Raw genomic sequence first — 210,000 nt, forward strand, 5'->3', positions numbered from 1 at the left:
AATTTACACGAGAGTGAAAATTCTAAATTTTATGTTATATTATTAGTATAGGAGCGTGGTGAGAATGAGCATTAAGTATTCAAACAAAATCAATAAAATCCGGACCTTTGCATTAAGTTTAGTATTTATCGGCCTCTTCATTGCATACTTAGGTGTCTTTTTCCGCGAAAACATTATTATTATGACAACGTTTATGATGGTTGGCTTTTTAGCTGTTATCGCTAGCACTGTCGTTTACTTTTGGATTGGTATGTTATCTACTAAGACTATCCAAATTATTTGCCCAAGCTGTGATAAGCCAACCAAAATGCTCGGCCGTGTCGATGCATGTATGCACTGCAATCAACCTTTAACACTAGATCGAGATCTAGAAGGAAAAGAATTTGATGAAAAGTATAATAAGAAGAGTTATAAATCATAAGTATCAAGGGAAATACGAATTTGCAACACTACAAACGTTTCAACTCATTAAAAAGTTGATTTCTTAAAAAATCAACTTTTTAATTGTTTTATTAAATTTATTACACCTATTTTTTCGAAATAACAGTAAACATCCCTGTCATATTAGGCGAATAATCTTTAAAATCATATTTTTCGTAGAATGATGTTTTACCTTGCGACGCAAACAAACCAATGAATGCTTTATCTGGAGCATTCTGATTTAAGTATTCTACTAAAGTATTCATTATTTTCTTTCCAATACCATTCTTTTGATACTCTGGATGAACCACTATATCTTGAATATAGAAATAGATAGCCCCATCACCAACAATTCTCCCCATGCCGATGATTTGATTATTATCCTTGACTGTTATACAGTAAATCGAATTTTGAAGTGATATTTCCGCCACCTCAAAGTTCATATAGTTAGTCCATCCCACAGAATCACATAAATATTTATATTCTTCCAATGTTGGAATGTTATTTTTAATCTCATATTTCTTCAAAATGTCCCCTCCCAGAATTCATTTCCACCAATACAAAGTAAATTCGACAAACTTTTATCTAACCCTCCTTACTAACTTAGCACTGTAAATCCCGATTAACCTCACGCTAATCCTTATATAATAAAGAAAGAGGCTGACGTATAGCCGTCAGCCTCTTTCTTTATTATATATTACGCCTTATGACACTCTGGACAAACGCCATAAATTTCTAAGCGATGACTATTGATAACGAAGCCTGTCGTTTTCGCAGCTTCCTCTTCCAGCTTTTCCAAGCCTCCATAAGGAAAATCAACAATCTTACCACATTTTTCGCAAATCACATGATAATGTTGACTTGTAACATAATCAAATCTACTTGAAGCGTCTCCATAAGTTAATTCCTTTACAAGTCCAACCTCTTTAAACACACGTAAGTTATTATAGACAGTTGCAACACTCATATTTGGAAACTTACCTTCTAATGCTTTATAAATATCATCCGCTGTTGGGTGCGTCATTGATTCCACAAGGTACTCTAAAATAGCATGACGCTGTGGAGTAATGCGTACACCCGTATTTTTCAGCATTTCTAGCGCTTCTTTTAATTCTTCTTTGACCACCGTCATGCACCCCGATTCTATACGGATTATTATTTTATAATTCTTATAAAGAGTGTACTCCTTTTCTTATAAATCGTCAATATTTCTACTATAAGTATGTAGTTTATTTTTATATTCAGGACTTGTTTTTATGTATCTTTCCCTTTTTTCTTCATATATTCCATAGAAAAAAGTGCGACATAATCGCACTTGGAATACTATCATCTGAGGAGGTATGCCCTACACTTCCACTTTATGTAAGGCAGTAAAATATGTATAGACATTTGCCTTGTTTCTGCATATTTTATCCCCAATGTAGATTTATTTTATATAAGAAAGAACATCCTCAATATGTCCTTTCACTTTCACTTTACGCCACTCTTTTACAAGTTCACCGTCTTTATTAATAAGGAATGTAGAACGCTCGATTCCCATATACTCTTTCCCAAAGTTCTTTTTTAACTTCCAAACATCGTATAACTCTGCTACTTTATGATCTTCATCTACTAAAAGTGTAAATGGCAATTCATGTTTCTCAATGAATTTCAAATGTCTATTCGCTGAATCAGGACTTACTCCAAGAATAACCGTATCCTTCTCTTGAAATACTCCATACGCATCACGAAAATCACATGCTTCAGTTGTACATCCTGGCGTCATATCTTTGGGATAAAAATAGAGAACTACATTTTTACCGCGGAAATCAGCTAGGCGAACTTCTTCTCCATTACTTCCCTCTAATGTGAATTCTGGTGCCATTTCTCCTACTGTAATCATAGTTATCACTCCTACTCTTTTCCTTTACTATAACAAATGCTTCCTTATTTTTCATTGTCTATTACAGACCTCATCACAAAAGCAAAAGGGAGTGTATATCCAATTAGCGCTTCTGCGATTGCAATCCATCGCCCAATTCCAATCGGAGATATGTCACCATATCCAACAGACAATAAAGTAACTGCGCTAAAATATAAACAAACTTCGACGAGTTGAAAAGAATGAGCGTTCAAACTTTCTCCGTCCTCTTTCAAAACTGCGAAACCCATTTCCTCTAATACAACGTAACTTAATCCAAATGCGATTAGTACTGTTGTATAGATTAAAAATAATGTGGCCAAATTATAGAGCGAAAAAAAACGCGTTGAATCCGAATAGGAACTCCATAATAATTGGACACTTTTCAAAATAGCGATTGCTGCAATTAATAGAATAAATCCCCATAACATGTCCTCCACCTCATTTTATATGTATGAGGTGGAGAACTGATTTATCCCTTAGAAACGAACAAGCTTCTATAATTAATTACCCGCGCCTCGATACCTTTTTACCCCTTGGTTCCAGAGGGTGATTGCAATCGTAAAACAGATAATACCAACAATTGGCGTCGCAAATGCATAACTATTCCATTCTGTTTTTCTTAAAAAGTATGCTGCTGGATATACTCCAACAAACGCAAACGGTAAAACGAACGTTAAAATGAAACGAATTACACGATTATAAATATTAACAGGATAGCGCCCGTAATTACCTATGTTATACATAAGAGGCATAATTGAACTTTTCGCATCCGACCAAAAACCAAGGCTCGCCAACGTAACAAATATCCCTCCATATACAAGTGCTCCTCCTCCTACCATCAATATAAATAAGAAGAAATCATACCAGTAAAAAGATAATTGTAACTCCACAGCTGCATATCCCATTACAACAATCCCTGTAATAGCTCCAATTAAAGATTCAAGTTCCATTCTTTCTAATATAATTTGAAATAGGCTATGGATCGGTCGCGTTAATACACGATCCATCTCCCCTTTAATAATGTATCGATCATTAAAATCCCATATATTAAAGAAAGCTGAAAAGATGGCAAATGGTACTAAAAAGAAACCATAAATAAAGATTACCTCTTCTCGACTCCATCCCTTCAATGCTTGTGTATGCCCAAATACAACGAGAATAAATATTAAATTAACTGCTTGAAGCGATAAATCAGAAAGTAAACCAACGATAAAATCGCCTCGATACTCCAATTTCGTTTTTATATATTGACTTGCATATTGTAAAAATAAGTTTATATATAGCATCTCATCATCCCCCTTGTACAATTAGACGTTTTCTCGCCGTTCTCCACATGAGTACAATTGGAATAATAAGTACAATCGCCCAAATCACTTGAAATACTAAAGCCTCATACAACTTACTCCCCTGTATACCTTCAGAAAAAATCATACTTGGAATATAACTAATAGCCTGAAACGGTAAAAACATCATTGCTTTTTGGGCCCATAACGGATAAAAACTAATTGGTAATAATAAACCTGAAAATAAATCAATAACAACGCGTTTTGCATACATAATCCCACTATTATTAAATAGGAAAAACGTAAGCATTCCCGTCATTAAATTAATTTGTGTATTAATAATAAAACTAAATATTAAAGATAAGAAGAAATATAACCAAGTTTGAAAATTCGTTGTAATTTGCAACGAAAATAATAACGTAACGATAACCATGCCTGGAATGGAAAAGAAGGCAAAACGGAATATTCCCTCGCCAAGACCTTGCATAACTTTCATTCCCAAATAGTTATACGGACGAATTAATTCTACAGCCACACGTCCTTCTTGAATCTCCATCGCAATTTCCCTATCTATATTATTAAAATAGAAGGCACGTGCCATCCACGCGATTGCGATATACGTGGTCATTTGCGAAATAGATAAACTTTCAATATTCTCTTTTCCGCTATAAATTGCTTGCCATAAAAAATAGTAAGCACCGATATTAATCGTATAAATTAAAATCCCGCTATAGTAATTTGTACGATACGCAAGCATCATTAAAAAGCGAATTCGAATCATTTCAATATACTTACCCATGCGTAATACCTTCTTCATAAATGTTACGAATAATTTCCTCTGTAGACACTTCGTTAATTTTTAAATCTTTAATTTGAAATGCTTGTACTACTTTAGAAATAAGCATTGAAATAATAACTTCTTCATTCGGAATTTTTGCAACCCATGCATTTTCCTCTTTCGCTTTCGACCAAACGACATGATTATCTGGCATAACCATTGATAAAGCCTGATAGGAAACTGGTGCAACAAACTGAAAGTGAATTTCCTTCTCTGCTCCCCACTGCGTACGAAGATTACTTAAAGAACCGTCATACATAATATTCCCTTCATCCAGCATGATAACGCGCTCACATAAAGCTTCAATATCAGTAATATCGTGTGTTGTTAATAAAATTGTTGTTTTATAACGTTCATTCATTTCTTTTAAAAATTCACGTATTTTCAATTTCACAAGTACATCTAACCCAATTGTTGGCTCATCTAAAAATAATAACGGTGGATTATGAATTAAGGCTGCCGCTAATTCACAACGCATCCTTTGACCAAGAGATAATTTTCGAACTGGTTTATCTAATAAAGGCCCTATATCTAACGTTTCAATTACGTGCTCCATATGCTCCTTATACTGAGCGTCTGATACACCGTACACTTTCTTTAATAAACGAAACGATTCTTGTACTGCAATATCCCACCAAAGTTGCGAACGCTGTCCAAAAACAACACCAATTGTTCTTACAAATTCTTCTCTTTGTTTATGTGGGTTCATTCCATTTACTGTGATTTGCCCTGATGTCGGAGTTAAAATCCCCGTAAGCATTTTAATTGTTGTTGATTTACCAGCACCGTTCTCACCGATATAACCAACCATTTCACCTTGCTTTACAGTAAAAGATACATCATTTACTGCTGGTACTATTTTATAATTACGATTTAATAAATCGCGAAATGCACCCTTTAAGCCCGGACGACTTGAATAGGCTGTAAACTCTTTACGTAACCCTTGTACCTCAATTACCGATTTCATAATCGGACCCCCCTCCTAAATGTCACAACGAATAGTTTACCCAACTGCCTGCGCTATCACAAACAATACGTCTTTTCGAAAAACATGTTAGAATAATACATAGATTTTTGTAAGGAGATGAATTGTAGTGAAATTCACAAAGTCAGAAGCATTACATAAAGAAGCTTTAGAGCATATCGTGGGCGGTGTTAATAGTCCTTCTCGTTCTTTTAAAGCAGTTGGCGGCGGCGCTCCTGTTGCTATGGAACGTGGGAAAGGCGCTTATTTCTGGGATGTAGACGGAAATAAATATATCGATTATTTAGCAGCATACGGTCCTATTATTACTGGACATGCTCATCCGCATATAACAAAAGCAATTACAACAGCTGCTGAAAATGGGGTACTTTATGGAACACCAACAGCGCTAGAGGTAAAATTCGCAAAAATGTTAAAAGAAGCAATGCCTGCATTAGATAAAGTCCGTTTCGTAAACTCTGGTACAGAAGCAGTGATGACAACGATTCGTGTTGCTCGTGCTTATACAGGTCGCACAAAAATCATGAAATTCGCTGGTTGTTACCACGGTCATTCTGATTTAGTACTTGTGGCAGCTGGATCTGGTCCTTCTACTTTAGGAACTCCTGACTCAGCTGGCGTACCACAAAGTATTGCACAAGAAGTTATTACTGTTCCATTTAATAATGTAGAAACTTTAAAAGAGGCTTTAGATAAATGGGGTCATGAAGTAGCAGCTATCCTTGTAGAACCGATCGTTGGAAACTTCGGTATTGTAGAGCCTAAACCAGGATTCCTTGAAAAAGTGAATGAACTTGTTCACGAAGCTGGCGCATTAGTAATTTATGATGAAGTTATTACTGCTTTCCGCTTTATGTACGGTGGTGCTCAAGACTTACTTGGTGTGACACCTGACTTAACAGCGCTTGGTAAAGTTATTGGCGGCGGCTTACCAATCGGTGCTTACGGTGGTAAGAAAGAAATTATGGAACAAGTTGCTCCGCTTGGACCTGCATACCAAGCTGGTACAATGGCAGGAAACCCTGCTTCTATGGCATCAGGTATCGCTTGTCTAGAAGTGCTTCAACAAGAAGGGCTTTATGAGAAATTAGATGAACTTGGTGCAATGCTTGAAAAAGGAATTTTAGAACAAGCAGCGAAACATAATATCGACATTACATTAAACCGTCTAAAAGGGGCTTTAACTGTATACTTCACAACAAATACAATTGAAGATTACGATGCCGCACAAGATACAGACGGTGAAATGTTCGGTAAATTCTTCAAGCTTATGCTTCAAGAAGGAGTTAACTTAGCACCTTCTAAATACGAGGCATGGTTCTTAACTACAGAACATACAAAAGAAGATATTGAATATACAATCGAAGCTGTCGGCAGAGCATTTGCTGCCCTAGCAGACAATAAATAATCCCGTCATTAAAAGGAAAAAAGAAAGCTCACCTTTCTTTTTTCCTTTTTTCTATTTCATAAATTCCGTATTAATAGTATAATTATTCATAATTATCTGTTTTATACTCTTTTACAGCATTACTATCTCTGTGTACAAGGTGATTCGCACCTTAAATAGTAAGATTATTCTAACTTTTACAAGAGGGGGGATTGACGGATGCTCAATAAAAAAAATACATGGACACCGTCTTTATTTCGAGATTATAGAAATGCAGAACATGATGCGTGTGGAATCGTTTCCGTTATGGAGAAACGAAAAATTGCTACAAAAGAAAACATTGACCTTTGCATACAATCACTCGTCAAAATGAATCATAGAGCTGGTTTCATTAATGGTGAGGGCGATGGCATCGGCATTCACATTGATATACCAAAAACGCTTTGGAATGAAAAACTAAAAAGTAGCGGATATAATCCAACGATTGTGGATCATCCCCACTTTATCGTTGGACATTTTTTTCTAAATAAAAAAGAAGACATTACTGTCTTAAAAGATTATATTCATACGCAATTAAACAACAAAAACTTTACTATCATTTTCGAAAGTGATGATGTAACAAACTCAGATGCACTCGGTCCACTTGGTAAACAAGAAGAACCTTTATTTTGGCAAGTTGCCCTTATCGCAGAAAACGAAATTACAAATATTGAGCAAACATTATTTTCTGTCACAATAAAAATAGAGGAAAACGAAGCAATTCATGTTGCTTCATTAAGTCGTGATCATGTTGTATATAAAGTTCTAGGTGCTGGTGATACGCTTGTTGCCTACTATAATGATTTACAACATCCGCTTATCGCTTCAACTATGACATTAGGACATAACCGCTACTCTACTAATACATTATCTAATTTTTTTCGTGTACAACCATTTAGCATTCTCGGACATAATGGTGAAATTAACACAATTGCGAAATTACGCGATCAAGCTGAAATGATTGATGTACCACTTACTGCAGGAGGCAGTGACTCTCAAGATTTAAACCGCACCTTAGAAACCCTACTTGTTCAATACAACTACAGCTTATTTGAAGCAATGGAAATTCTATTCCCACCAATTATTAATGAAATTAAACTTTATGAAACACCTTTACAAGATTTATATACGTATATACGTGAAGCGTGGGGACATTTTGCCCAAGGACCAGCTGGCATCATTTCCCGTTTTAAAGATGAAGCTGTTTTCAGCGTTGATTCCCTTGGATTACGCCCAGTATGGAAAGTAGAGACAGAGAGCTCTTATATTTTCTCTTCTGAACCTGGAGTTGTATCACCAACTAAATATGTAGCAGAACCAAAACCACTCGCTCCTGGAGAAAAAGTCGGATTAAAATGGAATGAACAAGATGAACTTGTTCTTTATGAATATGACAAATATCAAATCCAAGTATATAACCGTTTTAAAAAGCGAATTGATACTACCAATTACCATTTAAATTTATCTATCCCTGAAACGAAAAAAATCCAAGGGCTATGTGATTCTATTCAAGTTGAAACGAAACAATACGTCGCTTTCGGATGGGACCGAGAACATATTCAACTCCTTGAACAGATGGCAACAAAAGGCGTTGAGCCAATACGCTCACTTGGGCATGACTCACCACTTGCCGCACTTGATACTGATAGACGAAATATCGCTGACTTCATTAAAGAAAGTGTAGCTGTTGTTACAAACCCTGCAATTGACCGTGACCGTGAAATTGAACACTTCTCTACACGTACTGTACTTGGAGAGCGTCCAAGTTTATTAAGCGGCGCAAAACGGCCATTTGTAGTTGAAATGCTTTCACCAATTATTTTAGAAGGCAGCGTGGCACAACCTACTGCAGAGGAATTACACACAATTACGTACGAACAACTCATAGAGCTATTTAAAACTCATAACTCTATCGCCACAATCTCTGCTACATTCAGCTCGTCAGAAACTCTACAATGTGCATTAAGCCGCATTAGTTCTGAAGCGATAGCTGCTGTTAACAATGGTGCTTCCCTACTAGTATTAGATGACGCAAAAGCCCATCTAAATGAAAGATTGTGGATTGATCCACATTTAGTTACTGCTAAAGTACATCAAGCATTAAGTGAAAATAAATTACGCCGCCATTGTTCTCTCGTTATACGTTCTGGTGCCCTTCGCTCCTTACATGACATTGTCACGCTATATGGATTAGGAGCAGATAGTATTAATCCATATTTATTATTCGCGACTGTAAATGATGGAACAAAAACACCAATTACGAATCTGTATAATGCACTTAATAAAGGATTAGAAAAAGTCATTTCAACAATTGGAATTCATGAGTTACGTGGTTACGGACGTCTCTATTCATCTATTGGGTTACATGAAGAAATCGCAAATATATTACAGATTACAAATTTCTTCGGTTCAAATGATTTAGCTTTTTCACTTGAATCACTTGCTGAAGATGCAAAAATGCGAGCGGATGATTATAACAATCCTAAAATTAGAATGCGAAAATCATTTCATATATTCCCGCGAATTTGGAAAGCAATCGGCGATGTTGCAAAAGGAAATTCTTATGATGATTACCGTGACAAGTTAAGTGAACTAGAAGAGAATAATCCCATCGCAATCAGACACCTTGTTCAAACGAAACAAACAAAACATGTCGTTCCAACTGAAGAAGTATCTATCGGCATTAAAAACCATGATTTTCCATTTATCATTAGTTCTATGTCATTTGGTTCTCAAAACGAAATTGCCTTTCGCGCATATGCAGAAGCGGCCGATCAGCTAAATATGATTAGCTTGAACGGTGAAGGCGGCGAAATTAAAGATATGATTGGAAAATATCCACATACACGTGGACAACAAGTGGCATCTGGGCGATTTGGAGTAAATGCCGAACTACTAAACTCATCGAACTTAATTGAAATCAAAATCGGTCAAGGCGCAAAGCCTGGGGAAGGTGGGCATTTACCTGGTTCAAAAGTAACAGCCAAAATCGCTGAAGCACGTAATGCGACAATTGGCTCAGATTTAATTTCACCTTCTAATAACCATGATATTTATTCAATTGAAGATTTAGCTCAAATGATTACGGAAATTAAAACAGCTAATCAACTTGCCAAAGTAGCCGTGAAAGTCCCTGTCGTTCCTAATATCGGAACAATTGCTGTCGGTATCGCCAAAGCTGGTGCTGATTTTATTAACATTAGCGGATTCGATGGCGGAACAGGTGCTGCACGTATTCACGCCTTGCAACATGTAGGTCTTCCTGTAGAAATTGGTGTTAAAGCCGCTCACAACGCTTTATTAGAAGCGAGCATGAGACATAAAGTAGAGATTTGGGCAGATGGTGGTATTCGAAGTGTAAATGATGCCTTGAAAATCATGCTTCTCGGAGCAAACCGTATTGGATTTGGCACACTATCAATGATTGCAATCGGCTGCACTACTTGCCGTGGGTGTCATCTAGATACTTGCCATGTCGGAATTGCAACACAAATCGAGTCTGAAGCACAAGCAAAGGAACATGGGTTACGCCGCTTCGTCCCACGCGAATTAGAAAGCGCAGTTACTGGCCTGCTAAATTTATTCACCTCTTTCGGTATAGAACTAAAACGATTAACAGGACAGCTTGGGTATACAAATTTACAAGCAATTGTTGGGCGTTCTGATTTATTAGAGCAAGTTCGAGGCGAAAATTTATTAAACTTACGTAATTTATTACAAATAATAGAACATCCATCTGTTACAACAACAGATGGTGTACCAGAAAAACAATTTAAGACAGTTCATTCCGCTGACTCAAAAGAATTAGTAGGCGTTGGTGTAGAGCAACGCGTTATGGGCGGTCTAGAATCATGTTATCGCGTTCGCAGTAAACTATATGAAGCTACTCAACTTGAACCACTTACATTAAAGTATACGAATGGTTCTATTCCCGGAAATGGGTTAGGCGCTTACAATAGTGAAAATTTATTTATACACGTAAATGGCGGCGCACAAGATGGCATTGGTAAAACTTCCTTTGGTGGTGGGATTTATATAACGAAATCAAAAGGAAAAGACGGAGTATATTATAACGGTTCTGTCGGAAAAGGATTTGGATATGGTGCACAAAAAGGGGCACTATACGTGCAAGGGAACGCTGATGCTCGCGCTGGCATTCGCCTTTCTGGGGCAGACATGATAATTGGAGGTAGAATAACAAAACCACTCCGTGAAAAAGAGCAAGGAAATATAGGTGCATACTCCAATATTAAAGGTTTTGCTTTTGAATATATGACAAATGGGCGAGCGCTTGTTTTAGGTGACCCTGGTCCATGGATTTGCGCTGGCATGACTGGCGGTGTTGTTTATTTGCGTCATGATTCAAACTTAGGCCTAACAGAACAGGCCTTAAAAAGAAGAATTGCAAAAGGGGCAAATGTTACATTACAACCAATTAGTAAAAATGGTTTGAAAGATGTAACTGAATTATTGCTAGACTATATTCGTGTACTAAACGAACATGAGCAATATGAGGAAGTTGCTTTATTAACAGCATTATTAGATGATATACAGAACCAGTTTTTTGAGATTATCCCGAAAAAAGAACAGGCAGACCCATCTATCTCAACAGAGTAAAATGAGTAATTTTCATTATTAAGAAAAAATTGACGAAGTACGCTTCTCATAGTAATCTATAGTAACAATTTGAGACCTGCTGAAATTCAGCAGGTTTTTTTACTAAAAACTGATGTTTAAAAGGAATTAGGAAAAATTATAAAGTGAAACTTTAATTAGCCTACACCAATCGAGCGTTTACCGGCATCTAGCTTCTAATTTTTGAGGCAGGAATCTTACTACTCACAATTAGCGGGATAAAATGAACACTAATTTCTTTTAACGTCACTAAAATATCACTTGCTAACATATTGTAATGAATGTATAGTATCATGTTGTACATTCATTATGACAAGAGAAAGGATCTTATTAAGGGTATGAAACTTGGTGCTCGCATTTTAAAAACGGGTATTGCCATCACGTTAGCTTTATTTGCTTGTATTTTACTTCAATTACCGAGTCCGGTATTTGCGGGAATTTCAGCTATCTTTGCTGTTCAACCGTCTGTATACCGTTCTTATTTAACAGCACTTGAACAAATTCAAGCAAATGTAATTGGTGCGATATTTGCTATCGCATTTGCTACTGCTTTTGGACATAATCCTTTTATTATTGGATTAACATGTATATTAGTAATTGCTCTTACATTACAATTACGATTAGAAAACACAATATCAATTGCTTTAGTAACAGTTATCGCCATTATGGAGTATCAAGGCGAAGATTTCTTTAGTTTTGCCTTACTTCGATTTGCGACGATTATGATTGGTATTATTGCGGCTTCACTTGTAAATTTAGTATTTATGCCGCCAAAATATGAAACAAAACTTTATCATCGTATCGTTGATAATACAGAAGAAATTGTAAAATGGATTCGAATGAATAGCAGGCAGGCTTCTGATTTTACAACGCTAAAAACTGATATTGATCGTATGAAAGAAAAAATGATTAAACTAAATCATTACTATTTGCTGTATAAAGAAGAAAGAAGCTATACGAAAAAAGTAAAGTTCGCAAAAATTCGTAAGCTCGTTTTATTCAGACAAATGTTAGCGACAACAAGCCGTGCTTTAAGTACGTTAAAATCATTACACCGTACTGAAAATGAACTGCGCTATATGCCGGAAGAATTTCAGGAATCTATCCAAAATGAACTTGACTCATTAACGCATTATCATGAACAAGTTTTATTAAAATTTATTGGTAAAGCAAAAAAACAACAATCAGTTGAAATGCTTGATGAAGTTGAAACAGGTAAACAAGAATTAATTGATATCTTTATGGAATATCAAAATAAGGACGATGAAGAAGCATATAAAACATGGTTACATCTCTTCCCTCTTATTTCTTCCATCATTAACTATAGCGAAGAAGTAGAGCATTTAGATTTGCTTGTAGATAGCTTCTACACATATCATAAACCAGAAAAAGAACTCCAAATCGATGATAAAAAAGAAGACGAATAAAAAAACAGCTCCTTTTATGGTAAAGGAGCTGTTTCTGTTATATGTTGAAGTTGATATAAATTGTAATAAAATCCTCTTTTTCGCATTAACTCTTCATGAGAACCAGTCTCTTTAATCTCACCGTCTTCAATGTAAATAATCGTATCAACATGCGTAATCGTCGCTAATCGATGTGCGATTATAATCGTTGTCCGGTCAGCAGCTAACGTCTGAAGCGCCTCTTGAATATACCTTTCATTTTCTAAATCTAATGCTGAAGTTGCTTCATCTAATATAAGTACCGACGGATTCTTTAGAAACACTCGTGCAATTGCCACGCGTTGTCTTTGCCCGCCTGATAGCTTCACACCACGTTCTCCAACGACAGTATTATAACCATCTGGTAAGTCTATAATAAAATCATGAATTTGCGCAGCTTTGGCAGCTGCAATCACTTCTTTCTCTGTAGCTTTCGGATTTCCATATAAAATATTAGCTCCAATTGTATCGCTAAACAATAAATTATCCTGCAGTACAATTCCAATATGACTACGCAAATTTCTCATATTGTACTTTCTTACATCTATGCCATCTACATAAACCGCGCCTTCAGAAACATCATAGAAACGCGGGATCAAACTAGCAAGAGATGACTTTCCTCCCCCACTCGCTCCTACAAGCGCTACTTTCTCTCCAGGCTGCATAGTTAATGACAAGTTGTGTAATATCTCTTTTTCATCTGCATTATAACGAAAAGAAACATTGTCAAATACAATTTCTCCATTTAATTTTTTCGTTTGTACCGCATTTGGTACATTAACAATATCGTATTTTTCATCTAACAGTTCAAACACACGGTCCATCGATGCAAAAGATTGTGTTAATGTTGTAGATGAATTAACAAGGCGGCGAAGCGGACTATATAAACTATCCATATATCCAACAAAAGCTACCATCGTTCCTAGCGTTAACTGCCCTTGAATTACTTCATATGCTGCAAAACCAATCACAAGTAACGGACCTAAATCGGTTAACGTATTTACTGCCGAAAATGTTCTTGCCGTCCAACTTGTATGGGTTAATGCTTTCGTTAAAAATTCATTATTTCTTTTTTCAAACTGCTTCCCCTCATACTCTTCTAACGCAAAGCTACGTGTCACTTGCATTCCTTGAATACGTTCATGCAAATACCCTTGCATCGTCGCTAACGCTTGTGAACGCTCTTTCGTCAATTTCCGAAGACGTCCGAAAAAATATTTCACTGCAATTACATAAATAGGTAAAATCAATAACGCAACAAATGTTAATTTTATATTCATAGAAAACATAACAATGATAGCAATAGCAATTGTTGCAGTATCTAACCAGACGTTCATCAAACCAGTAATTACAAAATCCTTCGTTTGTTCTACATCATGGATGACACGCGAAATAATCTCCCCTGTTTTTGTATTGGAGTAATAACGTAAACTTAACTTTTGTAAGTGACCGAAAATATGCTTCCGCAAATCATACAGTATTGTATTTGCGATACGTTGGGCGAAATATTGACGATAATATTCAATCGGTGGTCTTAATACCGCAAAAATAAAAAAAGCAATTCCAATCGCTGTTATTAATTGAGATGTTTTATCTTGAAGTGAGCCCGCGCCTTGAATTACATCATCGATAATATACTTTAATAACCACGGCATAATAAGTGGGATACCGAACTTAACTAGTCCAATAATAATTGTAATAGCAATAAGCCATCGATATGGTTTAACAAATTGTAAATATCTTTTTATGCCTTGCACATAATCCCCCCTCTAATAGGACAAACCTGCCGGGAAGCCCCCTGCAGGTTTGTTTTAATTTCTGTACATTAAATATCGTTCATACCACATATCTACGAAGTCTGGTGCAAATGGACCTTTTCTTTGATGAATCCACTGTGTTAAATGTGCTACATTTCGTTTTAAAATTGTATCAATAACAGGTGGATACTGCATAATTTGACTATGTTTTTCATACTCATCTTCATCTAGAAGCGTATATGTCATATCTGGATATACTTTAATATCTAAATCATAATCAATATACTTTAATGCTTCAGGATCATACGCAAAAGGTGAGCTTAAATTACAATAATAATATACGCCATCTTCCCTAAGCATCCCAATCACATTAAACCAATAGTTGGCATGAAAATAACAAATTGCTGGTTCACGAGTAATCCATGTTCGGCCATCCGATTCTGTAACTACTGTACGATCATTCGCTCCGATTACAAGACTCTGTGTCCCTTTTAAAATTGTTGTTTCTTCCCACATTCTATGAATGGAGCCATTATGTTTATAACTATGTATTTGTACTTTTTCTCCTTCTTTGGGAAATCCCATATATGCTCCCTTCTTTCAACTGCAAATGCCCTTTGAACGGCATTCACTTTTTTTCTATTATAACTTTTTTGTCGAAATTTTAAAACTAAAGGGATAAGACTCTATTTTTCAAATTGAATATGCAGGAGGTTTATCGTTGAATACTATGCCCCAACTCTTCTTAAGAGATAGGGATTGTACTGCATTATTTATAAGCGAGGACATGTAATAGAAAAAGCCCTTCTCTATTTCCATACAAAGAAGGACTTTTCACCTGAAGATAACAATATATCTTACCCTAAATTTGAAATCATTTTTTCAGTTGCAAAAGATTGAATTACACTATTCGTTTGTTCTTCAAATTTCTCATGTAACATCTTCAACGCTACTTCTGTTCTATATATTTCCTGACGGATAAAATGCAGTTCTTTTTTATCGCACGTATCTTTTTCATTCATTTCGATTTGTTGATACTTCTCTAGATGTGCTTGTAACTTTAACAACTCATCCATCGTTTCTAATTGCTCCCCTACCAACTTATCAAAATCGTTCATTACTTACCCCCTTTTGGACTTATTCATCAGTTATTATTCCTAATTACATAATTCTAATTGTTAACTTCCTTCTCCTTTGACTACATTTGTTGACTTATTAGAAGTTATGTCGTTCGCTTTCTTTTCATTACAACGATCCACGCAAAAAGAAAACACTTCTCCCGAATTAGAGAAGTGTTTTTCTTTCATTACTGATTTGAGCTAGAAGATTGTGATTGTTTTGCAGCTGACTTAGCATTTTGTTTTTTCACAGAATGCACGTCTGTTTCAGTTGCAAATTCTGTACCATAACTAGCGTTTGCACTTTGTGCACCAGAAGCTTGTGCTTTCTTTGCTTCTGATTGTGCGTTTGCTTGTTTTACAGCTTGTACATCTGTTTCAGTTGAAAACTCTGTACCATAACTAGCATTTGTACTTTGAATGCTAGCACCAGAAGTTGCTTTGTTATAACCTTGTTGTTTTTTACTCATCTTTCTCACCTCCACAATCAATAATGTAACCAATTCACTTAGAAGCTATCCGTAATTTTCTTTTTTAAAATTTCCGCATATAACTTTTGTTACTCATTCAAACTATAGAAAATGGAGGTGTAAATATGTATATAGGACGCGATATGACTGAACTAACGATGATTTCAAAAAATGAATGGAAAGAAGATGAATTAGCTTATTTTCATCACTCACTACAACAGGTTCTGCCTTATTTAAATGTAGAAGGGCAAAGTATTTACAAAGAAATTGTAGTAGAAATCGAATCAAGAGGCGGCTTACAAGAAGGTGAAGCTAGTTGGACTCATGGGACAAAAATTTCTTACGATTAAAAAAGTGTTCCCTAGATTGGGAACACTTTTTTTATTTATTGCATTGTAATTTTCTCCACACAATTTTCATAAATAGTACGGTGTGATTTTGAGAAAGGTAATTGCTCAAATACCTCTTTTGATACAAATTTTAATGTATCTGTATCAACAATATTACCGGTTACTTTTCCGTAAAATACAAATATATCCCAAGTACGATGTGTAAACGTATGTTGTACATTCATTGCGTATTCATCAATAGAAACCTCGAGCTCAAATTTTTCTTTCATATAATCTATAAGCTGTTCCTTCTGATTTCGAATACCTTCTCCAAGTTCCACATTCGGAAACTCCCACATGTTAGCTAACAAACCTGTACTTGGACGTTTATTAATAACGTAACGACCGTCTTCAGTTTGAAGTACACCTGCAACAATAGGTACCATTTTAGGAGCTTTCGCTTTACTTTTTACTGGTAATTCTTTTTGAACACCTTCAGCATATCCTCTGCAATGTTCACGTACAGGACAAAGTAAGCATGCTGGATTTTTCGGAATACAAATTAGTGCACCTAATTCCATCAATCCCTGATTAAAATAAGATGGGTTTTCTACTGAAATAATTTCACGCACAATCTCTTCAAAAACTTTTCGAGTCTTTGGTTTTGCAATATCATCCCATACTGATAAAATACGAGATAATACACGCATAACATTTCCATCAACTGCCGGCTCTGGTATACCATATGCGATACTTAAAATAGCACCTTTTGTATATGGTCCCACTCCTTTTAACTTTTCAATTTTCTTTACATCACTTGGTACAACTCCGCCGTATACTTCTTTTACCTCTTTTACTGCCGCATGTAAATTACGTGCTCTAGAATAATATCCTAAACCTTCCCATGCTTTTAATACTTCTTCATCATCTGCGTTCGCTAACGCTTCAAGTGTAGGAAACTTCCCCATAAAATTTGCGTAATATGGTTTTACAGCTTCTACTCTTGTTTGCTGTAACATAATTTCAGAAACCCAAACGCGGTATGGATCTTTATTCTTTCTCCATGGTAAGTCGCGCTGTTCTTCTTCAAACCAACCAATTAAATCATTTTGAAACTGCTCTATATTAAAATTGTTTAGTATTTCAAGTGTCAAACTTGATCCCCCTCATTTTTTTGCATATAAGTACTATTATAAAGATTTTAGGAAAAAATTTAAGTAAGATGATACAGGAAATAGAAGGCAAAGGACTTGAGGTATCGAATAAAAAGAGTTACATTAATAAAAAACGGAGGTGGATTTCTATGGACACAGCCACTCACCTTGTTATGGGTATCACTTTAGGTAGCTTAGCAACATTAGATCCAGCCATAGCACAAAGTGATATTGGCCCCCAAGCTGTTATGCTTGCTACAATTGCTGGTTCCAACATTCCTGACATTGACACAGTTTTAAAATTGCGTAATAACGCTAAATATATAAGAAATCATCGTGGAATTACTCATTCTATTCCTGCGGTAATTCTTTGGTCATTCCTTATAAGTGGCATCTCTTTCGCCTTCTTTTCAGACGCTCCATATCTTCATCTACTGCTTTGGTCATTTATTGCTGTCTTCCTTCACGTCTTTGTAGATATTTTCAATGCCTATGGTACACAAGCATTACGGCCTTTCACAAAAAAATGGGTCGCACTCGGCGTGATTAATACATTCGATACCGTAATTTTCTTTATCCATATACTTGCAATTGCTTGCATGCTCGTCGGTTCTCATAAGGGATATACAGCTTTAGCGGCATATATATTAATGATTGTTTACTATATCGGACGGATTATGATGCACAGAAATATAAGAAGCGTTGTACACAAACGTTTCAAAAATGTCGAAAAGATTATCATTTCTCCTTCTTACCGATTTTACCATTACCATTTAGCAATCGTTACGGCTGATTATTACTACGTTGCGAGATGGCACCGTGGTAACATCATGATATATGATAAGTTCGATCGGGTACCGTTCCCAGACAATAATATTATGCGAGCAGCTAAACAAGATGAAAACATCTCGGCCTTTCTATCTTTCTCTCCTGTATATCGCTGGGATATTTTTGATCATGACCATTATTATGAAGTACGATTCATTGATTTACGATATCGAAGTAAAGATTATTATCCATTTGTTGCAATCGTTCAGCTCGACCACAATTTAAATATTATTAGTTCCTATACAGGATGGATCTTTAGTGAAGAAAAGCTTCGAAAAAAACTGGAATTACTTCCACATTAAAAAAAGCGACTTAAGTCGCTTTTTTAATGTTTCAAATGATCTTCTTGATTAATTAAATGACTATACTTCGGATTATTTGTACGCATTTCATGAAGGCGTACACCATGATTATTAATCCATGATCGTACCACTTGTTCTGTCATTTCATCGCCTTGATAACGACCTGATTTTGCATAAGTTGTTTGAAAATCTTCCCATAGTAACTCAACCCACGCACGAGCTTGTGCGTAAGAAAGCTTGTCATTCTTGTCTAATAATTCTTTCGTTAATGTTTCATAAATATCATTCATATTATAATCTCCTTTTACCTATTTATCCCTTCATTTCTAAAGGATAGTTTCTTCAATTTTGCACATTCTATAATTGATACTTCTTAAAGAGGTATCAACCGATAATGAGGAGGGCGTTCGTAATGGGTAAACAAGCCGAATTTTGGTCTGAGTCAAAAAACAACAGCAAAATCGACGGTCAACCGAAAGCGAAATCACGCTTCGCTTCGAAACGACCTAACGGCACAATTAACACGCACCCACAAGAACGTATGCGTGCTGCAAATCAGCAGGAAGAGTAATACAAATTAAATTAACTTCCTACACGAGGTGATAAAGATGAGCTACCGTGATCGCTTAGATAGTCGTTCTGAATTATTTAACCATACGTGGACTCGTCCAAAACATGCGAAAGCGCAAGTTAACGGACAGACGCAACAAACCCAGTCTCTCATTATATTGGCAAATGAATGTAAAAAACGCCAATTTTAGAATCTCCTATCTCCTTTAACGCCTACCAAAGATGAAAACCAGAGAGATATATGCTCTCTGGTTTTTATTTTTCTTGCAATAAGGAAATTGGTATGCCAATCTCTTCATTATCATTTTGCTTATATCCCCAAGCAAATACCCCATTGAAATACGTAATTTTAAATAATACACCAGGTTCTTCTACTAATTCATATGTTTCACCAATACGGAATTTGTTTATATCCGTCATATAAGCACGAGCCATTGCCATTTTTCTCATTAATACATCAAATTCATTGACAATCCCAAGCTGCTCAGCTTTTACTGCTTGCTCCTTCAAAGCGCCAATTTCTTCCCTTAGCTCATGCGGTGTCATTTCACTGTAGCGTTTTGGCATATTCATCTTATTCTCCTCATTCCTCTTCGCGTTTCATTTGCAAAAATATCTCGATTTCATCAATAGAGAATCCTTTTCGATATAACGCTTGTTTCATCTTGTTTTCAAATGTCCATCCATCATGCTTCTTATATTTCTCATAATATTTATTCCCATGATAGTGTAACGCTTCTTGTTGCTTTTCGTCATCTTTTTCGTCTTTCAATTCTTCCAAACAAATTTGAATTACTTCTCTAGAATATCCTTTTCGAACAAGCATCTCATCTAACTTTAGTTTCATTTGTAAAAAAGAGTGTTTTTGATAAGATTTTTTCTTCTTCTCTATGAGAAACAAGGCATTCTCAATTTGCTTTTCCTTCGGATATTCTTGTAAACTATGTGTAATAATTAAATCCTGAACACCTTTATTTAATAACTCTCTTTTAATAACAGTTGGACCTTTTCGATTCACATTACTTTGCGTTCGCGTATATAAAACAGCATACTCTTTATCATTAATATATCGGTCATGTAATAATTTCGAAACGACTTCAGAGATGATGGCCTGTCCCACTTCTTTTTTTCGTAAAAAATCTTCTATTTCTTGTTTTGTTCTCATTTGATAGGATAAATAGGAGATTGCTTGTAAATATGCTTTTTGCACTTCTTCATTGTACAAAATATTTCCTAACTCGATTTCATCAATTTCTAAGCCTTTTTGTAATCCATGTTTTATTAAGATTACTTGATCCACACTAAATCCGTACTCTTCGCCTTGACCTTTATCAATATAAATATTAAATCGTTCTTTCGATCGTTTTTGTACTTCTATTTTTGTAATGACAGCCATACTCTCACCTCTCTATTATTTTAACATAGTCGAGGAACATTTTTTCTTTTCAAGAATATATATAATGAGGAGGAAATACTTGTGAAAATCGCAATTTCTGGTGGTACAGGCTTTATCGGTAAATCCCTTTCTACTTTTTTTATTCAAAAAGGATATACTGTTTACATTCTCACACGAAAAAAAACTACTGAAACTTCCGATCCTAACCTTCAGTATGTTCAATGGACACCAGATTTACAAACCTTCCCCCTCTCTTCTATTGATGTAGTTATTAATCTAGCCGGAGAGTCTATTAATAGTAGATGGACAAAGCAACAAAAGAAAGCCATTTTAAACAGTAGAATTCAAACAACAAAAGGACTCATTAAACAATTGCAGGGACTCCATACAAAGCCACACACATTTATTAACGCAAGTGCTATTGGATACTATGGAACGTCTGAAATAGAGTCTTTTACAGAACAGCATGAGACTCCTGGAAATGACTTTTTAGCAAATACAGTATATTCATGGGAACAAGAAGCATCTAAAGCACGTTCTCTCGGAATACGAACAATCTACGCAAGATTTGGAGTTGTATTAGGTGCAAATGAAGGAGCTCTTCCAAAAATGCTACTTCCCTATCAATTCTATATCGGCGGCACCATTGGTTCTGGGAAGCAATGGTTATCATGGATTCATATAGACGATGTCGTTCGTATGATGGATTTCATTATACACAAAAAAGAAATTGATGGTCCTCTTAATATGACAGCACCAACACCTATAAGAATGAAGGAATTTGGAGAAACCATTGCAACTATAATGAAAAAGCCTCATTGGTTGCCTGTACCTTCTTTTATCATTCAAACTTTATTAGGTGAAATGAGCATACTTGTACTAGAAGGGCAACGTGTATTACCCATTAAAGCAATTGAACATGGATACCAATACACATTTCCAGAAATAGACCATGCATTACAAAATATACTTTCGCATACAATGTAGTACTTCTAAAACACAATTTTACATGGGCTCTTTCAAAACTTTCATTTTCTAGGATCCGAAGCATTACCATACAAATAACCTTTCAGTTACTTTCCCTTAACTTCCATTAGCATTATAAAGTAACAGAAATGAGGTACCTATGAAAATATTGCTCAAACAAGCCATTGTATACCCTATTACATCTCAAAAGTTTCAAGGAGATGTACTCGTTACAGGAGAGCGAATTACCGAGGTCAAACCTTTTATTCCACCTACTCAAGATATGACCGTTATAGATGCACGAGCACTCCATCTCTTACCTGGCTTTATTGATGTCCATACTCACCTTGGTCTCTATGATGAAGGTACTGGTTGGGCTGGAAATGATGCCAATGAAACATCTGAAGTTTCAACACCACATATTCGTTCTTTAGATGGAATCCATCCTTTCGATATTGCCTTTCAAGACGCTGTACAAAACGGAATTACAACCGTTCACGTTATGCCTGGCAGTCAAAATATTATCGGGGGTACTACTTGTGTAATAAAAACAGCTGGAACTTGTATTGATCATATGATTATTCAAGAACCTGCTGGTTTAAAGATTGCCTTTGGAGAAAATCCTAAAAAAGTCCATAGTAATGGAACAAAAGAATCCATTACACGTATGGGGATTATGGGGTTACTTCGGGAATCATTCTATGAAGCACAACACTACGGGCACGAAGCTGATTTTCGAATGCTTCCTATTTTAAAAGCATTACGTCGTGAAATACCCGTACGTATCCACGCTCACCGAGCAGATGATATTAGTTCTGCTCTACGCTTTGCAACAGAATTCAATCTCGATTTACGCATTGAACATTGCACAGAAGGACACTTTATTGTTGAAGAACTTTCAAAACACAATTTGAAGGTTTCAGTCGGTCCCACTCTGACACGCCGTTCTAAAATCGAACTAAAAAATAAAACATGGGATACTTACCATATATTATCAAAAAATGGTGTGGAAGTTTCTATCACAACAGATCATCCTTATACACCCATTCAATATTTAAATGTTTGCGCTGCTGTTGCAGTAAGAGAAGGGTTAGACGAGAAAACAGCACTAGAAGGAATCACCATATTCCCAGCACGAAATTTGCGTTTAGAGGATAGAATTGGAAGCATCGAAGTTGGAAAAGACGCCGATCTCGTGCTATGGACTCATCATCCTTTCCATTATTTAGCCAAGCCTGTACTAACTATGATTGATGGAAAAATAATTTACAAAAAAAATAAAAAAAACTAGTTTATTTTTTTGACTAGATAAAGTATTATACGATTATAAACTGAATGAAACCATAATCAATTTGTGTCGTGATTATCATTTTCAAATTGATGAATGGGGAAGGCAAATGGTGCGCCACCAGCGTTAGAAACTGGTTCTAGTGGGTTCGATTCCCACCCCGAAATTTTTTAAAGATTGATATAAAAATTTCGAGGGTGGGGTGTTTTTTCGTCATGCTACCCTCGTGTGAGGAGGAGTTAGTATGTTGAAAAAACGCGACTTACACGACAGCCACGTTCTATACGAGTTAATGGTGGATCCAGCTGTCTTCCCTTTTGTGCGTCAAAAGGCTTATTCTTATGAAGAATATTTATTCTTAACGAAACAAACGATTGAAGCTGAAGAGCGTGGTGAATTAATTTCACGCACAATTTTAGATGAATGGGGTAACCCTATCGGAACAATTACTTTATTTGATGTGCAAGAAAAAGCTGGATTTCTCGGGACATGGCTTGGCAAACCATATCATGGAAAAGGCTATAACAAATTGGCAAAAGATTCATTTTTTAGTGAACTTTTCTATGAATTAGATATTGAAACAATTTTCATGCGTATTCGTAAAATAAATATTCGTTCTATTAAAGCTGCAGAAAAACTGCAATATGTGAATCTAGCAAACGAAACAAGAAAAGCCGTATATGATGAAATTAACGCAAACGAAGAAGTGTATAACTTATATGAAATTCCAAAAGATCAATACACACTTGCTACAATGCGAGATACAACCTTCCAAGATGCTCATCAATTAAAAGAAGCGTAATCTAAATTTTCTGAAATGATAATCAATCGTTAACATTTTCCATATGCGTATATCCCCTCATGTCTTTGGAAACGATAAATAGTAACTTTAAGACACGAGGTGATTTGTAATGGATAAAAAGAAACGTGATAAAGCAAAAAACACATTATCTAGTACACAAGAAGTTCTCTATCAACGCGAATTTCAAAAAGCAGATCGTGCAGCAGGATATCGCTCGAAAAGCATTTAAAGTGAAAATGAATAATTAGAAGTTTCCCCCCTAATTATTCATTTTCATTACATAATTTTCTCGACTGATAGAAGTAAGCAAAAAAGCCCCTTATACATAAGGGACTTTTTTGCTGTGGACAACTTTATCCACAAAACCGATGAAATTGTTAGTAATTTTCAAAAACATTTAATATTTTTCTATATTAAAGCATATATCAGCTGTTTTAATTGTGGATATTTTTCTAAAAATTGTGGACAATGTGGATATAGTTGTTAATATTCCGACTTTACTGTTTAATGAAAGCGCAATCCTTTTGTGGATAACTCACTAAATTTCCTTTAAAAATAATAAAGAACCCTCTTTACATATACAAAGAGGGTTTCATATTAAGTAAAAGATTGTGCAAGAGCAGGTGATTTAATAGGTATATGACGCGGTTCTGCATGATTTTCCGCCAAAATTGCATCTACAATATGGCCAGCTGGCTCTGGAAGATAGATGCTTTTCATTGCTTCTTTCATTTGAAGAAGCTTCACATCATCTTGTAATAATGCCTCTGTTTTTGCAAAAACCTCACTATCATCGCGAATGACAACTGCTGCTCCCTTTCTTTCAAAGTACATCGCATTTTCATTTTCTTGTCCTGGAACAGGCTTATATAAAATGACAGGTACTTGCAACGCTGCTGCTTCACTTAATGTTATTCCGCCTGGCTTCGTAATCATACAAGAAGTAACACGGAATAATTCATCAATATTTTCAACATACCCAAACACTTTTAATGCATCGGAATTTTGCTTCTGTAAACTTAATAAATCCTGTTTTAAAGCTTCATTTTTCCCACAAACGACAACTACTTGTAAATTAGGCACTGACATAAATGATTGGCATAGTTCTTTTACATTTCCTAATACCCCATGAGCACCTGCTACAATTAGTAAAATCTTTTTATTCTTACATAACTGATATTTATTATATATGATTTCTGGATTTACCTTTAACTCAAAACTACTCCGAATTGGAATTCCTGTTTCAACAATTTGTTCCGCAGGTACACCGATATCAACCATCAATTCTTTCACATGATCCGTTGCAACAAAATAACGATCTACTTCTCGATGAATCCATATTTTGTGCACGCAAAAATCCGTTAATACGTTATAGACAGGAATTGAAATACCTGTTTGTTTCTTTAATTCTGGTACAGCGATAATTGGAAATGTATTAATTACAATATCTGGTTTCTCCACCTGTAAAAGTGTTTTCAAACGTTTCCTTCCAAAGTTCGCATACCAAGATGCTATTTTCTTATCATAAATTTTTTCTACCCCGTAATAAAACAAACGATATAATTCTTTTCCTATTGTATAACTTTTTAAATATAGATATTTTGTAATGTCAGTTATAAATGGATGTGATTCTCCAAACAAGTCGCATACAATAACATCTTCAATTCCTTTTTGGCGAAATGTTTGTTCTAATGTTTTTGCTACTTGCACATGACCATTACCGTAATGTGCAGTTAATATTAAAACCTTGGGGTTTTTTATCAAACAAATCCACTCCTAGCTTTTTGTTTCTCCATATTGCATATACGACAATAGGAAAAACATTTTCCTTAAAAATTACATAAACAGATTCTAATAATTCCCTTTCAGCTATGTACCTGTCGTGGATATGCAAAGCATATAAGATTGACCCCTTAATCCTATCTGTGCTCATATCTTTACATTATACTTTCCTATAAGAGCTTTCGCAATAACTTACAAATGTTCTCTATTCCATGATACTCACTCTTTTACTTCTTAATTCTTTTTACTATTTTGATTTCCCTTTACAATTATGTAAATTTCTCCATTTATTCCGTACAAAATTATGGATATTCTATTTTCAGTATACTCTTTTATCAATATATACTCTAGATTTTATTGTAAAGAAAGCAAAAAGCCTAATCCAATATTTGGATTAGACCGCTTGTAAAATATATTTAGCATGTTCTACATTTTTCTCAGTAGGTGGTTCTACATTTGCGAGTGGATACTTGTGTCCAAGCGCCTCCCATTTATATACACCAAGCTTATGATATGGTAACACTTCAACTTTTTGAACATTAGACAGACTTTGAATAAAGCTAGATAGTTTTTGTAGATCCTCTTCATTATCCGTAACACCAGGAACTAATACGTGTCGTACCCAAATCGGTTTATTCTTATCCGATAAATAACGAGCAAATTGTAAAATATGTTCATTTGGTTTCCCTGTTAATTTACGATGCTTTTTGGAATCGATATGTTTCAGATCCAATAAAACTAAATCTGTATAATCCATTAAAATATCTAGCTTATTTTGGAATTCTGGTTCCTCAGAATAACAACCACCAGAAGAGTCGATTGTTGTATGGATACCAGCCTCTTTACACTTTTTAAACAACTCAATTAAAAAGTCTAGCTGTAATAATGGCTCTCCACCGCTAACTGTTATACCGCCTCCGGAAGCTTCAATAAATGGAAGGTAACATGTCACATCCTGCATCACTTCTTCAACTGTTATTTCTTTACCTTTACCGATTTCCCACGTATCAGCATTATGACAATATTGACAACGTAATAAACACCCTTGTGTAAATATGACATAACGAATCCCTGGGCCATCAACAGTACCACAAGACTCTACAGAATGTATTCTTCCTTTTACCATGTTACTTCCTCCTTTATTGAAACAGCCTCCCTTCGCTATATATTAAGAGCGAAGGGACACTTTTTTCATTTACATGCTTTCATGCATTGTACGGTTAATTACATCAATTTGTTGTTCACGAGTTAATTTAATAAAGTTTACAGCGTAACCAGATACGCGAATTGTTAATTGTGGATATTTCTCAGGATGTTCCATTGCATCCATTAATGTTTCACGGTTAAATACGTTAATATTTAAGTGGTGGCCTTCTTTTACTGCATAGCCATCAAGCATTGATACTAAGTTACGTACTTGTACATCATCTTCTTTACCAAGTGCTTTCGGAATAATAGAGAATGTATTAGAAATACCATCTTGTGCATCTTCATATGGTAATTTAGCCACAGATAATAATGAAGCTAATGCACCTTTTGTATCACGTCCATGCATTGGGTTCGCACCTGGTGCAAATGGTTCTCCAGTACGGCGGCCATCTGGAGTATTACCAGTTTTCTTACCGTATACAACGTTAGATGTGATTGTTAAGATTGACATTGTATGAACAGAATTTCTGTATGTTTTATGTTTACGAAGTTTATTCATAAATGTTTTTACAAGATTTACAGCAATCTCATCTACACGATCATCATTGTTACCGTATTTAGGGAAATCTCCTTCAATCTCGAAGTCAACTGCAATACCATTTTCATCACGAATTGGTTTTACTTTTGCGTATTTAATTGCACTTAATGAATCTGCTACTACAGATAGACCAGCAATACCTGTTGCCATTGTACGAAGAACGTTTGTATCATGAAGTGCCATTTCAATACGTTCATAGCTATATTTATCATGCATGTAATGGATAACATTTAATGTGTTTAAATATAGACCCGCCAACCATTCCATTGTCATATCAAACTTATGCATAACTTCTTCATAATTTAATACTTCAGAAGTAATTGGTGCGTACTCAGGACCAACTTGTGCTTTAGATTTTTCATCTTTACCACCGTTAATCGCATATAATAATGCTTTCGCTAAGTTTGCACGAGCTCCGAAGAACTGCATTTGTTTACCGATTCTCATTGCAGATACGCAACATGCAATACCGTAATCATCGCCGTATTCAGGGCGCATAATGTCATCATTTTCATATTGAATTGCTGATGTTTTAATAGACATTTTCGCACAGTAGTTTTTAAAGTTCTCTGGTAATTGTTTAGACCAAAGAACAGTTAAGTTTGGTTCTGGAGCTGGTCCTAAATTATCTAATGTATGCAAGAAACGGAATGAGTTCTTTGTTACTAATGGACGACCATCTAATGCCATACCACCGATAGATTCAGTTACCCAAGTTGGGTCACCAGAGAATAATTCATTATAATCAGGTGTTCTTGCGAATTTCACAAGACGTAATTTCATAATGAAGTGATCTACAATTTCTTGTACTTCTTCTTCTGTTAAAGTACCATTTGCTAAATCTCTTTCAATGTAAATATCTAAGAATGTAGAAGTACGCCCAAGACTCATTGCAGCCCCGTTTTGCTCTTTAATCGCTGCAAGGTATGCGAAGTATAACCATTGGAATGCTTCTTGCGTGTTTGTTGCTGGCTTAGAAATATCGAAGCCATGAGAAGCGGCCATTTCTTTTAACTCTTGAAGTGCACGCATTTGCTCAGATAACTCTTCGCGTAAACGCATTGTATCTTCGCTCATTACACCGCCAGTTAAATTTAAATCAGCTTTTTTCGCTTCAATTAAATGATCAATACCATATAACGCTACTCGGCGATAGTCACCGATAATACGTCCACGTCCGTATGCATCTGGAAGACCCGTAATAACACCTGATTTACGTGCATTTCTCATTTCTGGTGTGTATGCATCAAATACACCTTGGTTATGAGTTTTTCTCCAATCTCTAAAAATACGACTAAGTTCTTTATCCATTTCGTATCCATAAGATTCACAAGCTTGTTCTGCCATACGAATACCACCATATGGTTGTAAAGAACGTTTAAATGGTTTATCAGTTTGGAAACCGACTACTTTTTCAATATCTTTATTTAAGTATCCAGGGGCATGTGATGTAATAGAAGAAACAATTTTTGTATCCATATCAAGAACGCCACCGTTTTCACGTTCTTTCGTTGTTAAATCCATTACTTGATCCCAAAGTTGTTTCGTTGCTTCAGTTGCTTCTGCTAAGAAAGATTCGTCTCCTTCGAAAACGTTTACATTATTTAAAATGAAATCGCGAACATCAATCTCTGCTTTCCATTTTTCACCTTTAAAGTTTTCCCATGCGTTTTTAACATTTTCTAATACTTGAGTCATCCTAATCTCCTCCATTTTTGATTAGTACAGGACTAAGATTTTTTATATAACAGCTTACACACTTAGAATACTACTTTTTTACGAAAGTGAACGAAATAGTTGTGACATGTTTGTGAAATATTGAGCAAACTACTATATATATAGTGTTAACTTCATTTAAAAGTCTTTAAAATTAACCCTTTCCTTAATTGTATTTTTTTGGTATCCTTATATACGAGTCCTATTTTGTAATATAAGAACAATACCCATTGTAGAGCTGTAATACTCTTATCTCCTAATCTGTTATAGTTTTTATAACAGAACAAAAAAGTGTACACATGTTGTACACTTTTTTGTTACTTCTATAAAACATCTCTTTTTCTATTGCCATCATAGAATCCGCCACGATTGTCTGTTAATGAAATTATTTGCTCTAGTCCCTCTATATGATCACCTATAATTCGAAGTACAGCTGGAGGGTGACCTATTTTTGCGAAATGTTCACTGGGACGAATACGGTTCATCTTATCAACCTCAACACGATATACACATGCAATTTCAAATCCAGACAGAAGAGCCTTCACTTGTGCTACACAAGGTGACAATAAAGATTTATACCCAATTGCTTTCAAACACTTTTGGCTAAATGCATTAGGTACCGCAATAAGTGAGCCTACCCCTAAATCCTTTCTATCACAAGCTAAATTTAGTGCATACTTAAATGCAGTTACAAGATGAAGTGGTACTCTTAAATCTAAATAGTGATTTAAATCATTTAATGCGACGTCCTTTCCATCTGCTATAGCTTTTGCAAAAGGATATAGCTCACTCGCTGGAATAATAAAATCGCCGTCTATAAATAACACAATTTCTCCTTTGGCAAAATAAGTTCCAAGTGAGCGCCCTACATCATTTCCGAGTGCTTCTTTATATACAATTGTCGTTGCCCCTTTGTCTTTTGCAATTTTTTTCGTTTTATCTGACGAACCATTTACGACAACGATAATTTCGAAGGGTTCAATTTTGCGAAGCTCTTCTATAACGTTTCCAATTGTTTTCTCTTCATCTTGTACGGGAATAACAACAGATAGTTGCTTTCCTTTATACAAATTAGATGTGACGCCCCATCCTTGATAAAACTCTTCAAAACTTAAAGTATGATAGACACTATCCCTTTTCCTATTTCCATCATAATATCCTCCGCGCTCATCACTGCTTAATATCCGTGCCGCTACTGCTTCTATATGATCACCTATCATTCTTTTTTCAGATTGGGAAAGATTTGTTCCATATGCAGCATGCTGGAATGGACGAAATTTATTTGGCGTAATAACGTCAATGGCGCAATGACGACTAATTCTCCATTTACTTTGAAGTAGGCGTAAATGAGCCACAATAGGATTAACAAAACATTCATATCCGATGCTTTGAACGACTTCTTTCGTCAGCGCATGAGGTACATCTAATAAAGAATTAATTTTTAATTCTTCACGCTCTAACATTGCATTTAATATTTGGCGCCATACTGTAATAGAAGTAGGTTTTTGCCTTTTTAAAAATAATGCATCCAAATTATTTAAAACTACATCTGCCTGATCGTATAAAATCGGATTAAGGAATAATTTTAATTTTGAAGTTTGAATAGCAAAATCACCATCTATAAATAGTAATACATCACCTATCGCATGTTTTGCGCCGACTGCACGTCCAACATCGTTCCCTAGTAGCTCTGTATGTTTGATTACTTTACACCCTAAACGATCTGCAACATCTTCTGTTCCATCATTACAACCGTTTGCTACTACAATAATTTCTACTGGATTTAATGGTCTTACCGATTGAATAACGTCTGAAATCGTATCGACCTCATTACATGCAGGAATAATAACAGATAATGACTTAGCCATTGTTTTGTTCACGAAACCACTTAATTGTTTCCTTCAATCCGTTTTCCCACGTTACTTTCGCCTGAAATTGAACAAGCTTTTTTAATTTTGTTACATCTGGTCTTCTATTTGGAATTTCTTCAAAACCATGAGGATATACTTCTTCAAAAGGCACTTGTACAATCTTCGAAGAAGAATTCGTTAATTTTTTAATTACTTCTGCTACTTCTTTTATACTCTGTTCATTCTCAGAACCTATATTAATAATCTCACCATTTACCTTCTCATCCATTGCCCGAATTGTTGCTTCTACCGCATCACTCACATACGTAAAACAACGTGTCTGCTTTCCATCTCCATATACGAGAATGTCTTCTCCTTGCAAAGCCGCACTAATAAATCGCGGGATTACCCCTGCATACGGACCATCTTTCGCTCTTGGACCATAAATATTAAAATATCGAACAATCGTTACCGGTAAACCTTCTAATGCGTATCCTAAACATAATGTCTCTTCCAACGTTTTACAAACTGCATAACTCCAACGAATTTTAGAAGTTGCCCCGTATAATCGATCTCCCTCTTCAGAGAAAGGCGGCTTGGCCTTACCATATACTTCTGAAGTAGAAGCAAAAACTACTTTCTTCTTTCCTTTTAACGCTGCTTGTAAAATATTTCTCGTCCCATCAAAATTCGTTTCTATGAGCTCTATACTTTTTTCCATTGTTGTTTTCACACCTAAAATTGCTGCTAAATGAAACACGACATCATGCTGATCTACTAATTCATAAATAGAATTTTTATCTAACACACTTATTGGAATAACACGGATTTTTTTCATTAACTCTTCATGGTACTTATTTTTACCTTTATAAAAGTTATCCACAACAGTGACCTCATAACCTCTTCTCATCAACTCTTCAGCTAAATGCGACCCGATAAATCCGGCCCCACCTGTAATTAAACATTTCTTACTCATTTACTCACCTTCTTTACAATCCCGCGTGTATCTATTACTCGGTCCATTCCTTTAAAAAGCTTCCAATCAATATTAGAATGATCCGTTAAAATTAAAATACAATCCGCTTTTTTAACTTTTTCTTTATCTAAAGAAACAGATTGATACACCTTATCTCCAATTTCCGCGAAAGAAATATAAGGATCATGATATTCTATCTCGTATCCTTGATTTCTTAATAATTGAATAATCGGTAACGCTGGTGATTCTCTCAAATCATTTACATCTTTTTTATACGCAATCCCTACAATTAACACCGTTGCAGGTGATTGCACCACACTTTTTACTTTCCGGACCATTTTCTCTGGCATTTCTTCATTAATTATATGTGCTGCCTCAATTAATTGACTAATTGCCCCATTCTTTTTTATTCTCCATTGAAAATATAAAGGGTCTACTGGAATACAGTGTCCCCCTATCCCTGGCCCTGGCCAATATGGAGTAAACCCAAATGGTTTTGTAGATGCCGCTTCAATGGCCTCATAAAAATCAATACCTAAACTTTCACATAGTGTGTTTAGTTCATTTACTAAAGAAATGTTAACTAAGCGCTGAATATTTTCAAATAGCTTGCACATCTCTGCTACTTTCGGAGAGCTAACAGGTACAACTTCGTCAAAAATGGTACTATATAAATCCTGTACCTTTTGTCTACACTTTTCTGTTTGTCCACTAATAACTTTTGGAATAGCTTGAACTGAATATTGACTATTTGCTGGATCAATTCTCTCAGGGGAATATCCGATATAGAAATCTTCCCCTACCTTGTTACTATTTTGAGAAATAATAGGTAGGATGACTTCTTCAAGTGTGCCTGGATATGTGGAGCTTTCAAAAATGAAGGTTTGTCCTTTTTGAAGGTTTTGTTGTATATAATGCGAAGCTGAAATGAGGGCACTTAAGTCTGGTTCTCTTTGTTCATTAATTGGAGTCGGGACAGTGACAATAACATAATCACTACTTTGAAAATCAGCAATGCCTTGATCCGGTGTGTCTACTGTTAATTTTTTTTTCGTCAATAAACTTTGTAACTCTTTAGAAGAAACATCTGGAATATAACTTTCTCCTTTTATAATTGAGTCTATTTTTCTAATATCTTTATCTAATCCAAGTACTGTATGCCCTCTTTCTGCAAAATGTACCGCTAAAGGAAGGCCAACATACCCTAACCCAATAATAGCTACTTTACTACTATTCATTTGTATTCTCTTCTTCCCTTCTCAATTGTTGAATGATATCTCTATCTCTATCTCCATCAGTAAAGCCACCACGTTCATCCGTACGTTGTAATAAATACGTAACCGCCTCAAGTTGATCACCGAAAATACGATCAAACGCTGAAATACGCCCATTTACAAATTCGTGTTGCTCTGGACGTACTCGATTTGTTTTTATAACATCTACTAACTCTACTGTTGTAATAGAGAATCCTTCTAAAATAGCTTTCACTTGTGCTAATGGCGGAATGATAAGGGCGTCATATCCTATTTTCTCTATTACCTTCTTATGCATGGCATGTGGTACAGCAGTTAGTGAGTTATTCCATAAATCTGGTCTTTTCGCTACCAAATTCAAAAAGTATTTTCCCATACTAATTGGATCTGCTGGATGAAACATATCTAATAAGCATTGTAAATCATTTAACACCACGTCATTTCCATCTTCAACAGCATGTAAAAATGGAGTGAGTTTTTTTGCTGGAATAACAAAATCACCATCAACGAATAAACAAATATCTGCCGTAGCATGCATGGCCCCTATTGCTCGTGCTACATTATGTCCAAGCGCCTTCGTAAATTCAACTACAATAACATTCTCTAGCTTTGCCTGTTTAACAGTCTCAACATCTGCTCCATTCGCGACAACTATAATTTCATCTACACCTGCTTCTTTCACTTCTTGTATAACAGACCTTATAGTTATTTTTTCTTCTGATACCGGGATAATGGCACTATATTTCGCTTTTTTCTTTTGTAATAAAACTGGTTTATACTTTCCTACAAACGCTCTATCTCTATTGTCCTCTGAAAAACCACCGCGATTACCGTATGTTTCGATTACGTATTGTAAAGCACGCAAATGATCACCCATAATACGACTAGTCGCTTTCGGATAAGGAGAGCCAGGTGATGCGCCCGTATGGACAGGACGAACTTTATTTGTGTAAATGACATCAACTGAAGCCATATCAGAAATATCTACTCCTCTAGACATCGCCATCGCTTGAAATAATGCTGGATCTGCTAAATTCCACCACCCCAGTTTTTCAATCACTTTACGACTTATCGCATGTGGTATTGCAATTAAAGATCCTACAACAAACTCCTTCTTGTTCAAATAACGATTTAACATATATTTTCCAACCGTCGTATAATGCGGTCTCATCTTCAAATAAACGGACCATGTTAAATTATTTAAAACAATCTCATGTCCTTGCTGTATTCCTTTAATAAAATTGTATAATTCTTCACTTTTCATGACGATATCACCATCTAAAAATAAAACAATTTCACCTTTTGCTTCTCTAGCACCAATTGCCCGTCCCACATCATTACCAAGGGAATATCTATAATAAATTACACGGCAATTATGCTGTAGCGCTATTTCTTTCGTACCATCTGTCGATCCATTATCTACTATGATAATTTCATATGGTTCGAGCTTTCTTACTTCTACTAAAACTTTTGATAAAGTACTTGCTTCATTATGCACTGGAATAACAACTGACACTCTCATACTTGTATCACTCTTACCCTTCCAAGCGAACATATGAAATAATAGGAATACGTACAACTACATCTTCCGGTGGTCCATAAGAAGGAGAAGTACGAACACTTACTGCTCCATCTGTCACAGATAACAGAATACCTGCAACAATTTCGGCCGCTGTCACAACTTGCACTAACTCACCAACATGGTTACGTAATTCTTCAGTAAATAACATATATAAGTCTCCTTTCTTACGCTTCTTTAATTGATATAATACTTGTAAATGGTAATAAAACTTCTGTTCCTATTCCTTCTTGCAATGTTAAGAAGTCATCACCAACTGCTACAATAACGCCTGTTAACTGTCCCACTGTCACAGTAATTTCTACGTTTTTACCTAAATACTGCTCTGCAATTTCTTTAAAAGGTGATGTATTACATTCTTTTAAAATGTTACAAATAATCGATTGAAATTGACTTGATTTAATAAATTCTTCTGTAGCTTGCTTGGAATTTCTTTGAATAAACCTCGCGAAGTTTTGCGAAAATAAAAGTCTTTCCACAGCAGGCAATAACTTATTATCTAAAAAATAATCTAATTGTCTATTAAACAATCTTGATAACTTTTTCCAATAATTACTGAACAGACACATATACTTCTCCTCCTATTATTTTTAAATTATAAAAATACATCCATACATCTTAATGTATACAAAATAGATATTTTTGTGATAGGTAAGACATACATTTTCTAAAAGAAATATTTGTTTCAGGGCATAAAAAAAACTATCCAAAAGGATAGTTTCTTACACTTCAATATTTCTTAACATCGTATATATATCGTTATTCACTTTACCAAATGATTTAATATTGTTTTGAATGTTAGATAATAAAACAACGTACACACTACCGTTTTTACTAAATCCATTTAAACAATTCCAACCTGGCATTACACCATGATTCGAATAGCTTCCTGGGTCTACGTACCAGCCAAATCCGTAATCCTTTTTCACGGCTGTAAACATTTGATCGTAACTTGCTTTTGAAATTAACTTTCCAGAGTATAACGCTTCGTTAAATAAATATAAATCATGTGCACTCGTATATATATCACCACAACCATATAGTTGTGACATGCTCGGAATATTAGGTGTTGTCATATTATTATTTACTATTTTATAACCCGTTGATGGGAATCTTGTTTGTTCTAACGCTGTGCCAAAACCAGAATGTTTCATACCCGCAGTAGCAAAAATATGTTGTTTAATATATTCTTCGAGCGACTGTCCACTTACCTTCTCGGCAATGTATGCAAGTATGGAGTAGTTCGAATCGGAATACTTCCATTTCTCTCCTGGACCACCAATACGCTTTTGATTTCCTATCCGCTTTATCAGTTCTTCATGAGAAATATCTTCTTTTCCCTGCTCATATTCGGGAATCCCTGATGTATGTGTTAATAGATGTTTTAGCTGAATACTATTACCTTGTGGGAAATTTGGAATATACTTTGCAACAGTATCTTCTACTTGTAATTTATTCTGATCTTTCAACTGCATAATAGCAGTTGCTACAAACGCCTTTGAAATAGAACCAATATAAAAAGTCGTCTCTGAATTATTCGGTACTTGCTGCTCTTTATTTGCCATACCGTATCCTTTATTCAAAAGAACTTTTCCATTCTTCACAATAACAGCTGTCCCGCTAAAGCCTGCGTTTTTTAAATACTGGTCCAATTGAGCGTTTTCATTAATTTCTTGAGGTGGTCCTTCAGCAGGCTGTTCCGCAACTTGCGCTTGCTTCACTTGTTCTTCCTGCTCTTTTTGTTTTTGCTTCTGTACTTCTTGTTTCTTTTTTTCTTCTTTCTTTTTTAGCTCTTCTTGTTTCTTCATTTCTGCTGCCGCTTTTAAAGTTTCTTCTTTCTTATTATGCGCAACAATTTTTGTATACATGAAATATACAAGTGATAATAGTAAGACGAGAATGATTGTTCTTTTGATGTATACAATCGGCCGACGTACTTTCCCATTCGCATTATTTTTTTCCTGATCCATAATTGCTTTTTTCCCCTTACTCACCAATAATTTAATTCCTCTATTAAAGATTTATTTTAGTAGATTATGGATAATCCATTCTATATCATCCCTACTTTATCACGCACTGCACATATTACCAACCTATATGTACAAAAAAGAAAAAGAAAATTTACAAAAGTAAGATTCCCGTTAAATTATTAACAAAAAAAAGAGGATATCCTCTAAAAAATTGATGTTATCAATCTTTTTGGACATCCTCTTATCTCATTATTTATACGTGTTTTTTCATATCATCGGCAACAGATTCAACATTTGTACCTACGATAACTTGTACACTTGTATTACTTAATTTCATAACACCTTTTGCACCAGCACGTTTTAATGCTGCTTCATTTACTTGACCAGCATCTTTTACTTGTAAGCGTAGACGTGTTGCACAGTTATCAATAACTGTTAAGTTTTCTTTTCCGCCTAAAGCTGCTACGTAAGTTTCACCAATTGAACCTGCAACTGGTGCATCACCATCTTCAACTAACTCATCGTCATCTTCACGACCAGGAGTTTTTAAATCGAACTTCTTAATTAAGAAGTAGAATACTATGAAATAAATTGCTGCGTAAATTAAACCAATACCTGCTAGTAAGACTGGTTTTGTTGCAATACCGAAGTTTAAAGCGTAATCGATTGCACCGGCACTAAATGAGAAACCATCATGAATGCCAAGCGATGTTGTAATGAATAAAGAAAGACCTGTTAATACAGCATGAATACCATATAATACTGGTGATAAGAACATGAATGAGAATTCAATAGGCTCTGTAATACCAGTTAAGAATGAAGTTAATGCTAGACCAGCTAACATACCAGTAACTGCTTTACGCTTTTCTGGTTTAGCAGCTGCAATCATTGCGAAACATGCTGCTGGTAAACCGAACATCATAACTGGGAAGAAACCAGTCATAAACATACCTGCTGTTTTGTCACCTGCAAGGAAACGAGCAATATCACCATTAACAACATTACCTGCTGCATTTGTAAAGTCCCCAAATACAAACCAGAAGTATGTGTTCATTACGTGGTGTAAACCAATTGGGATTAATAAACGGTTTAATAAACCAAATAGTCCTGAACCAATTGCACCTAAATTAACAATTCCATGAGCTAATGCATCAATACCATTTTGAATTGTTGGCCAAATTTGTGCAAATAGAATTCCTAATATCAGCATCACAACTGATGTAACAATTGGAACGAAACGTTTTCCAGCAAAGAAACCTAACCATTCTGGAAGTTTAATCTTATGGAATTTATTATAAAGAAGTCCTGCTATAACACCAACAATAATACCACCTAAGACTTTCATATCTACTTTAGTCGATAATTCAGCAGCCTTAGATACTTGTGTCATTGTATCCGCAAGCTTAGATGGATCTACATTTGCGCTATTACCTATTAAATCTTGGACTTTACCTAATTTACCTTGTAATTCAGCAGTTGAATACCCTTTGCTAAGTGCATCAATACTATTTTTCATAACAAGATAACCAATTGCACCTGCAAGACCTGCTGCACCACTACCATCCACTGAAAGACCGATTGCAATACCAATTGCAAAAATAAGTGCTAAGTTATCAAAAACTGCTGCGCCGGCCTGTGCCATAACAGGAATATCAAATACATCTGGTTGCCCTAAACGAAGCAATAATCCTGCTGCTGGTAGTACTGCGATCGGAAGCATTAAAGCTTTACCAATACGTTGTAAAAACTGCAACATTTTAATTCCCCCTAATCAAATTTATGAAATCGTTATCATTATAAGTACGCTTTAGAAAACGCTTTCTATTACATAACCATAATAACATATAGTTGTATAGATGTGTAGTTTTTATTTCTGAACTTTTTATGGATAAATCTCCTATTTCCAAACTGTTATATAAAAGGAAAATTCTCCTTTTTAAAATACAGAATACTCGAAACGAAAGACCTATTATAGCACATTGAACTTTCGTTTTATCATTCCACTTTTTCATGTTATTATTTATTTCCGAGCATATCGGGAAAAGTAAACTTAGTTAATTCAAAATAGGAGCGTTGGTACTATGCAGTGCATTGAAACAAACAACTTACAACAGTTGTTAGAACAAGTAAAACCATATACGAAAAAAGGAAAACTTGCTACTTATATCCCCGAACTAGGAAATGCAAATCCAGACGATTTAGGGATTGCCATTTTCCATAAAGAAACAGAATATATCCATGCAGGTAACTCACAAACACTATTTACTCTTCAAAGTATTTCCAAAGTAATTACACTTGCCCTTGCCCTTTTAGACCGTGGTGAAGAATATGTATTTTCTAAAGTTGGAATGGAACCAACGGGTGACCCATTTAATTCTATTATTAAGTTAGAAACGACAAGTCCGTCCAAACCCCTTAATCCAATGATAAATGCAGGAGCTTTAGCTATTACAAGCATGTTAGCAGGAAAAGATAACGAGGAAAAAATGGAACGTATTCTTCATTTTGTACGTGAAATAACAGATAATCCTACTATTAATTATTCCTCTAAAGTTGCCGATTCAGAACTAGAGACAGCTTACCTAAACCGTTCACTTTGTTATTATATGAAACAAAACGGAATTATCGATTGTGATATTGAAGAACTTATGGATTTATATACTCGTCAATGCGCAGTTGAAGTAAACTGCATCGATTTAGCACGTATCGGCTTAATTTTTGCAATGGATGGATATGATCCATATAAGAAAAAACAAATCATCCCTAAACATATTACAAAAATTTGCAAAACATTTATGGTCACATGTGGTATGTATAACGAATCTGGTGAATTTGCAATTCGTGTTGGTATTCCTGCAAAAAGTGGTGTAGCCGGTGGTATTTTTGGCTGCGTAAAAGGAGACATGGGAATCGGTATTTTCGGACCAGCTTTAGATGCAAACGGAAATAGTATTGCCGGTTTTAAAATTCTTGAACTTCTTTCTGCTCAAGAAGGTTGGAGCATTTTTTAATCGCGAGTTATCCTGCTATACTAGCAGGATTTTTTATTTCGCCAAAACCTCACTTTTGTCAGTTATCAATCCTCTTACAAAAACAGTGCTGAAAGTTTCTCTATATCATGCATATTTGTTCCCCCCTCCTGAATAATATAGTACAACCTAGCGCTATATGTGGAGGTGTGAAAGATGAAACTAATATTTCAAATGGGAAAACAACCTGTTCTTGAAAAAACAATCCTTCTTTTTATATTGAGTATTGTAGAAAGCTTGAAGTTAAAAGTTGTTTCACTCGACGAAGCTCACCGATACATATTCAATTTAGAAGTACTTGAATTATTAATGGATCGGAACATCGATGATCAAGTACTTGAACTTATTCATTTCGGGATGGGACTTGAAGACATTTATCATGTGCTTCCTGAAGAACTTGAGCATACGATTGAAGAATTAAAGTGGCTTTGCATTCAAGTATTAAGTGAGTACAGTATGTATGAAGAATCCGAACAATTAATTGAAGATATACGGTAAAAAAGCACCTATGTAGGTGCTTTTAATGTTTTTTTAAACTATTTTTATACGCCTCAATATTTACTGGTAGCTCTTCCTCTTCCAAAGTATGTTCATTTACATCTTTATGAATGAACGCACCTTTAGGTGGTTGATGATCATGCCCTTTTTTCTTATGATCAAATGCTTTCCCGCGTCCCATACAAATCCCCCTTTCTTAAAAGAAATCCGTATTAGTATGGAGAAAAGTACGTCGATATATGCAATCTCTTGCTGTATTTCCAAGGAAATACTCGAACCTTGTTTTCTACTCTCCTTACAACAACTGATCGATCCCAATAAGAATTAATAACACTCCTGCGATAACTGTCGCCCATTTCCCTAAGTATTCTGCTAAAAATCGTTTTCCTACATACGCAAAACCACTAATACAAATAAAACTAAACACCCCAGAAATAGTCGCTGTAAGCCAAAGATTTAAATTTGTTACCCCTGCATCAAATCCACCTGCAATATTATTAATAGACAACGCAACTCCTAAAACAATTGCTTCTGAGAAACTAATTGTTTTAGAACCATCAAAATCTGCTTTTTCCGGATCACGTAAAATTCCCATAAGTACATTATCATCTTTAGAACCTGCAGTATTTTTTTGGCCCAAGAAAGGCTGACATAAAATAAACACACCGATTATCCCTAAAACGATTGCTCCAATCAGATTTGCTGTAAACTCTGAAATAAATAACGCAATCCAGTTTCCAAAAAATCCAGCTAGTAAAGTAAATAAAAATCCAAAGAATGCGATGATAAAATTGTTAAACCACGAAATACGAATTTTACGAATGCCATATGCAATTCCAACACCTGCATTATCTAAATTAGAAGCGATCCCGATTAAAAAAATTGAAAATAAGCCTACCGTACTCATAAATAGTCACCCCTTTTTCTCACTTTTCAATGCATATTATGAAAATGTTGAGCAACTGTGCCTGTCTGTTTCATATACTTGTAATAAATGCTCAATATTTTTTCAACACTAAAAAAGGAGTGCCTACACTATGGCTAATGAAAACCCGAATGATCGGCTTGGCAAATTAATAAAAAAACTTTTAAAAGAACGCGCCTTATCTATGCGCCAACTAGGAATACTTACAAATATTGATCCTGCAACAGTCTCAAGAATTATTAATGGCAAACAACCACCAAAACAAAAACATCTACAAAAATTTGCAGAATGTCTTCAAGTTCCACCCCAATTGTTATTTGATGAAATGTACCCTGATTCTCCTCACATAAATAAAGAAAAAACAGATATGTACACATCTCTTGATACCATTCAGCAAACGCTGCAATCCTCTAACTTATTCGATTTCGATTACACTACAACTCGCGTAAAACAAGAACTCGAAAATTACGAACGCTATGCCCAGACAACAGAAGGTGAAAAACGTATTCATAACAGTTTCGCAAGCAAATTAGAGCAAATTGATAGTGCTGGTCCTTTTATTGAACAATTAACAGATATGTATCAACAATTTTGCAATGAATCCATTTCAAAAGAAGAACGTGCAGTTCTTGGGAGCGCATTACTTTATTTCATTTTATCGACAGATATTATTCCCGACTATCTCTTTCCAATTGGCTATTTAGATGATGCGATCGCCGTTGAATTAGCAAAAGAGAAATTACTTGAAATAAAACGAAAGACATAGCAAAATAAAGAACTATTTCAGTTGTTTATATTCAACTCTGAAATAGTTCAATAAAAAATCGTACAAGTATACATACTCGTACGATTTTACTATACAAATCTATTTTTTCGTGTGGCACCATTCATATATAAATGCTGTTATCACTTTTGTAAATTCAATTAACTGTTCAACTTCAACTTTCTCATTTACAGAATGTGCTTCTTCTAATGTACCTGGTCCATATATAATCGCTGGAATGTGAAACTTACTAAACCAACCGCCATCAGTTACCGTTGCAGACATATCTAAAATTGCATTTTTTGATAAAATAGACTCGTGTACTGAGCTAAGTTTTTTTACAGCTGCATGTTCCCTATCTACTTCTAATGAAGGGAAAATTTCACCACGATCTACAATCATTGATTCTCCGCCCCACTTAAATTGTGGCGGATTTTCACTTAACCATGGATCGGCAGCTGCTACCTTTCCGATATACTCTTCAATTTCTTTTATTATTTGTTCATGTGTTTCGTTCGGATAGAAGTGCACTGTTATCCATAACTGGCACTCATCCGCAATAAACGCTGCATGCCTTCCCCCCTCAATAACAGCTGGATTAATTGTTGTTGTTCCGGATGGATAGCCTTCATATGTTTTCATGACTGCCCAGTGGCGCTCTAATTCTTGTAAACTTTGCACAATTTTCATCATTTTTTCAATCGCGCTCGCTCCGAATAAACGTCCCCCTGCATGGATCATTTGCCTACGTGTTGCATCATGAAACGTTTGCGGGCTTTTCACAGTAATCCATCCAGTAATTACGCCGCCCTGTCCTTGCATATGTAAATCACTCGTATCCACTACGACTGCAAAATCAGCATCATAACCTCGCCTGCAGCATTGAAGCGTGCCAGCTTCTCCAACTTCTTCCCCAATTACGGATTGAAAGATTACATCTCCAGGTAATTCAATGCCAGCTTCTTGTAAAAGCTGAATAGCAAATAGTGCCCCAGCCAGTCCCCCTTTCATATCTGCCGCACCACGTCCAACTAACCAACCATCTTTTATAAATGGCTCAAACGGATTCATTTCCCACGCCTCATCTGCTGTCACTTCAGCTACATCCATATGTCCATTAATAATAAGACTTTTATGTGTGTCACTTTCTATCCCTTTTTTCACCCCAACAACGTTCGGATCATTCGGATATACATCCCATTTATCAACACTAAAATTTCGTTTTCTTAAAAACTCTGCAACAAATTCTTGCGCCTCATTTGTGTTTCTCGCCGGCGGTGCTGGTGTTTCAAAACGAATTAAGGTTTTTGTAAGCTCTAGTAACTCATCTTCTCGTAAATCAATCTGTTCTAATAGCTGTGAAACTTCTTGATTCATCGCTAATTCCCCTTTGTATACATAGTATGTTTCCAGCTTTATTTTCACAAAAAAAGAGACTGTTTACAATTTTACAGTCTCCAAATTACTCAATATTATAAACTTTCTACTTTTGTTGTATTGATCTTTTCAATATGCTCTACTTTACGTGCCTTATTTCTTGTCGCACGGTAAAACAGTAAACAAACAATCATAAATGGAATTCCACAATATAACGCCATTCTTTGCTCTGGGATAAAAGCCATAGCAACTATAACTGTTATATTTAATGCTAATGCCAGAAGTGGTACGAATGGATATAGCGGTGTTTTAAATTTCAAGTCCTTCACATCTCCGCCCTGCTTAACATATGCCCTTCTAGCTAATAAGTTAGATAAAGCAATAGATGCCCAAACTAATATCGCCCCAAATCCGGCAATAGAAAGTAGCCATAAATAAACTGTATCTTCCGCATAAATACCTGATAGTAATGAAAGACAGCCTACAATCGTGCTTACAATTAATGCATAAATAGGAACACCATTTTTAGATAACTTACCAAAAATCGGACTAATCATTCCTTGATTAGACATAGACCATAGCATACGAGAAGTTGCATATAATCCTGAATTCGCAACGGATAGTACCGCTGTAATAATAACGAAGTTTATAATATCAGCTGCATAAGGAATACCAATTTTATCAAATACAACTACGAATGGACTTTCTATCACTCCTGCTTGCTGCCATGGGAATAATCCTGCAAGAATGAAAATAGATAATACAAAGAACACGAGTATACGCCAAACTGTATTATTAATTGCCTTTGGGATTGTTTTTTCTGGATTTTCACTCTCACCTGCTGCAATACCGACTAGTTCTGTTCCTTGGAAAGAAAAATTAACTGCAATCATCGTAATTAAAATGGCTGATAATCCATTCGGAAACAGTCCCCCGTAATCAGTAAAGCTAGAGAACATCGGTGCTGGTTCATTTCCTTTCATATTTAGAAAACCAAACATTGCCGCCCCGCCTAAAATAATAAATGCAATGATTGTAATTACTTTAATACTTGCAAACCAAAATTCAACTTCTGCAAAACTTCTTGAAGATAATGCATTGATAGCAAAGAGAAGCACCGCAAACGCTACACACCAAATCCATGACGGTACATCAGGAAACCATCGTTTCATTAAAATACTAACTGCAATCAGTTCAATACCTATCGTAGCAGACCAGTTTAACCACGACATCCATCCGACTACATAACCCGCTGCAGGGGAAATGTGCTTCGTTGCATACGTTTGATAAGATCCTGCGTCGGGCATCGCAACAGCTAACTCTCCAAGACAGAGCATCGTTAAATACATAACAAACCCTCCAACAAGATACGCTACAATTGCTCCCCCAGGCCCAGCTTCATGAATTGTATACCCAGATCCTAAAAAAAGACCGGTACCAATAACTCCTCCAAGTGCAATCATAAATATGTGCCTGCTTTTCAATTCACGTTTTAAACCTTGGTTTTGATCCATCATATAAATCCCCCCTTTTCCCTTTGGAAACCCATTTCATGTAAGCGTTTTTAAAATCATTCATAATAAAAATGATTATTGAAAAGAGCGAAATACATAGCACTTATTAATCACTACCTGTTATTAAAAGATCATCCCTCACTGTTATTAATAACTTTTTATCAGCAATGGCTTGTCCTTCTACTACTTCTAATGATTCGATATACCCACTGATTCCTACCTTAATTTCTACTTTCTGTTTATCTATTGTTTCAATTAACGCTAATTTCTCCCACTCGTATACGTATGAACTTTCCGCAACAAATAGCTTCTCTACTTTTCCATAACAAGGACTATACACACCTTCTATAACTGTCTTCACTTTATAAATTCCTCCCTCTTATTAATTGACACCAAAACGTTGTATATCCTGTAAAAATTCATATTCTCCCCTCTAGAGATTTCGAATATTATTTATGCAAAATACGTACCAAGTCTCTGATTCATATATTAAATGAGAGTTTCACACAAAAAAGTGTGCACAACCGCAAAATTTTTCTATCATTTGAAAAGTTTTAAGAGAAAAATAGCAAAAAAATTTTGCGATTTTATAAGAATTTTAATAAAATTATAAAAAGTCAGTCTTCATAGGGTGAAATGAGGAGAAGATAATCTATGCGTACAGAAGAAATTAATTTAAAACAGATCGTTGAAATGAATATGCTATATGAAACTTTACTCAATGAGCTCGATATCGGGATTCATATTATTAATGAGGAAAGTAAAACGATTATCTACAACCGCAAAATGATGGAAATTGAATCAATGGAACGCTCAGATGTATTATATAAAAGTCCTTTAGAAGTATTTGCATTTGAAGAAAATAAAAATAGTACTCTTATAGAGGCATTAAAATTAGGAAAAACAAACAAAAATATAAAACAAACGTATTTTAACAATAAAGGACAAGAAATTACAACGATTAACGATACTTTCCCTATAATAGAAAATGGAAAAATTAAAGGCGCTATTGAAATATCAAAAGAAATTAGTCACTTAAAGCAAACGATAAAAATGGGTCCTTCTCGAAAACAAAGCACCAAATTTACCTTTGATCACATAATTGGTGATTCTAAAGCCATTCAATCAATCATTACAGAAGGAAAAAGAGTAATTCGTACATCTTCCTCCATACTTCTAGTAGGAGAAACAGGCACTGGTAAAGAACTATTTGCACAAAGCATCCATAATGAAAGTCAGCGTTCAACAAAACCCTTTATTTCACAAAACTGTGCCGCTATACCTGATACCTTAATGGAAAGCCTACTATTTGGCACAAATCGAGGTGCCTTTACAGGAGCAATAGATAAATCAGGCTTATTCGAAGAAGCGAACGGAGGAACTTTGTTATTAGATGAGATTAATTCATTAAGTCCAGCACTTCAAGCGAAGTTACTGCGAGCTATACAAGAAAAAACAATAAGAAGAATCGGAGGCACACAAGAAAAAGAAATTGACGTTCGTATTATAGCAACTATTAATGAAGATCCTCTTGAAGCTATTACACACAATCGATTACGAGAAGACTTATATTATCGATTAAGCGTCGTTACTTTATGTCTTCCGCCTTTACGTGAACGAAAAGAAGATATTCCGGCTCTTGTTCAGCACTTTATCGAAAAATACAATATTCAATTCGGACTTAGTGTAACAGATGTAGATGTGCATGTAAGAGAGTTTTTATATGCATATGATTGGCCTGGAAACGTAAGAGAATTGGAACATATCATTGAAGGTTCAATGAATTTAGTTGAAGATGAAAACATCATTACAGCGTTTCATCTTCCCACTCGCTTTCGCGAACGAATAAAAAAAGAATTCAATATGCAACCTTTCTTAACTAATAACGATACTGATACGCCTAAAACGTTAAAGCACACAATAGAAGAAATGGAAAAAAACTACATCAATCAAATTCTAAAAGAGTATCACGGGAATATCTCACAAGCTGCAAAATTTTTAGGATTAAGTAGACAAAACTTACAATATCGAATTAAAAAACTGCATTTACACATATGAAATGAAACTTGGATGAGTGGATTGCTAGCCCTAATCAATTCGACTTTTATTGCTTGTTAATGCAGCATAAATCTGCTTTAACATACAAATAAACACTTGGTAAAATATGCTACAATAAACATATAACATACTAGAAAGGAGCGATATATATGAGTAATGATAACAAATTAAAGTTATTACAATACTTAGCCTTCTTCCCTACCATTGTATGTATGATGTTACTAATTGATATAAACGCCTATCCTTATGCAAAGCTATTAGCAACAATTAGTGGCTCCTTTGCAGCTATTATGCTTGCTGCTTTTTGGAATTTGAAGCTACGTATAAAAAACGAGAAATCTTCGTAATACAAAAAAAATCGAGCTACTTAGCCCGATTTTTTTATTTGCCATTAAAACTCAACATTCTCTAAATACAACCCACTTGCCTCAGCAAGACAATTAATTTGATTGCGCTGCTTTTCCTCTAAAATGTTTGGAATTGCTTCAGCGTCTAATTGTCCTAATCCAACTTCAATTAATGCCCCGACAATTTTTCTTACCATATTATGAAGGAAGCCGTTACCACTTACTCTAATTTGTACAAACCCTGCCTCTTCCATCACATCAAGTGTATATACTTCTCGAACCATAGATTTTTTCTTTGATTTCGCATTTGAAAAAGCAGTAAAGTCATGTGAACCAATTAAATGTTTCGCAGCTGCTTTCATGCTTTTCACATTTAATTTTTTATTCACATGCATGCTGTATTTACGCATAAATGGATTTGTATGCTCTTCATTCCAAATTTTATACAGATATGTTTTTGCTTTAGAATTGTAACGAGCATGGAAACGATCATGTACTTCTTCCACATTCGTAATGCTAATATCATTAGGTAAATATTGATTTAAATATTTTTTCACTTTATGTTCCACTAACTTCTCATCACTTTGAAAGTTAGCAACTTGATTCAAAGCATGTACACCAGCGTCTGTTCTACTACAACCAATAATTTCAATTTCTTTTCCGACCATTTCAGATATGACACTTTCGATTTTTCCTTGAATTGTATTATCGTTATTACCGAGACGTTGCCACCCTTTAAAACGTGCACCATCGTACTGAATCTTTAATTTATAATTATGCATAATATTCTCCTTCATAGAAAATATTCCCTCATACCATGAGGGAATATTAATAAACTTTACTTTCTAACAAGCTTCACTACATTTTCTACGTGAGCTGTATGCGGGAACATATCAACTGGTTGCACATACTCCACTTCATAGCTCTTCATTAATGCTTGTACATCACGTGCTAATGAAGAAGGATTACAAGACACGTACACAACTTGTTTCGGCTTCACTTTTAAAATTGTTTCCAGTAATTTATCATCGCAACCTGTACGTGGTGGGTCGACAACAATTACATCTGGACGCCATCCTTCTTTTACCCATTTCGGTAACCATTGTTCAGCTTTACCTGCTTCATATTTCGTATTTGTAAATCCGTGACGCTTCGCATTTTTTCTTGCATCTGCAATCGCTTCTGGAATTACATCCATACCACGTACTTCCGCTGCATCATTTGCAAGCCAAAGACCGATTGTACCAACGCCACAATACGCATCTACAATTTTCTCATCGCCTGTTAACGCAGCGGCTTTTTTCGCTTCATTATACAAAACAACGGTTTGCTCTGGATTCAACTGGAAGAACGCACGTGCTGATAATTCAAATGATAAATCACCAAGTGTTTCTTGAATTACTTCTTTTCCAGCTAATTTAAATGTTTTGTCGCCAAAAATAACAGATGTTTTACGCCAGTTTACATTTTGCATAATTGATTTAACCGCTGGCATCTGTTTTTGTACTTCTGCAATAAATTGTTCTTTATTTGGTAATTCTTCTTTTGTTGTAATAAGTGTAACTTGTACTTCCCCTGTTTGAACTGCAGTACGTGTTACAATTGTGCGTACTAAACCTTTTTGTTTTTTCTCATTGTAAATAGAAACATTTAATTTTTCTAAAATACGTCTTACAACTTTTGTCGCTTCATTCGTTGCTTTATGTTGAATCATACAGTGAGCGATATCAATTAACTGATGTGAGTTTTGTTTATATAGCCCTGTAATAACCTTTTCGTCTTTACGCCCCACTTGTAATTGACTCTTATTACGATAATGCCATGGATTTTCCATGCCAAGCGTTGGACGAATTTTCTCTTCCATACTGTTTTTCATGTACTTCTCAAATGCTTGTACAACGATATCACGCTTTTGATTCAATTGTTCTTTATAATCTAAATGTTGCAGCTGACAACCGCCACACTCCTCATATACTGGACACGGTGCTTTCACACGATGCGGTGAAGCTTTACGAACTTTTTTCACTTTCGCTTCAGCGAAGCCACGCTGAATTTTCGTTGTTTCTGCAACAACTTCTTCTCCTGGTAATGCCCCTGGAATGAAAACAACTTGTCTCTTAAAATAACCAACGCCTTCTCCGTTAATCCCAAGACGTTTAATTGTCACAGGAAACGTTTGACCAACTTCCAACTTACTCTCATGTTGCTTTTGTATCATTATTACACCTCTACTCTATACTTTTCCATAAATATAACGCTGCATAACTGCAGTATGGTTCACACTCTTGTTTCAATTTTTCTAAAAATGCATCATCAGGTTTATCATCTAATTGAAATATACCTTGCACTGCACGCTGAATCCCAATGTCCGCTTTCGGGAACATATTTTTCCGTCCAAGCCCAAACATTAAAAAGTTTTGCACTGTCCATGCACCAATTCCCCTAATTGGCAACAATTGTGCTGAAATGTCTTCTTCCGTCCCATTTTCTATACTCGCTAAATTTAATGTACCACTGACAATACTTCGACCTAATCCTACTATATATTCAGCCTTTCGCTGACTAAACTTCTGCTCTCTCAATTCTTCTATTGAAATATTTGCTACTATTTCCGGAGTGGGGAAAAAGAATACACCGTTCTTCTCTGTTCCATACCGTTTCACAAATTGTTCTGTTAACACAGTAGCAAATTTCAAATTTATTTGTTGGTGAATGATACAGCGAAGCAGACAAGCAAAATAATCAAATTCTAAAATAATTGGAGTATGAGCATATGTTTCAAATAGTGGACGTAATGATGTGTTTAAAAAATGATTTTGTATATCTTGAAACGGTTCATTCCAATGAAAAATGGCTCTCATTCGTTTCATGACTTTCTCTGGATCTCCTGTCTGACTAGAAATCCAAAACTGTGGATTTTGAACAGTACCAATCCCTTGTAAGCGAACAACAACCTGTTCCTCGTCGATACAAAGCGGGATATAAATAACTTTCTCATCTAATTGAATGACGTTAAGAGGATCAAAAGATAAACGTTTTAATACTTCTTCAAAATGATACGGATACTCTAACGTAACATGCTCGCTCCACATACGTTTCCCCATCCTTTTTACACATCATTATAGCATGAGAAAACCGTAAGCATACATGCTTACGGTTGATTGCCTTTTACTAAGTCATCTAGACTTTTAAAATGATACCCTTTCTCGCGCAAATCATCAATGATTTTTGCAAGTGCTTCTGCATTATCTTTTGATATTGCATGAAGTAATAAAATAGATCCTGGATGAATCATCGTCATAACATTATTATGCGCATATTGCCATCCTCTTTGCTGATCCACTTTCCAATCCAAAAATGCAAGTGACCAAAATACATTATAATAGCCCATTTCTTTCGTAAGAGCTAACGTTCTTTCACTAAATACACCGCGCGGAGGACGTACATATTTCACTTCTTTTTGCCCAGTTACTTTTTTAATTTCTTCCGTTACACTCGTTAATTCTTCACGAAGTTTCTCATCATTTACCGCTGTAAAATCAGGATGACTCCAAGAATGGTTTCCAATAATGTGTCCTTCATCCTTCATTCTTAACAATAAATCTTTTTGTGTTTTAATGTAATGCCCCGTTACAAAGAAAGTTGCTGGTACTTTTTTCTCTTTTAATACATCTAATATTTTCCCTGTGTATCCATTCTCATATCCATTATCAAATGTTAAATAAATATCTTTTTTCTTCGTATCTCCTAAATAAAACCCGCCATTTTTTTGTAGTAAATCTGTATATAACTTTCCTGCATCTGGTACTGTTTCATTTTTAGGACGCGGGATTCCCCAGTTATGTGGAGTATTTGTATAAGCCAGTGCTGAAACTGGAACAAGTGCCATCATAATTGAAAAAATGAGACCGATATATAACCATTTATATTTCATAAATAGTCTCCTTTCCATATATAATCGTACTTGTAGTTTCTGTTGCAACGCATTCTTTCATGCTGAACATGTTTTTCTATATATACCAAAAAAATGCATCTCGAATCATTCGAGATGCATTTTTTATTTACTTAAATACTGGCTCTTTAAAGCTAGCTAATTTTTCAAGTGATGTTTTATCAACATCTGCATGTAAGCTATTACCATGAGAGTCCATCGTTACAACTGCTTTAAACCCGTCGATACGTAAATGCCACATTGCTTCTGGAATACCAAATTGTAAGAAATCAACATCTTTCACTTCTTTAATACATTCAGCATAATATTGCGCTGCACCACCGATTGCGTTTAAATATACACCGCCATGTTCTTCTAAAGCCGCTAATGTTTTCGCACCCATACCGCCTTTTCCAATGACAGCGCGAATACCGAATTTCTTCATAATATCGCCTTGGTACGGTTCTTCACGAATACTTGTCGTTGGACCTGCCGCTTTAATTTGCCAATTGTCATTGTCATCTTTCACAACAACTGGACCACAGTGGTAAATAATTTGTCCATTTAAATCTACTGGACAATCATTATCCATTAAATGCTTATGGATTGCGTCACGACCTGTATACATCATGCCATTAATTGTTACAACATCACCAACGCGAAGTTCACGAATTTGCTCTTCTGTAATTGGTGCTTCTAATACAATCTCACGTTGCTCTGTTTTTTCTTGTACTTCATGCTGAAGTGTATCTTCCCCTTCTTGATATAGCCAATCCATAATGTCTCCTGTTTCAGGATGGATTTTCACACCAAGGCGACGATATGCCCAGCAATTATACGCAACAGATACATAGAAACTAGCTGGCAAACGATTATAGACGCCAATTTTACAACCAAGTAAAGTTGTTTCTCCGCCAAATCCCATCGTACCAATGCCAAGCTTGTTCGCATTTTCTAATACGTACTCTTCAAGATGTTGTAACTCTGGTACTGGATTGACATCATCTAATGTACGGAATAATTGATTTTTTGCTAATTCATAACCTGATGTGCGGTCTCCCCCGATACCAACACCAATTACACCAGCGCTACATCCTTGCCCTTGTGCTTGATATACTGCATGAAGAAGGCATTTACGAATCCCTTCTAAATCACGGCCAGCTCGTCCAAGTCCTTCTAGTTCACACGGTAAGCTATATTGAATATTTTTATTCTCACAGCCACCACCTTTTAGGATTAAACGTGCATCAATATAATCTTTTTCCCATTGTTCAAACTTAATCACCGGCGTACCTGGTCCTAAATTATTTCCACTATTATCTCCAAAAAGAGAATCAACAGAATTGGGACGAAGTTTACCATCTTTTGTCGCCCGCTCAAGCGCATTATAGATAGCTTCCTTCAACTTTAATTGATTCACACCAACTGGTGTATAAATTTTAAACGTTGGCATCCCTGTATCTTGGCAAATCGGCGAGATGTTATCATCAGCCATTTTAATATTATTTGTAATTGTGCCAAGTGCCATCGCAGAACGAGTCCCTGCATTTTCTCGCTCTTTCGCTTGTTGAATCGCACGACGAACATCTTTCGGTAAGTTCGTTGACGTTTCAACAATTAGTTGATACATGCTTTCTTGAAGCTTTTCCATTGTTACTTCCCCCTCAATTGTGAACGCTACCAAAACGTTATGAGCTGAAAATTCAATTGTTATGCTCTTTAGCTACTTATTTCACGCTATTAGAGCATAAATGAAATTTTTCACAACTTGATTATACCTCTTTTTCTATCGTCCTTCTATTACCCGAACAGAAAAAGGCTACCAAATTGGAATTGGTAGCCTTTTTAATATATTATTCGTCTTTTTTAAATTGCTCACATTTTAATTCTAATTCATCTAACATTGCAAGAAGACGATCTACATCTTCTAATTCTACTTCTTCGGGTTCAATTGTATCAATTACTTCAATGAACATATTTAAACGTTCTTTTAAATATACTAATTGTGTATCTTTATCTTGAATTGCTTTTCCCATGAAGGCACTCTCCTTTTAATTCGAGTTGCTTTTATTATACCGCAAAAACGATTGCTATGGGCATGAAATTTCATCAATTTTGTCACAGTCATCCACTATAATGTAAGCCCTCTCTCTTTTCATGCTAAAAAGTTTCACTTTATAAAAAGCACATATTCTTCTATTATAGAGAATGGACAAATTGTTATTTCAATAGTCAAAGGAGTATTTCATATGACGATATCACAAAAAATGAAGCCGATTACTCCTTCTTACGATCCATGGGAAGCGTATATGGACCTTGAAGAGTACGGCAAACTACTATTAACAAATGTTGAATTTACAACGACGACGTTATGCAATATGCGCTGTGAGCATTGCGCTGTTGGTTACACGTTACAGCCGAAAGACCCAAATCCGCTTCCGATGGATCTTTTATTAAAACGATTAGATGAGATTCCTCATTTACGTTCTTTAAGTATTACTGGCGGAGAACCTATGCTTTCAAAAAAATCCGTCGACAACTATGTAACACCACTCTTAAAATATGCCCATGAACGAGGCGTTCGCACTCAAATCAACTCTAACTTAACTATAGATTTAGCACGTTACGAACAGATTATTCCTTATTTAGACGTATTGCATATCTCTCATAACTGGGGAACAATTGATGACTTCGTTGAAGGCGGATTTGCAATGATGGAGCGTAAGCCTACTTACGAACAACGTGCAAAATTATTCGAAAGAATGATTACAAATAGTAAGGCTTTATCAGATGCAGGTGTACTCGTATCAGCCGAAACGATGCTAAATAAACGAACTCTACCACATATTGAACATATTCATCGTCAAATCGTTGATGAAATGGGATGTAAACGTCATGAGGTTCACCCAATGTATCCAAGTGACTTCGCGAGTAATCTAGAGATTTTAACAAAAGCTGAAATTCGTGATGCAATTGAGCATTTACTAGAAATTCGCGATGAAAATGTATGGATGTTATTTGGAACTTTACCTTTCTATGCTTGTAGCGATGATGAGCGAGACATTGCCACATTTAAAAAATTACAAGAGAGCAAAAATGTAACTGTTCGTAACGATCCAGATGGCCGTTCACGCTTAAATGTAAATATTTTTGATGGAAATATTATTGTAACGGACTTTGGTGATGTTCCACTTCTAGGTAACATTCAAACAAATACGTTACAAGAAGCGTATGAAAAATGGAGCGCTTCAAAAACAGCAAAATCATTAAGCTGTCACTGTCCAGCAGTAAAATGTCTTGGACCAAATGTTCTTGTAAAAAACAGCTACTATCCAACCGAAGATTTCTTATCAAAAACAGCAAATATTACATTATAAAAAAACGTCAGCTTATAAGCTGACGTTTTTTTATATTATTGCGAATGAGAAGAAGAAATGAATTTAAAATACAAATGATCATGAATTGGGATAGCAGCGCCGATTCCTTGAGAAGTAATATTTTTTACAACAAGCCTTTTTTGATTTCCTTTTAATACAAGGTATACTTCTCCAAATGTTACTTTTCCTTTTTCATTTACTGCTGGTGTATAAGCATATAAATATCCAAGTTGACTCGGACTAATATTATACACACGCTCATGCCCTGTACCATAACCAATGGTCGTTTTAAACGAAAGGGGTAATTGTACTTTTTCAAGTGCTTTGAGAAGCATCATTTTCTTCACATCTGCAGCATCTTTCATATCTGCTGTTAAATCGCCTTCAACCGTCTTTTGTGTTTCTTGCTTATAGCGTAGTGGATATAGGCGATCTCCTCCACGATTATCGTAAACATTGCGATTTACTTGTTTATATTCCCAATTAACCGATGTATCAATCGATTCATAATGTAAAGCCCATTGCCCTAAATAAATCTTTGCTCGGTACCCTACCGCAAGCGGCGCATTCGAAATTGTCGTTTCATTAAACATTCGAATTAAGTCCGGATTTTCAATTTTAATATTTGCTGTTTTTAATAATTCTTGAGCAAACTTACTCGGCTGTAAACGCGGTAAATCTTGCGCATCATTTGGAAATGTATTGTCTTTAGAAATATTTAAAACAGATGAAGGCATTTTTGTTCCTACTGTTGTCTTTGCAAAACTCATGTTAGGAAATAATAAAATAAACGAGACCATAGTTGAAAGACATATGCTGTATACTCGTTTCACCTGTCTGGCTCCTTCCTATGTAGGTATATATACTACTTCGTTTATTGTTTTCTCTGAGCGCAATTGTTATGCCTATTTTTCATAATAAATAAAAACCAATTCCCATAATGACATACGCCGCTAGTAAAGTGCCACCTTCAAACCAGTTTGTATCTCCATCATTTGAAATCGCAATCGTTAAGAAAACAGCTGTAATCATAGACACAAGTTCTGGTATGGTAAATACTAAAGGCATCCTTTGCGCGAAGAACATAGATAGCAATACTAATACAGGAGCAACAAACATGGCGATTTGTAATGTAGAGCCTATTGCAATTTCGACTGCAATATTTACTTTATTTTTATAAGCCATAATAATTGCAGACGCATGTTCCGCTGCATTCCCAACAATTGCAACGATAATAACCCCTATAAATAACTCTGACCAGCCAAATGACTTTGCAACAGTTTCAAAAGTATGTACGAGTGCCTCTGACACATAAGCTACTGCCAGTGTTGCTATCGCTAAAATAAGGAGCGCCTTCCCTTTCGACCACTCTGGCTCTTCTTCATGCGCTACTTCGTCACTTTTATGTTGATATACACCACGGTGCGTAACTAACTTAAATAGTAATGCAGCAAGGTACATGATAATCATAATAATAGAAACACCTATACTTAATTGATACGTCTTGCCAGCGTCCATCTTCATTGAAAAAATCTCTGGAATAACAAAGGCCACAACAACAGCAAATATTAATAAAGCTGAATTATGCCTTGCATCATATACATTAAAACTTTGTCTTTTGTATTTAAGACCTCCAACAAAGAAAGATAACCCTCCTACCAATAATAAATTTCCAAGTACAGAACCGGTTAAAGAAGCTAACACCACTTCAATTAACCCTGCTTGAAGTGCAAAAATTGAAATGATAAGTTCAACAGCATTACCGAAAGTAGCATTTAATAATCCGCCTATTCTAGGACCAGAAACAATTGCTAAACTCTCTGTTGCTCTCCCCATAAAACCAGCTAATGCGATAATCGTGATACAATACACAGCGAACATAATTGTTTCTGGCCAATGAAGTGTTTTGCCAAGTACAGATAGTGGTACACCTATAAGTGCTACTATAAGAAATATTTTATTAAACATGCTTTTCATCCTTCCATCGTATGTATTTCTCCTCAATATTATTATTATTCTTCTCCTAACTTGTCCGATTTCATCACGATTACGTTTAAAAAATCGACTTGAAGAAAACAGTATGAAAGATATTTAAATTATCTTGTTTAAACAGAGAAAATATAAATTAGGAAAAGAGGTAAAGAATATGCACTTAAAAGAGAAAATTGCAACTATTATTCAAGGACAACGTACTGGTGTATTATCTACAGTACGTAACGAGAAACCTCATAGCGCCTTTATGATGTTTTTCCATGAAGATTTTGTACTATATGTTGCAACAGATCGAAAATCAAAAAAGATAACAGATATCGAAAAAAATCCAAATGTACATGTACTACTTGGACGTGAAGGAAAAAAATTAGATGAAGATTATATTGAAGTTGAAGGGTTAGCTTCAATCGAGGAAGACTCAACATTAAAAAATAAGTTTTGGAATAATAGCTTAAAACGTTGGTTACTCGGTCCTGAAGACCCTAATTACGTATTGATAAAAATCAATCCCGACACAATTTATTACATTGATGGTGCCGGTACGACGGAGCCTGAGTTTTTACGACTATAAAATAAAACAAGCCCCCCCTTAGGTGGGCTTGTTTTGTCGAAAAATTCTTTTTGAAAAAACAATAAAATAGGTGGAACTTTCTAAAGATTCTGTTATATAATAGCAGTAACTTAAATAAACTGTATTAAAACAGATTGAGAGGAGAAATAAAATTGATGAAGAGAGAAGAACGCAAAAACATGATTGAGTTTATTGAAAAGAAAAAAGGGATTGAGCGTGACGAATTACTGTTTATGACAGACGATGAGGTAGAACATATTTATAATGTAACGTACTTTTTATATGAGGAAATTGCAGAGTAGTATAATAATCCCCACCTTATTAAAAATATAAGGTGGGGATTATTTCGTTATTTAGCCCACTATTTGCAGGCAGTAAAACTCCCACCTTAAAATTCAGGTGGAGCAAGAAGTTAAGTTGAAGTCGCACTTCCTATAAAGCTCAATTGCTTCAACTTTATACATGAGAATCATTTTCATGTATAATACTGTAAGATTGGAGGAATTTTACTATGAGTTCGTGGCTCTTATTTGCACTATTATCAGCAATTGCTGCTGCCCTTGTATCTATTTTTGGAAAGTTTGGTTTAGACGGAATCGATGCAAACGTTGCAACAACAATTCGATCTATTATTATGGCATTATTTATGATAGGCGTTATTATCATACAAGGTAAATTTCAAAATATCGGCGACGTACTGCTAAATAAAAAAGCACTGCTATTTATCACATTAAGTGGGGTTGCAGGTGCTTCGTCATGGCTATTTTATTTTCTTGCCCTCAAAACAGGAAAGGTTTCACAAGTAGCTCCTGTCGATAAATTAAGCGTCGTATTTTCTATCATTCTCGCTATGATTATCCTCGGTGAAAAGTTAAACTTTATGACCGGTGTTGGTGTAGTCTTTATTACAGCTGGTGTATTATTTATTGCTTTCAGCTAAAAAAAACCGCTATTAGCGGTTTTTCTTTTTCTTTATGTACAACCATACAACACATGTAACAACTGCTGAAATTAATAAAATCCATATTCCATAATGATGTAAACTATACTCAACGAAGCGCCACTTCTCGCCTAACTTCCAGCCAAGCCCAATAAAAACACTTATCCAAATAAGCGCACCACCATAAGCGTACAAACAAAAACGCCAAAATGTCAAATTTGATACTCCAGCAAAATATGCCGTTAAATGACGTACTCCCGGTATAAAATAACCAATCATTAAAAGAAATGGCCCATATTTTTCAAATAAAATATGTGTTTTTTCAATGTGATGTTCTTTAATTCTAATTTTCGGCCCATATTTCTTTAAAACAGGGAGCCCAAGTTTTAAACCTAATATGTAGCTTAACGTGATCCCTAACATCGCACCAGCCATCCCACTTAAAAAAGCAGCAGTTCCTGACATAACTCCTTTTGAAACATTATAACCAACAAAGGTCAATAAAAACTCGTCTGGTATCGGTAATCCGACAATCCCACCAGCCAAAGCTATAACAATTCCAAAATAGCCATAATGCGCGATTAACTCGCCAATATGTTGTTCCATTCGGAAGACACATCCTATGCACGATCGTTATTCCACATTGTACCCTTTCTATCTTTAAGGCAAACATGGTATACATATTCACTATACATTGTTTTTATAATGAACTCTACTTCTATTCTTTCCTTTAACAGAGATAAAGTGAAACTTTAATCAGTGGGAGTTTTGTTTATCCTCTACTAATTATTAACCTATGCCAATCTTGCTTCTATAGACATCCCGACTCCCACATAACTTACTTACATTCAACAATTTTGAGATTAGATTCTTACTGCCCGCAAATAACCCGATAAAAAATAAAAATTCATATGCGTGTTTTTTTGTTACAATAAAGGAAAGTTACTTTTCGCAACGGTTTAACTCTCAAGAAAAATGATATATCTAGCAAAAACATAGTTTGGTCTATATAATGCAACTTCTACCTATTAAAAGAACATACACCCTTTTACATACGACATCATTTTTCTAAATTATACAGGGGGGAACGAACATGACCATTGAAAATCAATTTATTCAAAAAGTTTACTATAAAACATTTTTAACAGAAGAAACTTCTACTCCTGCATCGGAAGTACTCGGTGAAGCATATATAAATGAATCTAAAAATGAATTCTCCAACATTTCTAATATTCGATTTGCTCAAGGTGAATTTTATTATCAAAATAAAGATTTTGAAGCAGCTATATTTAAATGGGAAAAAGTAAATAATGCTCTTGCACTTTGGGCGACAAAAAATATTGCAGATGCTTATTTTGAACTAGGATTCTTACCAAAGGCAGAAGAAATTTATCAATCTATTCAAACGGAAGATACAACTCTTACAATGGAGGTTTCCTTACAACTTCTTTCTCTTTATATCGAACAAGATCGTTTAGGACTCGCTTTTAAGACGATTAGTGAAGCTGTTGCATTCCAACCGGATTATCCAAATATTACTGCAATTGCACGTTCTTTCTATGAAAAACAAGAAGATTGGAACAACGCTATCGAACTAGCTGTTCAAGAAGGTATTCGAACACAATCTTTACACTGGTTTGATACGTTAATAAATTACATAAACAAAGGATTTACAAAAAATATTAAGCCTGAATATTTCTATGAGTCTTTAAAAGCTCTATATGCTGTTGATCAAGCTCAATTTAAAGAGCTTGTTATTGCTCTTTGGAATAGCTATCAACATGAATCCTTATACCTTCCTTGGATTCAAAGTATTAATCATTTATTCTTGCATATTGAAACAGACAATAATGACGATTGGAATGAAATTTCTACTCGCTATCAAGAAACATACTTTGCATTAATTACCGGAAATCATTTTATGCATGAATTAAACGGACTTGTACCAAATTTATTAACAAATTGGTTTAGTTTAACGAAAGCAAAAGATTCTCTAGTTGTCTCTGCAGCAGTGTTAGCATGGAATGAAGTCTCACCTACAACTTTAGAATCATTACTCGTAAAAAGTGCTGGATCCTTACTTTCTAATACATCAGCTGAAGCAGATGTAAATATGGAAACAGTTTCTCATTTATTCGAAACAATCGCTGTATGGGCTGAGAAAAATGATGTAGATTTAAGTCATCAATTTACGCTACTAGTCCATGAACTATGTGATTTAAATGTCACACCACTACTAATAGCTGGAACTAGTGACCATGATAAAACATCATTTGTTAATTCAATATTGGGAGAGAACATCTTAACTGAAACTTTAACAACTCCTATTCTATTTAAAGACGCTAGTCAAACTGAAATAACAGAATTTACCGAGTTAGATATACGAAATATCCCTAACCTTGATGAATTCCATCAAATAACGGCTACATCTGCTCAGTCAGAACTTGAGAAAAAATGTATAGAAATTAAGCTACCAAGTAGGTTTTTAAGAAAAAATAAGTTTACATTTCTTCTTACACCATCCATTCAAGAGCAATTGGATAAAAACAATGCATACTTTGAATACTTACAAGCAGCAGATAGTCTTGTTTACGTATTAAATTCTTCTTCACCATTGCATAGTAAAGAAATTGATACATTAATTTATTTACGTGAACAAGTACCAAACTTACAAATTCACTTCGTATTACACACAAATAATACGACTACTAATGAAAAACTAATTAGTAAACTTAAAGTACATTTTCCAGATGCACAATTCTTCCCATACTCTCCTTCGCAAGAGAGTAGCCAGCAACTTGGAGATGTAACAGAATCTATTCTCTCTAATCTTGCAAAACGCGATATAGAAAAAGAACGTATAGAAAAGCTAATATGGTTTACACAAAAGACAATTGCTTATCTCATAAATGAACGTGTGGAATTAGAAAATACATTAGTAAAATCCGTACGCTGGAATAAACACATCTCAGTGAAACTTACTGGATTTATTAATAACCTTACTGCTCTTGAAAAAGATAAAATTCGCTCTATTACCGAATCCTATCTTTTAACGAAAGAAGAAATTACACGAGATATACATTCTCAAATTCCTGAATTATTACAGAGTTGCTCTGATCTTGTTCAAGAAGATAGTGATTTCAAACTAGTTCATGAAGAATTAAATGCTGCAATGAATGAACGTGTTCAAAAGCATGTACAACAGGTACTTCTTCCTAAATTTACTGGGTCTATTCAAGAATGGATTGAAACAGCACATAATGAATTTATTCAAGCTCAAGCTTATTTAGATGAAATGAGTGAAACGTTTAATAAATTATATAAAGAAGAACGTATGAAACTTCCTTGCGATTTCAAATTATTAGATGATTGGAATCGAGATGTTGCACGAATGACAAATCGAATTACAGTAACGAACATCAATATTTTATTACGCTTTACACCGACACAGTTTTTCTTAAAAAGTGCCGGAAAATTATTTGGTAATATGCAAAAAAACCAATCTATGCTCGCCAACAAATATAAACAATATATTGAAACAGAAGACTATACAGAAATTGCTCACACAATTTCCAAACAATTCTTCCTTCAATTTGAAGTATTTGAAGGTGCATTAGAACGTGATATCATGATGTTCTTCAAAGATCCACTTAATATATTGAAACAAAATGTAGATGCAGCTCAACTTGAGATACAGGAAGACGAGCAAACATTAGCGACGCTAAGAAGCAATCCAGAAACATATCATGATCCTTTGGCGTTATTTAAACTACAATTACTACAACATAAATTTGTTTTAAGTACTACAAAGAAACATGAAGATATCTTTGTATCAAACGAATCTCCTACTGTTTAACAAAAAAACCAAGCAAACTAAAATTTGCTTGGTTTTTTTACTTTATTATTTTCATATGTTCAAACGGATAATAAATGCCTGCTAACTTTCCTAACACATCTTCTCTATCAATAAAACCTAAACCATTTCTACTATCTTTACTTATTAAGCGATTATCTCCCATAACAAAAATCTTATTTTTAGGAACTGTAATCGGTCCAAAGTCCTCTGTTAAATTCATAAGTTTTTTTTCTGCTTGTTTTTTATTACTATCCAAATACTCTTCATCTTTCATTTCAGAATTTACATATAATTGATCATTTCTCATCTCAATTATATCTCCAGGCAATCCAATCACTCTTTTGACATAAAAATTATCTGTTTTCACAACAATAATATCTTCTCTCCCATAGCTTTCAAATTGTTTTGCTAACTTATTAACAATCACCCTATCTCCATCTTGCAACGTTGGCCTCATAGATGCTCCTTTTACAGTCGTCGGAAAAAACACAAAAATTTTCGCCAAAAACACCAATAAACATGCAATTGCAATAGTTCCAAAGAATTCACGCCAACGTTTTTTCTTTTGCATCATTTCACCAACTCATCATCTTTTTACTTTTATTATAAATAATACGACCGGTGATTTTCTACAAAATTCTGAATTGTAAAATTATAATATTAGAAATTTTACAATAAAAATACTGATCAAATTAACAAGCAAAAAAGATACTCTCAAAATAGTCTATCCACTATTTTTGAGAGTATCTTTTTATAATCCCACATATACAATACACATTTGAGCAGCTACATATGTAAGCCAAATCCAAAGTGGCTCATACTTCAATTTACGCCCTCCGATATCTGTCACGCCAATAATGAAATCAGAAATTACAAACAGTAAGCCACCAAACGCTGGTATCCACCATATCCCTGTATTTTCATAATATAAGGCGAATGCAAAGCAAGCCATTCCTCCAACCCACAATCCGTAAATTAGAGCTCCTATCGTAAACAACTTATCCTGTTTATCATTTCGGATAAAGAAGAACCATCCTACAATTAGAAAGAGCCCATATACGAGTAAGCCAATCCAAAAACCATTCCATGAAATTCCTGTTTGCAAAAATGCTTTTACATAAAAACAATGAGCAAGAGCGAAAGTAACCATCCCTCCAATTAATCGATGACCAATTGGAATCAGCCCAGCCATAAACAAATCTCCCACAGTCGATAAAGTCATACCAAGTGCAACCCACGTACTATACTCTACAGATGGATCTTGTAACCATATGCAAATTGCACTACCTGTTAAAGAAAAACTAAGAATAAGACGAATTGCTAAAGGTAACGGCATATTATCTTTCGTTCTTTTTGTCTGCCCCATTGCATAAATTGCACCAATAAAAAAAAGAAATATTTGCCCAATTAACACCACGTAAAGTAGATTCATAATATTTTCTCCTCAATAAATGCTTTTTGTATCTTTTTTCGTTACACTTAGTCTATTATCCTTTTTCTATGAAAAAAGAAGAACAGTACTGTTCTTCCATTGTAATCGCTTTTCTGCTCTCTATGCTACTTGTTTTTCTTGCTCCATTTTTTGCTTAGCTGGTGTCCTATTTACCACAATGATTCCCGCGGCTACACATGCTAAACCGAGTAGCACAAATGAATGAATTGCTTCACCTAAAATCATGCTCGATAATAACACACCAAATACGGGTATAAAGAACATATACATAGATACTTTTCCAACCTTGTTATACTTCATAATTGTATTCCAAATGCAAAAACCAGCTGCAGATAAGAAAGATAAATAAATTAGCATAAGTAGTGCATGTAGACTAAATGTAAATGGCATGACTCCAACTTGTAAAGCCCCTATACATAATAATCCTATAGAACCAAAAATCATTTGGTATGCTGTCATATAGCCAACATCTAATGTTTTACTACCTTCTTTTGCTAATATGTTTCCATATGAATACAGCATTGCTGCACTAAGAAGTAATAAGCTTCCGATCCCAAAATGAAATGATAAGCTACCATCACTCGGCACATTTACTAAAATGACGCCACAAAAACCAATAGATACCCCAATTAATTTTCTCATATTGAGAGCATCATCTTTATATAAAAAATGGGCGAGTAAAATTTGAAAGAATGATGATGTTCCTGAAATGATAGCTCCTTCAATTCCTGAACTATAACTCATTCCAATGTAAAAACAGATATATTGAAGAAACGTTTGGAATAAACCAATTTGTATTAACTGTTTCCCTGTTCCTTTTTTGAAGCTCATATCTTTTCCTAACACTTTAAAGAATAATAAGAGCATGACTCCAGATAAAAAGAAACGATAACCGGCAAATAATATTTGCTCTCCAACTTCTTGTGGTTGAATTCCAAGTTCAACATAACTTAATTTAATAAAAGGAAATGCGCTTCCCCATAAAAAAGTTGCTACTATTGCAGCAATAAATACGCCAATCGGATGGGTAAAAATTTTCTCTGTCTTCACTTGTTGTCTTCCTTTCCGATCTTTTTATGAACAATATTCATATATACCAGAGGAGTTGCGAAAACACAAGTTTTCCGTTTATACTTGAAACAAAACCGTACCATCTCATAAAAACATATGATATACTATAGAATAATTACAACATAAGAACTATTAAAAACAGATTCAACAGAAATGCTGCTATCCATTATGGATGGCAGCTTTCGTCGTTTTATAGGGGTTTCGATTTTGATTATTTTTCTCAATAAGAATGCGGAAGGAGCGGGTAGTAATGAACTCAGAAGTAAAAACGTTACAGTCAAAAGAAACAATTTCTCATCCCTCTTTATGGGACACATTAAAAAAACATTATGAACTTGTATTTGCAGTAGCATCTGGTATTTTTATTTTAGTTGGCTGGTTATTCACAAAGAACGATGTAATGAATGTAGGTATTACTTGCTATATCCTTGCTTATATAGTTGGTGGATATGCAAAAGCGAAAGAAGGCATTGAAGATACGATTGAAGAAAAAGAGCTAAATGTTGAAATGCTAATGCTCTTTGCAGCTATTGGTGCTGCAATTATTGGCTACTGGGCAGAAGGGGCTATCTTAATCTTTATCTTTGCGCTCAGCGGTGCTATGGAATCTTATACATTAAGTAAGAGCCAAAAAGAAATTTCCGCTCTTCTTGACTTACAACCCGAAGAAGCATTACGCATTTCCAACGGAACGGAGGAACGTGTTCCTGTTGGAGAGTTACAAATTAACGACATTATTTTAATTAAACCAGGTGAACGTGTTCCCGCTGACGGTACGATTCATAACGGTGAAACAAATATTGATGAAGCAGCAATCACGGGAGAACCTATTCCAAATGAGAAAAGACATGGCGATGAAGTATTTGCAGGTACTGTAAATTTACGTGGTGCTATCGAAGTTAAAATTACGAAGCCAAGCGATCAAACATTATTCCAAAAAATTATCCGTCTCGTCCAAAGTGCACAAAGTGAAAAATCACCATCACAACTATTCATCGAAAAGTTTGAAGGAACATACGTAAAAGGTGTACTACTCGTTGTTGCGCTTATGATGTTCGTTCCTCATTTCTTACTTGACTGGAGCTGGAATGAAACGTTTTATCGCGCTATGATCTTACTTGTAGTCGCATCTCCTTGTGCACTCGTTGCTGCCATTACACCAGCAACGTTATCTGCAATTTCTAACGGAGCAAGAAATGGAATTCTCTTTAAAGGTGGCATACATTTAGAACGCCTCGCTTCAGTAAAAGCAATCGCCTTTGATAAAACAGGAACATTAACAGAAGGAAAACCTACCGTAACAGATGTATATGTTCGAGAAAATATGACAGAAAAAGAAGTACTTTCTATTACAGCATCCATTGAAAGTCACTCTACACATCCTTTGGCTGCATCTATTGTTAAATATGCACAACATGCGTACGACATTACATTAAAAAAACCTGAAAAGGTTGAAGATGTAACTGGTTTTGGGCTAAAAGGAATATTCGAAAACAACGCTTATAAAATAGGTAAAGCTGATTTTATCGGTGAAGAAACAAAAACATTTCATAATGGTATTTCTGCCTCACTTGAAAAGGAAGGTAAAACTGTCGTTTATATTAGTGATGAGGGAGGCATTCTTGGACTTATCGCTTTAAAAGATACGCTTCGCCAAGAAACAATAGCTGCTATTCGTGAATTACAAAGCATTGGTGTCGAAGCAATTATGATTACTGGAGATAATGAAGAAACGGCAAAAGCAATTGCCTCTGAAAGTAATATAAAGGAATATTACGCATCATGTTTACCAGAAACAAAAGTTGAAACGATTAAAAAGTTAAAAGAAAAATACGGTACAGTAGCAATGGTCGGAGACGGTATAAATGATGCACCTGCACTAGCTACTGCTAGCATTGGTGTCGCAATGGGAGAAGGAACAGATGTAGCTTTAGAAACTGCGGATGTTGTACTGATGAAGAACGAACTATCTCGTCTTTCCCAAGCAATTCGTTTATCAAAACGAATGAACCGTATTGTGAAGCAAAACGTAATCTTTTCGCTAGCCGTTATTGCCATGCTAATTTGTTCAAACTTCTTGCAATTTTTAGCTCTTCCATTCGGTGTTATTGGCCATGAAGGAAGTACGATTCTTGTCATTTTGAATGGCTTACGATTATTAAAAGGCAGCAAATAAAACGGGTCCCTCATAGAGGACCCGTTTTTTTTAATGATAGCTATTATGACCGTTCGCACTGCTACTCGTTTTATGCTTTGGATGCGAACTGCTCTTTTGTTTATTATTACTTTTATTATTATGGTTCTTTTTATTATTACTCATGAAATATCCCCCCTGTTCCTTTTTATTATGGAACAAGAGCTCATTATTCATTACGGGAATTATTGTCACCGGTTCTATAATGGTGGAGTAAACCATTAATTTCACCGCCAAGTAAAATTACCCATCCAGTTAAGTAAAACCATAACATTAAAATAATGATACCACCGAGACCACCATATGTATTGGCGTAATTCGCAAACTTATCTACATAATAAGCAAATGAGTACGATACCACAATCCATCCTACAGTAGCAAATAACGCCCCTGAAATAACTTCTCTTCTTTTTAACTTTCGATCTGGGGCAAATGTATATAAGAAACTAAACAAAGCAAATAGCACGAAGAAACTCGCTACTAATCGTGTAATGCTCCACACGAAAGAAAAACTATCTGATAAACCGAGTGCTTTAAACACTGCTGCTCCAATAACTTGTCCGAATACCGGAACAATTAATGCAAAGACAATCATAAAAATAATAGCTAATGTAAACACAATTGATAACGCTCTTGTTGTAATAAAAGAACGTGTTTCCTTCACGTCATAAGCGCGGTTAAAAGCATTCATAACCGCATTAACACCATTTGAGGCAAACCATAACATGGATAATAAACCAAATGATAATAAACCACCATTTTGCTGGTTTACAACTTTATCTACATTTACCTCAATTAAGTTCATTGCATCATCTGGTACATAAACCTCTAATAAACTAAGCACATCCTCTGTTTGAATGGGAATAAATCCAAGAAGCGTAATTAAGAAAACGAGCCCAGGAAAAATTGCAAGCAAGAAGAAATAAGCGAGCTGTGCTGCCAAGCCCGCTACATCATCGCGCATCGTCCGGTCATATAAATCTTTACCAAACGAATAAGTACGATTTCTTCTCACCTTTTCTAAAATTTTTCTCATATATGTTTAAACGCTTTTCTTCTCTTCTTTATCTTGCTTTAACTCAATGTACGCTTCAGTTTTTTTTTCCACTGCATTTGAGTCTTTCATAAATAATTCACGCGCTTCTTTCATACCACCATCTTCAGCAACTACTGGCTCTTCTTCTGCTTTCAGCTCATCTACCTTTGGAGATACAGCTTGAATTTCAATCGTTTCTGGCTTTTCTTCCGGTTCAACTTTTTTCTTACTAAAAATTTCTTTCGTTTCTTTTAACGTCTCTACAACAGATGGCGTTAATTTTTTAATTTCTGCTACTTTCGCTTTTACCACATTGAAATCAGCAAGTTCGCGTCCTTTATCTGTAACAGTTTGCACTTTTTCTTTGATCTTTGCATTTTCACCAATTTCAATCATCTTTGTTTTTGCTTTTTCTGCTGTATTTTTTACTTTTTCACGGTTTTCTTTCTTTAACATGGATACAGCTACACCTGCCGCTACACCAATCGCAATGTTTCGAGCAATATTATTTTTCTTTGCCATATTCCTTCACCCTTTCATTTCTTATGTTAGAAAGTATTTCTTTCTAAGCTTCCTCATATTCCTTGTTCATTTCGAATGAAAGCTAATAGCTTTGCACACCCTTCTGTTACAAGGTCATATACTTCTTGGAAATTCCCTGTATAGTAAGGGTCAGGAACGTCTGTCCAGCCACCGTCTGGAACAAAGTCGGACAGCCTACCAATATAGCCTCCAGTTTTACCTAAACTTTTTAAATCTGCTATATTCTTGTTGTCCATGGCAATAATATAATCAAACTTTGTTAAGTCTTCTTTTTCTACTTGCCTTGCTTTAATTCCTTCAAAAGTGACTGCATTTTCTTTTAAAATTTTTTGTGTTCCTTTATGTGGCGGATGGCCAACATGCCAATCTCCAGTTCCTGCAGAATCAATGACAATTTTCTCTTCAAGTCCCTCTTTTACGACAAGATTTCGAAAAATCGCTTCTGCCATCGGAGAACGGCAAATGTTCCCAAGACAAACAAACAATACTTGAACCATACTTTTGTTTCTTCCCTTCTTGGTGCATTTCTTTATATATACTTATAGTATAAACAACCAATTATTAAATATAAAGGAAATCCCTACTAATTTAATGGGATTGAAAAGATTCATTAACGAAAATGATAAAAAATGTTAAGATAGCCTTATGTTATTTTAAAGGGGGACACTTCGGTGGATTTATCCGTAAAGTCAGAAGAAAACGTTGAATATATGGTCGAAGCTATTAAAGAAAAATTACGTATGGTTAATGCTGGAGCGATGAGAGCTGCTAGTTTTAACGAAGAAATGTACGAAGATTTACGTGACATTTATGATCATGTTATGAAACGTGAAACATTCAGCATTAGTGAAATGCAAGCTATTACAGAAGAATTAGGTACATTAATTAAAAAGTAAAAAAGCCTCTCTTATATGAGGCTCTTTTTTATTTCCAACAAATTCATGACAACTCTTCTCTTTCCCTCAACCAACTGTAAAATATTGTACAATAGAAGTAGAACCTCACCTTAGATTTTTCTCCATACATACTACTCACAAATAATAGCAACACTACCATTGCTAACTGTTTTTACTGGAGGTGCTTACTTATGAGCAATTGGTACAGTAAGACGAAAGATCAAACATTAATTGACCTAGAAACAAACGAACAACACGGTTTAACAGATGAAATTGTAAGTGAACGTTTAAAGCAATACGGTTCTAATGAATTAGCTACAAAACAAAAACGCACTTTATGGCAGCGTATTTTCGCCCAAATTAATGACGTCCTCGTATATGTCCTTATTATTGCTGCCCTTATTTCTGCCTTTGTAGGTGAATGGGCGGATGCCAGTATTATCGCGCTTGTTGTAGTTTTAAATGCTGTTATCGGTGTTGTCCAAGAATCTAAAGCAGAACAAGCTTTAGAGGCACTAAAAAAGATGGCAACACCTAAAGCCATCGTCAAGAGACATGGTGAACTAAAAGAAATTCCATCTGAGCACGTCGTTCCAGGTGATATCGTTATGCTCGACGCCGGACGATATATCCCATGCGATTTACGCCTTATTGAAACCGCAAATTTAAAAGTTGAAGAATCTGCTCTAACTGGTGAATCTGTCCCTGTTGATAAAGATGCAATCTACCACCCTTCCATGCAAAGTGATGAACAAGTACCACTCGGCGATCAAAAAAACATGGCCTTTATGTCTACTCTTGTAACATACGGAAGAGGCGTCGGTGTTGCTGTTGAAACTGGAATGAACTCACAAATTGGTAAGATTGCTACCCTTTTACATGAAGCAGACGATGATATGACACCACTTCAAAAAAGCTTAGCACAAGTCGGAAAGTATTTAGGCTTTGTCGCTGTAGCTATTTGTATCATTATGTTCCTCATCGGTTTTTTACAAGGCCGGGATACGTTAGAAATGTTTATGACTGCTATTAGTTTAGCCGTTGCAGCTATTCCAGAAGGCTTGCCAGCTATCGTTTCCATCGTTCTTGCAATTGGTGTGCAACGTATGATTAAACAAAACGTTATCATTCGCAAACTACCAGCTGTTGAAGCCCTCGGTTCTGTCACAATTATTTGTTCAGATAAAACAGGTACGTTAACGCAAAATAAAATGACCGTTACTCACTTTTATAGTGATAACACATACGATCGCTTAGAAAGTTTAAATGTAAATAATGATGCGCAACGTCTATTGTTAGAAAATATGGTGCTATGTAATGATGCGTCTTATAATAACGAATCACAAACGGGAGACCCGACTGAAATTGCACTTCTCGTTGCTGGAACCACTTTTAACATGCAAAAAGATTATTTAGAAAAAATACATGAACGTGTTAACGAAGTACCTTTCGATTCAGATCGTAAAATGATGTCAACCGTGCATACATACGATGAAAGCTACTATAGCATGACGAAAGGCGCTATCGATAAGCTCTTACCTCGATGTACCCATATTTTTAAAAACGGCAAAATCGAGATTTTAACTGATTCTGATAAAAATCAAATATTAGAAGCTGCCGGAGCAATGTCTCAAGAAGCTTTAAGAGTACTTTCATTCGCATTTAAACAATACAATTCAAACGATATGGATATAAATCATCTTGAAGAAAATCTTATCTTTATTGGTCTTGTCGGTATGATTGATCCACCACGAACTGAAGTGAAAGATTCAATTAAAGAATGTAAAAAAGCCGGTATTCGCACAGTTATGATTACCGGTGACCATAAAGATACCGCCTTTGCAATTGCCAAAGAACTTGGCATTGCTGAAGAAATATCGGAAATTATGATTGGAACTGAATTAGATAACATTTCTGATACAGAACTAGCTAGCAAAATTAATCATTTAAATGTATTCGCTAGAGTCTCTCCAGAGCATAAAGTGAAAATTGTAAAGGCATTACGCGCGAAAGGAAATATCGTTTCTATGACTGGTGATGGTGTCAATGATGCACCATCTTTAAAGCAAGCTGATGTTGGCGTAGCGATGGGCATTACAGGAACAGACGTTGCAAAAGGGGCAGCAGATGTCGTGTTAACAGATGATAATTTCTCATCTATTGTGAAGGCTGTTGAGGAAGGTAGAAATATTTATCGTAACATAAAAAAATCAATCCTCTTCCTACTCTCTTGTAACTTCGGAGAAATTATCGCTTTATTTTTAGCCATTTTACTTGGCTGGGCAACACCTCTACGACCTATTCACATTTTGTGGGTGAATTTAATTACAGATACACTTCCTGCATTATCACTTGGGGTTGATCCTGAAGATCCAGATGTGATGAAGGAAAAACCACGACATGCGAAAGAAAGTTTATTTAGTGGTAGCATTCCTTTTCTGATTTTCAATGGGGTTATCATTGGGCTGTTAACGCTAATAGCTTTTATCGCCGGAGCAAAATTCTATACTGGAGATACAAATTTATTCCCTCTTTTCCCAGAACGAATTGATGACGATGCTCTATTACACGCTCAAACGATGGCATTTGTCGTTCTTAGTTTTTCTCAGCTTGTTCATTCATTTAACTTGCGTTCAAGAACGAAATCAATTTTTTCAATTGGGATCTTTACCAATAAATATTTAGTCTTCTCCCTTCTTATCGGTGTTCTTATGCAAGTTTGTATCATCTCCATCCCGCCCCTTGCAAATATATTCGGTGTACATGCATTAACGATGCGAGATTGGGGATTTGTTCTCTTATTAAGTATCATTCCACTTATTGTGAATGAGATTATTAAATTAGTGAAGAGAAACTAAAAGGCAATGAGGACTATTCCTCATTGCCTTTTCATTTACCCTACTATTTTCCGTGCAGTAAAACTCCCACCTCAAAATTCAGTTTGAGCAAAGAAGTTAGGTGGTAGATTAACTGCCCATAAATGTCCAATTGGTGAAGGCTAATAATCGGTGGGGATGAACAAAACCCCACTGATTAAAGTTTCACTTTATCCTTGTAATTCTTTTTTAATGTTTTCAGTTAATGTAGCCATACGCTTGCGGCTTTCTTCACGCTCACGTTTGTTTTGTTCTTCAATTTGTTGTGTTTCTTGCATACCTCTTGAAATAATGTTCCAAGTTTCCTCAAGTGTTTCCATCTTAATACTAGAAGAACCTGATAATCTCGCTACTTCTACACTTTGCGTTGCGATATTTTGTGCATTTTTCTTAAGTAATTCATTTGTACGGCGATCCAGTTCAGCCATAGAATCTGCAACAAGCTTTTGACGCTTCGCATTTACCGCTTGAATGATACCATTTTTAAAGATCGGAATCGTTGTAATAAATGCTGTATTAATTTTACCAATTAATTTATTATTACCACGTTGAATCATACGAATTTGTGGTGCTGTAAGTAGTGCAACCATACGCGCTTTTTCTAAATCATCAATACGTTGCTCTAAAATTTCAACCGAGTTTTTAAGCGACTCTAATTCAATACCTGCTAATTGATCATTATTACGCACACGCTCTTCATACATCGGAACTAATTCTGTATTTAAACGCTCTAATAGCATTTCTCCTGCTACTACGTACTTCTCTAAGTCTAAATAATATTTTAAGTTTTGCTCATACAAGCCATCTAACGTACCAATTGATTTTTTCATCTCATCTTGGTACTTCGTAATTTCCACATACACTTTATCAATTTCACGGCCCATCGTTTGATACTTGCTAAAGATTTGTTCAATCATTTTATCCGCTTTTTTGAACATACGTGAGAAGAAACCACTTTTCTCTTCCGCAAAGTCTTTGCTATCAAATCTGTCCATAATTTTACCAAGCTGTTTTAATAATTCACCAGAATCTTCTATCTTTGATAATGACATTGTATGTAAAATTTGATCAGCAAAACGTGAAATTTCCATAGAAGGTTCTTTTCCAAGTTCAATTAATTCTAATTGATCTTTAATATCTACCGCATTATAAATACGTTGTACATCCGCATCTTGTCTAAGTTGCAAGCGAACATCTTGTGCTGTTTGCTCATTTAATTCTGTTTTCGGATCTAGTACGACTGGGTTATTCATATGGTATTCTCCCTTTCCTTATAAAAATGGACGAAATAGTCCTTTTATTGTTTGTGATAAATTTTTATAGGCTGATGAACTATGAAACTCAAGATCGAAATTAACCTCTTCAAGCCAATGGGAATCAAATGCCCCCGCTTCAATATACGGTTCAATATCGTTTCTTCCCGTTGGATTGAAATGGAATACATCTACTCCAATTTGATTTAAAAATAGTAATAAAACAGCATCAGAACGAGTTAACTCTCCACTCTTCTCATTATTAAATATAACAATTTTCGGCACATCTTGTGAATAATCAAATTTCTCAAGCTGTTCTAAAATATTCGGTGGTATTTGAGAAAGTTGCGCGAAAACATATAGCGCTACATCTTGTTTTGTCTCTTTCGCAATTGGTTTGCACATTTCACTTTCACACGTATGGATAATCGCTTCTGCAATCCCATGTTGTAAACCTTCCGGTAAACGCTTATGCGGCCACCAATGGCTATTCATAATTAGATCAGGATGTAATTTCCCCCCACGGTCTAATGCATCTCGATAATGATATTGGAAGTTTGCTTTTTGCTCTTTCGTAAATGGGAATGTATTAACTAGTATACTGTTATCAAATGATGTAACAGCCTTTAATCGTTGAAAATACTCTTTATCATTCTTTGAAACGCCTGATATTTTCGCAAATAAAGAAGGGATATAAATATGTTTATTTTCAACAAAGAATGTCGGGCGTACAAACGCCTTTTCTTTCGTAATTAAAAAGAGCTCATCATATGTTGTTTTTAGTGTACGAGCTACAGGCGTATAGGAACGGAATTGCCACGGCTTGTACAGCAGTGAATTATCGTGGTGAAGTACTTGCTCAATTTCTTTTGAAGCTTGATACGCTACTGTTGCCACACGCTCGCGGCGGCGATCTGGAAATGGTTCAAGAGAAATACGGCCTGGATGAGACACAATAAAGGTCCTTCCCTCTTCATCAACATTCTCAAATCCATCTTTTCCTTCTGGGTGATAATAAAGCACATCACAACCGAGCATAATAAGAAAGTATAAGAAATATATACGGCTTTCCTGTGCATCACCATACCAAACGATACGCGGCATCTGTTTCTTATAATTAATCGTAGAAAACCACTTTGCTACATAATTTTCGCTTAGTTTAATTATGTCGATTAAGAAACGACGGAAGCCTTCTGTCTTTAACGACTGATTATGTTGTTTCTCATATAATTTCAATAGTGAAATAAACGTCGTATGTATGTAATGCTGTAAATCAGGATTGTCTACTTTCGGTAAAAGTTGTTTCCCAGATAAGTGTGCAACTAACCTATTTACTGTCAGACCATTTGGTGCTTCTTGATGTAATCCGAACACTTCTTGAATATGACGAAGCTTTTCCGAATCAATCACTTTGTTTAAATTTTGTTCGTGTAAAACTTCGATTCCTTTCGCTTCACTATAATCAAACAGTTCATTAAAATATTCATCTACATCATTAGGAACGCCAAGGATTCGACATGCTATATAACTAAATTTCATCTCATTCTCTGTCAGTTCATATTGTGGACGTTTTTCTAAAAGCGTTTCAAATTGCTTTAAATCTGATTCATCTTTTAATGCATATGGTTGAAGTGTAAAACGTGAAAACACAACAGTTCACCTCCAAAAACAGTTACGTTTTTTCTAAGTCCTTCTTCTATTATAAACTATTTTTTGTTATAAAAAATGGGCGCTCGCAAAACGAGCAAACCCATTTCAATTATTTATTATCTTCTTTAGTAGCTGCAACTTCTTCTTTAGCTTGTCCAGAATTCTTCATGTAGTGAATTATAAATGTTGCTCCAAATGCTACAACTAAAATAATAAAGAATAGTGTATGACTAATCTCAATCTCGATTAAAGACAGTAACATTTTCGATGCAATAATTAAGATTAAAATGTATGCTGTCGTTTCAAGCTCTGGAATACGCTCTAATAATTTCAAGAATACACCGGCAATACCACGCATCATTAAAATACCTAGCATTCCGCCTAATAATAAAATCCAAACTTCATTAGATACACCAAATGCAGCAAGTACACTATCTACAGAGAATGCGATATCCATTAATTCGACCATTGCAACTGTTCCCCAGAAGACACCGAACATTCTGAAGAAAATACTGTTTTGGTTCATACCATGAGCTTCCTCTTCTTCACCTGCACCTTTACGCTTATCAATAAAGTATTTTACTGATAACCAAGCAAGGTAAAGTGCACCAAGAAGTTTTACCCACCATAATTTAATTAAGAACATTCCGATTCCAATTGCAATAAAGCGGAATATATAAGCTCCAATAAGTCCATAGAATAATGCTTTTTTACGTTTCTCTTCAGGAAGGTGTTTTACCATTACCGCTAACACAAGTGCGTTATCAGCAGATAACAACCCTTCAAGTACAACAAGTGTACCAATTAATCCCCAAGATACTGGATCTTGCAACACTTTAATCCACATGTCCAAGTCGAAAAACTGAGCATACGTATCAAGGATTCCTTGCAAAATACTCATCTTACCTTTATCCCCTATTCTTTGCTAGATTTATAGAAAGGTCAAAAAAAGGAAACGAATATCGTTTCCTTTCTATGCATCCAAGCCATACGCTCTTACAAGCGCACCTAAACCACCTTGGAATCCACTTCCTACTGCATTAAACTTCCACTGTCCATTATGACGGTATAATTCACAAAAGACAACTGCTGTTTCGATAGAGAAGTCTTCCCCTAAATCAAAACGAAGAACTTCTTCGTTCGTCTCTTCATTCGCTAAACGAACGAATGCGTTTCCTACTTGTCCAAAGTTTTGATTACGGCCTTCCGCATCATAAATTGTAACTGTAATAGCAATTTTATGAACGTCTGCTGGAACCTTTTTCAAATCTACAACAAGTTGCTCATCGTCGCCTTCGCCTTCACCTGTTCTGTTATCGCCAGTATGTAAAACTGATCCACAAGGAGACTTTAAATTATTATAGAAGATAAAATCAGTTTCCTTCGTACATTTCCCGTTCGCATCTAATAAAAAAGCAGATGCATCTAAATCGAAATCGTCTCCGCCATCATAAGATTTAATATCCCATCCAAGACCAATTACTGCTTTTGTTAAACCAGGACTCGTCTTACCTAAATCAATCTTCTGTCCTTTTTGTAACTGAATAGCCATTTATATTCACCTCTATATTTTTATCTTTAAAAATATACCCATCAGTAAACATGCATTTCACCAATGGATATATAAATTGAATCTATTACTCTACATCTAAACCAAAGTTATTACATAGAGACGCTAACCCACCTTGGAATCCACTTCCGATTGCATTGAACTTCCAATCACCTGCATGGCGGTATAATTCACCTACTACTACCGCTGTTTCAATAGAGAAATCTTCTCCTAAATCGTAACGAATTAACTCTGCATTCTTTTCTTCATCGAGAATACGTACGAATGAGTTAGAAACTTGACCAAAGTTTTGGCTGCGGCCTTCTCCATCATAAATTGTAATTGTGAAACAAATACGTTCGATGTGAGCAGGAACATTTTTTAAATCGATTTTAATCGCTTCATCATCGCCTTCGCCTTCACCAGTTCGGTTATCTCCTAAATGCTCTACAGCACCATTCGCACCTTTGGGATTATTATAGAAAACGAAATCTTCTGCTCCTGAAACTTTACCGTTCGCACCTACTAAAAAGATACTAACATCTAAATCGAAATCAGCTTGTCCATCATAACGATTTGTATCCCAGCCAAGCCCTACAAGTACCTTTGATAAACCTGGATTTGTTTTTGTTAAATCTACCTTTTGTCCCTTTTTTAAAGAAATAGATGCCATTTAAAAATTCCTCCTTAGTTTATCCTATTGATAACGTGATACAATCTCACTTAAGTTTTTATCTTGCGTGCCTTCTCCAACTGCTGAAAACTTCCACTCATTTTCGTAGCGATACATTTCTCCTGCAATTAAAGTTGTTTTACTAGCATAGTTTTCTGATAAATTATAACGTGCTAATTCCTCACCTGTATGAGGATTTTGAATACGAATATAAGCGTTACGAATCATACCAAAGTCTTGACGTCTGTTTACACAGTCATAAATATTTACAACGAATACTAAACGGTTAATACGACTTGGGACTTTATGTAATTCTACAAAGATTGTTTCATCGTCACCTTCGCCTTCACCTGTTAAATTATCTCCTGAATGAATAATACTACCACAAGTAGAAAGTTTGTTTCCGAAGTAAACTAAATCATTTTTGTTTAAAAAACGATCTCCTTCTAACATAACAACAGATGCATCACAATCTATATTTGGTTTACTTCCAAATAATGAAGACAGAAATCCACCTGATTGCCCAATTGGATCCCAGCCTAAGCCAACCTGTAGTTTTGCTACTTTTGGTTGTCCTTTCGTTAAATCGATCTTTTGACCTTTTTCTAAAATAATAGGCATGAAGTTTCTCCCTTTCTACAAAGCATTTTCCATATCGGAAAATATTGTATTCTTCTCTTATATTGTAGCATTATTTACCTATTGATAAAAAGGATAAATTCTCAGTTATATGAAAACATTCATATAATTTACTTATGATGATGTAATAAGTGGTAAATAGCACCAATCATTCCTGCACAATTACCGTTTTGTGCAAGTTCAATCTCACAATTATTATAAATCTCTTGATTTAAGTATTTACTGACCTCTTCTTTTACTTCTTTTAAAAACTCATTTCCTCTATCGGTAATTCCTCCCCCAATAATAATTGTTTCTGGATTAAAAATATAAGCAAGATTACTAATTCCGATTGCCAAATGTTTAAAGAAAATCCCAACTGCTTGAGCAACTTCTCTATCTCCTTTATCATACAACTCAAAAATTATTCTCCCATTCCACTCGCCTTTGCCTTTATATTTTCTTACAAGCCGAATTAATCCTGAAATCGAAGCAACCTCTTCAAACGTTTTTCCTTCTATTAGCATATTCCCCCATTCACCAGCACTAAATGAATGTCCTCGGTACAATTCTCCATCTATAAAAATTGCTCCCCCAACTCCTGTTCCAATGGTGAGCATAATAAAGTTCTCTTTCTCTCTTACACTACCATTCCACTTTTCTCCAAACGCTGCACAATTCACATCATTGTCAATCGATACTGGAACTTTTAATATCTCTTGCAATCTATCAATAATAGGAATAGTACTATATCCCGGAATATGATCCGCGCCTCCCGTCACAATTCCCTTATTAATATCAACAATTCCCGCAGTGCTAATACCAATTCCGGCAATAGTATGTTCATTCATTAATTTTTTTGATAAAAGAATGAGTTTTTGAATAATTTGTTCTCCGCCTAAGTGAATTTCTGTTGCAACTGTTTTACGCTTTAATACTCTCCCTGCTTCTGAAATAATGCCATACTTAATTTGCGTACCGCCAATATCAAACGCTATATACTCTTTCATCTACTGCCACTTCCTCTACCGTTATGAATGTAAATTCTCCACCTATTTGTAGGAAATCTACATTAACTCTTTTCTGCTTTGACAAATATACCACCTTTTTCTATATATAGTTTTTTTTGCATAAAACTCTTTTTCCTAAGAAATATTACAAAGGGATGTATTTTAGATGGAACATTCATTTCTTAGGAGGAAAACCATGACGAAAATCTTCATTTTAGCATCAACACTCTCTCTATCTTTTTTTAGCGGTTTAAATATCGGTAATGCTGCAACTGAAAACTTCCAACCATTAACAAACGCTATTGTACAAAATAGCGATCATTTTGCAGAAGGAAACTCAAAGGATAATAATAAACCTCCAGGAAATAACGGTTCTCAGGACGATAGTGGTTCCGGTGGCAGCGGCTCTGGTGAAAACGGTTCTGGTGAAAACGGTTCTGGTGGCGATGGCTCTGGCGGCAATGGTTCCGGCGGTAACGGTTCTGATGGCAGTGGCTCTGGCGGCAATGGTTCCGGCGATAACGGTTCTGGTGGCAACGGTTCTAGCGGCAGTGGTTCTGGTGGCGATGGCGGCAACGGTTCCGGCGGTAATGGTTCCGGTGGCAGTGGTTCTGGTGGCAATGACTCTGGTGGCAGTGGTTCCGGCGATAACGGTTCTGGTGGCAACGGTTCTAGCGGCAGTGGTTCTGGTGGCGATGGCGGCAACGGTTCCGGTGGCAGTGGTTCTGGCGGTAACGGTTCTGGTGGCAATGACTCTGGTGGCAGTGGTTCTGGCGGTAACGGTTCTGGTGGCAACGGTTCTAGCGGCAGTGGTTCTGGTGGCGATGGCGGCAACGGTTCCGGCGGTAATGGTTCCGGTGGCAGTGGTTCTGGTGGCAATGACTCTGGTGGCAGTGGTTCCGGCGATAACGGTTCCGGTGGCAGTGGCCCTGGCGGCAATGGTTCCGGCGATAACGGTTCTGGTGGTAACCGTTCTGGTAGCAACGGCTCTGGTGGCAGCGGTTCTGGCGGTAACGGTTCTGGTGGTAACCGTTCTGGTGGCGATGGTTCTGGTGGCAGTGGCTCACACGGCGGTAATGGCTCTCAAGGTGGCAATCGTGTTAAAGGCGATAGCAATTCTCAGGAGGGCAACGGTTCTCAAGGGGGTAATGTAAAAGATAATACGAAAAAACAAGGTGATAAATTACCGAATACCGCAACGCATTACCCTATATCTATTTTAATGGGTCTTTCAATATTCCTAATTGGTATGTTACTGTTTATTCGTCGTAAAAACGTAAAATAAGAGCAACATACTTCCATCTAAAGAATACATGAAATACTTTATAAAACTAAAAAGGACTTTGGATTGCATTTTATTATGCAGCCCAAAGTCCTTTTTATCACCTATCAGAAAAAGTATTAATACGCTTTTCCCCAATACACCATTTGTTTAGCTTCTTTACCACAACAAATGCATTCTTCAGCTAAATGCTCTTGCTCAAAAGGCATACAACGTGAAGATACTCCAACTTCTTCTTTTAGTTTTTCTTCACAAGCTAATTCCCCGCACCACATTGCCTTAATAAAGCCTTGCTTTTCGTCAGCTATTTTTTTCATCTCTTCGAAATTTGTCGCAACATACGTATTCTCATCGCGAAATGCTTTTGCTTTATCAAATAAAGCAATATGAATTTCTTCAAGTAATGCTGGAATACGTTCTTCTAATTGATCCATTGGTACAAACTCTTTTTCCTTCGTGTCTCTTCTTACAAGTACAACTTGATTCTTTTCAATATCTTTAGGGCCAACTTCTAATCGAATTGGAATCCCCTTCATTTCATACTCATTAAATTTCCAGCCTGGTGTTTTATTACTAGCATCTATTTTTACTCGTGCAACCTTTTGAATATGTTCTTGTAACTCTATTGCTTTTGCTAAAACTCCTTCTTTATGCTGAGCAATCGGTACAATAACAACTTGCACTGGAGCGACTTTTGGTGGCATTACAAGTCCATTATTATCACTATGAACCATTATTAGCCCGCCTATCATTCTTGTTGATACACCCCAAGATGTTTGGTGCACATATTGCCACTTACCGTTACGATCTAAAAACTTAATATCAAATGCTTCTGAGAAATTCGTGCCAAAGTTATGAGAGGTTCCTGTTTGAAGTGCTTTTCCATCATGCATTAAACTTTCAATTGTATAAGTTGCCTTTGCTCCAGCAAACTTCTCTTTTTCTGTTTTTTGTCCTTTAATAACTGGTATTGCTAAATAATCCTCACAGAAAGAAGCATATAAGTTTAAAATATTTAATGTTTCAGCCTGCGATTCTTCTGCCGTTTCATGGATTGTATGACCCTCTTGCCATAAAAATTCAGTCGTACGAAGGAACGGCCTAGTTGTCTTCTCCCAACGAACTACTGAACACCACTGATTATATAACTTTGGCAAATCATTATAGGATTGCACAATTTTTGAAAAGTGCTCACAGAATAAAGTTTCAGATGTAGGACGTACACAAAGTCTTTCCGCTAACTTTTCATCTCCACCATGCGTAACCCATGCTACTTCAGGAGCAAATCCTTCAACATGATCCTTCTCTTTTTGCAATAAACTCTCTGGGATAAACATTGGCATATATACATTTTCATGGCCAGTTCCTTTTAACTTCTCATCCATCACCTTCTGCATATTCTCCCATAAGGCATAGCCATACGGACGTAAAATCATGCACCCTTTTACACTTGAATAATCAACAAGTTCGGCTTTTTTTACAATATCGGTATACCACTGCGCAAAGTCCTCTTCCATCTTCGTAATGGCTTGCACTTGTTCTTTTGCCATAGTCAGTCTTCCTCCTTCTAGAAAATACAAAAAAGCCCGCGTCCCTAAATAGGGACCGAGCTTTGCCGGCGTTACCACCCTGATTCATGCACAAAAATTGCGCATGCTCTCTTTTTGATAACGGGAAATTCCCGCTGCATATGCAGAACTCAAAGGCAGGTTCCATATTGCCTTTTTAAGAATCTTTCAGCCTGACGGATTCTCTCTCTGCTAAAAAGGTTGAACATGTACTAGTCCTTTTTCATCGTTATAACGAAATAAATTTGTTGATTATCATAATACAAATTCTTTTTTAAAACAATAGCTAATTTTCTTATTTTTATATATCCTTTTCATTTTTTGTAGTTTTATACGTAGCTTTTCCGCGTAATTTTCACAAGTTGATGTGCAATCATACCGATAAGTGTACCAATTAGGACGAAGAAACCAATAAATCCATATCCCATTCCTTCCCACCCACCAATAACCATCATTGTAACGGGAAAGGACGCTAAGCAAAGAAGTATTAAACTAAGTGCAAATATAATATCAAACTGTTTGTCTGGAAACCGTTTCTTTAGTAAATATGAAATAGTAAATACAAGGATAATCGTGATTCCGCCAATGATGTAAAAAATACCAAATCCATCTAACCAATCCATAGTGTTTCCTCCTTCCATAGATTCCCTTATACTTAATTATATGTTTAATTTTTCTGAAAATAAATAATAAATTTTCACCTAAAAATATATATTTATTACTAGGTGTTAATAGTAATATATAATAATAAGTTTTATATAATCAGGAGGGAACTTTATGGATAAAGCATTAACAAACCACGTCATTATTTTATCATTCGACTGTTTATCAGCTTTAGATTTTCCTATACTACAAAAACTACCTCATTTCCAATCTCTAATAAAAAAGGGCACGGTTGTCGAAAAAGTAGAACCAATTTATCCTTCTGTAACATATCCAAGCCACTCAACAATCGTAACTGGTAATTACCCTAACAAGCACGGTGTTGTTAGCAATACGTTACTTCAACCAGGGCGTGAATCACCTGATTGGCATTGGTACCGAAAATCAATAAAAGGAACAACATTGTATGATGAAGCGCGCAAAGCAAATTTAACGACAGCTGCCCTTCTATGGCCTGTTACTGGAAGAGCGAACATCGATTACAATTTACCAGAAATTTTCCCCAATAGACCTTGGCAAAATCAAGTGTTAGTTTCCTTATTTAGCGGTAGCCCACTATACCAATTAGATTTAAATCGTCGTTTCGGCCATATAAGAAATGGTTTATCACAACCAGAGCTGGATGATTTCGTCCTCGCCTCTGCTGTGCATACAATCCAGACGAAAAAGCCTAATGTCATGTTCGTACATTTCACCGATCTAGACACACAAAGACACTATCACGGCTTTGAATCTAACGAAACAACAGCTGCTATCCAGAGACACGACGAACGTCTAGGGAAAATTATTCAAGCACTAAAAGAAAGTAACCTATACGAAGAAAGTACAATTATTGCCCTTGGTGATCATAGCGCTTTAAGTGAAAACAAATCCATCCAATTAAATGTGCTATTCCATCAAAGAGGACTTATATCTCTTAATAAAAAAGGAAAATTAGTAGACTGGAAAGCCTATTGCCAAAGTTGCGACGGCTCTGCCTATGTATATGTAAAGGACAAAAATGATACGGATACAATCCGGGAGGTACAACTACTCCTTGAAGAACTACTTCAAAATAAACAAAACGGAATTGAATTTATACTTCATGATGAAGCTGCCAAAGACTGCGGTGCAGACGGTAATTGTTTATTCATGTTAGAAGCACGAGAAGGGTATTATTTCACTGAAAACTATACAGGAGATTTTATAAAAGAAATTACTGAAAAAGATGTTACGCCTAGTAAAAAATATACATTTGGTACGCATGGATACTCTCCAACAAAACCTAACTATGAAACAATTTTTATCGCTGCTGGGAAAGGAATAAAAAGTGGATTTACCGTCCCGTATATGAGACTTATTGATGAAGGTCCAACTATCGCTAGACTACTCGGTTTACACTTAGGTGAAACAGACGGAGCAATTGTAGAGGATTTACTCCAATTGTAAAGAACTGTGTATATATGTAAAAGTTATGTAAAATTCATCACTGTTTCTCTTTTTATAATTTTTATTTTTGTACACTGTTAGTAAAACAAATTTAAGGGGGAACATTATATGAAAAAAATGTCCAGACAAGAAAAAAGCTGGATATTATACGATTGGGCGAACTCTGTATACTCGCTCGTCATTACAACTGCATTATTTCCAATTTACTTTAAAGCAGCTGCAAAAGAAGCTGGACTATCTGGGGCAACTTCAACAGCATATTGGGGATATGCAAACTCATTCGCAACACTTTTAATTTCTATACTTGCTCCTATTCTTGGCACAGTTGCTGATTATAAAGGATTTAAAAAACGTTTTTTCACATTCTTCTTTGGACTCGGTATCGTATTTACAAGTATGTTAGCAGTCGTTCCAACCTCTCAGTGGTACTTATTGCTAGGGTGCTATATGCTCGCCTTAATCGGCTTTGCTGGAGCAAACATTTTCTATGATGCATTTTTAGTAGACGTCACTTCTGAAGATAGAATGGACCGAATTTCTACAAGAGGATTTGCATTAGGTTATATCGGGAGTACAATTCCTTTTATCGGTTGTATCGCTCTTATTATTCTTTCTCAAAAAGGAACTATTCCCTTATCGGTCGGCATTGCTAGTCAAATTTCCTTTGCAATAACAGCTCTTTGGTGGGGGTTATTTACAATTCCAATGCTAAAAAACGTAGAGCAAACACACTATATTGAGCGTCATCCAAGACCTATTAGAATGAGCTTCAAACGTCTTGCTGATACTTTTAAAAATATTAAAGAATATAAAACTGTATTTATGTTTCTAATCGCTTACTTTTTCTATATTGACGGAGTCGATACAATTATTACTATGTCTACCGCTTACGGAACCGATCTCGGTATTAGTGCAACGAATCTATTAATCATATTATTTGTAACACAAATTGTCGCTTGTCCATTTGCTTTACTATACGGAAAATTATCTGAAACATTTACTGGCAAAAAAATGCTATATGTCGGTATCATTATTTATATCATTATTTGCACATATGCTTATTTTTTAAAAACGACACTTGATTTTTGGATTTTAGCAATGTTAGTTGCTACATCTCAAGGTGGTATTCAAGCACTAAGTCGTTCATACTTTGCAAAACTAGTACCAAAAGAATCTGCTAATGAATTCTTCGGATTTTATAATATATTTGGGAAGTTTGCCGCAATTATGGGTCCGGTATTAGTCGGTGTTACAACGCAATTAACAGGAAAAACAAACGCTGGTGTTCTTAGTATTATTGTTCTATTTATTATCGGAGGATTCTTACTAACTAGAGTTCCAGAAAATAATACATCCGTTACACCACCTAGTCCAAAGACTAAAACGCTATAAGAAAAGATCCTCTTCTCATAAGAAGAGGATCTTTTTTATTTTTAAAGGTGCGCCTTATAATGAACGACTCTACTGCTTGTACAAAAATAATTTATCAACAGTTGTTCCTAATACTTCAGCTAAACGGAACGCTAACGCTAAGCTTGGATCATATTTATTATTCTCAATTGCATTTATCGTTTGTCTAGAAACCTTACATTTATCAGCTAATGCGCCTTGTGAAATATTATTTTCAGTGCGTAATTCATAGATTTGATTTTTCACACCATTGCTCCTAACCTGTAAAATCGTTTTTACAACATCAGTATATAATTGGCTCATATAGTTGTCAAAAGTTCCTCAAAGAAAAAAGGAGCAATATTGCTCCCTTACAATAGTTATTTTGAAGCTAATGAATTTGTTAGTGCCTCTTTGTTAGCGATATCTTCTTTCTTTATTTGCATACGTACAACTGGCCCTATCGCTAATAAAATAAGTGCCATCGCTATACAAAACACAGTAACTAGTGAAGTTAGTTCCTTTAATCCTCCAGCTAATGAAGTTCCAATTAGCATTGCCCCCATAAACAGTGGTAAAATCGTTCCATTTACTCTTCCAACCATATTTTCTGGTACAAGTTGAATCATAAGCGTACCGACAACAATATTAACACAAGCTAAACAAATACCTGTTCCAAATCTCATGAAACTAGTAATCCAAAATGATGTAGATAGCCCTTCTACTAAAAATGAAAGGGCTAATATACCCATACCGAATACAAACATCTTTTTCGGATTCACTTTTGAAGCGAAAACTGCAGCAACAATACCACCGAGTAACATACCTATTCCGTCAGCTGCCGCTAAATATTGAACAGCTTCTTTTTCCATACCTAAACGTTCAATTACAAGAAATACTTCTAATGGATTCGTTAATCCAACAGCTAAACCCATAATTGTAAAAGTGATCGTAATCATACGTAAATTTTTCGTATGAAGAACATACTTCCAACCTTCTTTTATATCATTTTTTAATGAGTCTCTCGCCACCTGCTCTTTTTCAACCCATTTTGGTAAGAATGAAAGGGCGATAGCAGATAACAAAAATAAAATGATTAAGCTATATAGTGATGTAAATAAACCAAGTTGTGTATACACAAGCGATCCTACCACTGGTCCAAAAATCAGAAATAATGACTGTAATGTTTGGTTAAATGCAATCGCATTTGCTACCTCTCCTTCTTTTACATAGCGCTTAAATATACGCGAAGATGAGGGCTGAGAAAACTGACCTACAATCGCGGAAATGAGTGTTGCAAAAAATATAGCCTGCCAATAATCCAGCTTTAACAACAAGACAATTCCTATAATAGACAGTACACTTAATACATCTCCAGCGACCATTGTTCTTTTCGGATTCCAGCGATCAGCTAGCGCACCACCGATAAACGAGAAAATAAAAATAGGTGCATATTCCATAACTGATAACAACGAAACAGAAACTGGATCATTATTCGTTCGCTCCATTATAAAATACAAAAGAGCCATATTTCTGATCCAAATTGCAAATTGTTGTAAAATATCAGACGCCATAACGAGCATAAATGCTCGGTTTTTAAATAAAGCGTTCATTTTCATTCCCCTTTCATAAACCGACCGTTCGGTCTAATTTATTTTGTAAGAAAAGCAACTGACCTATTATTCAGCTGCCATTCCTTTTAACAATACATCTATTGCCTTTTTATAAATACGTTTCAGCTCTTTATAATCTAATTCGTAGTAAAGCACTCCAAGTCCTGATAATAATCCGTTTACAATATACATAAGATCACGAGTATTATCTTCACGGAACTCTCCAGACTGTATACCTACTTCAATTAATTTCTCAAACATAACATATGATTCTCTAGTTAAAGCTAACAGTTCATCCAGAATCTCTTTACTTACAACTTGGCTCATAGAGAATTCCTCTATTGCATTTGAAATTGGTTGCTGTATGTCCTCTACATGATATTCCGCGAGACCATATAGTTTTTCAGTACTAGTGCTATACAACTTCTCTTTTTCATTCCATTTTTCAATCCAATCATACGTATGCTGTTTCACTACAAATAAAAATAATTCTTCTTTACTTTTAAAGTGATAATAAATACTTCCTTTACTTCGCTCTGTAATTTCACAAATCTCTTCCATAGATGTAGCTGCGTAGCCCTTCTGTGAAAATAGACTTTCTGCTTTATATGCAATTTCTTTCTTTATCTCTTCTGCGCTTCTTCTCATATTCACACCTCATTAAACCGACCGTTCAGTCTAATAATAACAAATCAAAAACCTCTATCGCAAGAGGCTATATTCCTTATTTAAGAAAACGTACTTTCAAACCAAGTTCGAATCATATGTATGGTTCCAAATTTAAATGCTAATTTAACAAGAAATACGCCTCCCGCAGCTAATAAAAATAACACTACTTTCCCCTTATTTTTCACTTTCGGTTCCCTTTTCATTTCCATTCCCCTTAGTATGTTAAAAATATTAAACAAACGTTTGTTTAACTGTGTTTATGCATATGTAAGCCGACTAATCAAACGTTTGTTTAAAAAGAAATACGCCTATATAAGGCGCATTTTTATCAATCACCACCGCCACCACAGCTTCCTCCGCTATCTCCCCCAAAAGATCCTCCACAATCATGTGAGCCGCCATCATGCGAGCTATCATTATCAGATCCAGCAAAGAAAAATAATGGTGATGAGCTGTTAGATGAATTATGAATGTTATTTTGTTTTGTAAGATTTACCTTCTTTTTGTTCGATCGAACTGCTGTTACGATTGTTCCAACTACAACAAATAATAGTATGACAATAATAAATTCCATTTAAAAGCCTCCCTTATTCCTCGAATAATTGAATGGTTCTCTCTAGATTTTCAAGTGAAATGAAGCGTGATTCACGAAGAATTTCTTTTCCATTATGAAATAATAAAATTGTTGGCCCTGTAAATACTCCATATCGCCCCGCAATCTCCTGCATGTCTTGTAGTAATATCTCTATTTTCTCTACGTAATCATAATTCTCTAATACGCAATTTACTTTTCTTAGCATAACATCACAAACACCACAATTTTCCGTTTTAATAAACAGAAGTACCAATTGTTGTTCTTCGATATAGGTCGCTAATTCTTCTATCGTTTTAAATGTAGTCATCTTATCCCTCTTAGCGTAATTTACGAAATACTTTGTCTTGATACATACGAAAAGCTGAACTATCTTTAATCTTTCTCTTTTCCATTACCTGCTGAAAACGAAGCGTTTTTGCTGTTAACTCTTCTTGTAATTCTTTTCTCTCTGCTTCATCATAACAGCAAGCAATTAGATCCTCTATTTTTAATATATCTTTTTGTAGTTCCATTTCTGGTGGAATCATTCCCGCATTTTTTAAAATTTTATAACTCATTCTAAGTTCTGGAGGTACCATTGAAAGATCTTCTAATTGTAGTGGTTTTCCTTTTCCCGGAAGATAATCAAGATCACCATTCCGTATTGCTTGTCGAATTTTTTCTTCAGCAATGTTCAAAAACACATCCACACTATTCCCTCCTTTACATATTTTTACTATTATTTTACATGATATTTCCTTATCTTTCTACGTCTTTAATAATTGGCTCCATACAATTTTTTCTCAAATTTATTTATAATGAGCTATTTCCTCCCATACCAATCTTTCGTTTTCATATATAGTTTGTATTCAAGCCTTTTTGTATTGAGAAAGTCTTTTTCAACTTAATAAAGCGTTTACACTAAATCTTACATTTGTTACGATTTAATCACCCCCAGCTCCCTTGTATAGACTTCGTGATGTCTGATCATTTTATCTAGACGTTTCACACGTCTAGATTCATTTTGATTTATTGGCGTATGCCTTTAAATATATCTTTTATTTTGAAAGGAGAAATGGCTATGAGGTCTCAAAAATTCACACTGCTATTACTATCCCTACTACTTTTCTTACCTCTTTTTCTCACAAATTTTATTACTCCAAATCTCGCATTAGCAGATTCACCAAAGCAAAGTCAAAAAATTGTTGGGTACTTTCCTTCGTGGGGCGTTTACGGACGTAATTATCAAGTTGCTGACATTGATGCATCAAAACTTACTCACCTTAACTATGCTTTCGCGGATATTTGTTGGAATGGAAAACATGGAAACCCTTCTACTCATCCTGATAATCCAAATAAACAAACGTGGAACTGTAAAGAATCTGGTGTACCATTGCAAAATAAAGAGGTTCCTAATGGTACTCTCGTACTCGGGGAACCATGGGCTGATGTTACCAAATCGTATCCTGCCTCAGGGACAACTTGGGAAGATTGCGATAAATATGCCCGTTGCGGAAATTTCGGGGAACTAAAACGATTAAAAGCTAAATATCCTCACTTAAAAACAATTATTTCCGTTGGTGGCTGGACTTGGTCTAACCGCTTTTCTGATATGGCCGCTGATGAAAAAACAAGAAAAGTATTTGCTGAATCTACAGTAGCTTTTCTTCGCGCATATGGGTTTGATGGCGTAGATTTAGACTGGGAATATCCGGGCGTTGAAACGATTCCTGGTGGTAGTTATCGTCCTGAAGATAAACAAAATTTCACTCTCCTTCTTCAAGACGTCCGAAATGCTTTGAATAAAGCAGGTGCTGAAGATGGCAAACAATATTTACTAACAATCGCTTCAGGTGCAAGCCAACGCTACGCTGATCATACAGAACTAAAGAAAATTTCTCAAATACTCGATTGGATTAATATTATGACATATGATTTCCACGGCGGATGGGAAGCTACTTCTAATCATAATGCAGCTCTATATAAGGATCCAAATGACCCAGCAGCAAATACGAATTTTTACGTAGATGGTGCTATAAATGTTTATACAAATGAAGGTGTTCCAGTCGATAAACTAGTATTAGGCGTACCCTTTTACGGACGTGGCTGGAAAAGTTGTGGCAAAGAAAATAACGGACAATATCAACCTTGCAAACCAGGTAGTGATGGGAAACTTGCTTCTAAAGGTACTTGGGATGATTACTCTACCGGTGACACAGGTGTGTATGATTACGGTGATTTAGCAGCCAATTACGTTAATAAAAATGGTTTTGTACGCTACTGGAATGACACAGCTAAAGTACCTTACTTATATAATGCAACTACAGGCACATTTATTAGCTACGATGACAATGAATCTATGAAATACAAAACAGACTATATAAAGACGAAAGGTTTAAGTGGAGCAATGTTTTGGGAACTAAGCGGAGATTGCCGTACAAGTCCAAAATATAGTTGCAGTGGTCCAAAATTACTTGATACGCTAGTAAAAGAATTACTTGGTGGACCTATTAATCAAAAAGATACTGAGCCACCAACGAATGTTAAAAACATTGTAGTTACGAATAAAAATTCAAACTCAGTTCAATTAAACTGGACTGCATCTACTGATAACGTAGGAGTTACGGAATATGAAATTACTGCTGGAGAAGAGAAATGGAGTACAACAACAAATAGCATTACAATTAAAAACTTAAAACCTAATACGGAATACACATTTTCAATAATTGCCAAAGATGCTGCTGGAAATAAATCACAACCTACCGCTCTTACTGTCAAAACGGATGAAGCTAATACGACACCTCCTGATGGAAATGGTACTGCTACATTTTCAGTCACTTCGAATTGGGGCAGCGGTTATAACTTCTCGATTATAATCAAAAATAATGGAACGACTCCTATTAAAAATTGGAAATTAGAATTTGATTATAGCGGCAATTTAACACAAGTTTGGGATTCTAAAATTAGTAGTAAAACAAATAATCATTATGTAATTACGAACGCAGGATGGAATGGTGAAATTCCTTCTGGTGGATCTATTACAATTGGCGGTGCAGGAACAGGTAATCCTGCCGAACTTTTAAATGCCGTCATTAGCGAAAACTAGACGTAATATCCATTAATTACTTCACTAAAGTTTGAATTTAGGTTTGAGCAATACCTCCTAAATTCAAACTTTTAATTTTACGAAAAATCAAAAATATCTCAATAACTTGTTATAATTATATTTAGTTTCTAATATGAAGTTTATATGAAGTTTATTTGAATTTTACATGGATTTCCTTTAATTTCTATTGTCTTCCTATAATATCCATATTATCATTTACATAAAGGAATTATTTTCATTCCATTTTGAACTATCTATATATATAAAGAAAGATAGTCACCTGTTAGGGAAAGGCTTTCGTATTATTATAAATATAACAAAAGAAAAAGCACGCTTATAAGCGCACCATAAGAGTGCTTCTTCATACAATTCTCATGTAAGAGTTCTCGAAAATCATGTTAATCACAAAGAAAAGGCATTAGCTCATAAAAGCTAATGCCTTTTCTTTATTCATATTGTTCAGCATTCCAATCTTCTATATTCCATACTTTTGTTATCCACGATTCATAGAAAGAAGGTTCATGTGAGACAATTAAAACCGTTCCTTTGTATTGTTGTAATGCTTCCTATAAAGCCATCTTAGTTTCTACATCCAAATGATTAGTCGGTTCGTCTAAAATTAAAACATCAGCTTTTTCTATTTTTTCATATAAGGAGCTAACACACTTAAAATCTCTTCTTTATCCTTTTTTAATTCAAGTGATGTTAACATATCCATCTTTCTCGGCCTAGGTAATTTCACTTGTACCTCGCCAACTATTGACGCTGGTCTTTGAGATAAAATAAATACGCGATCTGAAAGCAAGATTGCCTCATCTAAGTCATGTGTAACCATAACGATTGTTTGCTTCTCTTGATGCCAAGAGTTTAAAAGCCAGCTATGTACTTCCATTTTTGTAAATGCATCTAATTTACCAAAAGGCTCATCAAGCAGCATAATTGGCTTTTCACATAAATATGTGCGCAGAAAACTAATTCTTTGACGCATACCACCAGACAATTCATCTGGATAATGGTTTGCATATTCATCTAGTTCGAACTGCTTTAATGCTTCCATTCCTTCTGTCAGCCTTTGTTTTTTCGGCTTTCCTTCAATTTCTAACGGAAGAACGATATTTTGCAAAGCTGATCGCCACGGTAGTAATAAATCTTGTTGTGGCATATAACTAACAACATCTTGCTCTTGTACTTGCTTATCGTTATACGTTACGTTCCCGCTTGTTGGTTTTTCAACATTTGCAATCATGTTTAATAATGTGCTTTTCCCGCAACCACTCGGTCCTACAAAGGAAACAAACTCTCCCTCTTGTATAGAGGCACTAATATTCTCTAATACATTCTTTCCGTCGAAAGATTTTACTATATTTTTTATTTGTAATCCGCTCATTTTTCACTTGGAAGGAATTCATTTGTAAAAGCATCTTTTACATCGATTTTCTTTTTAATAACTTTGTTGTCATATAAGAAATTCATGTAATTCGTCCAAATTTCTTCCTTCTGTACTCCCCATGCTTTAGCATCATCTTGATACTTCGTACTTAACCATTTTTGGCTTTCTTGAACTAAATCTTTATTCACATCTGGAACAGCTTTAATTAAAATATCAGCAGCCTCTTTCGGTTCCTTAATTGCAAAATTATAACCTTCTGTCGTTGCACTCATAAACTTTTTCACAAAGTCTTTATCTTGCTTCGTATGTTTTTCACTCGTAATAATAACAGGACTATAGAAATCAAGCGCTGGATCTAAGTCCTTCACCATAATCGTATTTAACTCTTTTCCTTGACGCTTCGCTTCAATACCATCCCAACCGTAATAAATCCATTCGAAATCTGCATCACGGCCAATTGATTTAAAGAAATCTGTTTGTCCTAAGATGATTTTTTCAACTTTATTAAAATCAGCTTGATGTTTATCCATAATCGTCTTTAATGTCGCTTCTTCTGCTGGTCCTCCCCAGCCGCCGTAACGTTTACCTTCAAAATCTTTCGGTGACGTCATATTGTCTTTCTTAAGCGATGCAAACGCTGAAGTGTTATGCTGAATAATCGCTCCTACAGATACAACAGGAATTCCTTCTACACGAGCTAACGTTACATTTTCTTGTGCACTTATTGCGAAGTCTGCTTTTCCTGATGCTATCATTTGCTCTGCTGTTACATTGTCACCTGGTTGAATAATTTCTACATCTAATCCTTGCTTTTTGTAATAATCTTTCGTTTTCGCTACATACAAGCCAGTATGATTCGTATTTGGAAACCAATCTAATACTACTTTTACTTTTTGCTCTTTACTTGCACTTTCTTCTTTCTTCGCCGGATTACATCCAGCCACACCTACCGCTACTAAGGCAGCTAACATAACTTTCAAACCTTTTTTCATTTTCTGCCGTCCTTTCTATATATCCATGGTGCTGTTATTCTTGCCATAAACTCTACGATAAAATACAGGCATAATGTCACCATAACGATGATTGCTGCAACACCAAATACTCGGGCAGTCAAAAAGGATTTTGTAGCCCTCGTAAGCATAACGCCTAATCCTTCACTTGCACCGAGCCATTCTCCGATAATTGCCCCCATTACGCTATATGTAACTGCAATTTTTAAACCTGAGAAAAAGTATGGGAGCACTGCTGGAAATTTTACCTTCTGGTAAACTTGCCATTTCGTCGCCTTCATTGTTTGTAACAGTTTCAGCATATTTTTATCTACTGTTTGAAAACCTTCTAAAATACTAAGCGCAATTGGGAAGAAACAAACGAGTATTACGACCATTACTTTCGGCAACATCCCATATCCAAACCAAATAATAAATAGCGGTGCAAGTACAACAATTGGAATTGTTTGCGAAATAACGAGCAATGGATTTATTAAAATACGAAATAACGGTATAACATCCATAATAATTGCGATGCTCGTCCCCAATAAAATTGCAAAGAATAGTCCAATTATAACTTCCTGCAGTGTTTGCATCGTATTTGGTAATAGTAAATCTTTCATCCCAATTAATTCTTGAACAATGGCAGAAGGCTTTGGTAAAATCCACGGTTCGATTTTAAATAATGAAACAGATCCTTCCCATATCGCAATGAGAAGGATAAGCCAAATAGTTGTAATAAGTTTAGATTGCTTCTGGTTTTGCATATTCATCACGGTACTTCCAAACCTTTTCATCTATCGTTACACCAGTGCTTGGACGATAATGGATTTTAATAGAAGTAATCACTTCTTCTGCTCCAGCATCGACGCAAGCTTGTTGCGCACGTTTAACGACATCAAGAAGTACATCTAATTCTCCTTCCAAAGTTGTTTCCATTGCCCCTACTTCATAACGAACTCCCGATTGTTGCACAACTTCAATTGCTTTATCGACAACAGAATATACATCTTTCGTTTTCGCTTGTGGTACTACTGAAAATGACATTGTAACTTGTTGTGACATAATAAAATCCCCCTTATAAAATTAAATTTCAAAAATAAGAAAAGGCTTTCCTACTGCGTAGGAAAGCCTTGTATGCAAGTTATTACAGAATAACATATGCTACATCACTTTAAGTAACTCCCTACGCTGGCATTATCCAGATCAGGTTGAGGGTCGATGTTTACTTACATCCTCTCAGCCAATTGGCTCCCCGGTCCTTAATTCGTTTTCATTGTAGCATGATTTATTTTATTGAACAAACAAAAGCATGCATAATCATTTCATTATTTTTGGAAAATAACCAACTTTTTCACCATGAGCTAATAACTGCTGTATAAATTCTTTATTAATTGCTGGTACTATCAATTCTTTTTTCTTAATCCATTCATTCGTTCTACGCGTACCCATTACAATTTCAGATTGCTGTGCTCCATCTCCTGCAACTTGAGAAGCAATTAACTCTGCTATTACTTCATTTCCCTTCGCTAATGCAAGTCCGGTATTTACATATTCTGAAAGTGGAACCATTTCAAGATTGTATCCACACTCTCCAATTAGCTGTATAAATTGTTCAAACTCAATTTGATGTGGATGACAAATATGTAACGTCTCTCCTACAATTTGCGCATCTTGTAAATACGATACAATTGATTTACTAGCAAAATCAATTGGTGTGAAATCAACTTTCCACTTCACATTTGGTGCTTTCCCAATTAATAGCATTGTTTTAATAAGACGATAAAATGCGTTTCCTTCAATATTTTGTTGGAACGAACCTGTTTCTGAATGACATGCTAAATTACCTGCACGATAAATATTTCCGCGCAAACCATTTTTCATTGCTTCACGAACAATGTTTTCCGCTTGTAGTTTACTATTTGAATATACATTCTCTAAGTCTACACTGTAATTAAAATCACCAGTTTTCATGTATGTATCCCATTGATATACCGCTAATTCTAACGGGATACCAATTGTAGAAATAAAATGGAATGTAGCACCTTTCTCCGCTAATGCTAGCATACGGCTAGTTCCTTGGACATTTATATTTTCAAATTGTTTTACATCTCCAAAATGTCTTACATCTGCACCGCAATGAATTATCGTATCCATCTTAGAACTGATGAACATAAATTCTTCTTCGCTCATCCCAAGATACTCTTCTCCCAGATCACCAGCTACGGCCTGTATACGCTGTAACCATTCTTCACATATATCATTAAAGTAGCCTGTTAATGTATCTATAATTCTTTGCTGCACATCTTTGGTTGGTCTTACTAAACAATAAATAGTAGCAGATGTATCTCTCAACAATTCATATAATATGTGTGATCCTAAATAACCAGTAGCTCCTGTTAAAAAGACATTTGAAATCTGGGTTTCTTCCAAAACGTTTGCATACGTGATAGTATCTGGCTCGTGAATCACTTTATATTCACGAAATACTTCTTCTTTCTCTACTTTTACTTCTCGCTCAATTCGAGCTAATCCATATATCGTTCTTTCTTTAAAGAAATCTTGAATTGTTAAATGTGAGAAATTTTCTTTTAACAATGTTAAGACTCGTAATACTTTTAATGAATGTCCACCAATTGTAAAGAAATCATCATGCACTCCAACTTTTGAAATTCCTAATACTTCCGCCCAGGCGTTCGCGATTTGTTTTTCTGCTTTATTAGAAGGTGCAACATATTCTTGTAGCCGAACCGGTTCATACTTTTCTTCTAACTGAGCTAACTTCTTAACATCAATCTTTTTATTAGGTGTAAGTGGTAATTCATTAATATAAATTAGTTTAGATGGCACCATATAATCTGGTAATTGCTCTTGTAACTGATAAACTAATTCTGGTATTTCTTTTTTATTTAAAGTTGTATAGAACGCGATTAAATATTGGCTACCTTCCTTACTCTTCTTAGCAAAAACAGCATTTTCTTTTATATTATGATTTTGAGAAATTTTACTTTGGATTTCTCCTAGTTCAATACGATGTCCTCTAATTTTTACTTGATCATCTTTCCGATGTAAAAACTCTATATTTCCATCCTCTAGCAACTTAACGATATCACCTGTTTTATATATATTAACTATAGGATTAAAAGGGTTCGGAATAAAAGCTTCAATTGTTTTATTAGGCTTATTAAAATACCCTTTTGCTAATCCCACTGAATCTATATATAATTCACCAGGTACACCAATTGGACAAAGATTCATATTCTCATCCAAAATCATAACTTGATAATTAGCACATGGTTTACCAATGGGAATACTCGCAACATCCTCATTTAACTGACTAGGTATTTTATAGGTTGTCGTCACTACAGTACATTCTGTCGGTCCGTATACATTATAAATTTCAACATTTGTACCTATTCTTTCTCTCCACAATTTAATAACCTCTACAGGCAACATTTCACCACCAATCGCAATTCTTTTTAGGGAAGCTAGCTTATATATATCTTCTTCTGCTAAATAAGTTGCTACTTGTCGAACAAAAATTGTTGCTAATGCCAAGATTGAAGTTGCTTTCACTTTATAGATTGCATTTGCAAATGCCTCTACAGACAATCGCTCTTCCTCTAATAGTACATACAAGTTTCCTCCGCAGAATAAAGAAGCAAATGACTCCCATACAGAAGCATCGAAACTAAAGGAAGGAAATTGAGCAAATACATCCTCTTCTGTCAATTCATATTGCTTTTTCATCCAAGTGTACAGATTAACAACGCCTCTATGTGCTAACATCGTTCCCTTTGGATTCCCTGTTGAACCCGATGTATAAATCATATAAGCTACATCATCACAATGAATAGACAACTTTACATCTATATCTTCATAAGTTTCACTATCATACAATGAAACTGTTTGAACCCCATCACATGTTATAGGCGTCTCTTTCATCAATATAACTTTCGCTTGGCTATCTTGAATAATGTACTGTATTCTACTTTCCGGATAATCTGGATCAATCGGAACATACGCTGCACCAGCTTTTAATATAGCTACCATACTTACTACTGTGTCTATGCTACGTTTCATAAATATTCCAACATAGTCTCCTAATTGGACGCCGTTTTTAATTAACATATGAGCTATTTGATTACTTTTTTTATTTAGCTCCTCATAAGTTAAAGTACCTTCCCTTGAAGATAAAGCTATACGATTTGGAAATTGAGTAACAGTATTATAGAACATATCGACGATACTTTTCTCAGGATATACTGCTGTCGTATCATTCACTTGACTATAAAGTGCCATCTCGGCCTCTGTAATAATATTAAAATGTTTTATATACTTATTAGTATTTTGTGATATATCAACTAAAACACCTTGTATTTGTTGTGCATAACGAGTAATCGTTGTCTCTTTCCAATTAACACTATTAAATATTATTTCTACACTTTGCATATTTTTACTAAATACAAATTGTAATGTATTCGTGTCTTTTAGCTCATAATATGTTTCACCAATAATAATAGGTGACATTTCATATAATGTATTACCGTTTTGAAACTCTTCTATTTCTTCCTCATTCATTTCTTTAATTTGCTCCAGTTGCTCTTCAATTTGTAAATTTAAACTTTCATAGGAGAGAAAATTAGAAACTTCAATAGTAATTGGAAATAAATTTCCTCTTACATGATAAAGCACGACAATATGTTTTTCTTTAGAAATATGATATAACCACGTTGCAGTCGCTCCTATTAAATCTACAATGTGAGTCAAATTTGAAAACAGTTCCGTTTTCCTTTTTATCCTAAGTTCTGTTCCTTGCACATCTTTAGGTATTTTAATACTTCCTTCTACTTTTCCTAAAAATTCTTTTACCATCTCATTATAAGAAATTGCTAATTTCATATTTATGTAAATTCCTCTCTTAAATATAATAAAGGTGTGAAAATTCACACCTTTTTCATCCCTTATTAAAGGGCAGATTCGTTCAATTCATAATCAGTAGCGGAGATACCCCCTTGATTAGAATTGAACTTTCTCCTTATTCGCTTTTAAACTCACCAATAAGCTCTTGTAATTCCTGAGAAAGCCAACTTAAAGAAGTCGCTAATTCTGCAATATCTTGTACTGATATTTCTTGCTCTTTCATGCTTTCTTCAACATTACTACTGCTGTTGGCATAAGTATTTGCAATATGTGATAATTCATTTACGACTTGAACAATGTTCTGGCTATTTTGTAAAATGTCACTCGAATTACCGGAAACAGCTTTTACTTGATCTGTAACAGATTGCGCTGATTTTGAGATTTTTTCAAAGAAATCTCCACTACTTTGAACAAGCGAAATTCCAGTTTCTACTTCTTTTGAACCTTTTTGCATGGAAACTACAGCATCTTCTGTCTCAGCTTGTGTTTCACCAATTAATTTCGCTATATCTTTTGCAGACGCTTCCGTTTGTTCTGCTAATTTTCGTACTTCATCAGCAACAACTGCAAACCCTCTTCCAGCTGCTCCAGCACGTGAAGCCTCAATAGAAGCATTTAAAGCTAATAAATTTGTTTGATTTGAAATACCTGTAATTACAGTTACGATATCACTAATTTCTTTTGACCTTGTTTCTAACGAATAAATGATGGAAGATAAATCTTGTACTGCATTTTGGATTAAACTCATTTGATTAATAATTTGTCCAATCACTTCATTACCTTCAATTGAATGTTGTTCCATACCTTCAGAAGCAACCGCAACTTGTTTTGCAGCCCCAGTTATTTCTTCTACCTTATCTTCCATTCCATGTACAATTCCTAAACATTGTTGTACTGAAGTTTTTTGAGACTGTGCCCCTACTCTTAAACCTTCAATAGAACTTGCAATCTCTTGAACTGCCATGCTGTTTTCCTCTGTACTCGCCGACAATTCTTGTGAAGAAGAAGAAACTTGCTCAGCAGTTTGCCTTACTTTATCTATAATCCCTTTAAATTTTTCAATGGTGTTATTGAAATAAACATTAATAATTCCAATATCATCTGGTCTTTCTTTTAATTTAACACTTAAGTCACCTTCACCAATTTTACGTAACCCTTCTCGTAAATCTTTTAATGGAGCTAACGAGTGACGCACGATAAAGAATTGAGTAATAGTCGCAATTGCTAATGAAATAATGATAAAGAGTAAACCCTGTATCATAAACTTCTCTTTTGTAATAGGAACAATGGAAGCATCTAAGTCAGCCGCAATAATTGCAACAATATTGTTTTCTCCATCCGTAATTGGTTCTAATATTGTCACCCACGAACCTATTTCATCTTCATATACTTCTGTCATTTGTGCCTTTTTCGTATCAATCACTTTATCGTATGCCTTCATCCAATGAGCGGGTTGTTCATAATAATCTCCCGTCTTTATAGGGAATGCATTTGTTAACTCTGTAGTCAAACCAACGAGTTGTAATTCTCGCTTTTCATTCGGCTTTGCTCCTGTAACATACGTTTGTCCAACACTTTTCAATTCTTTTGATACTTCATCTAATTTCTCTGTTAACTTTTCTTTTTTCACTTTTTCGGCTGTAGGATCTTTCGCCATGTCTCTAACTAACTCTAAATCCAATTTTTTTAATACTATTTCTCCTGTTTCAATAGACTGCCTTTCAAATAAAGACATCATACTATTTTGAAACATGTTGAAACTTAACGCACCCATACTTCCAACAAGCGTCAAAATAACTAGTACGGTTAATAAGACGTTCTTTTGAAGGAACGATAACTTATGCCAATATTTTTTCATTAATATCCACCTTCCTTAATCAACATAAACAAAAAAACAAAATATATGAATATTTTGTTTGAAAATGTTTCTCAATATGTTCGAGAATAAAAAAAAGCCAATGTAAAAGCATTGGCAAAGACCAACCCTATCCGTCCGGTAACTGGCTAGCGTAGCCTTTCGACCTTAGCTCCTGTAGTTTTGCGTCCTCATGTTTCCATCAGTTTGCCTTTCTCGCTGAACGAGTTGAACGATATGGGAGTTCTATGAGAATTAATTTATTCTCTTTCAAAGATTACAACATATAAATCAAAATGTCTACTTATTTAGAGATATAAATACAAATTTTTAACGCATTGCTTTTTCAAAATAATTTCAAAAAGTACGTGAATGTTACTTTTTTTATGTTATATAATAAAAAATGTATAAATAACAAGGATTTCTTCGGGTATTTATTTAATTTTCATTCAAATTAAACTATTCGAATATATCTTAACTAATGAATTTCGGAGGTAGTTTATCATGTTTTGGCTACAATTTCTTACCTTGTTACTCTGTATTTTTATTGGTGCACGCCTAGGCGGAGTTGGTTTAGGAGTAATGGGTGGAGTTGGTATGGCAATACTCGTTTTTGTCTTCCACTTACAACCAACGGCGCCTCCTATCGATGTAATGCTTATGATTTTGGCAGTAATTACAGCTGCTGGTGCTTTGCAAGCCGCTGGAGGAATGGACTACCTTGTTCATCTAGCTGAAAAGGCATTACGAAAAAATCCAAAGCGTATTACTTTTTTTGCTCCAATTGTTACTTATTTATTCACACTATGTGCAGGTACTGGTCACGTTGCCTATTCTGTACTTCCTGTTATTGCAGAAGTCTCTCGTGAATCAGGGATTAGACCGGAACGCCCAATGTCGATTGCCGTAATCGCTTCTCAACAAGCAATTACAGCTAGTCCAATTTCAGCTGCCACAGTTGCTCTTTTAGCAATGTTAGCTGACTATAAAATCACCTTATTAGATATTTTAAAAGTAAGTATCCCTTCTACTTTCATCGCTTGTATGATAGCTGCATTTGTTGCTAGTAAGATGGGAAAAGAATTAAGTGAAGACCCTGAATACTTAAAACGATTAAAAGAAGGATTAATTCCTAAGCTTGAAGAGAAAAAAGAATTTGTAGGTGTAAAGGGCGCAAAATTATCAGTTATCCTTTTCCTTGTAGGAACCTTCCTTGTTGTACTTCTTGGTTCATTTGAAGCACTTCGTCCAGGATGGATAGTTGATGGGAAGTTAGCCCGTCTTTCCATGCCGAACACAATTGAGATGGTTATGTTAACTATCGCGGCTCTTATTATTATTTTCTGTAAACCAAATGTAGAAAGCATTGTATCTGGTAACGTCTTTAAAGCAGGAGCAACAGCAGTTGTTGCTATTTTCGGTATCGCTTGGATGGGAGATACTTTCTTTAATGGAAACTTAAATATGATTCAAGGATCGATTCAGCATTTAGTAACAAGTGCACCTTGGCTATTTGCTATCGCACTATTCATTCTATCTATTTTACTGTACAGCCAAGCAGCAACAGTTCGTGCCTTAATGCCACTTGGACTATCTCTTGGTATTCCACCAGCGCTACTGATTGCGATGTTCCCTGCAGTAAATGGATATTTCTTCATTCCAAACTATGGAACAATCGTTGCTGCCATTAACTTTGACCGTACTGGTACAACAGGTATCGGTAAATACGTATTAAATCATAGTTTTATGATTCCGGGCCTAATTGCAACATTTACTTCTATCGGAATTGGAATGCTCTTAATTTCAATTATGTTTTAAAGAAAAAGCACAAACCTTTATTTAAAAAGGTTTGTGCTTTTTTAATCAAATATTTGTTTAAATTTTGGGCAGTCTATTTCTTCATGTAGCACTTAAAATACTACACTTCCTTCCCTACAAACTTCTCTTTACTTCTTCAACTAATTTTCTCGTACTTTCATACGCAGATTCCGCTAAACTAATTGCTGAAATAACTGAAACACCGTCCGCACCCGCCTCTATAACTGCCGCTGTATTTTCAATTGTAATCCCACCAATACCAACGATTGGCACTGTAATTCCTTGTTCTCTAAAATAAGCTAATCCTTTCGTTCCTTGAACCGCTTTCGTATCTTTTTTCGTACTCGTTGGGAAAATAGGACCAACACCTAAATAATCCGCTCCATTTTCGATTGCAAAACGTGCTTCTTCAATTGTATGAGCAGATACGCCGATAATTTTATCTCCCATTTTTTCACGAACAGATGTAATTCCTTCATCATCTTGTCCAACATGAACACCATCTGCATCTAATTCAATGGCTAATTCTACATCATCATTTACAATGAAAGGAACACTATATTCCTTACAAAGCGTCTGCAATTCTTTTGCAAAGCGCACTCTATCTTCTCCGATTAAAGAACCTTCCCCCTTCTCGCGAAACTGAAAAATTGTCACTCCACCATCTAACGCTTCTTTCAATACAGCTAAAGGATCCCTCGTGCAGTTATTACTTCCCATAATAAAATACACTTGCAATAGCTTAGACATTTTATCTATTTCAATGCGTGCCATTTCTTTCACTCCCTCTTACTCTAACTCCACAATCTTCCCATACTTCTCAATATCACCTGAAGTTGTATTCGCTAATTGATTTAAAAATTCAATTTGGAAACTACCAGGTCCCTTTTCCGCGGTCTTAGCAGCTGCCAGTTCCGAAGCTACACCATAAAACGTTAATGCTGCTACTGCTGCTTTAACATAATCTTTTTCCACTGCTACAAATGCTCCTATTACAGAAGTTAGTAAACAACCTGTTCCCGTAACTTTCGTTAAAATAGGGTGACCATTTCGAATAACAATAGTTCTCTCTCCATCTGTAACAACATCTTCTTTTCCAGTAATGACCGCAACTGTATTTAGTTCATCTGCTGCCTGCCTTGCAATACTTACAACATTGCAATTTCCAGTACCAGCGTCTACCCCTTTAATTTCCCATTTCTCATTAATAACATTTGCTATTTCAGCCGCATTTCCGCGGATAATTGCTAAATCTATTTCGGCTGGAATATGTCTCGCAACTTCTGTTCGATACGAAGTTGCTCCTGCACCAACTGGGTCAAATAGTACTGGCACATTGTTCGCATTTGCTGATTTACCCGCGAGTAACATCGCTTCTACTTCTTCAGGACGAAGTGTCCCCATATTTAATACTAACGCTCCAGCAATGCTAGCCATTTCTGCTACTTCTTCTTTTGCATACGCCATTACAGGCGATGCTCCAAGTGCCAACAAACCGTTAGCAGTAAAATTTGTTACAACAACATTTGTAATATTATGAACGAGCGGATTAGATTCTCTCACCAAATCCACTACTTTACTAATTTCTTTCATATTCATCCTTTTCATCTCCTAACTATAATGATGGGAGATACACAAAAAGACACTTTGCGCGTACGCAAAGTGCCTGAACATGTGCTTTTACACTCTCCCTACGCTGGCATTATCCAACAGGTTCAAATGGTCAATGACGGACTAGTCATACTCTCAGTTTGCATCCACAAACTCCCATGTGCTTATTATTCATCTACTTCAAAGTCTACTCTTATTCTACTAAAATAACAAGTTCTTTACTTTTCTATTTAATATAGAAGCAACCTATATAACAATAAACATAATCAAGTGAAACTTTAATCAGTGAGTGTTTTGTTCATCCCACTAAAAACCGATCAAATATGGAGCGAAACTGAATCTCAAGAAGATGTATGCTATATTTAACTTATGGAAATTTGAAAGGATGTTTTTAATATGTCAAAAAGCGTTGTAATCGCTGAAAAACCTTCCGTTGCACGAGATATTGCTCGTGTACTTAAGTGCGATAAAAAAGGAAATGGCTACCTTGAAGGTAGTAAATATATTGTAACTTGGGCTTTAGGTCATCTCGTTACATTAGCAGATCCAGAAAGTTATGATGTGAAATATAAAAAGTGGAATTTAGAAGATTTACCGATGCTACCTGAGCGTTTGAAATTAACAGTTATTAAACAAACTGGTAAACAATTTAATGCTGTAAAAAGTCAGCTACTTAGAAAAGATGTAAATGAAATTATTGTAGCAACAGACGCTGGACGTGAAGGGGAATTAGTCGCACGCTGGATTATCGATAAAGTTAAACTAAATAAACCAATCAAACGTTTATGGATTTCTTCTGTAACCGATAAAGCAATTAAAGATGGTTTTGCAAATTTAAAACCAGGTAAAGCCTATGACAATTTATACGCTTCAGCAGTTGCACGTTCAGAAGCTGACTGGTATATCGGTCTTAATGCAACTCGTGCTTTAACGACTCGCTTTAATGCCCAGTTAAATTGCGGCCGTGTACAAACCCCTACTGTTGCTATGATTGCTAGTCGTGAAGATGAAATAAAGAACTTCAAAGCTCAAACTTACTACGGCATCGAAGCTCAAACAATGGAGAAGCTCAAACTTACTTGGCAAGATGCAAATGGCAATAGCCGTAGTTTTAATAAAGAAAAAATCGATGGTATTGTAAAAAGTTTAGATAAACAAAATGCTACTGTTGTGGAAATTGATAAGAAACAGAAGAAGTCATTCTCTCCTGGTCTTTACGATTTAACTGAATTGCAACGTGATGCAAATAAAAAGTTCGGTTACTCTGCTAAAGAAACATTAAATATTATGCAAAAATTGTATGAACAGCATAAAGTACTAACGTACCCTCGTACAGATTCACGCTACATTTCATCTGATATCGTCGGAACACTTCCAGAACGTCTAAAAGCATGTGGTGTTGGAGAATACCGTCCCTTCGCACATAAAGTATTACAAAAGCCTATCAAACCTAACAAATCATTTGTTGATGATAGTAAAGTAAGCGATCATCATGCGATTATTCCAACAGAAGGATACGTTAACTTCGCAGCATTCACAGATAAAGAACGCAAAATTTATGATTTAGTTGTAAAACGTTTCTTAGCTGTTTTATTCCCAGCATTCGAATACGAACAACTAACGTTACGCACAAAGGTCGGCAATGAAACATTCATTGCACGCGGAAAAACGATTTTACATGCTGGTTGGAAGGAAGTATACGAAAATCGATTTGAAGACGATGATGTAACTGATGACGTAAAAGAGCAGATTCTACCTCACATTGAAAAGGGCGATACATTAACTGTAAAGTTACTTATGCAAACATCAGGTCAAACGAAAGCACCTGCACGCTTTAATGAAGCAACTTTACTTTCAGCAATGGAGAATCCTACAAAATATATGGATACGCAAAATAAACAACTTGCTGATACGTTAAAATCGACTGGTGGATTAGGTACTGTAGCGACACGTGCAGATATTATCGACAAACTTTTCAATTCTTTCTTAATTGAAAAACGTGGTAAAGATATTCACATTACATCAAAAGGTCGTCAATTACTTGATTTAGTACCAGAAGAATTAAAATCACCTACACTAACTGGTGAGTGGGAACAAAAACTTGAAGCAATTGCAAAAGGAAAATTAAAGAAAGAAGTATTCATTTCGGAAATGAAGAACTATACGAAAGAAATTGTTGCTGAAATTAAATCGAGTGATAAGAAATATAAACATGACAACATTTCAACGAAGTCTTGTCCAGATTGCGGTAAACCAATGCTAGAAGTAAATGGAAAAAAGGGGAAAATGCTCGTATGCCAAGACCGTGAATGTGGTCATCGTAAAAATGTATCTCGTACAACAAATGCTCGCTGTCCGCAATGTAAAAAGAAACTAGAATTACGTGGTGAGGGTGCAGGCCAAATTTTCGCATGTAAATGTGGCTATCGCGAGAAATTATCAACATTCCAAGAGCGACGTAAAAAAGAATCTGGAAACAAAGCCGATAAACGCGACGTTCAAAAATATATGAAACAACAGAAAAAAGAAGAAGAACCATTAAATAACCCATTCGCGGAAGCATTAAAAAAATTAAAATTTGATTAAACAAAAAGGTTCCTACCTCTATCGGTAGGAACCTTTTATTTTAGTGAATGATTTTACTTCCTTTTGCATTCTCAACAAATTTTTCACTTGATTTGTTAATTGGTGTTTTCAGTAATAACGCAGCAACAATCATAACTACTACGAAAGCACTTAACACAAGTAAATCTCGCGTTACGATATCCCAAAGCATTCCACCAACTGTTTCACGAATTGCGCTAATTGCGTATGTGAATGGTAAGAACGGATAAATCGCTTGGAAGAACGCTGGTGTCATTTGGATTGGGAATGTTCCGCCCGATCCTGCTACTTGTAGTACAAGTAAAATAATCGCCATCGATTTCCCAACGTTTCCGAAAATAGAAACGAGTGAGTATACGATACAAACGAAGACTCCACCAATAAATAAACTAAATAACACAAACCAGAACTTATCGACTACGTACGTACCGAGTAAGAATATATCTCCCATCGATACGATAAACGCTTGTGAAAGACCTATCGTTAAGAATGTTAATAAACGTCCGAAGTAAATTTCATGGCTCTTATAATTCGCGCCCTCTTCGTGTACTTCTACCGTTAATAATGAAACCATTAATAATGCGCCTACCCATAATGCAAGCACTGTATAGAATGGTGACATCGCTGAACCGTAGTTCGGCATCGCAAATAATTTATTTTCTTTTAAATTTACTGGATTCGCAAAGTAATCACTTTGCTTTTCAACATCATTTTTCAATAAGCGTATAATGTCTTTTAAATCCTCTTCAGATTCAAAATCACGAATTTTATCTGCTAATTCTTTAATCTTTTTCTCAGTCTCCGGCATTTCAGCTTTAATGTCTGCTAATTTCTTTTTACCATCTACTAAACCTTTTGATGAATCTTCTAGTAATTTTTTAACATCTGGAAGCTTTTTGTCTGCATCATTTAAAATTTGAGTTGTATTTTTCGACATCTCTTTTGTACGAGCAATTGCTGTATTGAAATTAGGTACAATTTCTGAATCATACGTCGATAATACATCTGTTAATTGAGCTGATCCGCCCTTCGCAGCGTTGTTAATACTTTCAATTACATCTTTTGTAGGTTTCTGGCCATTGTTAAGAAGTGTAATTCCCTTATTCGTTGCCTCTACACCTTTTTGTAAGCTGCTTTTCGCTTTGTTTAATTTTGCGATTCCATTATTAAGGTTTTTATCACTATTTACATCCGCTAAAACCTTATTTGTACTTTCTAGAACTGGAATCATATCATCAATTAAACCGATTCCAGATTGGAATTGACCATTTAAACTATTTAAAGCTACTTTCGTTGAATCTAAATCGTTAATACCTCTATTTTGTACATCTTCTTTTGCTTTCTGTAAATCTGCTTTTGCGCCTTCAAGGCTATTTTTTGCTTTATCATAATCTGCTTTTGCATTATCATATATTTGATTTGCATCAGCTTTAGCTTGATCTACCGCGCTAACTGCCTTTTTATAATCAGCTACAAACGTTTCATTGTAATCTTTTTCAGCTCGATCAATTAAAGCATTTGTTTCATTTAATTTCTGATTAATTCCATCACGCACATCTTGTTTAACTTCCTGACCTGTGCTAATTAAATCGTTTAAACGTTTAAAACGATTATTTAAATCTTGTTGTCCATTCTTAATATCCGTTAAATGCTCTTTTCTTGTTTTAAAGAAATTTTGCCCAAACTCAGTTTGAGCCCCTTGCTCTAAACGAGCCATAACATCAATTACATAAGAAAGATTGTCAATATGCGTTTGAAGATTATTAGATATAGTCGAAATATTTTTCTTAGCTATCTCTGGATCAACGCTTCCATTTTGCAATCCATCCATAACACTTTGTGCATAAGCTGTTCCTGCACGTGATGAGCTTAGAACATTATTTACTGTTTGATTAATATTTTGTGCTATCCCTTTATACCCATCACTATTCAACTTAGAAAGATCTGGTCTCGCTGGGAATTCAGGTAATCCATTCATTCCAGACAAATCAGGAATATTTAATTCTACACCTGGATTCATTAAAAAGTCAGTAAATGCAGCTGCACTATCCATAACGCCTTTTGCTGCCACTAAATCATTTCTTATCGTCCCTGGAGCATTTTTTAATGTTTGATCTTGTCTTGCAAAGAACTTATCTAAATTCGCCAACGCTTCCTGCCCATCATTTATTACACTCTCTACAACAGGTAAATCTTTCTGCGCTACTTTCACAACATCTTCTGCTCGAGTTGCATCATCTAACGCCTTATCCATAAGTGTATTCATTTCTGGGAACTGCGCTTCTAACTTAAATACAAGATCTTTTACTTTTTCGATACTTGGTAAGTTTGTTTCTAAATCGATTCCAAGGTCATTGAAAATTTTAAAAATCTCACCGTTTGCTGTTTTTACAAAGTTTTTACTAATTTCTTCTGTAATACCTGATGCACCTTTTGCTGTAATCTTCGGTGCAATCGCGTTTACTTTTTCATTCACATAGTAATCCAGTTCTGGTTTTTTCGGATTTTCATCCAGAACAGTTGCAATTTTTTCAGAGAAGTCTTTTGGAATCGTAATACTTGCATAATAATCCCCACGCTCAACTCCGTAAATTGCTTGTTTTTCATCTACAAATTTCCAGCCAAGATTTTTGTTTTTCTTAAGGGAGTCTACAATCTCTTTCCCGATATTAATATCTTTCCCTCTTAAATTAGAACCTGCATCTTGGTTAGAAACTGCAATGGGAACCTCTTTTGTATTTCCATATGGATCCCAAGAAGCTTTAATGTTAAACCATGCATATAACGATGGTAAAATCATTAATCCTAAAACAATAACAATTGCAGCCCAATGTTTGGCTACATTCCGTAAATCTGTCTTATAAATACGCCAAATCTGTTTCATAGAAGTTATCACCTAATTATATATTTTTCCTTCTTTAGAAAATGATACATGCATTTTGCAATTATATCACTTTCTACATCGTGTATTAACCAAAAACGTACTATTTTTTCCCATTAACTTTCACTTACTTCATTATATAACGAAGTGAGTCAAAGTATGAATACAAAATGACCAAATCGGTTTTACATTCAATAATAACAAATATATATGAAATGTCATAAAAAATACAAGTATTTTCTCTTGGAAATACTTGTATTCCTAAAAAAAATCCTCACAGCTTTTATTCTCTGTGAGGATTTCTTCTATTATATATCCAATTGAACCTCTACACCGAAATGATCTGAAATTACATTTCTGTTTGTACCATTAAAAATAACTTTTGAAGAATGAACTTTTTTACTTTGGTTACACAATATTAGATCGATTCGCAAATTATGTTTATTTTCATCCCAACCAGCAATCTCACCTTGGACAGTCGTTCCTTCATCCTTCTCTATTGCTAATTCATATGTGTCATACAACCCTTTTTGCATCATATACTCATAACCTTCGCCTTCCAACCGAGCATTGTTATTAAAATCCCCCATTAAGAAGGCGAGCTTATTGCTATCTACACGCTCCATCAAACGATCAACTTGACCTTTGAATGACTCTTCTTCATCATTCCACCAACCGAGATGGCAAGAGTAAAACGTTATATCCTTACCATTATAAGCAATTGTTGTACTTACAATTTTACGTGTTTTCCAATACGTTGTATTCTCGTTTTTTGAAATGAAGAACGTATCTTCTTTTATAATATTATGCTTCGTTATAATCGCTAATCCTTCTTCATACATGTCATAACCAATATGAGAGAAATCCCAAGTAATATTGTAATCTTTTACATGTAGCGCTTTTAACTCTTCTAATAGTAAAAGTCCAAAATTATCTTCTTTCTTGTTACCGCATACATTTTCAGCTTGTATGGACTGACTTACTTCTTGCAATGCGATGACATCGTACTCTTCTTCTTGAATTACTTTAGCAAGGTATTGTATCTTTTCTATTTGATTCTCTTCTTGCCAAGAATGACAGTTTAAAGTTAGCAATTTCATATTATTACGCACCTAACATATCTTGAATGTCTGACTTTAATACGTCAGCTTTCGGACCATATACCGCTTGTACACCTTTATCTTTTACAATAAGCCCTAGAGCACCATTTTGTTTCCACTGTGCTTCTGGTGCAACAACATCTAAATCTTTTACTGTTACACGTAAGCGCGTCATACAAGCATCTACGTCAGCAATATTTTCTTTTCCACCTAATAAATCGATAACTTTTGTTGCTAGTGAACCGTCTTTTACATTTCCTGTTCCTTCTGATGCCTCATCTTCATTATCAATATAGTTACCTGCACGCCCTGGTGTTGGTAAATTGAATTTTTTAATTAAGAAATTAAATAGTGTAAAGTTAAGACCGAAGAACACTAATGAAACAATAACAAAGTTGATTAAGTCTCTTGTTAAACCTGCGTTAACCATCATTGGTGTACGAGTAATTAACTCAATAAATCCAAATGCATGAACACGTAAGTTAATTAAATCAGCTAGCGCGAATGCAAGTCCTGTTGTAATAGCATATACAACATATAATACTGGAGCAATAAACATGAACATGAATTCAATTGGTTCTGTTACACCTGTTAAGAATACTGCTAATGCTGCTGATAAAAACATTGGTTTATATTTTGCACGCTTTTCTTTATCCACGTTACGGAACATCGCAAATGCAATCCCCATTAACGCTGCTGTTGAGCCGATAACTTGTCCAGCTTTGAAACGAGCTGGTACAACGTTATTTAATAAATCGTTATATGCCTTCGTATCTCCATTTGCTAGTAAATTATTTAAATCTGTAATCCATGCAAGCCATAATGGATCTTGTCCTGCTACAACTTGTCCAACTTTTGAACCAGTTAACATCGTATATGTTCCGCCTAGCTCTGTATAGTTCATCGGAATCGTTAACATATGGTGTAAACCAAATGGTAATAATAAACGCTCTAACGTTCCATATACAAACGGTGCAACAACTGGTGCGCTATCTTTTGAAGCTGCAATCCAGCGACCAAATTCATTTAACCCACTTTGGATGAATGGCCATAGAAGTGATAATACAATCGCAGTAACTGTAGACCAAAGAATTACAACGAATGGTACAAATCGTTTTCCATTAAAGAATGCTAATGCCTGTGGCAGTTTATTATAGTTATAATATTTGTTATATAAAGTAGCTCCTAAGAAACCTGTGATGATCCCTACGAACACTCCCATGTTTAATGCAGGTGCACCAAGTACAGAAGTAAAGTAATCTTTTACAATTAAATCTCCCGCTATTACTGAAGAAACTTTCGCTTTTGAATCCGCTAACATTTCAGCGTTTACGCCAAATATAGCTCCTGTAATTCGGTTTGTTAAGACGAATGCTAATAGCGCTGCAAATGCACCACCCGCGCGATCTTTCGCCCAAGATCCCCCAATTGCTACTGCGAATAAGATGTGTAGATTTGTAATGATTGCCCAACCGATGTCTTCCATTACGCGAGCGATTGTATGAACTGCGTTAACATCCCCAGCAGACATACCAATTAACTTACCGATGGAAATCATTAAACCAGCTGCTGGCATTACGGCTACAACAACTAATAAAGCTTTCCCGAACTTTTGCCAAAAATCAAAAGACGTAATTTTCATCTGTTCTTCCTCCCCTTTATTTATAACAACATAATGATTTAAATTATAATTTCTGTCCCTTTTATGAAAACGATTCCTCATATCATTTTTCTTTTTACGCAACCGTTTTCATAAATCTATTTTAATAAAAGCGTTTTCACTTTGCAATAGAAATTTATTTTTTTTCATAAAAAAAGATGCTCAAAGAGCATCCTTTTTTATTATGAAATGCGATAAACCCTTGTTTCATAAGGTTTTAAAGCAATTGTTGTTACTTCTTCATGTTCCGCAACTTCATAGTTATTTAAAAGCAAACGTTTGCGTTCTAGTGCAAATGAACCCTCATTATACACAGCTTCCTCTTTTGAGATATTACTAATTACAATGACTTTTTCATCCTGTAACGTACGTGTATATGCATAAATTTGTGGATCGTCTTCTAAAAGTAAATCGTACGTACCATAGTTCAGTACATCGTGCTCTTTTTTCAGGGCAATCATTTTCTTATAGAAATTGAAAATAGACTTTTCTTCATTTTTTTGCTTTTCAACATTAATTTCTTTGTAATTTGGATTCATGCTAAACCAAGGTGTACTCGTTGTGAAACCAGCATTCATCTCATCATTCCACTGCATAGGTGTACGTGAATTATCGCGGCAAGAAGCCCATATAATCTCCATCATATCTTGATGTGGTACGCCCTCTGCAATTTTCTCGCGATATAAATTTTTAATTGCTACATCATCGTAATCTTCAATATTTGGTAACTGAACATTTGTCATACCAATTTCTTGGCCTTGATAAATAAACGGTGTACCGTGCATAAAGAAATACATCGCCCCTAGAGCTGTTGCACTTTCACGCCAATATTGTTTATCATCTCCCCATGTTGAAACGATACGTGGTTTATCGTGATTCTCAATATATAAAGCGTTCCATCCTTTATTTTCTAATCCTTTTTGCCATTTCGTTAATACTTTTTTCAATCCTACAACATCAAGGTCTTTCTTCTTCTCTGCATCCCATAAACTTAAATGTTCAAATTGGAATACCATATTGAACTTACCTTGCTCTTCTCCAACCCATAGCTCAGCATCTTCAATCTTAACACCATTTGCTTCACCAACAGTCATAATATCGTACTTAGAGAATGTATTTTCTTTTAGCTCTTCTAATAAAGGTTGAATACCTTTCACATTCATATGTTTATCAAAAGATGGCACATATTTTAACTCTTTTGGATTTGGCATATCCTTGAGGCCTTCTTCTTTTTTAATATGACTGATCGCATCAACGCGGAAACCATCAATACCTTTATCAAGCCACCAATTAACCGTATCATATAGTACTTCGCGAACTTCTTTATTCTCCCAGTTTAAATCTGGTTGTTTACGTGAGAATAGATGTAAATAATATTGTTCTGTTTCTTCATCATATTCCCATGCCGAACCATTAAAAATACTTTCCCAGTTGTTTGGCTCCGCACCATCTTTACCATCATGCCAAATATACCAATCACGCTTCGGATTATCTTTAGATGAACGTGATTCAATAAACCATGGATGTTCATCACTCGTATGATTAATAACTAAATCAATAATAAGCTTCATATCACGCTTATGAACTTCATCTAGTAAAGCATCAAAGTCTGCCATTGTACCAAACTCATCCATAATATCTTGATAATCACTAATATCATAACCATTATCATCATTAGGCGACTTATACATTGGACAAATCCAAATTACATCTATACCTAAATCTTTTAAATAATCCAGTTTTGCAATAATACCTTGTAAATCTCCAATACCATCACCATTTGAATCCATAAAGCTTCGTGGATAAATTTGATAAGCAACCGCTTCTTTCCACCATGTCTTATTCATAGTCATTCTCTCCTTTTGCATCCCATCGGAATTTTTATGCAAACGTTTTCGTAACACTATCATAACAAAATATGAACAGTTTGCAACTGTTTTCATTGAACTCTATGTAGATTCTTTATTCTTATGCTTTATTTATTTCTCACAAAGGTAAATCTCATTCTTCACCTCTCCTTGAAACTGGTAGCCCCTCTCTCTTTATAGAAGAAGTTCCTTATATAAAGGCTGTTGAATTTTTTAATAGCGGTAACATCCCTGAAAATTTCAAGCGCTCTGGTTCCTATGTCTATAAACCTATTCCCCTTAAAGGCATTCAAATCATGCAATACTTTCTTTCTCATGCACCAAATAAAGATGCTAGTATTTGGCATCAATCGATCATAGGTGCTGTTGAAAATATTTCGCCGAATAAAACGGCTTATTTTCATCGTAAAGCAATTATTGCTCAAGAATACATTACCTCTTGGAAATGCGATGATGAAGAAAATCGAAATATACGCTGGGTTAAAGGTTTACGAGAAAGCTTAGATCCTTATACACTAGGTGACTATGTGAACTGGCCCGATATCGATATTAAAAATTGGCAAACTAGTTATTATGGCTCTAACTTTCACAGATTACGTAAAGTAAAAACCATGTATGATCCTTGTGATGTTTTTCATTTCCAACAAAGTATTCCTCCTTTTCATACGTGAAAAAAGGGGATAACATAAAAAAATCATCCAATATACCGTTACCTCGCAGTATGTTGGATGATTCAAGTTGATTTTCTATATCGTTTCAAATTCTTGCTCCTACTCATAAACTTTTACTTACAGATTAATTGTATTTCGTATCATTTTCATGCAATGAATGTAATTTAATATTTGGTACTTTATCTTTTTCAATACCTCTATTATAAGAAACAGGAACTTGAAATTCGAATTGCTTTGTCTCATGTTTTTGTAAATAGACTGGTTTCGGTACTGGATAGCTTTTTGAATTCTCGTTTGCATTATCGTATAAAACAACTTTTAATGCTTGTGAATGATTACGATAATTTTTTAAAGTAACAATGCACTTCGGTTGGATATTCTCTCCATTTTTCTCCATTCTACACTGGCTATCTTCTTTTTTATATTCTATTGCTTCTACCCCTGTTTTTCCTGCGTAGTACCATGTTTTATTCAATGTCTGGAGGATTGTATTTAAAATAAACGGCATCATTACAATCAAAATACTAATGCCTACTACTTTTATCTTATTCGTTTTTCTAAATGTACTAGACTCCTTTTTTCCTAGCCATTTTAAAAATAATATAAATGCAATTACATGTAGTATGAAAGAAACAATCAATATATTTGAGACTTTATAATCCATATAAACATACGTATGTATCGGAACCTTATAGACATTGAATAGTTTTTCCCCAATTAATTCATTATCATTTGGAATTTTTAATAATAACAAAACCCCTATACTGTAACAAATAGCTACTAATCGATCATACTCAATACGAATCATTCTTTCTCCCCTTCACTTTGTATTTTATTATCGATTTTAGCTATTATTACCATACTATACAATCTTTTTATAGAGGATAACGTAAAAAAGTTCCTTATAAATATATAAAGAACCTTATTAATATACACTATGAATTAAAAAATCAATATACAATTTTCACATAGAGATTTCTTCAAAATATGTTGGATCATGTATTGTAATTTTTTTATCTAAAATTGTAACAATGCTATCATTTTTTAATTGTTTTAATACGCTGCTAACTGTCTCTCGAGATGTTCCAGATATTTTGGATATTTCAATTGTTGTAAGTGGACATGAAATTACAATCTTTTCCCCACTCTGTTCTCCTAAATCCTGCATTAAATAATTTAACGTTTGGATAACACGATCTTGTGCATTAGGAATTGTAATATTTTGCACTCGATTTTCGTTCAATTTTAATATAGATGATAATTGCTGAACAACGTACATCAATTGCGTTCTGCTGGACTTTACCATATCTTCAAAGATTACCGTTGGAATATAATATACCTCCACATCCGTCATTGCTTCTGCTGTATAGTTATATCCTCTGTCTGTAAACATACCACCATAAGGAAAAATAGAATATCGCTTCACATAGTCATCGTATAATAAGTTCCCATTTTGATTAACCCGCTCTAACTTTACAAAACCATCTAACATGAAGTAAATTCTTTCTCTTGAATCCCCTTCTAAAAATAAAAATTGACCTTTTTTATAAGTTCGCCAATAAACAAACTCTGTTAAGCCTTTCAATTTTTTTTCTGTTAAATGAGCAAATAATTCGAACTGCTTTAAGTCTTTCACTACGTTCCGTCTATTCATAAAATTCCCTCTCTCTTGCTGTATGTTGGAGCGAAAAAATCAAGAAAGCGTATTCAATTTGAATTTTATCATAATTAACTTACATATTCAGATTTCATCATGAAAACTTTATGAACAATGAGTACAAAAAATATTAATAAATAAAAAGAATGAAGTTACTAACTCCATTCTTTTTTACTACTAAGTAGCGTACATAATAATTTAAACATACATGCATACATTCTGTTTTGAAATAATAGTACCAGCTTTTTCTTCTAGTGCTTCATATACTTTTTCTAAAGACGTAATAATTGTTTTTCTTTTTGGATTTGTATTAACAAAATTAATAGCAGCTTCAATTTTCGGAAGCATGCTTCCCGCAGCGAATTGTTGTTCTTCAATATATTCTTCTAATTGATTCACTGTGACATGCTCTAATTTTTTTTGATTCGGTTGATTATAATTTACATACACATGATCAACTGCAGTTAAAATAACGAGCGTATCGGCATCTACTAATTCTGCTAATTTCTGTGCAGCGAAATCTTTATCGATAACCGCTTCAGTTCCTTTTAGCCCTTCTTCGGAATCAATTACTGGAATTCCACCTCCGCCAACAGCTATCACTATATTTCCATCTTCGACCAAAGAATTAATCACTTTATGTTCATGAATACTTACAGGCTTCGGTGATGGAACAACACGTCGCCATCCTCTACCAGCATCTTCTTTAAACACTGCTTTTGTTTCATCCATTAATCTTCTGGCCTCTTCTTCTGTATAAAAAGGACCGATTGGTTTAGTTGGATTTTTAAATGCCTCATCTTTTTTATCCACAACAACGCGTGTTATAACCGTTGCTACGTCTTTTTTTATATTCCGTTTTTTCAATGCCTTTTCAATCGCATTTTCCATCCAATATCCAATCATTCCTTGGCTCATTGCCCCACAAGTATCTAATGGCATTGCAGGTGTCTTTTCCGTTTCTGCAGCTTTTTGCTGTAATAAAATATTCCCCACTTGTGGGCCATTTCCATGCGCAATTACTATATCCACATCATTTTCCATTATTTTCACAAGTTGTTCTGCCGTTTTTTCCAACGCTTCTTGCTGCGCTCCCGCAGTAGCTTCTCCAGACTGTATCGCATTTCCCCCTAGTGCAACTACAATTTTTCTTCGTGCCATATTCCAGCCCTCCAGTTGATTTCGCTTTCACAGCGCTTTATAAAGTAATACTGCCTGTAATTAATCCATAAATCGCAAAGAATGCTAAAGCACCAATTGCTACGGATGATGCTAATTCCACTCGAGTAAATATTTGCTTCGAACTCTTTTGCTTTTGAACATTGTAAAAAATAAAAATACCTGGCGCATATAAAGTCATTGTTAATAATAAATACTCTAAACCAGCTGCATAAACTAGCCACACGCCATAAATACTTGCTATCAAGCCAATTATTATATTTTTATTTCGATCTGCTTCTTCAGACTTTAAGCTATGCTTCAGTTGATAAAACGCTGAAAAAGCATATGGGATTAAAATAGCTGAGGATGCTAAAGAGAATGCAAAGTTATACGCCTGATCAGAAACGACGAATGTTAACAAGAACATTTGTATTAAACCATTTGTTATCCATAATGAATTTACTGGAGCCTTATTTTTATTTTCTTTTGCGAACCATTTTGGAAATACTCCATCTTTAGCCGCTAAATATGGAATTTCAGAAGCGAGCAAAGTCCAACCTAACCAAGCACCTAATACAGAGATGACCAAACCTAAATTAATAAAGATAGCACCCCATTTTCCAACAACACTTTCAAATAAATAAGCCATAGCCGGATTTTTCAAACCTGCAATATCTGCTTGCTGCATAAGTCCAAGAGACAATAATGTGATTAAAATGTAAATGATGAGTGTACCAATTAAGCCAATAACGGTTGCTTTCCCTACATCACTTCTATTTTTTGCTCGACTGGATAAAACAACAGCCCCTTCTACCCCAATAAATACCCATAAAGTTACAAGCATTGTACTTTTAACTTGGCTGCCAACTGCTCCCCATGAAAAAGAACCAGCTTGCCCCCAAAATCCATCTAAGAACGTATCAATATGAAACGCGAAGATTCCTATGACAATAAATACAAATACAGGTACTAATTTTGCGATTGTAGTTACTAAATTCACAAGGGCTGCTGATTGAACTCCACGTAAAATTAACATGTGAACACACCATAATAATACGCTTGCACCAATAATGGATTCCACATTTTGACCGCCTTCAAAGATCGGGAAGAAATATCCTAATGAAGAAAACAATAATGTACCGTAAGCTACATTTCCAAGCCAAGCAGATAGCCAGTATCCCCACGCACTATTAAACCCCATAAAATTACCAAACCCTGCTTTTGCATAGCTAAAAATACCACCATCTAAATCTGGCCGTTTTACAGTTAGATTTTGAAAAGATAATCCAAGTGCAATCATCCCAATTCCTGTTATAACCCAGCCAATAATAATGGCTCCAGCACCAGCACCTTTTGCCATATCACTCGCTAAATTAAAGGCTCCACCGCCAATCATAGACCCAACTACAAGAGCCGTTAGTGTAAACAACCCTAATTTCTTATCTTCACCCATTCCACTCACCTCTCTTAAATTGCAATAACAATACAAAAGCAATAGTGAATGATCGTGTCTAAAGGAGGAGAAAGAAGAAAGGAAGACTCCCTTTCTTCTTTACTCCATATTTCCTAAAGTAGCTGCCATAACCGCTTTAATTGTATGCATTCTATTTTCAGCTTGATCAAATACTTTTGAATGTTTACTGCGGAATACTTCGTCAGTTACCTCCATTTCTTTCAACCCATATTTCTCATAAACTTCTTCGCCATACATCGTTTCAACATCATGAAATGCAGGTAAACAATGTAAAAAAATCACGTTTTCATTCCCTGTTGCTTTAATCATTTTCATATTTACTTGATAAGGTTTCAATAACTCGACACGTTCAGCAAATTTTTCTTCTTCCCCCATAGACACCCATACATCTGTATAAATTACATCTGCATTCGCAACAGCTTCTTCCACATTACTTGTTATCATTACCTGTTCATTATATTTTTTTGCTAAATCAATTACTTCTTGTGCAGGCCATAAAGATTCCGGTGTACAAATACGTACATCCATTCCAACGATTGCTCCACCAACTAGTAAGCTATTAGCAACATTATTTCGTCCATCGCCAACGTAAACGAGCTTCACATTTTTCAATTTCCCTATATGTTCTCTAATTGTTAATAAATCTGCTAGTGTTTGTGTTGGATGCCACATATCTGTTAATCCATTCCAAACCGGCACACCAGAATTTTGTGCTAAAGATTCTACGGTTTCATGATTAAATCCACGAAACTCAATTCCGTCAAACATACGCCCTAACACTTTTGCTGTATCCTCTACAGATTCTTTTTTCCCAAGTTGAATATCACCTTTCCCTAAATATTCAGGATTTGCTCCTAAATCTGTACATGCTACTGTAAATGCACAACGTGTACGAGTAGAAGTTTTTTCAAATAAGAGCGCTACATTTTTACCTTCTAAATAATGATGCGGAATACCATTTTTCTTTTTCTCTTTTAATTCTGCTGCCAAATCTAGAAAATATAATAATTCTTCTTGTGTAAAATCTTTTTCTGCTAGAAAGCTTCTTCCTTTTAAATTTGGTCTAGTCATTAACATAATTCATCCCTACTTTCTCCGTTATTTATACTAAATATCTTTACGAACAATTGGCATACTCATGCAACGTGGACCCCCACGACCACGAGATAATTCCGAACTTAGAACCTCAATCACTTCTATACCGTGTTCCCGTAATAACGTATTAGATACATAGTTGCGATCATATGTAACAACTACACCTGGCGCGATTGCTAATGTGTTCGAGCCATCATTCCATTGTTCACGAGCAGAAGCAATTACATCTCCTCCTCCACATGGAATAAGAACTAATTCACTTAAGCCTAATACCTCTTTTAATGCTTCCATTAAAGAAGTACGATGTGTAATTTTAAGAGTTTCCTCATCTGATCCTTTTTCTAAAATATAAATATTCATATTCCCTTTTGGCCCTTGAATGGCTGGGTGAATTGTAAACTTGTCATAATCAACCATTGTAAATACTGTATCTAAATGCATAAATGCTCGACATTTTGGAATTTCTATTGCTAACACTTTCTTAATTTTATTTTGTCGGCTAAAGAGATTTTTAGCTAAACGTTCAATTGCTTTAGCTGAAGTACGAGCAGATACTCCAATCGCAATTGTTTCTTCATTTAAAATTAGCTCGTCGCCACCTTCAATTGGAAATTTATAATCACGATCTAACCAGATTGGTACATTATGTTTTGCAAATCTTGGATGATATTTAATGATGTACTCCATGAATAATGATTCACGTCTACGCGCTGGTTCTCTCATCTTATTTATCGTTAAGCCATCGCCCACGCTAGCTGCTGGATCACGAGTAAAATATAAATTAGGCATTGGATCTAAGTAAAACGGATAGTGATCTTCCATTAATTCATATAAATGTGTCTTCTTACTTGTTTCAATTTCGTTTTTCCGTACACCGCCCATAATTTTTTGAATTAATTCTTCATTTGAAAAGGAAAGTAAATATTCTTTTAAAGTTTGATGTGCAACATTTACGTCGGCCTGTCCTTCTTTTAAAATACGATCAACAAATTCTTCTCGAAGTTTTTTATCTACTAACGCCTCAGCGGCTAGTTTTTCTAAATAAAGAACTTCAACACCCCGATTGCGTAACGTTTGTGCAAAATAATCATGCTCTTTTTGAATAATTGGTAAGTATGGAATATCGTCAAATAATAATTGCTGCAAATAATCTGGCGTCAAGTTTTCCACTTCTTTACCCGGTCGTTTTAATAAAACCGTTTGTAATTCCCCAATTTCTGAAGTAACATGTATCGGATGTTTCATTTGTTGTACCTCCTTTTAAATATGTTTGATGTCTTACAAGTACATAATAAATGCTCTGCACTTTCATCTTTGTGAAAGTATCCACATTATCATTGTGAAATATTAAACAAGTTATTTTTTTAAAATCATACGAATATGTATTTTTATAACAAACTATCTCGCTTTCTCAATAAAAAATACATATATTACGCATATATGTTGAATATTTAACTTCCGTATTTAAACAAAAATCCTGTTTTTAATTTTATTAAAAACAGGATTTTTGCATCTAAATAATTAAATTTAATCTTTCTTCTATAATCTCCCTATCTGATTTCGACTGTGAAATTATAAGGCATGTATCATTTCCGCATATACATCCTATTTTTTCTTTCCAATCTAACTCATCAAATAAAACACCAATAACATGTGCATTACCAGGTAATGTTTTAATAACCATTAATTGATCTACACAATCAATTTTCACAACCACTTCTCGTAATTTTTTCTTTAACTTTATATCAGTTTGTACATGCTCTTCTGAGAAAACTTTATATATCATTAATCCTTCTTGAGAAGGTACCTTCGTTAAGTTTAACTCACGAATATCGCGAGAAACCGTAGCTTGTGTTACTAATACATCTTTTTTTGCTAACAATTCTACTAATCTTTCTTGCTTATCTATTTCATACTCCTTTACAAATTGTTTAATTAACCGTTGTCTTTTTTCTTTTTTCATAAAAGACACCCCTTTTAATATTATAGCTCGCTATAATTTTCATCCGAAAGGGACAGAAAAGAATGTTGCGGAAACGTTCATAGTTTAACTGTAAATATTAAATCAAGCTAAATAAAAAAGAGAAGAACAGCATTCTGTTCTTCCTTTTACATTGAAAATCGTTCAATTGTTTGTTTCAAATCAGTTGCTTGCTTCTCTAAATCCTTTAATAATTGATCGATTACTATCATATTTTTAGACTGTTGTAGCGTCACACGCGCCACTTCTTGCGAACCAGCTGACGTTTCTTCAGCAATTGCTGCTACAGCTTTTGTTTGTGCTCCTGTTTGATGAATGTGGCTCACTTGTTCATTCATATAACTACTAATTTGCTGAGTTGCATCGGCTACTTCCATAACACTTGATGACATTTCTTTTAAAATTAATTCCGTAGCTTCCCCACGTTTCGCCTCTTCTTTAGCTATTTTCACTTGTTCTGTCATTTTCATTGCAACTTGTTGTACTTCATCTTGCATATTCCGTAATAACTGCGATATGTTTCTTGCAGAATGATCACTTTCATCAGCAAGTTTCCGTACTTCTTCCGCAACAACCGCAAAGCCTCTTCCATGCTCTCCTGCGCGAGCTGCCTCAATAGAAGCATTTAGTGCTAATAAATTCGTTTGGCTAGCAATCGCACTCACAACAGACACAATATGTTCTACTTGTTTCATTCGTTCTTCTAACTTCTGTACATTTTGCATTGAATCTTCATTTTCTTTTGCCAATGTTTGAATACCTTGAATTAAAGACGTAAAGACACGAGTACTATGCCCTAAAGCTTCAACCATTTCTGAAGACAATGTATCAGACTGCTTCGCTTTTTCTTCTACTTCACTTGCAATAGAAGTCGTTGTATCAACAGCAGAAACAATTGCTTGAATTGATGCCGCTGATTGCTCAGCACCTGAAGAAATCTCTGCAAGTGTCTCAGATACACCTTGCGCTTGTCTCGTTGCTTCGCCTGTTTGTTTTCTAATCTGCTGTACTTGATTATTTGTATACGAAAATGTTGTATCAATATTTTTTACCATGCCCCTTAAGTTTCCTAACATCATATTAAATGCAACACTTAAAGATTTAATTTCATCATCTGTCTTCGGTAATGGAACATCTTCACGAATATCACCCTCAGCTGCTTTTCTTGCCGCCTCTTCTAACTTGCGAAGCGGTTTAATTAAAAATACGGCTGCTCCATATGCTAAAATTCCAGACCATACTACCCCTAATAACATAACGATAATATTATATACAGTTTGACTTACATAACTTTGAAAATAATCGTATATCACGTAAATAAAAAAGATACTTGTTGAATATGTAATGAAAGCTAAAACTGTAGTGAATAGCATAAGTTGTGTACGTAATCCAAAAGAAAATGTTTTCCTTTCTTTTTCCATCTTCCTTTTCCCCCTTTTTATAAGCAATATAAATACTACCTATATATTATTATCCATATTTTCATTATAGAAGGATATAGAGATTTTAAAAATATTATTTCTTTGAATATCAAATTGCACGAAAAAAATAAAGGATTCTGACATTTTATGACTAATAACAGAAATAAGGGGCAACATTTGTAAAATATATTTTTAACTGGGGGTTTTGTATGATTCAAGTTCGAAATCTAGTAAAATCATTCGGTTCACTTGATGTGTTAAAAGGAATTGATTTAGAAGTAAAAGAAAAAGAAGTTGTTGTTTTAATTGGTGCCAGTGGTTCTGGTAAAAGTACATTACTTCGCTGTCTTAACTTTTTAGAAATGTACGATGAAGGCGAAATTCACTTACAAGGTGAGCGAATTGATCCAAAGCATTCAAATTTAAATAAAGTCCGTGAAAATGTCGGTATGGTTTTTCAGCACTTTAACCTCTTTCCTCATATGACCTCACTAGAAAACATCATAGAAGCACCTATTCACGTAAAAAAATTAGAGAAAGCAAATGCAAAGGATATTGGAACTCAACTTCTCCAAAAAGTCGGCCTTCAAGATAAAGCAGATGTAACTCCTCATCTTCTTTCAGGTGGTCAAAAACAGCGCATTGCCATTGCACGAGCTCTTGCAATGAGCCCTAAGATTATGCTATTTGATGAGCCTACCTCAGCTTTAGACCCTGAACTTGTTGGAGAAGTATTGCAAGTTATGAAAGAACTTGCTGAAGAAGGGATGACAATGGTTATTGTTACTCATGAAATGAATTTCGCAAGAGATGTAGCTGATCGCGTCATCTTTATGGATGATGGAAAGATTGTAGAAGATGCTCCGCCAGCACAATTCTTTTCAGCTCCATCACATGAACGGGCAAAACAATTTTTACGCAACGTTTTATAATGTAACTTTTGTTTCGAACAAAAAAGAATACATTCATACGGTGCACAACTAATCATCCAAATAAAATATTTCAATAACATACTAAAAAACCATCCGTATGATCAATATATAGGAGGGGTTTTATGAAAAGAAAACTATTAACCATTGTTGCTAGCATTACACTATGTACATCTTTCATACTAGGAGCTTGTAGCAAAGAAAGCTCTACTATTTCAACAAATGGTGAAAAAGAATTTCGCTATGCGATGAGTGGATTATACAAACCTTTTAACTATAAAGAAAATGACGGCAAACTTGTCGGTTTTGATGTAGAAATCGGTGAAGCTCTTGCTAAAAAGATGAACATGAAGGCTACGCCAGTTACAAACCCATGGGAAACGCTGATTCAAGGTCTTCAAGCGAAGAAATATGATGTAATACTGGGTAGTATGGCAATTACAGAGGAGCGCTTAAAAGCTGTTAGTTTCTCAAATCCGTACTATCGCTCCGGCGCCCAAATTTTTGTAGCTAAAAAGAATAACGCTATCTCTTCTCCAGAAGATTTAAAAGGTAAGAAAATTGGTGTTGTAAAAGCTAGTACCTTTAAAAATCTTGTTGCAAAATATACGGATCAAATCACAGAATATGACAGCGATATTACTGCTCTTATGGATTTAGAGCCTGGGCGTGTTGACGCAGTAATTACGGATCAAATGGTTGGTCTACGTATGATAAAAGAAGGAAAATCAAATATAAAAGAAGCCGGAAAACCATTAAATCTTGATGAAATGGGAATTGCTATTCGCAAAGATGATAAAGAAATGGTTGAGAAAGTAAATAAAGCGTTAGATGAAATCATTAAAGATGGTACGTATGAAAAGATCAGTAAAAAATGGTTCGGGCGTAATATTCTCGGTGAAGAGGAAAAAACGAAGTAAGTTAGCCATTCAAAAGATTCATAAACAGTGCCCCACTGATTAAATGTTCATTTTATGTGGGGCATTTCATTCTCTACTAAAATCTATACAATATGAGGTGAAACGCATGTTTGAAATTTTTATCTCTACCTATCCCACACTCTTAAAAGCTACTATTGTCACATTACAATTAACATTAACCTCCCTAGTACTCGGTTCATTAATTGGATTATTATTTGCTTTCTTTCGGATCTCGAATAACAAAGTTTTAAATAGCATTGCTCATATCTATATTGCTATTATTCGTGGTACACCTTTAATCGTTCAAATCGCAATTCTCTATTTTGGCATTACATCTGTCATTGTTTTCTCCCCTTTTTGGGCAGGAGCAATCGCTTTAGCAATTCATAACGGTGCATATATTACGGAAATTTTCCGAGGATCCATTCAATCCGTCGACCGGGGACAATTGGAAGCCGCTCGCTCCTTAGGTATGCCTTACCCTTTAGCTATGCGCCGGATTATATTACCACAAGCATTTCGTCTGTCTCTTCCTCCTCTAGGAAACCAATTTATTATCGGATTAAAAGACTCTTCACTTGTCGCTTACGTAGGACTGTCCGAGTTATGGGGATCAGGTTTATCAATTGCAGCAGGTAACTTCCAACAATTAGATACTTACATAATCGTTGGTGTATACTATCTCGTACTTGTTCTTCTATTTACTTATTTTGTTAATCTCTTAGAAAAACGACTACAACGAAAAGAAACTAACTCCGTCCAATTCCATAAAAAGAACAAAAAGGAAGTTTCTTTATAAGAAAAAGCAAGCCTGAGATGGCTTGCTTTTTCATTGCAAAAATATATTAATGTTTACTGATTTACTTTTTTAATACTCTTTTCTTCCTCTATATGTTCCTCACGATATGAAATATTATGAGGATCTAGTCCATTTCCTAAAGAACCATAGAAATGCTCTCTATGCGGATCCACTAATTCACTTCCTTGATAATACACACGTGGTGTATTCCATAGCGCTGCCAAAGCTTTTGTCATCGGCATCTCATGATAGCGTTCCGGCCACATTTCTTTAATCTTCTCTTTTACTAACGGATAGTATTTAGAACTCATAGCAGGAAACAGATGATGTTCTGTATGATATGAGAAATTGAAATGTAAAACGTCTACCCAGCGCGGCACTGTTACTGACAAACAGTTTGCTAACGGATCATTTACTGGAACAATTGGATTTAAGCGGTGATTTGTTGCGATATATGCCATTACAATAAAGTTAGCAATTAACAACGGAATGACATATGCAAATAACCATTTTCCAGGTCCCATAATAAACAATAAACTAATCCAAACTGTCCAAGGCAAAAGAAGTTGAAGCCATACAGATTTTTGATTGGATGACTTGAACTCTTTTATAAAATGAAAGAACATTCGAGTCGAATGCAATGTAAATTGAATTGTTAGTGACAGAAAACTAAAGAATGAACGTACATGTAAAGGCATACGATATACCCAACTCAAAAACTTACTCTTCTTAAGTTTCTCAAGTGTCGGCCATGCATCCGGATCATTCTCTTCATGCTGTGTATGAACATGATGCGTTGCATTATGCCACTTTCTCCAAAGCTTTGGCCCTGTTGATAATGGCATAAATGCGATCGCGCCTAAGAAGTCACGAAGCCATGCCTTTCTTACAACAGTTCCATGTAAAATTTCATGCCCTAAAAATCCAAGTGAAGCAAAACATAATCCAAGAACAATCGCAATTCCTAGATTCGCCCACACATTCAATTCAAATACACCAATCGATATTAACCCCGCCAATGCCACAAGCAAATAAGCCAGTCCACCAAATAAACGAGTAGGCACTGGTTTAAATGCTTTTTTCGGCAAATGTGGTGATACACGTGCTGCATACCACCCAAACGTATGAAGCTCCTTCATCCTTTTGCTCCTTTCTTATGCCGCGCCTTGCGCAACTTACATATATCAATTCTTGCTTCCAGATTGATTTTACTAGATGATCCAAAAAGCATCTATTATAAGGAAAATATACTCACTCTATCGTCACTTATTTTTCGCTTTTATTATCAATGAAAAACATTTCTCTTTTTACTCTCTATCAACCTTTCCACATGATGAATCATAACAATAGAATTTCTATATTGTCAACACCTTTTATGACCTAGTAATAAAAGGTGGTTATATTTTTATAATCATACTTTATTTCACTAAAGAAAATGTATAGATTCCATAAGGATTTACCCACTATATATAGACATTTTCTTAAACGCCATAGACTCTATCTCATTCAATAACTCCCTATGTAATCAACAAACAGAATCACTTGAATTTAGTTTTATATAAATCCTACCACTTCATAATGCCCCATCTAATTAATTATATTAAAATAATTTATAACCTCTTTTAATAAAAATAGACTACTTCTAAAACAACACACATGAATTTCATATATTATGGAAATATTAAAAGGAAAATTGTTCTAAAATCAGGAGGTTTCCGCAATGACAAGTGATACATTTCCACAACTGCCGCTATCTTATTGGATTGAATCTACTCAGTTTCCTACTTTCCCTCGTTTATCCGAAAATATAAAGACAAAAGTTGCTATTATCGGTGCTGGTATTACAGGTATTACTACTGCCTATTTACTTGCAAAAGAAGGCATCGATGTTGTTTTAATTGATTCTGGTCGTATTTTAAACGGAACGACTGGGCATACAACAGCGAAAGTAACAGCACAACATGATCTTATTTATGATGAATTAATAAACCATTTCGGTGTAGAAAAGGCCGGGCTTTACTATGAATCAAATAATCAGGCTCTACAATTCATAAATGAAACTGTTCAAACATATAAAATCGACTGTAATTTCTCAAATGAAGATTCATATTTATATACAACTACCGATAACGGATTAAGAAATTTATCGAAAGAATATGAAGCTTATCAAAAATTAAATATACCTTGTGACTATGTTCAATCTCTATCGATTCCTATTCCAATACAATCTGCGCTTATAATGAAAAATCAAGCACAATTCCATCCCCTTCTTTATTTAAAAACACTTTTAGAAAAGTTTGTGGAGATGGGCGGAAAGCTCTACGAACAAACAACAGCTATGGATGTGGAAAAGGGAGATCATCCACAAATAATTACAAAAGAGGGCCATCATATCACTTGTGAATATGTCGTCTCTTGTTCACATTTTCCTTTTTATGATGCAAATAGCTTTTTCTTTACGCGAATGTACGCAGAACGCTCCTACGCTCTTGCAATAAAAGCAAAAATGGATTATCCAGGTGGCATGTATTTAAGTATTGATGATCCAAAGCGCTCCTTACGCTATATAACAAACAATGGAGAAAAATTAATTTTGATTGGCGGAGAGAGTCATAAAACAGGACAAGGAATAAATACGATGCTTCATTATGAAGCACTTTATTCTTTTGCTGAAGCAACTTTTGGAATAGACGAAGTTCCTTATAGATGGTCAGCACAAGATTTAATCACTCTAGATAAGCTTCCTTATATCGGACATATTAACGAAAGAAATCCAAATATATTTGTTGCAACTGGATATCGCAAATGGGGCATGACAACTGGAACTGCTGCCGCTCACCTACTGAAGGACTCCATCCTAAAAGTCCACAGTCCCTATAAAGAACTGTATGCACCATCACGCTTCCATGCAAATCCAGATATAAAAACGTTCCTCTCCCAGAACATTGATGTTGCGAAACATTTAATTGAAGGAAAGATTGAAACCGCATTACGTAAGCCAGAAGATCTCGAAGTTGGTGAAGGATCTGTCGTACATGTTAACGGTAAACGAGCAGGTGCTTATAAGGACAAAGAAGGAAAATTACATATCGTCGATACAACTTGTACACATCTCGGCTGTGAAGTTGAATGGAATAATGGTGATTGTACTTGGGATTGTCCTTGCCATGGTTCTCGTTTTTCAATTGAGGGAGACGTTCTTGAAGGCCCAGCAGATCAACCGTTAAAACGCGTTGATAATGAGTAAACAAATAAAGAAGTTCAACAGAATTACGGTTGAACTTCTTTATTTGTTATAAAACCTGTTCAGATAAATTTCGACACAGGAAGGAAAATATTAACATTAAATAAAATAATATATTCATCTACAAATTAAAAGGGGTGAATATTATGCAACCTTTAGCTCCACCTCATCTAGAATCTACAGAAACTATCTTTTCAAGCTCTATTACAAAACTTGTTGTTTTTATTTGTTGGCTAGCCATTTTAGCTGATGGATATGATTTAGGTATTTACGGTGCCGTTCTACCAAAGCTCCTAGAAGACAAAAGCTGGGCGCTATCACCAGCGCACGCTGGTACAATTGCAAGCTATGCTTTATTTGGGATGTTTATTGGGGCTATTCTAGTTGGAACGATTACAGATCTAATTGGGCGTAAATGGACGCTTATATGCTGTTTAGCACTTTTTTCTATCACAATGGGTTTAGCGGCTATCGCTTCTTCTCCTGAGTTATTTGGATTATCTCGATTTATAGGAGGAATCGGATTAGGCGGTGTTATCCCAACGGCTTCAGCACTTACTGTTGAATATTCACCAAAAAAAAGGCAATCTTTTATTTATGCTCTTATGTTTACTGGCTATCCTTTAGGTATCGTATTAGGTGCTATTTTGTCTATGTTTATGTTAGAAGATTTCGGATGGAGAATTATGTTTGGTATCGGAATGATTCCACTACTCCTCATTCCTTTCATTATTCGCTATTTACCTGAGTCCATTCAATTTTTATTATCACGTAATCGCCAAGAAGAAGTGAACCAAATTCTTAATCGTTTTCAAATTGAATTTCATGTAAAAAATAAAACTCATCAAGCTCCATCTACTATACGAAAGAAAAATGGATTTTTTACTTTATTCTCAAAAGAATACATAAAAGCAACACTACTTTTTTGGATCACTTATATAATGGGAATGTTTTTAATATACGGTTTAAATACTTGGTTACCACAGATGATGCGCCAGGCGGGATATCCTCTTGGATCTAGTCTGTCTTTTCTACTTATGCTAAATATTACCGCAGCTGTTGGTGCGTTATTCGCTGGTGCAATTGCTGATCGTATAGGCGCAAAAATTGTTATTAGCATCTCTTATCTTATGGCAGCCATATGTATCGGACTATTAACAATTAAGCCATCTGTTACAATCATTTATCTTTTAATTGGCCTTGCTGGTATTGGATCGGTCGGTATTACTCAAATATTAAATGCATATGTAACACAATACTTCCCATCACATATCCGAGCTACCTCCTTAGGCTGGGGACTGGGACTTGGCCGAGTTGGTGCAATTGCTGGCCCTATTCTCATCGGTATTATTATGACAATGCAATATGACTTAGCATGGAATTTTTACTTATTCTCCTTTGCAGGTCTTATCGCAGCTATATCTGTTTTCTTCATTCCTACAAAATAAAAAGAGCACAAACTTACTTGTGCTCTTTTTCATATGCTTCAAACAGCATGTCTCGAAATAGTGTATTTAAAATTTCAATATCGATCCCTGATCCCTTTTCAATTCCTTTTACATATTGCCCATAGTAATGAATTTGTTCTTCTAAAAATTGATTTAGCACCTTAATTTTCAATCCAACATCTAATTCCGTACCTGCTTTTTTCTTTATTAACAACTTTTCAATCTCATCTAATACACTACGTTCTAATGGTAATTCTGTAATCAATCGATCAAATTCTACAGGTGGTAAAGTTGCTTTCTCTTCTAGCCACTTACAAGCTAAAATAGGACGTAATACATAAAAGTACTTTTTCAGCTTTACATTCTCACCTTGCAAAAATTCACGATAATTTTTCGACGCCATATGTAAATAATGATATATCGTTGCTTTTGGATCAAAATTCTTCTCACTCATCTGTTGAAGTAGTTCTGGAAAATTAGAGTTTTTCGAATAAAAAATTGGTGATCGAATCCACTCAAGTAAAGCTGGGTTCGACTTCGCGAATAGTTGCAACGCCTTTTTAATATCCCAACCACTTATATCTAAATCATCACTAATTGGATATTCAATTACATCACGTTTGTCATGAATTGATAAATACCATTCTACCGGATGTATATAAACAAACCTAACATCATAATCGCTATCTTTCGATGGAAACCCCCAAGCACGACTCCCTGATTCCACCGCAAATAAAATTTTCACATCATTCTCTTTTTCAATTCTTTCTAACTCCAACTCGATTTTCTCTCTCATTTCATAACATCTCCATTTTTTGATTATTTCCTTGGAAATTCGACAATACACTATTAATTTTACTACATACCAAAAAAACTGTCAGAAATTACTGACAGCCTAATAAAACTTCTATTGTTGCTTTTCAATTACAGTAGCAGCAATTCGTTCAAACTCTTTTTGAATCTCCTCTTTATATGCATCTACTATTGAAAAATCCATAGCAGCAATATAAATTCGTTCTAATTTATCACGAACCGATTTTGCTTTCGCTAAGAAAGACATCGCCTCATTCATTTTTGCTTTATATTGAATGGAAACATCACGAATTTCCTTCGCATATTTCTCATCCGTCCCTGGCATAACAATAAGGGCATACATATCAATAATTTCATCACCTTCGCGACTTGGAAAATATTCATGTGGTGCGGTGCTATCAAAAATTGCAAAGCCTAATTCTCTTACGATAACCATATCAAGACTATTCGGGTCAAATCCGCAATGATATACTTCAACTTCAAACCCTTTTTCTTCAGCTGCCTTAGCTAACTTTTTAAGCATCGTTGATTTTCCAGAACCTGGGCGCCCTTTTATAAAATAACGATGTGGTAACCCTTCTGTTAAATTAGGAACAAAATCAACTGCTCCTTTCGGTGTAGCAGCTCCTAAAAAACGATGTTTTACAAGCGATTTTCTCCCGCTTTTATCTGCAAATAATTTCTGGATTAGCTGATCGGTTAGTTCATTTGCTTTATTAAAATCTATATTATCAATATATATCTTCTCCCACTCATCATGTATAAGCAATGCCTCTTTAAAACGTGCGTAAGCAGACTGAAAAGCTTTACTTGCTTCTGAAACAAATCTTTCAATTTCTAACTTCTGCTTCCTTAATTTATCTGAGTCCCAAGCAATTCCTAAATTTATATACTCTTCAACAACTCCTGGCATTTTGGGCTCAATTACATGTGGTGATGTCCCATCAACAATTCCTACTTTTAATTTTGGGATAATTACACCATCAACCGATTTATTGTCAGAAGAACAATGTAAAAATTCAATATCATATCCTTTTTCAACCCATTCACGACCGATGGCCTTTATTAAAGAAGATTTCCCCGTTCCTGGACCACCCTTTAAGATAAATAATCTGTCTAACCCTTTTAAATTCTCTTCATATAAATTATGAAATCCCCTAGCTGTATTACCACCAGCATAATAATTCAATACATTTCCTGTCACTGCACTCACTCCTTCGCAGCATTGTATTTACATAAGCTACAATATGCGCGTAGCTTTATTTGGGTGAATACCTATTTTGTATTGCACGCAAAAAGGAAATGAATTACAATTTAACTATCGGAAAATTCCGATTTCAAAATTAAATACTTCTTTATCAAGAGAGGCAGAGGGACCGGCCCTTTGAAGCCCAGCAACCTCAGTTTATACGAACTGAATAGGTGCTAATTCCTGCAAAATGCATTGCATTTTGGAAGATAAAACTCAACTAGCATGTAAAGCTCATCTTTCTTGATACTGAAGGATGAGCTTTTTATTATTTGAAAAACATATATTGGAGGTATGTAAAATGAAAGTAATTGATTTATCACAAACATTTGAAAATAATATGTCTCAATTTCCTGGAACACCTAAAATACAACTAGAAGCTGTTACAAGTGTTGAAGAATCAGGCTATCAAGTTACAGATTTTCATTCTGTCGTTCATGTTGGCACGCATTGTGATGCTCCTGCGCATTTTATTTCAGGCGCAACGACCATCGATCAATTACCGCTGGATCAATTTGTAGGTGAAGCTGTTCTTATTGATGTAACTCATGTACAAGAACGAAAACTACCTAAAGAAGTACTGCACGATGCTGATATAAAAGAAGGAGATATTGTTATTTTCCATTCCAATCTATCTACTAAATGGAATACAGAGGCGTATGAGAAAGAAGCTTTTTATCTTTCTGAAGAATTAGCAGAGGAACTAGTACAATTAAAAGTAAAATCTGTCGGTTTAGATTTTATTTCTCCTGATGAGGTAACGACAGAAACATCACCAATTCATCACATACTACTTGGGAATAATATTTATTTAATCGAAAACTTAACAAACTTAGATGCCATTCACACGAAACGTTTCTTCTTCTCAGCAGCACCTTTAAAAATTAAAGATAGCGACGGTGCTTTTGCAAGAGCATTTGCTGTAATTTTTTAAACAAACTATACAAAAAAGCAAAGATCATCATTGACCTTTGCTTCTATTTTTTTTATTTAAATTAAGAAAGAATTGCTCAACATGAGGACGTAACCAAGCTAAATAATCCTTCTCTTTCTTCTTTGTACAAGCTATTTCTTCCCCATCTACCATTTCAACAAGTTCTAGTTCTAACAGTTGCTTCGTGAATGCTAACATATTCACTTCTTCGGATGGATACTCTTCTTTTAATTTCTCCTCAATTTCCCCCAATAAAAAACCGTCACGCATCATTGCCAATGCATCAATCCAAAGTGGCGGCATTTCATATTTTTCTCCTGTAATTGTGTCTTTTACAGTATAATTCTTTTGCTCTTTTCGAAATTGAATCGTGTGTAAACATACAGTCGAATTTAATGTTAATTCCATCATACCACCTCTTTCATAATATCTGCATAGAAAAAAGGATGCGCGTGCACCCCTTCTTATCTTTTCATAACACTACTGAACCGTTACATGAGCAATCAATCTCATGTCGATATTTTCCTCCATTATAAACGAAGTATTTTATAAAAAAAACCCTTCTTGAAACATTTTATAAAATGTTTATATTTACACAACAAGAACACTTTTCTGAAAAATCTTTTCTCAAATACATTAAACGGTCGGCAGAAAAATTTCTACTTTCGTTCCTACTCCTAGACTACTTTGGATCGTGATACTCCCTTGATGTTCCTTAATAATTTTATATGTAATCATTAATCCAAGTCCTGTACCATTCTCCTTTGTTGTGTAAAACGCCTTGCCGATTTTTTCTAACTTCTCATTCTCTATACCACATCCTTGGTCTTCAACAGAAATACACAAATGTCCTTGCGTTTTTTGATATGCACAGATATGAATTTCTCCACCCTCTGGCATTGATTCTATTCCATTTTTAATGATATTTAATAACACTTGTTTTAATTGCTTATCATCACCGTTTATAGCCGGTAAATTTCCATCTACTTGTAAATTACATTTAACTCTATATTGCGTTGCATAACTTTCCATTAGATGCACAACATATAGAAGGGTGTCTCGTATATTACACCTTTCATAATTTGTTGGCTTTGGTTTCCCTAACAACATCAATTCACTAACAAATCCATTAACCCTTTCAATTTCTTGTAGCATAATGTCGTAGCTCATCGTATCATTTGGATTTCTTTCTTTTTGCATTTGCGTAAACCCTTTTAACGCTGTTAGTGGATTTCGAATTTCATGGGCAATTGTTGTAGACATAGTCCCAATCACAGCTAAATTTTCCGTCTCTTTCATATTGTTCATCATTTCAACCACTGTTCTTACATAAGATTGAAATCGTTTTAATAAAGAATGTGAAATAATGAAATAAAATACACATAAAACAAGTGGAATTATCACTTTTAAATCTTGTAATAGCAATGTGAAAAATACGTACTTTCCAATTACACTAAAGGAAACTAAATAAAAGTATTTTCTATTCACGAAAACTGGGGCAAATAAAATTAACAACATTTCTACCATACTACCATGTTCAAAAGGTCTATCCGTTCGCAAATAAATCATTAAATTATTAACAAGATTGATAAACATGTATCCAAATAAAAATAAATATTTTACAGAATATACATACCCTCTTTTTTGAAGATATATAGAAATAGGAAATAATGCTATTACAAATATAGGCACACCTATCCCAAGACTACCTTCTGGCCACCCTACCGCTGTTCCACTAATATTCATAGCAGGATATACAAAATAATATATAGCGTCATATAAAAAGAATATAATATAAAATAATAATATAAATACCTTTAAGGCTCTTCTTTCTTCATAAATCAAGCTCTTGTATTTGTTCATATAAAAACTCCCCTTGATCGATACAAAAAACTTTCATTGTTATCTCCTTAAAGTATAAGTATGAAATTGCTTTCAGGGCAATATTTAACCTTATAATACTAAAAGGAAGGAGATCTCTCCTTCCTTTTAGTAACAACTTATATCCACCTTACCCTATCATGTAACAATCCATCAGTAAAATTATTATGCCCTATTACAAAATCCTTCATATATAAATTTAAATACTCACCGTACTTACTTTCTGTATTTAATAACAACTCCTCGACGTAATAAGCACCTTGTTCAAATTGATCTAAAAGTAAACTAGACAAGCCCGCATAAATTCCGCACCCTACCTGAAAATACGTTGCATTCGTTTTATATTTACGAAAAACTTGGCTACTATTCATTACATTATACATATATGTCTCACTATTTTCATAAACGAGTAACACACCGACCAAGTCCTCTCCAGCAACCTCTTCTTCCGCTGGATTAAACACTTTACGATTCCAGTTCCATAAATCTTCTACTTGATCTAAGTTCTGTCTAATTATATTTGTTGTATACTCATTAATTCGGTAAAGAAAACCAACTTCCATATTGAAGTTTTTCCCTAAAATTAATACTTCCTCATGTGGCATTAAACAACCATAGAATTCTTTTTCTCCTAACTTCACTTTATACTCTGAAGCATATACATCTTCATAAAAGTAAAGAGGCCGATGATGACTCATATACATCGGATAACTCCAGATTGCTTCATCTAAAAATCGCTCTACTGCCCATGAAGCATAAAGTGTATGTGGCTTTATAAGTGCTGTATCATGCAAAAACGACGTGTCATGTTCTACAATATAACATGCTCTTGGCCTTTCATTTGGTCGTTCCTTCATAAGCTCAACAACCATCCATTGAACAACACCTGGATTCATACCTGAACCTATAATCGCTTTTGTATTTGTAAATTTCTCTTTCTCCTTCTCAAACCTTGTATATCTTTCCGTAAGCTGAAAGCCGATTAAGCTGTCGTCCTGATCTACTGCTTCATTTTCCAAGGCTGAATTAATATAACAAATTCCTAGTTCATTACAACAGCTTAATACTCTAATTGTATCTGCCCCTGAAACATCAATCACAACACTCGTTCTTTTTTCTTTTAAATGTTTTTTAAATTCCACTACATTTTGAAGGTTTATTTCATATAAATATAATTGATCTTTCAAATTCGAAAACAACTCATCGTAATAATTCCTATCTTTTTGTTTTATATCCACCAAATGAAATTTAGCATTCTTTAATACTTTATAAATTGGATCTTTTTCATTTGCTATCGCTTGATTTAAAATTGCTAAAACTGCTTTTGCTGCTCCACCAGCACTACCAAGCAATGTAATTGATAACGAATTCGGAAACTGCTCCACAAACAAAACCCCTTTAATAAATTAGTTGAGCAGCTCCTCCTCAAAAAATAAATTGAATACATAAAAAGATAGCTCGTACACAATTTTTATAAGTTAGTGCAAAGTTACCTTTTAAAAAATCACACTATACTATGTTTATATTCAATTCATTTTCCCCTCATATCCAAATTAAACTAAAACAAATAGGCTCGACCTTTTCTTCTCCGGATAAAAGAAAAAGCCAGCCCTTTCAACTAATCTACGGACAATGGACGGATTTTACATGTTGAATATTCACATACATTTTTGCATCACGTGCTTTTGATATTTCAATATGACCTTCATCAATTTTCGCCATTTTTCCAATTTTATTGGACTCCTCACCTAAATCGAACACCATAATTTTCCCAGCCATTTTAATAAGCTGTTCTTCAAACGTTCTAGCTAACGTAATATTTAACGGATTTACGGGGAGTTCATTTTTATTGAGGGCATACGGTACTTGGTTTTCTTTATACGGAATTAACCATTTTAAATGCTTTAAAGATATATATACCGTTTTATAAACCGGACTATAAAAAACAATATAGTCGTTCATCACACTTGTAACATAACCATGTATTGGAGCATTTCCTGCTACATAAACTTCTGTAAAAATCCCTTTAGAAGTACTTAATACTTTTCTCAAAGAAATTGAAGGGGATTCCCTCTTAATTACAGAATCAACATCTGGTTTTAGTATGTCTTCGTCATGTGCTCTTAAAAATTTATAGTATTGTACATGATATAAAGATATATATACATAGTCTTGTCCATTGTAAAGAACAATAATGTCATTTCCTACGTCTATTAATATACCTTTAAACCTTTTTTCACCGATTAATTTAACATATATATTTTCCCCAATACTTTTGTTTAACTCATTCATCTATATCCTCCTTCCTATGAATTTCAGCTTTACTATCTTCCATTTCAAAAAATAATCAGGGCAATGTTCTGTCTTAATAGTAAGTAATTCCTTTTCATACTATTGAAATAAGAAATTGTTCTTCTCTTTCCCTCATAATGCCCCTCTTATTTATTAAACATTATTCATCTTCATTCTTTTTACATTTCACTACTTGACTCACACTCTTAATATGATAATTAATGATATAAATAACTTCATCACCGTTTACTAGCGTAATACATTCTTCATGCACTTCACTTAATAAGCCTTCTACACACTCTGGGCCGCCACGATTAATCTTTACCCACTTATACTTCAAGTCACGTAATACATCGACAAAAGTATCATCATCAGAGCAGAAACATGAAACATAGCCATCGCCACATTTACTTTCTTTCACTTTTTTAACTAGACTTTTCACATGTTTCAATTGGTAATATACTAATTCACCAAGAGGAAGTTGTAATGTAAGGTAATCTCTTCCTAACGATACAAGTACCCCCACTCGACTCTCTGGTCCACGAAGATTTACTTTTACAGTCTCACCGACTAAGCCTTTAATTTGTTCACAGCATAATATACTTTCCAAATTTATATCCTCCTTTCTTATTATCTTCCTCTTCTTGACTGTCTTTGTGCGCGAGCTCGACCCGAATCATCACTTTCACTATTGCTTTCACTGTCGCTTTCTTCGCTTTCTCTACAAGCTACTGCGACACTCTTAATATGAGATACTGCAACTAATATAACTTCTTCTTTTACAATTAGTGTCACAAATTCACAAGAAACATCTTGTAAAATACCTTCAACTTTCTCTGGGCCACCACGATTAATTTTCACCCAGCAATATTTGAAGCTTTGAAGTAACTTTTCAAAGTCATCTTCACATTCACATTCCAACCATCTGCAATCATCTGCTTTACAATCTTTCGCATTTTTTGTAATACTTTTCAGATGACGAATCTGATAGTAATAGAGCTCTCCTTTTTCATTCTTTAATACAAAGTAATCCGAACATACAGCGACTATTGTCCCTTTTTGAGATTCTGGACCACCCCTGTTTACTCTCACAAAAGATCCAATTAAGTCTTTCAGAAAATCACAATGAAATAAACTCACGAGAAAACCCCTTCCATTAATTTATAAGCTTTTGCACTGATAGTATATGTATCTGTACAGGTTACGTTCTCTATGTTTGTCCTAGCTAGAAAAAAATATGCTTTTAACATGGTAGACTACTACCTATCAAAATTTGAAGAAAGGCTAAGAACTCCTTATGTTTTTGATATCTTCAAACAAAAAATCCCTTATGAATATACATTTCTGCATATCTTCATAAGGGATTTTCCATAGTTTAATCTTCGTCTTTAACATCCATATCTTCTGGAATTGGTTCGTTCAATATTTCTTCCACTAATTGCTTATATTTCTCCATTTGTTCTAAATGTGTATTAAATTGTTCTTTATTTACTAAATATTGCTCTCCATCGAATAGCGCACGAATTTTCTTTTGCTGAATTAACTCTTCAATATACGATTTTGGTAAATTCAAATACTCCGCAGTCTCTTCTACTGTTATATACAATGCGTTCATTCCTTTATTATTTTTTCATCTATACTGTATCTTACTTTACTTTATTTTTGTAAACAAATAAAAAAGATTTTGTAAATGCAGTTCAAAAAGCAGGTAGATGCATTCCATATATTGTATAGTATTATATAGTAAGAATTTTTTAAATATAGAATGGTATTACCCATTTACACAAAGGAGAGTTAACATATGGCTACTCGTCACATCATTACAATGTTAGAAAAAACACTACAAGTTGAAACAGAAAACACAATTTCTCATTTAAATGTATCTTTATCTGATCGTTTTCTTTCTCAAAGCACAGCAATACATGAAAACAATTGTTATCATACAATTGGTGAATGGTACAAAAATCATTTCTTATTCCAACAAGATGATTTCCTTTGGGCTAAATATGCCTTCTATGACGCATATTGTGAAGCCATCAAAAAACAAGGTCATCTTACAAAACGTGTTCGCCAAATATTAGAATCATTAGCTCGAATGCATGGAAAACAGTATATTGCTTCTATACTAAATATGCCATTTCCTAATGAACGCGCTAAAGGGACAGCGTAATTTAGCCATGTTCTGCGTAAGCAAAACATAGCTAAATTGTTTTCTAGGATGCTTTACCAATAAAAAGTTCATATCATATGAACTGATGAAATCGGTGTCATTATAATGATAGAAAATATAGTAAACAGGAAAACCCCCACGTACATCTCTCATCCATTTGAATAGAGAAATACGTGGGGGTATACTTGTTCCTTATTATTTCATCATCTGCTTAATCAGTTCGCGATTTCTCTTCTTAAATACTTCATTATGAGAAGAAACCATTCCGTACTCACTTGCATCTGGTTGGATAAATTGTTTTGCTTTATTCACAGCATTTCCAGCATCTTGGAATGCACCTGCAATTAAGTGTAGTTTCCCTTCGTGCTTTAAAATATCTCCAGCAGCATATAATCCATCTACTGAAGACTCACTATTTGCATTACCTGCAATATAATAATTATCTATAATTGCAACGTCTAACTCACTATTTTCTAATAATGTAATGTCGCGTTCATATCCATGATTAATAATAACTTCATCAATAGGTAAATGAGAAACCTCACCTGTTTCATGATTTGTTAATTCTACATATTCGATTGCTTCATGATTATCACCAGCAATTAATTTTGTAATCGATGTATTAAAGAAACACTCCGCTGAGCTGTTCATAAGTTGTTTTACTTGTGCTTCATGACCAGATAATTCTTCTTTTCTATAGGTTAAATACACTTTTTTCGCAATTGGTTCTAATTCATTTGCCCAATCAACAGCAGAATTGCCTCCACCGGAAATAATAACTGTTTTACCTTTGAAACGCTTTAAAGATTTAACTGTATAATTTAAATTCGATACTTCAAATCGCTCAGCACCCTCAATAGATAACTTTTGCGGTTTCAATATACCACTTCCTGTTGCGACGATAACTGTTTTTGAAAAGTGTTCTTCGCCAGTACTTGTTTTTAATATAAAAGTACCATCTTGATTACGAATAATTGATTCCACTTTTGTATCTAATACAACTTCTGGCTTAAATGTTAACCCTTGCTGTACAAGTTGTTCAATTAACTTATCACCTGTAACTGGTAATAGTCCTCCTACATCCCAAATCATTTTTTCCGGATACACATGTATTTTTCCACCTAAATGTGGTTGAAATTCTATTATTTTCGTTTTCATTTCTCTGAGTCCACTATAAAAAGCTGAATAAAGCCCTGCAGGTCCTCCGCCTATCACGGTTACATCAAACAATTCTTCTCGATTCATTCGTGCTCACTCCTCAGCTACTAATCATTGATTATCATTCTCAATAAAATATAACCTGTTTCCGCAAAATTTACAATCAAAATTACTATTGACAATACACCTATATAAAATTATATTATTTAAAGAATCAATAGTGATAATCATTATCATTTTGTTAATAATTAGCAAATTTGAAATTACATCTTCTTTCATTAATATAGTTATTACTATATTATAAAATCTCATATTCAAGATTTTTAATAAATTATTTTGCATTACCACTACTATTTCAAAAAGATTACAGTTAAACAAATTATTGTATACACATATCATCTATGTTAAAGGAGAAAGACGATGAAAAAGTTATTTATTTCACTAACAGTCCTTTTCGTTCTTGTTATGAGCGCTTGTAGCAATGGCTCTACAAACAAAAAGAATGATGCAAAAGGTAGTAACTCAGAAACAATTACATACCAATCTGAAAATGGTAAAGTAGAAGTTCCTGCAAATCCAAAACGCGTTGTTGTTTTATCATCATTCGCTGGTAACGTAATGTCATTAGGAGTAAATCTTGTTGGGGTAGATTCATGGTCTAAACAAAACCCACGTTTTGATAGCAAACTTAAAGATGTTACTGAAGTATCAGATGAAAACGTTGAAAAAATCGCTGAACTAAATCCAGATTTAATCATTGGTTTATCAAATATTAAAAATGCTGATAAGTTAAAGAAAATCGCTCCTACTGTAACATACACTTACGGAAAAGTTGATTACTTAACACAGCATTTAGAAATCGGTAAGTTATTAAACAAAGAAAAAGAAGCAAAAACTTGGGTTGATGACTTCAAGAAACGTGCACAAGACGCTGGTAAAGAAATTAAAGCAAAAATCGGTGAAGATGCAACAGTTTCTGTTGTAGAAAACTTCAACAAACAGCTTTATGTATACGGCGAAAACTGGGGCCGCGGAACAGAAATTCTGTACCAAGAAATGAAATTAAAAATGCCTGAAAAAGTAAAAGAAAAAGCATTAAAAGAAGGTTACTACGCATTATCTACTGAGGTATTACCTGAGTTTGCTGGTGATTACTTAATCGTAAGTAAAAATAAAGATACTGATAACTCATTCCAAGAGACAGAATCATATAAAAACATCCCAGCAGTAAAAAATAATCGCGTATACGAAGCAAACATGATGGAATTCTATTTCAACGATCCACTTACACTAGATTTCCAACTAGACTTCTTCAAGAAGAGCTTTCTTGGTAAATAATACAAACATGAGGAATTCTTAAATTAAGAATTCCTCTTCCTTTATTCTATGAACAGAAAAGATGTGAAACGAATGACAAAAGATCACGACAATCCACGTTCTATAGCTTTTACATACAAACTAATTTTGAGCATAATTGCATTTTTTCTTATTTTTATGGTGGCAATGGTATTAGGGGCTGCCGATACTTCAATAAAAGATGTATGGTTAGCGCTCACTTCCTCTGCTAAAGGGGACAAAATATCTATTATTCGAGAAATTCGTTTACCACGTGAAGTAGCTGCAATTTTTGTAGGAGCTGGACTTGCTGTTTCTGGAGCAATTATGCAAGGATTAACACGAAATCCGCTTGCAGATCCTGGATTACTAGGGCTATCTGGTGGAGCAAATGCTGCACTTGCACTGACACTTGCTTTCAACCCTTCCATCAGCTATCTTTACTTAACATTAGCTTGCTTTATCGGTGCTGCAATCGGTGCGATTATGGTATTTGGAATTGGTATGGTGAAAAAAGGCGGGCTGTCCCCTCTTCGAATTGTATTAGCCGGTGCTGCCGTTTCAGCATTTCTACTCGCAATTTCAGAAGGAGTCGGCATTTACTTCAAAATTTCACAAGAGGTATCACTTTGGACTGCTGGGGGCGTAATTGGAACAACTTGGGGCCAATTAAAAATTATTATTCCAGTCATTTCAATTAGTATCTTTATCGCTATCTTACTAGCAAAAAAATTGACAGTTCTTAGTTTCAGTGAAGAAGTTGCTATTGGACTAGGTCAAAAAATTATTGTTATTAAAACCATTTTATTTATCATTATTATATTACTTGCTGGTGCGTCTGTAGCTCTTGTCGGAAATATGGCATTTATCGGCTTAATGGTACCTCATATGGTACGTCCAATTGTCGGGCCAGACTACCGATTTGTTATACCAATGTCAGCAATTACTGGAGCTTCCTTTATGCTACTTGCAGATACAGTCGGACGTACTATTAACGCTCCGTACGAAACACCAGTTGCCGCTATTGTCGCAATTGTAGGGCTGCCATTCTTCCTATTCGTTGTACGTAAAGGAGGAAAAACATTCTCATGATGCAATCTATTCTAAGAAAACAACGTCTTATTATACTCGCTTTACTAATACTAACCATCACAACCATTGTAGTTGGAATGGGACTTGGTTCAGCATCTTTATCTTATGATCGACTACTCCCAACATTAATGGGACAAGGGACTTTTAAAGAGGAGTTTGTTTTATACTCTTTACGACTACCTAGAATTGTTATTACATTATTAGCTGGTATGGCTCTCGCTTTATCAGGTGCTATCCTACAAGGAATTACCCGAAATGATTTAGCGGAACCTGGTATTCTCGGTATCAACTCTGGAGCCGGTGTTGCTGTTGCTATTTTCTTTTTATACTTTCCAATAGATGTAGGTTCATTTCTTTACTTACTACCTGTTTTTGGATTTATCGGCGCATTTCTGACAGCTGTTCTAATTTATGTATTTTCTTATAGTAAATCAACTGGACTTCAGCCAATCCGACTAACATTAACTGGTATTGGTTTTTCATTTGCACTATCTGGAATGATGATTGTCCTTATTTCATCCGCTGATCGTATGAAAGTGGACTTTATCGCCAAATGGATTGCAGGAAATATTTGGGGAGATGACTGGGTCTTCGTTTTAGCAATGCTCCCATGGTTAATCGTATTAATTCCGTTCGTTTTCTATAAAGCAAATCGATTAAACATTCTAGCATTAAACGAGCCAGTCGCAATCGGCGTTGGAATTGAAATTGAAAAAGAACGCAGATACTTATTAGTCGCAGCCGTTGCGCTTGCAGCTGCAGCTGTTTCCGTAACAGGAGGAATTAGTTTTGTCGGACTAATGGCTCCTCATATTGCAAAATCTTTAGTAGGTCCAAGACATCAAATTTTCATGCCTATCGCCCTTTTAATCGGCGGATGGCTATTGTTATTAGCAGACACAATCGGACGTAATATCGTCGATCCTAACGGTATTCCAGCTGGTATTGTCGTTGCTTTAATTGGTGCTCCTTACTTTATGTATTTATTGCTTAAAAAGGCGTAAGAAACACCCTCAAGATTTTTTCTTGAGGGTGTCTTTTATTTCATTCTACTGCTGCCCATACCCTTCAAACTTCTTCGCCAAATTCTCCATCTCATCTTCTGGCAATAGCTTTGGTTCCCCAATGCTTTTCGTTTGATAATAAATTTGAGCACAAAACTCAATCTCTTCTGCAACAGTAAATGCCATTTTTATATTATTTGCACCAGCAATTAAACCGTGATTTGCAAGTAGCACAGCACGACGATCAATCATGCCTTCAAAAGCAGCATCCGCTAATTGCTTCGTACCAAATGTTTCATACGGCGCACAGCGGACATTCGGACCTGCAAAAGCAATTAAATATGACACAGCCGGAAGCTCCCATCCTAATGACGCAATCGTCTTCGCGTAAGAAGAATGTGTATGCACAAGCGCATTTATATCTTCACGCTTCCTATAGTAAATAAGGTGCATATCTAATTCACTTGATGGTTTTCTCTCTCCTTCTATTACTTCACCATCTAGGTTTAATATAACTACATCTTCAGGCTTTGTTTCATAATACTCTAAACCACTTGGGCTAATCGCAACAAGACCTTGTTCACGATTAAAGATACTAATATTACCACCCGTCCCCTTTGTTAAACCACTAGAAATCATTTTCTTTCCATACGCTACAATTTCTTCTCTTTCTTTTTGTAATAACATATACATCCCCCTAAGTATGAAGCTTATGATGACTGACTTTTATATTTATCTACTTATTGAAATATCTTTTTTAAATTCTCCGTAAACGGTGCCTTTACAATCCCTTTTTCTGTAATAATCGCTGTTACATTTTCATGTGGAGTAACATCAAATGCTGGATTATATACTTTACTTTCTTTCGGAGCAGAATATTGTCCGAAGCGATTAATCACTTCAGAAGCATCTCTTTCCTCGATGGGAATTTCTTTTCCTGTCGGTGTTTTTAAGTCGATTGTCGGCGTTGGCGCTGCTACATAAAACGGAATGTTGTAGTATTTCGCTAAAATAGATACGCCTAATGTTCCAATTTTATTTGCTATATCACCGTTCGCTGCCACACGGTCGCATCCAACAATTACAGCGTCAATCTTCCCTTGTGACATGACCATAGCCGCCATATTATCCGTAATGACAGTAACATCAATTCCCGCTCGCTGTAGTTCTAATGCCGTTAACGTTGACCCTTGTAATCTTGGACGTGTTTCATCCGAAAAGATTTTTAAGTCCCATCCTTTTTCTTTCGCTAAGTACATTGGAGCCGTCGCAGTACCATACTTAGTCGTCGCTAACGCACCAGCATTACAATGTGTTAATACTCCCATTCCATCATGGAATAATGTTAATGCATGTTCTCCAATTTGACGGTTTATTTCTTCATCTTCTCTATGAATTTCTTTTGCCTCTTCTAGTAATCTATCTTTCAACTGTGAGATTGATAAATGAATATTATCTGCCGCTACACTTTCCATTCTTTCAAGTGCCCAAAATAAATTTACTGCAGTCGGTCTTGATGTCGCCAAGTATGTACATACCTTTCTTACTTCATCCATAAATCCTTCTTCCGTACTTTCAGCAAATTCCTTTACCCCTAAATACACTCCATAAGCTGCTGAAACACCAATCGCTGGTGCACCTCGTACTTTCATTACTTGAATGGCATCCCACACACTTTCAGCTGTTTTAAATGATTCATAGACAATTTCATTCGGTAATAACGTTTGATCTAACAAAACTAAAGCATCATCTTTCCACTGAATTGGTATTAATTGCTCTTCCATCATATTCTCCCCTTACTCCGCGTAGTGCATTGACTGTTCTTTTAACGTTTCTACAAAACTTCTACCTGTTCTATATTGATTCGCTCGTAAAATAAAACTCTTCGCGACTTTAAGACAAATTCGCTCCGCTCTAGCACGTGCTTCCTCATTCTCAATACAAGTAATATCTTTTACTTTCGCTAATCCAACAATACGGCGGATTAATTCAAGACCTGTCACTGCAGCTGTATCCTCTAATACAGATTGTAAATATACTTCGTTAAAGCCTTCTTCCTTCGCCATAATCTCGGTCACATGAATATCCCAAGCATCTAAAAACTTCTTCTTAAATAAATCAATTACCTCTACCATCGTAGTTTGTAACCAATCCATATACGTATCTTTCTCAGCTCCAGGTGGCATCGTTGCATCTGCATTCACCCAAGCAAACATTAAATTCGCCATTACATTCCCAACGTCATATCCCATAGGTCCATAAAAAGCAAACTCAGGATCAATAACCTTTGTAGAATCATCTCTTACAAAAACAGAACCAGTATGTAAATCACCATGAAGCAATGCCTGTGCATTCGTCATAAAAGAAAATTTACGTTTCGCTACTTCCATACGAAGCTCTTTATCACTATAAATATGCTCCCTAATCCATCCCTCATTTAAAGGAAATAACTCATTACGCTTATTATGATTTGTAAATGGTTCTGAATATACGAGGTCCTCTGTAATCTCACATAATTCAGGATTTATATAATTCTTCACAAGTTCCTTCTTCTCTTTATGATTCATTACAACATCAGATGTTAATAAAAGTGTATTTACCATAAAAGTAGTTAAGTCGTCAGCAAGCTGCGGAAATATTTGATGATTTATAAGTGCTGTACGTAATATTGTGTGATTCGATAAATCTTCCATTACGCAACAGTTCATCACACTATCAAATAAATACACCTTAGGAACAAGTCCAGGTGCTAACTCATTCTCTAACTGCAAAACATCTGATTCTATACGAATACGATTCGTCGATAACTTAAACTCATCTGAAATGCGAGCTGTATCCCCAGCTTGCTTTACGATGACAGACATGTTCTCTTTTTCATCCCAAACGCGGAACACATAATTTAAATTGCCATCACCTATTTCTTTACACTTTAGCCCCTTTGCATGTTCAAACCTAGATAATTTCTCTTTCACATATGCAATCACATCGCTAGCTTCCATGAAAAAATACTTTGTGAACTTAGACATGGTTTCCCCTCCACACCAATTGTAAGCGTTTTCTAAAAGCTATAAAAAATAATAGGTTGAATTTTTTCATCCTATAAATATGTATTCTTCTTTTTGAAAGGTATATCTAGGTTTTATTATATCTTGTTAGCACTTTGAGTCAATGTTTCTAACTATCAGCGTAATATACTTCCTAATTATATATTTGAGATGACAAAAATTGTTCAAAAAGATTTCGATTCATTTTATTTTATTTATCGCACAATTCTTTGTAAAATAGAAATAAGCAGTTCCTTTTCAAATACATAACTTCTAAGAAATATTTCCTTCCTAAGAATTTACACTTACACCATATCTCTAACATACACACTACTCTTTCAAACAATCATTGAAAATTTATAAACTTAAAGTTACCTTTCCATTCCCTGTTAGCCTTAATTGAGAATAAATATTAATTAAATTGGTATAAAGTTGGTTTATTCTCTTGACAAAATAACCACTTCTATATGATAATTAATATCGAATTAGAATTATTATAGTTAATTAAAAAATATATTTTATGAGCACACTATTTTTTGATGCTCAAAACCAACATTTAGGAGGAATTTTAACATGTTATTAATCGGCACAGAAGTAAAACCGTTTAAAGCTAATGCTTACCATAATGGAGAATTTATCCAAGTTACTGACGAAAGTTTAAAAGGAAAATGGAGTGTAGTTTGTTTCTACCCAGCTGACTTCACATTCGTTTGCCCAACTGAACTTGAAGACTTACAAAACCAATACGCAACTCTAAAAGACTTAGGCGTTGAAGTATACTCTGTATCTACAGACACTCACTTCACTCACAAAGCATGGCATGATAGCTCAGAAACTATCGGCAAAATCGAGTACATCATGATTGGTGACCCAACTCGCACAATCACTACAAACTTCAACGTTTTAATGGAAGAAGAAGGTCTTGCTGCTCGTGGTACATTCATCATCGATCCAGACGGCGTTATCCAATCTATGGAAATCAATGCTGATGGTATCGGCCGTGACGCAAGCATTCTTGTTAACAAAATTAAAGCTGCTCAATACGTACGTAACAACCCAGGTGAAGTTTGCCCAGCTAAATGGCAAGAGGGTTCTGCAACACTTAAACCAAGCCTTGACCTTGTAGGCAAAATCTAAGGAGTTCGATCAAAATGATACTAGATGCAGATATAAAAACACAACTATCCCAATACCTTCAATTAATGGAGAACGATATTTTACTTAAGGTAAGCGCAGGAGACGATAACGTATCTAAAGATATGTTAGCTCTAGTAGACGAATTAGCTACTATGTCATCTAAGATTACAGTAGAAAAAGTTGAATTAGAGAGAACACCAAGCTTTAGCGTAAACCGCCCTGGTGAAAACACTGGTGTCGTATTCGCTGGTATTCCATTAGGACACGAATTTACATCATTAGTGTTAGCTTTACTACAAGTAAGTGGACGCGCTCCAAAAGTCGAACAAAAATTAATCGATCAAATTAAAAACATTCAAGGCGAATATCATTTTGAATCTTATATCAGCCTAAGTTGTCATAACTGTCCTGATGTTGTACAAGCTCTTAACGTAATGAGCGTTCTTAACCCTGGTATTACACATACTATGATTGATGGCGCTGCATTCAAAGAGGAAGTAGAAAGCAAAGACATCATGGCAGTACCAACTGTTTACCTAAACGGCGAATCTTTCGGAAGCGGTCGTATGACACTTGAAGAAATTTTAGCTAAAATGGGTAACGGTCCAGATGCATCAGAGCTTTCTGATAAAGATCCATACGATGTTCTTGTTGTTGGTGGGGGCCCTGCTGGTGCAAGTGCAGCAATTTACGCAGCACGTAAAGGCATCCGCACTGGTATCGTTGCTGAGCGCTTCGGTGGTCAAGTAATGGATACTATGGGCATTGAGAACTTCATCAGCGTAAAAAAGACTGAAGGTCCTAAGCTAGTAGCAAGCCTTGAAGAACACGTAAAAGAATACGACATCGATGTAATGAATCTACAACGTGCGAAACGTTTAGAGAAAAAAGAACTTATTGAAGTGGAACTTGAAAACGGCGCTATTCTGAAAAGTAAGAGCGTAATCGTTTCTACAGGTGCTCGCTGGCGTAATGTTGGCGTACCAGGTGAAGCTGAGTTCAAAAATAAAGGTGTAGCATATTGCCCACACTGTGACGGTCCATTATTCACTGGAAAAGACGTAGCAGTTATCGGCGGAGGTAACTCTGGTATTGAAGCAGCTATCGACTTAGCAGGTATCGTTAAGCACGTAACTGTTCTTGAATTCATGCCAGAATTAAAAGCTGATGCTGTATTACAAGAGCGTCTTAACAGCTTACCAAACGTAACTGTTCTGAAAAACGTTCAAACGAAAGAAATCACTGGTACTGATAAAGTAAACGGTATTTCTTACATCGATCGTGAAACTGAAGAAGTTCATCACGTTGAATTACAAGGTGTATTCGTACAAATCGGTCTTGTGCCAAACACAGACTGGTTAGGCGAAACAGTTGAACGCGTTCGCGGTGAAATCGTAACAGACAAGCACGGCGCTACAAACGTACCAGGAGTGTTTGCTGCAGGTGACTGTACAAATAATCCGTACAAACAAATCATCATCTCTATGGGTTCAGGTGCAAACGCAGCTTTAGGTGCATTTGATTACTTAATCCGTAACTAATAAAAAACAGGTGCCTTGGCACCTGTTTTTTTATTACCCTAATGTATAAACTAAAAACCTCTCATTCCCATTCTTCTCATAAGCACCTGGCAATCTAACTTCTTTCTTCAGCTCAAACGCAGTCTGATTTTCTAAGAAGAAAATATAGTCCTCAGAAGGATAATATAAAATAATATCCACTTCTCTCCCCGTATTTTCTACTGAAAGCAAAATTTTATTTACTACATTCATAAACACTTGCACAGAAAATGGATTAAAGAAATAAAACCTATTATCATGTGGATCAATCTTATATTCCTGCGCTAAACAACATTGGAATTGAATTTTCCCCTTACTGTTTCGTGCCTTTCGGGCATAACGATCTCGATTATCCATCGCTTCTTTATAAAATTCTTCATTCATTTCAATTCCAACTGCTGAAGCCCCACATTTATGATGCATATAAAAGTTTAATCGCCCTTTTCCGCACCCAAAGTCTACAATTCGGTCGCTACTTCGTATTTCATATTGATTCAATAACTCATCTAACCCGCTATACGGCGTCGGTTCGTAGCGGTGATAATGCATAGACTTGTTAAACCCTTTTTGCTCACCGACTGTTTTTATATGTAAAACTGCATCGTAATATTGTTCGTTCATTCGTTTTCTCCTATTAAAAAATGGTACTTATTATTATACACCATGTACTGGAGGCTCATTTTTCATCAAATTAATAGGTACGTGAAATTATATTAACGATTTTCTTAATATATCTATCGTAACTTCAAATATATCAACGATTTTCTCAATATATCTATCATAACTTCAAATATATCAACGATTTTTCAAATATATCGATTTACCGACAATTCACGCCAAAAAAACAGGAGCTCTTTAGCCCCTGTCTTCTAACACTTTCAATACAGTTTGTTTCAATATTTCTACCCCATCCATAATACAACTATGATCAAACCTCATATACGGATGGTGTAATCCAGGTTGTAGGTCTGCTCCTAGTCCAAGCATGACAGCTTTTAAATGTGGTCTTTTCACTGTATAGTAATGGAAATCATCGCTTCCTGTCGTATAGAGAGGCCCTGTGCATCTCTCTTCCCCATACACTTCGAGAATACCTTTACGCATAAAGCGCTCTGCTTCTTCGGAAACCTCTGCTCCTGGTGCAAGATCCATCCATTCGTATGAAGTTTTCGACCCCATCGATGCAGCTGATTCTATTACATGCTCAATCTTTTTCTTTAATTCTTCTAATAGTATATTACTCTCAGCTCTTACATCTAAACTGAAATGACCATTTCCTGGAATGATATTTAAATTATCACCACCTGCTTGGCATCTCGTCATTTTTACTGAATAGGAACTTTGCGGTGGCAGCCAAATATTTTTCAAACCGATATTAATCATGGAAATGACATCAATTGCATTCACACCTTGGTGTGGTCTTGCCCCGTGTGCATCCTCCCCATGAATCATACCCTCTAAAAATCCTGCTGCTCCATGGCGAATAGATGGGGCTGCTTGTTTCAAAGATAGTTCTTCAATTGGTCTTAGATGGATGCCAAATAAGAAATCAGCATCATCTACAGCACCTTTCTCCACCATCTTCAAAGCACCATTCCCCTTCTCTTCTGCCGGCTGAAAAATAAATCTAACCATACCACTTTTCCATCTCATATTTTTCAATTGTAAAATAAGTCCCATTACAATGGTCATATGAGCATCATGGCCACATGAATGGTTCGCTTTAAATTCTCCATTTACTTCTTGCCAAAGTGCATCCATATCAGCACGAATCGCAATAACTGGATTCCCGCCTCCAATCTCAGCAATTACACCTGGACAATCATCAAATGTTCTATATGAAATTCCTTCTTCTTTTAAAAAGTCAGTAATATACGCTGTCGTTTCATATTCTTTCCAACTTACTTCAGGGTTTTCGTGTAAATGCTGAAAAATCTCCGTTAAGCGCTCTTGTAGTTCTAATGTTTTCAACGTTCCAGTCTCCTTCCCACATTACAAACGATTCGGGTTAATTATACTTATGAAAAACAGATGTTTTTATGAACATATTGAATTTTAAGAAAAAAGTCAATTGTTTATTTTTAAATACTTAAAAACCTTACTCTGCACTTATATTACAAACTAAACAAACAACTAGAACATTCCTTATTTTCTGTTTTTTATGTTGACGCTTACATAAACTTTTAGTTATCATAACCTAATAAACGTCTATTTTACGACAATTCTAAAAATACAAACAAACATACGTAACAAGGAGGAACTTTATGAAAAAAGAAATACCTTTTGGAATAGCGATTATCCCTATTATCATTACCGTTGCAGTTATGATGGTTACAATTGTTGTATTAAAACAAACCCCTCACGTTCCACTTATTATCGGTACAACCGTTGCTTCTATTGTCGCTTGGCGTTATGGTTACAAATGGAATGATCTTGAAGAAGCAATGTATAAAGGGATTCGTCTTGCATTACCTGCTATCGTCATTATTATTCTTGTTGGCTTAACAATTGGTGCTTGGATTGGCGGTGGAATCGTCGCAACGATGATTTATTACGGTTTAAAACTTTTAACTCCATCACTATTTTTAGTTTCCATTACCGTCATTTGTTCTATCGTTGCATTAGCAATTGGTAGCTCTTGGTCTACAATGGGGACAATTGGTGTTGCTGGAATGGGAATTGGCCTAAGTATGGGAATCCCAGCTCCAATGGTTGCTGGTGCCATTATTTCAGGCTCTTATTTTGGCGATAAAATGTCACCGCTTTCAGATACAACTAACCTAGCCGCAGGATTAACAAATACAGATTTATTCGCACACATTCGTCATATGTTATTTACTACAGTTCCAGGTTTAATTATTACTCTTATCGTTTACGCGCTCTTAGGAAGAAGCTTCGGCGCTAACAATATTGATGCGAAGAGCATCGATCAAACGTTACAAGTATTGCAACAAAACTTTGTTATCTCACCTTTCCTACTCATTATACCCGTAGTCGTTATGGTATTGGTCGCAAAAAAAGTTCCTGCTATACCAGCGATTCTCGTCGGTATTATTTTAGGATTTTTATCACAAGTCTTTATTCAAGGTGGTTCTGTCTCAGCATCTGTCGGTGCACTCCAAGCTGGATTTGTTATAGACACTGGAAACAAGCTAGTAGACGAACTATTTAACCGCGGTGGCTTAGATTCGATGATGAATACAGTCTCTATGACAATTGTCGCTATGACTTTCGGAGGAGTATTAGAACATACAGGTATTCTTCGCTCAATTGTAAATCAAATTTTAAAGTTAGCGAAATCAGCAAAAGGGCTTATCGCTTCTACTATCGCATCTTGTTTTGCAACAAACCTTACTTGCTCTGAACAATATATTTCAATTGTTGTCCCTTCAAGAATGTACGCAAATGCATACACAGAAAAAGGACTACATTCAAAAAACTTATCCAGAGCATTAGAAGATGGCGGAACATTAACTTCTGTCTTCGTTCCTTGGAATACGTGCGGTGTATTTATTCTCGCTACACTTGGCGTAGGTGCATTTGAATATGCCCCTTATGCTATTTTGAATTTCATCGTACCTATTATCTCAATCATTTATGGCATAACAGGCTTCACAATTGTAAAACTATCAGACATTGAAAAAGCAGAATTACTAAAGAAACAAAAAGCTCAACTAGAAGCTTAAAAATAGCGGTAAATTCAGTTCATATAGTGCGCGAGGTCGCCCTTGTTGATAGGGCATTTCCTCGCCGCAAATATGAGCATACCCGTAATCAACTAATTTCTTTAACAACCTTTCTGTCGATCTTCGAGTCACTTGTAAGTACTCAGAAAGGTCAGCTGCTGTAAACTTCAATGACGGATGCGATTGACTAAATTGAATGATTTTTGACAAGTTCGCGGGACTAAGCTTCGTTTCCTTCGCTATTTTCATTAGTTCCGGATTATCATTTTTCAAACTTTGTACTCTCTGTTCTTTCGGGAACGGACCAAACAAATCTTTATCACTTGTTAGTATATAAAAACAACGATCTATTGGATTATTCTTTGCAAAACTTTGAGCAATTTTTGCATTTTGCTCCGCCTCTTTCACGGTTTTCCCATAACCAAATCCAATAGCTATCGTTCCTTCTACGCTCGCAAACAAGTTATCTATCGCATTTGTTTTAATAATTGATTCGATATCACCACGAGTTGTATACAAAATACATGTCATTTCATCCACTTGTTTAAATGAACCACGTAGTTCTTTTGAAATGACATCTAGTTTTTCAAGCAAACTCGTTCGTAATTCTAGGGAAGAAATAATACAAGCACCAACAGTAGCTGAATAGCTTTTTGCTAACTCAGCTTTTATTTTTGCATCTTTTAGACCATGTATAATGGATTGTGTTGGATCAATCATGCGCTCTGAAGGAACACCTATTTTTTGAAGCTCGTCGTAAACAGCGTGAATACTAGTTAAAGCTAAATGAGCTTCTCCAGATTGATATTTAGCTACATGAAAATCGATAACTCTATTTATTTCATCTTTACTCCACAGCATATTTTCATAATCCAACACTTGCGGGCTTTCTTTTATACCAATATCATGGAACACATTTGTAATAAACGAGCGGTCTACTAAATCGATGGAAATGTTATGTGGTTGAATACTTTGATGATACATGATAGAAAGAATTGAAGATGCGACAGTTGTCTCGTCTTGCTGTAAGTATGTACTTGGAATTCGTAATTGTTCTCTTATTTCTTTTGCCATATAATAAGGTAACGCACCTGAGAAAAAGATGACATCACAAGGCTTTAGACACTTTAATAATTCAGAAGATTCCGCCGGATGAAGGTAAATATATGGATCAATTTCTATTCCTTCTAATTTTTGAGCAATAGGAAAAAGGTTCTCCATAAACTCCTTTGAACCGACAACTGCAATTTTTATCATCATTTTCTCTAACTCCTTATCATTAATTAACGACCATTTAACGTCAATTATATCAAATGTACAAAACTATTGTAAACAGGAAGGGGTTTCTATTCAATGAAAATTACAGCTATTCATCTTTACGCAATTCGTTTACCGCTTCGCAATCCGTTTGTTATTAGTTATGGATCTTATTCTGATATGCCCTCTATTATCGTCAAAATGGAAACAGATGAAGGTATTATCGGTTACGGTGAAGGCGTTGCTGATGATCACGTCACAGGTGAATCATGGGAAAGTACTTTCCATACTTTAAAACATACGCTAACCCCTGCTCTAATCGGGAAAAATCCAATGAATATCGAAAAAATACACGACATGATGGACAATACAATTTACGGTGTTCCAACAGCGAAAGCTGCAATTGATATTGCTTGTTTTGATATAATGGGCAAGAAACTAAATCAACCTGTATATCAATTAATTGGCGGGCGCTATCATGAAGAATTCCCTGTCACTCACGTTTTAAGTATTGCCGATCCTGAAGATATGGCTGAAGAAGCTGCTTCTATGATTCAAAAAGGTTACCAATCTTTCAAAATGAAAGTTGGTACGAATGTAAAAGAAGATGTGAAACGTATTGAAGCTGTACGAGAACGTGTAGGAAATGACATCGCTATTCGCGTTGATGTAAACCAAGGCTGGAAAAATAGCGCAAACACATTAACAGCACTGCGTTCATTAGGACATTTAAACATTGACTGGATTGAACAACCTGTTATCGCGGACGATATTGATGCCATGGCTCATATCCGTTCTAAGACAGACCTCCCGCTTATGATTGATGAAGGACTAAAAAGTTCTCGTGAAATGCGCCAAATTATTAAATTAGAAGCTGCTGATAAAGTGAATATAAAACTAATGAAATGCGGTGGCATACATCCAGCTGTAAAGCTCGCTCATCAAGCTGAAATGGCCGGCATTGAATGCCAAGTGGGATCAATGGTCGAATCATCTGTTGCCTCTTCCGCAGGATTCCATGTCGCTTTCTCAAAGAAAATCATTACGAGCGTAGAGCTAACAGGGCCATTAAAATTCACAAAAGACATTGGAAACTTACATTACGATGTACCATTCATTCGCTTAAACGAAAAGCCCGGACTCGGCATTGAAATAAACGAAGATACACTACAAGAACTAACCGTCTTTCAAGACGTTGTACGCTAAAGGAGGACTATCATATGACGGTTCTATACGAAGGAACATTAAAACAAAATAACGAATCATTTCACGTTACATTACTATCACTAGAGCACATCGAACAAATTTTATCACTACAAAACATCGTAGTTGAAGCACTAGAAGATAAACGTCGTTTACAACCACTCTCACAAGAAGAATTTCAATACATTCTAGAAGGAAACGGCATGATGATCGGTGCTTTTATCGAAAACAAACTCATCGCATTTCGCGCTCTACTCGTCCCTCCTATCGACGATGAACATTTAGGGCTTGATATTGGTTTGCCAGAAAGTGAACTACACCGCGTCATCTATCAAGAAATCTCAAACGTTCATCCGAACTGCCGAGGAAATGGTATGCAAAAAATATTAGCAAAAGTCATTATGGAAGAATTGCAAAAAGAAGATAGCAAATATGATTATGTATGCTGCACCGTTGCTCCTTTTAACATCCCGAGTTTGAAGGATAAATTTGCGCAAGGAATGGAGATTGCTGCGCTGAAGGAAAAGTATGGTGGTAGTCTGCGGTATGTTTTTGTGAAGGAATTGCGTGAAGACAAGAAAAGAGATTGGACGGATGTTCAAAGTATTCTAATGAGTGATGCTAGTGGACAGCAGGCTTTGCTTTCGGAGGGGTATCGTGGGTATGAGATGGCGAAAGTGGATGGGGATTTTGTTGTGATGTTTGGACGCTAATCTATATACTCGAAAAGAGGAGATGCCTGCTATGACATCTCCTTTTACTTTCTCTTCATTGAACATATCGATTGCAACTCCAAATATATCGGCGGTTTTCGAAATATATCGGCGCAACTCCAAATATATCAGCGATTTTCGAAATATATCGGCGCAACTTCAAATATATCAGCGATTTTCGAAATATATCGACTTACCGACAAAGATTGACAATAATTGCAACCTATACAAAGCGCAACATTAAACCGTCATCTTCCAACTAGATAAAGCTAACCAGTTCTCCATTTCCTTATAATCGGGCATGATTTTCCCGACAAGACGCCAAAACGATCGATCATGATTTAAATGAACCATATGACACATTTCATGAACAACTACATAGTCAATTACTCGCTGTGGTGCCATTGCTAGCTTCCAATTGAATGTTAGTTGTAAATTCGAATCGCAAGTACCCCAAGTACGACTACTATCTGTAATACGAATAGAACGTGGTTTTGTTTTGAAATTACTTTGATGCGCTTTAATACTCTTCTCTACTAAAGATTTACACTGCTTATAGTAAAATCGTTTTAAAGCTTGTTGTATTTTCTCATCCTTAAGCTCTTTCACATAAATATGTAACTTATCCCCTTCAAATACTGCGTTGTCTTGCTCGATGCTTGCGTCTTGAGAAATCTGTATCGGATACGTATTCCCTAAATACAAAAAGCCTTCTCCTTGATCATAATCCTTTTCCTGTGGTCCATGCGCTCGCTCCTGCATTTCCTTACGTGTTGTCTGAATCCAACCCCACTTCTCTTCTAGCAACTGGACTAAGTATTCAACAGGTGTCCCTTTCGGAGCCTGTATTTCTACATTTCCATACGAATCTACAAAAAGACGCACGGACTTTTTCTTCTTATAAGTTATATGAAAATTAATTGTCTCACCTAAATATGTATGTACCATTTCATCACCTAGCATAGTATTTTTACAAATAAAAAAGAGTAGGATACGAACGTCCTACTCTACCTATTATATCATTTACTGCTTTAACGAACTCATTATCCTCTATACTTTACAGCTAATCCTTTAATGAAATTCCTTGCGTATCTATCGCCGCACTCTTTGTAATTTTTATGGCCTTTTTTTCTTAACAGAGCGCCTAACTCTCCTTTTGTTACCGTAACGCCCACGCTATCTAATATATCAAGTACATCCTCACTCGTTAAAGATAGTGCGATTTTCATTTTCTTTAGAAGAAGGTTATTGGCACTCTCCTTGCTCTGTACAGGTGCAGGCTGCCCTGGTTTCGGATCTTGCTTTCCTCTTTTTAAAGTAATAAATCCATTGAAAAATGCCTCTAACATCATCATATCGCATGTTTTTACGTACTCATCTTCAGCTACCTCATCATTTTCAGCTTCATGCTGAGGAGCTCTCTTTATTTTTGTAAGCATATCAACTACGTCTTCTTTCGTTACTTCCATCCCGCCAAGTTTAAAGATTTCTACCATATCTATATCTTTTATATCTAAAGCGTATCGTACTCTTTTTAATATATCGTTGTTGCTCATTGCCATTGGGTTTCCTCCTGAAATGTTGATTATTTATTCAGCGGTTAAAGTTTATGCTATAACCTGCTTTAAATTATCATGTTTAATCTAACCTTTTAGTTATTGTCCGCTAAATTAATACTTTAACATTTTAAAGATATGTTTTATAGTCTTACCCGAACTTTTCTCTATCATTGTATCTACAGAGCTCTTACATGTTTTTTATATGCCTATAAAAAGATTTCTCTCTTAACATTAACTAAAAGAAAAAAACAGTGCTTTGATTTCTCAAATACACTGTTCTTTTCCAGCTCTGCACTTATTTTCAACTCACTCATGTCATGCACTACATATGAAATGATTTAACTGCTTAAAAGTTAAACCATCTCACTATCCTGAGCCACACCAACACTATCCTCAAACTTATCCAACAAAGCACGCACCTCATCCGTCGACTTCGTGCTCATCAATTGATTTCTCAATTCAGCAGCTCCAGGGAAGCCTTTTACATAAATTTTGAAGAAGCGGTGAAGCCCTGTGATTGAGCGTGGCAGTACTTCTGCATATTGATCTTGTAAATCAAGTTGTAGTCTTAAAAGATCTAGATGTTCTTTACTGCTATGCTCTCTTGGCTCTTTTTCAAAAGCAAATGGATTTTTGAAGATGCCTCGTCCGATCATTACGCCATCAATGCCGTATTTTTCAGCAAGTTCCAGTCCCATTTTACGATCAAGGATGTCTCCATTGATTGTTATTAACGTATTTGGTGCAATGCGGTCACGTAATTTTTTTATTTCCGGAATTAGTTCCCAATGCGCATCTACTTGGCTCATTTCTTCTCTTGTGCGTAAATGAATAGAAAGGTTCGCAATATCTTGTTTGAAGATGTGCGTTAACCAATCTTCCCACTCGCTTAACTCTTTAAAGCCAAGTCTTGTTTTTACGCTGACAGGTAGTCCGCCCGCTTTTGCTGCTTGAATAAGTTCTGCTGCAACGTCTGGACGTAGAATAAGGCCACTACCTTTCCCTCTTGATGCAACGTTCGGTACTGGGCAACCCATATTAATATCGATGCCTTTAAATCCTAGTTCTGCCATACCGATACTCATTTGACGGAAGTATTCGGGATTGTCTCCCCAAATATGTGCTACCATCGGTTGTTCGTCTTCTGTAAAAATTAAACGGCCACGTACACTTTTCATACCTTCTGGATGGCAATAGCTATCCGAGTTTGTAAACTCTGTGAAGAATACGTCCGGACGACCAGCTTCACTTACTACGTGACGGAAAACAACGTCTGTCACATCTTCCATTGGTGCAAGTACGAAAAATGGTCGTGGTAATTCACGCCAAAAATTATCTATCATTTTAAATTCAAATCCTCTCACTATGAATACAATTTCAAAATCTCAATTTATAATTTGTGAAAATCAGCAATATTTATTTTAACTAAAATCGCTTATGAATGGTATTTTTGTAAACCAAAAAGCAGATGGTATAGATTTTCCTATATCAACTGCTTTCCTATTATACTAACTTAAGCCAAGCGACACACTCTACGTGAGTCGTATGCGGGAACATATCAACAGGTTGTACTTCCTGTGTTTTATATCCGCCTTCTTCTAGTACTTTTAAATCACGTGCTAATGTTGCTGGGTTACATGATACGTATACGACGCGTTTTGGCTTCATGTCGATGATTGTATTTAGTAATGCTTCGTCACAGCCTTTACGCGGTGGGTCTACGACCATTGTGTCAGCAATTACGCCTTCTTTGTACCATTTTGGAATGACTACTTCTGCCTCTCCTACGCCAAATTCAGCGTTTGTCATGTTGTTTAGTGCTGCATTTCGGTTTGCGTCTTCAATTGCTTCTGGGACGATTTCAACGCCGTACACTTTTTTCGCTTTTTGCGCTAGGAATAACGAGATTGATCCGATTCCGCAATAGGCATCAATTACTGTTTCGTTACCGTTTAATTTTGCGTATTCTAACGTTTTATCGTATAGCACTTTCGTTTGTTCTGGGTTTACTTGATAGAATGAACGTGCTGAAATCGCAAATTTAATGTCACCGATAAAGTCATAAATATATTCTGATCCGTACAGTACTGTCGTTTTATCTCCGAAGATTACATTCGTACGCTTCGTATTTACGTTTTGAACAATGGATTTTACTTCTGGGAATTTCGCTGCAATTTCTTCAATGATTGCTTTTTTGTTCGGTAATTCTGCTGTACGTGTAATGAAGACAAGCATAATTTCCCCTGTTACTTGTCCGTAACGAGCCATTACGTGACGAAGTGTTCCTTTATTACGCTCTTCGTTGTATGCAGTGATACCGTGCTTTTCACAAATACGTTTTACTTCTTGGATTAATGTATCGTTTTCTTCTGCCTGAATTAAGCATGATTCCATATTAATGATGTCATGCGTTCCTTGGCGATAGAAACCAGCTACAAGTCCGCCTTCACGTTCTCCGATTGGTACTTGTGCTTTATTGCGATATACCCACGGATTTTTCATGCCAAGTACAGGATGAACAGGAACATCACCTAGTCCTCCAATGCGCTGCATAACGTCACGTACTTGTTTTTCTTTCGCCTGTAATTGTCCTTCATAAGTTAAGTGCTGAAGCTGACAACCGCCGCACTGATTATATACTGGACATTCAGCATCTTTACGATATGGACTTTCTGTATGAAGCTTCATTAAACGACCAAATGCGAAGTTTTTCTTCACTTTAATAATTTTAATTTGCGCTTCTTCACCTGGTAATCCGTTTTTAACGAAAATAGGATAGCCCTTTACTTTCGCAACACCGGCACCATCATGTGTTAAATCTTCAAATACTACATCTATAAACTCGTTTTTCTCAACTGGTGGCGTCATTTTAGTACTCATTTTCCGACCTCTCTTTTTCATAACACTGCGTTACATTTTATCATACTTATATGGTCTTTTTCTATTGGAAGAAAAAAAGCTATTGACGATAGTTCTCTGTTAATGTTACGCTACTACTAATTTAATACGGACGATGTTACCTCATATATACTTGATGATATGGATCGAGAGTTTCTACCCGGCAACCTTAAATTGCTGGACTATGGGGAAAACTAATGAATATTAGCCTATGCGCAAAAAAGGACTCATATTGATTAGCTTTCTCTCATAGATGAAAGTGAATCCATATGGGTCTTTTTTTATTTTTATTTTTCTAAAAGGTCAGACATCTTACGTATGACATAAAACCTCATTCCTTTATTTTTAGTAATATAACGAGCGTTTTATGTACAAACTTTATACGAACTTCTGAAAGGGGCAACTACATGCAATATGTAATGAGCATTATCGGTATTATTGCCGTGTTAGGTTTATGTTTTGCTTTGTCAAACAACAAAAGTAAAATCAACTTCCGTGCAATTGCAATTATGATTGGTTTCCAAATTTTAATCGGTTGGTTTATGTTTGCTACAAAGATTGGTCAACAAATCATTATTTTCATTAGTAAAGTTTTCAACAAACTAATTAAACTTGGTACGACAGGTGTCGATTTTCTCTTTAATGGAATTCACAGAGATTTTGTCTTTTTCTTAAACGTATTATTAATTATCGTATTTTTCTCAGCACTACTTTCAATCTTTAGTTATTTAGGTGTTTTACCATTCATCGTTCGCGTTGTCGGCGGTGCTATTTCAAAAATTACTGGTTTACCACGCGTTGAGTCATTCCACGCAGTAAACTCTGTATTCTTCGGTTCAAGTGAAGCGTTAATCGTTATTAAAAACGATTTACAGCATTTCAATAAAAACCGTATGTTTATCATTTGTTGTTCTGCGATGAGCTCCGTTTCTGCTTCTGTTACAGCATCATACGTAATGATGTTAGATGCAAAATACGTACTAGCAGCTCTTCCGCTAAATTTATTCTCAAGCTTAATCGTTTGTTCGTTATTAACACCAGTTGATACGAAGAAAGAAGATGAAGTGATTCAAAAATTTGATAGAACTCTATTCGGGGACAGCTTTATCGGTGCAATGATTAACGGTGCGCTTGATGGTTTAAAAGTAGCTGGTATCGTTGCCGCATTAATGATCGCCTTTATCGGTGTGATGGAAGTTGTAAACTACGTAATTAGTGCAGCTTCAGGCGCAATGGGACATGCTGTTACTTTACAACAAATCTTCGGTTACGTACTTTCTCCATTCGCATTCTTAATGGGTATTCCAACTCAAGATATTATCCCAGCTGGTGGTATTATGGGTACGAAGATTGTTTTAAACGAGTTTGTAGCAATCCTTGATTTAAAAGACACAGCTACAACATTAGCTCCACGTACAGTTGGAATCGTTACAGTATTCTTAATTAGCTTCGCAAGTATTAGCCAAATTGGTGCAATCGTTGGTACAATCCGTGCCCTTTCTGAAAAACAAGGAAGCGTTGTTTCTAAATTTGGTTGGAAAATGCTATTTGCATCAACACTTGCTTCTATTTTATCTGCGACAATCGCTGGATTGTTTATTTAATAAAAAATCACCTTACTTTAACGAGTAAGGTGATTTTTTTGATTATTTATGAAACCGAGTGAAATTCAACTGCTTCTTCTGTATTGATAATCCTATCTTTATATATACCTTTTATTGAAATGTAAATGATAGATTTGTTTATGTTTTTTAACTTTCCTAATGAAAAATGATAAAGCAATCCATTGCTTTTTAAAGTCCACATCTTCCCACTCCATGGACCAGTAGCTTTTTGTTCATCCGACGCCTTAATTTCACCTTCATATTCGCATTCTCCCAAAGGAGTTTTAATTGTATTCTTCTCTGTATCAATTCGAATATTTTTAATTAGATTCAAATTTTCATCAGAGAGAATTTGAATTTCATGATCTTTCTTTTTAAAAAAGAGTTTTCCATCTTTGGTATTTATATATTCTGCATTATCCATTTTATCTATCATAAAATCATATTCTTCTTTTGTAATACCTAAGTTTTGATGATAAGGAAACGTTTTTTTCGGTATAATTTCTTCTTCGGCATACTTCAAATACCAATCTAAATTATTTGTAATACTATCGCTCATTTTATTTCCGATTTTCTCTAATTTCTCTTTTATCTCATAAGGAAATTCAAGTGTCATAATATCCGCCGTCACTTCCGCATTCATAAGATGCGATGGAATATACTCTTCCACGCTATTCGCTTTACTCACTTCACTTTGACAACCAACTATAAATAGCGATATGAAAAAGATATATATTATTTTTTTATATTTCATTTCTATTCTCCACTCCATACATTATTCTTACTTAGTTTTATAGCGGTTTTCATTACATTATAAAATCTTTATATTTTAATAAAATACATATCCTTATGCAAAATTGCATATTAATATGTATTCTTCTTACTTTAAAATTAGCTTAAATAACTTTCCAAATTATACAAATAACAAGTTTAAAATGTTATAATTTTCAAAAAACCATTGGAGGATATTATGAAAGCTCACGCAATTTTCGATTTCTTACATTTACTAGTCTTAACGCTGAAAAGCTATTATGTATGGGGAATGCCTATCTATGTCTTCATTATTCCTCTTATCTTTGTAGTCGGTTATATTATTATTAATTCTAATAAGAAACAAAAAAATACATCTATTCAAAGTCACTAATCTATTACATTAATAACCTCCTAAAAATCATATTCCCCTCATTTTCTTCAAATGATATGATGAACAAGGGTATATCCCCACCACTCTTATAGCGGTGGGGATTTTAATATAAATATGCAACATACTACACAATAGAAGGTGATTTTTATGAGAAAATACGCAGCAATTGCTTTATGTACGTCTGCCATTCTAGCAGGCTGTAATACTAACAATGTAAGTCCAGAACCTAAAAAAGAGAAAACGGCTCAAGGGATTAAGAAACAAGAAGAGACTGTGCAAGAACAAGGTAAAATCTCATATAATTCAGTTACACACGAATCTACAAACACAAGTATTCATATTACAGACATAAAAGATTCTTTAAATGAAGTACAATATAAAATTTGGCGCACAGCTGATGGCAAGGAAAGTGCTAAATCTTTTTCTTCTAAAGAAAAAGAGAAACAATTCACACTTCCTTTTGATATAAAGGAATTTGAAGGAAAACGCGGTGAGTTCCAAATTGAAGCAACAGGAATGAAAGAAGATGGGAAAACAATCCCGCTTACGAAATCTACTATTACTTTCGAACAAAAGGTTCCTGTTCTTATGTATCACGCAATTGATGATTATCATGGTCAAGGCATTAAAGACTTATTCGTATCACCAGCTAACTTTGAAGCACAAATGAAACATTTAAAGGACAATGGTTATACGCTTTTAACGTTTGAACGCTGGGGCGATATAAATAAAGTAAATAAACCGATTTTCGTTACATTTGATGACGGTATGAAAAATAATATGAATGCATTTCGCATTTTACAAAAGCTAAAAGATGATACTTTTAAACCGGCAGCAACAGAATATATGATTGTTGATAACGTTGATGTAGAAGGAGCATTGTCTACTTCTGAAATAAAAGAAATGGTTGATTCCGGCATTTTCTCGGTGCAATCTCATACTGCAACACATGCAGACTTACCGAAAATTACAAACTATGAGGAAGAGTTAAAAGGTTCAAAAGAAAAGCTAGAAAAAATAACAGGTAAGCCTGTTATCGCGATTGCTTATCCATTCGGTCATGTAGATGATAAGGTTGTTGCAGAAACGAAGAAGTATTATCAATTTGCGACGACGACAAAGCCTGGGCAATTCATTACGAAGGGTGAACCTGATGAATTGTTAAAGATGAAGCGCGTTCGTATACACCATACAACGACTGTAGAGCAGTTTGCTTCTTCAATTAAGTAAATATAAGGGCTCAATACATTTTGAGCTCTCTTTTTACTTTATATTTATATATATTTTTAGAATTTTCTTGTATTATATATAGTAAGAAATCTTTCAAATTAAAGGAGATTATACATATGTCATTTGAACAAACGTTAGAGAAATATGCTGCTCTTGCAGTTAATGTTGGTGTTAATATTCAACCTGGACAAACTTTATCAATTAGTGCACCTCTTGAAGCTGTACAATTTGTACGCCTCGTTACAGAAAAAGCATATAAATCTGGTGCAAAACACGTATATGTAGATTGGAATGATGAGACGTTAACACGCTTAAAATTCGATCTAGCTCCTGAAGAAGCTTTCGCTGAATTTCCATCTTGGAAAGCACATGCTCGTGAAGAATTAGCAAAAGAAGGCGCTGCATTTATGTCTATCTATGCAGAAAACCCTGATTTATTAAAAGGTGTAGAACCATCGCGTATCGCAACAGCTCATAAAGTAGCTGGAGAAGCAATGAAAGTATACCGTGATTACGTACAAGCAGATAAAGTAAGCTGGTGTGTCATTTCTGTTCCTACGAAAGAATGGGCTGCGAAAGTATTCCCTGACGTAGCGCCAGAAGAACAAGAAGCCAAGTTATGGGATGCTATTTTCAAAGCTACTCGTGCTGATTTAGAAAATCCTGTAGAAGCATGGAAAGAACATGATGAAACATTACATACAAAAGTGGATTACTTAAACGAAAAGCATTATAAAGCTCTTCACTATACAGGTCCTGGAACAGATTTAACAATCGAACTTCCAGAAAAACATGTATGGGCTGGTGCTGGTAGCTTAAATGAAAAGAACGTACCATTTATGGCTAATATTCCAACTGAAGAAGTATTTACAATGCCACTTAAAACAGGTGTAAACGGCCAAGTTTCTAGTACAAAACCGTTAGTATTTGCAGGTAATATTATCGATAATTTCACGTTAACATTTGAAAACGGACGTATCGTAGACTATAAAGCTGAAGCTGGTGAAGAAGCTTTAAAACATTTAGTAGAAACAGATGAAGGTTCTCACTTCTTAGGGGAAGTAGCTTTAGTACCTCATGACTCACCAATTTCAAACACAAATGTTTTATTCTACAATACACTATTTGACGAAAATGCATCTTGCCACCTTGCGATTGGAAATGCTTACGCATTTAACTTAGTTGGCGGAAAAACAATGTCTAAAGAAGAACTTGCTGAAAACGGCGCAAACGCTAGTATTACACACAACGACTTCATGATTGGATCAGCTGAGCTTGATATTGACGGTATTACTGCTGATGGCAGACATGAGCCTATCTTCCGTAAAGGTAACTGGGCGTTTTAAATTTATTACCATAAAGAAACACATTGGATAATCCAATGTGTTTCTTTATTTATTTGGTTTCAATTCAAATTTTATTATTCTATTTTCACGCGTAAACTCTGGTCTATACGTAGCGATATACGTATTTTCTTTCGCTACGTCAAATAGCATGATATCTTGAATTTTTTCTTCTGGTGCTAACTTTTTACTAATAAAGCTATCAGGGTTATTATATTCTTTAAATCTTGTACCTTTCTTATCGGTAATCTCAAATTCATAAAATGCAAAAGGTATTTCCTTTTTACTATTATTTTCTACTTTGAAAATAATCCCCAAAATCTCCTCTTTCTTTTTATCCTCATCATAATCCGGATATCCTAATTTAACTGAATCGATAGTTACTTGCAAACCATCTACGTCTACTGTCTCCCCTATTTTATACACTTTATCTTGAACATCTTCTTGTTTACTTTCATTACTATCTTTAGTCTCAGTGCAAGCACTTAAACTAAAAGCTATGCCAAAAATTAAAACAATTTGACTTACCTTTTTTAACATACTCTTTCCCCCACATAAGACAATATTTCATATGTATCATAACAAAATGCTTTACGCTTTCTTGTCATATTTTGTCGTATTAATTGCTAACTGCACAAATAGAAAAAAGCTATCTTCTACAAAAGATAGCTTTCATGATGCCGATGAAACCTTAAGCCCAATGACACCCAAAACAATAAAAAGAATACAAAATGCTTGAAATAAACTAATATGCTCTTTAAAAAAGTACACACTAATGATTGTAATAAGTAATGTTCCAACGCCAGACCAAATAGCATAAGCAATACTTAAATGGATTTTTTTCACAACGATGGCGAACACGCTGAAACAAATTCCATAAAACACGAAAATCAGTACACTTGGAACGAGCTTTGTTAAACCATTTGATAGTTTCATCGCAATTGTTCCAGCTACTTCAAAAATAATTGTAACAAGTAATAATAGCCAATATACCATACTAGAATCTCCTTCTCTGTTACCTTATAGAGATTCTAGTATACTACTTATAGTCCCAATGAAATATATTTAATTTCTAAATATTCCTCGATGCCGAAATGGCCTCCTTCACGGCCGATACCACTTTCTTTAAATCCACCGAATGGTGCTTGTGCAACTGATGGAAGACCGTCGTTTAGACCGATAATACCGTACTCTAACGCTTCACTAATTTGGAATGCTTGGCTAATGTCTTTCGTGAAAATATACGCAGCTAAACCGTATGGTGTATTATTTGCACGTTCGATTACTTCATCAACTGTTTTGAATTTCGCAACTGGTGCCACTGGCCCAAATGTTTCTTCATTCATACAAAGCATCGTATCATTTGCCAACCCAATTACAGTCGGTTGAATGAAATGTCCCTCTAACTCTGCGACCTTTTGACCACCATATAAAACTGTTCCACCTTTTTGAATAGCATCTTCAATATGTTCTTGTACTTTTGAAACTGCATTCTCATCAATAAGTGGCCCGACAGTCGTTCCGTCACCGAAACCGTCTCCTACTTTCAACTGCCCTACTGCCTTTTGGAACTTCTCTACAAATACTTCGTATACTTCTTCTTGAACGAATACTCGGTTTGTACATATACACGTTTGTCCTGCGTTACGGAATTTCGAACCAATCACCGCTTCTACTGCTTTATCTAAATCTGCATCATTCATTACGATAAACGGAGCGTGGCCACCTAACTCAAGCGAAACTTTTTTCATTGTTTGCGCCGCACTAGCCATTAACTCTTTCCCGATTTCCGTTGACCCTGTAAAGGACACTTTTCGAACGCGACTATCTTCCATCCATGTATCAGCAATTGCTTTTGCACTACCTGTTACGATATTGATTACGCCCTTTGGAATATCTGCTTCATGGGCTAATTCTGCTAATTTCAATGCAGTTAATGGCGTTTGACTCGCCGGTTTCACAACGGCTGTACAACCTGCTGCAAGCGCTGGGGCTACCTTTCTCGTAATCATCGCTGCCGGGAAGTTCCAAGGTGTAATAGCTGCCATAACGCCAATTGGTTGCTTCATAACTAAAATGCGCTTATTCGGATGAGAAGCAGGAATCATTTCACCATACACACGTTTTCCTTCTTCTGCATACCATTCAACAAAACTATTTGCATAATTTACTTCACCAAGCGCTTCTGCAAACGGCTTTCCTTGTTCCTTCGTCATAAGCGCTGCGATCTCTTCTTTATTTTTATCAATAAGCATGAACCACTTTTTTAACTTCGTTGCACGATCTGCTGCCGTTAACTTAGACCACGTTTTAAAAGCTTCATGTGCAGCATCAACAGCTTGCTTTGCCTCTGTTACTCCGCCTTTTGGTACAGTTGCAAATATTTCCTTCGTCGCAGGATTATTTACTTCAATTTGTTCTTGTAGTGTAATCCACTCACCGTTTATATACATCGCCTTTTTATCTATACTTACGAAAGTCGCCTTTTTATCCAATGTTTTCTTCCTCCTCTATGAACTTCTTAATTTTCCTAGTAGCAGCAGATTGACTAATTTGCAAAAACTCAGCTACTTTATAACTTGATCCATACGTTTTATACGCTTTAAGAATAATATTTCTCTCTACCTCTTCCAGCATTTTATAAAGGCTTTGCCCCGATTGTTCAACTGCAGCCTCTTGCATAGAGAGTGGCAAATCCTCTACCGTTACAACATCATCGACAGTAATAACAATTCTCTCAATTACATTCTCTATTTCTCTATTGTTTCCTTCCCACGGATATCCAACAAACATTTGTAACGTACTCGGCGCTAGTTTCACATCACGTCCGTATTTTTTATTAAAGTGCTGCAAGTAATGATAAATAAGCGGTAAAATATCTTCTGTTCTTTCCCTAAGCGGGGGAATTGCAATTGGAATGACATTCAGACGATAGTATAAATCTTTCCGAAATGTTCCTTGTTTCACCATCATACTTAAATCTCTATTTGTTGCCGCCACAATTCGAACATCCACTTTTTTTAATTCTCTTCCCCCTATAGGACGAAATGTTTTTTCTTGCAATACTTGCAAAAGCTTTGCTTGAATTTCAATCGGCATTTCACCGATTTCATCTAAAAAAAGAGTTCCTTTATGCGCGGATTCTAATAGTCCTTTTTTCCCTTCACGATTCGCACCTGTAAAAGACCCACCTGAATATCCAAAAAGCTCTGATTCAATTAAATTAGTTGGCAATGCCGCACAATTAATTTCATAGAAACTTTCATGCTTACGGTGACTCACTTCATGTAAATGGCGTACCAATCGACTTTTTCCTACTCCAGTCTCGCCTAAAACGAGAACAGTACTATCCACTACAGATACTTTTTTGATTGTATCGACTATTTTTTGCATAGCTAGACTTTTAAAAATCAGTCCTTCATGCTCATATGTTTCTCTTAATTCTTTTTTATATGTTTTTAGCTGATTATCCATTTCCTCTACCTTTTGACGTAATTGATAGAGTTCAGTAAGGTCGCGAGAATAACTAATCACTCTTCTTAAATTTCCCTCATCATCAAAAACAGGCCTTGTACGAACGTGTAAATACTCTCCTGATTTTGTAGTTTGAACGAGTTCAATTGGCCTCTTTTTTTCAATCACTTCTAATGTCGCTGATGGATAAAAGATTCCATCCTTTTGTAGTTCTTTTACATGCTTACCAACTAACTCTTCGGCAGCTAGTTGGTAGTGCCTTTCACATGTACTATTTACACGCACAACGATCCCTTGCTCATCTGTAACAAAAATTTCGTCAAACGCATATTCAAATACATCTTTTAAATCCATTAACACTCGTTCCTTTTCTGCAACCATCCTAGCCACCCCTAACTTCAAATCCATCGATCCACTTCACTACCTTTATTATAAAGTGAATTTTCTGCATTTAATATAGAGTCAGCTAGAATGTTTGCTATTTATACTTCAGTTTTTAAACGCGAGCGATGTTTGTTTGTTCATAACAAGCTTGCAACGATTCTTCAATTATTGTTAATCCTTCTTCAAGTTGCTCATCTGTAATAACTAAAGGCATTAACACACGGATAACATTTCCATATGTTCCTGCTGATAATAACAGTAACCCACGCTTATTTGCTTCTGTACATAGATTAGCTGTTAACGCTTTGTCAGGTGCTTTCGTCTTACGATCTTGAACGACCTCAAATGCACACATTGCTCCTAACCCACGCACATCGCCGATGCAATGATATTTATTTTTCATCTCTTCGAATCGGTTCATTACGACTTTTCCTAATTCTATCGCTCTATCATTTAATTTCTCATTTTCTATTACATCGAGAACAGCTAATGCAGCCGCACATCCTAATGGACTTCCTGCATACGTTCCACCAAGTTCACCTGGTGCAGACTCATTCATAATTTCTTTACGTCCAATGACACCACTTATCGGTACACCAGCACCTAATGATTTAGACACTGTAATTAAATCTGGAACGACATCATAGTGATCAATCGCAAAATATTTTCCTGTACGACTAAAGCCTGTTTGTATTTCATCCGCTACAAATAAGATGCCGTTCTCTGAACAAATGCGGCGTACTTCTTGAACAAATTTCTTACTTGGGACGATAAATCCACCTTCCCCTTGAACAGGTTCCATTACAACAGCTGCAATTGTTTCTGGTGCTACTTCCGATATGAAGAAGTTCTTAAACTCTTCAATAATAAAATCATCATACTGCTCTTCCGTTAATCCCTCTGGGCGACGGTATTCGTATGGAAATGGCGCTTTATATACTTCTGGAGCAAAGGGACCAAACCCAAATTTATATGGCTTCACTTTACTTGTCATCGTCATTGTCATTAATGTACGCCCGTGGAAACCTTTAGAAAATGCGATAATACCAGGTCTCTTCGTATATTTACGAGCGATCTTCACCGCGTTCTCAACTGCTTCTGCGCCACTATTTAAAAAGAGGACTTGCTTATCGAAACTTCCCGGTGCCAATGCCGCAAGCTTTTCCGCTAATTCAATATATGGCTCATACATCATGACATTAAATCCAGTATGAATGTATTGATCGACTTGTTTATGGAGCGCTTCTTTAACCGTTGGATGACAATGCCCTACGTTAATTGTCCCAATTGCTCCTGCAAAATCAATGTACTGATTACCATCAACATCTGTTACAAGAGCACCATTTGCAGATTGTACAAACGTTGGGATGCCGTTACTTACTCCTTTTGGTACTATATTTTGACGGCGTTCTAATAAAGATGCCGCTTTCGGTCCTGGAATTTGTTCATTTACTTTAGCAAATTTTTTTGTGTTCATTGCGTACCCCATCCTTTTCTTTACATTGTTTTCTCTTTTTATTGCAAAATGTATGCCAACTTTCTTTTCTAGCATTTATCCTATATTCTTTGTATCCAGGCATAAAAAATAAGTCTATAAAGACTCATTAAGAGTCTTTATAGACTTATTTTCCTTACACATTAGACTTTTCTTTCTCCCAGAAAAACTCACCCGATTGAGAAATAAACTCCCCAACAGAATCTAACACTAAATCAGCAAGTGGTTCTAATGTTGGACGGTCTCCCGTACCAGATAGCACCCCAATTGCATAGCAATCGCCATTTTGGGCTAAATGTAAATCAGTTGGCGTATCTCCAACAACCGCAACCTCACATGATGCTAAATTAAATTTCTCACAAAACACTTCTATAATCTTTTTATCTGGTTTTTGCGCAGGGAATATATCCGAGGCTATAATATAATCAAAAAAGTTCTCCAACTTATATTGTTTTAAAAATAATTCTGTTGGTGCAAAATCATCCGCCGTGACAACCCCTAATATAAATCCTTTATCTTTTAATGCCTGTAACACTTTCGGTAAATCCGCTGTCATTTTCATATGCGAACGATACTCATACATAAGGGAAAATAACTTCTCACTTACCCAATGATGCATCTCTTCTTCTCTAGCAGACTCAATATAATTACAAAGCCCCTTCGCTACATCAAGGCTTGTTCCAGCAGCTATTGCACTCCTCGGATTAACAAATGCTCCCTCTACACCAATCTCTTCTAATAAGGTCTGCCGCATTGTACTTGGTAAATGATATAAACTTATACATTCAGCTACAAGTTCTTCAGCTACTTTTATCCATATTGAATGAAAATCCATTAATGTCCCATCTTTATCAAATAATATCGCCTTTACCTTCTCCATAGCACCCTACCTCTCATTTCTTATCTCTTCCAGTGTATCAATAAAGTATGGATGTAAAATAAAAGAATTGTAAAAATACCATAAAAATCAAACTAACTCCCAATTTACAATTCATTTTAACAAAGTAAAAAGGATGCCTTTACAGGGCATCCTCTTGATGTTCAGGAACAAATAGTTCTAAACAATGATATATATTTTCGAATTCCATCGGTGCATCTCCACCATACTCACCATCTAAATTAATCATTAGTTTATCTGGTGAATGTACTTTAATTCGGTTCGCTTGTGTATATAACACTTTTGGATTATTAATATGTTCACCACGTTGTGCTTGTGTTGCTGCTTTAATTAAATCAGCGATAGAACCTTTTTTCAGTACTAATAGGTCAAATAACCCATCGTTAATAGATGCATACGGTGCTACCTTTTCAAATCCACCTACTGAACGAGTATTCGTAATTAAAAACATCGTAATTTCTTCTTGTAGTAACTTTCCATCATACTCAATTTCAACATATGTCGGATGCAATGATGGTAACATCTCGATACCTTTTAGGTAATAAGCAAGTTGTCCTAATACTGTCTTTAACTTACTCGGTACTTCGTATGTTAATTCTGTAATACGACCGCCACCAGCGATGTTAATAAAATATGTATCGTTCGCTCTACCAAGGTCTAATGGCACTGTTTTTCCTTCGCAAATAATATCTGCTGCCTCTTCAATAGAACGAGGTACACCAATTGCACGTGCAAAGTCATTTGTCGTTCCAACTGGAATAATTCCAAATTTCGGACGGAATTCATGCCCAACTAAACCGTTTACTACTTCATTTAATGTACCGTCGCCACCAGCCGCAATAACAACATCAAACTTACGATCCGCAGCTTGCCTCGCCGCCACAGTAGCGTCTCCAGGACCCGTTGTCGCATGACAAGATGTCTCATAGCCAGCTTGTTCTAATTTTTGTAATACTTCTGGTAAGCTCTTCTTAAATAGCTCACGCCCCGAAGTAGGATTATAAATAATTCTTGCTCGCTTCATCATTTATTAGCACAGGAAATTTCTTTATGTATCGAAAAAGAACATACTGAACTTCTATTCAGTATTCCCATGCCTACCTCCTCTCATCTTGCTATCCTTCTTTTATCCCGCTCAAACAGGCAGTAAGAACCCGATTCGTGTAGTCCATCAAAAGTAAATATTCATTTCAATGGTTTTTTATTTGACTCCAAAATTTATCCCGCTATTTGCGGGCAGTAAATGCCCGATTGGTGAGGGCTAATAATCAATGGTGGATGAACCTCCTACTGATTAAAGTTTCACTTTATTTCTATCCATTCTTCCATAAAAATTTACATATAACGAATAATAACTATCTATTATTTCATGAGATGAAAAAAACCTCTATGTTTAGATTTATCATTATTCCCACCTTTTTGCAACTATCATACCATAGTTGCTATACAAACATTTTTCCACTTTTGACAGTTAATCAAACGTTTGTTTAAACGATTTTGTCTCATTTAAACAAACGTTTGATTAACCTAGAAAAACACCCATGTACGGGTGTTTTTCTGCTTAATCTTTAAAAGTCACTACTATTATCGCTTATTAATCTCTTCAAGTAAGATTTTGTTAACAAGTGGTGGATTTGCTTGTCCTTTTGTAGCTTTCATAATTTGACCAACTAAGAAGCCAATTGCACGGTCTTTACCGTTTTTAAAGTCTTCGATAGATTGCTCATTATTATCAAGAATTTCTGTTACAACTTTACGAAGTGTACCCTCGTCAGAAATTTGAACAAGACCTTTCGCTTTAACGATTTCTTCTGGGTCTCCACCTTTTTCAATTAATTCGTTAAATACTTTCTTCGCGATTTTAGAAGAAATTGTACCTTTTTCAATTAATTGAACCATTTTAGATAAACCAGCAGGCGTTAATGCAACGTCTTTTAATTCTTTTTGTTGTTTGTTTAAGTATGCAAGTACTTCACCCATTAACCAGTTCGATGTTAATTTCGCATCAGCACCGTCTGCAACAGTTGCTTCAAAGAAATCAGACATCTCTTTCGTTAATGTTAACACGTGTGCATCATAAGCTGGTAAGCCTAATTCTGCAACGTAGCGAGCTTTACGTGCATCTGGAAGTTCTGGAATAGAAGCTCGAACTGCTTCTTTCCACTCATCATCGATGTAAAGTTCAACTAAGTCTGGCTCCGGGAAGTAACGGTAATCGTCAGATCCTTCTTTCACACGCATTAAGATTGTTTTCTTTGTTGCTTCATCATAACGACGTGTTTCTTGTTGGATGATGCCACCAGATAACAGTTCTTTTTCTTGGCGCACTTGCTCATGCTCAAGACCTTTTTGTACGTAAGTGAATGAGTTTAAGTTTTTCAGTTCCGCTTTTGTACCGAACTTCTCTTGTCCAACTGGACGAAGAGAAATGTTCGCATCACAACGTAAGGAACCTTCTTCCATCTTACAATCAGATACACCAGTGTATTGAATGATTGATTTTAACTTCTCTAAGTATGCATATGCTTCTTCTGGCGTACGCATATCTGGCTCAGATACGATCTCGATTAAAGGCATACCTTGACGGTTGTAGTCTACTAATGAACCATCAGCTGTATGCGTTGATTTACCAGCATCTTCTTCTAAATGAAGACGTGTAATACCGATACGTTTCTTTTTACCGTCTACTTCGATTTCAATCCAACCATTTTCACCAATTGGCTTATCAAATTGAGAGATTTGGTAAGCTTTCGGGTTATCTGGATAGAAATAGTTTTTACGGTCAAACTTCGTTTCCGTTGCGATTTCACAGTTTAATGCCATTGCAGCTTTCATTGCAAAGTTAACTGCTTCTTTATTTAAAGTAGGAAGTACCCCTGGGTATCCTAAGTCAATTACACTTGTTTGTGTATTTGGCTCCGCTCCGAATTCTGTTGGACTCGCAGAGAAAATTTTCGAATTTGTTTTTAACTCAACGTGAACCTCTAAACCAATAATTGTTTCTAAATTCATCTATGCTCGCCTCCTTACAGACTTGCTTTTTTTGTATGATAGTCTGTTGCTTGCTCAAACGCATGTGCAACGCGGTAAATTGTCGCTTCATCGAAGTGTTTACCAATGATTTGTAGACCAAGTGGCATGTTGTTAGCACCGAATCCACATGGAACAGAAATCGCTGGAACACCCGCTAAGTTTACTGGGATTGTTAAAATGTCATTTGCATACATTGTCATTGGATCATCAACTTTTTCGCCCACTTTAAATGCCGGAGTTGGCGTTGTTGGTCCAATAATAACATCATAGTTAGCAAATACATTTTCAAAGTCGTTTTTAATTAATGTACGTACTTGTTGTGCTTTCTTGTAATATGCATCATAGTAACCAGAGCTAAGCGCAAATGTACCAAGCATAATACGACGTTTAACTTCATCACCGAAACCTTCACTACGTGTGTTTTTGTAAAGATCTAATAAGTTATTTACATTATCAGAACGAACACCGTAACGCACGCCATCAAAGCGTGAAAGGTTCGCAGATGCTTCAGAAGAAGATAGTAAGTAATACGTTGCTAGAGCGTATTTAGAGTGTGGAAGCGATACTTCCTCCCAAGTTGCGCCCATACCTTCTAATACTTTTAAAGCAGCTAGTACTGACTCACGAGCTTCTTCGCCAACACCTTCGCCTAAGTATTCTTTCGGTACAGCAATGCGTAAACCTTTAACATCGCCTGTTAAACCAGCTAAATAGTTTCCAACTTCAACGTTTGCAGAAGTTGCATCCATGCGGTCAATACCTGAAATAGCTTGTAATAAGTATGCATTGTCTTCTACTGTACGTGTAATCGGTCCGATTTGGTCAAGTGAAGATGCGAATGCTACTAATCCGTAACGAGATACGCGTCCATAAGTTGGTTTTAAACCTACAACACCGCAATATGCAGCTGGCTGACGGATAGAACCACCCGTATCAGAACCTAGAGAGAATAGTACTTCTCCTGCTGCTACAGCTGCTGCAGAACCACCACTAGATCCGCCCGGAACGTAATCTAAGTTCCATGGGTTTTTCGTAGCGTAGAATCCTGAGTTTTCATTTGAAGAACCCATTGCGAACTCGTCCATGTTTAATTTACCGATTGTAATTGTGTCAGCAGCTTTTAGCTTTTGCACAACTGTCGCATCATAAATTGGATCGAAGTTTGCTAACATTTTGCTCGCACAAGTTGTACGAAGACCGTTAGTTACAATGTTATCTTTTACACCAATTGGCATACCGAATAATAAACCATTATCTTCAGCGCCGATTTTTGCATCTAATTCTTTCGCTTTTGCGCGTGCATTTTCTTCATCTAATGTAAGAAAAGCTTTTACGTTATCTTCAACATCCGCAATACGTTTGTAAGATTCTTCTACTAAATCCGTAACGGAAATTTCTTTGTTGTTTAACTTCTTATGTAACTCTGATACTGAATGATCAAATAATGACATCGAAATTCCCCTCCTCTATTCTAATACTGCTGGAACACGGATTTGATTATCTTTGTGATCCGGTGCATTTTTTAATACTTCTTCGACTGGTAAACCTTTTTCTGGTACATCTTCACGCATAACATTTTTCATAGTTAATACATGAGTTGTTGGTTTTACATCTGTTGTATCTAATTCATTTAACTGTTCTGCAAATGTAACAATTGCATCTAGTTGTTTTTGAAATTTTTCTGCTTCTTGATCAGTAATTGCAAGACGTGCTAAATGTGCTACGTGCTTTACATTCTCAACGGAAATTCTTGACACGGCTAGGCCACCTCCATAATATATCGTTCAATCTACAATACTATTGATGATACCAAATTTTCAGTACTTCAAGCAAGTCAACACAGAGTACTTACGCCATTTTTACATAAAAAAAGAAAGGCAAATGCCTTTCTTTACAATTTACTCTTTATCTAACGGTTTATTTTTCGGAAATCTCTCGTTATCTTCTTCATTATCACGAATTGTTTTTTGTAATACAAAACAAGACATCGTTAAAAATAATGTTCCAATTAAATAGTATCCTTTTACACTAAGCGTTTCATCTAACGTATAAATCCCAATTAGCATACCTGAAATCGCACAAACAAATGAAGTCCATGCTAAAAACGTGAACGCTTGCGTATTACGTCTTCTCATCGTTCTCCCCCTCGTTAGCTGCATACCCATTATAGATAAGTATATTTACCATGATGGATTTTTATGTAAATTCTCGTTTTATATTTATAAATCTATCATAAAAGAATACTATTTTAAAGAAAGTTTTCTGCCTAATCTGAAAAAACAATTAAAATCATTGACAATTATTTCTATTCTACATAAAATAAAAATAAATATTACGAACCTCGAAATATACGGGAGTGGAATTAATTGTTGCAATATGAACATTTTTTAGACTTACTGCTAGATAACGCCAAGAAACTTTTCTATCCTGAAGAATGGGTAAGCCTAGATTTAACACTTTCTAAAACAGAAGTATTTTGTTTACTTTGGATGGAACGAAATACAGATATTACAATGACGAAAATTGCTGATCTTCTTGATATACCGATGAGTACAACAACGGGCGTTGTAAATCGCCTTGTAAAAAAGGGATATATTGAACGCTACCGTGATGAAAATGACCGACGTATTGTATTAATTCGGTTAACAGAAAACGGCGTAATGCTCGTTCAAGAAGTAAAACAAAATGCGGCCCATTACTTTAGCTTAGTAACAGAAGCATTATCAGAAGAAGAAAAAGCATTCTTACTACAAATCTTCCAAAAAATCATGAATCACATCGCTACGTCACAGCAAAAAACAGAAGAAAAGATTTCTACACCTAAAATGAAAAACATTCCGATTGAATAAAACCCTATCTGGGTTTTTATTCAACCATTTACTTCGACACTCGTAATATTCGACATTCGAAACAAAGGGGATATGAATGATGAGAATTATCTTGTATACAGGTAAAGGCGGCGTAGGAAAAACTAGCATTTCAGCAGCAACAGCAATTCAAAGTGCGAAACAAGGATTAAAAACATTAGTAATGAGCACAGATCCTGCTCATAGTTTAGGAGATTCATTTGGTATAAAGCTATCTTCTGAACCACTAGAAATTCGTGAAAATTTGTGGGCACAAGAAATTAATACGATTTATGAAATGAAAAAAGGCTGGGGAAAATTACAGAAATATATTACACTACTCTTCACTTCTAAAGCAGCTGATGATATTACAACAGAAGAATTAACGATGTTTCCCGGTATGGAAGATTTAATTAGCCTACTTCGCGTACTCGATTATTATAAGCAAGACACATATGATGTTATCATTATTGATTGTGCCCCTACAGGAGAAACATTAGCAATGCTAAGCTTTCCAGACATGCTCGGCTGGTGGATGGAAAAATTATTTCCTATTAAAAGAAAAGTTTTAAAAGTCGTTCGTCCTGTAGCTCAACCACTCCTTGGTGTCCCTCTTCCAACCGACGATATTATGGACGAATTAACAAGTACACTTGAACAGCTCGGAGAAATGAGAGATATTTTATCAAATCGAGAAGTAACAAGTATCCGCATCGTTGTAAATCCTGAAAAAATGGTCATTAAAGAAGCCCAGCGCAGCTTTACTTATTTGAATTTATACGATTATAACGTAGATGCCATTATGATTAACCGCGTCATCCCTAACACTGTCACCGATCCTTATTTTCAGGCATGGAAAGATACACAGAAGAAATATAAAACATTAATTAAAGATAGTTTTCAACCCCTTCCTATTTACGAAGCTCCAATGTTTGAACAAGAAGTTGTTGGTTTGTCTATGTTAGAACGTGTAGGAGATTCTTTATTTAAAACTGATCATTCCCCTACAGAAGTAAAATTTAACGGGCGCACTCAATATGTAAAAAAGGATGGCGATGAGTATATTTTCGTTCTGTCCATTCCCTTCTCAAACAAAAGTGAACTTTCCTTAAATCAAAAAGGTGATGAACTTATTATTCGAGCGGGTTCTGTTAAACGGAACATCACGTTACCAAAAACATTAACACACCTTTCTATTCAAGGAGCAAAATTTGAAGAAGATGTACTAAATATTCGGTTTGGAGGTGTAGTACATGCATGAGGAATTACTACGAAGGGTAATTCGTACAAAAGTAAAAGTCGGGATGCATATATTAGAAGAGCTACCTAATCCAATCCAACAATCAGCTAAGCAAATATTAAATATTTTACAAGAGGAACTAGCTGCTTATCTGAAAGAACGAGAGCATCATGAAGTTAATTTAAAAAATATCATAATTGAATAACCATCTCTGTATAGAGGGCCTTTTTTTAGGCTTTCTATACTTTATTGGAGTGATGTAAATTGATGAAAAAACATTCCACTACTATATTCTGGATCATTCCCTTATTATTTTTCATTCATAACCTTGAAGAAGCTTTCCAAATGCCACAATACCTTGCTAATCAATTTTCAATCCGTCTTATAACTAGCCAACAATTTTTCATCGCCATTTCCGTATTAACAATCTTTGTATTACTTATCGTCTTTCTATATCAACTTAACTTCTTGTCTTCTATATGCTGGATTATTTTTATACAAGGGGCCATCTTCTTCAACTCTGTTCAACATATTATTTTGTTTTTCATTTATCGCTCTTATAACCCCGGCGTAATATCAGCATTTTTCATTACTCTCTTTTCTATTTTCTTTTTTTTATCAAAAAAACACTTAATTCATCCAAAGCAATTCGTAATTACACTCCTTTTCAGCTTATTTTCTTATCCCATTATAATTTGGATCACCTTACTGTTCGCTAGCTACTTTCATTCATAAAAAAAAGACCAGGAAAATTCCTGGTCTATCACTCTACTTAACAAACATTGGATTCTATGTTATACAAAATTGGAAGGTACAGAATTAGGGTTTGTTTGTTAAGTTTATATGTTGAACGAACTAACAGCGGAGGGGTTCCTTCTGTTAGTCCATTAAACCCAATGATTATTTTACGATTTTTTCAAGCTCATCAAGTGAAAGATCTACTGAAATGGAACCATCATTTGTTTCTTTCTTAATTGCGTCTGTTACTTCTTTTGAATGATATAGTTCAATTACTTTTTTCAATGTTGGATCATCTTTATCTTTCTTACGAGCTGCAAAAATATTAATATATGGCTTTGCATTTTCATTCTTTGGATCTTCTAAGAAAATAGGATCCTTCGCTGGATCTAATCCAGCTTGACCAGCAACACCGTTATTAATAACTGATGCCGCTACATCTTTTAACACACGAGGTGTTTGCTGTGCGATAACCGGTGTAATTTTTAATTTCTTCGGATTTTCAGCAATACCACTTGGATCTCCAAATAGACCAAAGTCTTTTTTAAGCTTTAATAATCCAGCTGCATCAAGAAGTTTTAATGCCCGTGCTTGGTTCGTTGGATCGTTTGGAATTGCAATTTCTGAACCATCTGGGATTTCATTTGCTTTCTTATATTTTTCAGAGTATAAACCCATTGGCGCAATTTGCGTTGTACCAACAGCTGTAATATCTAACTTATGCTCTTTTTTAAATTGCTCTAAGAAAGCAATATGCTGGAATGAGTTTAATTCAATATCTCCATCAGCTAACGCTTTATTTGGCGTTGTGTAATCAGAGAACTCGACCAGTTTAATCTTAATCCCTTCTTTTTCAGCTTTTTTCTTCAAAATTTCCCAAGCGTCTCCATCCGTTCCAGTTACACCGACGCGAACTACTTTTTCTTTCGCTCCTGCACCCGTGTCTCCACTTGAGCAGCCGCTTAATGCTGAGACTCCTACAATCGCTGATAATGCAAATGCTAAAATTTTCTTCATTTTCTTTTCCTCTCTTCCTTTTTATGATCTGCGTAACAAGACTTTCGCAAAGTAGTTTCCTAAATTTTGAGCTATCTGTACGAGAATGATAAGTAACACGACCGTTACGAACATAACTGATGTATCAAAACGTTGATAACCATATGTCATTGCCAAGTCACCAAGACCGCCACCACCGACAAGCCCAGCAACTGCAGAGAATTCAATTAAACCAACTGTCATAAATGTGACACCTAAGATTAATGGTGCTAACGCTTCTGGTACAAGGATTTCAAAAACAATTCTAATTGGTGAGGCGCCCATTGCTTGCGCTGCTTCAATTACTCCTTTCGGAACGGAAACAAGGTTTGTTTCAACCATTCTAGCAATACCAATTGATGCGACTAACGTCATCGGGAAAATTGCCGCTGCTGTTCCAATCGTCGTTCCGATAACACTTCTTGTTAGTGGACTTAAGGCTACTAAAAAGATAATGAATGGTACCGGACGAATTGTATTAATTATGATGTTAAGAATAGAAAAGACCCATTTATTTTCTAAAAAGTTTCCTTTTCTCGTTACATATAAAAGTAAACCTAGAGGTATACCCAGAATTGTAGCGAATATAAGGGTTACAATTACCATTAAGAGGGTATCCCACGTCGCATCTAGTATGCGCGGCCAAAATATACTCCAATCAACTCGCATGAGCTTCTACCTCCTTCAGCTGCACTTGCAGTCTTAGATGTTGTAATGCTTTTTGAATTTCCCTCTGCTCACCTTGCAACTCTACAAGAAGATTTCCAAATAGCACATTTTGAAGTTCAATAATATTTCCGTACAGTACATTTACATCGACGTTATAGTTTTTTGCGATATATGATAGTACCGGCTGTCCTGTCTCCTCACCAGTAAATGTTAGACGATAAATTTGACCACCATTTTGAATTTTCGCTAGAACACTTTCCGGTAAATGATCATTAATGACAGAACGTACAAAGTTTTGAGTCGTCTTTGTTTTTGGTTGCGTGAAAACATCAAACAGTTTTCCTTCTTCAATAACTTTCCCCTTCTCCATTACAGCTACACGGTGACAAATTTCTTTCACAACATGCATTTCATGTGTAATAAGAAGAATTGTTAAATTGTATTCTCGATTTACTTTCTTTAATAAGTTTAGAATTTCTGTCGTCGTTTCTGGATCTAAGGCTGATGTTGCCTCATCACATATAAGAATATCTGGCGATGTCGCAAGTGCTCTAGCAATGCCCACACGCTGCTTTTGCCCACCTGATAGCTGCTCTGGATAATAGTTTGCTTTATCTTCTAACCCTACAAACTTCAGCAGTTCATTTACTCTTTCTTTTATCTCATTCTTTGGTACTTTCGCTAACTTTAATGGATAAGCAATATTTCCAAATACTGTTCTTGAATTAAATAAATTAAAACTTTGAAAAATCATTCCGATTCTTTGTCTTAGTTTACGCAATTCTTTCGTCGATAATGATGTAATATCTTTATCATCTATTGAAATCGTTCCTGCCGTCGGTCTCTCTAACATATTTACTAAGCGTAATAACGTACTCTTTCCAGCGCCACTAAAACCGATAATGCCAAAAATTTCGCCTTTCTCAACTGATAATGTTACATCCTCCACCGCATGAACAGATTGGCCAGCTGATTCATACACTTTACTTACATTGGTAAAAGAAATCATTTTTTCCCCTCCTATATGCTGTAAAAACTTGAAGCAGAGCTTTCGAGGTAAAATAAAAAGTGCCCTCCTTCTTATCAACCATAAAGATAAGAAGGAGAGCACTTATATGTACTCGTTCACATCTTCTCATCTTCCAAGCCTTTATATGGCTTGCTGGAGTTAGCACGGTATTAAAAAAACCCGTTGCTGAGGTATCGTAGGGCCAGTCCCTCCACCTCTCTGGATAAGAATGTATCGATTTAATTGTCGTTTAATTAATTCTCATTATAGAACTCAGAATAATAAGAGTCAATACATTTTTTAGAAAAATATTAATTATTCCTTTATTAAAATTTTCAGATGAATATTCATCTGAAAAATAGTAACTTTCAAGGTTATTTAAAATTCTTCTTCCTCATATTTTTAAACAGGAGAATCCTCTCTACGAATTGAATAAATTTATTTGAATATGAAACTCGGAGGAAGATAAATATATGAAAACAGCTCTTTTACTCGTCGATATTCAAAACGATTATTTTCCAAATGGAAAGATGGAATTGCGTAATCCAGTAGAAGCAAGCGAATATGCTAATCAGTTATTACAACAATTTAGAACAAACAGCGAACCTATTTTTCATATCCAACACGTAGCTATAAAAGATGACGCTACTTTTTTCCTACCTAATACAGAAGGTGTACATATTCACGAAAGCGTACGTCCACTTAGAGAAGAAACAGTTATAGTCAAACATTATCCAAATAGCTTCCGAGAAACTAATCTTCTAGAGCAATTAAAACGTTTTAATATTGAACATGTCGTTGTATGCGGGATGATGACTCATATGTGTATCGATGCAACAGTAAGGGCTGCATTCGATTTTGGCTTTCAATGTACCGTTATACATGACGCTTGTGCTACAAAAGACCTTTCTTTTAAGAACGCTACTATACCAGCTGTTTATATTCACAATACAATTTTAGCTAGTTTAAATGGCGTATATGCAAATGTAATAAGCACGCAAGAATTTTTAGCTACATAAAAAAACACTCCTTTCAGTGAGCAAAACCGAAAGGAGTGTTCCTTGTCGAACCATAGATTTTCTTTCAAATTGTATTATACAGGAAATTCTCAAAATGAATACTAAAAAATATGACTAATAAGTCAACTTTTCTCATTATTTTATTTCTGTTTACATGTTTATCCCGCTATTAATAGGTTTTAGCTCATTCTCTTCGAACGACGGTAATATATGGGGTTTCAATTTTAAAAGGAGCTCTTCACATTCTGTGAAGAGCTCCTCTACTATTTCTTATAAAGTTTCAGAAGTAGTTTTTGCTTGCATGTGAAGTGCTAAATAATCAGGTCCACCAGCTTTAGAGTCTGTACCAGACATGTTAAAGCCACCGAATGGCTGGTAACCTACGATTGCACCAGTACATCCACGGTTGAAGTATAAGTTACCAACGTGGAAGTCTTCGCGTGCTTTTTCAATATGGTCACGGTTGTTAGTAATAACAGCACCTGTTAAACCGTATTCCGTATTGTTTGCAATTGCAAGTGCATGATCGAAGTCTTTCGCTTTACAGAATGCTACTACTGGTCCGAAGATTTCTTCTTTCATTAAGCGAGCATCTTCTGCAACGTCAGCAACGATTGTTGGTTGGATGAACCAGCCTTTAGAATCGTCTCCTTCGCCACCTGCTAAGATTCTACCTTCTTCTTTACCAATTGCAACATAGCTCATTACTTTATCAAATGCAGCTTGGTCATTAACAGGACCCATGTTTGTACCTAATACTGCTGGGTTAGCAACTGTTAATTCTTTTGTTAATTCAACAGCACGATTTAATACGTGATCGTATACATCTTCATGGATTACTGCACGAGAACATGCAGAACATTTTTGTCCTGAGAATCCGAATGCTGATGCAACGATAGACTTAGCTGCTAATTCAAGATCTGCTTCTTTATCAACAACGATTGTGTCTTTACCGCCCATTTCAGCGATAACGCGTTTTAACCAAATTTGTCCTGGGTTTACTTTCGCTGCACGCTCATAGATGCGGATACCTACATCACGAGATCCCGTGAAGCTTACGAAACGTGTACGAGGATGATCTACTAAGTAGTCACCAACTTCAGAACCGTTACCTGGAACGAAGTTTACTACGCCAGCTGGTAAGCCAGCTTCTTCTAATACTTCCATAAATTTCGCTGCTACTACAGGAGTTGTACTAGCTGGTTTTAGTAATACTGTGTTACCAGAAACTAAAGCAGCTGTTGTCATACCTGCCATAATTGCGAATGGGAAGTTCCAAGGAGAAATGATAACACCTACTCCTAATGGAATGTAAGAGAAACGATTATATTCAATTGGACGGCTTTCTACTGGAATACCGTCTTTTAATTTTAACATTTGACGACCATAATATTCCATAAAGTCGATTGCTTCTGCTGTATCAGCATCTGCCTCATTCCATGGCTTACCTGCTTCTTTTACAAGAATAGCAGAGAATTCATGTTTTCTGCGACGAACGATTGCTGCAGCACGGAATAAAATGTCTGCACGCATTTCTGGCTTTGATTTTCTCCAAGTTTGGAATGTTTCATCCGCTACTTGCATTGCTTTTTCAGCTAACTCACGGCTTGCTTTTGAAACACGACCAACAAGTTCCTCTTTATTTGCAGGGTTTACAGAAACAATTTTGTCTTCTGTAGTGATTTTTTCTCCCCCAATAATTAATGGATAGTCTTGTCCAAGATAAGATTCTACTTTCTTTAAACCTTCTTCAAACGCTAATTTGTTAGCCTCCACTGAAAAATCTGTAAATGGCTCATGTTTGTATGCTACTACCATTTTTTTTAGCCTCCCCTTAGAAAAACGTTTACATTTTACAACATTATTCTACACGATAATTTAGATTTATTCAAATATTCCTAGACTTATATTTTAAAAATTAATAAATTTTTAAAATATAATAAAAAAAAGAGATTCATACATGCGTATGAATCTACAAAATATGAGTATATTCCAAAACATTTTTCCCGATCAATAATATAGTAACTAATAAAAATAAAGTCCTTACATATCCAACACCTTTTTGAACCGCAAACTTCGATCCAAAATAAGCACCTAAGATCATTGATAATCCCATGATAATACCGTATTCAAAATGAATTATGTCTAAGAATAAAAAAGTAATTAAAGATACAATATTACTAACAAAGTTCAAAAGTTTTCCAGATGCTGCCGCTTGAATAAAATCCAAGCCAATTAATAAAAATGCAAAAATTAAAAACGACCCTGTCCCTGGTCCAAAAAACCCATCATAAAATCCTATCATTAAAATAGCAAAGAAAAATATTAATGTTTTTCTTTGCGTCATCTTCTTATAGGTAGACACACTTCCCCAATTCTTTTTTGCAATAATATAAATAGCAATAAATACCAACATTACAAGTACTAATGGGCGTAAAATATCCGATGGAATAAATTTTACTACTAAAGCACCTGCAACAGCTCCAACAATAGTTAACGGGATTAACTTTCCTACAATTTTAAAATCAACTTTTCCTGATCGAATGAAATACATCGCACTCGTAAACGTCCCCATTGTTGCCGCTAATTTATTCGTTGCAATTGCCGAAGCTGGCGATAGGCCAACAAACATAAGTGCAGGAAGCGAAATTAACCCTCCTCCTCCAACAACGGAATCAATAAAAGCTGCTAAAAAACCGAATGCAATTAATAAAATAATGACTTGAAAACTTAATTCTTCCATGAGCTTTACCCCTCACCCCTATTTTTTACAACATTTTAAATTATAACAAAATTACATAAGAAAAAAAGCTGTTCCATAGAGGAACAGCCTTCATATTTAATCTAAAATTTTCACAAGTGGTTCATCTTGTTTTGCTTCACGTATAATAATAGCTTCTGGGCGTTCTACAGATTTAATCGTTACTTGTACTTTCATATAATTCGGGAAGTATTCCATAACAAGCCCTGCCACATATTGTGTAAAACCAACTATTTCCGCTTTTCCATTAAACTGGACAGGAATATCAAGCTTCATTTCTCTTAATTCATCATCTCTATACATACCAGTACCAATAACAGCTGTATAGTCGCCTTGGAAATAATCGCTTAGTTTTGCCTTAAAGTTGGATACTCTTGCAAGATCTTCACGTTTATTATCTGTTTTCGCTTGCTCTGATGGGAACAAATAATATTTTTCATTAATTTGTTTCCAATCTTCAACCGTTTCACTACCTTTTTCGACATTTGCATAAGAAACAAAATTACCTGGCACGAGCGAAGACTTTGGAGCTTGGCGATAAATCGCAAATGTTATCGGAATATTTTTTGTTTCAGGTTCTTTTTGATGTATGACTTTCAAAATTTCTTGCGCCATTTTTTTCCCTTCAGCTAACATCTTTTCATCTGGGATTGCAGCTTCACGTGGGTAACCATGCTCTTCGTTAAAATATTGAACAGAATTCATCGCTAATCCAACTACCATACCAACACGTTCCTCGCCGTTATCGCCTTTTTTCACATAATAATCATGCTCTAAAATATTTGAAATATATATTGGATTTTTTTTATTTTTCACTTCTAGTGATTCGGATCCTGTTCCTAATGCAGGATTTAATCCTATATTTGGAAATTTAACTGCATCTTTTTTTAATTTTTCCTCTAGTTCCTTTTGTTCAGCATCTGTACGTTTTCTTTTAACAAGCATCTGTATAGTTTGAGTATCTAGAGCTTTTCCGCCTTTTAAAAAATTATCTTTCGTACTAAATGATTCTTTTGCAATTCGCATTAATCCTGTTTCAAATTCATCTATATCAAGGCGACTATTTAACCCTTGCACCACTAAACCACGTGCCTTTCCACCATCAAATGGAATAGTCGTCTTATAATATTCATCCGAAATAGCGTATTTTGGAACAACTGATTGTTCTTTTGCTTTCCCCGATTTCCCAGCCACTTTTTCATCTTTGTCGGCACCTGCACTACACCCACTTACAAGTAGGCCAAGGCTTAATACCGCTAATGCTATTTTTTTCATGGTAAGTTTGCACCTCTTACTTATTTAGCTCTTGTAAGAACCTCTCTTCATTCCAAACCTCAACATTATGTTTCTCCGCTTGTGCTAATTTCGAACCAGCTGCTTCACCTGCAACAACTAAATCCGTACTCTTACTAACACTTCCTGTTACTTTTCCACCTAATGCCTCAATCTTCTTCTTCGCTTCACTTCGTCCCATAACTTCTAGCTTACCTGTTAAAACAACCGTTTTTCCTGCGAAGTAAGATTCAACATTTTGTAAATCTGCAATTTTTATACCTTTGTATGTCATATTCACGCCATACTCTTTAAACTGCTGTAATAACTCTAATACATCTTCATTATCAAAATATGTCACAACAGATTGAGCCATTTTTTCGCCAATTTCATTAATTGCTTTTAGTTCTTCTTCCGTTGCTTTTACAAGCTCATCCATCGTTTCAAAGTGCTCTGCAAATGTACGTGCTGCTTTTGCTCCAACGTGGCGAATTCCAAGACCAAATAATAATCGCTCTAACGAGTTTTCTTTAGAATTTTCAATTGCTTGTATTAAGTTTGTTGCTGATTTTTCACCAAAACGTTCTAACTGTAATAATTGCTCTTTCGTCAATGCATATAAATCAGCAAATGTACGAATGTAATCAGCATCAAAGAGTTGTGTAATGACACGTTCTCCAAGTCCATCAATATTCATTGCATTTCTTGAAACGAAATGGATTAACCCTTCTCGAATTTGAGCAGGACAAGTTGGATTTATACAACGAAGTGCTACTTCTTCTTCTAAACGAACAAGTTCACTCTCACATGCTGGACAATGAGTTGGCATGCGGTATTCTTCTTCCTCACCAGTACGCTTATCAAAAATAACGTTCACAACTTCAGGAATAATATCTCCAGCCTTCTTCACAACAACGTAGTCACCAATTCGAATGTCTTTTTCACGAATTAAATCTTCGTTATGTAAAGAAGCACGACGAACAATCGTACCAGCAACTCTCACTGGCTCTAGTTCTGCAGTCGGTGTTACAACCCCTGTTCGGCCAACACTTAATTCAATGCCTGTTAATCTCGTTACAACTTCTTCAGCCGGAAATTTATAAGCAATCGCCCACCTTGGACTCTTCGCTGTAGTTCCTAGACTTTCTTGAAGAGCAACATCATCTACTTTTATAACGATTCCATCAATCTCATAATCAAGATGCGGACGTTTTTCTTGCCATTCTTCTACATAAGCTATAACTTCTTCAATTGTTTCACATGTACGGCGATTTGGATTTGTCTTAAATCCAAGTTCACCTAAGAAATCCAGCGATTCACTATGTGATGAAATTGTTTTTTCTTCTACATTCGCAAGACCATACACAAACATAGATAAGTTACGCTTCGCTGCAATTTTCGGATCAAGTTGACGTATTGAACCTGCTGCTGCATTACGCGGATTCGCAAATACATCTTCTCCATTTTGCTCTTTTTCTTCATTTAGTTTAACGAATGAACGCTTCGGCATATAAGCTTCGCCTCTTGCTTCTAACGTTACTTCTTCATTTAAACGAAGTGGGATAGCTTTAATCGTTTTTAAATTTTGAGTAATATCTTCACCTGTTACACCATCACCACGTGTCGCCCCTTGAATGAAGCGTCCTTTTTCATAATGAAGCGAAACGGCAAGCCCGTCAATTTTTAATTCACATATATATCTTACATTCGCACCATCAATTCCTTGACGTACTCTTCTGTCGAAATCACGTAAATCTCCTTCGTTAAATGCATTTCCTAAACTTAACATTGGTGACTTATGTGTTACTTTTTCAAATATATCAAGAACAGTCCCCCCAACGCGAACGGAGGGAGAATCTTCACTCATAAACTCTGGGTTCTCTGCTTCTAATTTTATAAGCTCCTGCATATTACGGTCATATTCCGCATCAGAAACAGAAGGATTGTCTAATACGTGATATTGATAGTTAAATGTATTTAACAAGTCACGTAATTCTTCTATACGTTTTTTTACTATCTCTTTTGACATATCCTCATTCCTTTCCTATTGTTTCGTCACAGGCGCAAATTTTGCTAACAAACGTTTAACACCAATTGGGCTTGGGAACGCAATATCTAATTCTTTTGCATCACCTTCACCTTTTACACTTACAACTGTACCGACTCCCCATTTTTGGTGGGAAGCTTTATCTCCTACTGCCCAGCCAATTTGTTCGCCGCCTGTCGTCTTAGCTGCAGGGCGCGCGAAAGCTGAACGAGAGCGTGTTGCTGTTGTGATTGTCGTTTTGCCGCTACTTGCCGTTCTGCCTTTTGTACCAAACGATGTTTCACGCTTCGGCGCTGTTTCATTTAATGATTCCACTAGTTCTGTCGGGATTTCTGTAATAAATCGAGACGCAGCGTTCATACTTGTTCTACCAAATAATGTACGCATTTGCGCGTTAGATAAATATAGCTCTTCTTCTGCACGAGTAATACCTACATAAGCAAGACGACGTTCTTCTTGCATTTCATCCTCTTCCATAAGAGAACGAGTATGAGGGAATATCCCTTCCTCTAAGCCAACAATAAAGACAACCGGGAACTCTAATCCTTTCGCCGAGTGCATCGTCATTAAAATAACTTCTTCACCAGCAGTTGGGTCTTCATCTACACGATCAATATCAGCAACAAGTGCTAAATCTGTTAAGAATGCAACAAGGCTCTTATCTTCGCTTTGAGATTCAAATGTTTGCGTAACAGATAAGAACTCGTCTAAGTTTTCTAAACGACCTTCCGCTTCTAAAGAACGTTCATTTTTCAACATATCGCGATAGCCTGTTTTTTCAATAACTTCTTCTACTAATTCTGTAACAGATAAATACTCTTGCATATTTACCCAGTTATTTAATAAATTCGCGAATTCTTTTACTGCCTTTGTAATTTTTGCACTTACTCCAACATGCTCAATCTCATCAAATACAGCAGTTAATGAAATTCCATTTTGCACACCGTAATTAATAATTTTATCGATAGAAGTCGCACCAATGCCACGCTTTGGCACATTTATAATACGTGCAAAACTAATTTCATCATCTGGATTACCGATTAAACGTAAGTACGCCAAAATATCTTTAATCTCTTTACGATCGTAGAACTTCGTACCCCCGACAATTTTATACGGAATGTTAGATTTAAGGAAAATCTCCTCGACCATACGAGACTGAGCATTCGTACGATATAGCACTGCAAAATCAGTATATTTTCGTTTCCCCATTTGAATATCGTCACGAATTTTTTTTGCAACAAAATACGCTTCGTCCTTTTCAGTTGCAGCACGATAATACGAGATTTTACTTCCAACTTGATTGTCTGTCCATAATTTCTTCGGCTTACGATTCGTGTTTTTTTCAATAACAGCATTCGCTGCATTTAAAATATTTTGTGACGAACGATAGTTTTGTTCTAACAGAATTACTTGTGCATTCTCATAGTCTTTTTCGAATGACAAAATGTTAGAAATATCTGCACCACGCCAGCGATAAATAGACTGGTCAGAGTCACCCACAACACAAAGATTTTTAAAACGCGCTGCCAAATGTTTAACAAGAAGATATTGCGCTTTGTTCGTATCTTGATACTCATCAACATGAATATATTGGAACTTACGCTGATAAAACTCTAATACTTCTGGAACACGTTCAAATAGCTGAATCGTCGTCATAATTAAATCATCAAAGTCTAATGAATTATTTTTCAAAAGACGTTTTTGATACTCTGTGTATACATCGCTCGTTAATTTTTCATATGGATCAGCCATTGTAATTTTTTTTGCATATTTATCCGCAGATAACAGTTCATTTTTCGCATTACTAATACCCGCTAAAATAGAGCGCGGCTCAAATTTCTTCGGATCAACATTGCGCTCTTTCATAATTTTTTTGACTACAGTTAGCTGATCACCTGAATCTAAGATTGTAAAGTTACGATTAATACCAATACGATCGATATCGCGTCGTAAAATACGTACACACATAGAGTGGAACGTCGAAATCCAAATATCTTCTGCTTCTGGTCCCACAAGTGTATCAATACGCTCACGCATTTCACGAGCTGCTTTATTTGTGAAGGTAATAGCTAGTACATTCCATGGTGCTACACCTTTTTCACCAAGTAAATACGCAATACGATGTGTTAACACACGTGTCTTACCACTACCTGCACCTGCCATTAATAGAAGTGGTCCATTCGTTGTTTGTACTGCTTTTTGTTGCTGTGGATTTAAACCGTTTAATAACTTATCTGTCATACTCATATACGCCTGCACCTACTCTCCTTTTACTGCTTTAACTGTTTTTAACGCCGATTTTATATCATCATAAATAATATTTCCAACAACTACTGTATCAGCATATTGTGCCATTTCTTTCGCCTGTTCTGCATTAGAAATACCACCGCCATAATATAACTTAGCTTGTTTCAATTCTGCTTTTACATTTTTAACAAGTTCAACATCTCCATACGTACCGCTATATTCTAAATAAAATATCGGTAAACGTAATAGCTTGTCTGCTAAACGAGCATATGCAATAACGTCATCTTCTGTTAAATCACATTTCGCTTCTGTAAGCTGGGCTACTTTCGCTTCTGGATTTAAAACACAATACCCTTCCATAAAAATTTCGTCCCAGTCCATAATATCCCCAAATTCTTTCAATGCCTCATGATGAACACCTGTTACCCATTCTACTTTTCGGCTATTTAAAACACTTGGGATGTAATAAAAATCAAATCCTGGTGTAATTGCTTCTACATCAGAAACCTCTAATACACAAGGAACTGCATATCTACGAATGCTAACTAGCATGTGTAATACGTTATCAATTGTAACTCCATCACTTCCGCCTACAATAACCGCATCAGTTCCAGACTCACAAATCATTTCTAAATGTTCATCGCTTAACTCCTTATTTGGATCAAGCTTAAATACATGTTTCCATCCGGAAATATCGTACATGAAAACACCCTTCCTTTTCTCTAGTTATATATATTTCTGTTCAAAATAACAGTTTATTTTCATCATTATTGTTTTAACTTCATCTTAAATATTTGTTTAAAACGGAGAATTAAGTTTGGAATTACCTCTTCCATATTTTTTAAACTAGAGGATTTAATTTTGAAGTTCCTTTTATGCATTCTTTCATTATAACAAAAAAAGTTACTTACACACACGCACAATCCAACATCTTTTTCCACGTCAAATGTTGGATTACATATCCCAAAAATCAAACGGGATACTAATAAAAGAAATAGTATTATCTATTTCAACTTTCATAAAAAGGAGTGTTTTTCTAATGAAGCAAAATATCGGGACAATAAACGCTCTAATTCGAATTACACTTGGGCTCGTCCTCTTCGGATGTAGTGCAACTAAACTTGTACGCAAGCCGTGGTGCACTTGGTCTAACATTTTTCTATGGATTGGTGCAATGAAAGTTGCAGAAGGAATTGTTCGTTTCTGCCCTGTTGTTGAAATGTGGAAATTCGGAAAATACATGAATATGGGGGCATTTAAAATGCCTAGCATGAATTTTGGTGAAAAAGGACATGCTAAAGAAGAAGTGAATCAAACTTCCACTCATGACAAGCCAGAGTCAAAAGGAAGTTATGACGCTTCTGACAAAGAGATTGAGTCAGCGATTGAAGATATAATCCTGGCAAAACCGCTTTGAATCATTTGTCACGATGCAAGATGCTCTCAAAGGGACTTAGCTGCTGCAGTGGGCGGTTAAGTCTTCTTTATTTTACCATAAAACAGAACGTATATTCTCTTTTTGAACCTTAAAATGTATATAAAAGATATCAACCAATAAAATTCAGAAAATTAGATGCATACCTCTTGCTTAAAATGATATAAAAGTGATATCATTTTTATATCAGGAGGCGATCATATGAAAGAAAAACAAGTATTTTATGTAAATGGTTTTCTCGGTATTATTGGAATTTTGATTTTAGCTGCTATCGGTGTATTTTTCCTTGCACAAGAAATTTTCATAGGAGCGGCACTAACTATTATATTAGCCGCAGTTCTCGCTACAGGTATCGGTATTGTTCAACCGAATCAAGCGAAGGTTATTACGTTCTTCGGTAATTATTTAGGAACAATTCGTCAAAACGGTTTATTTTTAACGATTCCGTTCGCATTCCGTCAAACTGTATCTTTACGTGTTGAAAACTTTAACAGTAAAAAATTAAAAGTAAATGACGTTGATGGAAATCCAATTGAAATTGCAGCTGTTATCGTATATAAAGTTGTTGATTCTGCAAAAGCAATGTTTGGTGTTGAACATTATGATCGATTTGTAGAAATTCAAAGCGAAACGGCAATCCGCCATGTTGCAACAAAATATCCTTATGACAATTTCCAAGATGAAACCTGCGTTACGTTACGCGGAAATACTGAAGAAATCTCTGAAGAATTAAAACGTGAGTTAGAGGCGCGTCTTGAAATTGCTGGTGTAGAAGTATTAGAAACTCGTTTAACGCACTTAGCTTACGCAACAGAAATTGCCCATGCAATGCTACAACGCCAGCAAGCAAAAGCAGTATTAGCTGCTAGAAAAGAAATTGTTGAAGGTGCTGTGAAGATGGCGAAAGATTCCATCCATATGTTAGATGAAGAAGGCGTACTAGAACTCGATGACGAGCGTAAAGCAAATATGGTAAACAACTTATTAGTTGCCATCGTTTCAGATAAAGGTGCGCAGCCAGTTATTAATACAGGAAGCCTATACTAAGGGCTATAAGTAATTATGGCTAAAAAGAAAAGCTTTCCATTACGTATTGATCCTGAATTACACGCAGTCATCGAAAAATGGGCAAATGATGAATTTCGTAGCGTCAATGCACACATCGAGTATTTACTTCGAGAAATGGCAAAGCAAAAAGGGAAATTAAAAAAAGATAAAGATGCATAAAAAATCCCGCTGATTCCTCAGCGGGATTTTTACATATTAACTTTTCGTCATCTCATGCCCAATTGCACGATATCCTATATCACTTCGATAAAATAGACCATCACTCTCAATTTTACCGATTTCTTTATATACTTTATCTTTTGCTTCTTGTAAACTATTTGCCTTACAAGCAACAAATAATACACGGCCACCGTTCGTTACAAAGTCCCCATGTTTCATTGCTGTACCTGCATGGAAAACAATCACATCTTGCAGTGCATCTAGTCCGCTAATAATATCACCTTTTTTATATGCTTCTGGATATCCTTTAGAAGCAAGTACAACACCGATTACCGCTTCTTCTGACCATTGTAACGTTAGTTCACTTTCATCTAATACAGCGTTACATACATCAACTAAATCGTTTTCTAATCGAGGTAATACAACTTCTGTTTCAGGATCACCGAAGCGTGCATTAAATTCAATTACCTTCGGACCATCATTTGTTAAAATAAGACCTGCGTATAAAATACCTGTAAACGAACGGTTTTCTTCAATCATCGCCTTAGCAGTTGGATGCAATACGGTTTGAATCGCTTCTTGAACTGCTGTTTCTGGAATTTGTGGTACTGGAGAATATGCACCCATTCCGCCCGTATTTGGACCTTTATCACCATCAAAAGCTCTTTTATGATCTTGGGCGATTATCATTGGATGTACAGTTGTTCCATTCACGAATGCCATTAATGAAAATTCTTGTCCATCTAAAAACTCTTCAATAACGACCTTCTTACTTGCCACGCCGAATTTCACATCTTGCAGCATTTCTTTCACAGCTTGTAATGCCTCTTCAAGCGTCATCGCTACCGTTACACCTTTACCAGCAGCTAGGCCGTCAGCTTTAATAACGATTGGTGCACCAACTTTTTGAATGTACTGTACTGCTTCTTCATAATCTGTAAAAGTTTCGTACGCCGCAGTTGGAATATCATACTTTTTCATAAGCTCTTTTGTAAAAGCTTTACTACCTTCAATAACAGCAGCCGCTTTATTCGGACCAAATACGCGAAGTCCCTCTTCTTTAAAACGATCAACAATTCCATTCATAAGCGGAATTTCTGGTCCAACGAAAGTTAACTCAACATTATTCTCTTTTGCAAATAAAACTAATGCATCAAAATCATTTTCATCAATATCAACTGGTGTTGCAACATCTCTCATACCTTCATTACCTGGTGCTACATATACCTTTTCTACTTTTTCAGATTGTGCAAACTTCCAAGCTAAAGCATGCTCACGCCCACCGCGGCCAATTACTAAAACATTCATATTTCATCCCCCAGTAATTAAATAAGTACAAACTAGAAGCTATGCTCCTAGTTTGCTTTTTCATATCAATAAAAGGTTATCTTAACCGGACTTTTTTAACATCCATATCAATAAAGGTTTAAAAAGGAGGATTAAGAGAACCAAGCAGGTCGAGGCGCATTTGCCAGGAGGACACGGAGTGTAGCTTTCCTACATGAGTACCGCACTGGCGATGCAACGACGACATGCGAAGGTTATCTTAACCGGACTTTTTAAACATCCTCTATTAGTGTTTGAAATGACGTACGCCAGTGAACACCATAGCAATCCCATAAGTATCTGCCACTTTAATAGAATCTTCATCACGGATTGATCCGCCCGGTTGAATGATTGCTGTAATTCCTGCTTTTGCTGCTTCTTCTAATGTATCTGGCATTGGGAAGAAAGCATCAGATGCAAGCGCGCTACCTTGTGCTTTTTCACCAGCTTGTGTAATTGCGATTTTTGCAGAACCTACACGGTTCATCTGTCCCGCACCGACACCAATTGTCATGTCATCTTTCGCTAAAACAATTGCGTTTGATTTCACATGCTTTACAACTTTCCAAGCTAGTTTTAAATCTTTCCATTCTTGCTCTGAAGGTTCACGTTTCGTTGGAATTGAAATTGTACTTTCATCTAATGATAACGTATCTTCCTCTTGAACGAGAAGTCCACCTTGTACAGAAGTTAGTTTTTTGCTTGCACTTGTCGCTTTTTCAATATTTATAGTTAATAAACGTAAGTTCTTCTTACTTTGCAACACTTCTAAAGCTTCTTGCGAGAACGAAGGTGCGATAACAATTTCTAAGAAAATTTCATGTAACTTTTCTGCTGTAGCTTTATCAATTTCACGATTTGCTGCAATAATACCGCCGAAGATTGATACTGGATCTGCTTCATAAGCACGAGTATATGCTTCGTGAATATTAGTTCCTACTCCAACACCACATGGATTCATATGCTTTACTGCTACTACTGCTGGTTCTGTAAATTCTTTTACGATGCTAAGCGCTGCGTCTGCATCATTAATATTGTTATACGATAATTCCTTACCGTGTAATTGTTCTGCGTATGCAACAGAAGACGTTGCTGCGAATGGCGCTTTATAGAAAGTTGCTTTTTGATGTGGGTTCTCGCCATAGCGTAAGTCTTGCTTTTTCTCAAATGTCACAGTTAATGTTTCTGGACTTTCTTCACCCATTTGCTCTGTTAAGTAGTTAGAAATTAACGCATCATACGCTGCTGTATGACGGAATACTTTCGCTGCTAGTTTACGTTTTGTTTCCTCTGCTACTTCACCGTTCTCTTTCAGTTCTGCTAACACAATATCATAATCTACTGGATCTACAATTACCGATACGAATTTATGATTTTTCGCAGCAGAGCGAATCATTGTCGGGCCACCGATATCAATATTTTCAATTGCATCAGCAAATGTTACATCAGGCTTAGCGATTGTTTCTTTAAATGGGTATAAGTTAACAACAACAAAGTCAATTGGCTCTATACCTAACTCATTCATTTGTGTTACATGTGTTTCATTATCACGAACTGCTAATAGACCACCATGAATATTTGGATGTAATGTTTTCACACGGCCATCCATAATTTCAGGGAAACCAGTTACTTCAGAAATGCCGATTACTTGTAAGCCATTTTCTTCTAGTAACTTTTTCGTACCACCTGTTGAAATAACTTCAATCCCTTGTTCTAGTAACCCTTTAACAAATTCTACTACTCCTGTTTTATCTGAAACACTTACTAATGCACGCTTTTTCATTTATCCTTCACCCCTGGTTGTATGTTAGTTAACAGTTGATTCTTTCACAGACTGAACAATTTGATTCACTGTATTTACGTATAATTTATGTTCAACTTGTTGAATTTTCTTTTGTAAGCTTTCTCTCGTATCCCCTTCAGAAACAACCACTGCTTCTTGTGCAATAATTGGCCCTGTATCCATACCTGCATCTACATAATGAATTGTTACTCCAGTTACTTTCACACCTGCTTCTAACGCTTGACCGACAGCATCTTTACCCGGAAAGCTCGGTAGTAATGATGGATGAATATTAATAATCTTCCCGCCGTATGCTTCTAGTAACGTCGGCCCGATTAAACGCATATATCCAGCTAAAATAACATAATCAATTTCATATTCTTCTAGCTTCTTTAATATCTCTTTTTCAAACGCTTCTTTTGACTCATATGCTTTCGCTGAAAAAGCAAAACACGGAATATGATGATAATTTGCCCGTCCAACAGCTCGTGCTTCTGGTTTATCACATACTAATAAACTAATTTCTGCATCCAATCTTTTTTCTTCTACCGCATTAACGAGAGATTGAAAGTTAGATCCACTTCCAGAAGCAAAAACTGCTAATCTACTCATAGTGCTGTGCCCCCATTAAAAGTAACGCCAGCTCCTTGTATAGTACGTCCAATAATACGAGCCATTTCTCCTTGCTCTTCAAGAAGACGAACAACATCTTTTGCATCTTCTTCCTTCACTGCTACTACCATACCAATACCCATGTTAAAAATATTGAACATTTCTTTCTCTTCCAGTTTTCCAACTTCTTGAAGCAAACTAAAGATCGGCTGAATTTCCCAAGATCCTAGTTCAATCTCAGCACCGATTCCTTCTGGCAACATGCGTGGAATATTTTCAATAAATCCACCACCTGTAATATGCGCCATACCGTATACTTCATGTTTCTTCAATAGTTCTAAAATAGGTTTGACATAAATTTTCGTTGGTTTTAATAATTCTTCACCAAGAGGTAGTTCTAAGCGGCCATAAATACGCTCTAAAGATAGTTCCCCATCTTCTAATAACACTTTTCGTACTAAAGAGTAACCATTGCTATGAATACCGCTAGATGCTAAGCCAATTAGCACGTGACCAGCTTCAATCTTTTCACCTGTTACAATTTTCTTTTTATCAACAATCCCAACTGTAAAACCAGCTAAATCATATTCTTCCGTAGAATACATTCCTGGCATTTCAGCTGTTTCTCCACCGATTAATGCACAACCAGCTTGGCGGCAGCCCTCTGATATGCCTTTGACGATGTTTTCAATTTTACTAGGTTCAGCTTTACCACAAGCAATATAATCAAGGAAGAAAAGCGGCTCTGCTCCTTGGACAACAATATCATTTACACACATTGCTACTGCATCAATACCAATTGTGTCATGTTTATCTGCCATAAAAGCGAGCATCAATTTCGTTCCCACGCCATCTGTTCCAGATACTAATACAGGTTCTTCTAATGCAAATTTTGATAGATCAAACATACCTCCAAAACCGCCTAAACCGCCTAGTACTTCTTTTCTCATAGTTGTTTGTACGTGTTTTTTCATGCGAGATACCGCTTCATATCCAGCTTCAATATCTACTCCTGCTTGCTTATATGCATTCGCCATCGTTATTTACACCTCGTCTTTTAATTTCTCCCCATCCAGGGCGGGCTATTTTAAGAAAGGATCTAGCTCCTACATCAAAAGAAGTAGAAGCTTTTCTCACTTTTCTTATTTCATACTTTCTAAAAGCTCTTGCTCATAATCATAAAGAGCTGTTGGATAGTCCCCATTAAAGTAAGCCATGCATAGGCCGCCATATTTCCCTTCATATGGACGTCCAATTGCATCTACTAATCCATCTTCACTTAAAAATGTTAAAGAATCTGCTCCGATCATTTCACGGATTTCTTCTACTGTATGATTTGCTGCAATTAATTCTTTTCTCGTTTGAATATCAATGCCATAGAAACATGGATATTTCAGAGGTGGTGAAGCAATTCTTACGTGAACTTCTGTCGCTCCAGCCTCACGAAGCATACGAACAATTCGTTTACTTGTCGTTCCTCTTACGATAGAGTCATCAATCATAACAACTCGTTTCCCTTCAACTACACCTCTTACTGCGGAAAGCTTCATCTTAACCCCTTGCTCGCGCAGTTCTTGAGAAGGTTGAATAAACGTACGTCCAACGTAACGATTTTTAATTAATCCTAACTCATATGGAATACCTGTCGCCTCCGCATAGCCAATCGCAGCTGAAATACTAGAGTCTGGTACACCAGTAACAACATCTGCTTCAATAGGAGCTTCTGCCGCTAAACGTTTCCCCATATTCTTACGTGCTGCATGGACGTTAACACCAGCAATATTTGAATCTGGGCGTGCAAAGTAAATGTATTCCATACTGCAAATTGCATGTTCTACATCATTTGTGAAACGATCCACGTGAATTCCTTCATCATTAATGACAAGTAATTCACCTGGTTCTACATCGCGAATGTATGTTGCACCTACTACATCAAAAGCACATGTTTCTGACGCTACAACGTAAGCATCCCCCATCTTTCCAATTGAAAGCGGACGGAACCCATTCGGATCTAATGCAACGATCATTTCATTTCCAGTTAGTAAAAGATACGCAAACGCACCTTTCACTTTATTTAAAGCCTCTTTTACACTTTCAATTAAAGAATCTTTCGTGCTACGTTTAATAAGATGTAAAAGTACTTCTGTATCTGAACTAGTTTGAAAAATACTGCCCTCTGCTTCTAATTCACGACGAAGCATTTTTGCATTAATTAAATTTCCGTTATGAGCTAACGCCATACTATGATCGGAAAAACGGAACAACAATGGTTGAACGTTAGCAACTTCACTTCCACCAGCTGTTGCATATCGTACATGTCCGATTGCTGATTTTCCATTTAATCCTTCTAGCTCACCTCTTGAAAACACTTCTGATATTAAACCTAACCCCTTGTGACCGACGATTTTTTCCCCATTATTTACGACAATGCCTGCGCCTTCTTGCCCACGGTGCTGTAAACTGTGCAATCCGTAGTATGAAACTTGTGCTGCATTTTCATGCCCCCAAATTCCGAAAACGCCACATTCTTCGTTTAACCCCTTTATTTCAGCAAGCATGGGATTGCCCCTTTCCAAGCCTTTCTCATTTCATCTACATTTGCTGTAAGTAATACTTCATTTTCTTCATTATGAATTGTTACTTCATTTGTACTTGTTACTTCTCCAACTTGGATTGCTTCTACCACTTTCTCAAACGCCTCTTTATTTTCACGTTTTACAGTTATCACGAAGCGAGACTGTGATTCAGCGAATAATGCTGCTGTTGCTTCTCCATCTAATTTCACAGTAGCACCTAAGCCTTTAGCACCAATTGCACTTTCTGAAATCGCAACTGCTAAACCACCTTCAGCAACATCATGTGCAGATTGAACAAGACCAGCTTGAATTGCTTCTAATACTTGCTTTTGGCGTTTTAATTCTACATCTAAATCGATACTTGGTGATTGACCGAAAATTTTGCCGTGAATCATTTTCTGTAATTCACTTCCGCCAAACTCAGCTTTCGTCTCACCAATTACATACACTAAATCACCAGCTTGCTTAAACTCTTGTGTTGTTACATGTTTTAAGTCATGCACAAGTCCGACCATCCCAACAGTTGGTGTTGGATATACAGCTTCACCACTACGCTCGTTATACATCGATACGTTTCCGCCGATAACTGGTGTTTGTAATGTGCGACAAGCTTCACTCATACCATCTACTGATTTCTCAATCTGCCAGAAGATTTCTGGTTTTTCTGGGTTACCGAAGTTTAAGCAATCTGTAATTGCAAGTGGCTCTCCGCCAGAACATACGATATTACGCGCTGCCTCTGCTACTGCAATTTTACCGCCCATCTCTGGGTCTAGATAAATGTAGCGAGAGTTACAATCTGTCGTCATTGCTAATCCTTTTTCTGTACCGCGTACACGTACAACTGCAGCATCTGAACCTGGCGTAACAACTGTGCTTGTGCGAACCTGGTAATCGTATTGATCGTATACCCACTCTTTACTTGCAATTGTTGGTTGCTGTAATAAAGCAAATAACGCGTCTTTATAATTTTCTACTTTTGGCGTTTCCATTTTCATTGCTTGGAATTCAGCAAAGTATGCTGCTTCTTTTGATGGCTTATGATAAATTGGTGCTTCTTCTGCTAAAGCATCTGCTGGAACTTCAGCTACCTTTTCACCTTTATGGAATAAACGAAGCATTTTATCTTCCGTTACTTTCCCCATCGTAACCGCTGCAAGACCATACTTCTCAAATAAATCTACTATCTCTTGTTCTCTACCTTTTTTCACGACAATTAACATACGCTCTTGTGATTCAGATAGCATCATTTCATATGGTGTCATTCCTGTTTCACGCTGTGGTACATCATCTAAGTACATTTCAATACCCATTCCTGCTTTACTTGCCATTTCTGCAGATGATGATGTTAAACCAGCCGCACCCATATCTTGAATTCCAACAAGTGCATCGGATTGAATTAATTCTAAACACGCTTCAATAAGAAGTTTTTCCATAAATGGATCCCCTACTTGAACCGCTGGACGTTTCGCTTCTGAGCTTTCAGATAGTTCTTCCGACGCGAATGTTGCACCGTGAATACCGTCACGACCAGTTGATGCTCCTACGTACATTACTGTGTTACCAGCACCGTGCGCTTGCCCCTTTTTAATGTCTTCGTGGTTAATCAAACCTACGCACATTGCATTTACAAGTGGATTTCCTTCATAACATGGATCAAATTGTACTTCGCCGCCAACAGTCGGAATACCGATGCAGTTACCGTATCCTGCAATTCCTGCTACTACTTCTTCGAATAAATATTTCACACGTGGTGACTGTAATTCACCGAAACGAAGTGAGTTTAATAGAGCTACCGGGCGTGCTCCCATAGAGAATACGTCACGAATAATACCACCAACACCTGTTGCAGCTCCTTGATATGGTTCAATAGCTGAAGGATGGTTATGACTTTCCATTTTAAATACAACTGCTTGATTATCACCGATATCTACAATTCCAGCACCTTCTCCAGGTCCTTGCAGAACGCGCTCACCTGTAGTTGGAAACTTACGAAGAACTGGTTTCGAATTTTTATAACTACAATGTTCAGACCACATTACAGAGAATAACCCTGTTTCTGTATAATTTGGCAGACGACCTAAAATCTTTTCAACCATGGCAAACTCTTCGTCTGTTAGCCCCATTTCCGCATATATACGCTCTTCTTTAATTTGTGTTGGATTTGGTTCAAGCATTAACGACATATGTTTCCCTCCACTGTTTTAAGATAGATTGAAAGACTTTTAACCCTTCAGCACCGCCAAGTAATTCATCTACCGCACGCTCTGGGTGTGGCATCATACCAAGTACATTTCCTTTTTCATTTACAATACCAGCAATATCTGAAACGCTACCGTTAGGGTTTTCTACGTAACGGAATGCGATTTGATTGTTCTCTTCTAATTGTTTAAGCGTCGCTTCATCACAATAGTAATTCCCCTCACCATGCGCGATTGGAATATTAATTACTTCATCTTTTCCATATTGCGATGTAAACATCGTTTCATTATTTTCAACACGCAACTGAACAGTGCGACACATAAATTTTAAGTTTTCGTTTCTCATTAACGCTCCTGGTAGTAATCCTGATTCAACAAGAATCTGGAATCCATTACATACACCTAAAATCGGCTTTCCTTGCTCAGCAGCTTTTTGCACTGCTTTCATTGCATTAGCAAAGCGAGAGATAGCACCGCAGCGTAAGTAGTCACCATAAGAAAATCCACCTGGTAGTAGAATTGCATCATATTCATCTAAATTCTCTGTATCGTGCCAAACGTAATCTACTTCTTCGCCAAGCTCATCTTTAATTGCATGGAACATATCGACATCACAGTTCGAACCCGGAAATACTATTACGGCAAATTTCACTGTGCGACAACCTCCTCAACTTCATAACGGAAGTCTTCCATTACAACGTTCGCTAATAGTTTTTCACACATTTCCTTTACCTTGCTATCTAAATCAGATACAGATTTATCAATTGTTAGTTCCATGTACTTTCCGATTCGAACATCTTGTACTTCTGTGAATGAAAGACTATGAAGTGCTCCTTTTACTGCTGTTCCTTGTGGATCTAATACGCTTTCTCTTAATGTTACATATACCTTAACTTTATACATGTGAAATTCCCCCTAAACGTTTTAAAATCTCTTCATAAGCATCTGTTAAATTTCCAAGATCGCGACGGAATACGTCTTTATCAAACTTTTCATTGCTCGTTTCATCCCATAAACGGCAAGTATCTGGTGAAATTTCATCCGCTAAAATGATTTCTCCTTCTTCCGTTACACCAAACTCTAATTTGAAATCTACTAATCTTACACGACAGCTTGCGAAATGATCAATCAACACTTGATTGATTTGTAGAGCCATATCTCGTAATACGCTTACTTGCTCTGGTGATGCAACGTTTAATACACGAATATGATCTTCCGTTACAAGCGGATCTCCTAAATCATCATCTTTGAAGTAAAATTCTACGATTGGTTCTGCAAGTACAGTTCCCTCTTCCATTCCTAATCGTTTTGAAAGACTTCCTGCAATTACATTTCTTGTGACAACTTCTAAAGGAATAATACTCACTTTTTTAACAAGTTGTTCTGTTTCAGATAACTTCTCAACAAAATGTGTTTTAATTCCCACTTCTTGTAACTTTCTGAACAATAAAGTTGTAATTTCATTGTTCAAACGACCTTTCCCTGTAATCGTCTCTTTTTTCTCCCCATTGAAAGCAGTCGCACTATCTTTGTACTCTACCCAAACCATATCTGCTGATTCTGTACGATAAATTCTTTTTGCCTTACCTTCATACAGCAATTCTAGCTTTTGCATTTCGCAAGCCCCCTGTAGTTTGAAAAATGTGAATAATGTTTTTATAAAGAATGGCACAGAATGACTCTATTCTGTGCCATATGAAATTTTACGCTTCGTTTAATCCAAGGCGTTCAAAGATTGTATCAACGTGTTGCATATGATGCTCATAGTTGAAGCATTCATTAATTTCTTCTTGTGTTAACTTGCTTGTAATACGCTCATCAGCTTCTACAAGCTCTTTAAATTGTACTTGTGTTTCCCAAGCTTCCATCGCTTTAGGCTGTACGATATCATAAGCTTCTTCACGTACCATACCTTTGTCGATTAGTGTAAGCATTACGCGCTGAGAATAAATTAAGCCGTATGTTCTTGTCATATTGCGTTTCATATTCTCTGGGTATACAGTTAAGTTTTTAACGATATTACCAAAGCGATTTAACATGTAATTTAACGCGATTGTAGCATCTGGTAAAATTACGCGTTCTGCCGAAGAGTGAGAAATGTCACGCTCATGCCATAATGGAACATTTTCGTAAGCCGTCATCATATAACCGCGGATAACACGAGCTAAACCAGTCATATTTTCAGAACCAATTGGATTACGTTTATGTGGCATTGCAGAAGAACCTTTTTGACCTTTTGCGAAAGCTTCTTCAACTTCACGTGTTTCACTCTTTTGTAAACCACGAATCTCAACTGCCATCTTTTCGATAGATGTTGCAATTAGTGCAAGTGTTGACATGTAGTGTGCGTGACGATCACGTTGCAATGTTTGTGTTGAAATTGGTGCTGCTTCTAATCCTAAGTTTTCACAAACATATTTTTCTACGAATGGATCGATATTTGCATATGTACCAACCGCACCAGATAGTTTACCAACACGAACTGTATCAGCAGCTTGTTTGAAACGCTCTACGTTACGTTTCATTTCTTCATACCAAAGACCAAGTTTTAAACCAAATGTTGTTGGTTCTGCATGAACACCATGTGTTCTTCCCATCATGATTGTGTATTTATGCTCTTTCGCTTTGTTAGCTAAAATGCTTACAAAGTTCTCTAAGTCTTTTAATATAATTTCATTCGCTTGTTTTAAGATGTAAGATAATGCTGTATCCACTACGTCTGTAGATGTTAAACCGTAATGAACCCATTTACGTTCCTCACCTAATGCTGGCGTTTCTGATACAGCACGAGTAAATGCAACTACGTCATGACGTGTTTCTTTTTCAATTTCATAAATACGATCAATATCAAATGATGCATGCTCACGAATTTTCTTAACATCTTCTTTTGGAATATCGCCAAGCTCAGCCCATGCTTCACAAGCTAAAATCTCAACTTCTAACCATGCTTTAAATTTGTTCTCTTCCGTCCAAATTGCACCCATTTCTGGGCGTGTATAACGACTAATCATCTTTTTCCCTCCAACAGTTGTTCTTGATGGTCCCAAATATGCAAACTCTTCGCTTTTTCTAGAGCGACTTCAATATTATCATTTAAAATATTAACATGCCCCATTTTTCGCTGTGCTTTTGCTTCTTCTTTTCCATACAAGTGTAAATAGCACCCGGTTAATCTATTCACTTGTCTTAGGACCCCTTCTATATGTTCGCCTAAAATGTTTACCATGACAACTGGTTTTAACAAATTTGTTTCTCCTAGAGGTAAATTACAGATTGCTCGAATATGTTGACCAAATTGACTCGTCTCACATGCATCCTGTGTATAGTGTCCTGAATTGTGAGGTCTTGGCGCTAATTCATTAATATAAATCTCACCATTATCTGTAGCAAACATCTCTACAGCTAGTGTTCCCACAAGTTCTAATTCATCCGCAAGTACCTTTGCATAAGCAATTGCTTTTTGAGAAAGCTCTTCTGTAATGCGAGCTGGAACGATAGATTCATGTAAAATGTTATTTACATGAATATTTTCTGCTACTGGAAACACTTTTGTTTCACCACTTACACTACGAATCACAATAACTGATACTTCTTTTTCAAAAGGCACCCATTTCTCTAAAATACATTCTGCTTTATCCACAAGATTTCTTGCTGTCTCAACATCAGCTTCACTTCTTAAAACAACTTGTCCTTTCCCATCATATCCACCTGTCGTCGTTTTTAAGACGGAAGGGAATGATAACTCAGCAATTGCTTCTGTAAGCTGATCTTGATTTTGAACTAATCTATACGTTGCTACTGGTAACCCAGCCTTCTCAATCGCATTCTTTTCTGTAAAACGATTTTGCGTTGTATTTAACAACTGACTACCTTGTGGTAAGTACGCATGTTTTTCAAGCCATTGTAAACATCTATAATCAATATTCTCAAATTCATATGTGACAACATCACTTATCTCTGCTAAATGCTGAATTGCTTTTAAATCATCATATGGTGCAACAATTTCAATATCAGCAACTTGTGCACATGGTGAATGCTTTGTAGGATCTAAAACAGCAATTTTATATCCCATTTCCTTAGCTGCCAATGCCATCATTCTTCCTAGCTGGCCGCCTCCAATAATACCGATTGTTTTTCCAGGTAAAATGATCCTCGTCATACTAGCTCACTACCTTCACGCACATCTTTTTCAATCGCTTCTCGTCTCAATTCTAATGCATCATGTATATCATCATGGAATGATCCAAGTATTTGTGCGGCAAGTAATCCAGCATTCGTTGAACCGGCTTTACCAATTGCAACAGTTGCAACTGGAACACCTCCTGGCATTTGGACGATGGATAATAATGAATCTAAGCCTTTTAATGCTTTTGATTGAACTGGAACTCCAATTACAGGAAGATTTGTCTTCGCTGCAACCATTCCTGGTAAATGTGCTGCTCCACCAGCTCCAGCAATAATAACTTTCAATCCACGTTCACGAGCCGTCTCTGCATATTCAAACATATAATCCGGAGTCCGATGAGCGGATACAACTTTTTTCTCATACGGTATATTTAATTCATCTAAAATGTCACAAGCATATTTCATTGTTTCCCAGTCTGACGTGCTTCCCATTATGACTCCAACTAGTGATTTCATATTAGAATCCCCCCGATTCAAATAAAAAAAGCCTGAAATAGAACAGTTTCTCTTTTACTATGAGAGAAAGCGCTCTACTCAGGCATACGTATCCCTTGTGAATAGAAAAATACCGAGTGACTTTCCCTCATAGTCTAACGAATAACGGTCGTTAGGTAGAGACTTGCAGGCCATATCCCCGCGATTATATGAGGTCTTATATTATTGTTTCTATGGTTATATTAACAATATTTCATAAACAATGTCAATAAATAATCGAATGTTTTTTTATTAGTAGTCAATAACGTTCGTGTTTTAGTTATATTCAAAAGAAGAATTGCAACTATATGCAAGAAGAAAAGGGAATTAGAATATATATTTCTAGAGATCTATTTTACGTATAATCGTTTAAATGGCACTTCAGTATGTTTTAAATCAAAATATATACACTCTTGTATTATTATAACGATTTAATTTCTAAAGAGGATAACTGTTAAAGAAAGAACTATGCTATTATCCTATTTATTTTTCTCTATTGCAGTAATTTCTGTAATTATTAAATACTTATTTATAGCATCTCATTATTTAAAATATATACTTATGATAGTAATAATTTGTCCTATTTTAAGTATTACTTTAGTGGCATTAGGAAAATCAGGAACACAAAAAATCATTGCTATTATTTTAAACAGTCTCTATTTCATTCTTTTTTCGTCTTTAGCTTTATTAAATTTATGGATTATAGCCTTCGGTAAATAAAAATAAACACAAAAAAACCTAAGTCAAAATGACTTAGGTTTTTGCTTGGCGACGTCCTACTCTCACAGGGACAAGGTCCCAACTACCATCGGCGCTAGAGAGCTTAACTTCCGTGTTCGGTATGGGAACGGGTGTGACCTCTCTGCCATCATCACCAAACTATGAAGGCATATTCCTTCAAAACTAGATAACATTGCTACATATTATATGGTTAAGTCCTCGATCTATTAGTATTCGTCAGCTCCACATGTCACCATGCTTCCACCTCGAACCTATCAACCTGATCATCTTTCAGGGATCTTACTAGCTTACGCTATGGGAAATCTCATCTTGAGGGGGGCTTCATGCTTAGATGCTTTCAGCACTTATCCCTTCCGCACATAGCTACCCAGCTATGCCCTTGGCAGAAC

General features: G+C 35.6%; 195 protein-coding genes, 2 rRNA genes, 4 pseudogenes, 7 riboswitches and 1 other annotated feature (1 of these 209 running past the window's edge). Of the genes and pseudogenes, 60 read left to right on the forward strand and 141 right to left on the reverse strand.

Features of this window, described 5'->3' with window-relative positions; translation table 11 throughout:
• Positions 1-64: 64 nt before the first annotated feature.
• Positions 65-421 carry a YgzB family protein gene (locus tag B9A45_RS27780; protein WP_000025058.1) on the forward strand — a complete coding sequence of 119 codons (357 nt, stop codon included), beginning with the start codon at positions 65-67 and terminating at the stop codon, positions 419-421.
• Positions 422-527: 106 nt separating this feature from the next.
• Here B9A45_RS27780 and B9A45_RS27785 read toward each other — a convergent pair whose 3' ends face one another.
• The 7 genes from B9A45_RS27785 to B9A45_RS27815 all read right to left on the reverse strand — a co-directional run bounded on the left by B9A45_RS27785 (position 528) and on the right by B9A45_RS27815 (position 5,411).
• Positions 528-947, reverse strand: coding sequence for a GNAT family N-acetyltransferase (locus B9A45_RS27785; protein ID WP_000759738.1), 420 nt, complete (start codon positions 945-947; stop codon positions 528-530).
• A gap of 170 nt (positions 948-1,117) precedes the next feature.
• Positions 1,118-1,546: a peroxide-responsive transcriptional repressor PerR gene (perR, locus tag B9A45_RS27790; RefSeq protein WP_000237829.1), complete on the reverse strand. Its 429-nt coding sequence runs from the start codon at positions 1,544-1,546 to the stop codon at positions 1,118-1,120.
• A 300-nt stretch (positions 1,547-1,846) separates the two neighbouring features.
• Positions 1,847-2,302 (reverse strand): thioredoxin-dependent thiol peroxidase, encoded by a 456-nt coding sequence (gene bcp / locus B9A45_RS27795; protein WP_000633710.1) that lies wholly within the window; start codon positions 2,300-2,302, stop codon positions 1,847-1,849.
• 44 nt (positions 2,303-2,346) lie between these two features.
• Positions 2,347-2,751: a potassium channel family protein gene (locus B9A45_RS27800; RefSeq protein ID WP_000964343.1), complete on the reverse strand. Its 405-nt coding sequence runs from the start codon at positions 2,749-2,751 to the stop codon at positions 2,347-2,349.
• 72 nt (positions 2,752-2,823) lie between these two features.
• Positions 2,824-3,609, reverse strand: coding sequence for an ABC transporter permease (locus B9A45_RS27805; RefSeq protein ID WP_000965772.1), 786 nt, complete (start codon positions 3,607-3,609; stop codon positions 2,824-2,826).
• Between the two features lie 4 nt (positions 3,610-3,613).
• A complete protein-coding gene (locus tag B9A45_RS27810) occupies positions 3,614-4,405 on the reverse strand; it encodes an ABC transporter permease (protein WP_000521519.1) in 792 nt (263 codons plus the stop codon).
• Positions 4,398-5,411, reverse strand: coding sequence for an ABC transporter ATP-binding protein (locus tag B9A45_RS27815; protein WP_000843658.1), 1,014 nt, complete (start codon positions 5,409-5,411; stop codon positions 4,398-4,400). Before B9A45_RS27815 ends, B9A45_RS27810 begins: the two co-directional genes overlap by 8 nt.
• A gap of 127 nt (positions 5,412-5,538) precedes the next feature.
• On the opposite strand from B9A45_RS27815, the gene hemL reads away from it, so the two are divergent.
• The 3 genes from hemL to B9A45_RS27830 all read left to right on the forward strand — a co-directional run bounded on the left by hemL (position 5,539) and on the right by B9A45_RS27830 (position 12,917).
• Positions 5,539-6,837, forward strand: a complete 1,299-nt coding sequence (gene hemL, locus B9A45_RS27820) for a glutamate-1-semialdehyde-2,1-aminomutase (protein ID WP_000673241.1) — start codon at positions 5,539-5,541, stop codon at positions 6,835-6,837.
• Between the two features lie 198 nt (positions 6,838-7,035).
• Entirely contained in the window at positions 7,036-11,472 is a 4,437-nt protein-coding gene (locus tag B9A45_RS27825) for a glutamate synthase-related protein (protein ID WP_084065536.1), read from the forward strand.
• A gap of 356 nt (positions 11,473-11,828) precedes the next feature.
• Positions 11,829-12,917, forward strand: a complete 1,089-nt coding sequence (locus B9A45_RS27830) for an aromatic acid exporter family protein (protein ID WP_000765787.1) — start codon at positions 11,829-11,831, stop codon at positions 12,915-12,917.
• 14 nt (positions 12,918-12,931) lie between these two features.
• Here B9A45_RS27830 and B9A45_RS27835 read toward each other — a convergent pair whose 3' ends face one another.
• The 4 genes from B9A45_RS27835 to B9A45_RS27850 all read right to left on the reverse strand — a co-directional run bounded on the left by B9A45_RS27835 (position 12,932) and on the right by B9A45_RS27850 (position 16,280).
• Positions 12,932-14,692 carry an ABC transporter ATP-binding protein gene (locus tag B9A45_RS27835; RefSeq protein WP_001161596.1) on the reverse strand — a complete coding sequence of 587 codons (1,761 nt, stop codon included), beginning with the start codon at positions 14,690-14,692 and terminating at the stop codon, positions 12,932-12,934.
• Between the two features lie 54 nt (positions 14,693-14,746).
• Positions 14,747-15,277 carry a nucleoside tri-diphosphate phosphatase gene (locus B9A45_RS27840; RefSeq protein WP_000506624.1) on the reverse strand — a complete coding sequence of 177 codons (531 nt, stop codon included), beginning with the start codon at positions 15,275-15,277 and terminating at the stop codon, positions 14,747-14,749.
• A 272-nt stretch (positions 15,278-15,549) separates the two neighbouring features.
• Complete coding sequence (locus tag B9A45_RS27845) at positions 15,550-15,810, reverse strand: YgaB family protein (RefSeq protein ID WP_000997575.1); 261 nt, start codon at positions 15,808-15,810, stop codon at positions 15,550-15,552.
• Between the two features lie 188 nt (positions 15,811-15,998).
• Positions 15,999-16,280: a gamma-type small acid-soluble spore protein gene (locus tag B9A45_RS27850; RefSeq protein WP_000039046.1), complete on the reverse strand. Its 282-nt coding sequence runs from the start codon at positions 16,278-16,280 to the stop codon at positions 15,999-16,001.
• A 125-nt stretch (positions 16,281-16,405) separates the two neighbouring features.
• On the opposite strand from B9A45_RS27850, the gene B9A45_RS27855 reads away from it, so the two are divergent.
• On the forward strand, positions 16,406-16,630 hold the full coding sequence (locus B9A45_RS27855) for a hypothetical protein (protein WP_000275436.1): 225 nt from the start codon (positions 16,406-16,408) through the stop codon (positions 16,628-16,630).
• A gap of 35 nt (positions 16,631-16,665) precedes the next feature.
• On the opposite strand, the gene mutY is transcribed toward B9A45_RS27855, so the two are convergent.
• Complete coding sequence (gene mutY / locus B9A45_RS27860; RefSeq protein ID WP_016111389.1) at positions 16,666-17,763, reverse strand: A/G-specific adenine glycosylase; 1,098 nt, start codon at positions 17,761-17,763, stop codon at positions 16,666-16,668.
• A gap of 149 nt (positions 17,764-17,912) precedes the next feature.
• On the opposite strand from mutY, the gene B9A45_RS27865 reads away from it, so the two are divergent.
• Positions 17,913-18,893, forward strand: coding sequence for a metal-dependent hydrolase (locus tag B9A45_RS27865; RefSeq protein ID WP_000379106.1), 981 nt, complete (start codon positions 17,913-17,915; stop codon positions 18,891-18,893).
• 23 nt (positions 18,894-18,916) lie between these two features.
• On the opposite strand, the gene B9A45_RS27870 is transcribed toward B9A45_RS27865, so the two are convergent.
• Positions 18,917-19,183 carry a YfhJ family protein gene (locus B9A45_RS27870; RefSeq protein ID WP_000998166.1) on the reverse strand — a complete coding sequence of 89 codons (267 nt, stop codon included), beginning with the start codon at positions 19,181-19,183 and terminating at the stop codon, positions 18,917-18,919.
• Between the two features lie 122 nt (positions 19,184-19,305).
• On the opposite strand from B9A45_RS27870, the gene B9A45_RS27875 reads away from it, so the two are divergent.
• Both B9A45_RS27875 and B9A45_RS27880 read left to right on the forward strand, forming a co-directional pair.
• On the forward strand, positions 19,306-19,464 hold the full coding sequence (locus B9A45_RS27875; RefSeq protein WP_000517891.1) for a small, acid-soluble spore protein K: 159 nt from the start codon (positions 19,306-19,308) through the stop codon (positions 19,462-19,464).
• Between the two features lie 37 nt (positions 19,465-19,501).
• The gene (locus tag B9A45_RS27880) at positions 19,502-19,654 is read left to right on the forward strand and encodes a YpzG family protein (protein WP_000122093.1); all 153 of its coding nucleotides are present in this window, start codon (positions 19,502-19,504) and stop codon (positions 19,652-19,654) included.
• 64 nt (positions 19,655-19,718) lie between these two features.
• Here the strand turns inward: B9A45_RS27880 and B9A45_RS27885 are convergent, their stop codons facing one another.
• Both B9A45_RS27885 and recX read right to left on the reverse strand, forming a co-directional pair.
• The gene (locus B9A45_RS27885; RefSeq protein ID WP_001057024.1) at positions 19,719-20,036 is read right to left on the reverse strand and encodes a YfhH family protein; all 318 of its coding nucleotides are present in this window, start codon (positions 20,034-20,036) and stop codon (positions 19,719-19,721) included.
• A 10-nt stretch (positions 20,037-20,046) separates the two neighbouring features.
• Positions 20,047-20,859, reverse strand: a complete 813-nt coding sequence (recX, locus tag B9A45_RS27890) for a recombination regulator RecX (protein WP_000268502.1) — start codon at positions 20,857-20,859, stop codon at positions 20,047-20,049.
• A gap of 81 nt (positions 20,860-20,940) precedes the next feature.
• Here recX and B9A45_RS27895 point away from each other — a divergent pair, with 81 nt between their 5' ends.
• The 4 genes from B9A45_RS27895 to B9A45_RS27910 all read left to right on the forward strand — a co-directional run bounded on the left by B9A45_RS27895 (position 20,941) and on the right by B9A45_RS27910 (position 24,144).
• Entirely contained in the window at positions 20,941-21,846 is a 906-nt protein-coding gene (locus B9A45_RS27895) for a TIGR01777 family oxidoreductase (RefSeq protein ID WP_000684380.1), read from the forward strand.
• Between the two features lie 139 nt (positions 21,847-21,985).
• On the forward strand, positions 21,986-23,116 hold the full coding sequence (locus tag B9A45_RS27900; protein ID WP_000698314.1) for an amidohydrolase: 1,131 nt from the start codon (positions 21,986-21,988) through the stop codon (positions 23,114-23,116).
• Between the two features lie 241 nt (positions 23,117-23,357).
• Positions 23,358-23,915: a GNAT family N-acetyltransferase gene (locus B9A45_RS27905; protein ID WP_000914737.1), complete on the forward strand. Its 558-nt coding sequence runs from the start codon at positions 23,358-23,360 to the stop codon at positions 23,913-23,915.
• Positions 23,916-24,024: 109 nt separating this feature from the next.
• A complete protein-coding gene (locus B9A45_RS27910) occupies positions 24,025-24,144 on the forward strand; it encodes a YfhE family protein (RefSeq protein WP_000358482.1) in 120 nt (39 codons plus the stop codon).
• 368 nt (positions 24,145-24,512) lie between these two features.
• On the opposite strand, the gene B9A45_RS27915 is transcribed toward B9A45_RS27910, so the two are convergent.
• The 13 genes and pseudogenes from B9A45_RS27915 to B9A45_RS33280 all read right to left on the reverse strand — a co-directional run bounded on the left by B9A45_RS27915 (position 24,513) and on the right by B9A45_RS33280 (position 38,800).
• Entirely contained in the window at positions 24,513-25,679 is a 1,167-nt protein-coding gene (locus B9A45_RS27915; protein WP_000594688.1) for a diglucosyl diacylglycerol synthase, read from the reverse strand.
• Positions 25,680-26,091: 412 nt separating this feature from the next.
• Entirely contained in the window at positions 26,092-26,823 is a 732-nt protein-coding gene (gene pflA, locus B9A45_RS27920) for a pyruvate formate-lyase-activating protein (protein WP_000238467.1), read from the reverse strand.
• A gap of 69 nt (positions 26,824-26,892) precedes the next feature.
• Positions 26,893-29,142 (reverse strand): formate C-acetyltransferase, encoded by a 2,250-nt coding sequence (gene pflB / locus B9A45_RS27925; protein WP_000195464.1) that lies wholly within the window; start codon positions 29,140-29,142, stop codon positions 26,893-26,895.
• A 152-nt stretch (positions 29,143-29,294) separates the two neighbouring features.
• Positions 29,295-29,515, reverse strand: a pseudogene (locus B9A45_RS27930) (hypothetical protein).
• On the reverse strand, positions 29,484-31,028 hold the full coding sequence (locus B9A45_RS27935) for a glycosyltransferase family 2 protein (protein ID WP_002100715.1): 1,545 nt from the start codon (positions 31,026-31,028) through the stop codon (positions 29,484-29,486). The pseudogene B9A45_RS27930 and the gene B9A45_RS27935 overlap by 32 nt, the downstream one beginning before the upstream one ends.
• A complete protein-coding gene (locus B9A45_RS27940) occupies positions 31,021-31,986 on the reverse strand; it encodes an NAD-dependent epimerase/dehydratase family protein (protein WP_000037016.1) in 966 nt (321 codons plus the stop codon). Before B9A45_RS27940 ends, B9A45_RS27935 begins: the two co-directional genes overlap by 8 nt.
• Positions 31,983-33,224, reverse strand: coding sequence for a nucleotide sugar dehydrogenase (locus B9A45_RS27945; RefSeq protein ID WP_084065537.1), 1,242 nt, complete (start codon positions 33,222-33,224; stop codon positions 31,983-31,985). Before B9A45_RS27945 ends, B9A45_RS27940 begins: the two co-directional genes overlap by 4 nt.
• Positions 33,217-34,761, reverse strand: coding sequence for a glycosyltransferase family 2 protein (locus tag B9A45_RS27950; protein WP_001266458.1), 1,545 nt, complete (start codon positions 34,759-34,761; stop codon positions 33,217-33,219). Before B9A45_RS27950 ends, B9A45_RS27945 begins: the two co-directional genes overlap by 8 nt.
• A gap of 13 nt (positions 34,762-34,774) precedes the next feature.
• Positions 34,775-34,969, reverse strand: coding sequence for an LSm family protein (locus tag B9A45_RS27955; RefSeq protein ID WP_000899480.1), 195 nt, complete (start codon positions 34,967-34,969; stop codon positions 34,775-34,777).
• Between the two features lie 16 nt (positions 34,970-34,985).
• Positions 34,986-35,387, reverse strand: a complete 402-nt coding sequence (locus B9A45_RS27960) for an LSm family protein (RefSeq protein ID WP_000335550.1) — start codon at positions 35,385-35,387, stop codon at positions 34,986-34,988.
• Between the two features lie 153 nt (positions 35,388-35,540).
• Positions 35,541-36,788: a serine hydrolase domain-containing protein gene (locus B9A45_RS27965; protein WP_042891274.1), complete on the reverse strand. Its 1,248-nt coding sequence runs from the start codon at positions 36,786-36,788 to the stop codon at positions 35,541-35,543.
• Positions 36,789-37,041: 253 nt separating this feature from the next.
• Complete coding sequence (gene nagE / locus B9A45_RS27970) at positions 37,042-38,544, reverse strand: N-acetylglucosamine-specific PTS transporter subunit IIBC (protein ID WP_000938900.1); 1,503 nt, start codon at positions 38,542-38,544, stop codon at positions 37,042-37,044.
• Between the two features lie 141 nt (positions 38,545-38,685).
• A pseudogene (locus B9A45_RS33280) lies at positions 38,686-38,800 on the reverse strand (transcriptional regulator).
• 69 nt (positions 38,801-38,869) lie between these two features.
• On the opposite strand from B9A45_RS33280, the gene glsA reads away from it, so the two are divergent.
• Both glsA and B9A45_RS27985 read left to right on the forward strand, forming a co-directional pair.
• Positions 38,870-39,799: a glutaminase A gene (gene glsA, locus B9A45_RS27975; RefSeq protein WP_001149850.1), complete on the forward strand. Its 930-nt coding sequence runs from the start codon at positions 38,870-38,872 to the stop codon at positions 39,797-39,799.
• A gap of 174 nt (positions 39,800-39,973) precedes the next feature.
• On the forward strand, positions 39,974-40,315 hold the full coding sequence (locus tag B9A45_RS27985; RefSeq protein ID WP_084065538.1) for a DUF3969 family protein: 342 nt from the start codon (positions 39,974-39,976) through the stop codon (positions 40,313-40,315).
• 22 nt (positions 40,316-40,337) lie between these two features.
• On the opposite strand, the gene B9A45_RS32385 is transcribed toward B9A45_RS27985, so the two are convergent.
• Positions 40,338-40,496: a hypothetical protein gene (locus B9A45_RS32385; RefSeq protein WP_000532409.1), complete on the reverse strand. Its 159-nt coding sequence runs from the start codon at positions 40,494-40,496 to the stop codon at positions 40,338-40,340.
• Between the two features lie 114 nt (positions 40,497-40,610).
• On the reverse strand, positions 40,611-41,222 hold the full coding sequence (ytaF, locus tag B9A45_RS27995; RefSeq protein WP_000108728.1) for a sporulation membrane protein YtaF: 612 nt from the start codon (positions 41,220-41,222) through the stop codon (positions 40,611-40,613).
• A 130-nt stretch (positions 41,223-41,352) separates the two neighbouring features.
• On the opposite strand from ytaF, the gene B9A45_RS28000 reads away from it, so the two are divergent.
• A complete protein-coding gene (locus B9A45_RS28000; protein WP_084065539.1) occupies positions 41,353-42,006 on the forward strand; it encodes a DUF1232 domain-containing protein in 654 nt (217 codons plus the stop codon).
• Positions 42,007-42,105: 99 nt separating this feature from the next.
• Here the strand turns inward: B9A45_RS28000 and B9A45_RS28005 are convergent, their stop codons facing one another.
• The 3 genes from B9A45_RS28005 to B9A45_RS28015 form a co-directional block, all read right to left on the reverse strand.
• Positions 42,106-43,380 (reverse strand): acetylornithine deacetylase, encoded by a 1,275-nt coding sequence (locus tag B9A45_RS28005; protein ID WP_084065540.1) that lies wholly within the window; start codon positions 43,378-43,380, stop codon positions 42,106-42,108.
• A 95-nt stretch (positions 43,381-43,475) separates the two neighbouring features.
• Positions 43,476-44,897: an amino acid permease gene (locus B9A45_RS28010; protein WP_084065541.1), complete on the reverse strand. Its 1,422-nt coding sequence runs from the start codon at positions 44,895-44,897 to the stop codon at positions 43,476-43,478.
• A 103-nt stretch (positions 44,898-45,000) separates the two neighbouring features.
• Entirely contained in the window at positions 45,001-45,255 is a 255-nt protein-coding gene (locus B9A45_RS28015; RefSeq protein ID WP_000859483.1) for a biotin/lipoyl-containing protein, read from the reverse strand.
• A gap of 293 nt (positions 45,256-45,548) precedes the next feature.
• Here B9A45_RS28015 and B9A45_RS28020 point away from each other — a divergent pair, with 293 nt between their 5' ends.
• Positions 45,549-46,952, forward strand: coding sequence for a sigma-54 interaction domain-containing protein (locus B9A45_RS28020; protein ID WP_001258455.1), 1,404 nt, complete (start codon positions 45,549-45,551; stop codon positions 46,950-46,952).
• Positions 46,953-47,101: 149 nt separating this feature from the next.
• Complete coding sequence (locus B9A45_RS28025) at positions 47,102-47,299, forward strand: hypothetical protein (RefSeq protein ID WP_000063913.1); 198 nt, start codon at positions 47,102-47,104, stop codon at positions 47,297-47,299.
• A 44-nt stretch (positions 47,300-47,343) separates the two neighbouring features.
• Here the strand turns inward: B9A45_RS28025 and truA are convergent, their stop codons facing one another.
• The 6 genes from truA to B9A45_RS28055 all read right to left on the reverse strand — a co-directional run bounded on the left by truA (position 47,344) and on the right by B9A45_RS28055 (position 53,266).
• Positions 47,344-48,081, reverse strand: coding sequence for a tRNA pseudouridine(38-40) synthase TruA (gene truA / locus B9A45_RS28030; RefSeq protein ID WP_084065542.1), 738 nt, complete (start codon positions 48,079-48,081; stop codon positions 47,344-47,346).
• A 56-nt stretch (positions 48,082-48,137) separates the two neighbouring features.
• On the reverse strand, positions 48,138-49,517 hold the full coding sequence (rlmD, locus tag B9A45_RS28035) for a 23S rRNA (uracil(1939)-C(5))-methyltransferase RlmD (protein ID WP_000615200.1): 1,380 nt from the start codon (positions 49,515-49,517) through the stop codon (positions 48,138-48,140).
• A 10-nt stretch (positions 49,518-49,527) separates the two neighbouring features.
• Positions 49,528-50,391: a DNA-3-methyladenine glycosylase family protein gene (locus B9A45_RS28040; RefSeq protein WP_000269418.1), complete on the reverse strand. Its 864-nt coding sequence runs from the start codon at positions 50,389-50,391 to the stop codon at positions 49,528-49,530.
• Positions 50,392-50,450: 59 nt separating this feature from the next.
• On the reverse strand, positions 50,451-51,233 hold the full coding sequence (gene pdaA / locus B9A45_RS28045; RefSeq protein WP_000875956.1) for a delta-lactam-biosynthetic de-N-acetylase: 783 nt from the start codon (positions 51,231-51,233) through the stop codon (positions 50,451-50,453).
• Positions 51,234-51,360: 127 nt separating this feature from the next.
• Positions 51,361-52,881: a class I fumarate hydratase gene (gene fumA / locus B9A45_RS28050; RefSeq protein ID WP_000413520.1), complete on the reverse strand. Its 1,521-nt coding sequence runs from the start codon at positions 52,879-52,881 to the stop codon at positions 51,361-51,363.
• Between the two features lie 202 nt (positions 52,882-53,083).
• Positions 53,084-53,266 carry an SE1561 family protein gene (locus tag B9A45_RS28055; protein WP_000513558.1) on the reverse strand — a complete coding sequence of 61 codons (183 nt, stop codon included), beginning with the start codon at positions 53,264-53,266 and terminating at the stop codon, positions 53,084-53,086.
• 213 nt (positions 53,267-53,479) lie between these two features.
• Between B9A45_RS28055 and yfkAB the strand changes: the two genes are divergently transcribed.
• The gene (gene yfkAB / locus B9A45_RS28060; RefSeq protein WP_000156008.1) at positions 53,480-54,607 is read left to right on the forward strand and encodes a radical SAM/CxCxxxxC motif protein YfkAB; all 1,128 of its coding nucleotides are present in this window, start codon (positions 53,480-53,482) and stop codon (positions 54,605-54,607) included.
• A gap of 35 nt (positions 54,608-54,642) precedes the next feature.
• Here the strand turns inward: yfkAB and B9A45_RS28065 are convergent, their stop codons facing one another.
• Positions 54,643-55,440 carry a YfkD famly protein gene (locus tag B9A45_RS28065; RefSeq protein WP_016111330.1) on the reverse strand — a complete coding sequence of 266 codons (798 nt, stop codon included), beginning with the start codon at positions 55,438-55,440 and terminating at the stop codon, positions 54,643-54,645.
• A 79-nt stretch (positions 55,441-55,519) separates the two neighbouring features.
• Positions 55,520-56,575, reverse strand: coding sequence for a calcium/proton exchanger (cax, locus tag B9A45_RS28070; protein WP_000482133.1), 1,056 nt, complete (start codon positions 56,573-56,575; stop codon positions 55,520-55,522).
• Positions 56,576-56,753: 178 nt separating this feature from the next.
• Here cax and B9A45_RS28075 point away from each other — a divergent pair, with 178 nt between their 5' ends.
• The 3 genes from B9A45_RS28075 to B9A45_RS28085 all read left to right on the forward strand — a co-directional run bounded on the left by B9A45_RS28075 (position 56,754) and on the right by B9A45_RS28085 (position 58,110).
• Positions 56,754-57,170, forward strand: coding sequence for a pyridoxamine 5'-phosphate oxidase family protein (locus B9A45_RS28075; RefSeq protein WP_000550211.1), 417 nt, complete (start codon positions 56,754-56,756; stop codon positions 57,168-57,170).
• Between the two features lie 155 nt (positions 57,171-57,325).
• Complete coding sequence (locus tag B9A45_RS28080; RefSeq protein ID WP_000817786.1) at positions 57,326-57,472, forward strand: BH0509 family protein; 147 nt, start codon at positions 57,326-57,328, stop codon at positions 57,470-57,472.
• A gap of 209 nt (positions 57,473-57,681) precedes the next feature.
• Complete coding sequence (locus B9A45_RS28085) at positions 57,682-58,110, forward strand: EamA family transporter (protein WP_000100296.1); 429 nt, start codon at positions 57,682-57,684, stop codon at positions 58,108-58,110.
• Between the two features lie 12 nt (positions 58,111-58,122).
• On the opposite strand, the gene B9A45_RS28090 is transcribed toward B9A45_RS28085, so the two are convergent.
• Positions 58,123-58,716 (reverse strand): DedA family protein, encoded by a 594-nt coding sequence (locus tag B9A45_RS28090; protein ID WP_000434873.1) that lies wholly within the window; start codon positions 58,714-58,716, stop codon positions 58,123-58,125.
• Between the two features lie 487 nt (positions 58,717-59,203).
• Here B9A45_RS28090 and B9A45_RS28095 point away from each other — a divergent pair, with 487 nt between their 5' ends.
• Complete coding sequence (locus B9A45_RS28095; RefSeq protein WP_000151409.1) at positions 59,204-61,966, forward strand: tetratricopeptide repeat protein; 2,763 nt, start codon at positions 59,204-59,206, stop codon at positions 61,964-61,966.
• 37 nt (positions 61,967-62,003) lie between these two features.
• On the opposite strand, the gene lepB is transcribed toward B9A45_RS28095, so the two are convergent.
• The 3 genes from lepB to B9A45_RS28110 form a co-directional block, all read right to left on the reverse strand.
• Positions 62,004-62,540: a signal peptidase I gene (gene lepB / locus B9A45_RS28100; protein ID WP_000983311.1), complete on the reverse strand. Its 537-nt coding sequence runs from the start codon at positions 62,538-62,540 to the stop codon at positions 62,004-62,006.
• A gap of 177 nt (positions 62,541-62,717) precedes the next feature.
• Positions 62,718-63,398: a lysoplasmalogenase gene (locus tag B9A45_RS28105; protein ID WP_001051071.1), complete on the reverse strand. Its 681-nt coding sequence runs from the start codon at positions 63,396-63,398 to the stop codon at positions 62,718-62,720.
• 120 nt (positions 63,399-63,518) lie between these two features.
• Complete coding sequence (locus tag B9A45_RS28110; RefSeq protein WP_000845730.1) at positions 63,519-64,469, reverse strand: DMT family transporter; 951 nt, start codon at positions 64,467-64,469, stop codon at positions 63,519-63,521.
• Between the two features lie 271 nt (positions 64,470-64,740).
• Here B9A45_RS28110 and B9A45_RS28115 point away from each other — a divergent pair, with 271 nt between their 5' ends.
• Positions 64,741-66,666: a heavy metal translocating P-type ATPase gene (locus B9A45_RS28115; RefSeq protein WP_001083773.1), complete on the forward strand. Its 1,926-nt coding sequence runs from the start codon at positions 64,741-64,743 to the stop codon at positions 66,664-66,666.
• A gap of 187 nt (positions 66,667-66,853) precedes the next feature.
• Here the strand turns inward: B9A45_RS28115 and B9A45_RS28125 are convergent, their stop codons facing one another.
• From B9A45_RS28125 to B9A45_RS28135, 3 genes are read right to left on the reverse strand one after another with little or no spacing between them, the layout of a single operon-like run.
• Positions 66,854-67,720, reverse strand: a complete 867-nt coding sequence (locus B9A45_RS28125; RefSeq protein WP_001226536.1) for a YihY/virulence factor BrkB family protein — start codon at positions 67,718-67,720, stop codon at positions 66,854-66,856.
• Between the two features lie 6 nt (positions 67,721-67,726).
• Positions 67,727-68,242 (reverse strand): DUF4075 domain-containing protein, encoded by a 516-nt coding sequence (locus B9A45_RS28130; RefSeq protein WP_001085388.1) that lies wholly within the window; start codon positions 68,240-68,242, stop codon positions 67,727-67,729.
• Between the two features lie 53 nt (positions 68,243-68,295).
• Positions 68,296-68,760 carry a low molecular weight protein-tyrosine-phosphatase gene (locus B9A45_RS28135; RefSeq protein WP_000250916.1) on the reverse strand — a complete coding sequence of 155 codons (465 nt, stop codon included), beginning with the start codon at positions 68,758-68,760 and terminating at the stop codon, positions 68,296-68,298.
• A gap of 174 nt (positions 68,761-68,934) precedes the next feature.
• On the opposite strand from B9A45_RS28135, the gene B9A45_RS28140 reads away from it, so the two are divergent.
• Positions 68,935-69,159, forward strand: coding sequence for a DUF1128 domain-containing protein (locus B9A45_RS28140; protein WP_000366196.1), 225 nt, complete (start codon positions 68,935-68,937; stop codon positions 69,157-69,159).
• Positions 69,160-69,350: 191 nt separating this feature from the next.
• Entirely contained in the window at positions 69,351-72,017 is a 2,667-nt protein-coding gene (locus B9A45_RS28145) for a cation-translocating P-type ATPase (protein ID WP_084065543.1), read from the forward strand.
• A 188-nt stretch (positions 72,018-72,205) separates the two neighbouring features.
• On the opposite strand, the gene B9A45_RS28150 is transcribed toward B9A45_RS28145, so the two are convergent.
• The 7 genes from B9A45_RS28150 to B9A45_RS28180 form a co-directional block, all read right to left on the reverse strand.
• Complete coding sequence (locus B9A45_RS28150; RefSeq protein ID WP_001064409.1) at positions 72,206-73,288, reverse strand: toxic anion resistance protein; 1,083 nt, start codon at positions 73,286-73,288, stop codon at positions 72,206-72,208.
• A gap of 18 nt (positions 73,289-73,306) precedes the next feature.
• A complete protein-coding gene (locus tag B9A45_RS28155; RefSeq protein ID WP_084065544.1) occupies positions 73,307-74,938 on the reverse strand; it encodes a YceG family protein in 1,632 nt (543 codons plus the stop codon).
• A 109-nt stretch (positions 74,939-75,047) separates the two neighbouring features.
• On the reverse strand, positions 75,048-75,839 hold the full coding sequence (locus B9A45_RS28160) for a TerC family protein (RefSeq protein WP_000025688.1): 792 nt from the start codon (positions 75,837-75,839) through the stop codon (positions 75,048-75,050).
• Between the two features lie 72 nt (positions 75,840-75,911).
• Positions 75,912-76,490: a TerD family protein gene (locus B9A45_RS28165; protein WP_001007532.1), complete on the reverse strand. Its 579-nt coding sequence runs from the start codon at positions 76,488-76,490 to the stop codon at positions 75,912-75,914.
• An 85-nt stretch (positions 76,491-76,575) separates the two neighbouring features.
• Positions 76,576-77,160, reverse strand: coding sequence for a TerD family protein (locus B9A45_RS28170; RefSeq protein WP_000146720.1), 585 nt, complete (start codon positions 77,158-77,160; stop codon positions 76,576-76,578).
• 24 nt (positions 77,161-77,184) lie between these two features.
• Positions 77,185-77,781 (reverse strand): TerD family protein, encoded by a 597-nt coding sequence (locus B9A45_RS28175; protein WP_001121578.1) that lies wholly within the window; start codon positions 77,779-77,781, stop codon positions 77,185-77,187.
• 128 nt (positions 77,782-77,909) lie between these two features.
• Positions 77,910-78,788, reverse strand: coding sequence for an ROK family protein (locus tag B9A45_RS28180; RefSeq protein WP_084065545.1), 879 nt, complete (start codon positions 78,786-78,788; stop codon positions 77,910-77,912).
• A gap of 196 nt (positions 78,789-78,984) precedes the next feature.
• Between B9A45_RS28180 and B9A45_RS28185 the strand changes: the two genes are divergently transcribed.
• Complete coding sequence (locus B9A45_RS28185) at positions 78,985-80,073, forward strand: LPXTG cell wall anchor domain-containing protein (protein ID WP_084065546.1); 1,089 nt, start codon at positions 78,985-78,987, stop codon at positions 80,071-80,073.
• A 116-nt stretch (positions 80,074-80,189) separates the two neighbouring features.
• Here B9A45_RS28185 and proS read toward each other — a convergent pair whose 3' ends face one another.
• Both proS and B9A45_RS28195 read right to left on the reverse strand, forming a co-directional pair.
• Positions 80,190-81,620: a proline--tRNA ligase gene (gene proS / locus B9A45_RS28190; protein ID WP_001040992.1), complete on the reverse strand. Its 1,431-nt coding sequence runs from the start codon at positions 81,618-81,620 to the stop codon at positions 80,190-80,192.
• 47 nt (positions 81,621-81,667) lie between these two features.
• Positions 81,668-81,874, reverse strand: a binding site (T-box leader).
• Positions 81,875-81,967: 93 nt separating this feature from the next.
• Positions 81,968-82,261 (reverse strand): YesK-like family protein, encoded by a 294-nt coding sequence (locus B9A45_RS28195; RefSeq protein ID WP_000383858.1) that lies wholly within the window; start codon positions 82,259-82,261, stop codon positions 81,968-81,970.
• Between the two features lie 154 nt (positions 82,262-82,415).
• On the opposite strand from B9A45_RS28195, the gene B9A45_RS28200 reads away from it, so the two are divergent.
• A complete protein-coding gene (locus B9A45_RS28200) occupies positions 82,416-83,729 on the forward strand; it encodes an alkaline phosphatase family protein (protein WP_000356418.1) in 1,314 nt (437 codons plus the stop codon).
• Between the two features lie 108 nt (positions 83,730-83,837).
• Positions 83,838-85,121, forward strand: a complete 1,284-nt coding sequence (locus B9A45_RS28205) for an MFS transporter (protein WP_000738812.1) — start codon at positions 83,838-83,840, stop codon at positions 85,119-85,121.
• Between the two features lie 69 nt (positions 85,122-85,190).
• On the opposite strand, the gene B9A45_RS28210 is transcribed toward B9A45_RS28205, so the two are convergent.
• The 7 genes from B9A45_RS28210 to B9A45_RS28240 all read right to left on the reverse strand — a co-directional run bounded on the left by B9A45_RS28210 (position 85,191) and on the right by B9A45_RS28240 (position 88,684).
• Positions 85,191-85,442, reverse strand: coding sequence for a helix-turn-helix transcriptional regulator (locus tag B9A45_RS28210; RefSeq protein WP_002023181.1), 252 nt, complete (start codon positions 85,440-85,442; stop codon positions 85,191-85,193).
• Between the two features lie 56 nt (positions 85,443-85,498).
• Entirely contained in the window at positions 85,499-86,731 is a 1,233-nt protein-coding gene (locus tag B9A45_RS28215) for an MFS transporter (RefSeq protein WP_000992568.1), read from the reverse strand.
• 66 nt (positions 86,732-86,797) lie between these two features.
• Positions 86,798-87,379, reverse strand: coding sequence for a TetR/AcrR family transcriptional regulator (locus tag B9A45_RS28220; protein WP_001254434.1), 582 nt, complete (start codon positions 87,377-87,379; stop codon positions 86,798-86,800).
• Between the two features lie 80 nt (positions 87,380-87,459).
• Positions 87,460-87,603, reverse strand: a complete 144-nt coding sequence (locus B9A45_RS28225) for a hypothetical protein (protein ID WP_000817981.1) — start codon at positions 87,601-87,603, stop codon at positions 87,460-87,462.
• A 125-nt stretch (positions 87,604-87,728) separates the two neighbouring features.
• On the reverse strand, positions 87,729-87,974 hold the full coding sequence (locus B9A45_RS28230) for a hypothetical protein (protein ID WP_000394369.1): 246 nt from the start codon (positions 87,972-87,974) through the stop codon (positions 87,729-87,731).
• 13 nt (positions 87,975-87,987) lie between these two features.
• Positions 87,988-88,302: a thioredoxin family protein gene (locus B9A45_RS28235; RefSeq protein WP_000206517.1), complete on the reverse strand. Its 315-nt coding sequence runs from the start codon at positions 88,300-88,302 to the stop codon at positions 87,988-87,990.
• Between the two features lie 10 nt (positions 88,303-88,312).
• The gene (locus B9A45_RS28240) at positions 88,313-88,684 is read right to left on the reverse strand and encodes a DnaJ family domain-containing protein (RefSeq protein ID WP_016111321.1); all 372 of its coding nucleotides are present in this window, start codon (positions 88,682-88,684) and stop codon (positions 88,313-88,315) included.
• 371 nt (positions 88,685-89,055) lie between these two features.
• Between B9A45_RS28240 and B9A45_RS28250 the strand changes: the two genes are divergently transcribed.
• Complete coding sequence (locus B9A45_RS28250) at positions 89,056-91,080, forward strand: glycosyl hydrolase family 18 protein (protein ID WP_084065547.1); 2,025 nt, start codon at positions 89,056-89,058, stop codon at positions 91,078-91,080.
• Positions 91,081-91,526: 446 nt separating this feature from the next.
• Here B9A45_RS28250 and B9A45_RS28255 read toward each other — a convergent pair.
• From B9A45_RS28255 to B9A45_RS28285, 7 genes and pseudogenes are all read right to left on the reverse strand, one after another.
• A pseudogene (locus B9A45_RS28255) lies at positions 91,527-91,715 on the reverse strand (ABC transporter ATP-binding protein); the annotation flags it as partial.
• Positions 91,716-91,717: 2 nt separating this feature from the next.
• The gene (locus B9A45_RS28260) at positions 91,718-92,467 is read right to left on the reverse strand and encodes an ABC transporter ATP-binding protein (RefSeq protein ID WP_053512353.1); all 750 of its coding nucleotides are present in this window, start codon (positions 92,465-92,467) and stop codon (positions 91,718-91,720) included.
• Positions 92,464-93,462 (reverse strand): ABC transporter substrate-binding protein, encoded by a 999-nt coding sequence (locus tag B9A45_RS28265; protein ID WP_084065548.1) that lies wholly within the window; start codon positions 93,460-93,462, stop codon positions 92,464-92,466. Before B9A45_RS28265 ends, B9A45_RS28260 begins: the two co-directional genes overlap by 4 nt.
• The gene (locus tag B9A45_RS28270; protein ID WP_001057166.1) at positions 93,459-94,232 is read right to left on the reverse strand and encodes an ABC transporter permease; all 774 of its coding nucleotides are present in this window, start codon (positions 94,230-94,232) and stop codon (positions 93,459-93,461) included. The genes B9A45_RS28265 and B9A45_RS28270 overlap by 4 nt, the downstream gene beginning before the upstream one ends.
• Entirely contained in the window at positions 94,204-94,524 is a 321-nt protein-coding gene (locus B9A45_RS28275) for an MTH1187 family thiamine-binding protein (RefSeq protein ID WP_000082906.1), read from the reverse strand. Before B9A45_RS28275 ends, B9A45_RS28270 begins: the two co-directional genes overlap by 29 nt.
• A gap of 101 nt (positions 94,525-94,625) precedes the next feature.
• Positions 94,626-94,727, reverse strand: a riboswitch (TPP riboswitch).
• 52 nt (positions 94,728-94,779) lie between these two features.
• Positions 94,780-98,361, reverse strand: a complete 3,582-nt coding sequence (locus B9A45_RS28280; RefSeq protein ID WP_097919580.1) for a non-ribosomal peptide synthetase family protein — start codon at positions 98,359-98,361, stop codon at positions 94,780-94,782.
• 136 nt (positions 98,362-98,497) lie between these two features.
• Positions 98,498-100,240 carry a methyl-accepting chemotaxis protein gene (locus tag B9A45_RS28285; RefSeq protein WP_000761075.1) on the reverse strand — a complete coding sequence of 581 codons (1,743 nt, stop codon included), beginning with the start codon at positions 100,238-100,240 and terminating at the stop codon, positions 98,498-98,500.
• Positions 100,241-100,374: 134 nt separating this feature from the next.
• Positions 100,375-100,459, reverse strand: a riboswitch (cyclic di-GMP riboswitch).
• Between the two features lie 282 nt (positions 100,460-100,741).
• Here B9A45_RS28285 and B9A45_RS28290 point away from each other — a divergent pair.
• Positions 100,742-102,055, forward strand: coding sequence for an anaerobic C4-dicarboxylate transporter family protein (locus B9A45_RS28290; RefSeq protein WP_084065549.1), 1,314 nt, complete (start codon positions 100,742-100,744; stop codon positions 102,053-102,055).
• 114 nt (positions 102,056-102,169) lie between these two features.
• Here the strand turns inward: B9A45_RS28290 and thiE are convergent, their stop codons facing one another.
• Both thiE and thiM read right to left on the reverse strand, forming a co-directional pair.
• Positions 102,170-102,829, reverse strand: coding sequence for a thiamine phosphate synthase (gene thiE / locus B9A45_RS28295; RefSeq protein WP_000090961.1), 660 nt, complete (start codon positions 102,827-102,829; stop codon positions 102,170-102,172).
• Positions 102,830-102,844: 15 nt separating this feature from the next.
• Positions 102,845-103,654, reverse strand: coding sequence for a hydroxyethylthiazole kinase (gene thiM, locus B9A45_RS28300; RefSeq protein WP_084065550.1), 810 nt, complete (start codon positions 103,652-103,654; stop codon positions 102,845-102,847).
• Between the two features lie 72 nt (positions 103,655-103,726).
• A riboswitch (TPP riboswitch) is annotated at positions 103,727-103,836 on the reverse strand.
• Between the two features lie 226 nt (positions 103,837-104,062).
• Here thiM and topB point away from each other — a divergent pair.
• Complete coding sequence (topB, locus tag B9A45_RS28305) at positions 104,063-106,252, forward strand: DNA topoisomerase III (RefSeq protein ID WP_000047299.1); 2,190 nt, start codon at positions 104,063-104,065, stop codon at positions 106,250-106,252.
• Positions 106,253-106,292: 40 nt separating this feature from the next.
• Here the strand turns inward: topB and B9A45_RS28310 are convergent, their stop codons facing one another.
• The 4 genes from B9A45_RS28310 to B9A45_RS28325 all read right to left on the reverse strand — a co-directional run bounded on the left by B9A45_RS28310 (position 106,293) and on the right by B9A45_RS28325 (position 113,758).
• Positions 106,293-109,154 carry a YhgE/Pip domain-containing protein gene (locus tag B9A45_RS28310; RefSeq protein WP_084065551.1) on the reverse strand — a complete coding sequence of 954 codons (2,862 nt, stop codon included), beginning with the start codon at positions 109,152-109,154 and terminating at the stop codon, positions 106,293-106,295.
• A gap of 305 nt (positions 109,155-109,459) precedes the next feature.
• Complete coding sequence (locus B9A45_RS28315) at positions 109,460-110,251, reverse strand: endonuclease/exonuclease/phosphatase family protein (protein WP_084065552.1); 792 nt, start codon at positions 110,249-110,251, stop codon at positions 109,460-109,462.
• A 4-nt stretch (positions 110,252-110,255) separates the two neighbouring features.
• Positions 110,256-111,893: a PTS transporter subunit IIBC gene (locus B9A45_RS28320; RefSeq protein ID WP_000705559.1), complete on the reverse strand. Its 1,638-nt coding sequence runs from the start codon at positions 111,891-111,893 to the stop codon at positions 110,256-110,258.
• 200 nt (positions 111,894-112,093) lie between these two features.
• Entirely contained in the window at positions 112,094-113,758 is a 1,665-nt protein-coding gene (locus B9A45_RS28325; RefSeq protein WP_001044703.1) for a glycoside hydrolase family 13 protein, read from the reverse strand.
• 155 nt (positions 113,759-113,913) lie between these two features.
• On the opposite strand from B9A45_RS28325, the pseudogene B9A45_RS28330 reads away from it, so the two are divergent.
• A pseudogene (locus B9A45_RS28330) lies at positions 113,914-114,450 on the forward strand (BBE domain-containing protein); the annotation flags it as partial.
• 124 nt (positions 114,451-114,574) lie between these two features.
• On the opposite strand, the gene B9A45_RS28335 reads toward B9A45_RS28330, so the two are convergent.
• The 8 genes from B9A45_RS28335 to B9A45_RS28370 form a co-directional block, all read right to left on the reverse strand.
• The gene (locus tag B9A45_RS28335; RefSeq protein WP_000619194.1) at positions 114,575-115,258 is read right to left on the reverse strand and encodes a hypothetical protein; all 684 of its coding nucleotides are present in this window, start codon (positions 115,256-115,258) and stop codon (positions 114,575-114,577) included.
• 156 nt (positions 115,259-115,414) lie between these two features.
• On the reverse strand, positions 115,415-116,104 hold the full coding sequence (locus tag B9A45_RS28340) for a Crp/Fnr family transcriptional regulator (RefSeq protein WP_001081905.1): 690 nt from the start codon (positions 116,102-116,104) through the stop codon (positions 115,415-115,417).
• 201 nt (positions 116,105-116,305) lie between these two features.
• Positions 116,306-117,268, reverse strand: coding sequence for a carbamate kinase (arcC, locus tag B9A45_RS28345; protein WP_000113948.1), 963 nt, complete (start codon positions 117,266-117,268; stop codon positions 116,306-116,308).
• A 37-nt stretch (positions 117,269-117,305) separates the two neighbouring features.
• Positions 117,306-118,721: an arginine-ornithine antiporter gene (gene arcD, locus B9A45_RS28350; protein ID WP_000503410.1), complete on the reverse strand. Its 1,416-nt coding sequence runs from the start codon at positions 118,719-118,721 to the stop codon at positions 117,306-117,308.
• Between the two features lie 99 nt (positions 118,722-118,820).
• Positions 118,821-119,819 carry an ornithine carbamoyltransferase gene (gene argF / locus B9A45_RS28355; protein ID WP_000930289.1) on the reverse strand — a complete coding sequence of 333 codons (999 nt, stop codon included), beginning with the start codon at positions 119,817-119,819 and terminating at the stop codon, positions 118,821-118,823.
• Between the two features lie 30 nt (positions 119,820-119,849).
• Positions 119,850-121,082 carry an arginine deiminase gene (arcA, locus tag B9A45_RS28360; protein WP_000682331.1) on the reverse strand — a complete coding sequence of 411 codons (1,233 nt, stop codon included), beginning with the start codon at positions 121,080-121,082 and terminating at the stop codon, positions 119,850-119,852.
• A 268-nt stretch (positions 121,083-121,350) separates the two neighbouring features.
• A complete protein-coding gene (gene argR, locus B9A45_RS28365; protein WP_000711827.1) occupies positions 121,351-121,800 on the reverse strand; it encodes an arginine repressor in 450 nt (149 codons plus the stop codon).
• Positions 121,801-121,946: 146 nt separating this feature from the next.
• The gene (locus B9A45_RS28370; RefSeq protein ID WP_000410233.1) at positions 121,947-123,239 is read right to left on the reverse strand and encodes a methyl-accepting chemotaxis protein; all 1,293 of its coding nucleotides are present in this window, start codon (positions 123,237-123,239) and stop codon (positions 121,947-121,949) included.
• A gap of 209 nt (positions 123,240-123,448) precedes the next feature.
• Between B9A45_RS28370 and B9A45_RS28375 the strand changes: the two genes are divergently transcribed.
• From B9A45_RS28375 to B9A45_RS28385, 3 genes are all read left to right on the forward strand, one after another.
• A complete protein-coding gene (locus B9A45_RS28375; RefSeq protein ID WP_000616925.1) occupies positions 123,449-124,171 on the forward strand; it encodes an amino acid ABC transporter ATP-binding protein in 723 nt (240 codons plus the stop codon).
• Between the two features lie 122 nt (positions 124,172-124,293).
• Positions 124,294-125,088 carry an ABC transporter substrate-binding protein gene (locus tag B9A45_RS28380; protein WP_084065553.1) on the forward strand — a complete coding sequence of 265 codons (795 nt, stop codon included), beginning with the start codon at positions 124,294-124,296 and terminating at the stop codon, positions 125,086-125,088.
• A 43-nt stretch (positions 125,089-125,131) separates the two neighbouring features.
• Complete coding sequence (locus B9A45_RS28385; protein WP_002004337.1) at positions 125,132-125,887, forward strand: amino acid ABC transporter permease; 756 nt, start codon at positions 125,132-125,134, stop codon at positions 125,885-125,887.
• 53 nt (positions 125,888-125,940) lie between these two features.
• On the opposite strand, the gene B9A45_RS28390 is transcribed toward B9A45_RS28385, so the two are convergent.
• A complete protein-coding gene (locus B9A45_RS28390; RefSeq protein ID WP_000661226.1) occupies positions 125,941-127,026 on the reverse strand; it encodes a Delta(10) desaturase DesB in 1,086 nt (361 codons plus the stop codon).
• Positions 127,027-127,607: 581 nt separating this feature from the next.
• Between B9A45_RS28390 and B9A45_RS28395 the strand changes: the two genes are divergently transcribed.
• Entirely contained in the window at positions 127,608-129,134 is a 1,527-nt protein-coding gene (locus B9A45_RS28395; RefSeq protein WP_084065554.1) for an FAD-dependent oxidoreductase, read from the forward strand.
• A gap of 143 nt (positions 129,135-129,277) precedes the next feature.
• A complete protein-coding gene (locus tag B9A45_RS28400; RefSeq protein ID WP_084065555.1) occupies positions 129,278-130,579 on the forward strand; it encodes an MFS transporter in 1,302 nt (433 codons plus the stop codon).
• Positions 130,580-130,592: 13 nt separating this feature from the next.
• On the opposite strand, the gene B9A45_RS28405 is transcribed toward B9A45_RS28400, so the two are convergent.
• Both B9A45_RS28405 and B9A45_RS28410 read right to left on the reverse strand, forming a co-directional pair.
• The gene (locus tag B9A45_RS28405; protein WP_001208232.1) at positions 130,593-131,375 is read right to left on the reverse strand and encodes a nucleotidyltransferase domain-containing protein; all 783 of its coding nucleotides are present in this window, start codon (positions 131,373-131,375) and stop codon (positions 130,593-130,595) included.
• Positions 131,376-131,486: 111 nt separating this feature from the next.
• Positions 131,487-132,596 (reverse strand): PRK06851 family protein, encoded by a 1,110-nt coding sequence (locus B9A45_RS28410; protein WP_000147470.1) that lies wholly within the window; start codon positions 132,594-132,596, stop codon positions 131,487-131,489.
• 148 nt (positions 132,597-132,744) lie between these two features.
• Positions 132,745-132,857, forward strand: a riboswitch (SAM riboswitch).
• Positions 132,858-132,942: 85 nt separating this feature from the next.
• Here B9A45_RS28410 and B9A45_RS28415 point away from each other — a divergent pair.
• Positions 132,943-133,575 carry a cyclase family protein gene (locus B9A45_RS28415; RefSeq protein WP_000862983.1) on the forward strand — a complete coding sequence of 211 codons (633 nt, stop codon included), beginning with the start codon at positions 132,943-132,945 and terminating at the stop codon, positions 133,573-133,575.
• 27 nt (positions 133,576-133,602) lie between these two features.
• Here B9A45_RS28415 and B9A45_RS28420 read toward each other — a convergent pair whose 3' ends face one another.
• From B9A45_RS28420 to B9A45_RS28455, 7 genes are all read right to left on the reverse strand, one after another.
• Complete coding sequence (locus B9A45_RS28420) at positions 133,603-133,983, reverse strand: hypothetical protein (RefSeq protein ID WP_000424119.1); 381 nt, start codon at positions 133,981-133,983, stop codon at positions 133,603-133,605.
• A gap of 228 nt (positions 133,984-134,211) precedes the next feature.
• Positions 134,212-135,438, reverse strand: coding sequence for an ATP-binding protein (locus tag B9A45_RS28425; RefSeq protein WP_084065556.1), 1,227 nt, complete (start codon positions 135,436-135,438; stop codon positions 134,212-134,214).
• A 137-nt stretch (positions 135,439-135,575) separates the two neighbouring features.
• Entirely contained in the window at positions 135,576-136,841 is a 1,266-nt protein-coding gene (locus B9A45_RS28430) for an S-adenosylmethionine decarboxylase related protein (RefSeq protein WP_053513310.1), read from the reverse strand.
• Positions 136,842-137,079: 238 nt separating this feature from the next.
• Complete coding sequence (locus B9A45_RS28435; protein ID WP_001004265.1) at positions 137,080-137,748, reverse strand: LSm family protein; 669 nt, start codon at positions 137,746-137,748, stop codon at positions 137,080-137,082.
• Positions 137,749-137,908: 160 nt separating this feature from the next.
• Positions 137,909-138,358, reverse strand: a complete 450-nt coding sequence (locus B9A45_RS28445) for a hypothetical protein (protein WP_000443836.1) — start codon at positions 138,356-138,358, stop codon at positions 137,909-137,911.
• A 20-nt stretch (positions 138,359-138,378) separates the two neighbouring features.
• A complete protein-coding gene (locus B9A45_RS28450; protein WP_000051528.1) occupies positions 138,379-138,888 on the reverse strand; it encodes a hypothetical protein in 510 nt (169 codons plus the stop codon).
• A 235-nt stretch (positions 138,889-139,123) separates the two neighbouring features.
• A complete protein-coding gene (locus B9A45_RS28455) occupies positions 139,124-139,363 on the reverse strand; it encodes a helix-turn-helix domain-containing protein (protein WP_001998970.1) in 240 nt (79 codons plus the stop codon).
• A 186-nt stretch (positions 139,364-139,549) separates the two neighbouring features.
• Here B9A45_RS28455 and B9A45_RS28460 point away from each other — a divergent pair, with 186 nt between their 5' ends.
• The gene (locus tag B9A45_RS28460; RefSeq protein WP_000235475.1) at positions 139,550-139,918 is read left to right on the forward strand and encodes a hypothetical protein; all 369 of its coding nucleotides are present in this window, start codon (positions 139,550-139,552) and stop codon (positions 139,916-139,918) included.
• A gap of 195 nt (positions 139,919-140,113) precedes the next feature.
• On the opposite strand, the gene B9A45_RS28470 is transcribed toward B9A45_RS28460, so the two are convergent.
• On the reverse strand, positions 140,114-141,163 hold the full coding sequence (locus B9A45_RS28470) for an NAD(P)/FAD-dependent oxidoreductase (RefSeq protein ID WP_084065558.1): 1,050 nt from the start codon (positions 141,161-141,163) through the stop codon (positions 140,114-140,116).
• Positions 141,164-141,496: 333 nt separating this feature from the next.
• Between B9A45_RS28470 and B9A45_RS28480 the strand changes: the two genes are divergently transcribed.
• Genes B9A45_RS28480 through B9A45_RS28490 form a run of 3 tightly spaced genes read left to right on the forward strand, consistent with a single transcriptional unit; the run spans position 141,497 to position 144,507 of the window.
• Positions 141,497-142,414: an iron-hydroxamate ABC transporter substrate-binding protein gene (locus B9A45_RS28480; RefSeq protein ID WP_084065559.1), complete on the forward strand. Its 918-nt coding sequence runs from the start codon at positions 141,497-141,499 to the stop codon at positions 142,412-142,414.
• 48 nt (positions 142,415-142,462) lie between these two features.
• Complete coding sequence (locus tag B9A45_RS28485) at positions 142,463-143,503, forward strand: FecCD family ABC transporter permease (RefSeq protein WP_002100683.1); 1,041 nt, start codon at positions 142,463-142,465, stop codon at positions 143,501-143,503.
• The gene (locus B9A45_RS28490; RefSeq protein WP_084065560.1) at positions 143,500-144,507 is read left to right on the forward strand and encodes a FecCD family ABC transporter permease; all 1,008 of its coding nucleotides are present in this window, start codon (positions 143,500-143,502) and stop codon (positions 144,505-144,507) included. The genes B9A45_RS28485 and B9A45_RS28490 overlap by 4 nt, the downstream gene beginning before the upstream one ends.
• Positions 144,508-144,552: 45 nt before the next feature.
• On the opposite strand, the gene B9A45_RS28495 is transcribed toward B9A45_RS28490, so the two are convergent.
• The 3 genes from B9A45_RS28495 to mtnK are packed head-to-tail and all read right to left on the reverse strand — an operon-like array spanning position 144,553 to position 147,533.
• Positions 144,553-145,194 carry an L-fuculose-phosphate aldolase gene (locus B9A45_RS28495; RefSeq protein ID WP_084065561.1) on the reverse strand — a complete coding sequence of 214 codons (642 nt, stop codon included), beginning with the start codon at positions 145,192-145,194 and terminating at the stop codon, positions 144,553-144,555.
• Positions 145,195-145,247: 53 nt separating this feature from the next.
• Positions 145,248-146,294 carry an S-methyl-5-thioribose-1-phosphate isomerase gene (mtnA, locus tag B9A45_RS28500; protein ID WP_021728705.1) on the reverse strand — a complete coding sequence of 349 codons (1,047 nt, stop codon included), beginning with the start codon at positions 146,292-146,294 and terminating at the stop codon, positions 145,248-145,250.
• A gap of 9 nt (positions 146,295-146,303) precedes the next feature.
• A complete protein-coding gene (mtnK, locus tag B9A45_RS28505; protein WP_084065562.1) occupies positions 146,304-147,533 on the reverse strand; it encodes an S-methyl-5-thioribose kinase in 1,230 nt (409 codons plus the stop codon).
• A gap of 591 nt (positions 147,534-148,124) precedes the next feature.
• Between mtnK and ahpC the strand changes: the two genes are divergently transcribed.
• Together ahpC and ahpF are read left to right on the forward strand one after the other, a co-directional pair.
• The gene (gene ahpC, locus B9A45_RS28510) at positions 148,125-148,688 is read left to right on the forward strand and encodes an alkyl hydroperoxide reductase subunit C (RefSeq protein ID WP_000924420.1); all 564 of its coding nucleotides are present in this window, start codon (positions 148,125-148,127) and stop codon (positions 148,686-148,688) included.
• A gap of 14 nt (positions 148,689-148,702) precedes the next feature.
• Complete coding sequence (gene ahpF / locus B9A45_RS28515; protein WP_000599508.1) at positions 148,703-150,229, forward strand: alkyl hydroperoxide reductase subunit F; 1,527 nt, start codon at positions 148,703-148,705, stop codon at positions 150,227-150,229.
• Between the two features lie 33 nt (positions 150,230-150,262).
• On the opposite strand, the gene B9A45_RS28520 is transcribed toward ahpF, so the two are convergent.
• Both B9A45_RS28520 and B9A45_RS28525 read right to left on the reverse strand, forming a co-directional pair.
• A complete protein-coding gene (locus tag B9A45_RS28520; RefSeq protein WP_084065563.1) occupies positions 150,263-150,868 on the reverse strand; it encodes an SAM-dependent methyltransferase in 606 nt (201 codons plus the stop codon).
• 234 nt (positions 150,869-151,102) lie between these two features.
• Positions 151,103-152,218 carry a M20 peptidase aminoacylase family protein gene (locus B9A45_RS28525; protein ID WP_000853511.1) on the reverse strand — a complete coding sequence of 372 codons (1,116 nt, stop codon included), beginning with the start codon at positions 152,216-152,218 and terminating at the stop codon, positions 151,103-151,105.
• A 293-nt stretch (positions 152,219-152,511) separates the two neighbouring features.
• Here B9A45_RS28525 and nhaC point away from each other — a divergent pair, with 293 nt between their 5' ends.
• Positions 152,512-153,933 (forward strand): Na+/H+ antiporter NhaC, encoded by a 1,422-nt coding sequence (nhaC, locus tag B9A45_RS28530; RefSeq protein ID WP_000711520.1) that lies wholly within the window; start codon positions 152,512-152,514, stop codon positions 153,931-153,933.
• On the opposite strand, the gene B9A45_RS28535 is transcribed toward nhaC, so the two are convergent.
• Positions 153,922-155,193, reverse strand: a complete 1,272-nt coding sequence (locus tag B9A45_RS28535) for a hypothetical protein (RefSeq protein ID WP_000972811.1) — start codon at positions 155,191-155,193, stop codon at positions 153,922-153,924. The two genes, nhaC and B9A45_RS28535, sit on opposite strands and share 12 nt — an antisense overlap.
• A gap of 93 nt (positions 155,194-155,286) precedes the next feature.
• On the opposite strand from B9A45_RS28535, the gene B9A45_RS28540 reads away from it, so the two are divergent.
• Both B9A45_RS28540 and B9A45_RS28545 read left to right on the forward strand, forming a co-directional pair.
• Positions 155,287-156,396 carry a mandelate racemase/muconate lactonizing enzyme family protein gene (locus B9A45_RS28540; protein ID WP_000704490.1) on the forward strand — a complete coding sequence of 370 codons (1,110 nt, stop codon included), beginning with the start codon at positions 155,287-155,289 and terminating at the stop codon, positions 156,394-156,396.
• Between the two features lie 14 nt (positions 156,397-156,410).
• A complete protein-coding gene (locus B9A45_RS28545; RefSeq protein ID WP_084065564.1) occupies positions 156,411-157,106 on the forward strand; it encodes an N-acetyltransferase in 696 nt (231 codons plus the stop codon).
• A gap of 240 nt (positions 157,107-157,346) precedes the next feature.
• Here the strand turns inward: B9A45_RS28545 and B9A45_RS28560 are convergent, their stop codons facing one another.
• The 4 genes from B9A45_RS28560 to rlmD (B9A45_RS28575) form a co-directional block, all read right to left on the reverse strand.
• Positions 157,347-158,054 carry a M48 family metallopeptidase gene (locus B9A45_RS28560; RefSeq protein ID WP_053513275.1) on the reverse strand — a complete coding sequence of 236 codons (708 nt, stop codon included), beginning with the start codon at positions 158,052-158,054 and terminating at the stop codon, positions 157,347-157,349.
• Positions 158,055-158,149: 95 nt separating this feature from the next.
• The gene (locus B9A45_RS28565; RefSeq protein WP_084065566.1) at positions 158,150-158,668 is read right to left on the reverse strand and encodes a YehS family protein; all 519 of its coding nucleotides are present in this window, start codon (positions 158,666-158,668) and stop codon (positions 158,150-158,152) included.
• A gap of 350 nt (positions 158,669-159,018) precedes the next feature.
• On the reverse strand, positions 159,019-160,008 hold the full coding sequence (locus B9A45_RS28570; RefSeq protein ID WP_000566707.1) for a tRNA dihydrouridine synthase: 990 nt from the start codon (positions 160,006-160,008) through the stop codon (positions 159,019-159,021).
• A 160-nt stretch (positions 160,009-160,168) separates the two neighbouring features.
• Positions 160,169-161,545, reverse strand: coding sequence for a 23S rRNA (uracil(1939)-C(5))-methyltransferase RlmD (gene rlmD / locus B9A45_RS28575; protein ID WP_058839951.1), 1,377 nt, complete (start codon positions 161,543-161,545; stop codon positions 160,169-160,171).
• Between the two features lie 121 nt (positions 161,546-161,666).
• Positions 161,667-161,768, forward strand: a riboswitch (purine riboswitch).
• A gap of 202 nt (positions 161,769-161,970) precedes the next feature.
• Between rlmD (B9A45_RS28575) and B9A45_RS28580 the strand changes: the two genes are divergently transcribed.
• Complete coding sequence (locus B9A45_RS28580) at positions 161,971-163,167, forward strand: NupC/NupG family nucleoside CNT transporter (RefSeq protein WP_001200484.1); 1,197 nt, start codon at positions 161,971-161,973, stop codon at positions 163,165-163,167.
• Between the two features lie 46 nt (positions 163,168-163,213).
• Here the strand turns inward: B9A45_RS28580 and B9A45_RS28585 are convergent, their stop codons facing one another.
• Entirely contained in the window at positions 163,214-163,921 is a 708-nt protein-coding gene (locus tag B9A45_RS28585; protein WP_000875595.1) for a hypothetical protein, read from the reverse strand.
• 216 nt (positions 163,922-164,137) lie between these two features.
• Here B9A45_RS28585 and B9A45_RS32390 point away from each other — a divergent pair, with 216 nt between their 5' ends.
• From B9A45_RS32390 to B9A45_RS28595, 3 genes are all read left to right on the forward strand, one after another.
• The gene (locus B9A45_RS32390; RefSeq protein ID WP_000643592.1) at positions 164,138-164,311 is read left to right on the forward strand and encodes a hypothetical protein; all 174 of its coding nucleotides are present in this window, start codon (positions 164,138-164,140) and stop codon (positions 164,309-164,311) included.
• A gap of 147 nt (positions 164,312-164,458) precedes the next feature.
• Positions 164,459-165,541 carry a polysaccharide deacetylase family protein gene (locus B9A45_RS28590; protein ID WP_001233712.1) on the forward strand — a complete coding sequence of 361 codons (1,083 nt, stop codon included), beginning with the start codon at positions 164,459-164,461 and terminating at the stop codon, positions 165,539-165,541.
• A gap of 116 nt (positions 165,542-165,657) precedes the next feature.
• A complete protein-coding gene (locus tag B9A45_RS28595) occupies positions 165,658-166,887 on the forward strand; it encodes an aminopeptidase (RefSeq protein ID WP_000007357.1) in 1,230 nt (409 codons plus the stop codon).
• A 45-nt stretch (positions 166,888-166,932) separates the two neighbouring features.
• Here the strand turns inward: B9A45_RS28595 and B9A45_RS28600 are convergent, their stop codons facing one another.
• The 11 genes from B9A45_RS28600 to B9A45_RS28650 all read right to left on the reverse strand — a co-directional run bounded on the left by B9A45_RS28600 (position 166,933) and on the right by B9A45_RS28650 (position 178,303).
• Positions 166,933-167,424, reverse strand: coding sequence for a DUF4352 domain-containing protein (locus B9A45_RS28600; RefSeq protein WP_084065567.1), 492 nt, complete (start codon positions 167,422-167,424; stop codon positions 166,933-166,935).
• 132 nt (positions 167,425-167,556) lie between these two features.
• Positions 167,557-167,880: a DMT family transporter gene (locus B9A45_RS28605; RefSeq protein WP_000263262.1), complete on the reverse strand. Its 324-nt coding sequence runs from the start codon at positions 167,878-167,880 to the stop codon at positions 167,557-167,559.
• 47 nt (positions 167,881-167,927) lie between these two features.
• Entirely contained in the window at positions 167,928-169,379 is a 1,452-nt protein-coding gene (gene gabD, locus B9A45_RS28610; protein WP_084065568.1) for an NADP-dependent succinate-semialdehyde dehydrogenase, read from the reverse strand.
• Positions 169,372-170,739: a sigma-54 interaction domain-containing protein gene (locus B9A45_RS28615; RefSeq protein WP_084065569.1), complete on the reverse strand. Its 1,368-nt coding sequence runs from the start codon at positions 170,737-170,739 to the stop codon at positions 169,372-169,374. Before B9A45_RS28615 ends, gabD begins: the two co-directional genes overlap by 8 nt.
• A gap of 115 nt (positions 170,740-170,854) precedes the next feature.
• Positions 170,855-172,219: a 4-aminobutyrate--2-oxoglutarate transaminase gene (gene gabT, locus B9A45_RS28620; protein ID WP_033667321.1), complete on the reverse strand. Its 1,365-nt coding sequence runs from the start codon at positions 172,217-172,219 to the stop codon at positions 170,855-170,857.
• A gap of 154 nt (positions 172,220-172,373) precedes the next feature.
• Positions 172,374-173,117 carry an HAD family hydrolase gene (locus B9A45_RS28625; RefSeq protein WP_084065570.1) on the reverse strand — a complete coding sequence of 248 codons (744 nt, stop codon included), beginning with the start codon at positions 173,115-173,117 and terminating at the stop codon, positions 172,374-172,376.
• Positions 173,118-173,256: 139 nt separating this feature from the next.
• Positions 173,257-174,162, reverse strand: coding sequence for a diacylglycerol kinase (locus B9A45_RS28630; protein WP_000977679.1), 906 nt, complete (start codon positions 174,160-174,162; stop codon positions 173,257-173,259).
• Positions 174,163-174,719: 557 nt separating this feature from the next.
• Positions 174,720-176,147, reverse strand: a complete 1,428-nt coding sequence (gene gatB / locus B9A45_RS28635) for an Asp-tRNA(Asn)/Glu-tRNA(Gln) amidotransferase subunit GatB (protein ID WP_001047685.1) — start codon at positions 176,145-176,147, stop codon at positions 174,720-174,722.
• A 14-nt stretch (positions 176,148-176,161) separates the two neighbouring features.
• The gene (gene gatA, locus B9A45_RS28640; RefSeq protein ID WP_000051441.1) at positions 176,162-177,619 is read right to left on the reverse strand and encodes an Asp-tRNA(Asn)/Glu-tRNA(Gln) amidotransferase subunit GatA; all 1,458 of its coding nucleotides are present in this window, start codon (positions 177,617-177,619) and stop codon (positions 176,162-176,164) included.
• 15 nt (positions 177,620-177,634) lie between these two features.
• Entirely contained in the window at positions 177,635-177,925 is a 291-nt protein-coding gene (gene gatC / locus B9A45_RS28645) for an Asp-tRNA(Asn)/Glu-tRNA(Gln) amidotransferase subunit GatC (RefSeq protein ID WP_000086999.1), read from the reverse strand.
• Between the two features lie 141 nt (positions 177,926-178,066).
• On the reverse strand, positions 178,067-178,303 hold the full coding sequence (locus tag B9A45_RS28650) for a YiaA/YiaB family inner membrane protein (RefSeq protein ID WP_001254391.1): 237 nt from the start codon (positions 178,301-178,303) through the stop codon (positions 178,067-178,069).
• A 231-nt stretch (positions 178,304-178,534) separates the two neighbouring features.
• Here B9A45_RS28650 and B9A45_RS28655 point away from each other — a divergent pair, with 231 nt between their 5' ends.
• From B9A45_RS28655 to B9A45_RS28670, 4 genes are all read left to right on the forward strand, one after another.
• Positions 178,535-179,017, forward strand: coding sequence for a MarR family winged helix-turn-helix transcriptional regulator (locus tag B9A45_RS28655; protein ID WP_000942481.1), 483 nt, complete (start codon positions 178,535-178,537; stop codon positions 179,015-179,017).
• Positions 179,018-179,093: 76 nt separating this feature from the next.
• Positions 179,094-180,275, forward strand: a complete 1,182-nt coding sequence (locus B9A45_RS28660) for an ArsA family ATPase (protein ID WP_084065571.1) — start codon at positions 179,094-179,096, stop codon at positions 180,273-180,275.
• Complete coding sequence (locus tag B9A45_RS28665) at positions 180,268-180,459, forward strand: DUF3926 domain-containing protein (RefSeq protein ID WP_000544105.1); 192 nt, start codon at positions 180,268-180,270, stop codon at positions 180,457-180,459. Before B9A45_RS28660 ends, B9A45_RS28665 begins: the two co-directional genes overlap by 8 nt.
• 62 nt (positions 180,460-180,521) lie before the next feature.
• Entirely contained in the window at positions 180,522-180,989 is a 468-nt protein-coding gene (locus B9A45_RS28670) for an HXXEE domain-containing protein (protein WP_001986283.1), read from the forward strand.
• Between the two features lie 165 nt (positions 180,990-181,154).
• Here B9A45_RS28670 and B9A45_RS28675 read toward each other — a convergent pair whose 3' ends face one another.
• From B9A45_RS28675 to B9A45_RS28685, 3 genes are read right to left on the reverse strand one after another with little or no spacing between them, the layout of a single operon-like run.
• Positions 181,155-182,009, reverse strand: coding sequence for a MetQ/NlpA family ABC transporter substrate-binding protein (locus B9A45_RS28675; RefSeq protein ID WP_000721594.1), 855 nt, complete (start codon positions 182,007-182,009; stop codon positions 181,155-181,157).
• A gap of 21 nt (positions 182,010-182,030) precedes the next feature.
• Entirely contained in the window at positions 182,031-182,696 is a 666-nt protein-coding gene (locus tag B9A45_RS28680) for a methionine ABC transporter permease (RefSeq protein ID WP_084065572.1), read from the reverse strand.
• The gene (locus B9A45_RS28685; RefSeq protein ID WP_000623013.1) at positions 182,686-183,705 is read right to left on the reverse strand and encodes a methionine ABC transporter ATP-binding protein; all 1,020 of its coding nucleotides are present in this window, start codon (positions 183,703-183,705) and stop codon (positions 182,686-182,688) included. The genes B9A45_RS28680 and B9A45_RS28685 overlap by 11 nt, the downstream gene beginning before the upstream one ends.
• A gap of 123 nt (positions 183,706-183,828) precedes the next feature.
• A riboswitch (SAM riboswitch) is annotated at positions 183,829-183,935 on the reverse strand.
• A gap of 243 nt (positions 183,936-184,178) precedes the next feature.
• On the opposite strand from B9A45_RS28685, the gene B9A45_RS28690 reads away from it, so the two are divergent.
• Positions 184,179-184,724, forward strand: a complete 546-nt coding sequence (locus B9A45_RS28690) for a cysteine hydrolase family protein (RefSeq protein WP_000844914.1) — start codon at positions 184,179-184,181, stop codon at positions 184,722-184,724.
• 270 nt (positions 184,725-184,994) lie between these two features.
• Here the strand turns inward: B9A45_RS28690 and pruA are convergent, their stop codons facing one another.
• From pruA to B9A45_RS28720, 6 genes are all read right to left on the reverse strand, one after another.
• A complete protein-coding gene (pruA, locus tag B9A45_RS28695) occupies positions 184,995-186,542 on the reverse strand; it encodes an L-glutamate gamma-semialdehyde dehydrogenase (protein WP_000259555.1) in 1,548 nt (515 codons plus the stop codon).
• A 154-nt stretch (positions 186,543-186,696) separates the two neighbouring features.
• The gene (locus B9A45_RS28700) at positions 186,697-187,467 is read right to left on the reverse strand and encodes a TSUP family transporter (RefSeq protein ID WP_000391975.1); all 771 of its coding nucleotides are present in this window, start codon (positions 187,465-187,467) and stop codon (positions 186,697-186,699) included.
• Between the two features lie 96 nt (positions 187,468-187,563).
• Positions 187,564-188,760 (reverse strand): CamS family sex pheromone protein, encoded by a 1,197-nt coding sequence (locus B9A45_RS28705; protein ID WP_000717034.1) that lies wholly within the window; start codon positions 188,758-188,760, stop codon positions 187,564-187,566.
• A gap of 16 nt (positions 188,761-188,776) precedes the next feature.
• Positions 188,777-190,786 carry an NAD-dependent DNA ligase LigA gene (gene ligA / locus B9A45_RS28710; protein ID WP_000031613.1) on the reverse strand — a complete coding sequence of 670 codons (2,010 nt, stop codon included), beginning with the start codon at positions 190,784-190,786 and terminating at the stop codon, positions 188,777-188,779.
• A 15-nt stretch (positions 190,787-190,801) separates the two neighbouring features.
• The gene (gene pcrA / locus B9A45_RS28715) at positions 190,802-193,051 is read right to left on the reverse strand and encodes a DNA helicase PcrA (protein ID WP_002100669.1); all 2,250 of its coding nucleotides are present in this window, start codon (positions 193,049-193,051) and stop codon (positions 190,802-190,804) included.
• Positions 193,052-193,063: 12 nt separating this feature from the next.
• Entirely contained in the window at positions 193,064-193,753 is a 690-nt protein-coding gene (locus B9A45_RS28720; protein ID WP_000272102.1) for a heptaprenylglyceryl phosphate synthase, read from the reverse strand.
• Between the two features lie 337 nt (positions 193,754-194,090).
• On the opposite strand from B9A45_RS28720, the gene B9A45_RS28730 reads away from it, so the two are divergent.
• The 3 genes from B9A45_RS28730 to B9A45_RS28740 all read left to right on the forward strand — a co-directional run bounded on the left by B9A45_RS28730 (position 194,091) and on the right by B9A45_RS28740 (position 195,713).
• A complete protein-coding gene (locus B9A45_RS28730) occupies positions 194,091-194,468 on the forward strand; it encodes a YgaP family membrane protein (protein ID WP_000812348.1) in 378 nt (125 codons plus the stop codon).
• A gap of 219 nt (positions 194,469-194,687) precedes the next feature.
• Positions 194,688-195,533, forward strand: coding sequence for an SPFH domain-containing protein (locus B9A45_RS28735; protein ID WP_000660669.1), 846 nt, complete (start codon positions 194,688-194,690; stop codon positions 195,531-195,533).
• 15 nt (positions 195,534-195,548) lie between these two features.
• Entirely contained in the window at positions 195,549-195,713 is a 165-nt protein-coding gene (locus B9A45_RS28740; protein ID WP_001085171.1) for a type II toxin-antitoxin system antitoxin, read from the forward strand.
• Between the two features lie 36 nt (positions 195,714-195,749).
• Here B9A45_RS28740 and purD read toward each other — a convergent pair whose 3' ends face one another.
• The 12 genes from purD to purE all read right to left on the reverse strand — a co-directional run bounded on the left by purD (position 195,750) and on the right by purE (position 208,852).
• The gene (gene purD / locus B9A45_RS28745) at positions 195,750-197,021 is read right to left on the reverse strand and encodes a phosphoribosylamine--glycine ligase (protein ID WP_084065573.1); all 1,272 of its coding nucleotides are present in this window, start codon (positions 197,019-197,021) and stop codon (positions 195,750-195,752) included.
• Between the two features lie 265 nt (positions 197,022-197,286).
• Positions 197,287-198,822 carry a bifunctional phosphoribosylaminoimidazolecarboxamide formyltransferase/IMP cyclohydrolase gene (purH, locus tag B9A45_RS28750; RefSeq protein ID WP_000745434.1) on the reverse strand — a complete coding sequence of 512 codons (1,536 nt, stop codon included), beginning with the start codon at positions 198,820-198,822 and terminating at the stop codon, positions 197,287-197,289.
• 24 nt (positions 198,823-198,846) lie between these two features.
• On the reverse strand, positions 198,847-199,434 hold the full coding sequence (gene purN, locus B9A45_RS28755) for a phosphoribosylglycinamide formyltransferase (RefSeq protein ID WP_000088589.1): 588 nt from the start codon (positions 199,432-199,434) through the stop codon (positions 198,847-198,849).
• A complete protein-coding gene (gene purM / locus B9A45_RS28760) occupies positions 199,431-200,471 on the reverse strand; it encodes a phosphoribosylformylglycinamidine cyclo-ligase (RefSeq protein WP_001262439.1) in 1,041 nt (346 codons plus the stop codon). The genes purN and purM overlap by 4 nt, the downstream gene beginning before the upstream one ends.
• A gap of 105 nt (positions 200,472-200,576) precedes the next feature.
• Positions 200,577-201,992 (reverse strand): amidophosphoribosyltransferase, encoded by a 1,416-nt coding sequence (gene purF / locus B9A45_RS28765; protein ID WP_000879032.1) that lies wholly within the window; start codon positions 201,990-201,992, stop codon positions 200,577-200,579.
• Positions 201,977-204,196, reverse strand: coding sequence for a phosphoribosylformylglycinamidine synthase II (gene purL / locus B9A45_RS28770; RefSeq protein ID WP_016111304.1), 2,220 nt, complete (start codon positions 204,194-204,196; stop codon positions 201,977-201,979). The genes purF and purL overlap by 16 nt, the downstream gene beginning before the upstream one ends.
• Positions 204,180-204,863, reverse strand: a complete 684-nt coding sequence (purQ, locus tag B9A45_RS28775) for a phosphoribosylformylglycinamidine synthase subunit PurQ (protein WP_000666787.1) — start codon at positions 204,861-204,863, stop codon at positions 204,180-204,182. Before purQ ends, purL begins: the two co-directional genes overlap by 17 nt.
• The gene (gene purS, locus B9A45_RS28780; protein ID WP_000278823.1) at positions 204,860-205,114 is read right to left on the reverse strand and encodes a phosphoribosylformylglycinamidine synthase subunit PurS; all 255 of its coding nucleotides are present in this window, start codon (positions 205,112-205,114) and stop codon (positions 204,860-204,862) included. The genes purQ and purS overlap by 4 nt, the downstream gene beginning before the upstream one ends.
• A complete protein-coding gene (gene purC, locus B9A45_RS28785) occupies positions 205,107-205,826 on the reverse strand; it encodes a phosphoribosylaminoimidazolesuccinocarboxamide synthase (protein ID WP_001170544.1) in 720 nt (239 codons plus the stop codon). Before purC ends, purS begins: the two co-directional genes overlap by 8 nt.
• A gap of 88 nt (positions 205,827-205,914) precedes the next feature.
• Positions 205,915-207,222, reverse strand: coding sequence for an adenylosuccinate lyase (purB, locus tag B9A45_RS28790; protein ID WP_000625682.1), 1,308 nt, complete (start codon positions 207,220-207,222; stop codon positions 205,915-205,917).
• A complete protein-coding gene (gene purK, locus B9A45_RS28795) occupies positions 207,219-208,370 on the reverse strand; it encodes a 5-(carboxyamino)imidazole ribonucleotide synthase (RefSeq protein WP_000196770.1) in 1,152 nt (383 codons plus the stop codon). Before purK ends, purB begins: the two co-directional genes overlap by 4 nt.
• Entirely contained in the window at positions 208,367-208,852 is a 486-nt protein-coding gene (purE, locus tag B9A45_RS28800) for a 5-(carboxyamino)imidazole ribonucleotide mutase (protein ID WP_000839364.1), read from the reverse strand. Before purE ends, purK begins: the two co-directional genes overlap by 4 nt.
• 110 nt (positions 208,853-208,962) lie before the next feature.
• Positions 208,963-209,064, reverse strand: a riboswitch (purine riboswitch).
• A 274-nt stretch (positions 209,065-209,338) separates the two neighbouring features.
• On the opposite strand from purE, the gene B9A45_RS32975 reads away from it, so the two are divergent.
• Positions 209,339-209,590, forward strand: a complete 252-nt coding sequence (locus B9A45_RS32975) for a hypothetical protein (protein WP_000927502.1) — start codon at positions 209,339-209,341, stop codon at positions 209,588-209,590.
• Positions 209,591-209,633: 43 nt separating this feature from the next.
• On the opposite strand, the gene rrf is transcribed toward B9A45_RS32975, so the two are convergent.
• A 5S ribosomal RNA gene (gene rrf / locus B9A45_RS28810) occupies positions 209,634-209,749 on the reverse strand.
• 48 nt (positions 209,750-209,797) lie between these two features.
• Positions 209,798-210,000 (reverse strand): 23S ribosomal RNA (locus B9A45_RS28815) (it continues 2,719 nt past the right edge of the window).

Origin of the sequence: Bacillus sp. JKS001846 (genome assembly GCF_900176455.1) — a bacterium.
Taxonomy (GTDB): domain Bacteria; phylum Bacillota; class Bacilli; order Bacillales; family Bacillaceae_G; genus Bacillus_A; species Bacillus_A cereus.

Bases quoted from the DNA above. Each gene is read 5' to 3' on its own strand.
- B9A45_RS27780 (WP_000025058.1), top strand. From the start codon at position 65: ATGAGCATTAAGTATTCAAACAAAATCAATAAAATCCGGACCTTTGCA.
- bcp (WP_000633710.1), bottom strand. From the start codon at position 2,302: ATGATTACAGTAGGAGAAATGGCACCAGAATTCACATTAGAGGGAAGT.
- B9A45_RS27800 (WP_000964343.1), bottom strand. From the start codon at position 2,751: ATGTTATGGGGATTTATTCTATTAATTGCAGCAATCGCTATTTTGAAA.
- B9A45_RS27805 (WP_000965772.1), bottom strand. From the start codon at position 3,609: ATGCTATATATAAACTTATTTTTACAATATGCAAGTCAATATATAAAA.
- B9A45_RS27810 (WP_000521519.1), bottom strand. From the start codon at position 4,405: ATGGGTAAGTATATTGAAATGATTCGAATTCGCTTTTTAATGATGCTT.
- B9A45_RS27815 (WP_000843658.1), bottom strand. From the start codon at position 5,411: ATGAAATCGGTAATTGAGGTACAAGGGTTACGTAAAGAGTTTACAGCC.
- B9A45_RS27825 (WP_084065536.1), top strand. From the start codon at position 7,036: ATGCTCAATAAAAAAAATACATGGACACCGTCTTTATTTCGAGATTAT.
- B9A45_RS27830 (WP_000765787.1), top strand. From the start codon at position 11,829: ATGAAACTTGGTGCTCGCATTTTAAAAACGGGTATTGCCATCACGTTA.
- B9A45_RS27840 (WP_000506624.1), bottom strand. From the start codon at position 15,277: ATGGGATTTCCCAAAGAAGGAGAAAAAGTACAAATACATAGTTATAAA.
- B9A45_RS27845 (WP_000997575.1), bottom strand. From the start codon at position 15,810: ATGAACGATTTTGATAAGTTGGTAGGGGAGCAATTAGAAACGATGGAT.
- B9A45_RS27850 (WP_000039046.1), bottom strand. From the start codon at position 16,280: ATGAGTAAAAAACAACAAGGTTATAACAAAGCAACTTCTGGTGCTAGC.
- B9A45_RS27855 (WP_000275436.1), top strand. From the start codon at position 16,406: ATGTATATAGGACGCGATATGACTGAACTAACGATGATTTCAAAAAAT.
- B9A45_RS27865 (WP_000379106.1), top strand. From the start codon at position 17,913: ATGGACACAGCCACTCACCTTGTTATGGGTATCACTTTAGGTAGCTTA.
- B9A45_RS27870 (WP_000998166.1), bottom strand. From the start codon at position 19,183: ATGAATGATATTTATGAAACATTAACGAAAGAATTATTAGACAAGAAT.
- B9A45_RS27875 (WP_000517891.1), top strand. From the start codon at position 19,306: ATGGGTAAACAAGCCGAATTTTGGTCTGAGTCAAAAAACAACAGCAAA.
- B9A45_RS27880 (WP_000122093.1), top strand. From the start codon at position 19,502: ATGAGCTACCGTGATCGCTTAGATAGTCGTTCTGAATTATTTAACCAT.
- B9A45_RS27885 (WP_001057024.1), bottom strand. From the start codon at position 20,036: ATGAATATGCCAAAACGCTACAGTGAAATGACACCGCATGAGCTAAGG.
- recX (WP_000268502.1), bottom strand. From the start codon at position 20,859: ATGGCTGTCATTACAAAAATAGAAGTACAAAAACGATCGAAAGAACGA.
- B9A45_RS27900 (WP_000698314.1), top strand. From the start codon at position 21,986: ATGAAAATATTGCTCAAACAAGCCATTGTATACCCTATTACATCTCAA.
- B9A45_RS27905 (WP_000914737.1), top strand. From the start codon at position 23,358: ATGTTGAAAAAACGCGACTTACACGACAGCCACGTTCTATACGAGTTA.
- B9A45_RS27910 (WP_000358482.1), top strand. From the start codon at position 24,025: ATGGATAAAAAGAAACGTGATAAAGCAAAAAACACATTATCTAGTACA.
- pflA (WP_000238467.1), bottom strand. From the start codon at position 26,823: ATGGTAAAAGGAAGAATACATTCTGTAGAGTCTTGTGGTACTGTTGAT.
- pflB (WP_000195464.1), bottom strand. From the start codon at position 29,142: ATGACTCAAGTATTAGAAAATGTTAAAAACGCATGGGAAAACTTTAAA.
- B9A45_RS27935 (WP_002100715.1), bottom strand. From the start codon at position 31,028: ATGGCTAAGTCATTATCTGTTATTATTCCTGCATGTAATGAGGTCGAT.
- B9A45_RS27940 (WP_000037016.1), bottom strand. From the start codon at position 31,986: ATGAGTAAGAAATGTTTAATTACAGGTGGGGCCGGATTTATCGGGTCG.
- B9A45_RS27945 (WP_084065537.1), bottom strand. From the start codon at position 33,224: ATGAATAGTAGTAAAGTAGCTATTATTGGGTTAGGGTATGTTGGCCTT.
- B9A45_RS27950 (WP_001266458.1), bottom strand. From the start codon at position 34,761: ATGAGAGTGTCAGTTGTTATTCCAGTGCATAATGAAGCAAGTACTTTA.
- B9A45_RS27955 (WP_000899480.1), bottom strand. From the start codon at position 34,969: ATGTTATTTACTGAAGAATTACGTAACCATGTTGGTGAGTTAGTGCAA.
- B9A45_RS27960 (WP_000335550.1), bottom strand. From the start codon at position 35,387: ATGTGTCTGTTCAGTAATTATTGGAAAAAGTTATCAAGATTGTTTAAT.
- B9A45_RS27965 (WP_042891274.1), bottom strand. From the start codon at position 36,788: ATGGATCAGGAAAAAAATAATGCGAATGGGAAAGTACGTCGGCCGATT.
- nagE (WP_000938900.1), bottom strand. From the start codon at position 38,544: ATGTTGCAGTTTTTACAACGTATTGGTAAAGCTTTAATGCTTCCGATC.
- glsA (WP_001149850.1), top strand. From the start codon at position 38,870: ATGCAGTGCATTGAAACAAACAACTTACAACAGTTGTTAGAACAAGTA.
- B9A45_RS27985 (WP_084065538.1), top strand. From the start codon at position 39,974: ATGAAACTAATATTTCAAATGGGAAAACAACCTGTTCTTGAAAAAACA.
- B9A45_RS32385 (WP_000532409.1), bottom strand. From the start codon at position 40,496: ATGGGACGCGGGAAAGCATTTGATCATAAGAAAAAAGGGCATGATCAT.
- ytaF (WP_000108728.1), bottom strand. From the start codon at position 41,222: ATGAGTACGGTAGGCTTATTTTCAATTTTTTTAATCGGGATCGCTTCT.
- B9A45_RS28000 (WP_084065539.1), top strand. From the start codon at position 41,353: ATGGCTAATGAAAACCCGAATGATCGGCTTGGCAAATTAATAAAAAAA.
- B9A45_RS28005 (WP_084065540.1), bottom strand. From the start codon at position 43,380: ATGAATCAAGAAGTTTCACAGCTATTAGAACAGATTGATTTACGAGAA.
- B9A45_RS28010 (WP_084065541.1), bottom strand. From the start codon at position 44,897: ATGATGGATCAAAACCAAGGTTTAAAACGTGAATTGAAAAGCAGGCAC.
- B9A45_RS28020 (WP_001258455.1), top strand. From the start codon at position 45,549: ATGCGTACAGAAGAAATTAATTTAAAACAGATCGTTGAAATGAATATG.
- B9A45_RS28025 (WP_000063913.1), top strand. From the start codon at position 47,102: ATGAGTAATGATAACAAATTAAAGTTATTACAATACTTAGCCTTCTTC.
- truA (WP_084065542.1), bottom strand. From the start codon at position 48,081: ATGCATAATTATAAATTAAAGATTCAGTACGATGGTGCACGTTTTAAA.
- rlmD (WP_000615200.1), bottom strand. From the start codon at position 49,517: ATGATACAAAAGCAACATGAGAGTAAGTTGGAAGTTGGTCAAACGTTT.
- B9A45_RS28040 (WP_000269418.1), bottom strand. From the start codon at position 50,391: ATGTGGAGCGAGCATGTTACGTTAGAGTATCCGTATCATTTTGAAGAA.
- pdaA (WP_000875956.1), bottom strand. From the start codon at position 51,233: ATGAAATATAAATGGTTATATATCGGTCTCATTTTTTCAATTATGATG.
- fumA (WP_000413520.1), bottom strand. From the start codon at position 52,881: ATGGAAAAGCTTCAAGAAAGCATGTATCAACTAATTGTTGAAACGTCA.
- B9A45_RS28055 (WP_000513558.1), bottom strand. From the start codon at position 53,266: ATGGGAAAAGCAATTCAAGATAAAGATACACAATTAGTATATTTAAAA.
- yfkAB (WP_000156008.1), top strand. From the start codon at position 53,480: ATGACGATATCACAAAAAATGAAGCCGATTACTCCTTCTTACGATCCA.
- cax (WP_000482133.1), bottom strand. From the start codon at position 56,575: ATGTTTAATAAAATATTTCTTATAGTAGCACTTATAGGTGTACCACTA.
- B9A45_RS28075 (WP_000550211.1), top strand. From the start codon at position 56,754: ATGCACTTAAAAGAGAAAATTGCAACTATTATTCAAGGACAACGTACT.
- B9A45_RS28080 (WP_000817786.1), top strand. From the start codon at position 57,326: ATGAAGAGAGAAGAACGCAAAAACATGATTGAGTTTATTGAAAAGAAA.
- B9A45_RS28085 (WP_000100296.1), top strand. From the start codon at position 57,682: ATGAGTTCGTGGCTCTTATTTGCACTATTATCAGCAATTGCTGCTGCC.
- B9A45_RS28090 (WP_000434873.1), bottom strand. From the start codon at position 58,716: ATGGAACAACATATTGGCGAGTTAATCGCGCATTATGGCTATTTTGGA.
- B9A45_RS28095 (WP_000151409.1), top strand. From the start codon at position 59,204: ATGACCATTGAAAATCAATTTATTCAAAAAGTTTACTATAAAACATTT.
- lepB (WP_000983311.1), bottom strand. From the start codon at position 62,540: ATGATGCAAAAGAAAAAACGTTGGCGTGAATTCTTTGGAACTATTGCA.
- B9A45_RS28105 (WP_001051071.1), bottom strand. From the start codon at position 63,398: ATGAATCTACTTTACGTGGTGTTAATTGGGCAAATATTTCTTTTTTTT.
- B9A45_RS28115 (WP_001083773.1), top strand. From the start codon at position 64,741: ATGAACTCAGAAGTAAAAACGTTACAGTCAAAAGAAACAATTTCTCAT.
- B9A45_RS28125 (WP_001226536.1), bottom strand. From the start codon at position 67,720: ATGAGAAAAATTTTAGAAAAGGTGAGAAGAAATCGTACTTATTCGTTT.
- B9A45_RS28130 (WP_001085388.1), bottom strand. From the start codon at position 68,242: ATGGCAAAGAAAAATAATATTGCTCGAAACATTGCGATTGGTGTAGCG.
- B9A45_RS28135 (WP_000250916.1), bottom strand. From the start codon at position 68,760: ATGGTTCAAGTATTGTTTGTTTGTCTTGGGAACATTTGCCGTTCTCCG.
- B9A45_RS28145 (WP_084065543.1), top strand. From the start codon at position 69,351: ATGAGCAATTGGTACAGTAAGACGAAAGATCAAACATTAATTGACCTA.
- B9A45_RS28150 (WP_001064409.1), bottom strand. From the start codon at position 73,288: ATGAATAACCCAGTCGTACTAGATCCGAAAACAGAATTAAATGAGCAA.
- B9A45_RS28160 (WP_000025688.1), bottom strand. From the start codon at position 75,839: ATGAGTATTTTGCAAGGAATCCTTGATACGTATGCTCAGTTTTTCGAC.
- B9A45_RS28165 (WP_001007532.1), bottom strand. From the start codon at position 76,490: ATGGCTATTCAGTTACAAAAAGGACAGAAGATTGATTTAGGTAAGACG.
- B9A45_RS28170 (WP_000146720.1), bottom strand. From the start codon at position 77,160: ATGGCATCTATTTCTTTAAAAAAGGGACAAAAGGTAGATTTAACAAAA.
- B9A45_RS28175 (WP_001121578.1), bottom strand. From the start codon at position 77,781: ATGCCTATTATTTTAGAAAAAGGTCAAAAGATCGATTTAACGAAAGGA.
- B9A45_RS28180 (WP_084065545.1), bottom strand. From the start codon at position 78,788: ATGAAAGAGTATATAGCGTTTGATATTGGCGGTACGCAAATTAAGTAT.
- B9A45_RS28185 (WP_084065546.1), top strand. From the start codon at position 78,985: ATGACGAAAATCTTCATTTTAGCATCAACACTCTCTCTATCTTTTTTT.
- proS (WP_001040992.1), bottom strand. From the start codon at position 81,620: ATGGCAAAAGAACAAGTGCAAGCCATTACGAAGATGGAAGAGGACTTT.
- B9A45_RS28195 (WP_000383858.1), bottom strand. From the start codon at position 82,261: ATGGATTGGTTAGATGGATTTGGTATTTTTTACATCATTGGCGGAATC.
- B9A45_RS28200 (WP_000356418.1), top strand. From the start codon at position 82,416: ATGGATAAAGCATTAACAAACCACGTCATTATTTTATCATTCGACTGT.
- B9A45_RS28205 (WP_000738812.1), top strand. From the start codon at position 83,838: ATGAAAAAAATGTCCAGACAAGAAAAAAGCTGGATATTATACGATTGG.
- B9A45_RS28210 (WP_002023181.1), bottom strand. From the start codon at position 85,442: ATGAGCCAATTATATACTGATGTTGTAAAAACGATTTTACAGGTTAGG.
- B9A45_RS28215 (WP_000992568.1), bottom strand. From the start codon at position 86,731: ATGAACGCTTTATTTAAAAACCGAGCATTTATGCTCGTTATGGCGTCT.
- B9A45_RS28220 (WP_001254434.1), bottom strand. From the start codon at position 87,379: ATGAGAAGAAGCGCAGAAGAGATAAAGAAAGAAATTGCATATAAAGCA.
- B9A45_RS28225 (WP_000817981.1), bottom strand. From the start codon at position 87,603: ATGAAAAGGGAACCGAAAGTGAAAAATAAGGGGAAAGTAGTGTTATTT.
- B9A45_RS28230 (WP_000394369.1), bottom strand. From the start codon at position 87,974: ATGGAATTTATTATTGTCATACTATTATTTGTTGTAGTTGGAACAATC.
- B9A45_RS28235 (WP_000206517.1), bottom strand. From the start codon at position 88,302: ATGACTACATTTAAAACGATAGAAGAATTAGCGACCTATATCGAAGAA.
- B9A45_RS28250 (WP_084065547.1), top strand. From the start codon at position 89,056: ATGAGGTCTCAAAAATTCACACTGCTATTACTATCCCTACTACTTTTC.
- B9A45_RS28260 (WP_053512353.1), bottom strand. From the start codon at position 92,467: ATGAGCGGATTACAAATAAAAAATATAGTAAAATCTTTCGACGGAAAG.
- B9A45_RS28265 (WP_084065548.1), bottom strand. From the start codon at position 93,462: ATGAAAAAAGGTTTGAAAGTTATGTTAGCTGCCTTAGTAGCGGTAGGT.
- B9A45_RS28270 (WP_001057166.1), bottom strand. From the start codon at position 94,232: ATGAATATGCAAAACCAGAAGCAATCTAAACTTATTACAACTATTTGG.
- B9A45_RS28275 (WP_000082906.1), bottom strand. From the start codon at position 94,524: ATGTCACAACAAGTTACAATGTCATTTTCAGTAGTACCACAAGCGAAA.
- B9A45_RS28280 (WP_097919580.1), bottom strand. From the start codon at position 98,361: ATGAAATTAGCAATTTCTTATAATGAGATGGTAAAAGAATTTTTAGGA.
- B9A45_RS28285 (WP_000761075.1), bottom strand. From the start codon at position 100,240: ATGAAAAAATATTGGCATAAGTTATCGTTCCTTCAAAAGAACGTCTTA.
- B9A45_RS28290 (WP_084065549.1), top strand. From the start codon at position 100,742: ATGTTTTGGCTACAATTTCTTACCTTGTTACTCTGTATTTTTATTGGT.
- thiE (WP_000090961.1), bottom strand. From the start codon at position 102,829: ATGGCACGCATTGAAATAGATAAAATGTCTAAGCTATTGCAAGTGTAT.
- thiM (WP_084065550.1), bottom strand. From the start codon at position 103,654: ATGAATATGAAAGAAATTAGTAAAGTAGTGGATTTGGTGAGAGAATCT.
- topB (WP_000047299.1), top strand. From the start codon at position 104,063: ATGTCAAAAAGCGTTGTAATCGCTGAAAAACCTTCCGTTGCACGAGAT.
- B9A45_RS28310 (WP_084065551.1), bottom strand. From the start codon at position 109,154: ATGAAACAGATTTGGCGTATTTATAAGACAGATTTACGGAATGTAGCC.
- B9A45_RS28315 (WP_084065552.1), bottom strand. From the start codon at position 110,251: ATGAAATTGCTAACTTTAAACTGTCATTCTTGGCAAGAAGAGAATCAA.
- B9A45_RS28320 (WP_000705559.1), bottom strand. From the start codon at position 111,893: ATGAAAATTACGTCTTTTGATTTTTGGCAAAAGTTCGGGAAAGCTTTA.
- B9A45_RS28325 (WP_001044703.1), bottom strand. From the start codon at position 113,758: ATGAATAAGACATGGTGGAAAGAAGCGGTTGCTTATCAAATTTATCCA.
- B9A45_RS28335 (WP_000619194.1), bottom strand. From the start codon at position 115,258: ATGATTCGTATTGAGTATGATCGATTAGTAGCTATTTGTTACAGTATA.
- B9A45_RS28340 (WP_001081905.1), bottom strand. From the start codon at position 116,104: ATGAATAGACGGAACGTAGTGAAAGACTTAAAGCAGTTCGAATTATTT.
- arcC (WP_000113948.1), bottom strand. From the start codon at position 117,268: ATGGCACGAAGAAAAATTGTAGTTGCACTAGGGGGAAATGCGATACAG.
- arcD (WP_000503410.1), bottom strand. From the start codon at position 118,721: ATGGGTGAAGATAAGAAATTAGGGTTGTTTACACTAACGGCTCTTGTA.
- argF (WP_000930289.1), bottom strand. From the start codon at position 119,819: ATGTTAATGACTAGACCAAATTTAAAAGGAAGAAGCTTTCTAGCAGAA.
- arcA (WP_000682331.1), bottom strand. From the start codon at position 121,082: ATGAAACATCCGATACATGTTACTTCAGAAATTGGGGAATTACAAACG.
- argR (WP_000711827.1), bottom strand. From the start codon at position 121,800: ATGAAAAAAGAAAAAAGACAACGGTTAATTAAACAATTTGTAAAGGAG.
- B9A45_RS28370 (WP_000410233.1), bottom strand. From the start codon at position 123,239: ATGGAAAAAGAAAGGAAAACATTTTCTTTTGGATTACGTACACAACTT.
- B9A45_RS28375 (WP_000616925.1), top strand. From the start codon at position 123,449: ATGATTCAAGTTCGAAATCTAGTAAAATCATTCGGTTCACTTGATGTG.
- B9A45_RS28380 (WP_084065553.1), top strand. From the start codon at position 124,294: ATGAAAAGAAAACTATTAACCATTGTTGCTAGCATTACACTATGTACA.
- B9A45_RS28385 (WP_002004337.1), top strand. From the start codon at position 125,132: ATGTTCATTTTATGTGGGGCATTTCATTCTCTACTAAAATCTATACAA.
- B9A45_RS28390 (WP_000661226.1), bottom strand. From the start codon at position 127,026: ATGAAGGAGCTTCATACGTTTGGGTGGTATGCAGCACGTGTATCACCA.
- B9A45_RS28395 (WP_084065554.1), top strand. From the start codon at position 127,608: ATGACAAGTGATACATTTCCACAACTGCCGCTATCTTATTGGATTGAA.
- B9A45_RS28400 (WP_084065555.1), top strand. From the start codon at position 129,278: ATGCAACCTTTAGCTCCACCTCATCTAGAATCTACAGAAACTATCTTT.
- B9A45_RS28405 (WP_001208232.1), bottom strand. From the start codon at position 131,375: ATGAGAGAGAAAATCGAGTTGGAGTTAGAAAGAATTGAAAAAGAGAAT.
- B9A45_RS28415 (WP_000862983.1), top strand. From the start codon at position 132,943: ATGAAAGTAATTGATTTATCACAAACATTTGAAAATAATATGTCTCAA.
- B9A45_RS28420 (WP_000424119.1), bottom strand. From the start codon at position 133,983: ATGGAATTAACATTAAATTCGACTGTATGTTTACACACGATTCAATTT.
- B9A45_RS28425 (WP_084065556.1), bottom strand. From the start codon at position 135,438: ATGAACAAATACAAGAGCTTGATTTATGAAGAAAGAAGAGCCTTAAAG.
- B9A45_RS28435 (WP_001004265.1), bottom strand. From the start codon at position 137,748: ATGAATGAGTTAAACAAAAGTATTGGGGAAAATATATATGTTAAATTA.
- B9A45_RS28455 (WP_001998970.1), bottom strand. From the start codon at position 139,363: ATGAACGCATTGTATATAACAGTAGAAGAGACTGCGGAGTATTTGAAT.
- B9A45_RS28460 (WP_000235475.1), top strand. From the start codon at position 139,550: ATGGCTACTCGTCACATCATTACAATGTTAGAAAAAACACTACAAGTT.
- B9A45_RS28470 (WP_084065558.1), bottom strand. From the start codon at position 141,163: ATGAATCGAGAAGAATTGTTTGATGTAACCGTGATAGGCGGAGGACCT.
- B9A45_RS28480 (WP_084065559.1), top strand. From the start codon at position 141,497: ATGAAAAAGTTATTTATTTCACTAACAGTCCTTTTCGTTCTTGTTATG.
- B9A45_RS28485 (WP_002100683.1), top strand. From the start codon at position 142,463: ATGAACAGAAAAGATGTGAAACGAATGACAAAAGATCACGACAATCCA.
- B9A45_RS28490 (WP_084065560.1), top strand. From the start codon at position 143,500: ATGATGCAATCTATTCTAAGAAAACAACGTCTTATTATACTCGCTTTA.
- B9A45_RS28495 (WP_084065561.1), bottom strand. From the start codon at position 145,194: ATGTTATTACAAAAAGAAAGAGAAGAAATTGTAGCGTATGGAAAGAAA.
- mtnA (WP_021728705.1), bottom strand. From the start codon at position 146,294: ATGATGGAAGAGCAATTAATACCAATTCAGTGGAAAGATGATGCTTTA.
- mtnK (WP_084065562.1), bottom strand. From the start codon at position 147,533: ATGTCTAAGTTCACAAAGTATTTTTTCATGGAAGCTAGCGATGTGATT.
- ahpC (WP_000924420.1), top strand. From the start codon at position 148,125: ATGTTATTAATCGGCACAGAAGTAAAACCGTTTAAAGCTAATGCTTAC.
- ahpF (WP_000599508.1), top strand. From the start codon at position 148,703: ATGATACTAGATGCAGATATAAAAACACAACTATCCCAATACCTTCAA.
- B9A45_RS28520 (WP_084065563.1), bottom strand. From the start codon at position 150,868: ATGAACGAACAATATTACGATGCAGTTTTACATATAAAAACAGTCGGT.
- nhaC (WP_000711520.1), top strand. From the start codon at position 152,512: ATGAAAAAAGAAATACCTTTTGGAATAGCGATTATCCCTATTATCATT.
- B9A45_RS28535 (WP_000972811.1), bottom strand. From the start codon at position 155,193: ATGATGATAAAAATTGCAGTTGTCGGTTCAAAGGAGTTTATGGAGAAC.
- B9A45_RS28540 (WP_000704490.1), top strand. From the start codon at position 155,287: ATGAAAATTACAGCTATTCATCTTTACGCAATTCGTTTACCGCTTCGC.
- B9A45_RS28545 (WP_084065564.1), top strand. From the start codon at position 156,411: ATGACGGTTCTATACGAAGGAACATTAAAACAAAATAACGAATCATTT.
- B9A45_RS28560 (WP_053513275.1), bottom strand. From the start codon at position 158,054: ATGGTACATACATATTTAGGTGAGACAATTAATTTTCATATAACTTAT.
- B9A45_RS28565 (WP_084065566.1), bottom strand. From the start codon at position 158,668: ATGGCAATGAGCAACAACGATATATTAAAAAGAGTACGATACGCTTTA.
- B9A45_RS28570 (WP_000566707.1), bottom strand. From the start codon at position 160,008: ATGATAGATAATTTTTGGCGTGAATTACCACGACCATTTTTCGTACTT.
- rlmD (WP_058839951.1), bottom strand. From the start codon at position 161,545: ATGAGTACTAAAATGACGCCACCAGTTGAGAAAAACGAGTTTATAGAT.
- B9A45_RS28580 (WP_001200484.1), top strand. From the start codon at position 161,971: ATGCAATATGTAATGAGCATTATCGGTATTATTGCCGTGTTAGGTTTA.
- B9A45_RS28585 (WP_000875595.1), bottom strand. From the start codon at position 163,921: ATGAAATATAAAAAAATAATATATATCTTTTTCATATCGCTATTTATA.
- B9A45_RS32390 (WP_000643592.1), top strand. From the start codon at position 164,138: ATGAAAGCTCACGCAATTTTCGATTTCTTACATTTACTAGTCTTAACG.
- B9A45_RS28590 (WP_001233712.1), top strand. From the start codon at position 164,459: ATGAGAAAATACGCAGCAATTGCTTTATGTACGTCTGCCATTCTAGCA.
- B9A45_RS28595 (WP_000007357.1), top strand. From the start codon at position 165,658: ATGTCATTTGAACAAACGTTAGAGAAATATGCTGCTCTTGCAGTTAAT.
- B9A45_RS28600 (WP_084065567.1), bottom strand. From the start codon at position 167,424: ATGTTAAAAAAGGTAAGTCAAATTGTTTTAATTTTTGGCATAGCTTTT.
- B9A45_RS28605 (WP_000263262.1), bottom strand. From the start codon at position 167,880: ATGGTATATTGGCTATTATTACTTGTTACAATTATTTTTGAAGTAGCT.
- B9A45_RS28615 (WP_084065569.1), bottom strand. From the start codon at position 170,739: ATGGTTGCAGAAAAGGAACGAGTGTTAATGGATTTAAAAGATGTATTT.
- gabT (WP_033667321.1), bottom strand. From the start codon at position 172,219: ATGAACACAAAAAAATTTGCTAAAGTAAATGAACAAATTCCAGGACCG.
- B9A45_RS28625 (WP_084065570.1), bottom strand. From the start codon at position 173,117: ATGGAGAAGGTAAAGGCGATATTATTTGATAAAGATGGGACATTAATG.
- B9A45_RS28630 (WP_000977679.1), bottom strand. From the start codon at position 174,162: ATGATGAAGCGAGCAAGAATTATTTATAATCCTACTTCGGGGCGTGAG.
- gatB (WP_001047685.1), bottom strand. From the start codon at position 176,147: ATGAATTTAGAAACAATTATTGGTTTAGAGGTTCACGTTGAGTTAAAA.
- gatA (WP_000051441.1), bottom strand. From the start codon at position 177,619: ATGTCATTATTTGATCATTCAGTATCAGAGTTACATAAGAAGTTAAAC.
- B9A45_RS28650 (WP_001254391.1), bottom strand. From the start codon at position 178,303: ATGAGAAGACGTAATACGCAAGCGTTCACGTTTTTAGCATGGACTTCA.
- B9A45_RS28660 (WP_084065571.1), top strand. From the start codon at position 179,094: ATGATGAGAATTATCTTGTATACAGGTAAAGGCGGCGTAGGAAAAACT.
- B9A45_RS28665 (WP_000544105.1), top strand. From the start codon at position 180,268: ATGCATGAGGAATTACTACGAAGGGTAATTCGTACAAAAGTAAAAGTC.
- B9A45_RS28670 (WP_001986283.1), top strand. From the start codon at position 180,522: ATGAAAAAACATTCCACTACTATATTCTGGATCATTCCCTTATTATTT.
- B9A45_RS28675 (WP_000721594.1), bottom strand. From the start codon at position 182,009: ATGAAGAAAATTTTAGCATTTGCATTATCAGCGATTGTAGGAGTCTCA.
- B9A45_RS28680 (WP_084065572.1), bottom strand. From the start codon at position 182,696: ATGCGAGTTGATTGGAGTATATTTTGGCCGCGCATACTAGATGCGACG.
- B9A45_RS28685 (WP_000623013.1), bottom strand. From the start codon at position 183,705: ATGATTTCTTTTACCAATGTAAGTAAAGTGTATGAATCAGCTGGCCAA.
- B9A45_RS28690 (WP_000844914.1), top strand. From the start codon at position 184,179: ATGAAAACAGCTCTTTTACTCGTCGATATTCAAAACGATTATTTTCCA.
- pruA (WP_000259555.1), bottom strand. From the start codon at position 186,542: ATGGTAGTAGCATACAAACATGAGCCATTTACAGATTTTTCAGTGGAG.
- B9A45_RS28700 (WP_000391975.1), bottom strand. From the start codon at position 187,467: ATGGAAGAATTAAGTTTTCAAGTCATTATTTTATTAATTGCATTCGGT.
- B9A45_RS28705 (WP_000717034.1), bottom strand. From the start codon at position 188,760: ATGAAAAAAATAGCATTAGCGGTATTAAGCCTTGGCCTACTTGTAAGT.
- ligA (WP_000031613.1), bottom strand. From the start codon at position 190,786: ATGTCAAAAGAGATAGTAAAAAAACGTATAGAAGAATTACGTGACTTG.
- pcrA (WP_002100669.1), bottom strand. From the start codon at position 193,051: ATGAGTATGACAGATAAGTTATTAAACGGTTTAAATCCACAGCAACAA.
- B9A45_RS28720 (WP_000272102.1), bottom strand. From the start codon at position 193,753: ATGTACGATATTTCCGGATGGAAACATGTATTTAAGCTTGATCCAAAT.
- B9A45_RS28730 (WP_000812348.1), top strand. From the start codon at position 194,091: ATGAAGCAAAATATCGGGACAATAAACGCTCTAATTCGAATTACACTT.
- B9A45_RS28735 (WP_000660669.1), top strand. From the start codon at position 194,688: ATGAAAGAAAAACAAGTATTTTATGTAAATGGTTTTCTCGGTATTATT.
- B9A45_RS28740 (WP_001085171.1), top strand. From the start codon at position 195,549: ATGGCTAAAAAGAAAAGCTTTCCATTACGTATTGATCCTGAATTACAC.
- purD (WP_084065573.1), bottom strand. From the start codon at position 197,021: ATGAATGTTTTAGTAATTGGCCGCGGTGGGCGTGAGCATGCTTTAGCT.
- purH (WP_000745434.1), bottom strand. From the start codon at position 198,822: ATGAAAAAGCGTGCATTAGTAAGTGTTTCAGATAAAACAGGAGTAGTA.
- purN (WP_000088589.1), bottom strand. From the start codon at position 199,434: ATGAGTAGATTAGCAGTTTTTGCTTCTGGAAGTGGATCTAACTTTCAA.
- purM (WP_001262439.1), bottom strand. From the start codon at position 200,471: ATGGCGAATGCATATAAGCAAGCAGGAGTAGATATTGAAGCTGGATAT.
- purF (WP_000879032.1), bottom strand. From the start codon at position 201,992: ATGCTTGCTGAAATAAAGGGGTTAAACGAAGAATGTGGCGTTTTCGGA.
- purL (WP_016111304.1), bottom strand. From the start codon at position 204,196: ATGTCGTTAATGCTTGAACCAAATCCAACACAAATTAAAGAAGAGCGT.
- purS (WP_000278823.1), bottom strand. From the start codon at position 205,114: ATGTATAAAGTTAAGGTATATGTAACATTAAGAGAAAGCGTATTAGAT.
- purC (WP_001170544.1), bottom strand. From the start codon at position 205,826: ATGCAAAAGCTAGAATTGCTGTATGAAGGTAAGGCAAAAAGAATTTAT.
- purB (WP_000625682.1), bottom strand. From the start codon at position 207,222: ATGATTAGTCGTTATACACGCCCAGAAATGGGTGCAATTTGGACGGAA.
- purK (WP_000196770.1), bottom strand. From the start codon at position 208,370: ATGACGAGGATCATTTTACCTGGAAAAACAATCGGTATTATTGGAGGC.
- purE (WP_000839364.1), bottom strand. From the start codon at position 208,852: ATGAAATCACTAGTTGGAGTCATAATGGGAAGCACGTCAGACTGGGAA.
- B9A45_RS32975 (WP_000927502.1), top strand. From the start codon at position 209,339: ATGCTATTATCCTATTTATTTTTCTCTATTGCAGTAATTTCTGTAATT.